At 72.1% G+C, this 226077-nt stretch carries 207 protein-coding genes, 1 tRNA gene and 1 pseudogene (1 of these 209 only partly in view); 115 read left to right on the forward strand and 94 right to left on the reverse strand.

From position 1 onward, the window contains the following. A partial coding sequence (locus QP089_RS28255; protein ID WP_285915464.1) for a hypothetical protein occupies positions 1-1903 on the forward strand: 1903 nt, incomplete at its 5' end. A 401-nt stretch (positions 1904-2304) separates the two neighbouring features. Here QP089_RS28255 and QP089_RS28260 read toward each other — a convergent pair. From QP089_RS28260 to QP089_RS28270, 3 genes are all read right to left on the reverse strand, one after another. Beyond that, positions 2305-5805 carry a phosphotransferase gene (locus tag QP089_RS28260; protein WP_285915465.1) on the reverse strand — a complete coding sequence of 1167 codons (3501 nt, stop codon included), beginning with the start codon at positions 5803-5805 and terminating at the stop codon, positions 2305-2307. Positions 5806-6087: 282 nt separating this feature from the next. After that, positions 6088-6294, reverse strand: coding sequence for a DUF397 domain-containing protein (locus QP089_RS28265; protein WP_285915467.1), 207 nt, complete (start codon positions 6292-6294; stop codon positions 6088-6090). Beyond that, entirely contained in the window at positions 6291-7100 is an 810-nt protein-coding gene (locus QP089_RS28270; RefSeq protein ID WP_285915468.1) for a helix-turn-helix domain-containing protein, read from the reverse strand. The genes QP089_RS28265 and QP089_RS28270 overlap by 4 nt, the downstream gene beginning before the upstream one ends. A 121-nt stretch (positions 7101-7221) precedes the next feature. Between QP089_RS28270 and QP089_RS28275 the strand changes: the two genes are divergently transcribed. From QP089_RS28275 to QP089_RS28315, 9 genes are all read left to right on the forward strand, one after another. Beyond that, positions 7222-7503 (forward strand): hypothetical protein, encoded by a 282-nt coding sequence (locus QP089_RS28275; RefSeq protein WP_285915470.1) that lies wholly within the window; start codon positions 7222-7224, stop codon positions 7501-7503. Beyond that, entirely contained in the window at positions 7500-7886 is a 387-nt protein-coding gene (locus QP089_RS28280) for an ATP-binding protein (RefSeq protein WP_285915472.1), read from the forward strand. Before QP089_RS28275 ends, QP089_RS28280 begins: the two co-directional genes overlap by 4 nt. 1030 nt (positions 7887-8916) lie before the next feature. Continuing rightward, the gene (locus tag QP089_RS28285; protein ID WP_285915474.1) at positions 8917-9357 is read left to right on the forward strand and encodes a MobC family plasmid mobilization relaxosome protein; all 441 of its coding nucleotides are present in this window, start codon (positions 8917-8919) and stop codon (positions 9355-9357) included. Continuing rightward, positions 9354-10895, forward strand: coding sequence for a relaxase/mobilization nuclease domain-containing protein (locus tag QP089_RS28290; RefSeq protein ID WP_285915476.1), 1542 nt, complete (start codon positions 9354-9356; stop codon positions 10893-10895). The genes QP089_RS28285 and QP089_RS28290 overlap by 4 nt, the downstream gene beginning before the upstream one ends. Before the next feature lie 224 nt (positions 10896-11119). After that, positions 11120-11686 carry a hypothetical protein gene (locus QP089_RS28295; RefSeq protein ID WP_285915478.1) on the forward strand — a complete coding sequence of 189 codons (567 nt, stop codon included), beginning with the start codon at positions 11120-11122 and terminating at the stop codon, positions 11684-11686. An 11-nt stretch (positions 11687-11697) separates the two neighbouring features. Continuing rightward, the gene (locus QP089_RS28300) at positions 11698-11901 is read left to right on the forward strand and encodes a helix-turn-helix domain-containing protein (protein WP_285915480.1); all 204 of its coding nucleotides are present in this window, start codon (positions 11698-11700) and stop codon (positions 11899-11901) included. A gap of 419 nt (positions 11902-12320) precedes the next feature. Continuing rightward, positions 12321-15557, forward strand: a complete 3237-nt coding sequence (locus QP089_RS28305; RefSeq protein WP_285915482.1) for a helicase-related protein — start codon at positions 12321-12323, stop codon at positions 15555-15557. Continuing rightward, the gene (locus QP089_RS28310) at positions 15554-18319 is read left to right on the forward strand and encodes a hypothetical protein (RefSeq protein ID WP_285915484.1); all 2766 of its coding nucleotides are present in this window, start codon (positions 15554-15556) and stop codon (positions 18317-18319) included. The genes QP089_RS28305 and QP089_RS28310 overlap by 4 nt, the downstream gene beginning before the upstream one ends. A 64-nt stretch (positions 18320-18383) precedes the next feature. Continuing rightward, on the forward strand, positions 18384-21377 hold the full coding sequence (locus tag QP089_RS28315; protein ID WP_285915486.1) for a DUF499 family protein: 2994 nt from the start codon (positions 18384-18386) through the stop codon (positions 21375-21377). On the opposite strand, the gene QP089_RS28320 is transcribed toward QP089_RS28315, so the two are convergent. The 3 genes from QP089_RS28320 to QP089_RS28330 all read right to left on the reverse strand — a co-directional run bounded on the left by QP089_RS28320 (position 21352) and on the right by QP089_RS28330 (position 26479). Beyond that, complete coding sequence (locus QP089_RS28320) at positions 21352-24243, reverse strand: NACHT domain-containing protein (RefSeq protein ID WP_285915489.1); 2892 nt, start codon at positions 24241-24243, stop codon at positions 21352-21354. The genes QP089_RS28315 and QP089_RS28320 overlap by 26 nt on opposite strands. A gap of 1171 nt (positions 24244-25414) precedes the next feature. Further along, positions 25415-25488: transfer RNA gene (locus tag QP089_RS28325), tRNA-Pro, on the reverse strand. A 94-nt stretch (positions 25489-25582) separates the two neighbouring features. Continuing rightward, positions 25583-26479 carry a metallophosphoesterase gene (locus tag QP089_RS28330; protein ID WP_285915491.1) on the reverse strand — a complete coding sequence of 299 codons (897 nt, stop codon included), beginning with the start codon at positions 26477-26479 and terminating at the stop codon, positions 25583-25585. A 93-nt stretch (positions 26480-26572) separates the two neighbouring features. Between QP089_RS28330 and QP089_RS28335 the strand changes: the two genes are divergently transcribed. Next, entirely contained in the window at positions 26573-27028 is a 456-nt protein-coding gene (locus QP089_RS28335; protein ID WP_285915492.1) for a GatB/YqeY domain-containing protein, read from the forward strand. Between the two features lie 63 nt (positions 27029-27091). Here QP089_RS28335 and QP089_RS28340 read toward each other — a convergent pair whose 3' ends face one another. Further along, positions 27092-29440 (reverse strand): penicillin-binding protein, encoded by a 2349-nt coding sequence (locus QP089_RS28340; RefSeq protein ID WP_285915494.1) that lies wholly within the window; start codon positions 29438-29440, stop codon positions 27092-27094. A gap of 326 nt (positions 29441-29766) precedes the next feature. On the opposite strand from QP089_RS28340, the gene QP089_RS28345 reads away from it, so the two are divergent. Continuing rightward, a complete protein-coding gene (locus tag QP089_RS28345; RefSeq protein WP_285915495.1) occupies positions 29767-30078 on the forward strand; it encodes a WhiB family transcriptional regulator in 312 nt (103 codons plus the stop codon). Positions 30079-30434: 356 nt separating this feature from the next. Here the strand turns inward: QP089_RS28345 and bagB are convergent, their stop codons facing one another. Both bagB and bagA read right to left on the reverse strand, forming a co-directional pair. Then, positions 30435-31598: an ATPase BagB gene (gene bagB, locus QP089_RS28350; protein ID WP_285915497.1), complete on the reverse strand. Its 1164-nt coding sequence runs from the start codon at positions 31596-31598 to the stop codon at positions 30435-30437. Between the two features lie 85 nt (positions 31599-31683). Next, a complete protein-coding gene (bagA, locus tag QP089_RS28355; protein WP_285915499.1) occupies positions 31684-32679 on the reverse strand; it encodes an ATPase BagA in 996 nt (331 codons plus the stop codon). A 221-nt stretch (positions 32680-32900) separates the two neighbouring features. On the opposite strand from bagA, the gene QP089_RS28360 reads away from it, so the two are divergent. Continuing rightward, positions 32901-33950, forward strand: a complete 1050-nt coding sequence (locus tag QP089_RS28360) for a slipin family protein (protein ID WP_285915501.1) — start codon at positions 32901-32903, stop codon at positions 33948-33950. 28 nt (positions 33951-33978) lie between these two features. Here the strand turns inward: QP089_RS28360 and QP089_RS28365 are convergent, their stop codons facing one another. Then, positions 33979-35214, reverse strand: a complete 1236-nt coding sequence (locus QP089_RS28365; RefSeq protein WP_285915503.1) for an MFS transporter — start codon at positions 35212-35214, stop codon at positions 33979-33981. Between the two features lie 81 nt (positions 35215-35295). On the opposite strand from QP089_RS28365, the gene QP089_RS28370 reads away from it, so the two are divergent. Beyond that, the gene (locus tag QP089_RS28370; RefSeq protein ID WP_285915505.1) at positions 35296-35811 is read left to right on the forward strand and encodes a MarR family winged helix-turn-helix transcriptional regulator; all 516 of its coding nucleotides are present in this window, start codon (positions 35296-35298) and stop codon (positions 35809-35811) included. Between the two features lie 25 nt (positions 35812-35836). Here the strand turns inward: QP089_RS28370 and QP089_RS28375 are convergent, their stop codons facing one another. Next, positions 35837-36787 carry an NADP-dependent oxidoreductase gene (locus tag QP089_RS28375; RefSeq protein WP_285915506.1) on the reverse strand — a complete coding sequence of 317 codons (951 nt, stop codon included), beginning with the start codon at positions 36785-36787 and terminating at the stop codon, positions 35837-35839. Between the two features lie 156 nt (positions 36788-36943). On the opposite strand from QP089_RS28375, the gene QP089_RS28380 reads away from it, so the two are divergent. From QP089_RS28380 to QP089_RS28400, 5 genes are all read left to right on the forward strand, one after another. After that, positions 36944-37354, forward strand: a complete 411-nt coding sequence (locus QP089_RS28380) for a winged helix-turn-helix transcriptional regulator (RefSeq protein ID WP_285915508.1) — start codon at positions 36944-36946, stop codon at positions 37352-37354. 10 nt (positions 37355-37364) lie between these two features. Then, positions 37365-37523 carry a Sp36 family protein gene (sp36, locus tag QP089_RS28385; protein WP_151540233.1) on the forward strand — a complete coding sequence of 53 codons (159 nt, stop codon included), beginning with the start codon at positions 37365-37367 and terminating at the stop codon, positions 37521-37523. Further along, positions 37523-37984 carry a RidA family protein gene (locus QP089_RS28390; protein WP_285915511.1) on the forward strand — a complete coding sequence of 154 codons (462 nt, stop codon included), beginning with the start codon at positions 37523-37525 and terminating at the stop codon, positions 37982-37984. Before sp36 ends, QP089_RS28390 begins: the two co-directional genes overlap by 1 nt. A gap of 203 nt (positions 37985-38187) precedes the next feature. Then, positions 38188-39009, forward strand: coding sequence for an NUDIX hydrolase (locus QP089_RS28395; RefSeq protein WP_285915898.1), 822 nt, complete (start codon positions 38188-38190; stop codon positions 39007-39009). Then, entirely contained in the window at positions 39006-39947 is a 942-nt protein-coding gene (locus tag QP089_RS28400) for an MBL fold metallo-hydrolase (protein ID WP_285915513.1), read from the forward strand. Before QP089_RS28395 ends, QP089_RS28400 begins: the two co-directional genes overlap by 4 nt. 72 nt (positions 39948-40019) lie before the next feature. On the opposite strand, the gene QP089_RS28405 is transcribed toward QP089_RS28400, so the two are convergent. Next, positions 40020-40706: a Crp/Fnr family transcriptional regulator gene (locus QP089_RS28405; protein ID WP_067483689.1), complete on the reverse strand. Its 687-nt coding sequence runs from the start codon at positions 40704-40706 to the stop codon at positions 40020-40022. Between the two features lie 211 nt (positions 40707-40917). On the opposite strand from QP089_RS28405, the gene QP089_RS28410 reads away from it, so the two are divergent. Beyond that, positions 40918-41544 carry a TetR/AcrR family transcriptional regulator gene (locus QP089_RS28410; RefSeq protein ID WP_285915517.1) on the forward strand — a complete coding sequence of 209 codons (627 nt, stop codon included), beginning with the start codon at positions 40918-40920 and terminating at the stop codon, positions 41542-41544. Here QP089_RS28410 and QP089_RS28415 read toward each other — a convergent pair. The 3 genes from QP089_RS28415 to QP089_RS28425 form a co-directional block, all read right to left on the reverse strand. Next, positions 41541-42800: an alpha/beta hydrolase gene (locus QP089_RS28415; RefSeq protein WP_285915518.1), complete on the reverse strand. Its 1260-nt coding sequence runs from the start codon at positions 42798-42800 to the stop codon at positions 41541-41543. The two genes, QP089_RS28410 and QP089_RS28415, sit on opposite strands and share 4 nt — an antisense overlap. A 125-nt stretch (positions 42801-42925) precedes the next feature. Further along, on the reverse strand, positions 42926-43486 hold the full coding sequence (locus tag QP089_RS28420) for a carboxymuconolactone decarboxylase family protein (RefSeq protein WP_285915519.1): 561 nt from the start codon (positions 43484-43486) through the stop codon (positions 42926-42928). After that, on the reverse strand, positions 43483-44361 hold the full coding sequence (locus QP089_RS28425) for an SDR family NAD(P)-dependent oxidoreductase (RefSeq protein WP_285915520.1): 879 nt from the start codon (positions 44359-44361) through the stop codon (positions 43483-43485). Before QP089_RS28425 ends, QP089_RS28420 begins: the two co-directional genes overlap by 4 nt. 182 nt (positions 44362-44543) lie before the next feature. Here QP089_RS28425 and QP089_RS28430 point away from each other — a divergent pair, with 182 nt between their 5' ends. Beyond that, positions 44544-45989, forward strand: a complete 1446-nt coding sequence (locus QP089_RS28430; protein ID WP_285915521.1) for a sigma-70 family RNA polymerase sigma factor — start codon at positions 44544-44546, stop codon at positions 45987-45989. A gap of 18 nt (positions 45990-46007) precedes the next feature. Here QP089_RS28430 and QP089_RS28435 read toward each other — a convergent pair whose 3' ends face one another. Beyond that, the gene (locus tag QP089_RS28435; protein ID WP_285915523.1) at positions 46008-47279 is read right to left on the reverse strand and encodes a PucR family transcriptional regulator; all 1272 of its coding nucleotides are present in this window, start codon (positions 47277-47279) and stop codon (positions 46008-46010) included. Positions 47280-47503: 224 nt separating this feature from the next. Here QP089_RS28435 and QP089_RS28440 point away from each other — a divergent pair, with 224 nt between their 5' ends. The 4 genes from QP089_RS28440 to QP089_RS28455 all read left to right on the forward strand — a co-directional run bounded on the left by QP089_RS28440 (position 47504) and on the right by QP089_RS28455 (position 52553). Further along, positions 47504-49633: a SpoIIE family protein phosphatase gene (locus tag QP089_RS28440; RefSeq protein WP_285915524.1), complete on the forward strand. Its 2130-nt coding sequence runs from the start codon at positions 47504-47506 to the stop codon at positions 49631-49633. A gap of 158 nt (positions 49634-49791) precedes the next feature. Then, positions 49792-50448, forward strand: a complete 657-nt coding sequence (nth, locus tag QP089_RS28445) for an endonuclease III (protein WP_285915900.1) — start codon at positions 49792-49794, stop codon at positions 50446-50448. A 64-nt stretch (positions 50449-50512) separates the two neighbouring features. Next, positions 50513-51172, forward strand: a complete 660-nt coding sequence (locus QP089_RS28450) for an NUDIX hydrolase (protein WP_446474095.1) — start codon at positions 50513-50515, stop codon at positions 51170-51172. Positions 51173-51356: 184 nt separating this feature from the next. After that, on the forward strand, positions 51357-52553 hold the full coding sequence (locus tag QP089_RS28455) for a MarP family serine protease (protein WP_285915525.1): 1197 nt from the start codon (positions 51357-51359) through the stop codon (positions 52551-52553). Between the two features lie 18 nt (positions 52554-52571). Here the strand turns inward: QP089_RS28455 and QP089_RS28460 are convergent, their stop codons facing one another. From QP089_RS28460 to acs, 5 genes are all read right to left on the reverse strand, one after another. Next, positions 52572-52928, reverse strand: a complete 357-nt coding sequence (locus QP089_RS28460) for a DUF309 domain-containing protein (RefSeq protein WP_285915526.1) — start codon at positions 52926-52928, stop codon at positions 52572-52574. Positions 52929-53055: 127 nt separating this feature from the next. Further along, a complete protein-coding gene (locus tag QP089_RS28465) occupies positions 53056-53979 on the reverse strand; it encodes an alpha/beta fold hydrolase (protein WP_285915528.1) in 924 nt (307 codons plus the stop codon). 8 nt (positions 53980-53987) lie between these two features. Further along, the gene (locus tag QP089_RS28470; protein WP_285915529.1) at positions 53988-54419 is read right to left on the reverse strand and encodes a phage holin family protein; all 432 of its coding nucleotides are present in this window, start codon (positions 54417-54419) and stop codon (positions 53988-53990) included. Between the two features lie 26 nt (positions 54420-54445). Beyond that, a complete protein-coding gene (nhaA, locus tag QP089_RS28475; RefSeq protein ID WP_285915530.1) occupies positions 54446-55690 on the reverse strand; it encodes a Na+/H+ antiporter NhaA in 1245 nt (414 codons plus the stop codon). 213 nt (positions 55691-55903) lie between these two features. Further along, positions 55904-57871: an acetate--CoA ligase gene (gene acs / locus QP089_RS28480; protein ID WP_285915532.1), complete on the reverse strand. Its 1968-nt coding sequence runs from the start codon at positions 57869-57871 to the stop codon at positions 55904-55906. A 248-nt stretch (positions 57872-58119) separates the two neighbouring features. Between acs and QP089_RS28485 the strand changes: the two genes are divergently transcribed. The 12 genes from QP089_RS28485 to QP089_RS28540 all read left to right on the forward strand — a co-directional run bounded on the left by QP089_RS28485 (position 58120) and on the right by QP089_RS28540 (position 69260). Beyond that, positions 58120-58911, forward strand: a complete 792-nt coding sequence (locus QP089_RS28485) for a Fic family protein (protein WP_285915534.1) — start codon at positions 58120-58122, stop codon at positions 58909-58911. A gap of 49 nt (positions 58912-58960) precedes the next feature. Next, a complete protein-coding gene (locus QP089_RS28490; RefSeq protein ID WP_285915536.1) occupies positions 58961-59581 on the forward strand; it encodes a pentapeptide repeat-containing protein in 621 nt (206 codons plus the stop codon). A 966-nt stretch (positions 59582-60547) separates the two neighbouring features. Next, complete coding sequence (ssd, locus tag QP089_RS28495; RefSeq protein WP_285915538.1) at positions 60548-61624, forward strand: septum site-determining protein Ssd; 1077 nt, start codon at positions 60548-60550, stop codon at positions 61622-61624. Continuing rightward, positions 61621-61884 carry a hypothetical protein gene (locus QP089_RS28500; protein ID WP_285915540.1) on the forward strand — a complete coding sequence of 88 codons (264 nt, stop codon included), beginning with the start codon at positions 61621-61623 and terminating at the stop codon, positions 61882-61884. Before ssd ends, QP089_RS28500 begins: the two co-directional genes overlap by 4 nt. Further along, positions 61881-63038: a TadA family conjugal transfer-associated ATPase gene (locus QP089_RS28505; protein WP_285915542.1), complete on the forward strand. Its 1158-nt coding sequence runs from the start codon at positions 61881-61883 to the stop codon at positions 63036-63038. Before QP089_RS28500 ends, QP089_RS28505 begins: the two co-directional genes overlap by 4 nt. Further along, the gene (locus tag QP089_RS28510) at positions 63035-63751 is read left to right on the forward strand and encodes a type II secretion system F family protein (RefSeq protein WP_285915545.1); all 717 of its coding nucleotides are present in this window, start codon (positions 63035-63037) and stop codon (positions 63749-63751) included. Before QP089_RS28505 ends, QP089_RS28510 begins: the two co-directional genes overlap by 4 nt. 1364 nt (positions 63752-65115) lie before the next feature. Beyond that, complete coding sequence (locus QP089_RS28515) at positions 65116-65712, forward strand: type II secretion system F family protein (RefSeq protein WP_285915547.1); 597 nt, start codon at positions 65116-65118, stop codon at positions 65710-65712. 331 nt (positions 65713-66043) lie between these two features. Continuing rightward, positions 66044-66238 carry a DUF4244 domain-containing protein gene (locus QP089_RS28520; RefSeq protein ID WP_285915549.1) on the forward strand — a complete coding sequence of 65 codons (195 nt, stop codon included), beginning with the start codon at positions 66044-66046 and terminating at the stop codon, positions 66236-66238. Between the two features lie 14 nt (positions 66239-66252). Continuing rightward, positions 66253-66594 (forward strand): TadE family type IV pilus minor pilin, encoded by a 342-nt coding sequence (locus QP089_RS28525; RefSeq protein ID WP_285915551.1) that lies wholly within the window; start codon positions 66253-66255, stop codon positions 66592-66594. A gap of 96 nt (positions 66595-66690) precedes the next feature. After that, complete coding sequence (locus tag QP089_RS28530; RefSeq protein ID WP_285915553.1) at positions 66691-67071, forward strand: Rv3654c family TadE-like protein; 381 nt, start codon at positions 66691-66693, stop codon at positions 67069-67071. A 261-nt stretch (positions 67072-67332) separates the two neighbouring features. Beyond that, positions 67333-68565 carry a hypothetical protein gene (locus QP089_RS28535; RefSeq protein WP_285915555.1) on the forward strand — a complete coding sequence of 411 codons (1233 nt, stop codon included), beginning with the start codon at positions 67333-67335 and terminating at the stop codon, positions 68563-68565. 323 nt (positions 68566-68888) lie between these two features. Further along, positions 68889-69260: a hypothetical protein gene (locus QP089_RS28540; RefSeq protein ID WP_285915556.1), complete on the forward strand. Its 372-nt coding sequence runs from the start codon at positions 68889-68891 to the stop codon at positions 69258-69260. Here QP089_RS28540 and QP089_RS28545 read toward each other — a convergent pair. Further along, positions 69257-71563: a DNA 3'-5' helicase SftH gene (locus QP089_RS28545; protein ID WP_285915557.1), complete on the reverse strand. Its 2307-nt coding sequence runs from the start codon at positions 71561-71563 to the stop codon at positions 69257-69259. The two genes, QP089_RS28540 and QP089_RS28545, sit on opposite strands and share 4 nt — an antisense overlap. A 248-nt stretch (positions 71564-71811) precedes the next feature. Between QP089_RS28545 and QP089_RS28550 the strand changes: the two genes are divergently transcribed. The 4 genes from QP089_RS28550 to QP089_RS28565 all read left to right on the forward strand — a co-directional run bounded on the left by QP089_RS28550 (position 71812) and on the right by QP089_RS28565 (position 77774). Continuing rightward, on the forward strand, positions 71812-72165 hold the full coding sequence (locus tag QP089_RS28550; protein WP_021597910.1) for an STAS domain-containing protein: 354 nt from the start codon (positions 71812-71814) through the stop codon (positions 72163-72165). A 16-nt stretch (positions 72166-72181) separates the two neighbouring features. Then, positions 72182-72622: an ATP-binding protein gene (locus QP089_RS28555; RefSeq protein WP_285915562.1), complete on the forward strand. Its 441-nt coding sequence runs from the start codon at positions 72182-72184 to the stop codon at positions 72620-72622. Between the two features lie 1797 nt (positions 72623-74419). Beyond that, positions 74420-76945, forward strand: coding sequence for a sodium-translocating pyrophosphatase (locus QP089_RS28560; protein WP_285915563.1), 2526 nt, complete (start codon positions 74420-74422; stop codon positions 76943-76945). Between the two features lie 361 nt (positions 76946-77306). Beyond that, on the forward strand, positions 77307-77774 hold the full coding sequence (locus QP089_RS28565; protein ID WP_285915564.1) for a SixA phosphatase family protein: 468 nt from the start codon (positions 77307-77309) through the stop codon (positions 77772-77774). A 4-nt stretch (positions 77775-77778) separates the two neighbouring features. Here the strand turns inward: QP089_RS28565 and QP089_RS28570 are convergent, their stop codons facing one another. Further along, positions 77779-80028 carry an FUSC family protein gene (locus QP089_RS28570; RefSeq protein ID WP_285915565.1) on the reverse strand — a complete coding sequence of 750 codons (2250 nt, stop codon included), beginning with the start codon at positions 80026-80028 and terminating at the stop codon, positions 77779-77781. Positions 80029-80198: 170 nt separating this feature from the next. On the opposite strand from QP089_RS28570, the gene QP089_RS28575 reads away from it, so the two are divergent. Next, the gene (locus QP089_RS28575; protein WP_285915567.1) at positions 80199-80699 is read left to right on the forward strand and encodes a VOC family protein; all 501 of its coding nucleotides are present in this window, start codon (positions 80199-80201) and stop codon (positions 80697-80699) included. Positions 80700-80737: 38 nt separating this feature from the next. Next, on the forward strand, positions 80738-81538 hold the full coding sequence (locus QP089_RS28580) for a MerR family transcriptional regulator (protein WP_285915569.1): 801 nt from the start codon (positions 80738-80740) through the stop codon (positions 81536-81538). A 4-nt stretch (positions 81539-81542) separates the two neighbouring features. Here the strand turns inward: QP089_RS28580 and serB are convergent, their stop codons facing one another. From serB to QP089_RS28605, 5 genes are all read right to left on the reverse strand, one after another. Then, positions 81543-82751: a phosphoserine phosphatase SerB gene (gene serB, locus QP089_RS28585; RefSeq protein ID WP_285915571.1), complete on the reverse strand. Its 1209-nt coding sequence runs from the start codon at positions 82749-82751 to the stop codon at positions 81543-81545. Positions 82752-82827: 76 nt separating this feature from the next. After that, positions 82828-84486 (reverse strand): serine/threonine-protein kinase, encoded by a 1659-nt coding sequence (locus QP089_RS28590; RefSeq protein WP_285915572.1) that lies wholly within the window; start codon positions 84484-84486, stop codon positions 82828-82830. Positions 84487-84500: 14 nt separating this feature from the next. Beyond that, positions 84501-85526 carry an S-adenosylmethionine:tRNA ribosyltransferase-isomerase gene (locus QP089_RS28595; protein ID WP_285915573.1) on the reverse strand — a complete coding sequence of 342 codons (1026 nt, stop codon included), beginning with the start codon at positions 85524-85526 and terminating at the stop codon, positions 84501-84503. Beyond that, positions 85523-86896 carry an MFS transporter gene (locus tag QP089_RS28600; RefSeq protein WP_285915574.1) on the reverse strand — a complete coding sequence of 458 codons (1374 nt, stop codon included), beginning with the start codon at positions 86894-86896 and terminating at the stop codon, positions 85523-85525. The genes QP089_RS28595 and QP089_RS28600 overlap by 4 nt, the downstream gene beginning before the upstream one ends. Next, a complete protein-coding gene (locus QP089_RS28605) occupies positions 86893-87582 on the reverse strand; it encodes an SDR family oxidoreductase (RefSeq protein WP_285915575.1) in 690 nt (229 codons plus the stop codon). The genes QP089_RS28600 and QP089_RS28605 overlap by 4 nt, the downstream gene beginning before the upstream one ends. Before the next feature lie 189 nt (positions 87583-87771). On the opposite strand from QP089_RS28605, the gene QP089_RS28610 reads away from it, so the two are divergent. The 5 genes from QP089_RS28610 (at position 87772) to QP089_RS28630 (ending at position 92075) form a co-directional block, all read left to right on the forward strand. Then, complete coding sequence (locus QP089_RS28610) at positions 87772-88911, forward strand: GAF domain-containing sensor histidine kinase (RefSeq protein WP_285915576.1); 1140 nt, start codon at positions 87772-87774, stop codon at positions 88909-88911. Continuing rightward, on the forward strand, positions 88908-89639 hold the full coding sequence (locus tag QP089_RS28615) for a response regulator (protein WP_285915578.1): 732 nt from the start codon (positions 88908-88910) through the stop codon (positions 89637-89639). Before QP089_RS28610 ends, QP089_RS28615 begins: the two co-directional genes overlap by 4 nt. Positions 89640-89675: 36 nt before the next feature. Then, positions 89676-90467, forward strand: coding sequence for a PP2C family protein-serine/threonine phosphatase (locus QP089_RS28620; protein WP_285915579.1), 792 nt, complete (start codon positions 89676-89678; stop codon positions 90465-90467). A gap of 341 nt (positions 90468-90808) precedes the next feature. Then, positions 90809-91258, forward strand: coding sequence for a DUF2752 domain-containing protein (locus QP089_RS28625; protein WP_285915580.1), 450 nt, complete (start codon positions 90809-90811; stop codon positions 91256-91258). 88 nt (positions 91259-91346) lie between these two features. Next, the gene (locus QP089_RS28630) at positions 91347-92075 is read left to right on the forward strand and encodes an RDD family protein (RefSeq protein WP_285915581.1); all 729 of its coding nucleotides are present in this window, start codon (positions 91347-91349) and stop codon (positions 92073-92075) included. Between the two features lie 82 nt (positions 92076-92157). Here the strand turns inward: QP089_RS28630 and QP089_RS28635 are convergent, their stop codons facing one another. Further along, positions 92158-92913: an Rv1486c family protein gene (locus QP089_RS28635; RefSeq protein WP_285915582.1), complete on the reverse strand. Its 756-nt coding sequence runs from the start codon at positions 92911-92913 to the stop codon at positions 92158-92160. Positions 92914-93128: 215 nt separating this feature from the next. Between QP089_RS28635 and QP089_RS28640 the strand changes: the two genes are divergently transcribed. Continuing rightward, positions 93129-93917, forward strand: coding sequence for an ABC transporter ATP-binding protein (locus QP089_RS28640; RefSeq protein WP_285915585.1), 789 nt, complete (start codon positions 93129-93131; stop codon positions 93915-93917). Between the two features lie 133 nt (positions 93918-94050). After that, positions 94051-94824, forward strand: a complete 774-nt coding sequence (locus tag QP089_RS28645) for a sulfite exporter TauE/SafE family protein (RefSeq protein WP_285915586.1) — start codon at positions 94051-94053, stop codon at positions 94822-94824. 155 nt (positions 94825-94979) lie between these two features. Here QP089_RS28645 and QP089_RS28650 read toward each other — a convergent pair whose 3' ends face one another. The 3 genes from QP089_RS28650 to QP089_RS28660 form a co-directional block, all read right to left on the reverse strand. Next, entirely contained in the window at positions 94980-95228 is a 249-nt protein-coding gene (locus QP089_RS28650) for a DUF8836 family protein (RefSeq protein WP_285915587.1), read from the reverse strand. A gap of 90 nt (positions 95229-95318) precedes the next feature. Next, on the reverse strand, positions 95319-96236 hold the full coding sequence (locus QP089_RS28655) for a Rieske (2Fe-2S) protein (RefSeq protein ID WP_285915588.1): 918 nt from the start codon (positions 96234-96236) through the stop codon (positions 95319-95321). 276 nt (positions 96237-96512) lie between these two features. Continuing rightward, positions 96513-98741 carry a molybdopterin-dependent oxidoreductase gene (locus QP089_RS28660; protein WP_285915589.1) on the reverse strand — a complete coding sequence of 743 codons (2229 nt, stop codon included), beginning with the start codon at positions 98739-98741 and terminating at the stop codon, positions 96513-96515. Positions 98742-98859: 118 nt separating this feature from the next. Here QP089_RS28660 and QP089_RS28665 point away from each other — a divergent pair, with 118 nt between their 5' ends. The 6 genes from QP089_RS28665 to QP089_RS28690 all read left to right on the forward strand — a co-directional run bounded on the left by QP089_RS28665 (position 98860) and on the right by QP089_RS28690 (position 104731). Then, the gene (locus QP089_RS28665; protein WP_285915591.1) at positions 98860-99315 is read left to right on the forward strand and encodes an NfeD family protein; all 456 of its coding nucleotides are present in this window, start codon (positions 98860-98862) and stop codon (positions 99313-99315) included. After that, complete coding sequence (locus QP089_RS28670; protein ID WP_285915593.1) at positions 99312-100334, forward strand: SPFH domain-containing protein; 1023 nt, start codon at positions 99312-99314, stop codon at positions 100332-100334. The genes QP089_RS28665 and QP089_RS28670 overlap by 4 nt, the downstream gene beginning before the upstream one ends. A 108-nt stretch (positions 100335-100442) precedes the next feature. Beyond that, complete coding sequence (locus tag QP089_RS28675; protein WP_285915594.1) at positions 100443-101519, forward strand: CapA family protein; 1077 nt, start codon at positions 100443-100445, stop codon at positions 101517-101519. Between the two features lie 37 nt (positions 101520-101556). Then, entirely contained in the window at positions 101557-102315 is a 759-nt protein-coding gene (locus QP089_RS28680) for a MerR family transcriptional regulator (protein WP_285915596.1), read from the forward strand. Then, entirely contained in the window at positions 102312-102872 is a 561-nt protein-coding gene (locus QP089_RS28685) for a GyrI-like domain-containing protein (RefSeq protein WP_285915598.1), read from the forward strand. The genes QP089_RS28680 and QP089_RS28685 overlap by 4 nt, the downstream gene beginning before the upstream one ends. 71 nt (positions 102873-102943) lie before the next feature. Beyond that, positions 102944-104731, forward strand: coding sequence for an SDR family oxidoreductase (locus QP089_RS28690; RefSeq protein ID WP_285915600.1), 1788 nt, complete (start codon positions 102944-102946; stop codon positions 104729-104731). Positions 104732-104750: 19 nt separating this feature from the next. On the opposite strand, the gene QP089_RS28695 is transcribed toward QP089_RS28690, so the two are convergent. From QP089_RS28695 to QP089_RS28715, 5 genes are all read right to left on the reverse strand, one after another. Further along, positions 104751-104996, reverse strand: a complete 246-nt coding sequence (locus QP089_RS28695; protein WP_285915602.1) for a hypothetical protein — start codon at positions 104994-104996, stop codon at positions 104751-104753. Between the two features lie 95 nt (positions 104997-105091). Further along, on the reverse strand, positions 105092-106102 hold the full coding sequence (locus QP089_RS28700; protein ID WP_285915605.1) for an AraC family transcriptional regulator: 1011 nt from the start codon (positions 106100-106102) through the stop codon (positions 105092-105094). Beyond that, positions 106099-107196, reverse strand: a complete 1098-nt coding sequence (locus tag QP089_RS28705; RefSeq protein WP_285915607.1) for an LLM class flavin-dependent oxidoreductase — start codon at positions 107194-107196, stop codon at positions 106099-106101. Before QP089_RS28705 ends, QP089_RS28700 begins: the two co-directional genes overlap by 4 nt. Positions 107197-107286: 90 nt before the next feature. Then, positions 107287-107610, reverse strand: coding sequence for a hypothetical protein (locus QP089_RS28710; protein ID WP_285915610.1), 324 nt, complete (start codon positions 107608-107610; stop codon positions 107287-107289). 239 nt (positions 107611-107849) lie between these two features. Next, positions 107850-109262 carry an MFS transporter gene (locus QP089_RS28715; protein ID WP_285915611.1) on the reverse strand — a complete coding sequence of 471 codons (1413 nt, stop codon included), beginning with the start codon at positions 109260-109262 and terminating at the stop codon, positions 107850-107852. 71 nt (positions 109263-109333) lie between these two features. On the opposite strand from QP089_RS28715, the gene QP089_RS28720 reads away from it, so the two are divergent. From QP089_RS28720 to QP089_RS28745, 6 genes are all read left to right on the forward strand, one after another. Continuing rightward, on the forward strand, positions 109334-110320 hold the full coding sequence (locus QP089_RS28720) for a GlxA family transcriptional regulator (RefSeq protein ID WP_285915613.1): 987 nt from the start codon (positions 109334-109336) through the stop codon (positions 110318-110320). A gap of 261 nt (positions 110321-110581) precedes the next feature. Next, positions 110582-110971, forward strand: coding sequence for an MmcQ/YjbR family DNA-binding protein (locus tag QP089_RS28725; RefSeq protein WP_285915614.1), 390 nt, complete (start codon positions 110582-110584; stop codon positions 110969-110971). Next, a complete protein-coding gene (locus QP089_RS28730; protein WP_285915615.1) occupies positions 110968-111723 on the forward strand; it encodes an endonuclease/exonuclease/phosphatase family protein in 756 nt (251 codons plus the stop codon). The genes QP089_RS28725 and QP089_RS28730 overlap by 4 nt, the downstream gene beginning before the upstream one ends. 387 nt (positions 111724-112110) lie before the next feature. After that, complete coding sequence (locus QP089_RS28735) at positions 112111-113385, forward strand: HNH endonuclease signature motif containing protein (RefSeq protein ID WP_285915617.1); 1275 nt, start codon at positions 112111-112113, stop codon at positions 113383-113385. A 1002-nt stretch (positions 113386-114387) separates the two neighbouring features. After that, positions 114388-114963 carry a TIGR03086 family metal-binding protein gene (locus QP089_RS28740; RefSeq protein WP_285915618.1) on the forward strand — a complete coding sequence of 192 codons (576 nt, stop codon included), beginning with the start codon at positions 114388-114390 and terminating at the stop codon, positions 114961-114963. Between the two features lie 148 nt (positions 114964-115111). Beyond that, positions 115112-115654: a DinB family protein gene (locus QP089_RS28745; protein WP_285915619.1), complete on the forward strand. Its 543-nt coding sequence runs from the start codon at positions 115112-115114 to the stop codon at positions 115652-115654. A 4-nt stretch (positions 115655-115658) separates the two neighbouring features. Here QP089_RS28745 and QP089_RS28750 read toward each other — a convergent pair whose 3' ends face one another. Continuing rightward, entirely contained in the window at positions 115659-116060 is a 402-nt protein-coding gene (locus QP089_RS28750) for a nuclear transport factor 2 family protein (RefSeq protein ID WP_285915620.1), read from the reverse strand. A gap of 242 nt (positions 116061-116302) precedes the next feature. On the opposite strand from QP089_RS28750, the gene QP089_RS28755 reads away from it, so the two are divergent. Further along, entirely contained in the window at positions 116303-117049 is a 747-nt protein-coding gene (locus QP089_RS28755; protein WP_285915622.1) for a GNAT family N-acetyltransferase, read from the forward strand. A gap of 34 nt (positions 117050-117083) precedes the next feature. On the opposite strand, the gene QP089_RS28760 is transcribed toward QP089_RS28755, so the two are convergent. Continuing rightward, positions 117084-117842 carry a class I SAM-dependent methyltransferase gene (locus QP089_RS28760; RefSeq protein ID WP_285915623.1) on the reverse strand — a complete coding sequence of 253 codons (759 nt, stop codon included), beginning with the start codon at positions 117840-117842 and terminating at the stop codon, positions 117084-117086. Continuing rightward, complete coding sequence (locus QP089_RS28765; protein WP_285915624.1) at positions 117839-118504, reverse strand: PhzF family phenazine biosynthesis protein; 666 nt, start codon at positions 118502-118504, stop codon at positions 117839-117841. The genes QP089_RS28760 and QP089_RS28765 overlap by 4 nt, the downstream gene beginning before the upstream one ends. Positions 118505-118601: 97 nt before the next feature. On the opposite strand from QP089_RS28765, the gene QP089_RS28770 reads away from it, so the two are divergent. After that, the gene (locus tag QP089_RS28770) at positions 118602-119174 is read left to right on the forward strand and encodes a cysteine hydrolase family protein (RefSeq protein ID WP_285915625.1); all 573 of its coding nucleotides are present in this window, start codon (positions 118602-118604) and stop codon (positions 119172-119174) included. Here QP089_RS28770 and QP089_RS28775 read toward each other — a convergent pair. Together QP089_RS28775 and QP089_RS28780 are read right to left on the reverse strand one after the other, a co-directional pair. Next, positions 119168-119365 carry a hypothetical protein gene (locus QP089_RS28775; RefSeq protein ID WP_285915626.1) on the reverse strand — a complete coding sequence of 66 codons (198 nt, stop codon included), beginning with the start codon at positions 119363-119365 and terminating at the stop codon, positions 119168-119170. The genes QP089_RS28770 and QP089_RS28775 overlap by 7 nt on opposite strands. Before the next feature lie 10 nt (positions 119366-119375). Further along, positions 119376-119558 (reverse strand): hypothetical protein, encoded by a 183-nt coding sequence (locus tag QP089_RS28780; protein ID WP_285915628.1) that lies wholly within the window; start codon positions 119556-119558, stop codon positions 119376-119378. Between the two features lie 88 nt (positions 119559-119646). On the opposite strand from QP089_RS28780, the gene QP089_RS28785 reads away from it, so the two are divergent. After that, on the forward strand, positions 119647-120096 hold the full coding sequence (locus tag QP089_RS28785; protein ID WP_285915630.1) for a MarR family winged helix-turn-helix transcriptional regulator: 450 nt from the start codon (positions 119647-119649) through the stop codon (positions 120094-120096). On the opposite strand, the gene QP089_RS28790 is transcribed toward QP089_RS28785, so the two are convergent. Next, positions 120093-120455, reverse strand: a complete 363-nt coding sequence (locus QP089_RS28790; RefSeq protein WP_285915632.1) for a winged helix-turn-helix transcriptional regulator — start codon at positions 120453-120455, stop codon at positions 120093-120095. The genes QP089_RS28785 and QP089_RS28790 overlap by 4 nt on opposite strands. A gap of 57 nt (positions 120456-120512) precedes the next feature. Between QP089_RS28790 and QP089_RS28795 the strand changes: the two genes are divergently transcribed. Next, a complete protein-coding gene (locus QP089_RS28795) occupies positions 120513-120899 on the forward strand; it encodes a YybH family protein (protein WP_285915634.1) in 387 nt (128 codons plus the stop codon). A 44-nt stretch (positions 120900-120943) separates the two neighbouring features. Here the strand turns inward: QP089_RS28795 and QP089_RS28800 are convergent, their stop codons facing one another. After that, positions 120944-122632, reverse strand: a complete 1689-nt coding sequence (locus tag QP089_RS28800) for a protein kinase domain-containing protein (RefSeq protein WP_285915636.1) — start codon at positions 122630-122632, stop codon at positions 120944-120946. Between the two features lie 135 nt (positions 122633-122767). Here QP089_RS28800 and QP089_RS28805 point away from each other — a divergent pair, with 135 nt between their 5' ends. Beyond that, positions 122768-123406 carry a hemerythrin domain-containing protein gene (locus QP089_RS28805; RefSeq protein ID WP_285915637.1) on the forward strand — a complete coding sequence of 213 codons (639 nt, stop codon included), beginning with the start codon at positions 122768-122770 and terminating at the stop codon, positions 123404-123406. Positions 123407-123410: 4 nt separating this feature from the next. On the opposite strand, the gene QP089_RS28810 is transcribed toward QP089_RS28805, so the two are convergent. Genes QP089_RS28810 through QP089_RS28820 form a run of 3 tightly spaced genes read right to left on the reverse strand, consistent with a single transcriptional unit; the run spans position 123411 to position 125788 of the window. Beyond that, positions 123411-124133 carry a hypothetical protein gene (locus QP089_RS28810; RefSeq protein WP_285915639.1) on the reverse strand — a complete coding sequence of 241 codons (723 nt, stop codon included), beginning with the start codon at positions 124131-124133 and terminating at the stop codon, positions 123411-123413. A gap of 3 nt (positions 124134-124136) precedes the next feature. After that, complete coding sequence (locus QP089_RS28815; RefSeq protein ID WP_285915641.1) at positions 124137-124421, reverse strand: chorismate mutase; 285 nt, start codon at positions 124419-124421, stop codon at positions 124137-124139. A 32-nt stretch (positions 124422-124453) separates the two neighbouring features. Continuing rightward, positions 124454-125788 (reverse strand): GH1 family beta-glucosidase, encoded by a 1335-nt coding sequence (locus QP089_RS28820; protein ID WP_285915643.1) that lies wholly within the window; start codon positions 125786-125788, stop codon positions 124454-124456. A 140-nt stretch (positions 125789-125928) separates the two neighbouring features. Between QP089_RS28820 and QP089_RS28825 the strand changes: the two genes are divergently transcribed. Both QP089_RS28825 and QP089_RS28830 read left to right on the forward strand, forming a co-directional pair. Next, positions 125929-126567 (forward strand): TetR/AcrR family transcriptional regulator, encoded by a 639-nt coding sequence (locus QP089_RS28825; protein WP_285915644.1) that lies wholly within the window; start codon positions 125929-125931, stop codon positions 126565-126567. Positions 126568-126705: 138 nt separating this feature from the next. After that, positions 126706-127314 carry an LURP-one-related family protein gene (locus QP089_RS28830; RefSeq protein WP_285915645.1) on the forward strand — a complete coding sequence of 203 codons (609 nt, stop codon included), beginning with the start codon at positions 126706-126708 and terminating at the stop codon, positions 127312-127314. Positions 127315-127326: 12 nt separating this feature from the next. Here QP089_RS28830 and QP089_RS28835 read toward each other — a convergent pair whose 3' ends face one another. Further along, on the reverse strand, positions 127327-127932 hold the full coding sequence (locus tag QP089_RS28835) for a response regulator transcription factor (protein WP_285915647.1): 606 nt from the start codon (positions 127930-127932) through the stop codon (positions 127327-127329). Next, positions 127929-129104 carry a sensor histidine kinase gene (locus QP089_RS28840; protein WP_285915648.1) on the reverse strand — a complete coding sequence of 392 codons (1176 nt, stop codon included), beginning with the start codon at positions 129102-129104 and terminating at the stop codon, positions 127929-127931. The genes QP089_RS28835 and QP089_RS28840 overlap by 4 nt, the downstream gene beginning before the upstream one ends. A gap of 286 nt (positions 129105-129390) precedes the next feature. On the opposite strand from QP089_RS28840, the gene QP089_RS28845 reads away from it, so the two are divergent. From QP089_RS28845 to QP089_RS28860, 4 genes are all read left to right on the forward strand, one after another. Beyond that, the gene (locus tag QP089_RS28845) at positions 129391-130494 is read left to right on the forward strand and encodes a ferritin-like domain-containing protein (protein ID WP_285915649.1); all 1104 of its coding nucleotides are present in this window, start codon (positions 129391-129393) and stop codon (positions 130492-130494) included. Positions 130495-130764: 270 nt separating this feature from the next. Continuing rightward, on the forward strand, positions 130765-131715 hold the full coding sequence (locus QP089_RS28850) for a hypothetical protein (RefSeq protein WP_285915651.1): 951 nt from the start codon (positions 130765-130767) through the stop codon (positions 131713-131715). A gap of 59 nt (positions 131716-131774) precedes the next feature. Then, positions 131775-132092: a hypothetical protein gene (locus tag QP089_RS28855; protein ID WP_285915652.1), complete on the forward strand. Its 318-nt coding sequence runs from the start codon at positions 131775-131777 to the stop codon at positions 132090-132092. 114 nt (positions 132093-132206) lie between these two features. After that, positions 132207-132845 carry a septal ring lytic transglycosylase RlpA family protein gene (locus QP089_RS28860; RefSeq protein ID WP_285915653.1) on the forward strand — a complete coding sequence of 213 codons (639 nt, stop codon included), beginning with the start codon at positions 132207-132209 and terminating at the stop codon, positions 132843-132845. Positions 132846-132950: 105 nt separating this feature from the next. Here QP089_RS28860 and QP089_RS28865 read toward each other — a convergent pair whose 3' ends face one another. Continuing rightward, positions 132951-133877, reverse strand: a complete 927-nt coding sequence (locus tag QP089_RS28865) for a prolyl oligopeptidase family serine peptidase (protein WP_285915654.1) — start codon at positions 133875-133877, stop codon at positions 132951-132953. 352 nt (positions 133878-134229) lie between these two features. Between QP089_RS28865 and QP089_RS28870 the strand changes: the two genes are divergently transcribed. Next, positions 134230-134592, forward strand: a complete 363-nt coding sequence (locus QP089_RS28870) for a YkvA family protein (RefSeq protein WP_285915655.1) — start codon at positions 134230-134232, stop codon at positions 134590-134592. Between the two features lie 48 nt (positions 134593-134640). Here QP089_RS28870 and QP089_RS28875 read toward each other — a convergent pair whose 3' ends face one another. Then, a complete protein-coding gene (locus QP089_RS28875; RefSeq protein ID WP_285915657.1) occupies positions 134641-135387 on the reverse strand; it encodes an IclR family transcriptional regulator in 747 nt (248 codons plus the stop codon). Between the two features lie 188 nt (positions 135388-135575). Here QP089_RS28875 and QP089_RS28880 point away from each other — a divergent pair, with 188 nt between their 5' ends. The 3 genes from QP089_RS28880 (at position 135576) to QP089_RS28890 (ending at position 142356) form a co-directional block, all read left to right on the forward strand. Continuing rightward, positions 135576-137420, forward strand: coding sequence for a hypothetical protein (locus QP089_RS28880; protein ID WP_285915658.1), 1845 nt, complete (start codon positions 135576-135578; stop codon positions 137418-137420). Between the two features lie 323 nt (positions 137421-137743). Further along, the gene (locus QP089_RS28885; RefSeq protein WP_285915660.1) at positions 137744-139540 is read left to right on the forward strand and encodes a fatty acyl-AMP ligase; all 1797 of its coding nucleotides are present in this window, start codon (positions 137744-137746) and stop codon (positions 139538-139540) included. Positions 139541-139635: 95 nt separating this feature from the next. Next, on the forward strand, positions 139636-142356 hold the full coding sequence (locus tag QP089_RS28890; protein WP_285915662.1) for an MMPL family transporter: 2721 nt from the start codon (positions 139636-139638) through the stop codon (positions 142354-142356). A gap of 3 nt (positions 142357-142359) precedes the next feature. Here the strand turns inward: QP089_RS28890 and QP089_RS28895 are convergent, their stop codons facing one another. Both QP089_RS28895 and QP089_RS28900 read right to left on the reverse strand, forming a co-directional pair. Beyond that, complete coding sequence (locus tag QP089_RS28895) at positions 142360-143592, reverse strand: glycosyltransferase (RefSeq protein ID WP_285915664.1); 1233 nt, start codon at positions 143590-143592, stop codon at positions 142360-142362. 9 nt (positions 143593-143601) lie between these two features. Beyond that, positions 143602-146337, reverse strand: coding sequence for a DHA2 family efflux MFS transporter permease subunit (locus tag QP089_RS28900; RefSeq protein WP_285915666.1), 2736 nt, complete (start codon positions 146335-146337; stop codon positions 143602-143604). Positions 146338-146599: 262 nt separating this feature from the next. Between QP089_RS28900 and QP089_RS28905 the strand changes: the two genes are divergently transcribed. Together QP089_RS28905 and ccrA are read left to right on the forward strand one after the other, a co-directional pair. Beyond that, positions 146600-153145: a type I polyketide synthase gene (locus QP089_RS28905; RefSeq protein WP_285915668.1), complete on the forward strand. Its 6546-nt coding sequence runs from the start codon at positions 146600-146602 to the stop codon at positions 153143-153145. Positions 153146-153185: 40 nt separating this feature from the next. Beyond that, a complete protein-coding gene (gene ccrA, locus QP089_RS28910) occupies positions 153186-154505 on the forward strand; it encodes a crotonyl-CoA carboxylase/reductase (RefSeq protein ID WP_285915669.1) in 1320 nt (439 codons plus the stop codon). Between the two features lie 56 nt (positions 154506-154561). On the opposite strand, the gene QP089_RS28915 is transcribed toward ccrA, so the two are convergent. Both QP089_RS28915 and QP089_RS28920 read right to left on the reverse strand, forming a co-directional pair. After that, a complete protein-coding gene (locus QP089_RS28915; RefSeq protein ID WP_285915670.1) occupies positions 154562-155212 on the reverse strand; it encodes a class F sortase in 651 nt (216 codons plus the stop codon). Continuing rightward, the gene (locus QP089_RS28920) at positions 155205-155942 is read right to left on the reverse strand and encodes a hypothetical protein (protein WP_285915671.1); all 738 of its coding nucleotides are present in this window, start codon (positions 155940-155942) and stop codon (positions 155205-155207) included. The genes QP089_RS28915 and QP089_RS28920 overlap by 8 nt, the downstream gene beginning before the upstream one ends. Before the next feature lie 586 nt (positions 155943-156528). Between QP089_RS28920 and QP089_RS28925 the strand changes: the two genes are divergently transcribed. Continuing rightward, positions 156529-157947: a hypothetical protein gene (locus QP089_RS28925; RefSeq protein WP_285915673.1), complete on the forward strand. Its 1419-nt coding sequence runs from the start codon at positions 156529-156531 to the stop codon at positions 157945-157947. Between the two features lie 42 nt (positions 157948-157989). On the opposite strand, the gene QP089_RS28930 is transcribed toward QP089_RS28925, so the two are convergent. Beyond that, positions 157990-158349 (reverse strand): hypothetical protein, encoded by a 360-nt coding sequence (locus tag QP089_RS28930; protein ID WP_285915675.1) that lies wholly within the window; start codon positions 158347-158349, stop codon positions 157990-157992. Beyond that, positions 158346-158588, reverse strand: coding sequence for a hypothetical protein (locus tag QP089_RS28935; protein WP_285915676.1), 243 nt, complete (start codon positions 158586-158588; stop codon positions 158346-158348). Before QP089_RS28935 ends, QP089_RS28930 begins: the two co-directional genes overlap by 4 nt. A gap of 147 nt (positions 158589-158735) precedes the next feature. Here QP089_RS28935 and QP089_RS28940 point away from each other — a divergent pair, with 147 nt between their 5' ends. From QP089_RS28940 to QP089_RS28950, 3 genes are all read left to right on the forward strand, one after another. Further along, positions 158736-159560, forward strand: a complete 825-nt coding sequence (locus QP089_RS28940; protein WP_285915678.1) for a helix-turn-helix domain-containing protein — start codon at positions 158736-158738, stop codon at positions 159558-159560. After that, complete coding sequence (locus QP089_RS28945; RefSeq protein ID WP_285915679.1) at positions 159557-159766, forward strand: DUF397 domain-containing protein; 210 nt, start codon at positions 159557-159559, stop codon at positions 159764-159766. The genes QP089_RS28940 and QP089_RS28945 overlap by 4 nt, the downstream gene beginning before the upstream one ends. A 252-nt stretch (positions 159767-160018) precedes the next feature. Beyond that, entirely contained in the window at positions 160019-160534 is a 516-nt protein-coding gene (locus QP089_RS28950; protein WP_285915681.1) for a hypothetical protein, read from the forward strand. Positions 160535-160576: 42 nt separating this feature from the next. Here QP089_RS28950 and QP089_RS28955 read toward each other — a convergent pair whose 3' ends face one another. The 5 genes from QP089_RS28955 to QP089_RS28975 all read right to left on the reverse strand — a co-directional run bounded on the left by QP089_RS28955 (position 160577) and on the right by QP089_RS28975 (position 164147). Continuing rightward, the gene (locus QP089_RS28955) at positions 160577-161200 is read right to left on the reverse strand and encodes a LysE family translocator (protein WP_285915683.1); all 624 of its coding nucleotides are present in this window, start codon (positions 161198-161200) and stop codon (positions 160577-160579) included. Between the two features lie 65 nt (positions 161201-161265). Continuing rightward, positions 161266-162072 carry an MBL fold metallo-hydrolase gene (locus QP089_RS28960; protein WP_285915685.1) on the reverse strand — a complete coding sequence of 269 codons (807 nt, stop codon included), beginning with the start codon at positions 162070-162072 and terminating at the stop codon, positions 161266-161268. Between the two features lie 81 nt (positions 162073-162153). Continuing rightward, on the reverse strand, positions 162154-162336 hold the full coding sequence (locus QP089_RS28965) for a TetR-like C-terminal domain-containing protein (RefSeq protein WP_285915686.1): 183 nt from the start codon (positions 162334-162336) through the stop codon (positions 162154-162156). Between the two features lie 120 nt (positions 162337-162456). Continuing rightward, entirely contained in the window at positions 162457-162927 is a 471-nt protein-coding gene (locus tag QP089_RS28970) for a carboxymuconolactone decarboxylase family protein (protein ID WP_285915687.1), read from the reverse strand. Between the two features lie 83 nt (positions 162928-163010). Continuing rightward, the gene (locus QP089_RS28975) at positions 163011-164147 is read right to left on the reverse strand and encodes a S1 family peptidase (RefSeq protein ID WP_285915689.1); all 1137 of its coding nucleotides are present in this window, start codon (positions 164145-164147) and stop codon (positions 163011-163013) included. 213 nt (positions 164148-164360) lie between these two features. Here QP089_RS28975 and QP089_RS28980 point away from each other — a divergent pair, with 213 nt between their 5' ends. Next, positions 164361-164636: a hypothetical protein gene (locus QP089_RS28980; protein ID WP_285915691.1), complete on the forward strand. Its 276-nt coding sequence runs from the start codon at positions 164361-164363 to the stop codon at positions 164634-164636. Positions 164637-164724: 88 nt separating this feature from the next. On the opposite strand, the gene QP089_RS28985 is transcribed toward QP089_RS28980, so the two are convergent. Then, positions 164725-165129 carry a hypothetical protein gene (locus QP089_RS28985; protein ID WP_285915692.1) on the reverse strand — a complete coding sequence of 135 codons (405 nt, stop codon included), beginning with the start codon at positions 165127-165129 and terminating at the stop codon, positions 164725-164727. A gap of 76 nt (positions 165130-165205) precedes the next feature. Here QP089_RS28985 and QP089_RS28990 point away from each other — a divergent pair, with 76 nt between their 5' ends. Further along, positions 165206-165937, forward strand: coding sequence for a helix-turn-helix transcriptional regulator (locus QP089_RS28990; protein ID WP_285915695.1), 732 nt, complete (start codon positions 165206-165208; stop codon positions 165935-165937). 7 nt (positions 165938-165944) lie between these two features. Here QP089_RS28990 and QP089_RS28995 read toward each other — a convergent pair whose 3' ends face one another. Further along, entirely contained in the window at positions 165945-166223 is a 279-nt protein-coding gene (locus QP089_RS28995; RefSeq protein WP_285915696.1) for a hypothetical protein, read from the reverse strand. A 683-nt stretch (positions 166224-166906) separates the two neighbouring features. Between QP089_RS28995 and QP089_RS49135 the strand changes: the two genes are divergently transcribed. Genes QP089_RS49135 through QP089_RS29015 form a run of 4 tightly spaced genes read left to right on the forward strand, consistent with a single transcriptional unit; the run spans position 166907 to position 168800 of the window. Then, entirely contained in the window at positions 166907-167281 is a 375-nt protein-coding gene (locus tag QP089_RS49135) for an SseB family protein (RefSeq protein ID WP_512699685.1), read from the forward strand. Beyond that, positions 167278-167595, forward strand: a complete 318-nt coding sequence (locus QP089_RS29005) for a DUF6317 family protein (protein WP_285915699.1) — start codon at positions 167278-167280, stop codon at positions 167593-167595. The genes QP089_RS49135 and QP089_RS29005 overlap by 4 nt, the downstream gene beginning before the upstream one ends. A 50-nt stretch (positions 167596-167645) precedes the next feature. Further along, positions 167646-168449, forward strand: coding sequence for a hypothetical protein (locus QP089_RS29010; protein WP_285915701.1), 804 nt, complete (start codon positions 167646-167648; stop codon positions 168447-168449). Between the two features lie 12 nt (positions 168450-168461). Continuing rightward, a complete protein-coding gene (locus tag QP089_RS29015) occupies positions 168462-168800 on the forward strand; it encodes a hypothetical protein (RefSeq protein ID WP_285915702.1) in 339 nt (112 codons plus the stop codon). 87 nt (positions 168801-168887) lie between these two features. Here QP089_RS29015 and qcrB read toward each other — a convergent pair whose 3' ends face one another. Continuing rightward, complete coding sequence (gene qcrB / locus QP089_RS29020; protein WP_285915704.1) at positions 168888-170501, reverse strand: cytochrome bc1 complex cytochrome b subunit; 1614 nt, start codon at positions 170499-170501, stop codon at positions 168888-168890. Positions 170502-170741: 240 nt separating this feature from the next. Between qcrB and QP089_RS29025 the strand changes: the two genes are divergently transcribed. After that, a complete protein-coding gene (locus tag QP089_RS29025) occupies positions 170742-172019 on the forward strand; it encodes a PucR family transcriptional regulator (protein WP_512699684.1) in 1278 nt (425 codons plus the stop codon). A 27-nt stretch (positions 172020-172046) separates the two neighbouring features. Here QP089_RS29025 and QP089_RS29030 read toward each other — a convergent pair whose 3' ends face one another. After that, positions 172047-172277: a hypothetical protein gene (locus QP089_RS29030; RefSeq protein ID WP_285915706.1), complete on the reverse strand. Its 231-nt coding sequence runs from the start codon at positions 172275-172277 to the stop codon at positions 172047-172049. A 121-nt stretch (positions 172278-172398) separates the two neighbouring features. Here QP089_RS29030 and QP089_RS29035 point away from each other — a divergent pair, with 121 nt between their 5' ends. Together QP089_RS29035 and QP089_RS29040 are read left to right on the forward strand one after the other, a co-directional pair. Beyond that, the gene (locus QP089_RS29035) at positions 172399-173148 is read left to right on the forward strand and encodes a GntR family transcriptional regulator (protein ID WP_285915707.1); all 750 of its coding nucleotides are present in this window, start codon (positions 172399-172401) and stop codon (positions 173146-173148) included. Position 173149: 1 nt separating this feature from the next. Beyond that, on the forward strand, positions 173150-173704 hold the full coding sequence (locus QP089_RS29040) for an NUDIX domain-containing protein (RefSeq protein WP_285915708.1): 555 nt from the start codon (positions 173150-173152) through the stop codon (positions 173702-173704). Here the strand turns inward: QP089_RS29040 and QP089_RS29045 are convergent. From QP089_RS29045 to QP089_RS29055, 3 genes are all read right to left on the reverse strand, one after another. Then, positions 173682-174668: a HAMP domain-containing sensor histidine kinase gene (locus QP089_RS29045; protein WP_285915709.1), complete on the reverse strand. Its 987-nt coding sequence runs from the start codon at positions 174666-174668 to the stop codon at positions 173682-173684. The genes QP089_RS29040 and QP089_RS29045 overlap by 23 nt on opposite strands. A 71-nt stretch (positions 174669-174739) precedes the next feature. Next, positions 174740-175423 (reverse strand): response regulator transcription factor, encoded by a 684-nt coding sequence (locus QP089_RS29050; protein ID WP_285915710.1) that lies wholly within the window; start codon positions 175421-175423, stop codon positions 174740-174742. Between the two features lie 65 nt (positions 175424-175488). After that, positions 175489-176958, reverse strand: a complete 1470-nt coding sequence (locus QP089_RS29055; RefSeq protein WP_285915712.1) for a glutamate-cysteine ligase family protein — start codon at positions 176956-176958, stop codon at positions 175489-175491. A gap of 227 nt (positions 176959-177185) precedes the next feature. On the opposite strand from QP089_RS29055, the gene QP089_RS29060 reads away from it, so the two are divergent. After that, positions 177186-178541, forward strand: coding sequence for a sensor histidine kinase (locus QP089_RS29060; RefSeq protein ID WP_285915713.1), 1356 nt, complete (start codon positions 177186-177188; stop codon positions 178539-178541). A gap of 79 nt (positions 178542-178620) precedes the next feature. On the opposite strand, the gene QP089_RS29065 is transcribed toward QP089_RS29060, so the two are convergent. The 3 genes from QP089_RS29065 to sigE form a co-directional block, all read right to left on the reverse strand. Next, positions 178621-179169 carry a YceI family protein gene (locus QP089_RS29065; protein ID WP_285915714.1) on the reverse strand — a complete coding sequence of 183 codons (549 nt, stop codon included), beginning with the start codon at positions 179167-179169 and terminating at the stop codon, positions 178621-178623. A 137-nt stretch (positions 179170-179306) separates the two neighbouring features. Next, entirely contained in the window at positions 179307-180110 is an 804-nt protein-coding gene (locus QP089_RS29070) for an alpha/beta fold hydrolase (RefSeq protein ID WP_285915715.1), read from the reverse strand. 94 nt (positions 180111-180204) lie between these two features. Then, positions 180205-180735, reverse strand: coding sequence for an RNA polymerase sigma factor SigE (gene sigE / locus QP089_RS29075; protein ID WP_285915902.1), 531 nt, complete (start codon positions 180733-180735; stop codon positions 180205-180207). A gap of 179 nt (positions 180736-180914) precedes the next feature. On the opposite strand from sigE, the gene QP089_RS29080 reads away from it, so the two are divergent. The 3 genes from QP089_RS29080 to QP089_RS29090 all read left to right on the forward strand — a co-directional run bounded on the left by QP089_RS29080 (position 180915) and on the right by QP089_RS29090 (position 185573). Further along, positions 180915-182213: an esterase-like activity of phytase family protein gene (locus QP089_RS29080; protein WP_285915716.1), complete on the forward strand. Its 1299-nt coding sequence runs from the start codon at positions 180915-180917 to the stop codon at positions 182211-182213. A gap of 118 nt (positions 182214-182331) precedes the next feature. Next, positions 182332-183906, forward strand: coding sequence for an acyl-CoA synthetase (locus tag QP089_RS29085; protein ID WP_285915717.1), 1575 nt, complete (start codon positions 182332-182334; stop codon positions 183904-183906). Between the two features lie 110 nt (positions 183907-184016). Next, the gene (locus tag QP089_RS29090) at positions 184017-185573 is read left to right on the forward strand and encodes a serine/threonine-protein kinase (RefSeq protein WP_285915718.1); all 1557 of its coding nucleotides are present in this window, start codon (positions 184017-184019) and stop codon (positions 185571-185573) included. Here QP089_RS29090 and rho read toward each other — a convergent pair. Together rho and QP089_RS29100 are read right to left on the reverse strand one after the other, a co-directional pair. Further along, a pseudogene (gene rho, locus QP089_RS29095) lies at positions 185570-186664 on the reverse strand (transcription termination factor Rho); the annotation flags it as partial. The gene QP089_RS29090 and the pseudogene rho sit on opposite strands and share 4 nt — an antisense overlap. A gap of 455 nt (positions 186665-187119) precedes the next feature. After that, on the reverse strand, positions 187120-187881 hold the full coding sequence (locus QP089_RS29100; RefSeq protein WP_285915719.1) for a PEP/pyruvate-binding domain-containing protein: 762 nt from the start codon (positions 187879-187881) through the stop codon (positions 187120-187122). A gap of 178 nt (positions 187882-188059) precedes the next feature. On the opposite strand from QP089_RS29100, the gene QP089_RS29105 reads away from it, so the two are divergent. Beyond that, positions 188060-188839 carry an enoyl-CoA hydratase/isomerase family protein gene (locus QP089_RS29105; protein ID WP_353070631.1) on the forward strand — a complete coding sequence of 260 codons (780 nt, stop codon included), beginning with the start codon at positions 188060-188062 and terminating at the stop codon, positions 188837-188839. On the opposite strand, the gene QP089_RS29110 is transcribed toward QP089_RS29105, so the two are convergent. From QP089_RS29110 to QP089_RS29120, 3 genes are all read right to left on the reverse strand, one after another. Continuing rightward, positions 188836-189681: a hypothetical protein gene (locus QP089_RS29110; protein ID WP_285915720.1), complete on the reverse strand. Its 846-nt coding sequence runs from the start codon at positions 189679-189681 to the stop codon at positions 188836-188838. The two genes, QP089_RS29105 and QP089_RS29110, sit on opposite strands and share 4 nt — an antisense overlap. Positions 189682-189783: 102 nt before the next feature. After that, a complete protein-coding gene (locus tag QP089_RS29115) occupies positions 189784-190428 on the reverse strand; it encodes a LuxR C-terminal-related transcriptional regulator (RefSeq protein WP_285915721.1) in 645 nt (214 codons plus the stop codon). Then, on the reverse strand, positions 190392-191705 hold the full coding sequence (locus QP089_RS29120; RefSeq protein ID WP_285915722.1) for a sensor histidine kinase: 1314 nt from the start codon (positions 191703-191705) through the stop codon (positions 190392-190394). Before QP089_RS29120 ends, QP089_RS29115 begins: the two co-directional genes overlap by 37 nt. 195 nt (positions 191706-191900) lie before the next feature. Between QP089_RS29120 and QP089_RS29125 the strand changes: the two genes are divergently transcribed. After that, positions 191901-194093: an MMPL family transporter gene (locus tag QP089_RS29125; RefSeq protein ID WP_285915723.1), complete on the forward strand. Its 2193-nt coding sequence runs from the start codon at positions 191901-191903 to the stop codon at positions 194091-194093. On the opposite strand, the gene QP089_RS29130 is transcribed toward QP089_RS29125, so the two are convergent. Beyond that, complete coding sequence (locus QP089_RS29130) at positions 194090-195241, reverse strand: RDD family protein (protein WP_285915724.1); 1152 nt, start codon at positions 195239-195241, stop codon at positions 194090-194092. The genes QP089_RS29125 and QP089_RS29130 overlap by 4 nt on opposite strands. Before the next feature lie 200 nt (positions 195242-195441). On the opposite strand from QP089_RS29130, the gene QP089_RS29135 reads away from it, so the two are divergent. Together QP089_RS29135 and mca are read left to right on the forward strand one after the other, a co-directional pair. Next, positions 195442-196866 (forward strand): MDR family MFS transporter, encoded by a 1425-nt coding sequence (locus QP089_RS29135; protein ID WP_285915725.1) that lies wholly within the window; start codon positions 195442-195444, stop codon positions 196864-196866. Beyond that, positions 196863-197786, forward strand: coding sequence for a mycothiol conjugate amidase Mca (mca, locus tag QP089_RS29140; RefSeq protein ID WP_285915726.1), 924 nt, complete (start codon positions 196863-196865; stop codon positions 197784-197786). Before QP089_RS29135 ends, mca begins: the two co-directional genes overlap by 4 nt. On the opposite strand, the gene QP089_RS29145 is transcribed toward mca, so the two are convergent. Further along, complete coding sequence (locus tag QP089_RS29145; RefSeq protein WP_285915727.1) at positions 197740-198579, reverse strand: polysaccharide deacetylase family protein; 840 nt, start codon at positions 198577-198579, stop codon at positions 197740-197742. The two genes, mca and QP089_RS29145, sit on opposite strands and share 47 nt — an antisense overlap. A 106-nt stretch (positions 198580-198685) precedes the next feature. Between QP089_RS29145 and QP089_RS29150 the strand changes: the two genes are divergently transcribed. Beyond that, positions 198686-199486, forward strand: a complete 801-nt coding sequence (locus tag QP089_RS29150) for an ABC transporter permease (protein WP_285915728.1) — start codon at positions 198686-198688, stop codon at positions 199484-199486. On the opposite strand, the gene QP089_RS29155 is transcribed toward QP089_RS29150, so the two are convergent. Continuing rightward, positions 199419-199913 carry a helix-turn-helix domain-containing protein gene (locus QP089_RS29155; RefSeq protein WP_285915729.1) on the reverse strand — a complete coding sequence of 165 codons (495 nt, stop codon included), beginning with the start codon at positions 199911-199913 and terminating at the stop codon, positions 199419-199421. The genes QP089_RS29150 and QP089_RS29155 overlap by 68 nt on opposite strands. Positions 199914-200044: 131 nt before the next feature. Here QP089_RS29155 and QP089_RS29160 point away from each other — a divergent pair, with 131 nt between their 5' ends. Further along, complete coding sequence (locus QP089_RS29160) at positions 200045-201328, forward strand: type III PLP-dependent enzyme domain-containing protein (RefSeq protein WP_285915730.1); 1284 nt, start codon at positions 200045-200047, stop codon at positions 201326-201328. 381 nt (positions 201329-201709) lie between these two features. Then, positions 201710-203116 carry an MFS transporter gene (locus tag QP089_RS29165; protein WP_285915731.1) on the forward strand — a complete coding sequence of 469 codons (1407 nt, stop codon included), beginning with the start codon at positions 201710-201712 and terminating at the stop codon, positions 203114-203116. Here QP089_RS29165 and QP089_RS29170 read toward each other — a convergent pair. The 4 genes from QP089_RS29170 to QP089_RS29185 all read right to left on the reverse strand — a co-directional run bounded on the left by QP089_RS29170 (position 203062) and on the right by QP089_RS29185 (position 208047). Next, a complete protein-coding gene (locus QP089_RS29170; protein ID WP_285915732.1) occupies positions 203062-203907 on the reverse strand; it encodes a helix-turn-helix transcriptional regulator in 846 nt (281 codons plus the stop codon). The two genes, QP089_RS29165 and QP089_RS29170, sit on opposite strands and share 55 nt — an antisense overlap. A 69-nt stretch (positions 203908-203976) precedes the next feature. Then, a complete protein-coding gene (locus QP089_RS29175) occupies positions 203977-205620 on the reverse strand; it encodes an AMP-binding protein (RefSeq protein WP_285915733.1) in 1644 nt (547 codons plus the stop codon). Then, the gene (locus QP089_RS29180; RefSeq protein ID WP_285915734.1) at positions 205617-207299 is read right to left on the reverse strand and encodes an AMP-binding protein; all 1683 of its coding nucleotides are present in this window, start codon (positions 207297-207299) and stop codon (positions 205617-205619) included. The genes QP089_RS29175 and QP089_RS29180 overlap by 4 nt, the downstream gene beginning before the upstream one ends. A 133-nt stretch (positions 207300-207432) precedes the next feature. Continuing rightward, positions 207433-208047, reverse strand: coding sequence for a TetR/AcrR family transcriptional regulator (locus QP089_RS29185; RefSeq protein WP_285915735.1), 615 nt, complete (start codon positions 208045-208047; stop codon positions 207433-207435). A gap of 45 nt (positions 208048-208092) precedes the next feature. Between QP089_RS29185 and QP089_RS29190 the strand changes: the two genes are divergently transcribed. After that, complete coding sequence (locus QP089_RS29190) at positions 208093-208725, forward strand: class I SAM-dependent DNA methyltransferase (RefSeq protein WP_285915736.1); 633 nt, start codon at positions 208093-208095, stop codon at positions 208723-208725. 52 nt (positions 208726-208777) lie between these two features. Here QP089_RS29190 and QP089_RS29195 read toward each other — a convergent pair whose 3' ends face one another. After that, positions 208778-209623 (reverse strand): sigma-70 family RNA polymerase sigma factor, encoded by an 846-nt coding sequence (locus QP089_RS29195; RefSeq protein WP_285915737.1) that lies wholly within the window; start codon positions 209621-209623, stop codon positions 208778-208780. A gap of 160 nt (positions 209624-209783) precedes the next feature. Between QP089_RS29195 and QP089_RS29200 the strand changes: the two genes are divergently transcribed. From QP089_RS29200 to QP089_RS29210, 3 genes are all read left to right on the forward strand, one after another. Next, complete coding sequence (locus tag QP089_RS29200) at positions 209784-210752, forward strand: RNA-guided endonuclease InsQ/TnpB family protein (RefSeq protein ID WP_285915739.1); 969 nt, start codon at positions 209784-209786, stop codon at positions 210750-210752. A gap of 120 nt (positions 210753-210872) precedes the next feature. Further along, positions 210873-211454, forward strand: a complete 582-nt coding sequence (locus QP089_RS29205) for an FMN-dependent NADH-azoreductase (RefSeq protein ID WP_285915742.1) — start codon at positions 210873-210875, stop codon at positions 211452-211454. Beyond that, positions 211442-211567: a hypothetical protein gene (locus QP089_RS29210; RefSeq protein ID WP_285915743.1), complete on the forward strand. Its 126-nt coding sequence runs from the start codon at positions 211442-211444 to the stop codon at positions 211565-211567. Before QP089_RS29205 ends, QP089_RS29210 begins: the two co-directional genes overlap by 13 nt. Before the next feature lie 7 nt (positions 211568-211574). Here the strand turns inward: QP089_RS29210 and QP089_RS29215 are convergent, their stop codons facing one another. From QP089_RS29215 to QP089_RS29230, 4 genes are all read right to left on the reverse strand, one after another. Further along, a complete protein-coding gene (locus QP089_RS29215) occupies positions 211575-212342 on the reverse strand; it encodes a group II truncated hemoglobin (RefSeq protein WP_285915744.1) in 768 nt (255 codons plus the stop codon). A gap of 74 nt (positions 212343-212416) precedes the next feature. After that, the gene (locus tag QP089_RS29220; protein ID WP_285915745.1) at positions 212417-212959 is read right to left on the reverse strand and encodes a copper resistance CopC family protein; all 543 of its coding nucleotides are present in this window, start codon (positions 212957-212959) and stop codon (positions 212417-212419) included. Next, complete coding sequence (locus tag QP089_RS29225; RefSeq protein WP_285915747.1) at positions 212956-213672, reverse strand: YcnI family copper-binding membrane protein; 717 nt, start codon at positions 213670-213672, stop codon at positions 212956-212958. Before QP089_RS29225 ends, QP089_RS29220 begins: the two co-directional genes overlap by 4 nt. 76 nt (positions 213673-213748) lie before the next feature. Then, the gene (locus tag QP089_RS29230; protein ID WP_285915749.1) at positions 213749-214366 is read right to left on the reverse strand and encodes a hypothetical protein; all 618 of its coding nucleotides are present in this window, start codon (positions 214364-214366) and stop codon (positions 213749-213751) included. Positions 214367-214666: 300 nt separating this feature from the next. Here QP089_RS29230 and QP089_RS29235 point away from each other — a divergent pair, with 300 nt between their 5' ends. Next, complete coding sequence (locus QP089_RS29235) at positions 214667-214963, forward strand: hypothetical protein (protein WP_285915751.1); 297 nt, start codon at positions 214667-214669, stop codon at positions 214961-214963. Between the two features lie 51 nt (positions 214964-215014). On the opposite strand, the gene QP089_RS29240 is transcribed toward QP089_RS29235, so the two are convergent. Beyond that, positions 215015-215998, reverse strand: a complete 984-nt coding sequence (locus QP089_RS29240) for an aldo/keto reductase (RefSeq protein WP_285915753.1) — start codon at positions 215996-215998, stop codon at positions 215015-215017. A 122-nt stretch (positions 215999-216120) separates the two neighbouring features. Here QP089_RS29240 and QP089_RS29245 point away from each other — a divergent pair, with 122 nt between their 5' ends. From QP089_RS29245 to QP089_RS29255, 3 genes are all read left to right on the forward strand, one after another. Next, positions 216121-216954 carry a helix-turn-helix transcriptional regulator gene (locus QP089_RS29245; RefSeq protein WP_285915754.1) on the forward strand — a complete coding sequence of 278 codons (834 nt, stop codon included), beginning with the start codon at positions 216121-216123 and terminating at the stop codon, positions 216952-216954. A gap of 91 nt (positions 216955-217045) precedes the next feature. Beyond that, positions 217046-217996, forward strand: coding sequence for a DMT family transporter (locus tag QP089_RS29250; protein WP_285915755.1), 951 nt, complete (start codon positions 217046-217048; stop codon positions 217994-217996). Positions 217997-218075: 79 nt separating this feature from the next. Next, a complete protein-coding gene (locus QP089_RS29255; protein ID WP_285915757.1) occupies positions 218076-218999 on the forward strand; it encodes a LysR family transcriptional regulator in 924 nt (307 codons plus the stop codon). A gap of 31 nt (positions 219000-219030) precedes the next feature. On the opposite strand, the gene QP089_RS29260 is transcribed toward QP089_RS29255, so the two are convergent. Then, positions 219031-219465: a MarR family winged helix-turn-helix transcriptional regulator gene (locus QP089_RS29260; protein ID WP_285915759.1), complete on the reverse strand. Its 435-nt coding sequence runs from the start codon at positions 219463-219465 to the stop codon at positions 219031-219033. Between the two features lie 89 nt (positions 219466-219554). Between QP089_RS29260 and QP089_RS29265 the strand changes: the two genes are divergently transcribed. Then, on the forward strand, positions 219555-220190 hold the full coding sequence (locus QP089_RS29265; protein ID WP_285915760.1) for an MBL fold metallo-hydrolase: 636 nt from the start codon (positions 219555-219557) through the stop codon (positions 220188-220190). 1 nt (position 220191) lies between these two features. On the opposite strand, the gene QP089_RS29270 is transcribed toward QP089_RS29265, so the two are convergent. Then, on the reverse strand, positions 220192-221226 hold the full coding sequence (locus tag QP089_RS29270; RefSeq protein WP_285915761.1) for an aldo/keto reductase: 1035 nt from the start codon (positions 221224-221226) through the stop codon (positions 220192-220194). A gap of 154 nt (positions 221227-221380) precedes the next feature. On the opposite strand from QP089_RS29270, the gene QP089_RS29275 reads away from it, so the two are divergent. Continuing rightward, positions 221381-221800, forward strand: coding sequence for an acyl-CoA thioesterase (locus QP089_RS29275; RefSeq protein ID WP_285915763.1), 420 nt, complete (start codon positions 221381-221383; stop codon positions 221798-221800). On the opposite strand, the gene QP089_RS29280 is transcribed toward QP089_RS29275, so the two are convergent. Continuing rightward, entirely contained in the window at positions 221787-223205 is a 1419-nt protein-coding gene (locus tag QP089_RS29280; RefSeq protein WP_285915764.1) for an amino acid permease, read from the reverse strand. The two genes, QP089_RS29275 and QP089_RS29280, sit on opposite strands and share 14 nt — an antisense overlap. 253 nt (positions 223206-223458) lie before the next feature. On the opposite strand from QP089_RS29280, the gene QP089_RS29285 reads away from it, so the two are divergent. Next, complete coding sequence (locus QP089_RS29285; protein WP_285915766.1) at positions 223459-223890, forward strand: DUF732 domain-containing protein; 432 nt, start codon at positions 223459-223461, stop codon at positions 223888-223890. Between the two features lie 140 nt (positions 223891-224030). Here the strand turns inward: QP089_RS29285 and QP089_RS29290 are convergent, their stop codons facing one another. Next, a complete protein-coding gene (locus QP089_RS29290) occupies positions 224031-224762 on the reverse strand; it encodes a PaaX family transcriptional regulator C-terminal domain-containing protein (protein WP_285915768.1) in 732 nt (243 codons plus the stop codon). Positions 224763-224873: 111 nt separating this feature from the next. On the opposite strand from QP089_RS29290, the gene QP089_RS29295 reads away from it, so the two are divergent. Then, positions 224874-226077, forward strand: partial view of an acyl-CoA dehydrogenase family protein gene (locus QP089_RS29295; RefSeq protein WP_285915769.1) — the 5' portion only. The gene runs 599 nt beyond the window's last position; the window shows 1204 of its 1803 coding nt (coding positions 1-1204); the start codon lies at positions 224874-224876; its stop codon lies beyond the right edge, outside the window.

Here is a 226077-nt window from a genome sequence, read left to right on the forward strand (position 1 = left end):
ATGCCGGGATCAGCGGTTCGGCAAGCTCCCACAACTCATCCGGCACGAGACGCAACGCAAGATCCGACGACACGATCCCGCATTATTCCGCAGGACGTACGCGGCCCACATGAGACACGTTCTAAGTCGGTTCCGTCAGTACGAGGTGCCGGTTGAGGGAGATGACTGGCGTCCCACGGTGTTGCTTCCTAAGAATCAGACGGCTATTTTTGAGGGTCGAGAAGAGCAGTTGCGCGAACTGCGTGATTGGTTCGACGATATCGGCTCTCGAGCTTGCAATATTTACGGCGAGGGTGGTATCGGAAAGACGACACTCACTCTCCATTTTCTCAATGCAATCCTGAATGCGGAGTCGCCGGCACCGAAATGGCGTCCGGAGGTAATATGCTTCTTTAGTGCGAAGCAGACGCGCTGGGGGCCGGAGGGCCTCCAGGTTCTGCATGGCACGGTCCCTCCGGTTGAGGATGCAGTGCGCGAGCTGGTCTACTGCTACGAAGACCGCGTTGACCCTGCTTTGTACGAGATGCCAGCGGAAAAGCTGATCAGCAAGGTGGCTGGCAGTCTACGCGAACTTGGGCTGAAGCGGGACGACATCTTGCTCGTCCTAGACAACACCGAGACGCTCGCGTCTAGCGCAGCTGATGAGGAGCGGCTAGCCAAGGTGATCAATTCGATTGCCCGGCATCTTGCTCGTGTTTTGATCACCTCGCGGCGGCGCGAACAGTTGGAGGCCAACCCGATCCGTGTGCCTGGACTCTCCGAGTCCGAGGGCGTTGCCCTGCTGGAGCGGCTCGCGGATGAATACGAGGCCACCCCGTTGAAGCAAACCGGCCGGCCTGGCAAGCGCAAGTTGGTGACGCGCTTCTCCGGGCGGCCGCTGCTCCTAGATGTTCTCGCCAGACTGATAGGCCGGTATCAATACTCGCTCGACAGTGCAACAAATGCTGTGATGCGGTTGGCCTCGGACGATCTCGGGGCTTTCCTTTACGACGATGTGTGGAAGCGACTGGATATCGAGGAGCGCACCGCTCTTCTGGTGATCGGCCAACTTGGAGACACGATCAGTGGGCGACTCGTTGAGTTTGTCTGCTCGGAACTCAAAATTCAACACTCGATTCTACTTGACACATACGAAAAGACGCGATTCGGTGCCCGCCATGATTACTCAACGTCGTACGACCTGGTAATCGAGCCTTCGGCCCGCGCGTTCCTGGCGAAGAAGTATAAGGACTGCTCGGCGGGTCAGCGCGACGCCATCAGTAAGGCCGTCACGGGCTCGATGCGCCGTCACCGCGAGATTCTCAGGGCGCACCAGTCTGTAGTCACCGATCGAGTGAGCAAGGCGTTCCGGAGTGACGCGGCCAAGGCCGCCAAGAATGCGGCCAGTTTCGGTGACTACGAGGACGCAGTTTTCTGGTACGAGCAGGCGATTGAAGCGGACGCAGGCAACGCGGCGCTGTTGGATCGGTTCGCGTTCTTCCTGGCAAACAAGAAGCATGATCTTGATCGAGCCTACAAACTAGCTAAGCGGGCATGCGAACTGGATCCGGATGACGCGGATTCGCATTTTACTGCCGGACACATCGCGGCATCGCTCGGTGAAGTACTCCAAGCGGATAGATTCCTCCTGCGGGCCCAGGGGCTTGGGATCCCAGCGCATCGTTGCGCTCTCCAGCAAGCCAAGGTTCGAGTGGTAGAGCTTGAGAACCTGCACCGGTCTGGCCAACGCGGGACAGCCGACAACCTGTACAGACGTTATCGTAGTGAGATCGATAAGCTGCTCTTCGCCTCCCGCATTAACGTGCCACACGGAGAACTGGACCGGAAGCACATGAGAGAACGCGACCGCGTCAAGAACCGCACTACGGAGATTGCACGGGTGCTAGGTTGGACATTGAGCTAGTTTTGCTTAATCGTTAGCTCATGCTGCCGATATGTGGTGCTTCGTCGACGAAGCGATGAGCCGTCCAGTTGGCATGCTAAACGTTTGGCTGCTGCGGTTCCCGCGTCCTGGGTTCGATTTGTTGAAGGTGGACGTCGCGGGACCGAGGCATCGGTATTGGCCTCGGTAGATCTGGCGGAGTGGCGGCTGCGGGCGATTCGGGGCCGAGGCGACGGTGCCGTTGACCTCGCGTCCCGCCATCATGACTGGGAGCCGGGTGCTGGCGACGGGATATGAGCTTGCGCTCTTCGACGGGCTGAACCCCTTCGACGCGCGCGAGGAAGAGTCCGAGCTTCGCGGACGGGCGTCCATGCCGACCAACTACCGCCCGTATCGGTGGGCGGTGGGGCTGGCCTGGCGGTTTAGAGGTTCAGCTCGCCCTCCACGAGTGCCAGTACGCCGGGATGGTTGTTGCGCAGGTAGCGGGCGATCCACTGACCGTCTGTGTCGGGCAGGCCCAGGGGGACTGTGTCGATCAGGCGGCGCAACAGCATGAGCGGAAGCAGAGCGTTCAGTGCCACGTAGTCGACGTCGCCGTAGCCCTCCAGTAGCGGTTCAGCCGATCCGCCGTGTGGGAGGTCTACGGCAAGGGCCCAGGCCAGGTCGAGCATCGGCGGGCCCTGCTCGGTGGCACCGGGGTCCAGGACGCCGGTGAGGGTGTCGCCGTCGAACAGCGCGTTATGGCCGACGGCGAGGTCCCCGTGGATGGGTGTCATTGGCATCGCGTCACAGGCGTCGCTGAAACGTTGGGCGAGGGCCGGGTAGGTGCGGGGGACAGCACGACGTGCCCCGCCGAGCAGGACGCCGACCGCGCCGGGATCATCTAGGCGCAGGCCGGCGGCCGGGCTGTGGGAGTGCCACGCGCGCAACGTGCGTCCGAGTGCGCGTTGCTGCTCGACGGTCGGGTGGTTGCTGTGCGTTCCTGGGAGCCGTTCGAGGATGGCCCACCAGGTGCCGCCAGGGTCGGTGCCGTGGTCGAGGAGGCGCGGGACCGGAATGCCGGTCGCGGCGCGGAGCTGCTCCAGGTGCAGGGCGGTCTCTAGTCGCTCGTGGGCGCGGTGTTGGAGTTTGATGACGGTGCGTTCCCCGAAGATGATCCCGTCGTCGCCGACTTGCTGGACGGGTGACCCATCGAATGCCGGAGAGGCGGACGCAGACCGCGCAGCGCGATCGAGGGCGTCGTTGGGGAGCCGGTCGGTAGGAATGAACGCCTTTCGGTCAGCCACGTCGAGCGGTGCGCACAGACTGCGGTGCAGGCGCCGAAGCCGGTCTAGGGGCTCCTTCCAGCGCTGTAGAGCGGTGTCGGTACCGTCCAGTAACCGCAAGCCCGCCCCCTCTGGGGCAGGGAGGCCGGCCCACCAGCTGGTCACCTGAACCCAGACGGGTAGGCACTCGGGCTGTGGGCCTTGGACGGACGCGGCGAGTCGGGTAGCGATGGCGGCGGCTTGGTCGATGCGTCCGTCGGCGGCGTACTGCAGCACCCGGATGGCTTCCGCTGGGGTCAGTTCGCCGGTGGCGCCGAGCTCTTCGTATTGACGGGCTGCGGCGTCCAAGAGGTCGGCAGCCTGGCCGTGCTCGCCGCGGAGGGCGTGGGCCATGGAGGCGGCCAGGTCGCACTGCGCCACACCGATCAGTTCCCCGACGGCGGAGTTGAGGTCGCGGGCCCGGGGGACGAGGGCGAGGGTGCGGTCGGGGTCGTACCACATCAGTGCGAGGGCCAGGTGCCGCAGGGCGCGGGCTTCCCACAGCGGTGTTCCCGCACCTTGGGCGGCTTCCAGCGTGGTCTCGAAGAGACGGACGGCATCGGCGAAGCGGGCATTGTGGATATAGGTGTGGCCGAGCATGTCGGCGACACGGATGCGGTCGAGTCCTTCGTCGGTGGCCTTGTCCATCAGGTCGGCGACCTGCCGGTAGTCACCGCGGCGTAGCGCGTTGTCGGCCAGGCCGAACAGAGCACTCGCTCCGATCAGCGAGCCGTCGGCCGCGATCGCCGACAGGTGCTCGATCGCCTCGTCCAGCCGCCCGGCGACGTGGGCGCGGGTACCCAGCTCCCAGCGGTAGTAATCGGCGAACGGGTCAGCGGACTCGGGCGTCGCATGCTCGCCGACCAGCCCATACATCGCCTGATAGCGGTCCTCAGCGTTGAGGTCGCCGCGGGTGGTCAGCCGGGCGACGGCGGACAGGCGCCTCAGCTCGGGAACCGCCTCCGGTGCGGGAAGGGACGCTAGGACCTGCCAGTGGCCGGCGACGCTCAGGCTGTAGGCGAGGTCGGCCAGCACTGGCGGTAGTACGCGGTGCTCGATCGAGGCACGCAATAGCAGCAGGAACGCGGCAACGGTCTGGCGGCTCCGCTCGGCCAGCGATGCCGACTCTTCCTCGTCCCAGATCGACAGCGCGACCTTCGCGAGGTGGCTGATGGCGCGCTCCAGATGTTCGCGGCGCTCGCCGAGCGTCCATCCGTCAGGGGTGTGGGCGTCGCAGTCCAGGACGCTGCGGCGCAGGTTCTCGTGCAGCCGGTAGGCAGGCCACACCGACTCCTCATGGCGGACGAACGGGCGCGAGATGAACGCGTCGATACGCCGGCGGCGGATGCCCGGGAGCATCGCCTGCAGCAGATCCGCATCGAAGGTTTCGAGTAGCGCGGCGGCACGCAAGAGGTCACGGTCGGTCTCCGACAGGTCCCGCATTGTCCGCAACACCAGTTCGGGGAACCCGAGCCCGAACACCTCCGGAGGCGGCGTCTCGCCGCGGGCGAGGTACTGCGCGTAGAGGCTCGCCGAGAGGTCGAGATACAGCGGGGACCCGGCGGATCCGGCGATCATCCGGTCCCGCACGGCCTCGTCGATCGCGGGACGGTCCTCCACGGTCAGCCGGGACGTCAGATACTCGTTCGCGGCCACGGGGTCGAAGCCGTCCAGCCTGACCTGGACGGGCCCGGCGAGTTCGGGCCAGCGGTGGGCGCCACCGTAGGTCAACCCAAGGGAGCGGACCGGGTCGTGCCAGCCCAGCGGCAACCGGCTGGCCGCCAGGAACGCCACGTTCGGCATCAGGTAGACCAGCCGCGACACCAGGTCCTCCAGGCCGCCGCGCTCGGACGGCAGTCCTTGGACGATCTCCAGCGTGTCGAGTACGCACACTGCGAGCGCGGGCCTCTTGGCGCGGGCACGTTCCAGGTCGGCCGACAGCAAGACGGGCATGTAGCCGAGCATCCGGTCAGGGTCGGGCTCATCCAGGATGGGGTCGAGCGCGGGCAGCTCGTTGCGCAGTGACTTCAGCCTGGCCTTCTGCGCGACGGTGCGTCCGAGCTTGTCGAGGACCTGGTAGGTAACGCTGATCGCGCCGAATCCGCCGAGGAGCTGGTCGACGGTCCCGCTGACCTGGTCCGCTGCGCGCCGTCCGTCTGCCGACCCTTTGCCGAGAAAGGCTGCGAGCGACTCACCTGGATGCTTGCGCTCCCAATAGAGGGCCAACGCGACGTCGAACGCCGGCCAGCTACGCGCCAGACGCCCCAGCCCAGCGCGGACGCGCAACAGCAGCGACTCGAAACTGGAGGTGTCGGGGTCCGCGAAATCCAGCACGGCGCAGGCGCGGTTCTTCGGAAGCCCGTCCAACTCTCCCTGAATCGCCAGGTCAGCGACGTGCCGCGTCAGGGTGGACTTGCCAATGCCGCCCTCACCGGCCACCGCGAGAATGTTGACCGCAGGCCGCTGGAAGTCCATCAGCGCCGGGACGGGCCACTCACGTGCGGAGTGCTCGACCAACCAGCGATGACACCGCTCGATCTGCGCTTCCCTGTTCGTGAACACCTCATTGGTGGCAAACGGAGCGTTAGGCCCATAGCCGAAGAACTGGTCGATGCTCACCGGAACACCCGATCACACAGGACCACCCGATGACAACGCGCCCGCAGTCTGCCTCTCGCCCGGGTCGTCGCAAGCCGAGCCCTCGCCGGGTGTCGACCGGCCTCGTGTGCTGGAGCGTTTTCGATCGAGAAAGACATCCTGAAGGACGAGTTCGAGCCTGTCTGGATCACCGGAGTCATGCACAGCTGCGAACCGGCGTTGCTCACGCCCTCGTATGCCGCCAAGTAGAGGAAGCTACGCACGCCTTCGGGCGCGAGTGGGCCAAATGACAGGTCACTCTGCCTATCGCTGAGCGATGAAGTCGAGCTCGTTCCTCTTCGCCCTGGCGACGAAGTCGGCGAAGCTGCCGATGGAAAGCGAGAGGTGCCCGCTGTCCGGGTCCTTGCTGTCTCGTAGGCCGATGGTGTCGTCGAACTGGGCGACCTCCACGCACTGGCCGCTCGTCCCATCGCTGGACCGGCTGCTTTTACGCCATCGGGGGGAAGTCACGTCATGGTCTCCATCAGTTGCTTGATCAGGCTTCGACTGGAGTCTACGGGGAGAGCAACCGCACCAATACGGTCGAATCTCTCCAGCAGTCCGTCGACTTCGGCGACCTCCGGGACGAGTCGTCCTCCGGTGGGCGCCTCGACGTAGCCGACCTGGCCCTCCTTGACCTTGATGACTTTGAACGGCCCGTCAAGGCCGGCGTTGGCGCCCGCTGTATTCGGGACGATCCGAAGCATCACGTTCGGCAACTCGGACACCTCGAGGAGCTTCGCGAGCTGCTCCCGCATGACCGTCTTGCCGCCCACCAGGCAAGCCATGGCCGTCTCCGCCAGCAGCACCCATAGGTCAGCCGGGCTTTCCTTGGTGAGAATCTGCTGTCGCGCCATCCGTGCCTCTACCAGGGCATCGATCCCCGGCTCCCGTCCTTCGACCAGGAGAGCGCGCGCGTAGGCGGGCGTCTGCAAGAGCGCGGGGATCAGCTGGCCGCTGTAGATCCTGAGGACGGTCGCGCGTCCCTCGGAGTCGGTGAAGGTCTTGAACCAGTTCGGATCGTGTCCGAGCCGCGCGTACCAGAGCATGATCGTAAACATGCCGCCGGTGTTCCACTCCGCGTCGAGGACGGACGCCTGGCCATCGGTCAGCTTCGCCTCGCAGTTCTCCAGTCTGGAAATCGAGGAACGAGAGCAGTTGAGGAGCTCGGCCAGGGCGTGGCCTGACATGCCGTGTTGCATGCGCTGAAACCGCAGGTGGTAGGCCATCCACGCCCACATCGACGATCGCGGGTCGGGGGCCTCGTTGATGTGCATGAAGCGTCCGTCCGTCGGTTGAATTCCCAGACGTTCCAGGGAACGGCGACACAGTAACTCTCTAGGAGCACGCTTGTCGCGAGAACTGCGAGGTCAGAGCGGCAGAACAGGGAAACAGCATATGCCGGACAATTTGGAACAAGAACTGCATCTAAGGCGGCGTCATCACCTCCTGATCTGGCTGGCGGACCAATTGCCGCACCACGAAGTGCGCCCTGAAGTCCTCGGTGTCGGCGAGAAGGCCGTCCTGCGCGTCACGAACCACCGCACGCGAAGGATCCACTTCGTTGCGTGCATCCCCGCACCTCAGGCCGGTACGTGGGCATGGGTGTGGTCCTTCGACTGGGCCCTGATCACCGACCCTCGCGCCGTCCCAGCGATCGCCAAGGCGGTGACCCGATGACGACATGGATCATCCTCGGCCGCACGACCCTGCCCGCGATACCCAAGAGCGTCGGCGAAGCCCGCCGGTTCGCCGCCGCGGTACTGGGCGGCAGCGAGCACACGGCCACGGCACAACTGCTGATCTCCGAAGCCTGCACCAACAGCGTGAAGCACTCCGAGTCGCGCCACGGCGGCTCGTTCAACATCACGCTGTACGACTGCGGGGGCTGCTTGCGCTGCGAGGTCATCGACGCAGGCGCCGCCAGCACCCCGACTCGCCGTAACGGCACCGAACTCCGCGACCATGGTCACGGTCTCGTCCTCATCGAGGCCCTCGCTGCCCGCTCCGGCTACGACACGGACAGCTCCGGTCGACTGACCACCTGGTTCGAGCTCACCTGACGTTCCCGCCCCGCGCCAACGCTCCCGCCTGCGTGAGCCTCAAAACGCGAATGGTGCGGGCAGCCGGACGGCTGCTTGAGGGGAGACGGCGTGGCGGCCATCAGATGGAGTTACGCCAGAACGTGACTGTCTGCCCATGTGCCCCGGGCAGCGGTCATGAGCTCATGACGAGCCTTGCCGTCGGCCCGTCGCCAATGCCATCGCGCGCCCTGGCTGGGGCGCCCCGCTCATCAGCGAAGAGCCTGCCGACATCGTGATCCACGATGCCCGTGGCCTTCCTCCTGTACCCGTTGCTGCGGACATCGTCTCGCGAGGCTGCCAGCCGATGATCACGACTTTGGATTCGACGGCTGCGAGAGCATCACAAGGCTCGGGCTCCGCCTCGTGATGGGGAGGGATTTCGAGTGCCGCCTGTCGACAGCGAGGGATGCGTCCCCGCTTGTCCGCCGCTCGTCCGGCGCGGTCCCGTGCTCGTCCGCGTTGGTCCTCGGCTTGTCCGGCACTCGTCCGCGCTTGTCCGCCGCTTGTCCGCGCGGACGACGGCGGACGGGTTGCGGACGGACCGTCCGCCACACACCGGACGAAGCCGGGACGGGGCTCGGGGGTCGTTGGTGCAGCATCGACGCCTGACGCAAGAGTTGCCCAGTGGGGCTCATCATCGGCGGCATCTTGTACGCGAGCCACCCTCGCACCCAATCGCCGCCGCGAGACCGGCATCGGTTCGCCGCTCGAACCTGCCGTGAGCGACCGGTCGACCTCCAAAGAAATCTCGAGGGAGGTAAGTGTCGCGGAGACTCTCTGCACACGAAGTTCTATAGCGTGACTCCTGTCAATTGAAGGTCGGAACTGTCCGGTACTCAACGACACCGTACGGCCCGAATAAACGCCCTGCGACTGAACGTGGCATCGGTCGGCAGAATCGTCGACGACCCTACTTAGAGGCTGCAAGGTAGGACCGTGTCGCGACACGCAATGGACCCGCGGCGGGTCCATTACGTGTGCACCCGGGGCGGGTCGACCGGGCGCGGTCGTGATCGATGTGGTCGGAGGTGGAGCCACGGAAGACGAGCAGGTCAGCGCATCACGCAAGCTGCAGCGACGCTCGCAGCTTGGTGAGGGGCGTCGGCGAGACCGGGAGATGAGGTTCCGAGTCAGCGACGAGGAATACAAGGAGATCTGCGAAGCAGCGCACCGAGCAGGAGCTGCCTACGGGACATTCATCGTTCACACCGTACAAGCAGTCAATCGCCAGCACAGATCTGGATACGAACTGACGCCGGATACCTGCGAGGAACTGCGCGGCATCGCACGACAGTTGAACCGGATCGGCGTGAACCTCAATCAGCTGGCCCGTATCGCGAACACGACGGGACAGGTACCCCACGAACTGCCCGCTGCGTTGGCGTACCTACAGAACGTTCTTCGAAGAGTGGACGCCTCGTCCGTCGAACTCGGCGGGCTCCAGCGTTGATCGGCAAAGTGACCCGGGGCGAGAGCGTCGCCCGGTTGCTGTCCTACCTCTACGGCCCCGGCCGGCGCAACGAACACGTCAATCCCCACCTCGTCGCCGGCTTCCGACTCCCCATGGCCCTGGAACCCGGACTGGACGTCAGAGGCGATCGGGACTTCCGGCATCTGGTCGGAGTCCTGACCTCCCCGCTCGACACTCTCCGACATACCCCGCTGGCGTCTCCGATCTGGCAGTGCTCGGTCCGCGCCGCCCCTGCGGACCGGCGCCTGTCGGACGACGAATGGGCCGACATCGCCGAGGAGGTGATGCACCAGACCGGGTTCGCGCCGCGAGGCGATGACGAAGCATGCCGCTGGATCGCAGTGCGACATGCCGACGACCACATCCACCTCGTCGCTGTCCTGGCGCGCGAGGACGGGCGCAACCCCAACGTCCACCGCGACTACTTCAAGGTCGCCGACGCCTGCCACATCGTCGAGAAGCGTTACGAACTCACCCCGACCGCGCCCGCAGATCGGACAGCAGCCCCACGACCAACCCGAGCCGAGACAGAACTTGCCCACCGCAAGAACTGGCCCGAGCCGCCCCGCGCCACCCTCCGTCGGCACGTAGCCACCGCAGCTGCCGGAGCCGAGAACGAGGGCGACTTCTTTACCGCCCTTGAACACGCCGGAGTGCTAGTCAAGACGCGCCACAGTGCCCGCGCACCCGAGGAGATCACCGGTTACGCCGTTGCGCTCCCACATCACAACAACAAGGAGAACCAACCAGTCTGGTTCTCCGGCAAGAAGCTCGCACCTAACCTGACGCTCTCCAAACTTCGCGAGCGCTGGTCGGCGCCGCACGAGGGCAACCGCTTCGATCGTCGCCCCTTCGGCGGGGTGGACCTGACCCACGAGGAGCGATCCGCTGCTTACCAGCAAGCCGCCCGAGCCGCTGCGACGGCCACCTGGCAGATGCGCCATATCCAGGACCCTGCCGTCCGCGCCGACGTAGCCGCCGCAACCTCCGACGTCTTACACGTGACCGCGGCCCTCACAGGAAACCGGGAACTCGCCCGTGCCGCCGACTTCTACGACCGCGCAGCTCACGAACCCTACGGACGCCAACCACCCTTGACTCCCTACGGCACGAGCCTCCGCAGGGCTGCCAGAGCACTGGCTCTATCCGGTATCAGGGGACAACGCGGTAACCGTCCGAGCCTCGCCGGCGTCCTAACTCACCTGGTCGTGCAACTCGTCGCCCTCATCGAGGCGATCGCGGAGTACCGGCAGTTGCAGCAACGCGCTGCCCAGGCAGCTGCCGCCCGCAAGGCTGCCACCCAGCTCAGCAGACTCAGCCGGTCAGCTCCGCGGCCACCTTCCCCCACGCTGCCACGGACACCACCGAACTACACGGCGGAGCAGAACGCGGCGCGCCTCGCGGCCACAGCCTTCCCCGTACCCCTGAGCGACCAGCTCGCAGACGGTCCATACCGATCCAGCACGCCCACACCGACGCACCCCAGCCCTCACCGCCGCCGGGGCCCAGCACGGTGACCCGACCACGCAACCCCGGCGCCACGCCGTCCTGGTCCTGGCACAAAGATCAGCGCCTCTGCATACTACGGAGCGTAAACAGCGCCAACAATGCGCAAGCAGTGCACCGCCGCAGCATCCGCGCCGGCAGAGTGGCACTACCTCACGACCACCACGCAAGAGAGGCGAGGCAATGACCGATCACAGCCCCCAGGCGGGCCCCGTATCTACAAGGACACATTCACATGACCGATCACAGGCAGGCTCCGGCTACTGCCCGTAACGACGACCAAACGGCGGACCTCGCGAGCGACCTCTACGAACACGTCCGCCAGCTCAACCTCGCCACGGCCGGCCCTCCGAGCCTCACCCTCCCCGGCACCGCCTACACCGTCCTCGGCAATCTCAGCGCAGCCACCTACGGCCTCGATCAGGTCCTCGACCAGATCAACCGCTTCTTCCTCCGGGAGCTGCAAGCCGGCCGTCTCGGTCACGACCAGGGCGAAGACGTCGCCGACGTCCTGAGCCGCCACGGTCAAGCTCTAGCCGAAGCCAGGCAGCACGCCCGAGCCCTCTGCACGGCCCTCAGCGACGCCCAAGCGACCATCAACGCAGTCCACTCCCGCACCACCCACAGCCGCGAAACGTCCCCAACCACCGACGGAAGAACGCGCCTGGACGACGTCGGCGTAGCAGCGGCGGCCAACGACTTCCCCAGACCGATCACCGATCCGACGCTCCTCGCACCACCTCTCACCGGCGAACGAAGCCGCTTCATCCGCACTCGCCGCCCGAACTTCCCGGAGGCCTGAGCATGGAGCCGATGACCCACGAGGAACTCGCTGCCCTGCCCACCACAACAACCATCGAAACCGCTGCCCGAGCCCTCGGCCTCGGCCGAACCCGCGCCTACCAACTAGCCCGCGAGAACCGCTTCCCCTGCAAGGTCATCCGCATAGGCGCCACCTACCGAGTAGTCACCGCCGACCTGCAACTCCTTATGGCCGGTACCGACGGCAGTTCATAGACGACTATCGTGATACGAGGCGCATAGACAGGCTATGTCCCGCTGCTACTGTCAGCAAGAAACGATGACGTTCGATGTTCGCGACCCGCATAGTACTTCAGTGGTTGCAACGCGCCAGAAGCAGCGGGTCGCCATCTGTCCCGAGCATCCGATCCAATTGATGGTGGAGTCGGAATGGGGTTGTGGACTGAATCCTTCTGGACAGAAGTGCGGCAGGCAGTATCTCAGGCCGACGTTGAAGTCATCGGGGTCACCCTTCCTTCGTGTGACGTGGGTCTACTTCGATTCGGCCGGGCCAGCACGACGGCTGCCCCATTGAGCCGTTCGGGATGTTGCGACCGCTCCTCGCTTCAGGCCTGACGCGCAGGCTGGTGGAGCCATAGGGTGGGATCACGCAAAGTGGATCATTGGAGGCGAGGGTGGCGGAGCTGTTCGAGCCGGGACGGCGGGTACGCCTGCCTCGTGGTCCGAGCGGCTGGTTGACCGTCGACTACGCGCGCATGGCCGACGCAGGGGGCTGGATCCTCTACGTCGCTCCCGAGGGCGAGGAGACCTTCAGTAAGGTCACGTTGACCGCCGAGGAGGCTGCCCAGGTCGAAGTGCTCAGTGCCGATGGTCGGGGCTCCTCAAGCGGGGCCCTGGCGGGGCTCTGGACGGTCTGGATGGCAGCAGCCGCAACGGCCCCGGGGGTCGGCCCATCGCCCGCTACGCCCTTGCGGCCATACATTCATCAGCACGACGCGGTCTACGGAGCGATGCTCCCGCAGCCGCGGCTTCGATTCCTCCTTGCCGACGAGCCTGGCACCGGAAAAACCGTGATGGCAGGGTTGTATCTCCGTGAGATGGTGAGGCTCGGATTCGTTCGCCGTGCGCTCATCGTTGCTCCGGCCGGGCTCGTGTCCAAGTGGCAGGCGGACTTCGAACGGTTCTTCGGTGGTGGACTCCGGCGAATCACAGCTGCCACCGTTCGTGAGGGCGCTCTGGAGCTAGGGCACGACCTGTGGGTCACCTCCCTTGAGTTGGCCGCCGTGAACGTGACGGTCCAGGAGGCAATCCTCCCCGACAAGGCGGGCTGGGATCTTGTCGTCTTCGACGAGGCGCACCGTCTGACCCCTACGGCACGATCGTTCCACAGGGTGGGGCGGCTGCTGACCCGGGACACCTCGCGTGTCCTGCTCATGACCGCCACGCCGCATCGCGGCTCGGAATGGTTCTTCAGGCACCTGCTCCATCTGGTCGACCCAGAGGTATACCCCGATCCCGGTGATGACCCGAAGCGGCCGCTCACTGCGTTACGTCCCGGATCGATCCACTTCCTGCGCCGCATGAAGGAAGACCTCGTCGACCACGACGGCACCACCCCTTTGTTCAAGAAGCGGCGAGCTACCAACTTTCGCGTCCCCCTCAACACTGAAGAGCTCGAGATCTACACCCGCGCCCTCGCCGTGGTCGACGACTTCTTCCCTGCGCAGGCCCGTTCGCTGGCGCGCATGGTCTACGGCAAGCGGGCGGCCTCCAGCCTTTACGCCCTCCAGCGGACTCTCGAGCGCCGGCTTGCAGGTATGGGCAGCCGTTCGCCAGTGGAGGCAGCGGCAGACGCAGATCCGGACGATGACGACCCGGCGACGCGGGACGAGGCCAGTGTTGTCTACGCTGACTCCCGTTCCCCCCGTGCGGAGCGAACTGCTATCCGGCCGCTGCTCGACCAAATCACCAAGCTGCTCACTGCTCCGGAGTACGCGCCCTCCAAATGGACGACGCTGGTCGACCGCTGCCTGGTCGGCAACGGCGTCGTTCCAGGTGGACCGGACCAGGCGGTGATCTTCACCGAGTACGCGGACACCGCCGAGTGGATTGCGGACCGGCTCGCCGATGGCGGATTCTCCGCCCGGACGTACAGCGGACGCCGATCGCATGCGGAACGGGACGAGGTACGTGCGGCGTTCATGGTGGGCGACTTCCAAATCATTGTGTCGACGGACGCTGGCAACGAAGGCATCGACCTTCAGATCGCGCACGTCCTGATCAACTACGACATCCCCTGGTCCCTAGTGCGGCTAGAACAGCGGATGGGGCGTATTCACAGGGTCGGCCAGAAACGGGATGTAGAGCTATACAACCTGGTTGCCACTGAAACCCGCGAAGGCGACACGTTGCACAAGCTGCTGGAGAATTTCGTCACTGCGGCCAACGAGCTCGACGGGCGGATGTTCGACAGCCTCTCCCTGGTGGCAGAGCTCGCAGCCGTCCCTTACGAAGACTGGTTGCGCACTCTCTATGGAGACGACGAGTTGGAGCGTGGCGAGGTCGTCGCCGCCGTGGACCGGATCAGCGCTGCCGACCTGCAACGGCGCGCCGAGGCAGCACGAGCGCAGGAAACCGAACTCGCGAGCGGAGTCAACGTCGCAGCGGGGCTGGCCCATATCCAGCGGTCCGCCTTGGAACAGCTCAACCCCGCGATCGTTGATGCCTACCTGCGAAGGCTGGACGCCGCCGAAGTACTTCACGCGCACCCCACTGCCGCCGGCGAAGACATCATGCTGCTTGAGTCGGCCAAGCCCTTCCCCAAGGCGTTGGGTGACGGAAGCCGTGTGCTGATTCGCACAGGGGCTTCCGCGTCGCACGGCGAGGCTCTTACACAGGCTGTGTTGCTGGAGCCGGGCGAGAGGGGCTTCTCCGAACTGGTGGCCATGGCGTCAGAGGACTTGGCCGCAGACATCTATCGGGGGGCGACCGTAGAGGATCCCACCACGGCTATCCCCTACGAACTGCTGGCGTTCTCGGCCTCACTCCGCTCTCCTGGCTCCCGGACTCCAACCTCCTGGTCGGTCCTCATCCGTGTGGACGGTGCCGGTCGCACACGTCGCGTGCGCTGGGAGTCGCTCGCCAACCTGAGGCCCTCTGATCATGATCCGGTACCTCCCGACGCGGCGGCGGCCAGGGTGGCGGCGAGCGAGGCAAAGAGGCTGCTTAACGCCGAAGTCCGCCAACAGACTCAGGCGCGGCGTCATTGGTACGCGGCCGCGAAGAGAGAGCTAAGCAACCTTCCCATCGACCTGACGCTGGACATCGCCGACCGCGCGGAACGGATCGCCATGCGTGACAGGCTGTCTGCCTCCGCCCAACACCGGCTCCGCCAACTGGAAGAAGTGTGCCGGTTGGAAGCTGACCCACCTCGGTTGGTCGCCCGGCTGCGCGTCGTTCCCCCCGTCGTGGACGACATCACTCCGGAACGCCGCCAGGCTGACACGATCGCCGTCGACCACGTGAGATCGCTGCTGGAACGCGACGGCTGGCAGGTAGAAGACGTTCGCGACGAGGAGCGGGGCTTCGACCTTCGCGTCGTTCGCGGCGAGCGGCAGCGTCTGGTGACCGCGCTCGGCACCTGGCGTTCGGCTGAAGTTGAGGGACTTGTGATGAGCGGAGACAAGCTGTTGCTGGCCACTCAGCATCGGAAAGATTATTCGCTGTATGTCGTCGAGTACTGCCACGACGGCCGAGGCTTGCTGTATGGCTGCTTCCCCGACCCCGTCACGGTGTTCGCCGATGTCATCCGAGGCGAAGCCATGACCCATCTGCCCGGCCCCACGCTACGGTCAGCACGCGAAGTGCTGCGCACCTCCCCGAAGCCCGGCACCGAACTGGAGAGCCCATGACCCGGATGATCGAACGCTGGTTCCCCTGCGCGGAGGTGAGCGATGCGTCGATGGCTGGGTGGGGCAGCGGCAACAGCGAAGCGAGCCTGTGGGTCTGGTTCGCCAAGCGCCCCACGGCTCAAGCCAAGGCCGCGGTCCTGACGAGTCTGCTTCCCTGGCCGGAGGACGAGGCTGAGCAGAAAGAGCTTCAGGCCGCAGTCCGCGGCGTACTGGCCATCAAGGATCCCAAAACCATGCGTGCTGCGACCATGGCGAACGGACCTGTCGCCCGGGTGCGCGCCGCCCTTGCAGAGGCGTATCCAGGTGGTACACGCATCCTTGACCCCTTCTCCGGCCGCGCCATGATCCCTCTGGAAGCGGGGCGGCTCGGCGTCACCGCCAACGGCATCGACTATTCCCCGTTCGCTGCCCTCGGCGGGGCGCTGCTGGCGGAGATCCCATTCCAGGACTGGGATGGCGAGCCGCCGTTGCCGTGGCAGGAGGACGGTCAGGACGAGCTCACCGGCGACCGGTTGGAACGCGACGTGGAGGCGTTCCTGGCGGAGGTCGGGCGCCGGTACACCGAACGCATGGCGGAGTTCTACCCGAAGCATGAGGGCCGGCAGCCATGGGGGTACCTCTGGGCCTCCACCCTGCCCTGCCAAGAGTGTGGCAACCGCTTCCCGCTGGTAGGTGAACTGTGGCTCCGCTTCCCCCGCGAACGGACGCCCAAGCGCGACGCTGATGAGGGCCAGAGCTTCGACATCTTCGCCGACCCCACGACCGGGGAGTTCCAAGCTGTCCCCCACAGTGGTGAGCCGAAAGGGAAGCCAACCCGGCTCTTCGCGGGAAAGAGTAAATACTCCTCTAAGGGACGGGTCGCCGTTTGTCCATTCTGCAACCACGTCCATCCCAAGGTTGTCCACACGCGCCTCAGCGCCGAAGGGTTGCGCCGTGATGCACTGCTCCTTGCCGCCGACATCGCCGCCGACGGCACCAAAGTCTTCCGCGAGCCCAGCATGGCCGAAATCCAAGCCGCCAAGCTGGCTGAAGAGTCACTGGGCAAGGAACCCGCGTTCGGTCCGCTGAGTGCTCGCCCAAATGAAGCTATTCCCGCTGGCAATACCTGGACGATCCAGTCCGTCAACTATGGTGACAAGACTTATGGCGACCTGGTGCCGCCGCGTCAGACACTTGGACTTGTGCGCCTGGCGAGATCCATCAACGATCTAGCGGAAGAATGCTTGGCGGCCGGTCTGTCCGCAGCCTATGTTCGAGCGCTCAGCGGCTTCGCCACAGCGGCGATGATGAGGAAACTCCGCCGCTCTTCTCGCGGAGCTCGGCTTCAGAAAGCTGGCGGAGCTCAAGTGGGAGACATCTTCGTCAACCAGTCCGCGATCTCCCACGCCTACGACTGGTTCGAGAGTGGGCTCTCTGATGGTCCCGGATCATGGACCTCGCTGGCCGAACAGACGGTAACTGCTCTTCGCGGAATCCGGTCTCGTTCTCCTTCTGTGCCCGCATCGATTCAGCGCGGCAGCGCAACGATGCTGCCCTATCGGGACGGGATGATGACCGCCGTGGTCACCGATCCACCGTATGACGACATGATCGACTACAGCGACTCCAGCGACCTGTTCTACGTCTGGGCTAAGCGGGCGATGTTCACTGCCGACCCGTCGCTAGCGATGACGATGCACCCCTACGGCGTGCAGGAGAAGGACGAGGAGATCATCGTTAAGCGAGGCGGGAGCCAGGCAGGCGACCACCGAACGATGGAGCACTACGACTCAATGATCTCCCGTGCCTACGCGGAGATGCGCCGGGTCGTAGCCGACGATGGTGTGGTGACCATCGTCTTCGGCCACAACGATCTGAAGGTCTGGCATCGCATGCTGAGCGCACTCAGTCAGGCAGGGCTGGTGATGACCTCATCATGGCCTGCAAAAACGGAGGCGGGCGGCGCGGGCGCTGGCGCGCTTAATGTGGTGACGACCCTGACCATGTCATGTCGTCCCGCGGCGACCGATCGGGAGCCCGGATCGCTTGCTGCGGTGGAGAACCAGATCCGGGCAGTGATCGTCGACCGGTTCCGGCTCTGGGAGTGGTCTGGGCTCGCGCGCCAGGACATGTTGATGGCCTCGGCCGGCCCCGCCATGGAGGTCGCGGGCCGCTACAGCAAGATCACCAGGAACACCGGCGAGCCGGTCGAGCTCGTCGACCTGCTGGCGACCGCGCGTCGCGCGGTGCAAGAGATCGCCCTAGAGAAGATCAACTCGGTGCCGCTGGAGCTGTTCGATGAGCGGACCAGGTTCGCATTGTGGTGGATCGAGCTGTTCCGGCGCGACGAGGTCGCCCTGTCCGAGTTTGGCTGGCACAGCTTCACCTCGGGTCTTGACATGAAGTCGTTGCAGACGCTTGTGAAGCGCTCGACCAAGGGCTGCCGCTTTGTCCAGGCGAACCAGTTCGACGCCCAGCTGACCGAACGGTCCGCGTTGATTGATGTGGTGCTCGCGATGGCGCGCGCCTGGGCGGAGGGCGACCTCGCCGACGTGGCACGGGTACTGGTGAGAGCGGGCCGTGACCCGGAGGACGAGCAACTTTGGGCCACCATTGCGTTCTTGACCGAGAGACTCCCACAGGCAGACCCCGACGTGCGGAGTTGGCATGCGATCAGCCGCGAGAGTCGGGGCATCCGCTCGGCCACCCACCTTGCGCAAGAGGACCAACTGTCAGAGACCCGCGCAAGAAAGTCCAGAGATTCTCAGACTTCCCTGTTCTGATTGGTCAAGACACGGCAAGATCTTGTCACGGTGAGGGAAAACTGAATCGTGACGAGGGGAAGCCATGGTCGAGGCCGGACAGGATGCCAGGTGGTGGCGGACGCTGAAGCTTCGCGACGAGGTGCTCGGTGCCTCGGGAGTGAACGATGACACCACAGCCTCGCTGTTCCGTGTTGTCTACGGTAAGGGAGCGACCCGCCCGCTGTACGCCACCGCCTCGTACTACGGAAAGATCACCCATCCGACCGAACAGCTGATCGAGCTGCTGACCGGATTGGCTGTCCGGCTCGGCGGTGGCGCGGACCGTGACCTCGGTCGCGCCCTCGTACGGCTCGATCAGGGGATGGGCGGCGGCAAGTCGCACGCTTGTATCGGGGCCTGGCATCTGGCGACCTCACCCGAGGAACTCGCCGGTACCGACATCGGCCGTGAGGTGTTTGCTCGGGCTAGGGAGGTGCTGGGCGCAGACCTGCCCGCGCACCTCGGCCATCCGCACGCGGTCGTGCTGTCAGGCGACAACATGACACCAGCGCCCGCGACCGATCCGGAGTTCGACGGTCCGTGGGCCTACAGCCTCTACGAGCGGTTCCTGTGGCGCCTGTTCGCAGGTAGAGACGACAGAGAAGACCTCTTCGAGCTCTATAAGCCATTCTTCTCTAGCAAGGCAGATATCAGCGAGGCGATCAAGGCGGTCGGTCGCCCCGTGCTAATCATCTTCGACGAAATTCTCAACTACATCGGCGACGGTCTGGAGGGCCGCAACAACGCCGAGCTGACCGCGCAGGATATGGCGTTCCTCCGGGCGCTCACCGAGGCTGTGCGGGACACCCCTAACACCGCCATGCTCGTCGTAATGATCTCTTCGGAAAAGGACCCGACGACGCTCCAGGGGGACGGCGAGACGCGCCGCCAGGATCTGGAGGCGTATCTCCAGCGCAACGGCGAGAGCATGGCGGTGAACGAGAATGCAGACTTCACTGCCATCCTGCGACGCCGGCTGTTCGAGTATTCCGACGAGGCCGCCCTATCGCGTGCCGTGTCCACTGCCGTAGACGCCTTTTCTCCAGTTATGGCTCAAGGCAACTGGAAGTCCAAGGTGGTGGGGGCTTTGAACACCAGGTGGACCAAACGCTTCTCCGTCGAGGTCGAACGGACCTTCCCGTTCCACCCCCAGCTGATGGACCTCGCCGAAGGCGAGTGGGCTAACTTGTCAGGTTTCCAGCAGGTGCGCTCCACCATCAAGATCTTCTCCGCGACCGTGCGCGCGCTGTCCGAGCGAGCCGAAGCGGGAGACTGGACACCGTGGCTGATCGGGCCGGGCGACATTCCGCTCTCCGACTTCGAGACGCGGAAGGCAGTCCTCACCTCGGGGCTGATCAGCAACTCCAAGACGCGCACCAACTACCAGTCGATCGCCCAGAACGACGTCGTCGACCTGTCGGATCGCGCTGGCGCGGCACGCGTGCTCGACCTGGCGCGGACCGACGCACCGTGGTACGCGGCCAACCCGCGCGCGGCTGAGCGTGCTGCAACCATGATCTTCTTGGCCTCGATCGCGGGGGCGCGCGGCGGATCCCGGCGCGGCGCGAGCGATCCCGAGGTCAAGGCCGCGACCATGGTGCCCGACGCTGAATACGGCTACAACGACGCGGACGCGGTCGTGCGGGCATTGACCGATGCCGATGGCAGTGGCCTGGCTTCGCTGGAGCTTTTTCCAGGCCGCGGCGGACAGCCACCCCGGTACTACCTGTCCACCCAGCAGCGGTTGCCAATGCTCGTGCGAGCGATGCGCAACACGATCACTGAGGCCGACAGGGATCAGGCCATTGCTCAACGGGCCGCCACCCGCATGCGGAAAACTCCCTTCGCTCAGGCACGCTTTCTGACCGCGCAACCTGGGCAATCGCACCGCGAGGTTCTGGCGGCCGCCGAACTCGAGAAGGCCCGCACTACTAGGCTCGTAGTCCTCGACCCCGCCATGTACACGCTCGGCAACGGCACCCAGCGGCCGACGATGGACGCGGTCCGTGCCTGTCTGGGGATCGGCGAGGACCATATACCCACGCAGTGGGCATCATCCCTGGTGTTCCTAGTCTTTGCGGCACGGCAGCGGGGTCTCGCCCGCAAGGCCGCCGCGGAGTACCTGGCGTACGAGCGCGTCCTTGACGGGCCGGAGGTGGAGGAGGACAGCGACCTGAAGTCACAGGCTGAACAGGGGCTTGATCAGGTGCTGTCCCGGTTCGACGACTATGTCGAACGTGGCTTTCAGCACGTGCTCTACCTGGCCCAGCCCGATCCGACCGTGGACCGCGACGTCGCACAGCGCAACCTGGACGAGGGAACACTCGACGGCGCGAAGATTTGGGACGAACTCGTCGAGGCGCAGAAGGCTTTCCCGAAGGGCAAGTTCACCGGCCGGGCGCTGGTGCACAACCTGCGCGATAGCGACTACGAGCGTCCGCTCAGCGAGATTCGCGACGCCTTCTGGAACACGCCGCGCCTAGGGCTGCTTCCCGGAGGAGAGACCGATTTGCGGGAAGCTATCTACGAGGCGGTGAGGGCGGGTGAACTGCGAATCGTCCGAGCCGGTGATGAGACTGTCATCGTCGACGACATGACCGGCATCAACTTCAATGCCCCCACCTACCGGCTCGCCAGGCCAAAGCCAACGCCAAAGCCAAAGCCTGACCAGAAGTCGACCGACCCTACGGAGCCGCATCCTGGCGGAGGCTCCGGCGAGGGACCTGGCGGGGGCGGCGGAACCGGATCCGGCTCCGACGAAGGCTCCCCAAGCGGCGACCAAGATCTGGGCGAGGACGAAGCTACCTCTCCCCTGGAGCAGCAGCTCATGTTCACGGTGATGAAGAATATCGCCTCTGCCCCGGACGTCGCCGAACAGCTCGCACAGCTCTTCCGTCGGTTGTTCGACACCCTGGACCGTGGGGCTATCAGCTACTTGTCCCTTTCGATCCAGGCGCAGCTGCCCCCAGAACAGGCTCAGGAGATCGCCCATTTGGTGGAAGAATTGGGCATTACGCCCACGCTGCGAGATCTGTGAGATCAGCCCCCGGAAGCATCCTTGCGACGGGACGGCGCTGCACCCATAGTGTCAAGGCCCGTCGCAGCATGCCGGCTAGGGGCCAATCGGCTAGGCCAATGCCATCCATTCCCGCGATCAGTGCTGCGGCCACCCGCTGGTTATCGAGGGCAGGGCCCAGGCCCGAAAGGTCCGGACGGTAGGAGCGGTCACCACGCACCACGTCCAGACCGCCCTCTGGCCAGTGACTCCGCTCGACCTCGGCCATGCCCAGTGTCTCGACCATGCGATCGACCAGCGGGAGGTCCATTGGTGTCAATATCGGTTGCTGACGTACGACGTCCAGGGCTGCCCCGATACTTTCCCGGCGGCGCGCCATCAGGCTGGTGAGCTCGAAACCCCTGAGCTGGACGAACGGGAAGGTTGCAGCGAGCCCCGCCACCGCGGCGCGCTGGCGCGGGCTCGCCTGCGCGAGATCCTCACGAGCTGCGGTGAGCCAGGTACGCGCCGGTTCGACCAACCTTCCCTCTCCGCCCATCCAGGTGGCGCACACCATGAGAGCGCTGAGCGCGGGAAGGCCCGAAGTGGCGAAGGCGTCCTTCACCGCGCGTACGACAACGTCCTCCACCGCTGGCGTCCGTTCGACCGCGTCCGCGAGGACCTCAGCCAGCCGCTTCAAGTGGAGGTCGGGATGGTGGCGCAGCAGTTCCAGCGCCTCGCCTGCAAGTGCCTTCTGGAATTTGGGTGATGCGTCGGCGACGTTCTCGTCGAGTAGATCGATCGCGAGGTGAGCCGCCGGCCGTACAGCCAGCGCGATTTTGTCTCCCTGATTCACCGTGGTGAACAGCGACATCAGCATCTCTCTCAGATGCCGCTGCTCGGCAAAGACCCCACCCGCTGCGAACAGCCATGTGTTGCGCCAGTGATTGGAGGATGCGAGCACGGTCAGGCGTTGCGTCACGACCGGGTCGGAATCCGATAGCAGCGCCCGCGCTGCCATGAACTCCTGCAAACTACGCACTTCGAAGCCGAAGCCTCCGTTAGGCTGGCGCGTCAACAGCACCAAACGTCGTTCGGCCACGTCGACTAACCGAGCCGACAGGTCGTCCACAACGTCGGGCGCATGATCCTCCTCCCGCAGCAGCCGCGCTGAGAGCGCGCGCAGATCGCGCGGCAGCAGGGCCGACTCAGCCTCTCCTTCCCGCTCGGAGCGTGCCTGGAGGATCAGGCCCGCTTCGGCCTGCAGCTGGTGGATCAGAGCATCGTGCCTGTCCAGCAGCCCCGCGTCTACAGTGCCCTTCGCCACCTCTCTCGCAAAGACAGTGTCGTAGTAGCCCTTGAACAGCCCAAAGCGATGCTGGGGAGCGCGGCGCCGACGTTCGAGCAGCAAAGTCATGATCGTGACCTGGAGCGGCGAGCGCATCAGTCGGGAGGTCTGCTCCTCTTCCGCCGCTTCGCCGACACGCCGGAGAAGTTCCTGGCGCTGTTCGCCGTCAGCGGGATGGCGCGCATCGGCCAACCTTTCGGCATAGGCCAACGCCTCCGCGGTGCTAAGCGGGCGTAACGAGAGGTGGTCGTATTTTTCACTCGGAAATTCCTCCAGGTAGCCCTGGGGACGTGTCGTGACCAGTAGCAACAGGTCGGCCGTCCGGTGTGCTGCCTCAACCCGGAAGTCCTGGATGTGGCCCAAGATTCGATCCCTATCATGCGGATCGGAGACCTCGTCCATCCCATCTAGGATGAGAACCCATGGCCAGCGGGCGAGCCAGTCGGCCATTTGCGCCGTGGTCACCTCATGGATTGACCGTTTACTAACCCGCTCGGCGACAAATTGGAGAAGGGTGAGGTCTGGATCCTTCGCCAGTGCGTCGGCGTAACGGTCGAGCCTCAAATGGAACGGCCATCGTCGCCTGTTGGGAATCGCGATCCCGAGCTTTCCGATGATGTCTCCAACGAACTCGCTCCGCAGCGCACGAACCTCCGCTGCCAACCGGCCGTCCTCGACATCCATTAGTTGGGCCACGCGGTACGCTTGACAGATAAGCTGTGCCACGGTGGTCTTGCCCTGCCCCGGGCCTCCCAGAATCACCAGCGGGCGATGGGAAGCCTCGTCATCGTTCGGGTGTAAGGGGAGCTCGCCCCGCTCTAGGACGTGCGCCACCACCTTGACGTCCTTGCCGTGGCAATCGGCAGGCAGATCTATCGCCACCCGATTGAGTGGTAGCCTGCCCTCCTCCCTGTCGCCAGCCTGTCCCAGTGTGACGTTCTGCTCGGCGAGGAGCTCCTTCGCAGCATGAGCCAGCAGCGTGTCGCCGAGGTCCGGAGCCAGACCCGCCACGTAATCGTGCAGCCGCGCTAGGACATCGCCCGGAGTGATCAACCCGTAGTAGCTTCGTACGATGTCTGAGGTGTCGTCGAGCAGCCGGCACAGCGTGGTGTAGTCCCAGATCCGCCACCCTTTAAGTGGGAGCCTGGGCAGCACCTTCTGTTTCATGTACTTCTCGATCTTCGCCCACCCCCCGGCCTCAGGTTCGGGAGAAAGACTCACATTGGTGATCACAAGGAAGTAGTCGGGCAAGCGCCCTCGCTTCGACTTGCCATCCAGCCATTCGTCGGCCTCCTTTCTGATCTGGCCTTGGAGCCACTCCACATTATCGGAACGGCCGCGTGAGTGTGTTCTGTGCTTCACCTGGACGATGCCGTAGCCGTTCCACGGCCCCCCCGGATCGGGCTCGGGAAATTCAACCGGCCCTTCAAAGGAGGCTTCGCGTCCACCATCCGGGCCATCTCCGAAGACGCTGACTCCGTTACCGAGGATCTTGAGGACGAGCGCTTCGGTCAGGTGCTCCATCTGCCTCCAGCCGAGCCGGTCAAGGTCGTAGTCCACGCATACCTCCGGGGGCCTGGTTCGCGACGGGTTGTACTGATTGAGACCATACGCCAACGGGGGCGAGTGACGCCGAACATGTAGGGCATCGGCCACACTCGTCACCCCTCTCGTGGGTCTACGGAAGGTGCGGCAGGCTGATCGCTGTTCGGATCCACGTCTTGGGGGCGCTGTACACCGCGTTACCGACGTTTACCTACCTTGACTAGCCTTGTGTTACGTAGCTCCCATACGCCTGGGACCAGTGTCACATCGCCTGTCGCCCACATTTGTGTGGCCCATATTTATCGTCGATGCCGGTGAAGCGGTTGATTCCTAGGATCCCTGTCCAGGTTTCGGGCTCGTAAGACCAGCGGTAGAGCCAGACTTGGCGGCCGGTTATGTCGGTGGCATAGGGAGAGCAGGTCTACGGGGTTCGTGAACCAGACCGCGCCCCAGATGCAGAAGACGGCGTCCCAGCGGGGATCGTTGATGGCGAGGTAGTCGAGGACGCCATGTTCAAAGTGAGCTTTGGAGAGGTGGGCCCAGCGGGTCCGAGCCTTCTCGCAGGGCTGGTGAAATGTCCAGGCCGGTTGCGGTGACGCCTTTGGCGGCCAGGGGCTGCGACGGCATCACCTTGACCCGAGCCAAGCTCCAGGTCGTCGCGGGGGGCCGGCTGTGGCCTAGGTACTGGGTCTAGTCGAAGGCGTTCTTGAGGGCTTCGTCGGGGGCGGTCCGCGACGCCTTCTGTGTAGTAGTCCCAGTAGGTGGTTTGGTCGGTGATGGCAGGTGGCACGCGGCGGTCCCCTCGCAGATCGAGATGGCGGAGCCCGTGGTCAGGAAGGCTCCATGGGATACCTTCCGTCTGTCTGATGAGGTGCTGGGGACGGCCTGTGGCGGCACTTGGCCCCGGCGGGTGTGGTCGGCTCCGCGGCGGGGTCACGAGGTCGTGTGGGGGTTGTCGGGCAGCTTGGCTCGCTATGCCGTCGGCAGGCGGGCCGCGACGATGCTCGAGCGGCGCTGGGGCGTCGTTCAAAGGGGTGCCGGAGGGGGGTGGGATGTGGCCAGCGGGTGATGGTGCGTGACCCTGGGTGTTGCGGGGTCGCGTTCAGGGGCGGGGTCAAACGAGGGTCAAACGATCAAGAGGCCGGATTCCCTGTTTGGGAACCGGCCTCTGACCTGGCGTTATCTGTCGGGGTGGCGGGATTTGAACCCACGACCTCTTCGTCCCGAACGAAGCGCGCTGCCAAGCTGCGCTACACCCCGGTGGTGGCTGCCCGGGAGTCGTACGTGCTCCCGGCGCCTTGACCACTTTAGCGGATGTCGGGGAGTGGTGCGTACCCGATTCGGGGCGGCGGGGTCATCGGGGGACGAGGGTGAGGAGGGAGGCCTCGGGCGGGCAGCAGAAGCGGATGGGGGCCTTGGGGGAGGTGCCGAGGCCGGCGGAGACGTGGAGCCAGGAGCCGCGGTGCCGGTGCAGGCCCTTGACGCGGGGGCGGTCGATGCCGCAGTTGGTGGCAAGGGCGCCGTAGAAGGGGACGCAGACCTGGCCGCCGTGGGTGTGGCCGGCCAGCAGGAGGTCGTAGCCGTCGGCCGTGAAGCGGTCGAGGTTGCGGGGCTCGGGCGAGTGCATGACGCCGAGGTGGACGTCGGCCTGCGGGTCGACGGGGCCGGCGATCTTGTCGTAGCGGTCGCGGTTGATGTGCGAGTCGTCGATGCCGCCGAACTCGACGTCGAGCTCGCCGACCTTGAGGCGGCCGATGCGGTTGTTGAGGTCGAGCCAGCCGGCGGCCTGCAGGGACGAGCCGAGCTCGCGGTAGGGCAGGTCGGGCTCGCGGCGGTGCCGCTTGTAGTCGGACTTGCTGGTGCGCCAGATGTAGCGCAGCGGGTTCTTGAAAATCGGGGAGTACAGGTCGTTGGACCCGTAGACGAAGACGCCCGGACGGTCCAGGAGGGGGCCGAGGGCGTCCAGGAAGGGGCCGATCGCGTCCCGGTGGGAGAGCGTGTCGCCGGTGTTGACGACCAGGTCGGGCTCCAGGGCGTCCAGCGAGCGGACCCAGTGGATCAGGCGGGACCGGCCCGGCGTCAGGTGCGCGTCGGAGATGTGCAGGATCTTGACCGGAGGACGGCCGGGCGGCAGCACCGGCACGTCGAAGCGGCGGAGCCGGAACCAGTTCCGCTCGATGACCGAGGCGTACCCGAAGGTCGCGGCGCCCGCGCCCAGGAGGCCGAGGGGCGCGGCGTAGATCTTTCGCACGGTTCTCCCTTCTCTGGCGTCCATGGTTCCAGACATGGGCACCTCGCGGTAATCCTGATGAGGCGGCCGGGTTCGTGCGGGCATGATGTGACCATGAGCGACCTGAAGGTGAAGCTGGAGACCGACCTGTCGGCGGCGATGAAGGCGCGCGACGAGCTGCGCACGCGGACGCTGCGGATGGCGCTGACGGCGGTGAAGAACGAGGAGGTCGCGGGCAAGCGGTCGCGGGAGCTGTCCGACGACGACGTGGTGAAGGTGCTGACCCGGGAGGCGAAGAAGCGCCGGGAGGCCGCCACGGCGTTCGGGGACGCGGGCCGCGCGGAGCAGGCGCAGGCCGAGCGGGACGAGGGCGCGGTGCTGGAGGAGTACCTGCCGGCCCAGCTGTCCGACGAGGAGCTCGCCGCGCTGGTCGCGGACGCCGTCGCCGCGACAGGGGCGACGGGCCCGCGGGCGATGGGGCAGGTCATGAAGGTCGTGAACCCGAAGGTCGCCGGGCGCGCCGAGGGCGGGCGGGTCGCCGCGGAGGTCAAGCGGCAGCTCGCGGAGTGAGCGAAGGGCCCGGCGCGCCGCCGGGCCCTCCTCGTGCCCGGCCGTTGGCCGGGCTTTTCGCCGTCAGTTGCCGGGCGGCGGCCAGCCGGGGAAGCCCTGTCCGTTGCCGCCGTCGTCCCCGTGGTCGCCGCCGCCGCCCTTCTTCTTGCCGTTGCTGACGTAGAGGATGACGGTGGTGCCGGGCGGGACCTCGGTGCCCGCGTCCGGCGAGGTGGACACGACCGTGCCCTTCGGCTGGTCGGAGTCGACGGACCCGGACGCGACCTGCACCTCCAGGTCGGAGCCCTTGATCCTGGCCTTGGCGGCGGCGAGCTTCATGCCCTTCACCTGCGGGACCTGCGTGGTGTCGCCGAAGTCGCGGGACGGGGTGTTGAAGTCGGGCGCCGGCTTGCCGGCGAGGGCGTCCTGCATGCTCTGCTGCCACATCGCGCCGGGGGTGTCCGCGCCGTACACGCCGTAGACCTTGTACTGGAAGGGGCCGCGGTAGTCCCAGTAGGCGGTGGCGGCGGCCATGTTCGGGGTGAAGCCGGCGAACACCGCGCAGGTGAACTCCTCACAGGTGCCGGTCTTGCCGGCGGCGGGACGGCCGATGCCGCGCCCGGCCGCGGTGCCCTTGGTGAGGACGCCCCGGAGGATGGAGTCGACCTTGTCGGCGACGGCCTGGTCGACGGCCTGGTGGCAGTCCTGCTTGGGCAGCTTCAGCTGCTTGCCGTCGGCGTCGATGACCTGCGTGACGGAGAGCGGCGTGCAGTACTTGCCGCGGGCGGCGAAGCCGGCGTAGGCGGCGGCGAGGTGCACCATGTCGATGTCGTTGGTGCCGAGGACCTGCGACGGGACGGGCGCGATCTCCTCGCCGTTGCCCTTCTTCATGCCGAACGCCTTGGCCATGTTGACGGCGTCGCAGACGCCGACGCGCTTCTCGAGCTGGGCGTAGAAGGTGTTGACCGAGTGCCAGGTCGCGGTCTTGAGGTTGAAGTTGCCGGCTTCGCTGTCACCGGCGTTGTGCAGCGTCCACGTCCCGCCGCCGGCCATCTGGTTCTTGTACTTGGTCTGGTCGATGGTGCCGGTGTACTTGCAGGGCTGGAACCCGCTGACGGTCGTGGTCTGCGGCGAGTTGATGGTGGTGCTGACCGGGATGCCCTCGTCCAGGGCGGCGGCGAGGGTGAAGGTCTTGAACGTGGACCCGGCGGACACGCCGGTGCCGCCGCCGTGGTGGGAGTCGGCGGGCAGGTTGATGGTGGTGCGGCCCTTGCCGGCGCCGAACCGCTTGCTCAGCCCGATCGCCTTGACCTTGCCGGTGCCGGGCTCGACCATCGCCTCGGCGCCGACGCGGTTGCCGGCCGGCGCGACGTTGCTGCGCAGCGCCCGGTCGACGGCGTTCTGCGCCTTCATGTCGAGGGTGGTGCGGATGGTGTAGCCGCCGCGGTTCAGCTTGTTGACGACGTTCTGCTGCTCCTTCGGCGTCATGCTCCAGTACTTGCCGTGGGAGAGGATGTCGAGCATGTCGTACTTGACGTACTCGCAGAAGTACGGCGCCTTGCTGGACTCGCAGCCGCCCACCGGGTCGGTGCGGTTCAGCTGGATCGGCTTGGCGGCCTCGGCGTCGGCCTGCTGCTTGGAGATGTGCCCGAGCTGCGCCATCCGGTAGAGGACGATGTCGCGGCGCTTGCGCGCCTCCTTCGGGTTGCGGATCGGGTCGTACAGCGTCGGGTTCTGGGTGATGCCGGCCAGCAGCGCGGCCTGCCCGACGTTCAGCTTGTTCGCCGGGATGCTGAAGTAGCGCTTGGCGGCGGCCTGGATGCCGTACGCGCCGGCGCTGAAGTAGGCGACGTTGAGGTAGCCCTCGAGGATCTGGTCCTTGGTCATGCGCTGCTCGATGTCGAGCGCGTAGCGCAGCTCGCGCAGCTTGCGGCCGACGGTCGGCGCGGTGACCTCGCGGTACTCCTCCTGGGTCGTCGCCTGGTCGACGAGCAGGTTCTTGACGTACTGCTGGGTGAGGGTGGAGCCGCCCTGCGTCTGCTCGGACTCGACGTTGGACGCCAGTGCGCGGATGGTGCCCTTCAGGTCGAGCGCCCCGTGCTTGTAGAAGCGCGAGTCCTCGATGTCGACCATCGCCTGCCGCATGATGGGGGCGACCTGGTCGAGCCGGACGGACTCGCGGTACTTGTCGAAGAACGTGGCGACCTGCTTGCCGTTGGCGTCGTACATCACCGTCTTCTCCGACGGCGGCGTCGTCTTGAGGTTGCTGTCCATGTCCTCGAAGTTGTTCGCGGCGTCGCGCGCGGTCAGTCCCGCGCTGCCGACGCCGGGCAGCGCGATGAACGCGACCAGGACACCCGCCACGACGCCCGCTCCCAGCAGCCTGAACAGCGTGGAGAAGGCCTTACCCCGATCTAGCTTCGCATCGCGCACGCGCTCTAGGGTACGCGGGACGACCAGTGCATACGGGACAGGTCCCCCGGCCTCGGGCGTATCCGAGCGCGCGGCGCCGGATCTTCGTCCGGTATGTCCCCCTCGTGACAACCTGCGCCATGTCTGGCGCGTCAACTACAGGTAACTAGTCCGTTCCGGCGGTATGGCCCCGGTGGGCTATATCGAGAATGGGCCCATCGGGGTCTGTTGAATCGTCCCTCGCTTCCGTAAGTTCTTCCCCACGGCTTTCGTTTGGCGGCCTGACGTCCGCGCCCGTCCGGCCAAGGAGCGCAAATCGACACAGACCCTAGGGGAGTGGGGCCAAGATGTGGATCACGGATTGGACCGCCCGCGCCGCCTGCCGTAACGCGGATCCGGATGCCCTGTTCGTGCAGGGAGCGGCGCAGAACCGGGCCAAGCTCATCTGCCGCGGCTGCCCGGTGCGCACGGAGTGCCTCGCCGACGCCCTCGACAACAGGATCGAGTTCGGCGTCTGGGGCGGCATGACCGAGCGGGAGCGCCGCGCGCTCCTGCGCAGGCGGCCGGACGTGCGATCGTGGCGCGAGCTGCTGGAGACCGCCAAGGAGGAGTACGAGCGCTCGGTCGAGGCGGACGAGGAAGAGCTCGTCGCGAGCTGAGCCTGGCTCGGCACCGTTTGGCGGACGCACGATGACCGTTCTGCGGGCGGTCATGGGAATGACCGGTCCTATATCGGCCGGTCGACGGCAGGTGACCGGAAGGTCGACTAAGCGCGGCTGCGGGCCCGTACCGATGGGGTACGGGCCTGCCGCCGCGCCTGCACGCGCTCACGCCACGCACTCACGCCCGCGCGCCCCGCAACCCCGCACCGCGAGCGCGCCATCTGACCGGCGGGGCGATGCCGAAGGCGAGCCCTGCCGGGAAGCTCGCGAAGCGAGGTCGCGCTCGCCCAAGCACGGTCAAGGTGCGAGCCGCTAGGCGAGCGCCTTGGGCCGGGATTGCCTAAATACGGCCGCTAGGCGAGCTTTTTGGGCTGGGATCGCGTCAGTACCGCTGACAGGTCTTCGCCCACTTGGCGGAGGCCGTCGAGGTCGTGGACGTCTTCGGCCTGGGCGGGGACGGCGGTGACCGGGACGGTCGGATGCGTCGAGGCGAAGTGGTCGCGCAGGCGCTCCTCGCGGGCGGCGAGCTGCATGCGGTCGGTGTGCAGGCGCAGCAGCGCGGCGGTCAGCGGGTGCTCGCCGCGCTCGTCCAGGGTCTCGGCGGCGGCCTGGCTGCGGGCGGCCGACAGGCCGTCGGCGGCGGACTCGTGGACGCGGTTGACGACGAGCCCGGCGAGCGGCATCCGCTCCTCGGCGAGCCGTTCGACGAAGTAGGACGCCTCGCGCAGCGCGTCCGGCTCGGGCGCGGCGACGACGAGGAACGCGGTGCCGGGGGTCTGGAGCAGCTTGAACGTCTTCTCGGCGCGCTCGCGGAACCCGCCGAACATGGTGTCGAACGCGGCGACGAACGTCTGGACGTCGCGCAGCAGCTGGACGCCGAGGACCTTGTTGATCGCTCCGGTGAACATGCCGAACCCGGCGCTGATCACCTTGACGCCGAACCGGCCACCGGTCTTGGCGGGGGCGGCGAGGATCTTCATGAAGCGGCCGTCGAGGAAGCGGCCCATCCGCTCGGGCGCGTCCAGGAAGTCCAGGGCGTTGCGGGACGGCGGGGTGTCGACGATGATCAGGTCCCAGGCGCCGGAGCGGTGCAGCTGCCCGAGCTTCTCCATCGCCATGTACTCCTGCGTGCCCGACAGGGACGAGGAGAGCGACTGGTAGAAGGGGTTGGCAAGGATCTGCTTGGCCCGGTCGGGGTCGGCGTGCGCCTCGACGATCTCGTCGAAGGTGCGCTTCATGTCGAGCATCATGGCGTGCAGCTCGCCGTCGCCGCCGACCTCGATCCGGCGCGGGTTGTTGTCGAGCTCGGACAGCCCCATCGACTGGGCGAGCCGGCGCGCCGGGTCGACGGTGAGGACGACGACGTCGCGGCCGCGCTCGGCGGCCCGCACGCCGAGCGCCGCGGCGGTGGTGGTCTTGCCCACGCCGCCGGACCCGCAGCACACGATGGTCTTGGTGCGGGGGTCGTCGAGCAGCGCGTCGACGTCCAGCGCCGGCGGGTTCTTGGTGGGGCTCATACCGTTCTCCTCATGCGTGCCGCCTGCGGGGGACGACCCCCCGCACCCCCCGGCAAAGACCGCCGCATGCCCTCGCTCCGCTCGGTCATGCGGCGCCCTGTGCGCGGAGTGCCGCGGCCAGTTCGTACAGGCCGGCGAGGTCCATGCCGTCGGACAGCATCGGCAGCGTGTAGCGGGGCCGGTCGACCGACTCCAGCCGCTCCTTCTCGCGGCGCTGCAGCGCGGTGCGGCGGGCGTGCTCGCCGGCCTCGGCGGCCAGCACCGCGCCGATGGACTCGGCGTTGCTCTCCAGCCCGGCGGCCTTCACCCCGCGGACGATCTCGTCGACGTCGAGGGTGCCGGCGGCGGCCGCGGCGAGGTCGTCCTCCGACAGGACGGGCTGGTGCTCCATGTTGACGATGACGCCGCCGACCGGCAGCCCCACCTCGGTGAGCTCGCGGATGCCGTCCATCGTCTCCTGGACGGGCATCTCCTCCAGCAGCGTGACGAAGTGGACGGCGGTCTCGGGGCTGCGGACGACCTTCATCACCGTGTCGGCGTGGTTGCGGACCGGTCCCATCTTGGCCAGGCCGGAGACCTCGTCGTTGACGTTGAGGAACTTGGTGATGCGCCCGGTGGGCGGGGCGTCCATGACGACGGCGTCGTAGATGAACGAGCCGTCCTTCTTCTTGCGGCGCACCGACTCGGAGGTCTTGCCGGTGAGGATCACGTCGCGCAGGCCGGGGGCGATGGTGGTGACGAAGTCGACGATGCCGAGCTTGGTCATCGCCTTCCCGGCGCGCTTGAGGCTGTAGAACATCTCGAGGTACTCGATGAGCGCCTCTTCGGTGTCGATGGCGAGCGCGTAGACGTCCCCGCCGCCGGGGGCGACGGCGACGCGGCGCTCCTCGTAGGGCAGCGGCGGGCAGTCGAAGAGCTGGGCGATGCCCTGGCGTCCCTCGACCTCGACGAGCAGGACCTTGCGGCCGCCCGCGGCCAGTGCCAGGGCGAGTGCGGCGGCGACGGTCGTCTTGCCCGTGCCGCCCTTCCCGGTGACGACGTGGAGGCGTACGCCGTCCCAGTCGGTGTCTCTCGCGCTCACCCGATCGACCATATCGTTCACTCGGCAAGGACTTCAGAGGCCGCCCGCCCCGATGCAAGTGATCCCTGACACGGTGCCGTCCGCGCCCGTAGATCGTCCGCCGGGACCGTTGCTACGGGCGTGCCCGCGCGGTTAGCTGGGAAACGTGAGACCGGTCCGCGGGCCGGTACGTCCGGGCTCCGAGCGGGTACGGACAGTCCACATCGGAAAGGTGGCCCGTGATGGCAGCGGTGGCCCTGATCATTTTGCTGATCGTCGTGGTGGGCGGCTTGATCACGCTCGCCTCGTCGCTGCGTGTCGTGCAGCAGTTCGAGCACGGCATCGTGTTCCGGTTCGGCCAGGTGCAGCGGGGCGGGCAACTCCGCCCCGGCGCCGTCCGCCGGCCCGGCCTGACGGCGATCATCCCTTATGCAGAGCGAATGCAGAAGGTCAACCAGCAGACGGTCACGATGGGGGTGCCGGCGCAGGACGGCATCACCCAGGACAACGTGAGCGTCCGCGTGGACGCGGTCGTGTACTTCCGGGTGGTCGACCCGGTGAAGGCGATCGTGAACGTGCAGAACTACGGATACGCGATCTCGCAGGTGGCGCAGACGTCGCTGCGCTCGGCGATCGGCCAGGCGGACATGCAGGAGCTGCTCGGCGAGCGCGAGAAGATCAACGTCCGGCTGCGCTCGATCATCGACGAGATCACCCAGGATCCGTGGGGGATCCTGATCGAGCGGGTGGAGATCAAGGACGTGTCGCTGCCGGAGGGCATGAAGCGCTCCATGGCGCGGCAGGCCGAGGCGGAGCGGGAGCGGCGCGCCCGCATCATCACCGCGGACGGCGAGTTCCAGGCGTCCAAGCGGCTGGCCGCGGCGGCGGAGATCATGTCGCAGGACCCGGCGGCCCTCCAGCTGCGGCTGCTGCAGACGGTCGTGGAGGTGTCGGCGGAGAAGAACAGCACGCTGGTCATGCCGCTTCCGGTGGAGATCCTGCGGTTCTTCGACAAGATGGGCGGCGGCGGGCCCGAGCGGTCCGGCGACGGCGCCGAGCGGATGGACCTGCGGGAACGGCTCGCCAAGGCCGAGGCGGACCTGGCGAAGGCCGCCGAGCAGCCCTCGACGCTGGAGTCGGCCGAGGACGTCCCGCCGGTGATCGGGCTGGACGAGCCGAAGCCGCACCACGGGGTGTCCGGCCCGAGCGAGGGCGAGCGGCGCGGCATCGCCGGCGGGGACCGTCCGGCGGGCGGCGGAGCCACCGAGCAGGAGCCGCCCACCGACTTCTGAGCCGGGCCCCGGCCCCGGACCCGCCCGGTCACGGGACGGCCGGGGCCGGCGCCTTCGGCATCGTGAGGGCGCGCACGCCCGGGACCGCGGCCGTCCCCAGGCAGCTCCCGCCGACCAGGACGGCGCTGACCAGGAGCGGGACGGACGCGCCCCACGCGGACGCGGCCCACGGGGCCAGGGCGTAGCCGAGCGGCGCGGCGCCCAGGGAGAGCAGCCAGTCGTAGGAGGTGACCCGGGCCAGCGACCGCGGCGGGACGGTCAGCTGCACGACGGTCTCCCACGTCGGGTTCAGCACGCCGAGCCCGGTGAGCGCCAGCCCGTAGGAGGCGATGACCAGCGGCGCGGGCGCGGCGGCGGCCAGCAGCGCGAGCGGCAGCGCGAACGCGGCGAGTCCGAGGTTGCAGACCAGCACGGGCCTGCGCGGCCGGATCCGCGCGGCCAGCAGCGCGCCGGCGACCAGGCCGACCGCGCCGACCTGCACGGTCGCGACCCAGGTGCCTTCGCCGCCGAGCCGGTCGATCGCGATGGCGGGGCCGAGGGTGAGCAGCACGGCGGACGCGCCGTTCCAGGCGGCGTGCGCGATCAGGCTCGTCCAGTACCAGTCGCGGGAGCGCACCTCGTTCCAGCCTTCGGCGAGGTCGCGCAGCAGCCGGCGGCCCGATCCCCCGTCCGGTGCGGGCGCGACCGCGGCGCGGCGGACGCGGGTGATGGCGAGGAGCGCGGCGCTCGCGGCGAACGAGGCGGAGTCGAGCAGGAACGTCCAGCCGGGTCCGGCGGTGAGGACGAGCGTGCCGGCGAGGGCGGGTCCGGCCAGCCGGGTGGCGCCGTTGGCGGTGCCGATCAGCGCGTTGGCCCGGTGCAGTCCGGCGGCGTCGACCGTGCCGGTGATCATCGGGGAGACGGTCGGGGTCTGGAAGGCCGAGGCGGCGCCGCCGACCGCCTGGGCGGCGGCGAGGTGCCAGAGCCGGGGGTGGCCGCCGAGCAGTTCCAGCGCGGCGAACAGTTGGGCGCCGCAGCCGGCGAGGTCGGTGGCGACGGCGACGGCGCGGGCGTTGAGCCGGTCGGCGAGGACGCCGCCGACGGGGAGCAGCAGCAGGCGCGGCACCATCGCGCAGCCCAGCACCAGGGCGAGCGCGGACGTGGAGCCGGTCGCGCGCAGCACGGCGAGCGTCAGCGCGGCGGGCACGGCGGCGTCGCCGGTCAGGGACAGCACGCGGGCGGTGAACAGCAGCCGGAAGTCCCGGCCGCGCAGCGGATGCGGCATACCGGACAATCTAATTCGACAGCGAACTATTCGTCAACGAACTATTCGCCATCGAAATGATAGGGGTCGTACGATCCGTGCATGGGCGGAACGGAGGAACTCCACGACCGGACCGACGACCACGTCGCGCGGTGGGCGGGGGTCCTGTCCGACCTCGATCCCGACATCGAGGGCGCCGTCACGCGGATGGTGCGCTTCGTGGAGCACATCAAGCGGGTGAAGGACCGCTCGCTGGTCGAGTACGACCTGCACCGGCACGAGTACGACACCCTCCAGGCGCTCGGCGGCCGGCACGGGAGCGCGGCCCCGTCGGAGCTGGCCGCCGACCTCGGCATGCCGCCGAACTCGGTGACCGGGCGGCTGGACGCGCTGGAGCGGCGCGGGTTCGTCCGCCGGACGCCGTCGCGGACCGACCGGCGGCGGGTGCTGGTCGAGCTGACCGACGAGGGCCGCGCCGCCTGGCTCGGCGCGATGGGCGGCGTCGGGCACGAGGAGTACCGCCTGCTCGGCGGACTGACCGCGGACGAGCGCCGCACGCTGTCGGACCTCCTGCGGCGCGTGATGGTCCGCGCCGAGCAGGAGGCCCGCGACACCTGACGGCCCGGCCCGCCGGCGGCCCCGTTCAGGCGGTCGTCAGGACGAGCCGGCCGCGCAGCCCGCCCGCCTCCAGCCGCTCGTGCGCCTTGACGGCGTCCGCCAGCGGGAGCGTGCCGGCGACCCGCAGCGTCAGGCGACCCGCGTCGACCAGCGCCGACAGGTGCTCCAGCTGCGTGCCGTCCGCGCGTATCCACACGTTGTGGACGGTGATCCCGCGCAGCGGCGTCGGCGCGGCCGGGCCGCCGGCGACCGCGACGAACACGCCGCCGCCCCGCACCGCGTCGACCGCCGCGACCCCCAGCAGCGCCGCGTCCAGCGCGCCGTCGACGCCGCCGGGGACGAGCGCCCGCACGGCGTCGCCGAGGTGCGCGCCGCGCGGGACGAACCACTCGGCGCCGAGGTCCCGGACCAGCGCCTCGTCCGCCGCCGAAGCCGCCGCCACGACCCGCAGCCCGCGCTGCACGGCCAGCTCGACCGCGAAACCGCCGACCGCACCCGCCGCGCCCGTGACCAGCAGCGTGCCGCCGGACGGAAGGTCCAGCAGGTCGAGGGCCTGCGACGCGGTGAGCCCGTTCAGCGGCAGCGTCGCGGCCTCGACGGCGGACACCGAGCGCGGCGCGTGCGCGACGGCGGACGCGTCCAGGACGATCGCCTCCGCGTAGGCGCCGAGCGGGACGTCCAGCCGGTCCTTCAGCCCGATGACCTGGTCGCCGACGGCGAACCGGGCGACGTCCGGGCCGACCGCGTCGACGGTTCCGGCCACGTCCCAGCCGATGCCGATCGGGCCGCGCGAGCCGAACGGCGGCATCAGCCCCGCGTCGGCAAGGAGACCCGACCGCGTCACCGCGTCCACCGGGTTCACCCCGGCCGCCGCCGTGCGGATCCGGACCTGCCCGGGACCGGGGTCGGGCTCGTCGACCTCGGTGATCGTCAGCGACTCGGGGCCGCCGGGCTTCTCCACAATGATCGCGCGCATGCCGAACTCCGTCCCTGACCTGGTCCGATGTGGGGGAGGCGGGAAACCCGCCGCACGGTCACTGTGGCCCGGAACAGCGCGGCGCCGGAAGAGGTTACCTTCGAGTGCGATCAGCACCCGGAGGTGAGCCCACAGCATGGCGACCGTGAGTACGACATGACGACGCAGACCGCGGCCGAGCGGCGGCAGGAGGCGAAGGCCGCGTTCGACTCCTACATGGAGTCGTGCCCGACGCACGACCTGCTCGGTGTCATCGGCAACAAGTGGACGTCGATGGTCCTGTACCAGCTGACGCAGGGTTCGCGCCGGTACGCCGAGCTCGCCCGCGCGCTGCCGGGCGTCAGCGCCAAGATGCTCACGCAGACGCTGCGCTCCCTCGAACGCGACGGTTTCGTGGCGCGCGCCGTCACCCCGTCCGTGCCGGTCCAGGTCGAGTACACGCTGACGCTGCTGGGCGAGCGCCTCGTCCCGCTGCTCGACGCCGTCCGGCACTTCGCCGAGCACAACATCGACGAGATCCGGTCGGCCCGCGACCACTACGACGCCGCCTCCGCGGCTGATCGCTAGGCTGAAACCCATGAAGAAGTGGGAGTACGCGACCGTTCCGCTGCTGGTCCACGCGACCAAGCAGATCCTCGACAACTGGGGCCAGGACGGGTGGGAGCTCGTGACCGTCCTCCCGGGCCCGAACCCGGAGAACCTGGTGGCCTACTTCAAGCGGGAGATCCAGTCCTGATGAGCACACCCGAAGAGCGCATCACCGAGCTGGGGCTGGAGCTGCCGGAGGTCGTCACGCCGCTGGCGTCGTACGTGCCGACGGCGCGGACCGGCTCGCTCGTCTACACCTCCGGGCAGGTCCCGCTGGTGAAGGGCGAGCTCAAGGTGACCGGGAAGGTCGGCGCCGAGGTGTCGCCCGAGGAGGCGGCCGAGCAGGCGCGGATCTGCGCGCTGAACTGCGTCGCGGCGCTCAAGGCCGAGCTCGGGGAGCTGTCGCGGGTGGTGCGGATCGTCAAGGTCGTCGGGTTCGTCGCGTCCGCCCCGGACTTCCACGGGCAGCCGCAGGTGATCAACGGCGCCAGCGACCTGCTCGGCGAGGTGTTCGGGGACGCGGGCAAGCACGCGCGCAGCGCCGTGGGCGTCGCCGTGCTGCCGCGCAACGTGCCCGTCGAGGTCGAGCTGATCGCCGAGGTCTCCTGATCCCGGCCTGATCCCGGCCCGATTCCGGCCCGATTCCGGCGGAGCCGGGCCCGGGGACGCCGTAGCCGTGCCCCGGGTTCGGCCCCGCGCCGCGCCCGGGACCGCAGGGTTGACGGAATGCCATTCGGTATGTCCGAATGAACCGCCATGAGTGCGACGAGTTGGGCGGGGCGATGGTGAACGGGCTGAAGTTGCCGGAATCGATGCGGGAGCAGATCGACGACATCCTGGTCGGCCGGGCGCGGCCGGTCCCCGCCCGGCACGCCGCCACCGTCGTCGTGCTCCGCGACCATGACCGGCACGGGCTGCAGGCGTTCATGCTGCGGCGCGTGCGGTCCATGGCGTTCGCGCCCGGTGCCTACGTCTTTCCCGGCGGCTCGGTCGACCCGCGCGACGGCGACGCCGACCTCGCCTGGTCCGGACCGTCGCCGGCGGACTGGGGCGCCGCGTTCAAGGCCGACGAGAAGATCGCGCGCGAGCTGGTCTGCGCGGCGGTCCGCGAGACCTTCGAGGAGACGCTCGTCCTGCTGGCCGGGCCGACCGGCGACACGGTCGTGGACGACACCCGCGGCGACGAGTGGGAGGCCGACCGGCAGGCGCTGCTGGACCGTTCCCAGTCGTTCGGCGAGTTCCTGGGCCGGCGCGGCCTCGTGCTGCGCTCGGACCTCCTGCGCCCGTGGGCGCACTGGATCACCCCGAAGATCGAGCCGAAGCGCTACGACACCCGGTTCTTCGTCGCGGCGATGCCGGAGGGGCAGCGCGCCCGCGACGTCAGCACCGAGGCCGACCAGGTCGCGTGGGTGCGCCCGGCCGAGGCGGTGGAGCGCGCGCAGGCCGGCGAGTGGTTCATGCTGCCGCCGACCCTGGCGACGCTGAGCGAGCTGGCCGCGTTCGACACCGTCGCCGACGTCCTCGCCGTGCCCCGCGAGATCGTCGTGTACGAGCCCACCGCGGAGATCATCGACGGCGAGGCGTGGCTGGTGCTGCCCGAGGACGCCGCCCAGTACTACCCGAGCGGGGCATGACCCGCCGGGTGCCCGCTTATAGGGACTGGTCGCGGGCCGTCATGTGGCGGCTCGCCGGCACGTCCGCGCTGCGGCACCTGGAACGGCTGGGCTGGAACCCGGTCCGGCACCCCGACCGCGCCTCGGGCAGGATGGGCGACATGAGCGAGATCGATGGGATGGGCACGGAACGGGCGACCTGCGTGCTCGCGCCGAACCCGTCCGCGATGACCCTGGACGGCACCAACACCTGGATCATCGGGGAGCCGGGCGCCGAGGAGGTCGTCGTCGTCGACCCGGGCCCCAAGGACGGCAAGCACCTGCGCCGCGTCGCCGACATCATCGCAGGTCAGGGGCGGCGGGTCGGGCTCGTCCTGCTCACCCACGGCCACCCCGACCACTCGGCGGGCGCCGCGAAGTTCGCCGGGCTCGCGGGCGGCGGCAAGGGCGGCGGCGTCAAGGTGCGCGCCCTCGACCCGCGGCACCGGCTCGGCGACGAGGGGCTCGGCGAGGGGGACGTCGTCACCACCGGCGGCCTCGAACTGCGGATCATGGAGACCCCGGGCCACAGCGACGACTCGCTCACGTTCTGGCTGCCGGCGGACCGCGCCGTCCTCACCGGCGACACCGTACTCGGCTACGGCAGCACGGTGCTGGAGGGGAAGCTCGGCGACTACCTGAGCTCCCTGGACCGGCTGCGCGCCTTCTCCGCCGACCAGGACGCGGCGGTGATCCTGCCCGGTCACGGCCCGAAGCTGGACGACCCGCTGGCCGCCCTCGACCACTACATCGACCACCGGCGCGAGCGCCTCGCGCAGGTCGAGGCCGCCGTGGCCGCCGGTGCGCGCACCGCCCGCGAGGTCGTCGAGATCGTCTACGCGGACGTCGACGAGTCGCTGTGGCCAGCGGCCGAATGGTCGGTCCAGTCGCAGCTGGACTACCTGGACGAGCGCTCCTGACGCTCCGCGCACCGCTGAGCGGAGGCCGGGAGGCGCTGCCTGCCGGAGGCGCTCCCTGCCCGAAGGCGCGCCCTACTTGGAGCGCTTGCGCAGCCGCTCGATGTCGAGGATCACCACGGCGCGCGCCTCGATCCGCAGCCAGTTGCGCTGCGCGAAGTCGGCGAGGGCCTTGTTGACCGTCTCCCGGGACGCGCCGACGAGCTGCGCCAGCTCCTCCTGGGTGAGGTCGTGGTGCACGTGCAGGCCCGCCTCGGACGGCTGCCCGAACCGCTCGGCGAGGTCCAGCAGGGCCTTGGCGACCCGGCCCGGCACGTCGGTGAAGACCAGGTCGGCCATCACGTCGTTGGTCTTGCGGAGCCGCTGGGCGAGCGCGCGCAGCAGCTGCACCGCGACCTCGGGGTGCCCGGTCAGCCAGGGCCGCAGGTCGTCGTGGCCGAGCCCGGCCAGCCGGCACTCGGTCACCGCGATGGCGCTGGCGGTGCGGGGCCGCGGGTCGAACAGCGACAGCTCGCCGAACATCTCGCTCGGGCCGAGCACGCTCAGCAGGTTCTCCCGGCCGTCCGGCGCCGTCCGGGTCAGCTTGATCTTGCCTTCCAGGACGACGTACAGCCGGTCGCCCGTCTCCCCCTCGTTGAAGAGCGTCTGACCGCGTGCCAGACGCACCTCCGTCACGTTGGCGCGCAGCGCCTTGGCGCCCTGCTCGTCGAGGGCCTCGAAGAGCGGTGCTCTGCTCAGAACGTCCACGTCGCGGTCGGTCACGCTTCTCCTCCTCGAAACACCTACATGCATAGTGTGACGTACGTCCCACCGCGTACGTGAAGGTAGGGTCACGGCGCGCCGAAACGCAGGACCGCCTCCACGATCCCGTTCGCCCAGTGTACGGACCATCCGGTGAATGCCGTCACACCGGTCTCATCTCCTGTTTTCCGGCGGGCCGCGCGTCCCGGGGCGGTGCTCTATCGTGATCCGGGTGCCGCAGTCCTCGCCGCCCCGGCTCCCACGGGGACGCCACGCGCTGTCCCGCGCGGAGGTCGACCGCGTCCACCGCGGGCGCCTGCTGGCGGCGATGGCCGAGGCGATGACGGAGAAGGGGTACGCCGGCACCTCCGTCGAGGACGTGCTGAGGCGGGCCCGGGTGTCGCGGCAGAGCTTCTACCGGCTGTTCTCGTCCAAGCTCGACTGCTTCATGGCGGCGTTCGACCAGGCCGGCGAGCTGGTGCGGGAGCGGCTCGCGCAGGCCGCGCAGGGCGGAGCCGACCCGGTCGACCGGTTCGATCGGGCCATCACCGCTTATCTGGACGCGCTGGCATCCGAGCCCGGCTACGCGCGGCTGTTCCTGGTGGAGGTGTTCGCCGCCGGGCCCGAGGCCGTCGCCCGCCGCTCGGCGGTGCAGCGCGACCTGGCGTCGGCGCTCGCCGACCTGATGGGCGCCACCGGCGAGTCCGCGCGGTTCGCGTGCCAGGTCGTCGTCGCGGCGATCGGCACGATGGTGACGCCCGCGGTCGCGTCCGGCGACATGGCCGCCCTCCGCGCCGTCGGGCCGCCGATCGTCGACCACGTCCGCACGCTCATCCGCTCGGGCGTCCTGGAGGGTTAGGACGGCCCGATCGCGGCGCGGACGGTGGTGTCCTTGCCGTCCGGGGTCGGCGGGAGGGTGAAGGTCAGGCGTCCGGACGCGGTGGCCCGGGCGGCGATGCGGTGCCCGGGGATCGTGACGGTGTAGCGGGCTCCGGGGCGGTAGGACGGCGGTGTCGTGATGGTCGCGGTACCGCTCGCCTTCAGGGTGAAGCCCTTGGACGTGGCGTCGCTAAGGCGGCTGAACTCCCGAGGGGTGCGGCGGACGAGCGACACCGTCCAGCCCCACTGCGTCCACGTCCGGTCGATCGACGCGTAGGAGACACGGACCGGCGGACGCGGCGGCGCCGCGAACGCGCGCATCAGCGGCCCGATCTCCTCGCGCAGGTCGCGCGCCCAGTACGGGAAGGTGTGCGTGCCGAAGGTGTAGTCGTCGAACCGGCTCGGGATCTTCAACTGCTGGAGGCGGCGGTGGAAGCTCAGCGTCGACTGGTGCGTGAGGGCCTCGATCCCGATCGCTCCGAGGTCGGGGACGCCGTGGTCGAGCGGCCCGGGGATGCCGGTCGCGGTGTAGAGCGAGAGCCGCGTCCCGCGCAGGTTGGTCGCGAGGGTGGCCGGGTCGTGGCCGCGCCAGTTGATCCCGTCGGCGAACCGGGAACCGAAGATCGAGTCGGGCGGGACGCCGTCGTAGGCGGTGGCGACCAGGGAGATCACCCCGTACGCGCCGACCGCGGTGACCGGGTCGTGGGCGATGTCGGGCGCGCCGGAGAACGAGGTCGCCGAGGCGAACGCGTCGGGATGGCGGGCCGCGTAGCTCATCGCGCCGAACCCGCCCTGGGACAGCCCGGCGATCGCCCTGCCGCGCCGCGCCGCGACGGTCCGCAGGTTCCGGTCGATCCACGGGATCAGCTGGCCGACGTGGAACGTCTCCCAGCGCGACGGCCCCAGCTTGGTCTTCGGGTCGGCCCAGTCGGTGAACCAGCCGCCGCCGTCGCCGTCGAATCCGGCATCCGGCATCACCGTGATCAGCGGTTTCCCGGCGGTCGTGGCCTCGGCGCCGCCCTTGTCCACCCAGTCGGAGGCCCGTCCGTTCGTCCCGTGGAACAGGTACAGGACGGGATACCGGGCGGTCGGCCGCTGTTCGTAGCCGGTCGGCAGCAGGATCCGGACGTCCACCGCCCGCCCGAACGCGGCCGTGCCGACGCGGACCGCGTACTGCCGGTCGTCGATCCGCTGGACCCGCTCGACGTGGATCCCGGCGCCGTCGGCGAACCGCACGGACGCCGGAGTCCGCGGGGCGGCCTCGGCGGGCCCTGGCGCGAGGAGGACGGGGCCCCGGCCGACACCAGCGCCGTCGCGATGAACCGTCGTGCGCGCATTCGGGGACCTCCCGGGGAGAAGGGTCAGCGTCGGGGACGGGGCGCGTCGGGGCGCACGCGCAGCGTGTCGATCACGGTCGCGAGCATCTCGTAATGGCCGGCGAGCATGCAAAGCTCGACGCATTCGGGCTCGGTGAGGCGGGCGCGCAGCCGCGCCCAGGTCTCGTCGGAGAGGTCCTGCCGGTGGTGCAGCTCGTCGGCGGCGGCGAGGATCGCCTGCTCGCGCGGGTTCCAGCCGTCGGCGTCCGGGCCTTTCTTGAGGCGTTCGACGTCCGCCGCGCGGACCCCGGCGCGGCGGCCGAGCCGCACGTGGTGGTCGAACTCGTAGCGGCAGTCGCGCAGGTGGGCGACGCGCAGGATCACCAGTTCGGTCTCGCGGCGCGCGAGCCTCCCGCCCGGCATCAGGCGCCCGCCGAACCACAGCCAGCCGCGGAACAGCCCGCGCTGCCGCGCGAGGGTGAGGAACAGGTTGGGCGGCCCGGTCCCGGCGACCCGTCCGGAGACCGCGCAGATCAGCCAGTTGACGAGCCCGACATCGCGGATCCCGCCCGGCGCCACCCGCGGCGCGTCCGGCGGGGCGCTCACAGGCCGCGGCCCGGCTGCGGCGTGGTCAGCGCGGCGTGCTCCTCGCGCGCGATCTCCAGGGCGCGGCGCATCCCCGGCTGGACGAGCCGCTCCAGCACGGGCTGGAGCGCGGCGCGCGCGGGCAGCGCCCCGGCCACCCACCAGGGCGCCACGATCCGGCGGGACCGGCGGGCGATGCCGCGCTCCAGGGCGTCGATCCCGGCCTCCAGCGGCGCGACCCGCGACATCGCCCCGCCCCGCGTGCCCTTGGACAGCGCGGCGGCGGCCTCGGTGCCGAAGCCGCGGCTGGTCATGTCGGTGTCGAGCTCGGCGAAGTAGGCGACGCCGGCCTTGGCGCCCCACGGCCGGAGCTCGACGCGCAGGGTGTCGCCGAGCGCCTCGGCCGCCGCCTTGGACGCGCTGTAGGCGCCGAGCAGCGGCAGGTGGACGGCGGCGGCGAGCGACGCGATGGTCAGCGCGTAGCCGCGCGGGTGGCTGATGTGCGGGCCGGCGGCCGACAGCGTGTTGTGGACGCCGAGGACGTTCACCCGCAGGCTCTGCTCCAGCACCGCCGGGTCGCCGCCGATCACCGGCATCTGCGCGGCGACGCCCGCGTTCGCGACGACGGCGTCGAGGCCGCCGAGCGCGCGGGCGGCCTCGTCCACGGCGGTGCGGACGCGCTCGCGGTCGGTCACGTCGCAGCTCCACCAGGGGGCGTCCCCGCAGCCGGCGGCGGTGGCGGCGAGCAGGTCGGGTTCGAGGCCGGCCAGGGCGACCCGCGCGCCGCGCGCGTGCAGCCGGGCGGCCAGCGCCGCGCCGATGCCGCGCGCCGCCCCGGTGATCAGCACGCGCCGGCCCGCCAGGGTGGCCGTCCAGCGTGCGGAGTCGTAGATCATGCCGGGACGGTAGCATAAAAATACACACTCGTCTTTTTAAGTGGACGCGGGTCTCACGACCCCGTCGATCGGGAAAGTCCGCAAAACCTCGTAATCAAGTGAGCAATCGGGCGTCTTATGCGGCGGCGGATGGCGACCTACGAGGGTTGTGATCAGATGCGTGCTCTGGGTTGGATGTCGTCGTGGTGACAGGCGCGGGGACCGAGCCGGACGCCGATCTGGCGGCCGCCGCCGGCGCGGGCGACGAGCGTGCGTCCGACGAGCTGTACCGGCGGCACCACGCGGCCGTCCTGGGCTATGCCCGCGGGCTGGTCCGCGACCAGCACCTCGCGGAGGACCTGACCAGCGAGGCGTTCGCCCGGACGCTCGCGGCGCTGCGCCAGGGCGGCGGGCCCCGCGAGGCGTGCCGGCCCTACCTGTACACGGTCGTGCGCAACGCGGCGGTGGACTGGGCGCGCACCGACCGCCGCACCGTCGTCACCGACCAGGTCGCCGACTGGGCCGCCGGCCCGCCGGACGAGCTGCCGGACGTCGACGAGCTGGACGCCCTCGTCCGCGCGTTCCGGTCGCTGCCGGAGCGCTGGCAGACCGTCCTGTGGCACACCGTCATCGAGGACGAGCCCGTCCAGCGGGTCGCGGAGATCCTCGGGATGGAGGCGGGCGCGGTCGCCCAGCTGGCGTTCCGGGCCCGCGAGGGGCTCCGGCAGGCGTTCCTCGCCGCGAGCTGCGAGGGCCATCCGGACTGCGCGGAGTTCACCGCGCAGCTCGCCGCGTCCGTCCGCCGCCCGGGCCGGCGCCGCAGCCGCGCGCTGCGCCGCCACCTGGAGTCCTGCGAGCGGTGCCGCCGCACGGCCGAGGAGATGTCCGACCTGAACGGGCGGCTGCGGCGCGCGCTGCCGATCGGCGCCGTGCTGCTCGCCGCGCCGACCGCCTCGTTCGGGAACTTCGCCCCGGCCGCGTCGCTGCCCGGCTGGGCCGTCCCGGCGGGAGTCGCGGCGGCCACGGCGGCGGTCCTGGGCATCCTGTTCGCCACGGGCGGCGACGATCCGCCCGGCACGGTGCGCGCCGCTCCGCCGACCGCCGCGCCGCTGCCCTCCGCGAGCACGGCCGCGCCCGCGCGGGAGCCGGCGGCCCCCGGCAAGCCCGACCACGCCCGCGGCCGGAAACCCGCCGGGCACGGAGCGCCCGGCGGACCGAACGGCGCGCCGGCGGGCGGCGCCCCGGCGGCGGGCGGTGCCGGCCGGGTGCGCAACACCACCTTGCAGTCGTGCCTGGCCCCTTCCGGTACCGACGTCGTGCAGCGCTCCTGCACCGACTCCTCGACGCAGTGGCGGCGCAAGAACACCGGAGGCGGCTTCACGCTGACGAGCGTCTCCACCGGGAAATGCATGGCCCGCGGGCAGCTGTCGGCCGGGCCCATGTGGGAGGGCGGGCAGCAGTACTCCGTCGTGATGGCGCCCTGCGGCGGATCCCATCAGGTATGGAAGCTGGTGCAGTTCGGGGGCGTCTACCGGCTGGCCAACGGCGACGGCTGGTACCTGCAAGCGAGCTGGTCGGGCCTGGTGCCGGTGACGCTCAAGCCGTCCTCGTACGCGGGGATGGCCGCCCAGGGCTGGTCCGTGGGCTGACCGTCCCCGCGCCGGCGGTCAGCCGTAGCGGAGCTGGTCGCGCGCGGACGGCTCGGGATTGAGCGCGAGCCACGCCCGCAGCGCCATGTGCAGTTCCAGCCGGTCCGACGTCGCGTGGATCGTGTCGCCGAACAGGTCCTCCAGCTGCCGGAACCGGTACCGGACGGTCTGCGGGTGCACGTGCAGGTGGCCGGAGACCGCCGTGGCGTTGAACCCGCACTCCAGCGAGGCCAGCAGGGTCTCGGCGAGCCGGTGCCGCTGCGCCGGGCGGGCCGCCAGCAGCGGCGCCAGCCGCCGCTCGATCACCTTCTCCACCAGCTCCCGCTCCCGCATCATCACGATGATCGGCATGTGCAGCTCGGCGGCGATGGGCGTGTCCCGCCCGGCCGGATCCTCCTCGATCAGCCCCTGGTCGGCCAGGTCCAGCGCGTCCCGCGCCCAGCGCAGCGACCGCGCCGCGCCGGCCGGGTCGACGGCCGGGCCGATCGCGGCGGTCCAGCCGTCCAGCCGCCCCTCCAGCAGCCGGGCCCGGCCGGGGCCCTCCGGGTCCGGGACGACCAGGCAGGGCTCGGCGCGGTGCAGGCCGAGCAGCACGTCGGGCGGCAGGGACGGGCGCCGGGTCTCCGGGCCGCGCTCGCGCAGCGCCACGGCCGCGACCGTCCGGGGCAGCGGCCAGGACGCCTCGGCGGCCGCCTCCCGCAGCTGCCGCGGGGCCGGGGCGGGCTCGTCCAGCAGCAGGTCCAGCAGCCGGCGCCGGTGGTCCTGCTGCGCTCCGGCCGCCCGCGCGGCGGCGTCGGCGTGGCCCTCGGCGACCGCCGAGGCGAGCTGGCTCATGTAGTCGAACACCGCGTTGGCGATCCCGGCCATGGTCGGCGCGCCGGCCCGGTAGCCGAGCCGTCCCGCCCGCTCGGTGAGCTGCTCGACCGCCACGCCGGCGCCGATCCGGGTCGCCGCGTGCCAGGACTCCAGCGTGCGCCCCTCGCCGGCCTCGCCGGCCCCGACCCGCCGCCAGAAGTCCAGGACGTCGGCGGAGGAGACGCCCGGATCGGCCAGCAGGTCCAGGAAGTGGCCGATCGCGCACTCGACCGCGGCCTCCAGCCCCCGGGTGTACTTGGGGTCGTGGGGCCGGACGAACTCCGGCAGCCGCTTCTCGATCCGGCGCGTCGCCTCCTCGGCGACGGCGGGCACCTGGCCGCGCAGCTCGCGGGCCATCCGGGCGGAGCCGTCGAAGGACAGGCCGAGGTCGATGCGGCGCACGGGAAGGGGAACCACCTGGCTGAAGTCAGACAATGAGATCTCCTTCGCGGGGGACGAGGTACACAGAAGACGGCCGGAACCGCCCGCGATTACGGACTTTCGCCGGAGATTTCCGTGGCGGTTCCGCTACCGGGAGCTTTGCCACGTCTTGCCCAAGGCTGGAGCGATTCCTGGGACAGTGGCCCGTCCTGCGGGTACGTTGAATGATCTGACCTGCGACAACCGGGGCACAGCAGACTTCTGCGGGGCGGATGCCATTGGACACCCAGACCGACACTCCGCCGGCCGGAGGCGCCGCCGGCGGCCGCGCGGCGGACGGCGCGCCGATCACCGACTGGGCGTTCGACCAGTCGCCGTTCGCGGTGGCCGTCCACGACACGGACCTGGTGTGCCTGCGCGTCAACGAGCGCCTGTGCCGGATGTTCGAGATGACCGAGGACCAGCTCCGCGGGCGGCGCCTCACCGACGCGCTGCCCGGTCCCCAGTTCGAGGCGCTGGCGCGCTACATGCGCCAGGTGCTCGACACGGGCGAGCCGGTGCACCGGGAGACCTTCCGCAAGGTGCCCGGCGAGGACCTCGAACGGGCCTGGTCGGTGTCCATCGCCCCGCTCAAGGACGGGCAGGGCAGGACGCGCGCGGTGTGGGTCGGCGTGCTCGACATCACCGAGCAGTACCGGGCGCGGCAGCGGCTGGCGCTGGTCAACGAGGCCAGCACCGCCATCGGCAGCACGCTGGACGTCACCCGGACCGCCAGGGAACTGGTCGAGGTGGTGCTGCCGCGGCTGGCCGACGTGGCCGTCGTCGACCTGCTCGACTCCGTCATGGCGGGGGACGAGCCGCTTCCCGGGCCGGTCCCGGCCACGGTCGTCATGCGGCGCGCCGCCCACGGGTCCGCCGACGCGCGCGTGCCGAGCGCGGTGCGGCCCGGCGACATCGACCACTACCCGGAGTCCTCCCCCCTGGTCCGCGCCCTCACCGGCGGCGAACCGGTGCTGACCGGTCTCGGCGACCCCGGGTTCCTGTCCGCGATCAGCCACAACCCCGAGCGGGCGGAGACCGTCGTCGAGCACGGCCTGCACTCGGTGCTCGCCGTGCCGATCCGGGCCCGCGGGATCACCCTCGGCGTCGCGACCTTCCTGCGCGGCCGCGACCGCGAGCCGTTCGCGCCGGACGACGTGCTGCTCGCCGAGGAGCTCACCGCGCGGGCCGCGGTCTGCCTCGACAACGCCCGCCGCTACACCCGCGAGCGCGCGACCGCGCTGGCGCTGCAGCGCAGCCTGCTGCCGCAGCGGTTCCCGGAGCAGTCCGCGGTGGAGGTCGCGGGCCGCTACCTGCCCGCCGGCGCGCAGGCCGGCGTCGGCGGGGACTGGTTCGACGTGATCCCGCTGTCGGGGTCGCGGGTCGCGCTGGTCGTCGGCGACGTCGTCGGCCACGGGGTGCACGCGTCCGCCGCGATGGGCCGGCTCCGCACCGCCGTGCGCACGCTCGCCGACATCGACCTGCCACCGGACGAGCTGCTCACCCACCTCGACGACCTGGTCGGCCGCCTCGCGACGGAGACAGACGGCACCGGGCCCGGCGAGCAGCATCCCGACCTCGGCGCCACCTGCCTGTACGCGGTGTACGACCCGGTGTCGCGGCTGTGCAGCATCGCCCGCGCCGGGCACTGCCCGCCCGTGCTCGTCACCCCCGACGGCTCCGCCGACTTCGTCGACGTGCCCGCCGGCCCGCCCCTCGGCCTCGGCGGCCTGCCCTTCGAGAGCGCCGAGATGGAACTCCCCGTGGGCAGCACCCTCGCGCTCTTCACCGACGGCCTGGTCGAGGAACGCGACCGCGACATCGACGTGGGCCTGCAGCGCCTGCGCCGCGCGCTGACCCGGACGTCCCCGTCGCCGGAGGCCGCCTGCGAGCACGTCCTCGGCTCGGTGCTGCCGGAACGGCCGGTGGACGACGCGGCCCTGCTGGTCGCCCGCACCCGGGAGCTGAAGCCCGACCAGGTCGCCACCTGGGACCTGCCCAGCGACCCGGCCGTCGTCGCCGACGTCCGGCGGCACGTCACGGAGCAGCTGGCCGCGTGGGGCCTGGACGAGGCCGCGTTCGTGACCGAGCTCGTGGCGAGCGAGCTGGTCACCAACGCGATCCGGCACGCCGAGGGCCCGATCCGGCTGCGGCTGATCCGGGACCGGACGCTGGTCTGCGAGGTCTCCGACGGCAGCGAGACCGCCCCGCACCTGCGCCGCGCCCGCGTCTTCGACGAGGGCGGCCGCGGCCTGCTCCTGGTCGCCCAGCTCACCCAGAGCTGGGGGACGCGCCAGACCGCCCGCGGCAAGACCATCTGGGCCGAGCAGCCCCTGCTCGCGCAGGCCGGCCTCGACGGCCTCGCCTGACGGCCCGGCCGTCTTCGCGCGGTCCGGTCGCCGGGGGTTCTAGTCTGAACCGCATGGCGGACAAGACGGCGGCCGGCAAGGCCGAGCCGGGGGCGGCGGCGCGGGCGCGCAGGTTCCGCGACGAGACCAGGATCGGGCTGGTGCGGCGCGCGCGCAGGATGAACCGGGTGCTGGCCGAGACCTACCCCGACGCGCACTGCGAGCTGGACTTCGGCACCCCTTTCCAGCTGCTGGTCGCGACCGTCCTGTCGGCGCAGACCACCGACAAGCGGGTGAACCTGACGACCCCGGCGCTGTTCGCGAAGTACCCGACGCCGGAGGACCTGGCCGCCGCCGACCCCGAGGACGTCGAGACGCTGCTGAAGCCGACCGGGTTCTTCCGCGCCAAGACCAAGTCCGTGATGGGGCTGTCGGCCGCGCTCCGCGACCGGTTCGGCGGCGAGGTCCCCGGACGGCTGGAGGACCTCGTCACGCTGCCGGGCGTCGGCCGCAAGACCGCCAACGTCGTGCTGGGCAACGCCTTCGACGTGCCGGGCATCACCGTCGACACCCACTTCGGGCGCCTGGTCAACCGGTTCGGGTGGACCGACGAGGACGACCCGGTCAAGGTCGAGCAGGAGATCGGCGAGATCTTCCCCCGCAAGGACTGGACGATGCTGTCGCACCGGCTGATCTGGCACGGCCGCCGGATCTGCCACGCGCGCCGTCCCGCCTGCGGGGCCTGCCCGCTCGCCAAGGACTGCCCGTCCTACGGCACCGGGCCCGTCGACGCCGAGGCGGCCCGCAAGCTCGTCAAGCCCGGCCCGTTCTCGTGAGCGGTGAGGCGACGCGAGCGTTCCCGCCGGGAAGGAACGCGGGCGTTCCGGAGTTGGGAGTGGCGTGACCGAGACAGCATCCACCTGCCCGCCGTGGCTCGACCGCTTCCGCGCGGAGGCGCCGCGGATGCCGGTGCCGCCGATGTTCGAACCGGAGCCCGGCGCCCGCGCCGCCGCCGTGCTGATCCTGTTCGGCGAGGGTCCCGACGGCCCGGACGTCCTGCTCACCGAGCGGGCCGCGACGCTGAACGCGCACGCCGGGCAGCCCGCGTTCCCCGGCGGCCGCATCGACCCCGAGGACGACGGGCCGGTCGCGGCGGCGCTGCGGGAGGCGTGGGAGGAGGCCGGCGTCGAGCCGTCCGGCGTGGACGTGCTGTGCACGCTGCCCGAGCTGTACCTGTCGCACAGCCGGCACCGCGTCACGCCGGTCGCGGGCTGGTGGCGGGAGCCGTCGGAGATCGCGCCGGGCCATCCGGGCGAGGTCGCGACGGTCGCGCGGGTGCCGATCTCCGATCTGGCCGACCCGGCGAACCGGCTGACGGTCCGGCACCCGTCCGGGTTCAGGATGGGCCCGGCGTTCCGCGTCGGCGGCATGCTGGTGTGGGGGTTCACCGCGGCGGTGCTGACACGGGTCCTGGACGCCGGCGGCTGGGACCGCCCGTGGGACCCCGGTCACGTCGAGGACCTGCCGCCGGACGTGGTGAGCCTCGCCGCCCGCGGCTGACCGGCCCGGTCCCCGCGCACCGAACCCTCCCGAACCGCCCCGAATCCGTGCAGGTCAGGGCGTCGGTGTCATCCTGGGCGCGGAGCCGCGCCGCCCGCGGTCGCTCCGTACGGTCACGCGCGCCCGTCCAAACTGGTCCGTCGAGGGGACGTGAAGCGGGCCCGGCGCCCTATACGGTGAAGCGGTGCTGCACGACCACGTTCTCGATCTCATCCTGCTCGTGCTCGTCGTGCTGTTCGGAGTCTCGGGGTACCGGCAGGGGTTCATCGTCAGCCTGCTGAGCTTCGTCGGCTTCGTCGGCGGCGGCGTGGTCGGGGTCCTCATCGCGCCGCCGATCGCCGAGGCCACCGTGAACGGGGCCGCGCAGCAGGCGCTGCTGGCGATCGTGGTCGCGTTCCTGGCCGCCACGCTCGGGCAGCTGATCGCCTCCTCGGTCGGCGCGGTGCTGCGCAACCGGGTGACGGGGCTGAACGCGCGCACCGCGGACGCGGTCGGCGGCACCGCCGTGAGCGCGCTGTCGCTGCTGGTCGTCGCCTGGTTCTTCGGGAACCTGGTGGCGAACTCGGAGTTCAAGCCGGTGCGCACGCAGGTCAAGGGCTCCACGATCATCAAGGGCATCAACGGCGTGATGCCCGCGCAGGCGCAGACGTGGTTCACCTCGTTCCAGGGGTTCGTGAAGAACAGCGAGTTCCCGCAGGTGTTCAACGGGCTCGGCGGCGAGTCGGTGGTGCAGGTGCCGCCGCCGGACGAGTCGGTGCTCAACACCGAGGGGCTGCAGAGCGCCAAGAGCAGCATCGTCAAGGTCGTCAGCACCGCGCCGCAGTGCCAGCGCCGCATCGAGGGCACCGGGTTCGTGTTCGCGCCGCACCACATCATGACGAACGCGCACGTCGTCGCGGGCGCCCGGGGACCGTCGGTGGTCGAGACCCGCACCGGCGGCAAGTCCCGCGGCCGGGTCGTGCTGTACGACCCGAAGCGCGACATCGCGGTGCTGTACGTGCCGGGGCTGGACGCGCGGCCGCTGAAGTTCGCCGGGCAGGCGCGGGTCCGCGACAGCGCGATCATCGCCGGGTTCCCGAAGAACCAGCCGTTCACGCCGGGCGCCGCCCGGATCCGCGCCCGGCAGACCGCGCGGGGCCCGGACATCTACCACGCCGGCCAGGTCAGCCGGGAGATCTACGCGATCCGCGGGAAGGTCGAGCCGGGCAACTCCGGCGGGCCGCTGCTGTCCACCGACGGCCGCGTCTACGGGGTGATCTTCGCCGCGGCGCTGGACACGCCCTCGACGGGGTACGCGCTGACCTCCGACGAGGTCGCGCCGGACGCCAAGCAGGGCGCCGAGCTGACGGAGCCGGCCGACACCCAGGGCTGCTCGGACTGACCCCGGCGGCTACGGCGGCTACGGCGCGGTGAGGCGGAGCTTCACCGGCGCGTCCTCGGGGCGTTCCGCAAGCGCGCGCGCCCCCTCGACGATGCCGTGCACGTCGATGCGGTGCGGCGGGTTCTCGCTGTAGGGCTCGATGCGATCGGCGGCGCGGCTCAGCAGCGCCATGGCGCCGCGCTCGTTTCCCCGTCGCATATGGGTGATCCCTACAGCGACCTGGGCGAGCCCCCTCCACAGCTCCCGTTCCGCCTCCGGAGCGGCCTTCCATGCGGCCTCGAGCACCTCGTGCGCGTGGAAGGGACGATCCTCGTCCAGGAGACGCTGCGCTTCGACCAGAGCATCTACGGGCGGCATGTCGAGGTCGTCCGGCATCGTCGGTATGCCGGTGGCGCCGTGAGGCAGCGGACGACCGTACGCGTCACGTGGCCGCGCATTGCGTGGGCGTCCCGCCTCGTCCCGATCCCGCATCCCTCTACGGTACGCGTCCGATCCGACGGCGTTAGCTGTCGGGTTCCGGGTCGGCGAGCCAGCCGAGGAGCTGCGCGTCGAACGCGCGCGGACGCTCCTCGTGCGGGAAATGCCCCGCCCCTTCGATGAGCTTCCAGCGGTAGGGGGCGGACACGTACCGTCCCGAGCCCTGCGCGCTGGCCGGAAGGATGCAGGTGTCGAGGGCACCGTGCAACTGGAGCGTCGGCGCGTGGATCGGGGCGCGCATACGGTGCGCGTAGCGGATGCCGTCCGGACGGGCCTGCGACCTGATGAGCCACCGGTGGTACTCCAGCGCACAGTGCGCCGTCCCGGGGATCTGCACCGCCCTGCGGACGAACCGCTCCGTGCGCTCGTCCGGCCAGTCCGGGCCGGACCAGTCGTGCAGCAGCCGGCCCGCCAGCTCCGCGTCGTCCCGGACGAGCCGCCGTTCCGGCCACATCGGCACCTGGAAGCCGAACGTGTGGCGCGCCGCCCAGCCCTGCCCGCGCGGATCGCCCAGCACCGACCTCCGCAGCCGCAGCGGATGCGGCGCGCCGACCACCGCCAGCCGCTGGACGACCTTCGGGTGGTAGACGGCCATCGTCCAGGCCAGCAGCCCGCCCCAGTCGTGCCCGCACACCACCGCGTTCGCCTCGCCGAGCGCGCGGACCAGCCCCGCGGCGTCCCCGGCCAGCGTGACCAGGTCGTAGCCGCGCGGTGGCTTGTCGCTGCCGCCGTACCCGCGCAGGTCCACCGCGACCGCCCGGTATCCGGCGCCGGCCAGCGACACCAGCTGGTGGTGCCACGCCCACCAGAACTCGGGGAAGCCGTGCAGCAGCAGGACCAGCGGCCCCTCCCCGGCCTCGGCGACGTGGAACCGCGTCCCGCCCGCGCTGACGGCGCGGTGCGTCCACGGCCCGTCGAGCTCGACCAGGGACGTGTCGTGCCCCCCCATGGCGCGCGTCAGTCCGTCAGGGCGGGGGTGTCCGAGTCGCCGCGGTGCCGGAGCGCGGTGAAGTCGTCCTTCAGCGTCCTGCGGGTCCGCTTGGCTCCCTCGATCTTGCGCATCCGCAGGTAGCCGAAGGCGATCAGGCCGGCGGCGAGCACGAGGTAGATGCCGGACACGACCAGGAACGCGGCCCAGTGGTAGAGCCCGGCCGCGACGAGCCCGTAGGCCAGCGCGATCGACAGCAGGATGACGATCAGACCGCCGATCAGCGCGGCGATGGTGAACATCACGCTGCCGTAGGCGGCCTTCTTGGCGTCCGCCTTCAGCTCCAGCTTGGCCAGGTCCATCTCCGCCCGGACCAGCGCGGAGACGTTGCTCGACGCCAGGGCGACGAGCTCGCCGATGGATTTCTCCTCGACGCCCCCGTCCGGCAGTGCCTCGGACATAGCGCTCCTCTCCTTGAAGTCAGCCGTCACTCCGCCGGGCGCGGGCGCGCCCTTCTCCGGAAGACGACGGCGGCGGCCGCCGAGGCGATGATGCTCGCGATCAGGACCGCTGTCGTCACTCTCTCGAATCGGGACGGGTCGGTATAGGCCAAACCGCCGATCAGCAGGGAAACGGTGAAACCCACCCCGGCGAGCATCGCGACCCCCGCGATCTCCCGCCAGCGCAGATCCTCCCCGAGCGTCGCCAGGCCGACCCGCACGGCCGCCCAGGCGCCGCCGAGGACTCCCACGAACTTACCGATCACGAGTCCGCAGATCACACCGAGGGCCACCCGGTCGCCGAGGACGGCGCCGATCGCGGACCCGCCGAGCGCGACGCCCGCCGACAGGAACGCGAAGACCGGCACGCAGAAACCCGCCGACAGCGGTCGCACGACGTGGTCCGCGCGCTCGGCGTTCGTGGGCCGCCCGTCCGGCGTTTCCTTGGAACTGGTCAGCATCCCCAGGGCCACACCGGCGACGGTCGCGTGGATCCCGCTGCGCTGCAGGCAGTACCAGGCGAGCACGGCGATCGGCAGGTAGAGCAACGGAGATCGGACATTTCTGGACTGCAACAGCCCGTACACCGCTATCAGCACGACGCCTATACCGAGCCATGTCCAGTGCAGTGTCTCGGTGTAGAACAACGCGATGATGGTGATGGCGATCAGGTCGTCCACCACGGCGAGCGTCAGCAGGAAGGCGCGCAGCGGCGGGGGACACGACGAGAACGTCACCGCCAGCACGGCCAGGGCGAACGCGATGTCGGTCGCCGTCGGCACGGCCCAGCCGCGCAGCGCACCGGGCTCGCCCGCGCTCACTACGACGAAGATCAGCGCCGGCATCGCCACGCCCGCCACCGCCGCGATCACCGGCAGCGCCGCGTCCCGCGGATCGCGCAGCTCCCCGTGCGCCAGCTCCTCGCGCAGCTCCAGGCCCGCGATGAAGAAGAACACCGCGAGCAGCCCGCCGGACGCCCAGTGCTGCACGTCCATGTGCCCGAGGTGCAGCCAGTGCGGGCTCAGCTCGTGCGACCGGAGGCTCTCGTAGGCGTCGGCCCACGGGGTGTTCGCCCAGACCAGCGCGGCCACCGTCGCCAGCAGCATGACGATGCCGCCGACCGTCTCGGTGCGCAGCGCCGCGGCGACCTGGCCGCTGTAGCGGACCGTCGGACGGAACGGCCACACATGAGCGATGCGGCGCCTTTCGGGCGCGGTGGACGGGCGCGGCATGGCGATACCCCCGGGAAGGCGGCGGACGGTCGGACGCGGACCCCCGCCCGCACCTCGCGGGCCCCGACATACCAGTGGGAATGGGGCGTCCCCTGCCGACCAGACTTCCCGGCGCACCTGATCACCAGGCTACCCGCTCCACCGCCCCCGGCACGACGACGGCCCGCGCCGGAGCGCCGCACAACGCTCCCGCACGGGCCGTCCAGGTACCGATCAGTCCTCGGACTTGGTGCTGGGGAGCTTCTCGGAGATCAGGTCCATCACCGTGCTGTCGGCGAGCGTCGACACGTCGCCGATGCTGCGGTTCTCCGCCACGTCCCGCAGCAGCCGCCGCATGATCTTGCCGGACCGCGTCTTCGGCAGCTCCGGCACCATCATGATCTGGCGCGGCTTGGCGATCGGCCCGAGGGTCTTGGACACGTGGTCGCGCAGCTCCTTCAGGAACTCGGGGCCTTCGACCTCCTCGCCGGCGCTGCCGCGCGGGATCACGAACGACACGATCGCCTGCCCGGTCACCGGGTCCGTCGCGCCGACGACCGCCGCCTCGGCCACCTTCGGATGCGACACCAGGGCCGACTCCACCTCCGTGGTGGAGATGTTGTGCCCGGACACCAGCATCACGTCGTCGACGCGGCCGAGCAGCCAGATGTCGCCGGCGTCGTCCTTCTTCGCGCCGTCGCCGGCGAAGTACTTGCCCTCGAAGCGCGACCAGTACGTCTTGATGTACCGCTCGTCGTCGCCCCAGATCGTCCGCAGCATGCCGGGCCACGGCTCGGTGAGCACCAGGAACCCGCCGCCGCCGTTCGGCACCGGCTGCCCCTGGTCGTCCACGACCTCCGCGGAGACGCCCGGCAGCGGGCGCATCGCCGCGCCCGGCTTGGCGGCCGTCACGCCCGGCAGCGGGCTGATCATGATGCCGCCGGTCTCGGTCTGCCACCACGTGTCGACCACCGGCGTCCGGCCCGCGCCGATGTTCTCGCGGTACCAGATGTAGGCCTCCGGGTTGATGGGCTCGCCCACGGACCCGAGTACGCGCAGGGACGACAGGTCGTACTGCGCCGGAATGTCGTCGCCCCACTTCATGAACGTGCGGATCGCGGTGGGCGCCGTGTAGAAGATGGACACCTTGTACTTCTGGATGATGTCCCACCAGCGGCCCTTGTTGGGCGTGTCCGGCGTGCCCTCGTACATGACGCTCGTGGCGCCGTTGGCGAGCGGCCCGTACACGATGTAGGAGTGGCCCGTCACCCAGCCGATGTCGGCCGAGCACCAGTAGACGTCCGTCTCCGGCTTCAGGTCGAACACCGCGTTGTGGGTGTAGGCGACCTGCGTCAGGTACCCGCCCGTGGTGTGCAGGATGCCCTTCGGCTTGCCCGTCGTACCCGAGGTGTACAGGATGTACAGCGGGTGCTCGGCGTCCATGGGCTCGGCGGTGTGCTGGTCGCTCTGCCGCTCCACCAGGTCCTGCCACCAGACGTCGCGCTCGTTCTCCGCGACGTCCTCGCCGGTGCGCCGGACGACCAGGACGTGCTCGATCGTCGGCGTCTGCGCGACGGCCTCGTCCACGGTCGGCTTCAGCGCGGACGGCTTGCCGCGCCGGTACCCGCCGTCGGCGGTGATGACCAGCTTGGCCTGCGCGTCGTCGATGCGGGTGCGCAGCGCCTCGGAGGAGAAGCCGCCGAACACCACCGAGTGGGTGGCGCCGATCCGCGCGCACGCGAGCATCGAGATCGGCAGCTCCGGGATCATCGGCAGGTAGATCGCGACCCGGTCGCCCTTGCGGACCCCCAGCTCCAGCAGCGCGTTCGCGGCCTTGTTCACCTCGCGCTGCAGGTCGGCGTAGGTGAGGGTGCGGGTGTCCCCGGGCTCGCCCTCCCAGTGGTAGGCGATCTTCGCGCCCAGGCCGGCCTCGACGTGCCGGTCGACGCAGTTGTAGGCGGCGTTCAGCTCGCCGCCGACGAACCACTTGGCGAACGGCGGGTTGCTCCAGTCCAGGATCTCGTCCCAGCGCTTGGACCAGGTCAGCCGTCCGGCCTGCTCCGCCCAGTAGCCCAGGCGGTCCGCGGCGGCCTCGTCGTACGCCTCGGCCTTGACGTTCGCCGCTGCGGCGAGCTCGGCGGGCGGGGGGAAGCTCCGCGTCTCCTGCAGAAGGTTCGACAGTGTCTCTTGGCTCTGGCTCAACGCGTACTCCTTGCTAGCTGAACGGGGGTCGCCCGGTATCCCCACTCCACCAGGAAGGTCCCGTCCCCACAAGGCCGCATTCCCGAGTGTCGGGGGAGAGCGCGACCGGCGCCCCAGGCTCCGGATCGTGGTGTGTGATGCCCGACACACTGTGCCTTCCCAGTGCCGCACCTCGGGAACCGCCTTCGTTCCACGCGCGCGCGGGGCGTGTGCACGAGCGATACCGGCGACCGCATAAGGTCGGGCGCGTGACCGATGCCCTTGCACAGATAGCGAACCTGCCCGGTGTCGAGGACGCCGTGGCCGATGCGCGCTCCGCCGTGGACCGGCTGCTGGGCCACCGCATCCTGCGGCGCCGCAGCGCGGAGGTGTCCACCGAGTCGGCGCTGCGCGGCGCGCGCGCGTCCGCCGTGCTGGAGGGCGCCTCGGTCACGCTGGAGGACCTGCGCACCACCGAGAACCCCACGGACCCGGTCGTCCAGGGGGCGCTGCGGGTGTCGGCGGACCTCGGCACCCTCACCGAGACGTGGCGGCAGGCGCCCCGCCAGGTCCTCGCGCGCCTGCACGTACTGGCCGCGGCCGACGCCGTCGACAGCGCCGATCTCGGACGTCCGCGCAGCGGCGACCAGCCGGTGAAGGACGTCCTCGGGCTGGGCGAACCGCCGTCCCCGGCCGAGGTGGCGGCGCGCTTGGACGCCCTCAGCGGGCTCCTCACCGAGCCCACCAAGGCCCCCGCGCTCGTGGTCGCCGCCATCGTGCACGGCGAGCTGCTCACGTTGCGTCCGTTCGGCTGGGGAGACGGCATCATCGCCCGCGCCGCGCAGCGCCTCACGCTCGTCGCCCGCGGCCTCGACCCGAAATCGTTGGTCGCGCCAGAGGTCGGCCATGCGGAGCTGGCCGGCGACTACGCCGAGGCACTGCGCGCCTATGCGTCCGGGACGCCGCAGGGCGTCGCCCAGTGGCTCGCGCACTGCTCGGCCGCCGTGGCCGCGGCGGCCCGCGACTCGCAGGCCATCTGCGAAGCCTTCATGCGCGGCTGACGCCTTCTGTCGGTGGCGGCCTGTCGGTGGCGGCCGCCATGCTGTGCCGATGGCCGAACGGAAGGGCGGGCGCCCGGCGGCGCCCACCGAGACCACGATCGCGTCCGCCGACTGGGACTCGCGCGATCTGACCGGCGAGCGGCACGAACGCGTCCTGTTCGTGGACGTCGACATGACCGAGGCCGCCGGCACCGGCGCGGTGTTCACCGAGTGCACCTTCCGCGGCGTCCGCTTCAACGCCTCCACGCACACCGACGCGGCGTTCCTGAACTGCACGTTCGTCCGCTGCGGCTTCTTCGACGCGACGTTCGCCGGCTGCAAGGTCGTCGGCGGGATGTTCGACGGCTGCACCTACGACCTGATGAAGGTGACCGGAGGCGACTGGTCCTTCACCGGGCTGCCCGGCGCCGACCTGCGCCGCGCGTCGTTCACCGACGTCCGGCTGCGCGAGGCCGACCTCACGGGCGCGCGGTGCGCGGGCGCCACGCTGCGCGGCCTCGACCTGTCGGGCGCCTGGCTGCACAAGGCCGACCTGTCACGCTGCGACCTGCGCGGAAGCGACATCTCCTCGATCGACCCGCACACCGTCGAGCTGCGGGGAGCGGTCATCGACCCCTATCAGGCGGTCGTGCTCGCGACCGCGCTGGGCCTGGAGGTGCGCGCCGACTGAGGGCGAACGGGCGGCGCGGAGGCTGGGGACATGGCGAACGGCGCCCGCTGAGGAGCGCCGCCGCCGATCACGTCACACCGGGTTACCATGCGTGCACCTCACTATCGTCGGATCGGGTCAAGCCCGTCTCGACGCGCCTCCCGCGGCTGGTCGCGCGTGGGTGCCCGGCTGCCGTGCCGCGGACACAAGGTCCGTAGACCCTGTCTACGCCTCATTTTCCCAGTTGACAAGGCCTGGGCCGGAAATCCGGGCGGCCGTGGAGCGGCGCCCGGCGCCGCGGCCGCCGCCTCTTCTTCGCCCGATAAGGGGCGGAATGCGCAATTTCGGACTATCCGCAACCCGGGCTCCGGTCGCCAAAACGATCACTCAGTGTGATCGTTTCTTTTTGGCCGCCGATCGGCCACTCGACCGGAAAAATCTTTGGTTCTCCGGTACGCTCCCACTTCCGTCCCGTTGCAGTCCGTATGGGGCGGGACGGCCCTCGCGGCCCCCGTTCCGCCCCGCGGCGCGGGGATCCGGAGCGGTACGCCTTCGACAGATGAGGATAAACACCGCCCTCCGGGCGAGTTTACGGCTCGACGGAACTCGCGGCGGCCGCGCGGCATAAGTTGTATCTGCTTAGACTGGAGACAGCGAGTTTGCCTCTCCTATAGACCGGCCTTGCTAACGGCTCAGCCGATCTCCCCGAGACTTTCTTGGGAAAACGGACCGGCTCTACCCCCCCGGAGCCGGACCGTTCGGCGACCCCCGCTCTCCCCCCCGGCGGGGGTCGCCCAAGCCTGCGGCGGGCGGACGGTGGCACGTCAGGATCCTCCACGCCACCGTCCGCCCGCCGCGCTCTTCCCCTCCGCCTCCACCCGGGTCCGACCCGGGGACGCGGAGAGTTATCCACAATTCACGGAACGCTTTCGTCCGCCCGGGGCGGCGCCGCACGCTGGAGTCCTCTGAACGCCACTGGAGGATCCGATGAACATCGCGGCACTGATCATCACCGCCGACCCCGCCGTCGCCGACGGCCTGCTCCGCCTCGCCGCGGCCGCCGACGCGCACGCCGAGGTCGCGTCCGGACCCGACGAGGCCCGCGCCGCCTGGGCGTGGCCCGCCCTGGTCCTGGTCGGCGCGGACGCCGCCGGGGACGTCGCGGCCGCCGGCCTGCCCCGCCGCGGCGGCGTCGTCCTGGTCGCCGGCGCGGCCTCCCCCGACGCCTACCAGACCGCCGTCCGGATCGGCGCCCAGGACGTGGCCGTCCTGCCCGACCACGAGCAATGGCTGATCGACGCGTTCGCCGCCGCGAGCGAACCCGACGGCGGCCGGGCCACCACCCTCTGCGTCGTCGGATCCCGCGGCGGCGTGGGCGCCAGCGTGCTGGCCGCCGCGCTCGGCCTCATCGCCGCGGGCAGCGGCCTGCGCACCCTCCTCGTCGACGCCGACCCGCTCGGCGGCGGCGTCGACCTCATGCTGGGCCTCGAAGGCCACGAGGGCGCCCGCTGGCCCGACCTCGCCGAACGGCACGGGCGGCTGAACGCCGCCACGCTCCGCGAGACCCTCCCGTGCACAGGCGACCTGTCGGTCCTGTCCTGGCGGCGCGGAGAGTCGGCGCCGATCGCCGACGCGGCGGTGGTGTCGCTGTTCGACGCCGCCGTCCGCGGCTTCGACCTGGTGATCGCCGACGTGCCCCGCTTCCCCGGCGACATCGGCCGCGCCGCGCTGCGCGCCGCCGACGCCACGTTCCTGCTCGTCCCCGCCGAGGTCCGCGCCACCGTCGCCGCCGACGGCCTCGCCGCCGTCCTGCGCCGCGAGACCGGCGACCTCCGCCTGATCGTGCAGGGCCCGTCCCCCGGCGGCCTGACGCCCGGCGCGGTCACCCAGGCCCTCGGCCTCCCCGTCGCCGGCGTCTTCGAGCGCGACCGCCGCCTCCCCGCGGCGATCGAGGAAGGCGCCCTCGCCCGCGCCTGCCGCCGCGGCCCCCTCGCCGAATTCTGCTCCCGCCTCCTCGCGGACCTCTCCCTCCAGCCCTACGCCCACCGCGAGGAAGCAGCATGAAAAACCCACCCCCCACACCCCCACCCACAACGCCCACTCCAACCACCGCCACCGCCGACAACGCCACCGCTACCGGCACCGCCGCGGCCGCCGCCGTCAACGCCAACGCCGCCGCCACCGGATCCGCTATTGCCGTCGTCGCTGCCGTCGCCACCGTCGCAGCCATCACCGGTGCCAGTGCAGGTGCCGATGCCGAAGCCGGTGGCGGTGGCGGTGGCGGTGGGGTCAGAAGGTCACTCACCACCTCGGAGTCGGCATGACGCGGCTGTCGTCGGCCGTTCGCGACAGGCTGGCGGACGCGGGTGGAGAGGCGACCACGGGACGCGTCGCCGCGGCGCTGCGGGCCGAAGGAAGGCTGCTCGGCGACCGCGAGGTCCTCGCGCTCGCCGACGAACTGCGCGCCGAGTTCGTGGGCGCGGGCCCTCTCGAACCGCTGCTGAGGTCGCCCGAGGTCACCGACGTCCTGGTGAACGGCCCCGGCGAGGTCTGGGTCGACGCCGGTTCCGGTCTCGTCCGCACCGACCTGCGGTTCCCGGACGAGGCCGCCGTGCGCCGCCTGGCGCAGCGGCTCACCGCCGCCGCGGGCCGCCGCCTCGACGACGCGTCCCCCTACGCCGACGCGCGGCTCCCCGGCGGCGTTCGGCTGCACGCCATCCTCCCGCCGGTCGCCGCGAACGGCACCTGCCTGTCGCTCCGCCTTCCCCGCCGCCGCGCCTTCACCCTCGACGAACTCGTCGCGGCCGAGGCCGTCCCGCCCGAGGGCGCCACCCTGCTCTCCGCCCTCATCGAGACCCGCGCCGCCTTCCTGATCACCGGCGGAACCGGAACCGGCAAGACCACACTCCTCAGCGGCCTCCTCTCGCTCGCCGACCCAGGAGAACGGCTCCTCCTCGTCGAGGACTCGGCCGAACTCCGCCCGACGCACCCCCACGTCGTCCGCCTCGAAGCCCGCCCGCCCAACGTGGAGGGCGCGGGCGGCGTCACGCTGAACGACCTCGTCCGCCAAGCCCTGCGCATGCGCCCCGACCGCCTGGTCGTAGGCGAGGTCAGAGGCCCGGAGGTCGTGGTTCTACTCCAGGCGCTCAACACGGGCCACGAAGGCGGTTGCGGCACCTTGCACGCGAACGCGGCCGCGGACGTCCCGGCTCGTCTGGAGGCGCTGGCCTGCGCGGCGGGCCTGTCACGCGAGGCGGTCCACAGCCAGCTCGCCGCCGCGCTCGACGTCGTCGTCCACCTCGTCCGCGAAGCGGGCGGCGGGCGCCGCCGCGTCGCCGAGGTCTGCCTGCTGCGCCGCGCCGCCGACGGGCTGGTCGGCGTCCTGCCCGCGGTCACCTTCACCACCACGGGTCAGATGATCGCCGCGGAAGGGGCCACCGCCCTCGCGGCCCGGCTGCGCAACCGGTGGACGCCATGACCGATGCCATCAGTCTCGCCGCCCTCTGCTGCGCCGCCACCACCTGGCTGCTGCTCGCACCGTCCCCCGCCGGCCGGCGGCTGGACCGCCTCCTCGGCCCTGAACCCGAGCCCGGCGGCCCGCTCCCCGCCCTCAAGGCCCGCGTCGACACGATCAAGGAGCGCAGAGGTCGCCCCGCCCGCCGCCGCACCGCGATCATCGGACTCTGCGACGGGATGGCCGCCGAACTGGCCGCAGGCCGAACTCCGGAGGAGGCGTTCGCGCTGTCCGCCGCCGTCCTCGACCGGCACGTGTCCGCCGAGCTCATCGACCCGAAGCGGCCGCCCCCGTCGTTCCCCGCCCACCTCGCCGACCTGGCGGACGAGCCCGGCGCCGAAGGCCTGCGCCTCCTCGCAGCCTGCTGGCGTATCGGCAGCGAACGCGGCGGCACTCTCGCCACCGTCCTGGACGGCCTGGCCGCCGCGCTCCGCGACGAAGAGGCCCAACGCCAGGACGTCGCAGTACAACTGGCCGGCCCCCGCGCGACCGCCCGCCTGCTCGCCGGGCTGCCGCTGCTCGGCCTCGGCATGGCCGCCGCCCTGGGCGCCCATCCCCTCACCTTCCTCTGCGGCTCCCTCCCCGGGCTGGCCTGCCTGATCACCGGCATAGCCCTCAACGCCACCGGCCTCTACTGGACCCGCCACCTAGCCAAATCTGCCGAATCCCCAACCTGACCCTCGACCACAACAAAACACAGTCCCTCGACACCCGCCCACCCCAGCGCGCAGAGTGCAGCCGCCACTGATGGAACACGCACCACCGGCCCGTCCGCAGCACCACGGAGTTCGGCAGGCCACACCATCAACTGCGACGGAGCACGCGCCCACGGGCTCGTCCGATGCGGCCTGATACTCAGCCGCCGCGTCACCGGCCTCAGCCTCACAGCTTGCGGGCCCCACCCCGGCGCACTACGGAATCCGACAGGCCACCGTCGGCCGCACCTGAGAGAACACGGGCCTGCGGAGCCCGCCCCAGCAAACTGCGGAAAGGAGGTCACCCCGCCGCACGCGCCCGCCGGAGCCTGGACGTGCGGGTCCCGTCCCCGACGCGCCGCGGAATCCGGTCGACCGCCCCGCTGGCCGCGGCCGTTAGGAGACCAGCCTGCGGACACGTGCCGACTGCGGTGCAGTCCCAAGACCACGGCGGTCTGAACGCGGGCTGCGGTTCCGTCCCAGCGCGCACGCAGGCTTGTGGAGGCTGTTTCGCCTTGGTGGGGAAGCAGCGGGTCGTCCCGTCCACCATCGCCTGATGGAAGGCGGGCGGGCACATCCCATTGTGACGCGGGCGCGGTACCGGCAGGCCGCCTCTGTCAGAGCGCGGGTTTGCGGGCCCGGTCCGACACGGCGCCACCGCCTTCTGGTCGCACCTGCCGGAGCGGGGGTTTGCGGGTTGCGTCCTGGAGCGGTGCGGAAAGCGGCGAGTCGGTTCGTCGGCTGTCGCTGGACGGAGACGGGTCCATGGTCTCGCCGCGGCGCGTTGTCCGAGGGCGCGGCTGTGGGAGTGCGGCCTTGTGAGGCCTGGCTGGCGGGGCGGGAAAGCGGCGGGATGGCTCGCTGGCTGGTGCTTATTGGTAGGCGGGCCCGCGGTTCGTGCGGGCGCGGGACGGAATTCGGCGGGCTGGCCTGCTGGTGTGCCTGGGGCTGACACGGGGCGCGGCTTCTCGGCGCGTGTGGGCGGGTGGGAGGAGCCATACCGCCGGGACGGTGACGGCGAGCGGAAAGACCTCAAGAGACATGGAGGAATGATGGTGGCGTTGATGGCGGTGCTCTGCGCGGCGGTGGCGGCCTTTCTCTTGCCGAAGGGGGCGAACGCCGCCGGACGCAGGTTGGATGAACAGTTCTCCAGAGCATCACCGAGGCATGCCGCGCGGAAAGGGAAGCGGGATGCTCTGCGTTCCGCTGGGGCCGCGCGTCTCGTCCGCGGTACGGAATCCCGCGCACTCGACGGGCAGTCTGGGGGCGCGTCACCTCAGCAGAGGGAAGCCGCTGGACCGGCTGGCGGCAGCAAGCGAGGGGCCGAGACCGGGCGGCGGGAGAGGGTGCTCCGGCGGGCGGCGTCCCTGGCGGCCGGTGTGATGTGCTGGGTGACGTTCGGCTGGCCGGTCGGCGCGGTGATCGGCGTCGCGGTCGCCGTGGCCGTCTGGTACTCCTTCGGCCGGCTCGGGAGCGCCGACCGAAGACGGCGGCGGGCCCGCCTCATCGCGGATCTCCCGGTCGCGGTGGACCTGCTGGCCGCGTGCCTACGCGGCGGCGCCCCATGGCATGACGCGGTCGAGGCGGTCGCGGACGCGGTCGGCGGTCCCCTCGGGGACGAGTTGCGGGGCGTGGCCGTCCAGATCCGCCTCGGCGCCGACCCCGTGGAGGCGTGGCTCGCACTCACCGCGGAGCCGAGCCTGGCGCCGCTGGCCCGAACGGCCGTTCGCGCCGTCTCCAGCGGCGCGGCCCTGGCCCCATCCCTTGGACGGCTTGCCCGCGACCAGCGGCGGGTCGCCCGCACAGCGGCGGCCGAACGGGCACGGGCCGCGGGCATCCGTGCGCTCGCTCCGCTCGGGCTGTGCTTCTTGCCCGCGTTCGTCCTGCTCGGTGTGGTGCCCGCGATCGCCGGGATCGCCTCGACCATCCTCCTGCCATGGTGACCCCGGCCCTGTCGAGCCAGTGCCGCGTGTGCACGTGAACGTGGCGGTCGGTTGGGTGATCTCGAAGTGCCCGTGGTCTTCGCGGTGACGGGCCGGTCGGGTGGTGGCTTGTGCTGTGCGGCCGTCATCCCACTGGCCCCGTCCAGTAGTTGCAACCGCTCTCGCTGTCGTCGGTGAGCTTCTCCGCAGTGGCGGCGGCATCCGTCGACGCGGTCGGTGAGACGCGGGCGGAGTTATCCACAGAATGCGGTTCGCCTGGTGGGCGGGCGCGGTGCGCCGGAGCCTGGGAACGGACGCGATCGGGCGTCCACGAGGAGAACGAGGAGGCCCCATGCGGGCGATACAGATGGTGGTGCGGAGATGGCGCGCCTTTTCCGGGGACCGCGGGATGTCGACCGCCGAATACGCCGTCGGCACCATTGCCGCCGCGGCGTTCGCGACCCTGCTGTTCAAGATCGTCCAGAGTCCGGAGGTGCACACGATGCTCGCCGGGATCATCAAAAAGGCACTCCAGCAGGCCGGCTGAGGGGCGACCGGGGCATGGTGACGGCGGAGATCGCGTTGGCGCTGCCCAGCCTGGTGCTGGTCACCGCCATCGCGCTGTGGGGCGTTGCGGTTGCGTCGGCTCAGCTCACCTGTACCGACGCCGCGCGGACCGGAGCGCGGGCGGCGGCGCGAGGAGAGTCCCTCACCGCCGTGCGGGAGCTGGTGGTCAAGGCGGTGCCGTCCGGCGCCACCGTGAAGGTGCAGCGCGACGCCGCGACCGTGCAGGTGGACGTCTCCGCCCAGGTCGAAGCCCCGGCGGCCTCCCGGCTCCCGGCCCTGACCATCCACGCCCATGTCGCTGCCGCGACGGAACCGGGAGCCGCGGACAACGGCTGACAAGCCGAGACGTGAACGTTGGCCGGACGACGCGGTACGCGGACTGCGGAAAGGCGCTGCCGCTGTGGGTCGGAGAGAGGAGATCAGGAGGTGTGGATGGGTGTAGGGCGGTGGTGGCGGAGCGATCGGGGTGCGGGGACGCTCTGGGTGGTGGCCTTCATGGCCCTCATCTGGGTCGGTGGCGTGGTGGCCATGGAGGTCGGTGGAGTGCGGGCGGCCCGGCATCGGGGTGACGCCGCGGCGGACCTCGCGGCGCTGGCGGGGGCGGCGCGCGTGCCGGACGGGTCCGCCGCCGCCTGCGGTGCGGCGCGGGAGATCGCGCGCCGGTCCGGTGCGCGGATGGCCCGCTGCGCGGTGCGCGGCGAGATCGTCGAGGTCTCCGTGACGGTCGCGCTGCGGGCGCCGGTCGGGGACGGTGCCGTCCGCATCGAGTCGCGGGCCCGGGCTGGCCCCGCGGGGCGGGACGGCGTAACCTGAGCCGGTGCGACTCGTTGCACTGAATGTCAATAGGGAGGTGGCTGAGGTGGAGCCGGTTCCTGCTACCGCTCTGTCACCTTCCTGTGACTTTTCCTACCGTGCGGTACGTTACGCTGCCCTGAGCCCATAGTCATCACTCGGCACAGTGCGCCCCGCGAGCGTCGTTCTCGGCGGGTGGAGATGCAGGACGCTGTCGAAGGGATTGAGGCCGTGACCATCATTCGCAGGATCGGTGCAGTCGCACTCGCGGCGCCCCTTGCGATGAGCATCCCGGTCCTCGGTGCCGCGCCCGCGGGCGCGGCCACGACGGCCGTGATCAGCCCGGCGAACGGCGCGGTCATCACCAGCGGCACGAGTGTGACGGTCAAGGCGCACTACGACTTCGCGCTCAAGATGCAGCTGCGCGTCGACGGCCCCGGCATCGGCGACACGTTCCTGAAGGAGAGCAGCTGGGCGGGCGACCTGTCGGCCCCGCTGGAGCTGCGCCGCAACGGCAAGTACAAGGCGTACCTCAAGGGCTCGATCACCGGGCAGGTCTACGACACCAACGTCTTCACCGTGCGGATCGCGCCCGCCGCGCCGACCGGTGTGTCCGCAAGGGTGTCGGGCGGCAAGATGGTGGTGAAGTGGAACCGCGGCTATGAGGACGACCTCCTCGGCTACGCCCTGTCGGGTTCCGGGGTCGGCTCCAAGTCCGGGTCGTTGGCGTCGCTCTGCTCCGGTACGGAGTGCAGCGCCAGCCTGTCGCTGACGAAGTCGAGCGGAACGGTCTCGGTGGGTGTGCGGGCCAGGCGGTCCACCGGCGGCGGCGGATCGCTGTACTCGTCCACGTCGACGGCCAGCGCCGTCGCGGGGAGCGGCACCGGAAGCCTGCCCTCCGGCAGCGCGCCGTCGCTGCCGTCCGGCACGTCCGCGCCGAGCACGTCCACCCCGCTGACGCCGTTCAACAACGAGTCGCCGGTCACGCTGCCGTCCGTCCAGCCGGACGGCGCGACGCCGGGCTTCACCTACCCCGCGCCGAAGATCGCGACGGACGCGCCGAAGGCGGTGAACGTCGCCTCGACCGACCGGTTGCAGTGGGGCAAGAGCGTCGGGATCGCGCTGATCCTGCTGATCGTCGCGGGCCACCTCGGCATGTGGACGCGGCGCCTGCGGGTCGCCCAAGTGGGGGCGAGCAGCCTCGGCACCGCGGCCCGGATCGCGCGCGGCGGGACCGGGCGCAAGCGCGTCAAGGCCGCACGCGAGCAGATCGCGCGCGCGGAGGCCATCGCCAAGACGGCGCCGGTGAAGCCGGACGGCAAGGGAGCCCGCGCCGGCGACACGATGGTGATCGGCCCGGCGCAGAAGGCGAAGCCGAAGAGCCGCACCGGCCGGCGACCGGCGACGGTCGGCCAGCCCCGCGGCGGCGTCGACGTCCAGATCGGCAAGCCGGCGTCCGCCAAGTCCGCGACCAAGCGCCGCTCCGCCACCACCCGAGGCCGCCGCCGCAAGTAGCCCCGCTGCAAGTAGGACCGCAGCAGTAGCTGGCAGTAAGTAGCTCGGCTGCAGGTAGTCGCGCTGCAGCTAGCTCCGCCGCAAGCAGCCCGGCAGCAAGTAGCCCGGCAGCAAGTAGCCCGGCAGCAAGGAGCTGGCGGCAGGTAGCCGCGCCGCAAGTAGCCGACGCTGCGCGTAGCCCTCGCGGCTGCGTTTTCGGGTGGTGGACCGGGTGCCGTGCTGCGTGCTCGTACGAGGCCCGGGTTCGTGGGGTGGCGGGGGATTTGTCGGGGGGTCTAGGCTGCCTTGCCAGTTTCCCCGGCACGGGAGAGGAGACCCTCCGCATGATCATGTTGGGGTTGGTCGTCACGCTCGCCGCCATCGTCGCGGGTGTGGCCGTCATCCTGGACAACACCGGTGAGGTGCACGTGACCGCGTTCGGGCACGAGGTGCCCGGCGTCACGCAGGAGTGGCACCTGTTCCTGGCCGGCGCCGTCGTCGCCATCGTCTTCATGGCGGGCGCCGGCATCGCCGCACTGGGGTTCCGGCGCACCATGGACATGCGCAGGGAGCTGCGGGATCTGCGCGAGGAGCACGAGGAGTCGCTGCAGACCCTGGAGCTGGAGCGCCGCAAGCTGCAGCAGGCGCTGGAGCAGGCCCGCCGGGGCCTGGACGAACAGCCGTCCGTCCCCGCCCAGCGCGTCGCCCCGAACTAGGGAGCCGCTTCCAGAAGGACGGCCAGGAGCGTCAGGGCGCCCTGCTTGTCCAGGGGTTCGTTGCCGTTGCCGCACTTGGGGGACTGGATGCAGGACGGGCAGCCGGACTCGCATTCGCAGGAGGCGATCGCGTCGCGGGTGGCGCGCAGCCAGGCGGACGCGTCGCCGTAGCCCCGTTCGGCGAAGCCGGCGCCGCCCTCATGGCCGTCGTAGACGAAGACGGTGAGCAGGCCGGTGTCGGGGTGGACGGCGGTGGAAACACCGCCGATGTCCCACCGGTCGCACGTGGCGTACAGGGGGAGCAGGCCGATCGAGGCGTGCTCCGCGGCGTGCGCGGCGCCCGCGAGGTCGAGGTCGCCGAGGGCGTCGACCTGCGATTCGGAGAGCGTCCACCAGACGGCGCGGGTCCGCAGGGTGCGGGGCGGGAGGTCGAGGGGTTTCTCGCCGAGCATCTCGCCGGTCTGGACGCGGCGCATCTGGTAGGCGACGACCTGGCTGGTGACGTCGACGGTGCCGTAGCAGAGCGTCGCGTCGCCCCAGGAGGTCGAGCGGAGCCGTTCGGCGATGGTGATGTCGGTGACGTCGCGAGCGGTGGTGGAGTAGTCGGGGTCGGCGGCCTCGACGAGGGCGACGGAGTCGTCCAGGTCGAGGGTCTGCACGATGAACGACTCGCCCTGGTGGATGTAGACGGCGCCGTCGTGGACGGTCGTGTGCGCGGACGCCTCGTCCACAGTGCCGAGGAGGCGTCCGGTGGCGGCCTCGACGACCTGGATGGGCGCGCCACCGGCGCCGCGGATGTCGGCGAGGTCGCACGCCTTGTCGCGGCGCGTCCAGAACCAGCCGGCGGGGCGGCGCCGCAGGAACCCGCGGCGGACGAGGTCGGGGAGCAGATCGGCGGTGGACGGCCCGAAGAGCGCGGCGTCGTCGTCGGTGAGGGGCAGCTCGGACGCAGCAGCGCACAGGTGGGGTTCGAGGACGTACGGGTTGTCGGGGTCCAGGACGGTGGCCTCGACGGGCGTCCCGAAGATCGCCTCGGGGTGGTGGACGAGGAAGGTGTCGAGGGGGTCGTCGCGGGCCACGAGGACCGACAGTGCGGCCTGCCCGGACCGTCCGGCGCGCCCGGCCTGCTGCCAGAGGGACGCGCGGGTGCCGGGCCAGCCGCAGACGAGGACGGCGTCGAGCCCCGACACGTCCACCCCGAGTTCGAGGGCGTTCGTGCTGGCCAAGCCCACAATGGAACGGGAGCGGAGCGCGGCTTCGAGGGCGCGGCGCTCCTCGGGGAGGTACCCGGCGCGGTACGCGGCGACCTGCTCGGCGAGCGCGGGGGCGACCTCGTGCAGGGCGCGTTTGGCGCCGAGCGCGACGGATTCTGCGCCGCGGCGGGACCGGACGAACGCGAGGGTCTGGACGCCCTCGACCACGAGGTCGGCGAGGAGATCGCCCGCCTCGGCGGTGGCGGTCCGGCGGACGGGCGCGCCCTGCTCGCCGCGCAGGTCGGTGAGGGGCGGTTCCCAGAGCGCGAACGTGGCGGGACCGCGCGGCGAGGCGTCGTCATCGACCGCGACGACGTCCACGCCGGTGAGGCGGGACGCGGTCGACGCCGGCTCGGACGTGGTCGCGGACGCCAGGACGAAGGTGGGCGCGGCGTGGTAGCGGGCGCAGATCCGGCGGAGCCGGCGCAGGACGTGCGCGACGTGCGAGCCGAAGACGCCGCGGTATCCGTGCGCCTCGTCCACGACGACGTAGCGGAGCCGGCGCAGGAACGACGACCAGCGGGAGTGCCCGGGCAGGATCGACCGGTGCAGCATGTCCGGATTCGTCAGCACATAGTTGGCGTGCTGGCGGACCCAGGCGCGCTCGTCCCGGGGGGTGTCGCCGTCGTAGGTCGCGGCGCGGACGCGGGTGAGGCGCAGGCCGCGCAGCGCGCGGAGCTGGTCGGCGGCGAGCGCCTTGGTCGGCGACAGGTACAGGACCGTCCCCTCGCGGCGGTGGTCGTCCTCGCCCGCATAGATCGCCTCGATGGCGGGCAGCAGGTAGGCGAGGGACTTTCCGGACGCGGTGCCTGTGGCGATGATCACAGAGCGGCCGGCGCGGGCGTGCTCCGCGGCGGCCGCCTGGTGCTCCCACGGGGCCTCGATCCCGGCGGCGGCCAGCCGGTCCACCAGCAGCGGGGGCGACCACGACGGCCACGGTGCACGACGGCCCTCACGTGCGGGAACGCGCTCCACATGGGTGATGCGGTCCCGCCGGGACGGGTCGGCGAGCAGCCGGTCGAGAGGGGTTGAAGATCTTTGGGCGGCCATCAGGTTTTCAGTTTGCCAGCCGGGGCAAAACTACGGGAACGCCCCGGCGCCGGTGGGCCCGTCCCCCCGGTCCTCATGTGTGGATCAGCAGGTCAGACGGGACGGCGCGAACTTTCGCCCGACTGGTCGATAACGTGCGTGCGCCGCGCCGGAGCGTGGTTGAATCTCGGCGAAGTCTCGCCGCCCGGGCCGCCGCCGCGGAGCCCGGAGCGCGGGATCGGATTGTGCTGCACGGCGCTGGAGGATTTGTGGACCTGAAGGTGAACGACTACACCACCGACGATGGCCTCACCGTCATCAACGTGGAGGGCGAGATCGACGTCTACACGGCGCCGAAGCTTCGCGAGAAGCTCATCGACCTGGTCAACAAGGGCAAGTTCCACCTGCTCGTGGACATGGAGAAGGTCGAGTTCCTGGACTCCACCGGTCTCGGCGTCCTGGTCGGCGGGCTGAAGCGGGTCCGCGCGCACGACGGCTCGCTGGAGCTGGTCTGCACCCAGGAGCGCATCCTCAAGATCTTCCGGATCACGGGGCTGACCAAGGTCTTCGGCATCCACGACTCGATCGCCGAGGCCGAGGAGAAGCGCAAGGGCGCGAAGTAGGCGGCCTGACACCACGATGGCGACCGTTGAACTGTCCTTCAGTGCGCTGCCCGTCCATGTCCGGACCGCCCGCCTGATCGTGACCGCGGTGGCCCGCCGCAGCGGCGTCGCCGAGGCGCTGCTGGACGAGGTCAGGCTGGCGGTCGGCGAGGCGTGCTCGCGGACCGTGGAGGCGCACCGCCTGCACTGCCCGGACGAGCCGGTCCGGCTCGAGCTGACCGGCGCCGGCCGCCGCTTCGAGGTCACCGTGAGCGACACCGTTCCCGGGGACGACGCGGCGGGCGGTCCACCGGCGCCCCCGGACGCCGACGACCTGGACTTCGGGCTGGGCGAGGGCACCGCCGAACTCGGGCTCGCCGTCATCGCCGGGCTCGCCGACGACGTGGAGATCGCCACTACACCGAAGGGCGTCCAGATCAGGATGAGCTGGCCCGCGGAGGCGGAGGCGACCATCTGAACCCGGCCGCGGTGCGGGAGGGATCTCCCCGCCCGGCACCGACCGGCCCGTCCCCCAGAGCGCAGGCGAAGGCCCCGCCCCCGGCGGGGCCTTCGCCATGCCCGCCCCTCGGCCTCGCCCGCCCCACCCCCGCCTCCACGCCAACCCGGTCTCCGCCGCGTCTGCGCCGACCCGGTCGTCACCGTGCCCGCGCCGGCCTGGTGTTCGCTGGGCGCCCAGCCGCCGCGCCGTTTCCGGCGGTGGCGCGCCGCCCGGCGCCTCCGCAGCACGTCCGGCGGCCGGTCCGGCCTGCGGCCCTGGCGGGCCCGCCGCCATTACCGCAAGCCGAGCCATCAGCGGGCCGTCATCCAGGGGATCGGTGGCGTGCTGGTGCTGCTGGCCATCTCCGTCGCGCTGTGGTGGTGGCACCTGCGTCGTTCTGGTGTTCGCCGTGCCCGCCTCCAGTCGGCCATCGCCGCCTGGGAGCGAGCTGGTGGCGGGTGCAAACGACCTTGCTCTGGTGCGGCCCGGCTCGATGAGCTCATGCGTTTTGGCGGCATCATTGAGCGGCAGGACCTGGACGACGTACGGACGGGACAGGCAGTCCTTGGCGAGGGTAGGGACAGCGCTTCGAGGCACGGTGTGGTCGGCTCGATGGTGATGCGGCGTCCGGCCGCGAAGGCGGTCGCCGCGAGTGCGGTGTCCGTACGGTCCACGGCGGTCACGAGAAGCCCGTCCGGACGCAGCACGCTCAGCGACCGCTCGCTGTCCCCTGGCCTCCGACGGTGAGGCCGCCGGTGGCCTCGGTGAAGTCGGCCGTCCGATAGTCTGCCCTCTCGTCGGCGCCGAGCGAGCGGACGAAGGCATGCTCGCCGTCACGACGATGTGGCGCGCCACGCGCCTCGGCGATCCCGCGCGGCGACGTGGCCGAGCCCGCCCCGTCCCGTGCACGAGGACCCGGTCGCCCTCTCGCACTTCGTCGCTGTGGCGCCCGCGCTCCTGCGGCCCTTCCTGCGCTCCCACGCCGTCCTCTCGCGCTCCCGCCGCGTCCTCCCCGCTTCGGCGGCGCCGCTCGTCACATCGGCGGCGTTCTCCCGCGCTTTGACGGCTCCCTCCGCGCTTCGGTGGCGTTCACGAGGCGTGTGACGCCCGGTGCGACCTCGTCCACGTCCTCGACGCGTTCCAGCCGAGGACGCCGAGGAGACTTCCGGGCCGCTGGGGACCGCGCGCGGAGCGGACGTCACAGGGCGACCCGCACCGAGGCGTGGGACCGCGGGTGGCGTGCGCGTGTTGGCGCAGGGCGGTGGTGTGGGGGGCCGGTGGTCGGTTGGGGGGGTGTGCGTTGGTGTTCGGGGTCGGGTTTGAGTTCGGCGGGTGGCGCTAGTGCTGGGGGTTGTGAGGGGCCTGGGGCGGAAGGGGCGGTGGCGTGTGAGATTCTCTTCAGGGATTGATCTTGAATCGCCCGGATTTGGGTCTGGACATATTGCGTGTTAATGCCTAGCTTAATGACGAGGCGGTCCGGCCGGGCGAGGTGCTGCGGCGCCGTCAAGGTGGCTGCGGGGTAATACTGTGCTTACCCGGACCGACCTGCGGAAATAACTGCCGACCGGGTTCAAAGGTCAAATTACGGCGTAATGCGGATTGCTTTTCCGTGACATCCTCATCAAGGGTCTGGCGGCCTTCTCATTCGCCGTTCGCGTGCGTAGACTCCCGGCACCCGCGCTGCCGTGCGAGGCGTTCGAAATCAGGACTCGCGGGGTAGGCGGTAAAGATCGTCTTTTGACGGTCGAGTCGCAACACCCCTGTCGAGGAGGACGGATGTCTGGGCTTTCCCTGTCAAGCCCGGCCACTGCAGCAGCAGACGTGGATCTCGGCGGCGGCGACCTGTCACTGGTCGTCGTCGTCGCCGTGGTCGCGTTGCTGGCACTGGCCGTCGCCGCGGGCCTGGTACGCGATGTACTGGCCGCGGGTCAGGGCACCGAGAAGATGCAGGAGATCGCGCACGCGGTCCAGGTCGGCGCGAGCGCCTACCTGAAACGCCAGTTCCGCACGGTCGGCGTCTTCGTGGTGCTCATTCCGCTGGTGCTGCTGCTCCTGCCCGCCGACTCCTGGAGCGAACGCATCGGGCGGTCGGTGTTCTTCGTCATCGGGGCGGTGTTCTCGGCCGTCACCGGCTTCACCGGCATGTGGCTCGCGGTCCGCGGCAACGTCCGGGTCGCGGCGGCCGCCCGCGAGGAGGGCGGCGAGAAGACCGCGATGCGGATCGCGTTCCGCACCGGCGGCGTCGCCGGCATGTTCACCGTCGGCCTCGGCCTGTTCGGCGCGGCGATCGTCGTGCTGGCCTACCAGGGCGACGCGCCGAAGGTGCTGGAGGGCTTCGGGTTCGGCGCCGCGCTGCTCGCGATGTTCATGCGGGTCGGCGGCGGCATCTTCACCAAGGCCGCCGACGTCGGCGCCGACCTGGTCGGCAAGGTCGAGCAGGGCATCCCGGAGGACGACCCGCGCAACGCGGCGACGATCGCCGACAACGTGGGCGACAACGTCGGCGACTGCGCCGGCATGGCCGCGGACCTGTTCGAGTCGTACTCGGTGATGCTGGTCGCCGCGCTCATCCTGGGCACCGCGGCGTTCGGCACGCAGGGCCTGGTGTTCCCGCTGCTGGTGCCGATGATCGGCGTCATCACCGCGGTGATCGGCATCTTCGCGGTGATGCCGCGCGACGGCGACCGGTCCGGGATGACGGCGATCAACCGCGGCTTCTTCATCTCCGCGATCATCTCCGCGGTGCTCGTGGCGATCGCCGCGTTCACCTACCTGCCCTCGTCGTTCGCCGACCTGGACGGCGGCATCCACAACGTGGACGCCGACCCCCGCTGGGTGGCGCTCGGCTCGGTGATCATCGGCATCGTGCTGGCGAGCGCGATCCAGCTGCTGACCGGCTACTTCACCGAGACCAACCGCAAGCCGGTGCGGGAGGTCACCGACAGCTCCCGGACGGGTCCGGCGACCGTCATCCTGTCCGGTATCTCGCTGGGCCTGGAGTCGGCCGTCTACACCGCGCTCGTCATCGCCGCCGCCGTCTACGGCGCGTTCCTGCTCGGCTTCGGCAACACCACCGTCGCGCTGTTCGCGGTGGCGATGGCCGGCACCGGGCTGCTCACCACCGTCGGCGTGATCGTCTCCATGGACACCTTCGGGCCCGTCTCCGACAACGCCCAGGGCATCGCGGAGATGTCCGGCGACGTCCAGGGCGAGGCCGCGAAGGTCCTGGAGCGGCTGGACGGGGTCGGCAACACGACCAAGGCGATCACCAAGGGCATCGCGATCGCGACGGCGGTGCTCGCCGCGACCGCGCTGTTCGGCTCGTTCGGGACGGCGGTCAACTCCGCGCTCGCGGACGCGTCCAAGAGCGCCAAGGACGCGATCGGCTCGCAGTTCAACCACGGCATCAACCTGTCGATCGACAACCCGAACGTGCTGATCGGGCTGATCATCGGCGCGGCCGTCGTGTTCCTGTTCTCCGGCCTGGCGATCATGGCGGTGGGCCGGGCGGCCGGGCGGGTCGTGGTCGAGGTGCGCGAGCAGTTCCGCACCAAGCCCGGGATCATGGACTACACCGAGAAGCCGGACTACGACCGGGTCGTGGACATCTGCACCCGGGACGCGCAGCGCGAGCTGGCCACCCCCGGACTGCTGGCGATCCTGACGCCGATCGCGGTCGGCTTCGGGCTCGGGTACGCGCCGCTCGGCGCGTTCCTGGGCGGCGCGATCGCGGCCGGGGTGCTGATGGCGGTGTTCCTGGCCAACGCCGGCGGCGCCTGGGACAACGCCAAGAAGGTCGTCGAGGAGGGCTTCCTCGGCGGCAAGGGCAGCCCGGCGCACGAGGCGACGGTGATCGGCGACACGGTCGGCGACCCGTTCAAGGACACCGCCGGCCCCGCGATCAACCCGCTGATCAAGGTGATGAACCTGGTCGCGCTGCTGATCGCGGACGCCGTCGTGACCTACGCCGACAACTACGCGCTGCGGGTCGGCGTGACGGTCGTGGCCGTCGGCATCGTCGTCGCGGCGATCGTGATCTCCAAGCGCCGCGCCGACCCGATCGCCCCGTCGGTCGAGGCGGGCGGCGACGCGGCGGCGTCCCCCAGCGCCGTCACGGGCGGCGAGGGCGCCGGCGGTGAGGTCGCGGGCGGCGGGAACGCCGAGGTCGAGGCCACGGCGCCCGAGCAGGCCGGCGCTCCCGCGCAGGAGGCGACCGGGCCCGAGGGGGCCGCGGTCGGCGCCGACGCGAACGGCGCCGCGACCTCCGGCAAGGCCGACGAGTCCCCGGCCGGGGCGTCCTGACCCGGAGCGACTCCGAGGGGCCGGTGGCATCGCGCCACCGGCCCCTTTCGCGTTCGCCCGGATGGCGTCCGGAGCACGCGGGACCGGCCCCTTGCGCGTTCGGCCCGGGTGGTGTCCGGAGCACGCGGGACCGGTCGTACGCTGTACGCGGGAACGGCGAGTGGAAACGGGAGGCGCTGTGGCGAGCGGCGACAAGCCGGCCCTGTCCGGGGGCAAGGGGTTCGCGCTGGTGCTCTGCGGGATGCTCGGCATCCTGCTCCTGCTGTGGGGGCTCGCGGCGCTCGTCGCGCCGTGACCCGCGCGGGCGTGAGCTGGCACGACGGTGCCCGGGGCGTCCGGACGCGGCACTAGGGTGGCGGGCATGCCGACGCTCATCGTGCTCCGCCACGCCAAGGCCGTCGCGGAATTCGGGACGCCCGACATCGAACGGACCCTCAACGACCGCGGGCGGCGCGACGCCGCGGCGGCCGGGGAGTGGCTGCGCGCCGAGGGGCTCGTCCCCGGGCGGGTGCTGTGCTCCACCGCCGCGCGCACGCGCGAGACGCTCGACCTGCTCGCGCTCCAGGCCGACACCGACTTCGAGGGCCGGATCTACGACAACGACCCCGACGTCCTGATGTCCCTCGTCGCCGAGACGCCGGACGACACCGGGACGCTCCTGCTGGTCGGGCACAACCCGTCGGTGCACCAGCTCGTCCACGACCTGACCGGGCAGGCGCCGGAGCAGTTCCCCACGTGCGCGCTCGCGGTCGTCGACCTGCCGGGGCCGTGGGCGAACGTCCGGCCGGGCCTCGGCACGCTGGTCGCCTTCCGGACCCCGAAGGACTGAGCGCTCACGAACGCCGCCCGGCCGCGGCCAGCGAGGCGTTGATCACCCGGCCGGTGTCGCGGCGCAGCGACCTGATCGTGTAGCGCGTCCCGGACACCTGCAGCAGCGCGTGCCGCAGCGGCGTGAACTCCTCCCGCCCGACGCCCGACTTGATCTCGGCGCGGCGCCGCTTGGTGAGCGTCGCCAGGTAGGAGTCGAGGTCGGCGAGCTCCTCCTCCAGCTCCTCGGCGGGCGAGCGCGTCTTCAGGTCCTCCTCCGGCGGCTCCTCCAGCAGCGCGGCGGCCTCCTCCAGCTGGTCGGCGAGCCGGTCCAGGATCTCCGGCACCGGCCCGGTGTCGACGGCCTCCTCGCGGGTCACCCGGGCGACCGCGATGAGGTGGTCGCGGACGCGGTGCGCGGCGCGGACGGCGTCGCGCAGCCGGCCGATCAGCTCGGTGTCGGGCACCCGCTCGTGCCGCAGCCGGTCCCCGGTCTCGGCGACGGCCTCCGCGGACCGCTCCGCGGTGACGACCTTCTCCTGCGGCAGCCGGACCCGCTCGCCGCCCGCCACGTCCGCCGCCGCCCGGACGAGGTCGGCGTGCACCGACAGCATCCGGCCGAGCTGGACGGGCAGCCGCTCCAGGTGCCCGGCGGGCCACAGCAGCCGGACGGCGAGGAACGACAGCACCGTCCCGCCGGCGACCAGCCCGATCCGCTCCCCGGCGATCCGCCAGTCGGCGGGCGCGGAGAAGTCGAGCAGCATCATCGCCAGCGGCGTGCCGAACAGCCCCCAGTAGGCGAAGTTGATCGGCCGCAGCGCGAACCCCGCCAGCGCGAAGACGAACACGATCAGCGCGACGGCCGGCTGGACCGGCGCCAGCGTCAGCACGACCGCGGCGACCACCGACCCGGCGGCGGTGCCGCCGACCCGCTGCACCAGCCGTTCGACGGTCTCGCCGTAGGTCGCGCGCAGGCTCAGCATCGCGGTGATCGTCAGCCAGTGGCCGTGCGGGATGTGCAGCCCGGCGGCCAGCGCCATCGACACCACCGCGGTCACGTACACCCGGGTGACCTGCCGGAACAGCGGCGACCGGGTGCGCACGGCGCGCCGGGCCTGCTCCAGCGCCGACATCGGGTGCGGGGCGCCGGGCATCCGCGGCGGCCCGATCCCGATCCGCAGGCCCCCGGCGATGACCCGGCGCGCCGAGGACGTCTCGCCGGCGATGCGGTCGATGGACCGCCGCACCTGCCCGATCAGCGACACCGCGATGAGGTCCTCGTCGCCGGCCAGCCCGGCGCGCCTGATCTGCTCGGCGAGCCGCCCCATCCGGCGGACGGCGGCGGAGTCCTCCCCGCCGAGCGGCGCCTCGCCGTTGGTGGCGATCGCGCCGGCCAGCAGCCGCAGCCGGGCGGCGAGCGCGGACACCGCGGTCTGCGTCTCCAGCGTCCATTCGCGGTCCGGCGGGTAGTTCTTCGCGGCCTCCAGGACGGCCTGCAGCGTGACCGTCTCGTGCAGGACGCGGCCCAGCGCGTCGATCAGCCGTTCCGGCCGGGTCGGCTCGCCGCGGCCCCGCCCGGACCGGTAGAGCCCGTAGGTGGCGCGGGCGTCGGTGAGCGCCTCGGACGCGGCGCGCCGCCGCTCCTCCCAGTCGGGCATCCGGGTGACGGCGAGCAGGTCGGGGTTGGTGAGCTCGACGGCCTCCAGCGGGCTCGGATCGGGGGCGCCGACGTCCTGCCCGATGGCGTCGAGCGCCTCGGCGACCCGGTCGGCGGCCTCGGCGAGGGCCTCGCGCAGCGGCCGCAGCCGCCGCACCGGCCAGGGCACGAGCAGCAGGCCCATGGTGAGCAGCCCGCCGATCAGCTCCAGCAGGCCGATCCCGATGACGTCCGCCGACGGCGGCCGGATCGCGCTCAGCAGCACCGCGAGGCCGGCCGTCGACCCGATCCGCGGCACCGCGACGCCGAGCGCGATCAGCGGCGGCACCACGACGACCGCCGGCCAGGTGTGCCCGCTCAGCAGCCCGCCGACCGCGGACCCGATCGCGACCATCAGCACGCCGCTGGCCAGGTCCCGCGCGCGGTTGCCGTAGGGCCCCTCGGGCGCCCGCAGCGCCACCAGGTACGCGCCGAGCGCGATCATCGAGCCCTGCGCGGCGTGGCCGGTCAGCGACCCGGCCAGCAGCGGGATCGCCATGGCGAGGGCCGCCGCCAGCCCGTAGAACGGCGCCGTCTGCCCGTTGATCTGGGCGTACGCCGACCGCGCACGCTTCAGCACCGCTCCGGCTCGCCTTCCCGACTCGTCCCGGCGGCCCCGGCGGGTTCCGGTGACCGCACGACCCACTCCTACCCCGAAACCCCCGCGATGATCGTTACGGGGCGGGAGGCGGGCGCGGTCGCGGTCGCGGCTTGACCCTGACGTCGCGGGAGGGTCGACGATCTCGGGTCATGAGCGAGTACGTCAGCCCCGTCCCCCTTCCGGCGGCCGATGCGGTGCCTCCCGAGCCCTACCGGGAGATCTACGGCATGCCGGTGTTCGTCACCGTCCCCACCCGCGACCTGGAGTCGTCCAAGGACTTCTGGATCCGCGGGCTCGGCTTCATCGACCTGTTCTCCGTCCCGGGCCAGGTGACCCACCTGCGGCGCTGGGCGTTCCAGGACGTCCTGCTGGTGCCCGGTGAGCCGGGCGAGCCCGGCGGTGGGGCGCCGGCGGTGAGCGTCAGCTTCGCCTGCGTGCTCGGCCAGATCGACGAGATCGCCGCGCGCTGCGAGGAACTGGTGCCGGGATGCACGAGCGGGCCGGTGGACAAGCCGTGGAACTCCGTCGAGCTGGAGGTCGTCACGCCGGAGAGCGCCCGGGTCGTGATGACGGCCGCCAGGCCGCTCGACCCGGACGGGCCGCAGGCCGCCTGGATGCGCGAGGCGGGCCTCGAGGTCCCGCGGCCGTGAGCGCGCAGGTCACCGGCCCGGTGCGCGACACTGGGCCGGTGACGCATGCCGAGGCGGACGGGCTGACCGTCGGACGGGCCGCCGCGCTGGTCGGGGTCAGCGTGAAGACGCTGCACCACTGGGACGCGGTCGGGCTCGTCAGCCCGAGCGGGCGCACCCGCGCCGGGTACCGGGTGTACTCGGCCGACGACGTCGCCCGCATCCACCGGGTCCTCGTCTACCGGGAGCTGGGCTTCCCGCTCGCGGAGATCGGCCGGATCCTCGACGACCCGTCCGCCGACGCCCGCGACCATCTGCTGCGGCAGCGGGCCGCGCTGCTGGAGCGCGCCGGGCGCCTGCGGGAGATGGCCCGCGCCGTCGACCGGATGCTGGAGGCGCTGGACGCCGGGCTGCGGCTGACGCCGCGGGAGCAGGTCGAGATCTTCGGCGCCGACTGGCGTCCCGAGTGGGTCGGGGAGGCCAGGGACCGCTGGGGCGGCACCCGGCAGTGGGTCCAGTACGCCGAACGCGCCGCCGGGATGACCGCGCAGGACTGGAAGGACGCCGTCGCGCGGACCGAGGCACTGAACGCCGACCTCGCCGCCGCCCGACGCGCGGGCGTCGCCCCCGGCTCCGCCGAGGCGAATGCGCTCGCCGAACGGCACCGCACGCTGATGTCGACGTACTTCGACTGCACGCATGCGATGCACGTCTGCCTGGGACGGATGTTCGCCGAAGATCCCGGATTCGCCGCGTACTACGACGCGATGGCGCCGGGCCTCGCCGGCTGGCTGCAGGACGCGATCTCCGCCAACGCCGAGGCGCACGGCACGGATCCCCGCACCGCCGCCTGGGAGTGAGCCCTCAGGCGTCCCGGGCCGCGTCGGCGGCGTCGGCGGCCTCGACCTCCTCGCGGGAGATGCCGAGGAGGAACACGATCGTGTCGAGGTAGGGGACGCTGACGGCGGTGTCGGCGGCCTGCCGGACGACCGGCTTGGCGTTGTAGGCGACGCCGAGCCCGGCGGCCTGGAGCATGTCGAGGTCGTTGGCGCCGTCGCCGATCGCGACGGTCTGGCTGACCGGGATGCCGGCCTCGGCGGCGAACCGCCGCAGCGCCGCGGCCTTCCCGGCCCGGTCGATCACCGGTCCGGTGACGCGGCCGGTGAGCTTGCCGTTCTCGATCTCCAGGGTGTTCGCGGCGGAGTAGTCGATGCCGAGGTCGTCGACCAGGGCGTCGGTGACCTGCGTGAACCCGCCGGAGACGATCGCGAACTTGTAGTCCAGGCGCTTGAGCGTGCGGACCATGGTGCGGGCCCCGGCGGCGAGTTTCAGCCGGTCGCGGACGTCGTCGATCGCGGCCGCGTCGAGCCCGGCGAGCAGCGCGACCCGCTCGCGCAGCGAGCCCTCGAAGTCGAGCTCGCCGCGCATCGCGGCCTCGGTGACCTTGGCGACCTCGTCGAGGCAGCCGGCGTGCTCGGCGAGCAGCTCGATCACCTCGCCCTGGATCAGGGTGGAGTCGACGTCCATGACGATCAGCCGCTTGGCGCGCCGGCTCAGCCCGCCGTGCTGGACGGCGATGTCGACCTGCTGCTCGGCCGCCTCGACGGCGAGCCCGGCGCGCAGCGTGTCGGGGTCGGCGCCGGAGACGTCCATCTCGATGCAGGTGACCGGGTTCTGCGCGAGCCGCTCGATCCGGTCGATGTTGGCGCCGTGCGCGGAGATCCGCCCGGCGATCCCGGCCATCGCGGCGGGCTTGAGCGGGGCGCCGAGCACGGTGACATGCAGCCGGCCGCCGCGCTTCGGCATCCGCTTGTTGCGGCCGGTGGACAGCTCGATCTCCATGTCGAGATCGTTGGCGACCTTCTCGGCGGCGTTCCACACGCGGCCGATGTCGGCGCCCTCGGTGTAGGCGAGCAGGACGCCGAGGACGAGCCGCCCGCGGATCACGACCTGCTCGACGTCGGCGACGGTGAGCGGGAACTGGGAGAGTGTGCGGAACAACCGCGACGTCACGCCGGGGCGGTCGCGTCCGGTGAGTGTGATGAGCAGCGTTCGCTGTGCTGACCCGTCCATAGCTGTCCACAACGGTACCGGCCGGCGCGCACCCCTCGTGCGCGAGGTCCGCCATGCGAGACGGCCCGCGCCCCGGTCAGCCGATCTCGCAGACGGCCAGGTCGTCGAACGCCGCGGACATCGCCGGGACGTCTCCCCCGCCGGGCGCGGCTTCCAGGCCGATGCGGCCCGGGCCCAGCGGCCCGCGGGCGTCGGTCGCGTCGATCAGCCGGTGCCCGTTCACCCAGAGCCGCAGCCGGACCTTCCTGCCGCCGTTCTCGTCCTCGCAGGTGATCTGGACCTTGTTGGCCTGCTTTAGCGACCGGATCGGGCCGCTCTCCGCCAGCTCCTGAACGCCCTGCTCCGGGCTGGCCTTGGTGAGCACCGCCCGCCGGCCGTCCTCCCGGACCGTGAAGGCGTACCGGCGGCCCGTCATGCCGGGCGTGTCGGCCACGGCGCGGCAGTCGACCCCGTACCAGCCCTTGCCGGGCGGGCCCTGCCCGCTGACCTTGACCGTCACCAGTGCGCGCGCCGGGATCTTGGCGATGTCCAGGGGCGCCGGAACCCAGTTGGCGTCGGTCGTCCCCGAATCCACCAGGTAGTCGCCGCTGCCGTAGCCGGAGCCCTTCTCCTCGCCCGCGGTGTGGTTCAGGCCGCCCGGCCAGCCGCCGTTGGTGTCGGTGAAGTCGTCGCCCCAGACCCGCGTGACGTCACCGGACGGCCCGGTGTCGGGGCCGGTGCCGACGCCGCGGGCGATGAGCGCCCCGGCCGCCACCGCGACGACCACGGCCGCCGACACCGCGCCGGGCAGCAGCGAACGCCGGTTCGGTTGCGCAGAGGCCGGCGGGGCTGGCGGGACCGCCGGGGCCGGCGTCCGCTCCTCGGTCCAGTCGGCGCGCACGGTGGCCTCCAGCGTCGCCGGGTCGTCGGGACGCACGTCGCCGACCAGCTGATCCAGCAGCTCGCCGGCGGACGGACGGTCGCGCGGGTCCTTGGCGAGCGTGGCCAGGGCGAGCCCGCGCAGCTCGGGGTCCAGGCCGTCCATCACCGGCTCGCGCGTCTGGATGTGATGGAACGTCTCGGCGGTCGTCCGGCCCCGGAACGGCGGCCGTCCCGTCCCCGCGAAGGCGACCACGCACCCCCAGGCGAACACGTCGGACGCCCGCCCGGCGGGCTCCCCGAGCAGCACCTCGGGCGCCATGTAGGACGGCGTCCCGACGAACTGCCCGCTGCGCGTCGGCCCGCCGGGTTCGTCGAGGGGCCGCGCGATGCCGAAGTCGATCACTCGCGGGCCGGTGGGGGACAGCAGCACGTTCGCCGGTTTGAGATCGCGGTGCACGATGCCCGCGCGGTGGATCCCGGCCAGCGCGGTCGCGACGCCGACCGCGAGGCCCTCCAGCGCCGATCCGGCCAGCGGTCCCCGTTCGGCGACCGCGCGGTCCAGGCTCGGGCCGTCGATGTACTCGGTGACGAGGTAGGGCGGGCGCCGGTCGAGGTCGGCGTCGATCAGCGGCGCGGTGCAGTACCGCCGCACCCTCCGCGCGGCCGCGACCTCCCGCCGGAACCGCCGCAGCGCGTCGCCCTCCCCCGCGAGCTCTGGGTTGATGACCTTGACGGCCACCCGCTCCCCGCCGGGGCCTTCGGCCAGGTAGACCGTCCCCATCCCGCCCTGCCCCAGGCGTCCGAGCAGCCGGTACGGCCCGATGCGCCCGGGATCGTCCGGCCGTAAGGGCTCGGGTTCGCCGCATCGGGCCACCCGCGGGCCGAGGGTCAGGGGAGCAGGAGGTTGAGGTCGCCGAATTCGTGCCAGAGGTAGTGGGCGTCCAGGGCGGCCTGGTAGGTGGCGGACAGCAGGGGGCGGCCGGCTATGGCGGTGAGCATCATCAGGTGGGACGAGCGGGGTTCGTGGAGGCCGGTGAGGAGGCCGTCGACGGCGCGGACGCCGCGGTCGGGGGTCACGATGTGCTCGGTCCAGCCCGAGGACGGCCCGACGTGGCCGGAGGCGTCCACGGACGTCTCCAGGGCGCGGACGGCGGTGGTGCCGACCGCGATGACGCGGCCGCCGCGGGAGCGGACGTGGGAGACCAGCGCGGCGGTGGGCGCGGGCACCTCGTAGCGCTCGGCGTACGGGGGTTCGTGGGCCTCGGGGGACGCGACGCCGGTGTGCAGGGTGATCGGGGCGATCAGGACGCCGCGCGAGACCAGCCGGGTGACGAGTTCGGGGGTGAAGGGGCGGGCGGCGCTCGGCATCTCGGCGCTGCCCGTCGAGCGGTCGTGGGCGAACGCGGTCTGGTAGGCCGACGCGGGCCAGTCGCGGCGGACGTACCCGTAGCGGATCGGGACGCCGTGGTCGCGCAGGTAGGGGACGACGTCGGTGCTCAGGCGGGCCTGCCAGAGCCGGTGGGTGCGGCGGCCGATGAGGGTGAGGGTGGCGCCGCCGGGCATCGGGATCCATTCGCCGGGGCTGCCGCCGCCGTAGGGGAGGCTCGCCTTGCCGGACAGGCGGCGCAGTTCCACGATCCAGTCGCGGTCGTCGGCGCCGGGCAGGGGCGTGGAGAAGTGCACGCTGATCCGGTCGAGGCGGACGGCGGCGGGCAGCGTGGCGGAGGTGTTGACGACGAGGAGGTCACCGGGGTCGAGCAGCGACGGCAGGTCGCGGAAGGCGTGGTGGGAGACCTCGCCGGTGCCGCGCCGGCCGACGAGCAGGCGGACGCCGTCGCGGGTGCGCCCGCGCGCCTCCGGGGGTTCGTGCGCTTCGAGGGACGGCGGCAGGGTGAAGTCGAGGATGTCGGTCATTTCCGGGCCTCCAGGCGGAGTGCGGCGATCACGCCGGCGGCGGCGATCGCGGCGAACATCGCTCCGGCCGCGCCGAGCCCCAGGTGGAGCCGGCCGGTGCCGAAGCCGGTGACGAGCGCGCCCGCGGCGCCCACCACGAGGGACGAGCCGAGGGTGTCGGCGATCTGCAGCGCCGAGGAGTTGACGCCCTGCTCGTCCTCGGGCGAAAGGTCGAGCATCAGGACGCTGAGGCTGCCGATCGAGAAGCCCATGCCGGCGCCGCCGACGATCCAGGCGGGCACGGCCGCCCAGCCGGACAGCTGGAGCGCGACGGTGACGGCGACGATCCCGACGAGGACGAGCACCGCTCCCACCAGCGCGAAGAACGTCCGGGACCGTTCCGACCGGCCCTGGATCTGGGACGCGGCGGACCATCCGAGCCCGCCGACGGTCAGCACGACGCCGGCCGTCGTGGCGCTGAATCCGTGCAGGGACGTCAGCGTCAGCGGGATGAAGGAGTCGGCGCCGAAGAACGCGCCGGACAGCAGCGCCCGGACGAGGACGACGCTGGGAAGCCCGCGGCGGAGCCGGAGCGTCCCGGCGGGCAGCAGCTGGGGCAGCCCGTAGCCGAGCCCGGCGAGGCCGATCAGGGCGGCGGGGAGCATGGTCCAGCCGGTGCGTCCGAGGCCGTAGAGGAGGAGCCCGGCGCCCGCGGCGGCGGCGATGGCGGCCGTGTAGCGGGCGCGGCCCGCCGCGTCCGGTGCGGTGTCGGAGCGGCGGACGCCGCGCAGCGTGGGCGTCAGCAGCAGCGCGGGCGGGATGACCAGCGGGATCAGGCCGAGGAACACCCAGCGCCAGCCGACATGCTGCGCGACCGCGCCGCCGACGGCGGGGCCGATCAGCGACGGCAGCACCCACGCGGCCGACAGCGCGGCGAACACGCGGGACCGCAGGTGCTCGGGGTAGACGCGGGCGATCACGACGTACAGCGCGACCATCGGGACGCCGGAGCCGAGGCCCTGGATCGCGCGTCCGGCGACGAACAGCCACATCGTCGGCGCGGCTCCGGCCACCGCGAGCCCCGCGACGAACACGGCGAGACCGACCATGAACGGGCGGGCCGGGCCGAACCGGTCGACCCAGCCGCCCGCCAGCACGGTGGACAGCAGGCTCGCGATCAACGTCGCGCTGAACCCCCACGCGTACAGCGACAGGCCGTGCAGGTCGCCGGCGACGGCGGGCATGACGGTCCCGACCGACATGGACTCGAACGCCAGGAGGGTGACGACGAGGACGATGCCGAGGGTGGCGATCCGGTACCCGCCGCTCATCACCCCCTGGCGCGGCCGTTCCCCGGCGGCCGCCTCCTCCGGTTCGATCACGGTGGTCATCGCGGGTCCGCCAGGTCCGCGGCGCGGTACCGGCCGCTGGCGGGCCGGCCGTCGACCAGCCGGTGGAACGCGGCCGCGGCCTCCTCGGGCGGCGGCGCGGCGTCGGCGTCCTCGCCTGCGGCGCGCAGCATGTCGGTGCGCATCTCCCCCGGGTCCGCCCACCACACCCGCACGTCCGGCTCCTCGGCCGCGAGGACGTTGGACAGCTGCTCCAGCGCCGCCTTGGACGACCCGTAGCCGCCCCACGTCGCGTAGTTCTCGACCGCCGCGTCCGAGCTGACGTTGAGGATCGCGCCGTGCCGTTCCCGCAGCGCCGGCAGGACGGCCTGGATCAGCGCGAGCGGCGCCAGCACGTTGACCGCGTAGGTCTCGGCGAGGTCGGCGACGGGCTGGTCCGCGAGCCGGGGCAGCGGCGTCGTCCCGAGGCTGCTCGCGTTGTTGACGAGCAGGTCGAGCCCGCCGGCGACCGCGCGGGCGAGGTCGGCGCGGTGCGCGGCGTCGGTGACGTCCCCGGCGACGGCCGTGACGTCACCGCCGATCTCGCGGGCCGCCGCGTCCAGTGCCGCCGCGTCGCGGCCGTCGATGACGAGCCGCCAGCCGTCCCCCGCCAGCTCGCGGGCCAGCGCCCGCCCGAGGCCCCGCGACGCTCCAGTGATCAGTGCTGTCTTCGTACCGGCCGTCTTCATGCCCTCGACGTTAGGAATCCGCAGGGTTTCCGGCATCGGCCATCGGCCCCCGAGCCCGCTCCGCAAATGGTCGTAGGACCCCGGACCCCCCATGCCGGGGCCCGCGTCCGGAGGCGCGGGCGCAAAACCGAGTACGGTCTTCACATGTGCGCGCCGGACGGCGCGCGAAGGGGGAGGCGAGAAGCCGCGATGGGCGACGCGGAAGGGCTCGGAACCGGGCAGGGCGCGACCCTGCACGCGGTGAGCTCCGCCGTGCTCGCGGTCACCCGCCATCTGTCGGTGCACGAGGTGCTGCAGGTCATCGTCCGGGCGGCGGCGCAGCTGCTGGACGCCCGGTACGCGGCGCTCGGCGTGCCCGACGACGAGGGCTCGTTCGCCGAGTTCGTCGTCGAGGGCGTCTCCGAGGAGGACTGGGAGCGCATCGGCCCGCTGCCCCGCCAGCACGGCATGCTCGCGGCGATGCTGCACGGCGACACGCCGAAGCGGCTGCCCGACATCCGCAAGGAGCCGGAGTTCGAGGGCTGGCCCGTCGCGCACCCCGTCCTGAAGGACTTCCTGGGCGTGCCGATAGAGGACGGCGAGGACGTCCTCGGCATCATCTTCCTGGCGAACAAGAAGCGGCCCGGCGGGTTCACGCAGGACGACCAGGACCTGCTGGCCCTGTTCGCCGCGCACGCCGCCATCGCGATCACCAACGCCCGGCTGTACGAGCACAACCGCGAGCTGACGGTCGTCGCCGAGCGCAACCGGCTGGCCCGCGAGCTGCACGACGCCGTCGCGCAGAAGCTTTTCTCGCTGCGGCTGACGGCCCGCACCGCGTCCGCGCTGGCCGAGAAGGACCCGGCGCGGACCGTCCGGGAGCTGGAGCAGGTCGAGCGGCTCGCCGCCGACGCGCTCGCCGAACTGCGCGCGGTCATCTTCGAGCTGCGCCCGGCGGACCTCGCCGACGGCCTGGTCGCCTCGCTGCGCAAGCACGCCGAGGTGCTCGACCGGGCGCACGACACCGCCGTCCGGTTCACCGCCGCCGAGCCGGTCGTCCTCGCCGAGGACCAGGAGGCCGTCGTGCTGCGGATCGCGCAGGAGGCCGTCTACAACGCGCTGCGGCACGCCGGGGCGCGCACGGTCGACGTCAGCCTCACCGTCGACGACGGCCGCGCCATGCTCGAGGTGGCCGACGACGGATCCGGCTTCGACGCCCTCGACGGCGACCAGCAGGGCGGGCTCGGGCTCGCGTCGATGCGCGACCGCGCGTGCTCGATCGGCGGGACGTTCGCCATCGACGCCGCCCCGGGCCGCGGGACGACCGTCCGCCTGGAGGTGCCGCTGTGACGCCACTGGCGGGACCCATCCGGGTGCTGATCGCCGACGACCATCCGGTCGTCCGGCAGGGGCTGCGGACGTTTCTGAGCATCCAGGACGACATCGAGGTCGTCGGCGAGGCCGCGGACGGCACTTCGGCCGTGACGCTGGCCGAATCGCTGGAGCCCGATATCGTGCTGATGGACCTCAAGATGCCGGGCGCCGACGGCGTGACCGCGCTGACGGAGCTGCGGGCTCGGGGAGTGGGGGCGCGGGTGCTGATCCTGACCAGCGTCACCGAGCGCGGGCACGTGCTGCCGGCGGTGCAGGCGGGCGCGGCCGGCTACCTGTACAAGGACGTGGACCCGCGCGCCCTCGTCCAGGCGATCAGGGCGGTGCACGACGGCCATGTGCTGTTCGCTCCGGACGCGGCGGAGGCGATGCTGCGCACCGGATCCGAGGGCGGGCCCGGGCGCGGGCCGGCCGACCGCGGCCTGGGCGCGCTCACCGAACGGGAACGGGAGGTGCTGGTGCACATCGCGCGCGGCAGGTCCAACCGGGAGATCGCCCGCGCGCTCGTGGTCTCGGAGAAGACGGTCAAGACGCACGTCAGTAATCTGCTCATGAAACTGGGAGTGCAGGATCGGACGCAGGCGGCGCTGTACGCCGTCCGGCACGGCATCGGCCACGACGGCGGCCGGGACGGCGCCGGCGGGCGGGACGGTGCGGACCGGGCCGGGGAGGCCGCCCGTGAGTGATACAACTCCTCTGACAGGATCGTCATCGAAATCGGTATGAACGTAGCAATCAGGTACGCAGCAGGCAGTGACATCGGGTGCAACCGAGAGAACAACGAGGACTCGGGCTACGCCGGTGCGCGGTTGATCGCGGTCGCGGACGGCATGGGCGGCTATGCCGGCGGCGAGGTCGCGAGCTCGACCGTCATCGGCTCGCTGCGCTCGCTGGACACCGGCGCCCACGGTGACGACCTGGTCGAGAGCCTCGGCCGCGCGGTCGCGGAGGCCAACGAGAAGCTCCGCATCGTCCGCGAGGAGCGGCCCGACCTGAGCCGGATGGGCACCACCCTGACCGCGATGCTGTGGTCGGGCGAGTCGGTGGCCCTGGCGCACATCGGCGACTCGCGCGGCTACCTGCTGCGCGACGGCGAGCTGTTCCAGATGACCCAGGACCACACGATGGACGAGCTGCTGAAGGCCGAGGCCGAGCAGGCGGGGCAGACCGCCGACCCGGCCGAGACCTCGCGGCTGTCGCACGTGCTGTACCGGGTGCTGGACGGCAGGGACGACCGCGAACCGGACCTGCGCCTGCGCGAGGCCCGGCTCGGCGACCGCTACCTGCTGTGCTCGGACGGCCTGAGCGGCCCGGTGGAGGCGCAGCGCATCTACGAGCTGCTGTCCGCGGAGGCCGATCCGCAGCGCGCCGTCGCCGCGCTGATCGAGGAGGCCCGCGCCAACGGCGGCCCGGACAACATCACCGCGGTCGTGGCGGACGTCGTCGAGGCGGAGTACCACACCGACGCCGGCGGCCCGGTGGTCGTGGGCGCCGCCGCGTCGTCCCAGTCCTGACCCCGCGGCGCCCCACCGCCGCCGCGTCCGCCGCGTCCGGCGCTGCGTCCGCCGCCGCGTTCACGACTTCGCCGTGGCGCCGTCCACCGCCGTCCACGTCCGTCCACCGCCGTCCACGGCCGTGCCCGCCGGGCCTCCCGGTGCCCCGCGGAGCGATTCATGGACCGGTAACCGTAAAGCGTGCCCGCATACCTGGCGTTTTGTCCTACTCTTGCACCGAGGTGGACTCAGCATGCCCGCGGTAACGGTCCCGTCCCGGATCGCCGCCCGGTCTTGACCCGCCTCCGGGTGGACCCGGTATACGGGTCACTCAGCTGTATGTCTTCGAGGCGGAGGATTCGTTGGGGGGAGCGCCCGGGGCGGCGGCCGCCGGAGCACCGGACGGTGCGCTCGGCAGGCTCGTCAGCCGGACCCTCACCGCAGCGCGGCACGGCCCGCGGGGCGCGATGCTGCGCGTTGCGGCGATGGCCGTTGCGGCCGTCGGCGTCTCATGGATCCACCGCCTCCACGACCCCGGCGTGCTCTGCCCCTGGCGGGCGCTCACCGGTCTCCCGTGTCCCCTGTGCGGGGGGACCACCGTGTTCGTCGAGCTCGGCGCGGGCCGTCCGGTCCGCGGCGCGCTGGCGAACCCGCTGGCCCTGACCGGTGCGATCGCCGTCGCCCTCGCCCCGCTGGGGCTCGGGGGACGGTGGTGGGCACTCCAGCCGAAGACCCGTGCCCGCATGCTCGGCACCGCCCTCGCCGGGTCGGAGCTGTGGCAGCTCGTCCGGTTCGGTGTTCTGCGGGTTTGAGCCGCGGTCGATCGTCGGTCAGACTTGCGGAGCCCTCCGGGTCCGGCGGGCGTCACATATCCACAGGGTCAATCAATAAGGAGCAAGTGTGGGTAACCCCTACGACCCGTACGGTCAGCAGCCGGGCTACGGGCAACAGCAGCCCGGGTACGGGCAGCAGCAGCCTGGCTACGGCCAGCCCCCCGCCCAGCCGGGCTACGGCCAGCCCCAGCCCGGGTACGGCCAGCCGCCGGCGCAGCCGAACTACGGCCAGCCGTCGGCCCAGCCGAACTACGGCCAGCCCGCCGCGCAGCCCGGGTACGGCCAGCCGCCCGCGGCGCAGCCGGCCTACGGCGGCCCGCCGGCCCCCGCGCAGCCGGGCTACCAGGAGGTGCACCACCACCACTACGGCTCGACCGGGCAGCTGGCCCAGTGGGGCCCGCGCGCCGGCGGCTTCATCATCGACTACCTGATCGCCGTGGTCCCGTTCTTCGTGCTCTGGCTGCTGGGCAACCTGCTGGCGAGCGCGGGCAGCGGCGCCGCCGTCCTCGGCGTGCTGTTCATGGTGATCGGCATCGGCATCTGGATCGGCGCCTTCCTGTGGATCTGCTACCAGGAGGGCACCACCGGCCAGTCCATCGGCAAGCGCCAGATGGGCATCCGGCTGGTCAGCGCGCAGACCGGCCAGCCGATCGGCTTCGGCATGGCCTTCGTCCGCAAGCTGGCGCACATCCTCGACGGCGCGGTGTGCTACCTCGGCTACCTGTGGCCGCTGTGGGACGAGCGCAAGCAGACCTTCGCCGACAAGGTCGTCGGCACCCTCGTGGTCCGCAGCTGAACGAGCGCGACCCGGGCAGGCATTGAGCGGGGCGTCCCTCCGGGGGCGTCCCGCTTCCCTTTTGGCACGTTCTCAGCGCCGTCTAGGGGACGGGGTCGAACGCGCTGTTGCACGCGGCGACCAGGGCCCGCCGCACGGCCCGGTCCAGCAGCCGCAGCGCCTCGCCGCGGCGGCGCATCTGGTCGGCGGTGAGGCCGCGCTCGTCCATCCGCCGCGCCAGGTCCACGACCATGGACAGCCGCGTCGCGAGCGCCGCCACCCGGTGCGCGCGCGGCGGGTAGCCGGGGGCCAGCGGATGGCCGCCGCGCTCCGGGTCGCGCAGGTCGACCAGCGCGTCGGCGATCTCCGGCGGCACGCCGGACACGTCGTCCACGGTCAGCAGCGCCTCGGTCGCGTCCCGCATCGCCAGCGTCAGCTGCCGGTCGGCGTCGGCGAGGCCCGGCACGTCCGGCGGGTTCGCGGACGCGTCGTGCGTCGTCCAGCGCACCCCCACGTAGGACGAGCCGCGCCGGTCCTCCTCGGGGACCAGCCCGATCGCCCGGTCGCCGAGCAGCGCGACGACCGCCGCGCCGGCGTCGATCGCGGTCCGGTTGAACCCGGCGGGACCGGTCAGCCCGAGCGGGTCGCCCGGCTCGGGCAGCGCCAGCCGCAGCGCGGTCAGCCCGCCGACCCGCAGGTCGCCGAGCCCGCGGCGCAGCGTCACCTCGGCGGGCTCGCCGCCGAGGATCTGCGGGCCGGCCGCCCTCTCGACCGCGTCCACCGCCTCGTCCAGGCCGACGCTCCCGGTCAGCCACGCATTGCCCCACGCGACCAGCGCGGTCGCCACGTCCTTGCTCATCCCGTCCAACACTCCCCAATGGGCATGCGATCCACCATAAGCGCTCGGATCGCCTGTGCCATCGGCCCCGCGGGACGTTCCCTGCTACCCCCGGCGGCCGGGGCGGGGAGCCGGGGGGCGGGGGAGGGCCGGCATCGCATAGGTTCTTTCCTGGAGAACGGACCGGTCCGGACCGGGACCGGTGGGATCACCGGGATTGGGGACGAAGGCGCGCGATGGCCGGCGAGGTACTTCAGCTCCGCGGAGTCGGGGTCAGGCGCGGGGGCTCGGCCCTGCTGCGCGATGTCACGTGGACGGTGAACGAGGGCGAGCGGTGGGTGGTCGTCGGCCCCAACGGGGCGGGCAAGACCACGCTGCTGCAGGTCGCCGCCGCGATGATGCACCCCACCGAGGGCTCGGTGGAGATCCTGGAGGAGGAGCTCGGCCGCACCGACGTGTTCGAGCTGCGCCCGCGCATCGGGCTGGCGAGCACCGCGCTCGCCGAGAAGGTGCCGGCCGGCGAGAAGGTCATCGACCTGGTGCTGACCGCGTCGTACGCGATCCTCGGCCGCTGGCAGGAGGAGTACGACTCCACCGACGTCAGCCGCGCCGTCGCGCTGCTGGACGCGCTCGGCTGCGCCGAGCTGATGAGCCGGACGTTCACCACGCTGTCGGAGGGCGAGCGCAAGCGGGTGCAGATCGCCCGCGCGCTGATGCCCGACCCGGAGCTGCTGCTGCTGGACGAGCCCGCCGCGGGCCTCGACCTCGGCGGCCGCGAGGACCTGGTCGCCCGGCTCGGCGCGCTCGCCGACGACCCGACGGCGCCGACGATGGTCCTGGTGACCCATCACGTCGAGGAGGTCCCGGACGGGTTCACGCACGCGCTGCTGCTGCGCAGGGGCGAGCTCGTCGCGCAGGGCAAGGTCGACGAGGTGTTCACTCCCGAGCATCTGACGGCCTGCTTCGGGCTGCCGCTGTCGATCGAGCGGCAGAACGGCCGCTGGTACGCGCGCGCCGTCCGCTGACCCGGGCCGTCCCCCGGCCCGGCCTTTCCGGATCAACCGCCACGGAACCGCCACCCCCATTAGCGTCCTGAGCTGCGCTGTCCCTACCATCATGAGCGCCGTTGCGAATCTCTAGCTCTGGGATGGGGCGCTCTTGAACCTGCTGGACGCGGCCGCGGTGTTCGCGGCCGGGGTCGCCGCCGGAGGCATCAACACGGTCGTGGGCTCGGGTTCCCTGATCACGTTCCCGACGCTGGTGGCGCTCGGGTACGTGCCCGTGGTGGCGAACGTGTCCAACAACATCGGCCTCGTCCCCGGCGGGGTGACCGGCGCCTACGGGTACCGCGCCGAGCTGCGGGGGCAGCGCTCCCGGCTGCTGCGGCTCGGCAGCGCGTCGCTGATCGGCGCGGTGATCGGGGCGCTGCTGCTGCTCGGGCTGCCCGCGTCGGCGTTCAAGTTCATCGTCCCGATCCTGATCGTGATCGCGCTGGTGCTGGTCGTGGTCCAGCCGCGGCTGCAGAAATGGATCCGCGAGCGCCGCGAGGACGGCGGCGGCCATGCGCACGGCGGCCCGTGGCTGTGGATCGGCGTGCTGCTTGCGGGGATGTACGGCGGCTACTTCGGCGCCGCGCAGGGCATCATCCTCATCGCGCTGCTCGGCATCATGCTGGACGACGACCTGCAGCGGCTGAACGCGAGCAAGAACGTGCTGTCGGCGATCGTCAACGGCACGGCGGCGATCCTGTTCATCCTCACCTGGCTGTTCTCCGACACCGGCATCGACTGGTGGGCGGTGCTGCTGATCGCGGCCGGATCCACGGTCGGCGGGTTCCTCGGCGCGAAAGTGGGACGCCGCATCCCGCCGCTCGTCCTGCGCGGCGTCATCGTGGTCGTCGGCGTCGTCGCGATCGTGAACTTGCTGCGTTAGCCCAGGGGGCGCCCCCCTGGAACCCCCGTCACGACCGAGAGCCTGTTTCGCCACTCCGCTGGCGCTCCGTGGCGAAACAGGCTCTCGGTCGGCGGGCAGGCCCGCTGCGCTCGCTGCGCTCGCTCCGCGTGCCTGCCCGTGGCGGTGGCTGAGGTTCAGGGGGGTGGGGCGGGGGTGTCGGGGTGGGCGTCGGCGTTGGGGTACTCGACCAGGGCCAGGACGCGGCTGGCCATGAACCGGGCCGTGCGGACCGGGGTGCCGGTGCGGGTGACCTCGCTGACCTCCACCACGCCGCGCCGGGTCGCGACCTCCACCCGGCGGCCCGCCCGGGCGGCCACCACCTCGTAGGTCCGGGTTCCCTCGCCGCCGGCGTCGATCACGATCTCGACCCTGTCGCCCTTCATCGGCGCGACCCTCCGATCGTCGAACGTATATTCGACTTATACCCCGAACGGGGCCCCGCGAACCGCCGCGAAACGGGCGGAAAGCGCTGGTCAGCCCAGCGGGCGGACCTGGACGACGCCGTCGGTGACGCGGGTCTCGAAGAAGGGCTGGCGGGCGGTGGCGGGGCCGTGCACGACCGAGCCGTCGCGGACCCGGAACGTGCTGCCGTGCCACGGGCAGACGACGCAGGTGTCGGCGTTGTCGTCGGTGACGATGCGGCCCTGGTGCAGCGGCCCGGCGAGGTGGCTGCAGCGGTCGGCGAGCACGTTGATCTCGTCGCCCTCGCGCAGCACGAACAGGCTGATGTAGCCGAGGCGGCGGTGCACCGGCCAGCCGTCGGGGAGCTCGTCGGCGGCGCACAGGTCGTGCCAGCCGGTGGTGACGAGGTGGGAGGTCTGGTCGGCGTGGCTGGCGCCGGCGGCCTGCCGGAACGCCAGGTGGCCGCCGAGGTAGGTGCCGCCGAGCAGGACGGTGAGCCCGGCGAACCCGAAGGCCTTCCCTGCGCCGTCGCGTCCCTGGTAGCGGGCGGCGAGGGACGCCGAGTACAGCATGCTCGCGGTGGCGGTCGCGGACGCGTGCACCAGCCCGACGCGCTGCTGCTCGCGGTGCAGGGCCGACCAGTCGGCGATGCCGGTGAGGACGGTCGGGACGGCCCCGGCGAGCCCGGCGGCGACGAGCGTCTGCGACGCGCGCGCCGTTCCCGGCATGAGGTCGAGGATCGCCGACGACATCCAGCAGCCGATCGGGACGTCGGTGAGCGGTGTGTGCGCGGGGTGCCCGAACGGGACGCCGTGCAGGGTGTCCTTCAGCGGACCGGGGCGGAGGGTTCGGCGCACGGCGTTCGAGAGCACCCGGATGGTGCGGTCGAGTCCGCGCGCGTGCTCCAGGGTCTCCGTCGCGTCCGCCAGCCGCTGCGACGCCTGCGCCCGTGCTCCGCGCCGGAAGATGTTGCTCGACCGCCGGTTCATGTCCCTCCCTCGGGTGCGTGCAGCCGGACCGCGCGAGGCGGCGCCCGGACCCATCGGTTCCGTCCGGCCGCCCGGTTAGAGACGGCCGTAATGGGACGCTCGGTTGCGAGGTTAGTCGATCCCCCATAGGACGTTCGAGGCGGCCCGAGCCGCCCGCGGCGAGGGATACCTACCTGGACATGCCGGGGCTAAACACATCGTTCACGGGCGTGCACGCGCAGCGAGCGCAGCGTGCGGAACGAGCGGAGCGGCCGACGAACAGGCTGGGGAGCCCGCTCAGGTCCGTAGCGGGGTCAGGGTTACGGGGACGCCGTTGAAGACGGCGTTGCCGGAGAGCGGGTCGATCTCCTGCTCGTCGGTGACGGCGTTGACGTTCACGCCGGCGTGCTCGCGCGCGACGGCCGTGCGGGTGCCGGGGCGGTCGTGGCCCCAGCCGTGCGGGAGGCTGACGACGCCGGCCATGACGGTGTCGGTGGGTTCGGCGACGGCCTCGAGCGAGCCGGTGCGGGAGTCGACGCGGACGGTGTCGCCGGCGGCGACGCCGAGCCGCGCGGCGTCGGCGGCGTTGAGCTGGAGCGTGCAGGTGTTGGAGCCGCGCACCAGTTCGGGGACGTTGTGCAGCCAGCTGTTGTTGGAGCGCAGGTGCCGCCGCCCGATCAGCACGAACTCCGGCGGACGGTCCTCGCGCAGCGCGGTGTGGAGGCGGGCGACGTCGGCGGCGCAGGTGGGCGGGCACAGCTCGACGCGTCCGGACGTCGTGCACAGCACCTCGTCGAGGCGGGGCTTGAGGGCGCCGAGGTCGAGGCCGTGCGGGTGCTCGGTGCGCAGCCGGGTCAGGGTCAGCCCGGCGGGGTCGGCGCCGAAGCCGTCGCCGTAGGGGCCGAGCCGCAGCATCATGTCGAGCCGCTGCTCGGTGAGGGTGCCGGCCTCGTCGAGCATCTTGCGCAGCTCGCCCGGTTCGCGGCCGTGCACCGGGGAGGCGGGCATCCCGGTGGCCTTCCGCAGCGTCGTCGAGATGATCATCTCGTCGAGCGCGGCAGGGTCGCCGCCGGTGCCGGACGCGGCGAGCGCGATCCGGGCGAGGATGTCGGACTCGCTCGGCCGCCCGTCCGGCAGCGGGACGAGCGGCGGCGAGTAGCGGGCGTAGTCGCGGACGGCCAGGCCGGTCAGCGCGATGTCGTAGTGCGGCGTCTGCACCGGGCGCGGCGGCGGCAGGACCACGTGCGCGTGCCGGGTCGTCTCGTTCAGGTACGGGTCGACGCTCACCATGAAGTCGAGGCCGGCGAGCGCGCGGTCGAGCCGGGCGGCGTTCGGCGCGGACAGCGCCGGGTTCCCGCCGATGGTGATCAGCGCGCGGATCCGGCCCTCGCCGGGCGTCTCGATCTCGTCGGCCAGGGTCGCGACCGGGAACTCGCCGTTGACCTCGGGCAGGTCCCGGACGCGGCTGCGCCACCGCCCGGTCGTGAACGGCTTCTTGCGCCGGTACACGGGGGCGTGCGCGGGACGCGGGAACATGGCGCCGCCGGGACGGTCCAGGTTGCCGGTCAGCACGTTGAGGACGTCCACGAGCCAGCTGTTGAGGGTTCCGAAAGCCTGCGTGCACGTGCCGATGCGCCCGTAGACGGCGGCGCGCTCGGCGGCGGCCAGCTCGCGCGCGGTCCGGCGGATCGTCGCGGCGGGCACGCCCGTGACGGCGGCGACGCGCTCGGGTGCGAAGTCGACGGCGAGGGCGCGCAGGTCGTCCAGGCCGTTCACCCGGTCGTCGAGCCGCACGGCCGCGAGGTCCTCGGCGAACAGGGTGTGGACGAGCGCCATCAGCAGGAACGCGTCGGTGCCGGGACGGATGAACAGGTGCTCGTCGGCGAGCGCCGCGGTCCGGGTGCGGCGCGGGTCGACCACGACGACCTTCCCGCCGCGCTCGCGGATCGCCTTCAGCCGTCCGGGGAAGTCGGGGGCGGAGGCGAGGCTGCCGTTGGACTCCAGCGGGTTGGCGCCCAGCATCAGCAGGTGTCCGGTGCGGTCGAGGTCCGGCACCGGGATGGCGAGCGGGTCGCCGAACATGTGCCCGCAGCTCACGTGCTTCGGCATCTGGTCGGCGGTGCTGGCGGAGTAGAGGTTGCGGGTGCCGAGCGCCTTCACGATCGCCGAGGCGTACAGCGGTCCCGCCACCGAATGCGCCGTCGGGTTGCCGATGTAGACGGCGACGGCGTCCCGACCGTACCGCTCGATGACGCGGGCCAGCTCCCGCCGGACGGTCTCGAACGCCTCGTCCCACCCGGCGGTCCGGTGGGCCTCGCCGTCGCGGACCAGCGGCTCGGCCAGCCGGTCCGGGTCGCCGTCGAGGACGCCGAGCGTCGCGCCCTTCGGGCACAGGAACCCCTTGCTGAACGGGTCGTCCTTGTCGCCGCGTACGCGCGTCACCGCGCCGGCGTCGTCGAGGGTCAGCTCGAGCCCGCAGAGGGCCTCGCAGAGGGGACAGGTGCGGAAGGCCGTGCGGTCGCCCATGTAGACGCTCCTCCTGTGGGACCGAACTCCATTCTGTCCTTTTCCGGGCGGGGGCGCCATTTCCCGCCTTTGGCGTTACTTTGTTGTAGAGGACTTCCGGCAGCCACAGGGAGCTGCTATGGACGCGTGGGCCGTCTGGTTGCTGATCGCGGCGCTCCTCGGGATCGCCGAGCTGCTGACGCTCACGTTCGCGCTGGGCCTGCTCGCGGTCGCGGCACTCGCCGCCGGCCTCACCGGCGCGGCCGGCCTCCCCCTCGCCGGGCAGCTCGCCGTCTTCGCCGCCGGCTCCGTCGCCGGGATCGCGGTCGTCCGCCCCATCGCGCACCGCCACATCCGGCAGCCGCCCCCGCTGCGCACCGGCACCGCCGCGCTCGTCGGACGGGAGGCGCTGACGCTCACCGAGGTGTCCCGGGCCGGCGGCCGCGCCCGGATCGGCGGCGAGGAGTGGTCGGCCCGCCCCTACGACCCCGACCTCGTCATCCCCGCGGGCGCCGCCGCCGACGTCCTCGCCATCGAAGGGGCCACGGCCCTGCTGTACCCGGTCCCGGGCGGGCCGGGCGAGGAGTCACCATGACCGACATCGCCATCGCCGTCCTCATCGTCATCGTCGCCGGGCTGGCCGTGGTCGCCACCGCGGTGATGCGCTCGGTCTGGATCGTGCCGCAGGCCCGGGCCCGCAACGTCGAACGGCTCGGCCGCTACCACCGCACCCTCGAACCCGGCATCAGCTTCGTGCTCCCGTTCGTCGACCGCGTGAAGTCGCTGATCGACCTGCGCGAGCAGGTGGTCTCGTTCAAGGCGCAGCCCGTCATCACCGAGGACAACGTCGTCGTCCACATCGACACCGTGCTGTTCTTCCAGGTCACCGACCCGCGCGCCGCCGACTACGAGATCGTCAACTACATCAAGGCGATCGAGCAGCTCACCGCCACGACGCTGCGCAACGTCATCGGCACCCTCGACCTGGAGGCCACCCTCACCTCCCGCGACCGCATCAACACCGCGCTGCGCGGCGTGCTGGACGACGCGTCCGGCAAGTGGGGCATCCGCGTGACCCGCGTGGAGATCAAGGCGATCGAGCCGCCCGCGTCCATCAAGGACGCGATGGAGAAGCAGATGCGCGCCGAGCGCGAGAAGCGCGCCGCGATCCTCACCGCCGAGGGCGCCCGCGCGTCCAAGATCCTCACCGCGGAGGGCGACAAGCAGTCCACGATCCTGCGGGCCGAGGGCGCCCAGCAGGCGGCCGTGCTGGAGGCCGACGGGCAGGCCAGGGCGATCGAACGCGTCTTCTCCTCCATCCACGCCGCCGACCCGGACCCGAAGCTCCTCGCCTACCAGTACCTCCAGACCCTGCCGAAACTCGCCGAGGGGCAGGGCAGCACGTTCTGGGTCATCCCCAGCGAGGTCACGACGGCCCTCCAGGCGATCACCGAGGCCTTCGGCGGCACCCCGGACAAGCCCCGGCCGAAGCCGTCCGCGACGGACGACCCGGAACCGTCCCGGGAGATCCCCGCCGGCGACCCGATCCCGTCCTACGAGCTGGCCCCCGGCAAGCCCAACGGCCAGGAGACCCCCGCCGACGCCACTCCCTGAACGCCCGCACCCGGCCCGGGGCGCACGGGCCGGATGTGGTCGAGGGTGGCCATGGGGGACTTGTCATGATCGTGGCATGCTTGGCCGGATCGGACTCGGAGGTCTCCCATGCGCGTTTCAGCCGTGGCCGCCATGGGTGCGCTGGTCGCCGTCGCCGCGTCCGCGTGCGGCGGCTCGGACGGCGCCAAGGCGGAGGGGACGACCCCGCGGGCCACGGCCTCGGCGGCGAAGCCGAAGCCGGCCCCGCCGAAGGCCGCGGAGCCGATCGTGCTCGCCTTCGGCGGCGACACGCACTTCGAGGGCCAGCTGCGGTCGCGGCTGGGGAACCCGTCGACCGCGCTCGGCCCGGTCGCGTCCACGCTGCGCGGCGCCGACCTCGCCATGGTGAACCTGGAGACGGCCATCACGACGGGCGGCACCCCGGCGCCCGGCAAGGAGTTCACCTTCCGCGCGCCGCCGTCCGCGCTCACCGCGCTGCGCCGCGCCGGCGTCGACGTGGCGTCGATGGCGAACAACCACGGCATGGACTACATGCAGGAGGGCCTGCGCGACTCGCTCGCCGCGATCAAGCGCAGCGGCTTCCCCATCGTCGGCATCGGCCGCGACGCGGACCAGGCGTACCGGGCGTACCGGACGACCGTGAAGGGCAACCGGATCGCGATCGTCGGCGCGACGCAGGTGCTGGACGACAACCTCGCCACCGCGTGGACGGCGACCGGCGCCCAGGGCGGGCTCGCGTCGGCGAAGGACGTCCCGCGGATGGTCCAGGCGGTGAAGGACGCGCGGAAGGGCTCCGACCTCGTCATCGTGCACCTGCACTGGGGGCAGGAGCTGAAGTCGTGCCCGCTGCCGCGCCAGCAGGAGCTCGCCAAGGCGCTCGTCGCCGCGGGCGCGGACATCATCGTCGGCGGGCACGCGCACGTCCCGCTCGGCGGCGGCTATCTGAACGGCAAGTACGTCCACTACGGCATGGGCAACTTCGTGTTCTCGTCGGCGCACGGCCAGACGGCGAAGTCCGGGGTGCTGCTGCTGAGGGTGGAGGGCCGCAAGGTCACCAAGTCCAAGTGGAAGCCGGCGGAGATCGTCGGCGGCCTCCCGATCCCGATGAAGGGCGCCGCGGCGGCGGCCGAGGTCGAGCGGTGGAACGGCCTGCGGGAGTGCGCCGGGCTGAGCGCGCGCCCCTAGTGGACTCTCCCACCGTGGGAGACGCCAGTCTGGGGACGTGAGCAACGATCTCCTGCCCATCGGGCGGTTCGCGCGGCTGTGCCGGCTGAGCGTCAAGCAGCTGCGCCACTACGACGACCTGGGCCTTCTCGCTCCGGCGTGGGTCGATCCCTCGTCGGGCTACCGGTACTACCGGCCCGACCAGGCGCGGGACGCGCTGACGATCGGGATGCTGCGGGACCTGGACGTCCCGCTGGCGGCCGTCGCGCGCGTCCTCGCGGGTACCGGCGCGGACGCGCTGCGCGAGGCGCGGGACCGGCTGGAGGCGGACGTGGCCCGGCGCCGCCGCGCGCTGCGGCTGCTGGACCGGGTGCTGGCCGACGGGCTGCCGGAGACGGCGGTGTCGGTCGTCGAGGAACCGGCCCGGCGGGTGCGGACCGTGAGCGAGCCGTCGACCCCGACCACGATCGCCGCGGCCACCGGCGCCTGCGTCGCCCGCCTCCTCGCGACCTTCGAGGGGGAGCCGAAGCTGACCGGCCTGTTCCCGCTCGACATGCCCGACGAGTTCGAGGTGCGGGTCGCGATCGAGACGGCGTCGGGCCCGGACGTGCTGCCCGGCGGCCCGTTCGCGCAGGCGCTGCACGTCGGCCCGTACGAGGAGATCCCGCTCACCGTCCACGGCGTGCTGGCCTGGTTCGGCGACCACGGGCACGCGCCCGGCGGGCCGGTCCGCGAGGTCTACCTGAACGACCCGGGCGGCACGCCGCCCGAGCACCTGGAGACCCGGGTGCTGATCCGAGTGGAGGATGCCCGATGACCTGGTACGAGGCGGCGGAGAAGCCGGAGATCGCGGAGTTCGGACCGGTGTCCGGGCTGGCCGTCACCGGACGCGGCGAACCCGGCGGCGCGGCGTACGGCGCGAGCGTCGGCGCGCTGTACGCGGTGATGGGCGCGCTCGGCGCGCCGATGGTCCCGCTGGAGGGCCGCTGGTGGGTGGAGGACGAGCGGTCCCCGTTCGAGGTGCCGCGCGACGAGTGGTGGTGGCATTTGTTCCTGCGGCTCCCCGACGGCGCCGACGGCATTGGGGCGGACGGCGTCGGGGCGGACGGGGTCGGGGCGGCCGTCGAGCAGGTCAGGCCCGGGGTGCCGGCGGCGGCGCGGGTCCAGCACGTCACGTTCACCGAGGGGCGGTGCGTGCAGATGCTGCACCGCGGCCCGTACTCCGACGAGCCCGCGAGCCTCGCCGAGATGGCCGCCCTGATGGCCGCCGAGGGGCTCGCGGTGAACGGCCTGCACCACGAGATCTACCTCTCCGACCCGAACGAGCCGGACCAGGCGAAGGCGCGGACGATCCTCCGCCAGCCCGTTCGCTGAACGGGCCTGGACAGCATCCCTCATCGGCGTAGTTTCTCGGGCAAACCCCCGACGAGCGGTAGGGAGCGCCGATGCGGGACCAGCGGGTGAGGTCGGGCGAGATCGAACTGGCGGTACGGGAGCGCGGCGAGGGGAACCGGCCCACGGTCGTCCTCGTGCACGGCTACCCCGACACCGGCGCGATGTGGGACGACGTCGCCGAGCGCCTCGCCGCCCGGTTCCGCGTGATCACCTACGACGTGCGCGGCGCGGGCGGCTCGTCCGCGCCGCGCGACCCGCTCGACTACGGCCTCGACGCGCTGATGGGCGACCTGGAGGCGGTGCTCGACGGCGTCGGCGCGGACGAGCCCGTCCACCTCGTCGGCCACGACTGGGGGTCGGTGCAGGGCTGGGAGGCCGTCATCGGCGACCGGCTGCGGCGCCGGTTCGCCTCGTTCACCTCGATCTCCGGGCCGGACCGCCGGCACCTCGCCCGCTGGGTCCGCACGGCGATGCGGTCCGGGCCGCGCGGGGTGCGGGAGGTGCTGGGGCAGGTGCGGCGCAGCGTCTACATGCCGGTGCTGATGGCGCCGCGCGCGGGCGAGCTGGCGGCGCGGCTGCTCCCGGCCGGGTTCGCCCGCGACCTGCGGCTGCGCGAGGGCGCCGAGCCGCGTCCCGGTCATCCGGCCGCCACGCTGGCGCGGGACGCCCGCAACGGGCTCGGGCTGTACCGCGCGAACATGGGCCGCCGCGGCGCACCGCCGCCGGAGGGCGACGGGCGCACCGACGTGCCCGTGCAGCTGATCGTCCCGATCAAGGACCGGTACGGGTCGCAGCCGCTGCTGCTGTCGCCGCGCGGCATCGTCCCGAACCTGTACGTGCGCCGCGCGCCAGCCGGGCACTGGGTGGCGCGCAGCAATCCGGACCTGGTCGCCCGCTGGATCACCGAGTTCGTGGAGCACGTCGAGGGCGGCCCCGAGACGCCCGGCCTCGCGCACGCGCGTGCCGCCGCCGACCCCGCCAAGGAGTTCGGCGGCGACCTCGTCGTCATCACCGGCGCGGGCAGCGGGATCGGCCGCGCGACCGCCCGCGCGTTCGCCGACGCCGGCGCGCGCGTCGTCGTCGCCGACATCGACGAGGGCGGCGCCAAGCGGACCGTCGACGAGATCGGCGCGACGGGCGGCGAGGCCCACGTCTACCGCGTCGACGTCGCCGACCCGGAGGCGATGGAGCAGTTCGCGCACTACGTCAAGGACACCTGGGGCGTCCCGGACATCGTCGTCAACAACGCCGGCATCGCCCTCGCGGGCTCGCTGCTGGAGACCCCGGAGGAGGACTGGGAGCGCATCCGCTCCATCAACATCGACGGCATGTACCGCGGGGCCCGGCTGTTCGGGCGGCAGATGGTGGAGCGCGGGGAGGGCGGCCACATCGTCTTCCTGTCGTCGCTGGCGGCGTTCACCCCGAGCCCGGAGCTGCCCGCCTACGGCGCGACGAAGGCGGCGGTGCTCCAGCTCGCCGAGTGCTTCCGGCTCGACATGGAGCGCTACGGCATCGGCGTCACCGCCGTCTGCCCCGGCGCGGTCGACACCCCGATCACCCGCCAGACCCGCTTCGTCGGCATGGCCCCGGCCGTGGACGCCGAGCTGCGCGAGAAGATGGCGCGCGCGATCGAGCGGCGCGGGTACCCGGCGGAGAAGGTCGCGCGGGCGATCCTGCGGGCCGTCCGGCAGGACGCCGCCGTCGTCCCCGTCGCCGTCGAGGCCCGCGTCGCCCGGACGATCGCCCGCGTCTCCCCCGGCGCGAACCGGGCCCTCGCCCGGCTCGGCCGCCGCGCCGGCGACCGCATCCTCACCGACGTCCGGCAGCGGCTCGGCTGACCGCCCGCCCGCGCGCCTCCTAGCCGGGGAAGCGGCGCTTCTTGGCGGTGTCGATCCAGCAGAGCAGCCCGAACGCGACGAGGATCGCCAGCACGGACACGATCCACCAGGCCGGGCTCGGCAGCCGCAGCGGGAACACCAGGAAGCGTTTCGGGCCGTCCGGCTGCCAGCCGAACAGCTTCCCGGCGAACGGCACGACGCCCACGTACACCCCGAGCATGAACACGAACGAGGACAGGCCGTCGTAGGACTTCGGGTCGTTCATGCCCACCGAGCCTGCCGGGCGCCGGACGCCGCCGATACCGACCTTGGTCGATCCCGCGGCGTCCGGACGTCGGCGCCCGCCCGTTCGACCTGCGGTCAGGGCGGCGGAGCGGAGCGCTTGAGGGTCTCGGTCGGGGTCTCGCCGAAACGCTGCCGGTAGTGCGCCGCGAACCGGCTCATGTGCAGGTAGCCCGCCGCCGTCGCGACACCGGAGACCGTCGCGCCGCCCGGCGCGGCGCCGCGGAGGGCGGCGCGGGCGTGGTCGAGCCGCACCCCGCGCAGCAGCTGCGTCGGCGTGATCCCCCACTGGTCGCGGCAGATCGCCTGGAGCTGCCGGATCCCGATCCCGGCCGCCGCGGCGATGTCGGACGCGCCGATCGGCCGATGGTGGTGCGTCTCCACCCACTCCCGGATGAAACCGGCGAGATGGTGCGGGACGCGCCGCGGCGGCTCCGCCAGCTCGGGCATGGCCGTGTGCGGCAGCCCGAGCAGGATCGCGGTCAGCAGCGACTCCTCCAGGCTGCGCGCCGCCAGCGGATGCAGCCCCTCGGACGCGGTGTCGTCCAGCACCGCGCAGACGTGCCGCCACGTCCGCTCGACGATCGACGCGGGCGCGATGGCCGGGGCGTCCACGCTGTGGAAGCGCAGCGGCGGCTCGTACGCGCGGCCGAGGAACCCGCCGAGGTGGTCGGCGAGCCGGCCGGTGCTCGTCGCGATCACCAGGCAGCCGTGCCGCGGGTCCGGGGTCAGCCGCATCGGCTCGTCGTGCGACACCACGAGGCTGCCGCCCGCGGTGTCGCGGCTGCGGGACGCCCGGTACTCCACGCCCATCGGCGCGATCGGCGCGCACAGCGCGAACGCGCCCTCGGTCGGCGGCGTGTCGACGATGACGCCGGCGCCGCCGTAGCGGACCCAGACGAGCTTGACCGCGCCGACGCCCAGCGCGTTGACCAGGCCGTCCAGCGGACGCCCGGGGGCGCGCGCCTGGAGGTCGTGGCCGACCGCGAACGGCTCGACCGTCGCGTGCAGCACGTCGATGTCGGAGCTGGCGACGCGCTGGAACGGCGACAGCGGCGGCTTCTCCTCCTGGGGGGCCGCGGCGGTCATGGCGAGCCGCCCGATCCCGAGGCCGCCGGCAGGACGCCGCGGGCCCGCAGCCTCGGCATCACCTCGTCGGCGAAGTAGCCCAGCTCGCCGGCGTAGTCGAGGAACGACAGCGCGATCCCGTCGAAGCCGGCGCGGGCGAATCCGGCGAGGCCGTCCGCGACGTCGTCGGGGTCGCCGACCAGCGGGCAGCTGCCGTGCCCGGCGGCGAACCGGTCCCGGTAGATCCGCAGCATCTCGGGCGTGAACGACTGCGCGTGCAGGCCCTGCAGGCGCATCACCTCGTCCACGGCCGGCCAGTCGGCGTGCTCATCGGCGTAGTAGTGCAACTGCTCCTCCGCTTCGGCGCGGGTGGGGCGGCAGACGACGTGCCCCAGCGTGAAGACGCCGACCGTCCGGCCGTGGGACGCGGCCTCCGCGCGGATGGCGGCGACGATCTCCGCCCCGTCCTCCGGACCGGCGACGACCGTGAACGCGCGGTCGGCGTTGCGGGCGGCGAACGACCGGCCCTGCCGGGACGACCCCGCGTTGATCACCGGCAGGCTGTGCCCGTTGTACGGCTTCGGCGATCCGACGACCCGCCTGAGGTGGAAGTACCGCCCGTCGTGGTCGAACGGCTCGGTGCTCGACCAGATGCGTTTGACGATGTCCCACCATTCCTGCGCGTAGGCGTACCGGGTGTCGTGGTCGTCGGGGAGCGCGAGGCCGAACATCGCGTACTCGGGCGCGTGCCAGCCCGCGACGATGTTCAGCCCGACGCGTCCCCGGCCGAGGTGGTCGGCGGTCGCGAGCTGCTTGGCGGCGACGACCGGGTGGTGGAACGCCGTGTGGACGGTCGTGAAGACGCGGACGCGCGCGGTGTTCGCGAGCAGGCCGGACGCCCACACCAGCGGGTCGAGGACGCTCTGGTGGAAGCCGGTGTCCGGGCCCCAGTCCGTCCAGCGGGCGACGGGGAGCAGGAAGTCGATTCCGGCCTCGTCGGCGAGGCGCGCGAGGCGCAGATTGTTGTCCCAGGTCGCGCGCCATCTTTCCGGAACCGTGGTTATCGCCAGTCCCGATTCGGTGTTGGGGGAGAACAGGCCGAGCTGGAATCCCATCCGAATTCACCTTCGTCCGGCATCGTCCGCTTGCATCCGACTTTGCCCAGTATCGGAAGGGCGTCGGGTGCGGGCAATGGCCGGCGGCGTTCATATCGGGATGACGCCGAGCGCGAGCCGGGCGAAAGGTCCGGACTGTCCGTTCTCTGTGGCGCGCCGGCCCTCCGCCGTCGCGTAGACGACGATCTGCGCCGACGTGTCGGGCCCGCCGGTGCAGCGGTGGGCCAGGGTCTGGACCACGTCGGTGAGGTGGGTGCCGCAGGAGTCGCCGGCGGGGGAGGCGGCGTCGCGGGTGGGCGCCGGCGCGCCGCCGCCGGTCTCCAGGCGGACCTGGAAGCAGGACGGGCGGCCGCATCCGGGCGCCGAGCAGACGTGCTGGTCGCCGAGCGGGGAGCGGGCGGGATCGCTGGGCATCGAAAGGCCTTCCGGCGCGGTCGCGAGCGGGTGATGGCGGGTCCCAGGGCACGCATGTCGCGTTCTTCCGGAAATTCGGTGCTCTTCGGCGGGGGTCGGTGGATCTTCTGTCTTCCTCGGGTGAAGAAGCGCGAGAACGTGCGGCATCAACTATGCCCGAGCCCGGTCATCCTTCGCAACGCTAACCGGATAGTCAGCCGCGCTTTCCGGCTAGTGACACCGGGCTGTTTATGGCATTTCTACCTATTGTTGTGTTCCGTCCGGAAATGGCGGGAGACCAGGGCGGACAGCAGCGCCGCGCCGACCATGAACAGCCAGCCGTGCCGGAAGGCCGCCACCGGCGGCCGCACCCCGTCCCCCAGCAGCACCGTCAGCACCGCGATGCCGAGCGCCGAGCTGATCTGCCGCGCCATCATCAGCACCGCCGACCCCAGCGACAGCCGGTCCGCGGGCAGCGCCGCCGCGGACCCGAACAGCGGCGGCTGCAGCAGCGCCGTGCTCACCCCGACCAGCACCGCGCCGGGCACGAACATCGTCAGGTACTCCGGGCCGCCGGACGCGAACGCCGCCCACCAGCCGCAGCCGGCCGCCAGCGCCAGCCCGCCCAGCACCGCCGACGCGCGCCCGCCGATCCGTCCGACGATCCGTCCGGAGAACGGCGACATCACCACGCACGACAGCGGGATCGGCGCGATGCCCAGACCCGCCCGCACCACCGAGTAGTGCCACACCCCGGTGAAGAACAGCGACCCCGCCACCAGCGTCGCCGCGAACACCAGGTAGTAGAGGAAGACGCCGGAGACCGCCACCGCGAACGTCCGGTGCCGGAACAGGTCGAGGCCGATCACCGGGTTCGGGTGCCGCCACATGTGCGCCACCGCCAGCGCCCCGAGCACGACCGCCGCCACCGCGCACGCGGCCGTCCGGACCGACTCGTAACCCCAGGTCGAACCCTCGACGAGCAGCGCGGTCACCGCCGTCGCCGCGTTCAGCACCAGCGCCGACCCCAGCAGGTCGAGCCGCTGCCGCGCCTTCGGCGGCGTGTCCGGCAGCAGCCGCCTTCCCGCGACCATCGCCGCCGCCGTCACCGGCACGTTGATCAGGAAGATCCACCGCCAGCCCGCCATCAGCAGCAGCCCGCCGAGCACCGGTCCGCAGCCGCCGCCGAGCGCCGCCACCGCCGTCCAGATCCCCATCACCGTGGGGTGCTCGCGCCTGGGGAACGCTGGCAGCGCGAGCCCGAGCGACGTCGGGACCAGCACCGCGCCCGCCGCCGCCTGGACGACCCGCGCCGCGACCAGCACCGGCAGCGTCGGCGCCCCCGCGCACCCGACCGACGCCAGGCCGAACAGCGCCATACCCGCGAGAAAGCTCTTCTTGCGGCTGGTGTCGTCCGCGAGCCGCCCCGCGGGGACGAGCAGCGCCGCAAGGACGATCGTGTACGCGTTCAGCACCCACGACACCTGCGGCAACGGCGCGCCGTCGAACGAGCGCCGCAGCGCCGGGAACGCCACGCTCACCGCGAACAGGTCGAGGATCGCCAGGAACTGGGCCGTCGACGCGACGGCCAGCACCAGCCAGCGCCGCGCGTCCACTGCTTGGGCAGGCGCTTCGGGGACGGCTTCCGGCTCGGATCGTGTTCGTGCACTCATGCCGTCAATGATCGAAACCGGCGGCGCCCGCCACGAGTGGCAGGATTGACACTGTTCGATAGATTACTGACATGACGCGGATGCTGGCGATCCTGGTCGTCCCCGGCGCACCGATCTTCGAGGTCGCCATCCCCTGCCAGCTGTTCGGCTCGCCGCCGCCCTCCCCCACCGGCCCCTGGTACGACGTCCGGCTCTGCTCGCAGGGAGAGTCCCCGCTGCGCGGCTCGTCCGGGCAGGACGACCTGCCCGGCGCCTTCCAGCTCGTCGCGCCGCACGGGCTGGACGTCCTCGACACGGCCGACACCGTGGTCATCCCGGCCACGGGCAACGTGTTGGCCGACCCGTCGCCGCAGGTCATCGAGGCCGTCCGCGCCGCCCACGCGCGGGGCGCCCGCATCGTCTCGCTCTGCTCCGGCGCGTTCGTCCTCGCCGCCGCCGGCCTCCTCGACGGGCGCCGCACCGCCCTGCACTGGAAGCACGCGCCCGTCCTGCGCGAGCGGTTCCCGGCCGTCGAGGACGACACGTCCGTCCTCTACATCGACGACGGCGACCTGCTCACCGGCGCCGGCAACAGCGCCGGGATCGACCTCTGCCTGCACATCATCCGCCAGGACCTCGGCGCGGACGTCGCCAACGCCGTCGCCCGCCAGATGGTCGTCCCGCCGCACCGCACCGGCGGCCAGGCCCAGTACGTCGAGACGCCGCTCCCCCCGTCCGGCCGCGCCGACGGCCTCGCGCCCGTCCTGGAATGGGCGCTGACGCAGCTCGACCGCCCCGTCACCACCGCCGAACTCGCCGCCCGGGCCGGTCTGACCAGCCGCACCCTGATCCGCCGCTTCCACGCCGAAACGGGCACGACGCCCCTGCGCTGGCTCCTCGCCCAGCGCGTCATCCGGGCGCGGGAACTGCTGGAGGAGACCGACCTGTCCGTCGACCTCGTCGCCGAGAAATGCGGCCTCGGCACCGCACCCAACCTCCGCACCCATTTCGCCCGCGAACTCGGCGTCACCCCCAGCGAATACCGCCGAACCCACCGCCGCGTGACCACCGTCCAATAACGGTCGCGGCCGGTGCCCATAAGCACCCGCAAGACGCTCGCGATAGCGGCTGATGCGAGCCGTCGAGATCGATATCAGCCGTCCCGACCGAATCAGACTCCCGCGCGACCAGCACGCCGCACAGGGCATCAAACACCTCCCCGGCCGCAACCGGCAGCCAACTCCCGGGCAGGGCCGAGACGGACCAGGCCGCCCTGCCCGGATCGTGCTCGTCCCCCTGACAACAGTGAACGTCGAGCCTGACGGCATATCGTGGTCACCATGGCCACGTGGGACGACGTGCGGCGCATCGCCCTCGCACTGCCCGAGACCGAGGAGACGCACAAGGGCCTCGGCCCGAAATGGACCGTCAGGGGCAAGCTCTTCGCGCTGGAACGCCCGCTCCGCAAATCCGACCTCGAGGCCCTCGGTGACACCGCACCGGACGGCCCGATCCTCGGCGCGCGCGTCCCCGACATCGGCGCCAAAGAGGCGCTCCTCGCCGACGCCCCGGACGTCTACTTCACCACCCCGCACTTCGACGGCTACCCGATGATCCTCGTCCGCCTGGACGAGATCCAGCGGGACGAGCTCGAAGAACTCCTGGTCGAGGCATGGCTCGTCCAGGCCCCGAAACGCCTGGCCGCCCAGTACCTCGCCGAGCGTCCATGAAATTCGCCCTGCTGACGTTCAACACGCTCTTCCGAGGCGATTCCCGCGCCCGTACCAAGGCCCTCGGCCGGATCCTGGAGGAGTCGCCGTACGACGTGGTCTGCCTTCAGGAAGTGATATCGCCGCTGAACCTGATGGCGCTCCGCCGCACCGCGCGGTCATATCCGCACATCGCGCACGGTCCGCTCGTTCCGCTGGTCCACGGCGGCCTGGTGACGCTCTCCCGTCATCCCATCACCCGCCGCTACTTCCGCCCGTACACCTTCGCCGGGCCGCGCCGCCCCGAACACCTCATGCGCAAGGGCGTCCTGCTGACGCGCGTGCGGCTCGGGGACGAGCACGTGACGATCGCCAACACCCACCTGTCGGCCAACAAGACCGACGACTGGTCACGGACCAATCCTTACGCGCAGGCAGAGGCGAGCGAACTCGCCGAACTCACCGGCTTGCTGGCGCACCCGACCCTGACCGACCCGCTGGTCGTCGCCGGCGACTTCAACGTTCCTCGGAACTCGCCGATCCTCCGCGAGTTCATCGAGGCGGCCAGGCTCCGGGATGTGCTGGACAATGACCCAGCGACCACCTATCGACCCAGCGCCGAACTCCCCGGCCCGAAGCCAATAGACCAGATCCTCGCCAGCCCGCCCCTTCGAGCGACCACCAGTCTCGTCTTCAAGGAAAAGGTCGCCCTTCCGGATGGGCGCCTCATGTACCTTTCAGATCATTACGGGATAGCGGCCACCTTTGCGTGACCAGGGTGCGATGGAGGTTGGGCTTGTGAGGGATTCGAGCATGGGTTAAAAGGGCGGTGGGGGCGGCGCTGCGTACGGGGCCGCCCCTCCAAAGTCAAGGGCGCCTTCGGCGTCGCTTCGCGATGGACTTCGTCCACCCTTGACTTTGGAGCCTCTGCGGCCCCTGAGGCAGCGCCTAAGGGCAGGCTCCGCCTGCCCCGCCTGGTCGCGCCGCCCCCACCGCCCGCCCACGTCCGCGTGTTCGACAAATCAACCCAAAGGGACAATTCACCGATCGCCTCAAGGGCGGGAAGGTGGGAGCGCGTCTACCTATATCTCGCCGCTGATCAACAGAAGGAAGTCCCCTTTCGATGTGCAATTGTCGGTCACCTAGGGTACACTTTAGGTATGCAGTCAGTGACGGTCGACCTTGAGGGCGCGTCCACCATGGAATTGGTGAACGCGCTCTCGACGATCGCCACTGAACTCGCCCAGCGAGAGGCCCCTGAATCGGCGGCCGCGTGCCTGGAACTCACCGAGGATCTGGTGGCCGCCTGCGATATGCAGGAAAGCGCACTGGCTGGATTCATCGGCCGAGTCGACGCCACCGGAGAGCAGCAGAGGTGGGGATTTCCCTCCACGCGGGCGTGGCTGCGGTCCCGCCTGGGGATGCGGGAGAACCGCGCCAAGGAACGCCTCGTGTTGGCCCGGCAACGGCACCGCCTACCGCAGGTGACCGAGCAACTGGCGGCCGGGGAGCTGTCCTACGGATACGCCACCACCATCAGCGACTCGGTCGCGCGGCTGGACGACGATGAATGCGCCGAGGCCGAACGGACCCTGCTGGGTTTCGTCGACCAGGGGTTCTCGCCGGGCAAGGTCGGAGTGTTCGGCCGCCGCATCCGCGACGTCATCGCCGAGAACAACGGCACCGACCGCGAACCCGAGGACGCCAAGCGCGGCTACGCCAAGTCCTGGATCACCAGCACCGGCTCCCTGGACGGCGGCCGCTACATCAAGGGGTGGCTGAACGCCGAGGACGCCGCGATCTGGGACGGCACACTCGCTCCGCTGGCCAAGCCGGCCGGGCCTGAGGACCACCGCGACGTCGCCGAACGAACAGCAGCGGCGCTGTCGAGTGTGCTGTCCGGTGGACACAAGGCCACCAAGGTCACCGCCATCTGCGACCTGGAGACCCTCACCGGCGGCAACGCCCCGGGTCACCTCATCGACGGCACGCCGATCCCGGCTGAGCAGGTGCGCCGCATCGCCCTTGCGGCCGGAGTCTCCCCGCTGATCCTGGGACGCGGGCACAACCCGCTGTACCTGGGATACCGGGAACGGTTCGCCACCCCGGCCCAACGCCGGGTCCTGGAAACCCTCTACCCCACCTGCGCGGTGCGGGAGTGCGAGATCCCCGGGACGCTGTGCGAGGTCGACCACGTCCACGGCTGGGCCCTCGGGAACTCGCCCACCGACATCGATCAGCTCACGCTCACCTGCGGGTGGCACAACCGCTTCAAACACACCAGCCCGAAGCAGATCGGGATCAGCAAAGATCCGGACGGGCGATACATCTACCGCCTACTCCCACCATCCGACGCCAGGTCAAGAACCCGAACCGGGAATGGGCCGCCGGGCACACTCGGCCCACCAGATCCCGCCATCACCTGGGCCGCATAACGGCCCCACCCGCACATGACCGGTTCGCCCGAATCCACATGGGATCTCGGGCGAACCGGCATGCCCACATCACTCGCGGCCCTCCCCGATCCACCGACACCCGCGGTGGCCAGTCCAGCTCGGACATCCCCGCCCCAGCCTCGCCAGCGCCCTCCCTGCACCGCAGTACGCGAGGGCGCCGACATCCCCAGCGCTGCAGTCCGGGATGCTGCCTGCCCTCAATGACGAGCCAAGGCACACATGCTCTCCTCCCATGGCTGCCCCACCGACCGGCTACGCGGCTCTCAACACCACCGGCCCGGTGAAGCGGCGCGCCCCTCGGCCCTTCGCCCGATGCATACCTATTTCTTGGAACACGCGGACGTGGGCGGGCGGTGGGGGCGGCGCGACCAGGCGGGGCAGGCGGAGCCTGCCCTTAGGCGCTGCCTCAGGGGCCGCAGAGGCTCCAAAGTCAAGGGTGGACGAAGTCCATCGCGAAGCGACGCCGAAGGCGCCCTTGACTTTGGAGGGGCGGCCCCGTACGCAGCGCCGCCCCCACCGCCCGCTCGCCCTTTGCCCATGACCCCATATCAACGGATCCGTGTACGGCCGCCCATAGCTACGCGGTGCCGCCACCAACTCGAACCCCTAACCCCTCACACGCACCCTCGATGCCGGGCGCCTGATACCGGCCCCGTACTGCAATCACCAGGCCCCACCCCCTGGGCCGCAGTCGCAAGGCCGCAGTCGCAAGGCCGTAGCCACCGCGTCCGGCATCCACGTCCGGCGTCCGTGTCGCGTCTGGCCTGCGCGTCTGGCCTTCGGGTCCGGCCTCTGGGGTCATGGGGCGGGTTCTTCTCGTGAGTGCGCTCCACGGGTGGCATCGCAGGCGGTGCTGCTCGGCGCGGTTGCTTCAGGGCCAGGTCCTTCTGTTAACGCAGTTACGACTTGCGTTTGTTGGGACGGTGGGGATACTGTTCTGTCAAACGCAGTTGGTGACTGCTTTAGCGTTCGGAGGGCGACATGAGCGATGTGATCGATCAGATCGATCGGGCCTTGGTGATGGTGGCGGGGGTCGTTGATGGCATCAGTGGTGACCAGCTCGGGCTGCCTTCGCTGTGTGCGGGGTGGGATGTGCGGGCGGAGCTTAACCACCTTGTGGGCGGGATGCGGATCTTTGCCGCCGAACTCGAGGGCACTGACCCGGGCGGTCGTCATGAGGACGACTGGCTCGGCGGGGATCCGCAGGCGGCGTTCGCAGCGGCGGCCGGTCTCGATCGGGCGGCCTGGCATCGTCCGGGTGTCCTCGAAAAAGAGGTCCGGCTGGGGTTCGGGGTGCTGCCCGGGCCGATGGCGGCGCTCGTCCACCTCACCGAACTGCTCGCCCACGGTGCTGATCTGGCCGTTGCCACCGGTCAGGAAGAGCTTGTCGACCAGGACGCCTGCCGGGGTCTGCTCGCGGTCATGAGGGGGATGGACTTCAGCGCCTTTCGGCGGCCTGGCATGTTCGGTCCCGAGCGTCTCGCGCCGGACGGGGCGGAGCCGCATCGGGAGCTTCTGGCCTTTCTTGGCCGCGATCTCGGGGCGACTGCGCAGTGAAGGGCGTCGTGTCGTGACTGCGGCTGCCGGGCAATGGCGGTGTCCTGCATAAATGGCTTCAGCGGCGGTGTTACGGCCGCGCGGCCATTCGAGAAGGGGCAGCGGTAAATGACGAGTGCGCTCGAATGACTCGTGATTTACTGCCCCCATGACCACTGTGCGGGATTCGATCGTGCGGGCGTTCGACGAGGTGTGGCGGCGGACGCGGGGCCGGCTCGAAGGGCTCACCGACGACGAGTACCTGTGGGAACCCGCGCCGGACGGGTGGACGCTCCGTCCGGACGCCGGCGGCCGGTGGCTGATCGACGGGGAGGGCGGCGGCGGGCCCGCTCCCGATCCGGTGCCGGTGGCGACCATTGCGTGGCGCATCGGCCATGTCGGGCTGACGTTCATCGACTACGGCACCCGGCTCTTCCATGGCCGGAACATCACGCTGGACGACGTCGAATTCTCCGGAACGGCCGACGGCGGGCTCGGGTTTCTGGAGACGGCCTTTCGTGTCCATTGGCGGGAGCCGCTCGGCGCGATGGCCGATGAGCGCTGGTGGGGGCCGTCCGGTCCCGCTTTCTTCGGCTACGCCGACTACCCGGTCATCGACACCGCGCTGCACGTGCTGGACGAGTTCACCCATCACACCGCCGAACTCGGCGTCCTGCGCGACCTGTACCAGCATCGGACCGCCGGTGGCTGAGGTCTCATTCGTCGAGCCGCCTGGTGACCTGGTCCACTTGCTGGATGCGTCCGTCGGGCGCGAGGCGGCCGAACATGTAGATCTCCGCGGCGAACGTCTTCCCCTTCCGCATTCTGGTGCGGAGCGTGTACCGCGCGGCGATCCGGTCGCCGGAGACCATCGCCTCGTAGATTTCCAGGCCGGACCGGTCGGCGGCCGCCATCGCCGCCTTGTCGATGTTCTTGCGGACCGGTCCCGCGTGCTCGATCATCCGCCGGCGGTCGATCGCGAGACCGTCATTGCGGTACGCGAAGTCCGGCACGAAGTAGCGGTCCAGGACCGCGGCCGGGTCCTCGTCCGAGACGGCCATGTCGCGGGTGTAGTCGGTGAGGAAGTCGGTCAGGTCGCGTGCGGTGCGGATGCTCATGGGCGCCCCTCGTAGGAGTACGTCGTACGCTTACCTGCCGCACACCGCCCCCGTAGGGGGAGTGATCATGGATCGCGTAGATTGATCCGGTCGTCCGATCGCTATCCCGAGGAGTGAGGCCTGTGCCTGCGACCCGCTGACGGGCCGCTGCGCACCACCGGACCATCGTCCGGTGCTGGTTACGGAGCGGCCCGTGCACGCCGCCGTTCCCATTCACCCGAACCAGTAGGGGTTTCCTCACCATGTTCGAATCCGACGTGCACGCCTATCTGCGTGCCGCCGCGGGCGACGCCGCCGTCCGCGTTCCGCCGTTCCTCGCCAGGCTGGACGAGCACGACGACGGGCTGTTCTTCAACTACGCCGTCCCGGACGACGGCGCCCGGCCCACCTCGCGGGACGTCGCGAATCTCATCGCGGCGTTCGCGGATCGCCGCCGGACGCCGCGGCTGGAGTACCTGCCCGCCGCGGCCCCCGGTGTGGAGGCGGCGCTGCTGGCCGCCGGGTTCCGCCAGGAGCGGAGACTGCCGATCCTCACGTGCGAAGGCATGCCGCCGATGCCGGAGACCAGCGGGCCGGTCGAGGTCGTCAAGGCCGCGGACGACGCGCTGTTGTGGCAGGTCGCGCGGGTGCAGAGCGAGGCGTACGGCATGCCGGAGGCCGCGGAGCACGACGTGGCGCGGCTGCGGCGAGTCGTCGAGCGCGGCGGTCTGGTGGCGCTGGCCGTGGACGCGGCGAGCGGCGAAGGCGTCGGCGCCGGTCAGTTCGGTCCGCCGCACCGGGGCGTCAGCGAGCTCGCGGGCGTCGGCGTGCGCGCGTCCCATCGGCGGCGCGGGATCGCGGCGGCGGTGACGGCGTGGCTCACGCGCGAGGCCCGGACCATCGGGATCACCAAGCCGTTCCTGATGCCGGACAACGACGACGCGGAACGCATCTACCGGCGCGCGGGCTACGAGCGCGCGACCGAGATCCTGCACATTTCGCGGCCATAGCCGGGGGCGGGGCCCGGCCCGAGCCGGGCCCCGCTCACGCGGGCTTGCGCGCCTCGATCAGGAAGCGGGACGAATGCGCGACGAATGAGCCGTCGCGCTGGATCAGCTCGTGCATGTCCCGCAGCCGGTCGCGGTAGCGCTCGACGGTGAAGCCGGGAACGATCCAGATCACCTTGCGCAGGAAGTAGACGACCGCGCCGATGTCGAAGAACTCCATGCGCAGCCGTTCGAAGCGCAGGTCGATCACGTCGAGGCCGGCGGCGCGGGCGTCCGCGCTCTCGATCTCCGGGTCGCGTTTGCTCCGCGCCTTGGGCTGCGGCCCGAGGAAGAACTCGGTCACCTCGAAGACGCTGGCGGGCCCGACGTGCTGGGCGAAGTAGGCGCCGCCTGGCGCGAGGACGCGGGCGATCTCCGCCCACCAGACGACCGCGGGGTGACGGCTGGTGACCAGGTCGAACGCGCCGTCGGCGAACGGCAGCGGCGGCTCGTCGGGATGGACGACCACCGCCGCGCCGCGCGGGTGCAGCAGCCGCGTGGCCTTGACGACGTTGGGCGGCCACGACTCCGTCGCGACCATCGTCGGCGGGAAGGCCGCGGCCTCGGCCAGGACCTCGCCGCCGCCGGTCTGGACGTCCAGCGCCGCGGTGGCCATCGCCAGCCGCTCGCTCATCAGGCGCTGGTAGCCCCACGAGGGCCGCTGCTCGGTCGCGCGGCCGTCCAGCCAGGTGAAGTCCCAGCCGTCGACGGAGACGGAGTCGGCTTCTTCGACCAGGTCATCGAAGGTGCGGTTCATGGGGCCATGCTCGCAGCCCGCGGCTCGCGCCGGACCCGTCCGGCCACCTCGACCAGGTCGCCGGGGCGCGGCGCCGTCATGATCTGCGAGCCCCGACCCTGGGTGACGGTGAGCGGACGGCCGAGGCGGGACGTCAGCAGGAGCGCGGCGGCGCCGGTCGCCTCGTCCTCGTCGATGCCGTCGCCGCGGCCGGGGAACCCGCGGGCGCGGACCCGGCCGGACGGCTCGTCCTGCCACGCCCACGCGTAGATCCATTCGCCCGGCGGCGGGACGGGCAGCGCGTCGACCTCCTCGGCCGACCCGTACTGCCGGAGGGTGCGGCCGGGTGCCCAGTCGGCGCGCCCGGTGATCCAGGTGAGGTCGCCGTCGCGCCGGACGTCCACCACGCCCGCCGCGGTGACCAGGGCGGGGACGCCGAGCAGCCAGGCGGCGCCGACGCAGGGATGCCCGGCGAACGGCAACCGCGCGGAGGGGGTGTAGATGTCGATGGCGCCGCGCCCGGCGTCGTCGATGAAGATCGTCTCGCTGAAGCCCAGCTCGCGCGCGACCTCCTGGCGGCGGGCCGCGCCGGGGACGGCGGCGCCGTCGCGGACGACGCCGAGCCGGTTGCCGTGCGCCCCTCCGGCGTCGCAGAAGACGCGCACCACCTCATAGTCGATCATCCGGACAGTCAATCACGCTGCCATGACAACCCCCGGTTGTCGATCCGGCCGGACGGCTGTTGGACGCGGCGCCCCGTCCGGCGATGTCATGTCCGCCGTGAACCGAGAGACGCAGACCCTTCTGGTGATGGACGTGCAGCACGCGGTGGCGGCGCAGTTGGGAGACCGGGCGGACGGTTACCTGTCCCGGCTGGCGGAGACGGTGAAGGCGGCCCGCTCGGCGGATGTGCCGGTGATCCACGTCCGGGTCCGGCACCGTGACGGCCACCCGGAGATCGGGCCGCTGAACAAGCCGTTCCAGGGCCTGCTCGGCACGGACACGATCACCGAGTCGAACCCGGGCAGCGAGATCCATCCGGCGGTCGCGCCGCTGCCCGGCGAACCCGTCCTCGACAAGCGGTTCTTCAGCGCGTTCGCCGGCACGGACCTGGACGCGCTCCTCCGTGCGCGCGGTGCCGGGACGCTCGTGCTGACCGGCCTGGCGACCAGCGGCGTCGTCATCAGCACCCTGCGGGACGCGACGGAGCGGCAGTACGCGCAGATCGTCCTGTCGGACGGGTGCGACGACGCCGACGAGGAGATGCACCGCTTCCTGGTCGAACGGTTCTTCCCGCGCGAGGCCGACGTCTTGACGAGCGCGGAGTGGACGGCCGGGCTCGCGCCTCAGTGACCCATGACCAGGAAGACCACGCCGGCGACCACGTGCGCGATGACGGTCACCGCGAGCATGACCACGAACAGGTACTTGGCGGTCGGGTGGCCGAACTGCGAGCCCGTCCGGGCGCCCTGCGCGGAGCGGTCCTGAGCCTGCTGCTCCAGGTCGTCCAGGGAGGGCAGGAACGACGGGCGGCGGAGTGCCATGCGTGCTCCCTCAGCCCATGACGGCGAACAGGACGCCGCCGATGACGTGGGCGGCCACGGTCACGGCCAGCAGCCCGATGAACAGGTACCTGGCGGTGGGGTGGTCGAACTGGCCGCCGCTCCCGGCGGGGCGGGGGCCGAGTTCGGCCTGGCGGCGGGCGATGCGCTCTTCCAGGGGTGCCCTGCCGAACATGCGTCCTCCGTTGCCTCGCCAACCGTTGGTGCACAAAACATTGCCGTAGTAACCTTTATAGCCGAGGCACCCGGCGAGCGGAGGTTCCGTGGCACGTGATCTGGACGACGTTCCCGACCCGCTCGCGCTGGAGAACCAGGTCTGCTTCGCGCTGGTGGTGGCGTCGCGCAGCGTGCTCGCGCTCTACCGGCCGCTCCTGGAGCCGATGGGCCTGACGCATCCGCAGTACCTGGTGATGCTGGCGCTCTGGGAGCACGGGCGGCTGTCGGTCAAGGAGCTGAGCCGGCTGCTCCAGCTCGATCCGGGGACGCTGTCGCCGCTGCTCAAGCGGCTGGAGTCCGCCGGGCTCGTCCGCCGCGAGCGCGACGTCCGCGACGAGCGGCTGCTCGCCGTCACCGTCACCGAGGCGGGCCGGGCCCTCCGCGCGGAGGCGGAGAGGATCCCGGCCACGATCATGCAGCGGCTCGGCATGGGCCGTGGCGAGCTGGAGGACCTGCACGGCACCCTCACCCGCGTCATCGCCGCCGCCACCCCTTAGGGTGCCCCGGCGCCCCAGTCCCAGAGGGCCTGCAGCACCGGGCCGAGGCGCCGGCCCCGGTCGGTGAGGCTGTAGCGGGTGCGGGGCGGCACGCCCGGTTCGCGGCGCCGGTCGAGGACGCCGGCGCGGACGAGATGGGCGAGCCGGTCGGCGAGCACCTTGTCCGACAGCGCGGGCAGCGCGGCCCGCAGCCCGGTGAAGGAGCGGTCGCCGCGCAGCAGCTCGCGGATCACCAGCGTCGTCCACCGTCCGCGCAGCGCGTCGAGGGCGATCTCCACCGGGCAGGACGGGTCCGGCGCGGCGGCGTCCGCGCGGGGGTCGTCGGGCAGTCCCGGGCGACTGACCGTTTGGTGAGCCATGAACGGGCCTCCTAGCGTTGCCGCGTCTCGACGATCTTGTCTACCGGAAGGATCACGATGCGGCGGCCGGCGATGCGTCCCGAGGACGTCCCCCAGGTGTTCGAGGAGCGGTTCAACAGCGGAGACACCGCGGCGGTGGCGGACCTGTACGAGGACGGCGCGGTGTTCGTGCCCGAACCGGGCGCCGGCCTGAGCGGCGCGGATGCCCGTGCGGCGAACGAGCGGTTCGTGGCCCTCGGCGTGCCGATCAAGGTCACCCCGCGGCACGTCTACGCGGCGGGCGACGTGGCGCTGCTGATCGTCGACTGGGTGATCGACGGCACGGGCCGGGACGGCGTGCCGGTGCACATCGAGGGCACCGCGACGGACGTGGCGAGGCGCGGCGCGGACGGGTGCTGGCGCTACGCCGTCGACAATCCGTTCGGGGTCGCCGGGCTGGGATGATTCGGGCATGCGGTTCGGCATCCTGGCCGACTACGCAGGGGCGTCTACGCGTTCGACGTCGTGAACCGCTCGATGGTGACCTTCAGCTTCGGCGTGCCGTCCTGCGCGGGCTCCGCGCCGGCCTGGGCCACCTTGTCGACGATGCCCATGCCGGACGTGACGTGCCCGAACACCGTGTAGCTCTTGGGCAGCGACGTCGTGTCCCCGTACAGGATGAAGAACTGGCTCCCGTTGGTGTCGGGGCCCGCGTTGGCCATCGCCACGGTCCCGCGCGTGTACGCGGCCTCGCCGAGGTTCTCGTCGGGGAACCGGTAGCTCGGACCGCCCGACCCGGTCCCGGACGGGTCGCCGCACTGGAGCACCTTGAGGGACGCGTCGGTGGTGAGCCGGTGGCAGTGCGTCCCGTCGAAGTACTTCTTCCCCGCCAGGTACATCACCGAGTTCACGGTGCAGGGCGCCTTCGCGGCGTCCAGGTCGAGGTTCAGCGTGCCGAGGTTGGTCTTCATGGCGGCGTGGACGGTGCCCGTCGCCTGCGCGACCGGCGGCGGCGTGCCCACGTCCTTGACATTGCCGCCGGAGGACGGCGCCAGGTAGGTGCAGCGGCCCCCGCCGGCGCCCCTCGCACCGGTGGTGGCGGGTGTGACGGCGGCGCCGGTCACGTGCCGTGCCGACGGCTTGCCGCCGTCGTCCTTCAGCAGGAGGGCGGCGGTCGTCGTCGCGGCCGCCAACAGGACCACGCCCGCGACCGCACCCACGATCAGCAGCGCCTTGTTGCCCTTCGGCGGAGCCGCCGGGACGGTCTGGAACGGCGGCGGGACCGGCCCGGGCATCGTCGCCGGCGGCGCGAAGGGAGCGGGCGGCGGGAGCGTCGCGGCGGTCAGCGTCGCCGCCGCCGACGTGCCCTCCGCCAGCAGGTTCCCGTCCGGTCCGGTGCCGAGCAGCCGCGTCAGCACCTGCAACGCCGTCGGACGCCGCGCCGGGTCCTTCTCCAGGCTCGCCGCCACGAGCGCGCCCAGCTCCCCGGACAGCACGCCCAGCGCCGGCGGCGCGTACAGCACCCGATGCATGATCGCCGGGACGGTGTCGACGCCGAACGGCGGCGTCCCGTTCGCGGCGTAGGCCATGGTGCAGCCCCACGCGAACATGTCCAGCGGCGCCCCGCCCGCCGCGCCCGACACCTGCTCCGGCGCCATGTACGCGGGCGTGCCGACCGCGCCCGTCAGCGTCGCCGACGTCGCCTCCAGCGGCCGCGCGACGCCGAAGTCGATGACCTTCGGGCCGTCCGGGCCGAGCAGCACGTTCGCGGGCTTGAAGTCGCGGTGCACGACGCCCGCCTCGTGGATCGCGGCCAGCGCGGTCGCCGTGCCGATGGCGAGGCGCCGCAGCTCCGGCTCCGGCATCGGACCGCGCCCGGCGACCAGTTCCCGCAGGGACGGGCCGTCGATGTACTCGCTGACGATGTAGGGCGCCTCGCCGCCGGCCTCCGCCGCGAACACCCGCGCCGTGCAGAACGGCGCGACCCGCCGCGCCGCCGCCAGCTCCCGGTCGAACAGCGTCCGGGCCCGCTCGTCCCCCTCGATCTCGGCGCGCAGCACCTTCACGGCGACGCGCTCGCCGTCGTCCGACTCGCCCAGGTAGACCGTCCCCTGGGCGCCCTCGCCGACCCGTCCCGTCAACCGGTACCCGCCGACCTCGGTCGGGTCGTTCGGACGCAGCGGCCGTGGCTCCGCCATGCACGGACCTCCAAGACGAGGGAAGAGGTCGCAACCCTACCGATCTCCGGGCGATTTTCTTCGCCCCGGCGGTCACATCCGTTCCGGGCGCTTCGTCAATGCGGTGTACGAGCCGAACGGGTGAGGAGAACCGCGATGAGCAAGCTGGACATGTCGAGCATGTACGCCTTCCACGACGCGCTGCGCCGCGAACTGCGGCACATCGCCGAGGTCACCGAGCGTCCGGACGACGACCCCCGGCAGGTGCTGGCCACCGCCGTCGGCTGGGAGCTGTTCAAGAAGGCGCTGCACATCCACCACACCGCCGAGGACGACGCGCTGTGGCCGGCGATGCGCGCGGCGCTCGCCGGCCGTCCGGACGACCTGGCGCTGCTGGACGCGATGGAGGCCGAGCACGCGGCGGTCGACCCGGCCATCGACGCGGTCGACGCGGCGCTCGCCGACCGCGAGACGGGACCGGCGCGCCTCGGTGAGCTCACCGACGTCCTGGCCACCGCGCTGACCGCGCACTTGAAGCACGAGGAGGACGAGGCGCTCGCGCTGATCGACGCGACCTTGACCGAGGAGCAGTGGCGGCACTTCGGCCAGGTCAGCGGGCAGCGCGTCGGCGCGGACGTGTCGCGGATCATCCCGTGGATGCTGGACGGCGCGTCCGAGCGGGCGACCGCGGCGATGCTCGCGCCGCTGCCCGAGCCGGTCCGGGCGGCGTACGCCAACGAGTGGGTCCCGGCGTACAGGGCCCTCGACCTGTGGGCCGCCCGCGCCGGGGCCTGACCGTTCAGAACGGGCCGCGCAGCAGCGAGTCGGTCTCGGCGAGCAGTTCGAGGACCGTCTCGTCCCCGGCCCGCTCGAAGGCGTCGCCGACCGCGCGGGCGGCGGCGCCTTCGGTGAGCCAGGCGACGACCTGCCGGTACGGGCGGCTCCCGGTGTCCCAGAAGCCGGCGCGCACGCCGGGCCGCCTGCCCCGCCAGGTCAGCTCGTCGGCGGCGAAGTCGCGCAGGTCCCTGATCGCGGCCTCGGACGGCAGCCGCGCCCATCCGGCGAGGTGGGACGACACGTCGGGGAGGGCGGCGGCGAGCGCGCAGAGCGCCCGGCCGATCGGCAGGGGGCCGGGGCGGTCGAGCAGCGTGCGCGTCCAGAACGCGTCGAGGAACGCGGCGACGGCGTCGCGCTGACCCCACCGCTCCCAGCCCGCCTGGCCGAGCTTGCCGAAGACGATCTCGGTGTCGGGGTAGGCGAACGCGTCGCCGGCGGCGAGTTCCAGCAGGCGGGGCGCGAAGTACCGGAAGTCGTTCTCGTCGCCCCAGGTGCTGAGCGCCTTCGCGGCGTAGCGCGCCAGGTCCTGCGCGCCGAGGTCGCGCGGCGGGCGCGCCAGCAGCGGCCGGTCGGCGTCGGGCGGGACGCAGCACGGGCAGCCCACGACCCGGGTCGGCCGCGGGACGTGGGCGAACGCCGCGTACAGGGCGTCCGCCGCGTCCCGGTAAGGCGCGTCGGGGGGCATGGGTCAGGGGGTGGTGCGGCGTGCGTGCTCGTCCAGTTCGAGGTCGATGAACGCGCCGATCATCGCCCGCCACACCGCCTCGGCGACGTCGGGGGACAGCCCGGCGGACGCGGCGCGGTCGCGGGCCAGCGCGACGACCTGCTCGACCCGGCCGGGCGCGCGGACGGCGCCCGCGTCGGCCTTGAACGCGGCGGCGGCCCGCACGAGCCTCTGGCGGTCGGCCAGCAGCCGGACGAGGTCGGCGTCGATGGCGTCGATCTGGGCGCGGACCTCGGAGAGCGAATCCATATCGGGATCCTGGCAGGAACGCCTGTTTTGCGTCACTTCGATGACGCGGCGATGAGGTCCCGGTACCAGCCGTAGGACTTCTTCGGCGTCCGCTTCTGCGTCTCGTAGTCGACGTGAACGAGCCCGAACCGCGGGTGGTAACCCTCGGCCCACTCGAAGTTGTCGAGGAGGGACCAGGCGAAGTAGCCGCGGATGTCGACGCCCTCGTCGATGGCGGTCCGCATCGCCTTGATGTGCGCGGCGAGGAACTCGATGCGGGCCGTGTCGTCCACCGTGCCGTCGGCGGCGACCTCGTCGGGGAACGAGCAGCCGTTTTCGGTGACGTAGAGCGGCGGCAGCCGGGTCCCGTACCGCTCGTTGAGGTCGCGCAGCAGGGACAGGAACGCCTCGGGGACGATCGGCCAGCCCATCCCGGTGACCGGGTACTCGGTGATGTCCACCATCTCGAAGGGGAGCGGGCCGCCGTCGGACGGCGCCCGGAGCCGGGTCGGGTTGTAGTAGTTCACCCCCAGGAAGTCGATCGGCGACGCGATCACGGACATGTCCAGGTCGTGGACGTGGGGCGCGAGGTCGGGGCCGCCGAACGCCGCGACGTCGGGGTAGGCGCCCGTCAGGACCGGATCGGTGAACATCCGGTTCATGAAGGTGTCGAAGGCGAGCGCGGCCCCCCGGTCGGCCCCGGACGCCGGGTCGGCGGGCCAGGCGGGCGAGTAGTGGTTCGTCAGGCCGACCCGGCGGGCGCCCCGGCTGCGCAGCGCGGTGACGGCGAGGCCGTGGCCGAGGAGCTGGTGGTGCGCGGTCGGCAGCGCGTCCAGCATCAGCGTCTCGCCGGGCGCGTAGACGCCGAACGCGTAGCCGTAGGCGGTGACGACGACCGGCTCGTTCAACGTGATCCACGTGCCGACGCGGTCGGCGAGGCGCTCGGCGGCGCGGTAGGCGAACTCGGCGAACCGGTAGGCGGTGTCGCGGTTCATCCAGCCGCCCGCGTCCTCCAGCGGCTGCGGCAGGTCCCAGTGGTAGAGCGTGACGGCGGGGTCGATGCCCGCGGCGAGCAGCGCGTCCACGAGGCGGTCATAGAAGTCGAGGCCCCGGGGATTGGCGGCGCCGCTGCCGGACGGCTGGACGCGCGGCCACGCGATGGAGAACCGGTAGGAGTTCACCCCGAGGGCGCGCATCAGCCCGACGTCCTCGGGCCAGCGGTGATAGTGGTCACAAGCGACGTCCCCGGTGTGGCCGTCCCGCACCCTGCCCGGGGTGTGAGCGAAGACGTCCCAGGTCGACGGCCCGCGGCCGTCCTCGTGCACGGCGCCTTCCACCTGGTAGGCGGCGGTCGCCACGCCCCAGCGGAAGCCCTCCGGAAACCCCATCGGCACCTTCCCCACAAACGCGAATACTGTTCGGACTTTACGGGGCGGGGTGGTCGGCGCGGAAGAGTCCCGTGACCGCCGGGTGGGGAACGCGCCCCGCGCCATGACCGAGCATGGCGGGTTCGGGTGACAATGGTGGCGTGACCGAGATCCGCACCCCGCTCCGCCGACGTCCCGCCCAGCGCCGCAGCGCAGAACGCGTCCAGCGGATGCTCGACGCGTGCGCGGACATCCTCGACGAGGACGGCTACGACGGCCTGACCACCACGCGGATCGCGCAGCGCGCCGAGGTCGCCATCGGTTCGGTGTACCAGTTCTTCCCCGACAAGCGGGCCGTCGCGCAGGCGCTCGCGCTGCGCAACCTCGAGGTGTTCGGGCAGCGGATCTCCGCCCGGCTCGCCGGCGGCGTGTTCGCCGACTGGTCCGACACGGTCGGCGTCATCATCGAGATCTTCGTCGAGATGCACCGCACCGTGCCGGGGTTCCGGGTGCTGCGCTTCGGCGACGTCGCCGACGTCAACCTGCTCGACTCCGACGCCGACAACAACGCGGTCGTCGCCGACCGGCTCCGCGAGATGATCGTCGAGACGTTCGGCGTGCAGGACACCCCCGGCCTCGCCACCGCCCTCGCCATCGCGGTGGAGGCCGGCGACGCGGTGCTGAAGATGGCCTTCCGCCGCGACCCGGCCGGCGACCCGGTGATCGTCGCCGAGGCGGAGCGGCTGATCCACGGCTACCTCGCCGGGCACATCGAGGCCGGCCGCATCGACGAGGCCTGAGCCCCGCCGATCCCCGCCGGACCCCAGCTCACCCGCCCGATCCGCGTCCGTGGCGTGGCCGCCTTCGGCAATTTGCTCGGAAATCACCCAACAGCCGTCGTATATGGCAGACTCGCGCGAAAACACGACGGAACAAAGGTGAGTTCGCTGGACGCAGAGCGGCTCCAGGCACAGAACCGGCTGCTGATCCGGCAGCGGGTGCGCCTGATGGTCAACCAGTACGAGGTGCACGCCGAGGACCCCGACGGCGGCGAGGGCGAGCTGCTGGCGTTCGCGCAGCAGAAGCGGCTGGCGTTCAAGGAGCAGGTGACGCTGTACGCCGACGACTCCAAGACGCGCCCCCTCCTCGGCTTCAAGGCGCGCAAGCGCATCGACCTGGCCTCGGCCTACGACATCACCGACGCGGGCGGTCAGCCCATCGGGGTCTTCCGCAAGGACTTCAAGAAGTCGCTGATCGCCTCGACCTGGCATCTGGAGCAGCCCGGCCTCGGCGTGACGACGGGCACCGAGCGCAACAAGTTCGTCGCGGTGCTGCGCCGGCTGTGGAACTTCATCCCGTACGCGGAGAACCTGCCGTTCGCGTGGCCGTACCACTTCGACTTCTACGCGGGCGACCAGGTCGTCTTCTCGGTGGAGAAGAAGTTCGGCCTGCGCGACCGCTACGTCGTCGACATCAAGGACCCGCGGCTCGACCGGCGCCTCGTTGTCGCGCAGGCCGTCGGCCTCGACGCCCTCCAGTCCCGCTGACGGCGGACGCGGCTACAGCCAGCCCTGGGCGCGCGCGGCGTGGACGGCCTCGATGCGGTTGCGGGCGCCGACCTTGTTGATGGCCGACGACAGGTAGTTGCGGACGGTCCCCTCCGACAGGTGCAGCCGGCCCGCGATGTCGGCGATCGTGGAGCCGTCCGCGCCCGCGTCCAGGACGTCGCGCTCGCGCGGTGACAGCGGGTTCGGTCCGGCGCTCAGCGCGGTGGCAGCGAGCGCCGGGTCGATGACGCGCTCGCCGGCGACGACGCGGCGGATCGCGGCGGCCAGCTCCTGGGCCGGGCCGTCCTTGACCAGGAACGCCGCCGCCCCGGCCTCCATCGCGCGGCGCAGGTAGCCGGGGCGGCCGAACGTCGTCAAGATCATGATCTTGCAGTCGGGGGCGGCGGCGCGGATCCGCGGCGCGACGGCGAGGCCGTCCCCGCCGGGCATCTCGATGTCGAGCAGCGCCACGTCCGGTCGCGTGCGGCCGGCGACCGCGACCGCCTCCTCGCCGCCGGACGCCTCGCCGACGACCTCGAGGTCGTCCTCCAGGCCGAGCAGCGCCGCCAGGGCGCCCCGCACCATCCGCTGGTCCTCGGCGAGCATCACGCGGATCACGGACAGGACTCTACCGGCGCCCTCCGCGCGTCCGCGGGCGCGAGCGGCACGCGCAGCGCGAGCCGGAAGCCGCCGCCGTCCAGGGGGCCGGCCGACACCGTCCCGCCCGCGTCCGCGACCCGCTCCGCCAGGCCCGCCAGCCCGTGTCCAGGCGCGTGCCCCTCGGGGGCCTTCCCGCACCCGTCGTCGACGATCTCCAGGGTGGCCACGCCGTCCGCCCGGCCGACCGTGATCGTGACGCGGCGGGCGCGGGCGTGCCGGACGATGTTGGTGACGCCCTCCCGGACCGCCCAGCCGAACAGCCCGTCGACCCGGTCGGGCAGCGGCGCGCCGGGCGTGCGGACGACGGCCTCGGTCTCGGCGGCCGCCAGCACCGCGCGGGCGCCGTCCAGCTCCTCGGCGAGGTCGCGCCGCCGGTATCCGGAGATCGCGGCGCGGACGTCGGCGAGCGACTGGCGCGCCACCGACTCGATGTCGCTCACCTCCGCCATCGCGCGGGCGTGGTCCTTCTCGTCGAGCCGCCGCGCGAGCTCGCTCTTCAGCACGATCAGCGACAGGCTGTGGCCGAGCAGGTCGTGCAGGTCGCGGGCGATGCGCAGCCGCTCGTCGGCGGCGGCGAGCCGGGCGACCTCGCTGCGCGCCTCGCGCAGCTGCTGGACGAGCGTGCGCGCGTGCCGGAACCCGAACATCATCAGCCCGAGCGACAGCGAGGTGACGCCGATGGCCGGCAGCGCGCCCCCGGCGCCGAGGATCAGCGCGCACTGCAGGGCGGCCAGCGCCGTCGCGCCCGCGATGCCCCACGGCACCCGGTTCATCGGCAGCGTCATCGCGGCGACGATCGACAGGTAGATCGGGGCGCCGACCCACTGGTCGCCGAACGCGAACGGCAGCGCGGCGCTGACGGCCGCGAACGCGGCGAGCAGCGCGTAGGTGCGCGGCCGGATCGGGGCGATCCAGTTGTCCAGGCTGAGCGGCGTCGCGTAGTACAGGGCGACGAACGCGGCCAGCGCGAGCGCGGCGAGGGCGAGCCTGGTCCCGCCGTAGCCGGCGACGGCCTGGCCGAGCGGGATCATGTAGATGAGCCCGAACGAGGACCACAGCGCGCGCCGCCGGCGCGACCTGCCGGGGTCGGGGACGTCCAGATCGTCGCCGCCGAAGAGCCTCGTGGTCATGACGCCTGAATCGTATGCCGGGGCGCGGGGGCGGCGGGCGCGCCGGGCCCGCCCGCTTCGGCGGCCGCGGGCCCGGACCGTTGCGTCATGCCCTTGACGCTACGAACACCCAGGTCGGACCGGTAGTGAACCTTGTCGTGGCGCGGCGATGACTTTTGTCATGGTCACCTTGCCTCCGCCGTGGGTCTGGTCTCCCCGCGCTTTACATGTTACGAAGGTATGTAAAGCGGTGGGCGGAGCACACCCGCGCCGCGACGCTGCGGCGCAACCCCGAGGAGGATCCCCCGTGAGTTCCTACGACCTCTACTCCACGCCCGTGCCCACGGAGACGTGGAACGTCCCCATGGCCGGCGACGCCCGGTTCACCTGGGAGTACGACGAGGGGCGCGACCGGCTGCTGAGCCTGTACCAGAAGGGCAAGGACAAGCAGTGGGACGCCGCCAAGCGCATCGACTGGGACCTTGAGGTCGATCCGGTCAACGTCGCCGGGCTGCCGGAGAACTTCAACCCCCTCGTCGGCTCCGACATCTGGGACAAGATGTCGCAGAAGGAGCGCGACGAGTTCGGCCGCCACCAGGGGTCCTGGCTGTTCAGCCAGTTCCTGCACGGCGAGCAGGGCGCGCTGAACGTCTCGGCGCGCATCGTCCAGTCGGTCCCCGACCTGGACTCCAAGTTCTACGCCGCGACGCAGACGATGGACGAGGCGCGGCACGTCGAGCTGTACGCCAGGTTCGTGCACGAGAAGATCGGGATGTACTACCCGATCAACCAGGACCTGGCCAAGCTGCTCGCCGAGTCGCTGGAGGACAGCCGCTGGGACCTGCCCTACCTCGGCATGCAGGTGCTCATCGAGGGCCTCGCGCTCGCCGCGTTCGGGCTGTACCGCGACATGTCGACCAACCCGCTGGTCAAGCAGCTGCTCGCGTACGTCATGCAGGACGAGGCGCGGCACGTCGCGTTCGGCCGGCTGGCGCTCAAGGACTACTACGCGGAGCTCACCGACAAGGAGCGGGCCGAGCGCGAGGAGTTCGTGGTCGAGGGCTGCTACCTCATGCGCGACCGGTTCAAGGGCCGCGAGGTGTTCGAGCAGATGAACATGCCGGTGGAAAAGTGCATGGAATACGTCGACAACTCGGACATGTACACGCTCTACCAGTCGCTGCTTTTCAGCCGGATCGTGCCGTGCGTCCGGGACGTCGGCCTCTGGGGCGACAAGGTGCAGGCCGCCTATGCCGATATGGGCGTCCTGGACAACGCCAAGGCCGACCTCGAGGCGCTGATGCGCCAGGACGAGGAGATCGCCGAGAAGGTCGACGAGGAGAAGTACGCCGCCGAGCTGGCCGCCCGCAAGGAGGAGGTCGAGGAGGCCATCACCCTCGGCGCGGAGTGACCCGGCGCCGCGCGCCGGACCGGCGCGGCCCGCCGCGGGCGGCTGCGGGCGGCGAGGTAACGGCGCGGTGAAAGGCGGGGACGTCCACGGGCGTCCCCGCTTCGCCTTTCCGTAGATCTTTATCGGGTTCCCCTGATCGATTCCCATATTCGGCATGCGCGGCATCCGGGCTGTACTAACGTGCCCGCTCGACGGTGCGCCGGAAATCGCACGCCGCAGGCGCACGCAGACCGCGCAGAGTCGATCCGAGAAACTCGGGGGAAAAAAGACATGAACCGATCCGCCAGAAACCTGCTGGGCCTGACCGTGGCGGTCCCGCTGGCCGCGGCACTGACCGCCGCCGCGCCCGCGAACGCCACCGAGGGCCCGGCGGCCGACCTCGTCTACGGGGCGGTCGGGCAGGTCGGCCCCGCGCTGCCGCCGGTGGCGCCGCCCGCCCCCGTCCCGGACGCCGCGGGCCGCGCCGCCGCCCTCACCACCGGCACCGCCGACGGCGCGCTCCGGTCCGCGGCGCGCCCCGCGACCCGCACCGGCCTGGCCCCGTCGCTGCCCGTGTCGCGTACCGGCGCCCGCCCGGCCGCCCGCGCCGCCTGCAAGATCGACCCGGTCACGACCGTGGACGGCACCCGCGTCACCCGGCTGCTGCCGCGCCAGACGATGACGCTGACGCCCGGCCAGGACGCCGCGCCGATCTCCGCGCCGCGCAGCGGCAGCTGCCTCGGCTCGGCCGCCCGCACCACCGGCCGGCCCGCCGCGTCCCCGTTCCCGGCGCCGGTCGGCGAGGCCGCGAAGGTGCCCGGACGCGTCGTCGGGCGCGTCACCGCCGTCCCGAAGCGGGTGACGGGCAGCAAGGTCGGGAAGATGGCCGGGGCCGCGGCGGCGCTGCCGAACGGCCGGTCCGCGGCGTCCGGGGGGCCGCTCGGCGACGCGGTGACGCTCGGGCTGCCGGGCGACGCCGCCTCGCTGCGCTCCGCCGCGCCGATCTCGATGGTGCTGCCGGACGCGGCCGCGGCGCGGCGCGGCAAGCCGGCGCCGACGAGCCTGGTCGGCGAGACGAACGACACCGTGCACGAGATGCACGCCCAGGTCGGCGACGTCGTCAACGTGCTGAAGACGCGGGAGCGGCCGTCCGACACCGGGCGCGCCGCGTCCGGCGACGGTCTGCTCGGCGAGCTGCACGGCCCGCCGGTCTACCTGCCGCGGCTGCCCAAGGTGAACTGATCCGGGTCCCGCCCGGGAACCGCGGAAACCACCTCTGAACGGGGCGTTCCGGAGATGCCATGCGCATCCCGGAACGCCCCGTTCCGCTGTCAACGAACGCCCGTTATATGCCCGAGATCGCACCTTCCATGGCGGGTAAACAGGATCTTGAAATGCGCTCACCCAGCGAAGTGGATCAGCTTCGCAGGGCAAAAAGAGAGGTGACAAACCCCACAAACCAGGGGGCTGTGCTTGATTCACTCCGGACGCAACGTACGGTCAAGGACTTGTGCGGCGCTATCGAGATCAAAAGTGAAGATGCAATACCGCCGCACTTGCCGGACGCCGATGCCGTGATGACACGGCCGCGCCATGAGGAGCGCGGAGGCGGGCGCTGAGGCCCGCGGTCGGCGCGTGGCTCGGGGGACAGGGAGGTCGCCCGAGCGCGCCGCGAGAACGGCGGTGAGACACGCCGGGCGTCCGGGGTCCTGTCCCCTACCGAAGGATCCTTCGTGGGAAACCCTGACGTACGCCGTCTTTTCGCGCGCCTTCCGCGGCCGCGCCTGCGCACCGCCCTGATCGTCTCCGGCGTCGCCGCCGCGGTCCTTGCGGTCGGCGCGTTCGCCATCGTCAACGGCGGCAAGGCCCCGGCCGACTCGGCCCAGGCCGCGCAGACCGCCCCGAACGCGGCCGCCCCGGCGGCGGACCCGTCGCGGACCGCCCCGACCCGGGCCAGCCGCGGCGAGCCCCGCGACCCCGACCCGAAGCACGGCACGAAGGCGCCGCAGAAGAAGGCGAAGCCGGCGGCGGCCGCCGAGCACAAGGCCGAGCCGAAGAAGAAGGCGTCCAAGAAGAAGGTGCTGCAGTCCGGCAGCTGCGAGGCGTCGTTCTACGGCGAGGGGCAGATGACCGCCAGCGGCGAGGCCTTCGACCCCAGCGAGCTCACGGCCGCGCACAAGACGCTGCCGATGGGCTCCAAGGTCCGCGTGACCAACAAGAACAACGGCCGTTCGGTCGTCGTCCGCATCAACGACCGGGGCCCGTACGCGGGCGGCCGCTGCCTGGACCTGTCCACGGCTGCGATGAAGAAGGTCGGCGGCACGGGCGCGGGTGTCATCCCCGTCCGCTACGAGGTCCTGTCGAAGGGCTGATCACCACCACCTGACCCGCCACGCGGGGGCACCATGCTGCCCGCATGCCGGGAATCCGCCCCTGCGGGCGGGCGCCGAGCGCGGAGGCGCCCGCCCGCAGGGGTTTCAGCGCGTGACGGGCGCCGGCGCCGGATAGGGCGCGGTGTCCTGCTGCTCCGTGCTCTCCGCGGCGGCCGGCGCGGCCTCCGCCCCCGGTTCGGGACGGACGTCGGCGAGCCGCTCGCGGAACCAGTCGGTGAGCACGCCGTCCACCCGGACGGCGTCGGTGATCGGAGGCCGGGCCTCGGTGCCGGGCTCGGCGGCCAGCGCGTGCCCCATCCGGAACGTGGTGGCCTCCACCGAACCGGCGCCGCGCCGCTGCAGCACGTCGCGGAACGCGGTGACCTCGCCGGCCGGGACGACCCGGTCGCGGGCGCCGCCGACCAGCAGCAGCGGCACGTCCCGCGCGGCGATGTCGCCGGCGAGCGCGCCGAGGTCGAGCCGGTCGGCGAGCGCCTGCGCCGGATCGCTCCACGCCCGGTCGCGTCCGGCGCGCCGCTCCACCGCCCGCGCGGCCCGCGCGGGGGCGACCACGGGCGCCACCACGGCGGCCGCGCTCACCGCGACCTCGCCGCGCGCGACGGCCAGCAGCGCCGCCGCGCCGCCCGCGCTGAACCCGGCGAGCGCGACCGGCCCGTCCGGCAGCGCGAGGTCGCGGCGGATCTCCGCGAGGGCGGCGGGCAGCCCGGTCGCGGCCTGCTCGACCGCGCGGCCGTAGGCCTCGATGGCGTCGTTCTCCAGGATCGCGCCCGAGCCGAGCCCGCCCGGCGAGCGGCCCGGCAGGTCGAGGTGGACGCGCCACACCGGCACGCCCGTCATGGGGATCGCCGCCGCCAGCGCCGCCGCGGTGCGCGGCGGGTCGAACCCGGGCCAGGCGACCAGCAGCAGGGTCGGCCCCGAGGCGGTCGCGTCGACGGCAGTGGGCGGCAGCGCCACGTAGGCGACGCCCGCCGCCGTCCCGTGCACGGGTCTGTTCGTATGGTCGCCGCTCATGTCGTGGATCAGCTCCTGCGGTGCTCGACGGGCGGTGCCGGTCGTGCCTCAGGGAGGCGGCGCCCCTCCCTCGGGACCTCTCATGCTGGCAGCGGCCGACGGAGAATGCGGCGGAATCACCGCACGTTGCCCGCGGGAGTGACGAAGAACTCACTTCCGGTAACCCGAACCGGCCCGTGCGGGACGGGCGGGGCGGGCCGCCGACGATCATTCCGGCGGGCGCGGCGGCGCGCCGGTTGTGACGCGCGCCTCATGGCCGCCGCGACGGAACAAATCCGGCATGATCGGCGTCATAGAGGGACGTGGGCGCTGCGGGGGCGCGCCCTCAACGACCTCCGACCGAGGAGTGCCTGTGGACAGGAAGCGCAGCGCGGCCGCCGCCGGGCAGGCCTGGCAGATCTACAGCGAGACCCTCCAGCCGGACGCGCCGGGATTCTGGGAGCGCGTCCGCGCCGTTCCCCGGATGCTGAAGTCGGTCCTGCGCGGCCAGTACAAGGGGATGTCCTTCGGGACGCTCGGGCTGCTCGCGCTCGGGCTCGTGTACATCGTCTCCCCGATCGACGCCATCCCCGACGTCATCCCGATCGCCGGCATCGCCGACGACACCGGGCTCGCCCTCTGGCTGGCCGCGGTGCTCGTCAAGTCCGCCGGCGACTTCGTGGCCTGGGAGCGCGGCGGCCGCCCGACCGTCATCGTCGGCGAACCGATCGACTGACCTTCGTTCTCCAAGGGCGAGACCACCGCGACGGTGGTCTCGCCCTTCTCATGCCGTCGGGCCCAGCTCCTTGGCGAAGCGCTCCGCCGCGTCCCGCATGATGGGCACGACGTCGGCGACGGCCTCGCGCGTCATCCGCGCGGACGGCCCCGACACCGACAGCGCCGTCAGCGCGGGCGCCCCCTGCAACGGCACCGCGACGCAGCGGACACCGATCTCCTGCTCCTCGTCGTCCACCGCGTAACCCTGCTCGCGGATCCGGCGCAGCTCGGACAGGAGCGCGCCCTCGTCGGTGAAGGTGTTCGGTGTGTGCGCGGCCATCCCGGTCCGGCGCAGGATCTCGCGGACCCGGTCGTCCGGCAGCTGCGACAGCAGTGCCTTGCCCACGCCGGTGCAGTGCGGCTGCACCCGCCGCCCGACCTCGGTGAACATCCGCATCGAGTGCTTGGACGGCACCTGCGCCACGTACACGGCCTCGTCGCCCTCCAGCACGGCCATGTTCGCGGTCTCGCCCACCTCGTCCACCAGCTGCGACAGGACGGGGCGCGCCCACGTCCCGAGCAGCCGGTTCGCGCCCTCGCCGAGCCGGATCAGCCGCGGGCCCAGCGCGTACCGCTTGGACGGCTCCTGCCGCACGTACCCGTGGTTCACCAGCGTCCGCATGAGCCGGTAGATGGTCGGCATCGGCAGCCCGGACACCTCGGTCAGCTCCGACAGCGCCATCTCACCGCCCGCGTCCGCCAGATGCTCCAGCAGCTCGAACGCGCGCTCCAGCGACCGTACGGCCTCCGCCACCCGCGTCTCCTCTCCTCGCGATCCCCCGATTCTACGGAGAACCGATTTCACTACGCGAAAGAGGGGGGCCGCTTCGGAGGCGACACGTTACGTATGGCCACACAGTGGAAACAAGTGACTACACACGGCGACGAATCGCCGCCCCCCTGCGACGACGAAGAGAACGTGAAACCGCGAGAGGGGACCGCGTGCGGACCGGTGGCAGCAGGACACGCAGCAGGGCGCGCGTCGGCGCGATCATGGCGACCGGCGCGCTCGCCGTACCGCCGATGACGCTCACCGGGGCCGCGGCGGACGCGGACCCGCCCGGAGTCCGGTTGCTCACCGAGACCTCGACGTCCGCCGGGCTGTCCGGCGGGCCGGGCTACGCGCTCGGCTACACCGTCCGCGTCCGCGCCGAGGGCGGCGTCGCGCACCACGCCGTCCTGCGCATGCTGGCCGGCGACCCGCTGGCCTGGACGAGCCATTCCGCGGGCTGCGCCCAGCTGGACTCCGGCCACGAACTGCGCTGCGACCTCGGCGACGTGGGCGGGGCGCCGGTGACGCGGACCGGCACCGTCTCCGTCCCGTCCTCCGCTGTGGGCCGCCCGTCCGCGACGCCGCTGACCATCCTCACCTACGCCGAGGCCGACGACGCCGAGCCCCGCTCGACCCGGGCCGTCCTCGACTTCACGCCCGGCGACCCGTCCGCACCGGCGGACGCCCCGCCCGCGCCGAACGGCGACGCCGCGCACTGCAGCGGCGGCGCCGACGCGCCCTGCCACAACGGCGCCGCACCCCCCGCGACCGGCACCGCGCAGCAGGGACGCCCGCCCGCCCAACCCCAGCCCGCCCCGCAAGGCCACCCGGCCCCGCAGGCCCCGCCAGCGCCCCAAAGCCACCCCGCCCAACAAGCCCACCCAGCACCGCAGGGCCAGCCCGCCCCGCAGGGCCACCCGGCTCCGCAGGGCAACTCCGCCCCGCATGGCCAGCCGATGCCGCAGGGCCACCCCGCGCCGCAGGGCCACCCCGCGCCGCAGGGTCACCCCGCCTCGCAAGGTCACCCCGCCTCGCAAGGCCACCCCGCGCCGCAGGGTCACCCCGCCTCGCAAGGCCACCCCGCCTCGCAAGGCCACCCCGCCTCGCAAGGCCACCCCGCCTCGCAAGGCCACCCCGCCTCGCAAGGCCACCCTGCGCCGCAGGGGCACCCGGCCCCGCAAGGTCATCCCGCCTCGCACGGTCAGCCGGCGCAGCACGGTCGGCCGGGCTCGCATGGCCGGCCCGCGCCGCAGGTCAAGCCCGTGCCGCAGGTCAAGCCTGCGCCGCAGGGCCACCCGAACCCGCACGGTCAGCCCGTCCCGCACGGTCAGCCGGCGCATCATGGGCGGCCTGCGCACCACGGCCACCCGGCGCACCATGGCCAGCACGCACATCACTCCTCGCCCGTGCAGCAGAACGGGGTGACGCATCACGGCGTGCCGGGCGGCGGGAACGTTCCAGAGTATGGGGGCGTGCCCTCGCGGCCGGACGAGTCCGCTGCGGACGACGGGTGGGAGGAGGGCGACGAGCCGTCGGTCTCGTCCGGCGGAGGCTCGGCGGGCGGGACGCATTGCCGGGACGGCCGGACGCGCGGCGAGCCTTGTCACGGGGGCCTCGCGGGAAGCGGGACGTCCGGTGACGGGAATGAGTGGGAGCAGCAGGTGCCGAAGCTGCCGATCGTTCCGACGCCCGGGCCGCACGGGGTCTGGCTGCCGCCGCTGAACGCGCCGGGCGTGGTGCCCGCGCCGAACAGCCAGGCCATGGCGGGGACGACGAGCGACGACGCGGACGACAGCGAGAGCCGGATGACGCTGGTGTCGCCGGCCGGGATGCAGGAGGGCAACGGCACCGACTGGGCCGTCGTGCTCGGCATCGCCGTCGTGGCGGAGATCGCGCTGCTGTGGGGCGCCGCGTGCGTGGGGCTGTGGCGGCGCCGGATCGCGCTCTACCGCGCCGAGACGCGGGCGGCGGAGGCGCGGGCGGCGGCCGCCGAGCGAGGCGGCGCGTACATCTGACGTGCGGCGGCCTACACAGGGGCGGCGCCGGCGTGGGATCATGCAGCGGATCCTCGCGGCGGACGGTAGTCCGCACACGGTCGGTAACGAACCCTGCGCCGAGGTATGAAAAGGTCGGTCCTCTTGTCATGGCCGTGACAAACCCGGCTGCGGCGAATGTGGCGCCCGGCTAATATCGCCCGCTCCCTACCATCCGGTAGCTTCACGATCATCGCCGGTCGCCGGGGGGCGCCAGACGAGTCGTCCGGCCGGCCGCACGCACCGCCGACGGCGCCCGCCCCCACCGATGGCCCGCCCGGCCCGTCCCCTCGGGAGATTGATCAATGGCATTGGGCTCGCTGCTTCCCGAACTCCTGCCCGGCGGCTCCGGCCGCACCCCGCTGATCGAACGGGTCGCGCGGTGGGCGAGGGAGAAGCCGGACGCCCCGGCCTTCACCTTCGTCGACTACTCGCTCGACCCCGCCGGCAAGCACATCACGCTGAACTGGGCCGACACCGACCGGCGCGCCCGCGCGACGGCCGCGGCGCTGCGCCAGGTGACCGGGCCCGGCGAGCGGGCCGCGCTGCTGCTGCCGCAGACGCTCGAGTACATGATGACGATGCTCGGCGCGATGTACGCGCACGTCGTCGCGGTGCCGCTGTTCTCGCCGGACCTGCCGGGGCACGCCGACCGGCTGATCGGCGCCTACACCGACAGCGAGCCGGCGGTGATCGTCACGACCCGCAACGCGCTGCCGCACGTGGAGAAGTTCCTCGCCGACCACGACGTCCCGCAGCCGAAGGAGATCCTGTTCGCCGAGGAGGTCGACGAGTCGCTCGCCGGCTCCTGGGAGGACGAGCCGATCGGGTTCGACGACCTGGCGTACCTGCAGTACACCTCGGGGTCGACGCGCCGCCCCGCCGGCGTGGAGATCACGCACGGCAACGTGACGGCGAACGCCGCGCAGCTGTGGGCCGGCTGGGCGCCGGAGAAGCCGGACCCGGAGCTGGTGAGCTGGCTGCCGCTGTTCCACGACATGGGCCTGATCGCGACGATGGCGCTGCCACTGGTGCGCGGCGACCACGCGATCTACACCGACCCGGTGTCGTTCATCATGAACCCGATGCGCTGGCTGCAGCTGATCTCCGGGCGGCCGGGCAAGAACGTGTACACCGCGGGCCCGAACTTCGCCTACGAGTACGTGGCGTCGATGGCGAGCCCGGACAAGCTGGCGGACCTGGACCTGTCCGGGCTGACGACCTGCCTGAACGGCGCGGAGCCGATCCGCACGTCCACGCTGTCGACGTTCGCGGACGCGCTGGCCCCGGCCGGGCTGCGGCCGGGCGCGCAGGCCCCCGGCTACGGGCTGGCGGAGGCGACGGTGTTCGTCACCGCGGCGGCCGAGGACGTCCCCCCGAAGATCATCTCGGTGGACCGGGAGCTGCTCACCCAGGGCGAGCTGCGGCTGTGCGACGCCGGCGCCGAGCGGGCGAGCACGCTGGTGTCGTGCGGGCGGCCGTCCGGGCAGATCGTCGCGATCGTCGACCCGGACGCGCGCACCGAGCAGCCCGACGGGCGCGTCGGCGAGATCTGGGTGCACGGCCCGAACACCGCCGCCGGGTACTGGCGCAACTCCGAGCGCAGCCAGGACACCTTCGGCGGCGAGCTCGCCGAGCCGGGCGAACTGCCGGCCGGGCCGTGGATGAAGACCGGCGACTACGGCGTCGTCCACGAGGGCGAGCTGTACGTCACCGGCCGCATCAAGGACCTCATCATCGTCGACGGCCGCAACCACTACCCGCAGGACATCGAGGTCACCACGCAGGAGGCGCACCCCGCCGTCCGGCCCGACCACGTCGCGGCGTTCGCGCTGCCCGGCGAGGAGACCGAGCGGCTGGTGGTGGTCGCCGAGCGCAACCGCCGCGTCCCGCTCGGCCGCCTCGACCTCGACGAGGTCGAGTCCGCGGTGCGCGGCGCGATCAACGTCGAGCACGAGATGAGCGTGCACGAGTTCCTGTTGATCGAACCGGGTGGCGTGTCCCGCACCTCCAGCGGCAAGATCGCTCGTGCCGCCACGCGGCGGCGGTACCTGGACGGCGAGCTGCCCACCACGGCGGCGCGGCTGGCGTCCCGCAGGTAACCTCGGCGCGACCGGCCGAACGCGCGGGCGGTACGGGACCGGCAGGACGGGCCGCGGGGCGTCGCGCCCCGCGGCCGTGACGACACAGGAGGACCATGCTCTCGGGGCTGGGGCGTCTGATCCACCGGCGGCGCTGGTTCAGCCTCGTCTTCATCCTGCTGGTCACCGTCATCGCGGGCGGCTGGGGCCTCGGGGTGTTCGCCAAGTTCAAGGCGGGCGGCTTCGAGGACCCGAACGCCTCGTCCACGCTCGTCGCCAAGCTCGGCGCGACCTACTTCGGCAGCACCAACCCCGACGTCCTGGTGCTCTACAAGAGCGACACCCTGACGGTGGACGACCCGCGCTACGAGGCCGCCGTCGTCACCACCGTCGCGCGGCTGCCCAAGGACCACGTCGCCGAGATCATCTCGTACTGGGCCCTCGACAACGAGAAGGACGCGGCGTCGTTCGCGTCCCGCGACAAGCACGAGACGTTCGTCGCCCTGAAGCTCAAGGGCGACGACGCCGCCAAGCCGGCGGACTACCACGCGATCAAGGACCGGCTGCGGGCGCCGGGGCTGACCGTCCGGTACGGCGGCGCCGTACCGCTCAACGAGGAGTTCGGCGAGCAGGTCACCGCCGACATCGTCCGCGCGGAGACGATCACCGCGCTGCCGCTGCTGGTCCTGCTGGTGCTGCTGTTCGGCGCGGTCGTCGCCGCGTCCCTGCCGATGGTCGTCGCGGTCTTCTCGATGATCGGCGGGCTGGCCGTCCTGCACGTGGTGACCTATGCCGCCGACGTGACGTCCTTCGCCCTCGAGGTCGTCACGATGATGGGCGTCGGCCTCGCGATCGACTACTCGCTGTTCATCATCAGCCGGTTCCGCGAAGAGCTGCAGCGCGGCATGACGGCGCACGGCGTCCCGCCCGGAAAACCGTGGAAACGGGAACGCGGGAAGGAGGCGCGCAAGGCCGCGAAGAAGGCGCACCGGGAGACGATGCGGCCGATCCGGGAGGCGGCGCTCGCCGCGACCCTCGCGACCGCCGGCCGTACGATCATGGTCTCCGGCGTCACCGTGTCGGCCGCCCTCGCGGGCCTGCTGCTGTTCCCGCAGATGTTCCTGCGCACGATCGGCCTCGCGGGCATCGCCACCGTCATGGTCGCCGTGTTCGGCGCGACCGTCCTGCTGCCGACGCTGCTCGCCATCCTCGGGCCGCGCGTCGAGGGCGGGCGGATGCCGTGGCGGCGCCCCACGTCCAAGCGGGCGCAGCGCGACCACGACAGCGGCTTCTGGTACCGGCTCGGCCACAGCGTCATGAAGCATCCGCTGCCGTACTTCGCCGCGGTGCTCGTCATTCTGGGCGTGCTGTTCGGGCCGTTCCTGCACGTCCAGTTCGGCAGCGTCGATGCCCGCGTCCTGCCGAAGGACAGCCCGACCCGCGCCGTCGTCGAGACCGTCAAGCACGACTTCCCGAACGGCACCGCCGAGCCCATCGACGTCGTCATCTCCGGCGACCTGATCCCGCGCAACTGGAAGCCGACCAAGTCGGGCGACAACATCCCGCCCTACCTGGAGGACTTCCGCAAGAAGCTCGCCGCGATCCCGGGCGTCACCGAGGCCAAGTTCACCGGCTACTCCGGCTCGTACGGCGGCGTGCGCATCTCCGTCACGCACAAGTACGAACCCATGGACCAGCACGCGCAGGACCTCGTCAAGACGATCCGCGCCATGAGCCTGGTCAAGGACGGCTACCCGATGCACATCGACGTCGGGGGCAGCACCGCCGCGCAGATGGACCTGATGTCCAGCCTGATGCGCAGCCTGCCGAAGATGGCGGTCGCCGTCGGGCTCGCCACGTTCATCCTGCTGTTCATGTTCTTCGGCTCCGTCGTGCTGCCGCTGAAGGCCATCGTGATGAACGTGCTGTCGATCGGCGCGTCGTTCGGCGCGATCGTCTGGGGGTTCCAGTACGGGCACCTCGCCGGCGTCCTGGACTTCACCCCGACGGGCGGCGTCGAGGCCACCAGCATGATCCTCATCCTCGCCGTCGTGTTCGGCCTGTCCATGGACTACGAGGTCTTCCTGCTCAGCCGGATCCGCGAGGAATGGGACCGCAGCCACGACAACCGCACCGCCGTCGCCCGCGGCATGCAGCACACCGGCGGCATCATCACCAGCGCCGCCCTGCTGTTCCTCGTCGTCGTCGCCGCGTTCAGCCTCGCCGGGATCACCGTCGTGAAGCTGATCGGCGTCGGCATGTTCGTCGCCGTCGTCGTGGACGCCGCGCTCGTCCGGTCGCTGCTCGTCCCCGCGACCATGCGGTTCATGGGCGCCGCGAACTGGTGGCTCCCCGGCCCGCTCGCCTTCCTGCACGCCAGGATGGACCTGCGTGAGCACAGCACCGCCGGCGCGGCCGTGAAGACGGTCGCCGTTCCGCCGCCGCTTCCGGAGGAGCAGCCGTACCCGTACCGGGTGCACTGGGAACAGGCGACCGCCGAACCACCGGCGCGCCCCGCGCATACCGCCCCGGCTCCTGCCCCTGCTCCTGCTCCGGCCCCTGCCCCGACCCCCGTCCCGACGCCGTCGCGCCGGCCGATGGTGGACGCGAACGACGCCTTCACGCCGGCGTTCCGTCCCGCACCGGGCGGAGCCCCCAACGGCGAGCGCCCGCAGATGGTGTTCCGCGACGCCGCGCCCCGCCCGGCGGCACCGAAGGCCCCGTGGGCGCCGTGGGCGAACGGCCAGCCGCAGCCCCGCCCCGTCCGCCCGCCGCGGGTCAAGCGCCGGATCGTCCCGTCCCCGGACGGCAACGGCTGGACGTGGAGCTCCGACTGACCGTCAGCGCAGCAGCCCGTCGATGACCGCGCGGGCCTGGCCGACACCGTCCTCGGCCCGGATCCGCCGGCCCAGCTCGTACGCGCGGTCGGCCATCTCCTGGTCCTCGGCGACGCGCCGCAGCTTCCGCGCGAGCCTCGGCACCGTCATCGCGCGGAACGGCAGCGGCGACGGCCCGGCACCCAGCGCCGCGACGCGCTCGCCCCAGTACGGCTGGTCACCGAAGAACGGGCACACCACCGTCGGCACGCCGGCCCGCAGGCCCGCCGCCGTCGTCCCGGCGCCGCCGTGGTGCACGACCGCCGACATCCTCGGGAACAGCCACGAATGCGGGACGTCCCGCACCGCGAGCACCTCGTCGTCCGAGGTGTCCGGGTCGCCTTGGACCACGCCGCGCACACCGGCCAGCCGCAGCGCCGCCCGGACGACACGTCCGGTCATCTCCGCGTCCTTCGGCACCATGCTGCCGAACCCGACATAGACCGGCGGCGGCCCCGCCTCCAGGAACGCGGCGATCTCCTTCGGCGGCTCCCACTCCGGCTCGTCCAGGAACCAGTACCCGGTCACGTGCACGCTCTCCGGCCAGTCCTTCGGACGCGGCACCACCGCCTCGCTGAAGCACGCCAGCACCGGCGTCCCGTCCCGGCGCAGACCCCTGAGCGGCAGCTTGGACAGCCCCAGCCGCTCGTCCCGCCACGGGTTGATGAACGGCCGCGACAGCTGCCACGCGACCTGGTCGATCGCCCCGAAGCTCGCCCGGTTCCCCCAGCGCCCCAGCATCCGCGCCTGCGGCACGAACGGATGCGGGAACACCCCCGTCGGCTGGCTCGGCTGGAAATGGATCAGCGCCCGCGGCACGTCCAGATGCTCACCGATGTGCTCCGGCAGGAACCCCAGCGTCGGCCCCAGGATCAGATCGGCGCCCTTGCAGGCGTCCAGGCACTCGCCCAGCAGCCGCTCGGCCATCGGCCCGAGGATGCGCCGGAACCCGCCGAGGAACTTCACCGGATTCCGTCCTCCGGCCAGCAGCTCCTGCCCCGCGTCCGACTCCAGGATCTCCGTCGGGTCGGCCGTCAGGGGCGCCAGCTCAAGCCCCGCCGCCACCGCCATCGGCGCGTACCGCGCGCTCGCCACGAGCCGGACCTCGTCGCCCCGCTCCCGCAGCGCCCGCCCGAGCGCCACGCACGGCTGGATGTCCCCCCGCGACCCGGCGGCGAAGATCACGATTCGGCTCACGGCTTCTCCTCACCAGGCATCGCTGCGCGGACGCACGTCCGGCTCGCCGGCCGGCTCCTCGTCCTCGGGAACGTACGGCGCGTACAGCCACCCGTCCGGCGGCGGCGGAGGCCACCCCGGCCCCCCGACCTCCGGCACGGGGCCTTCCGCACCCCCGCGCCCGGCCACCCAAGCATCCCCCGGCTCCCCCAAAGGCACCCCCCGCGCACCACCCGCCTGCTGCGGGCCCTGCACGGTATCCACCGCCCCACCGAACGCCGCGTCCTCGCCCTCACCGGCCGAGACGACACCACCCTGACCACCCGGTGCCTCGCCACCGGCCCAGTCGCCCGCCGTCTTCAGAGGGCCGCGCTCCTCACCCATGAGCGGCTCGTCCGCACCTCCCGGGCCCGCGACACCCGTGGGCGCGGTGTCCAGCGTCTCGTCGGACGGCACGACACTGCGCCCGTCACCCGGTGGACTCGGCCAGGCTGCGGCGGGTGGCGTCTCCACACGAGGAGCACCCTGGTGTTCTGGGGCTTCGAGCGGGTGGCCCGCGCCTTCAGCCGCCGAGCTCGGCTCGTCCGTTGCTGCGGTCGGGAGTTCGCCGCTCACCTGCCCGTCCGCGAGGGCGTCTTCGCCGTCTGGAGCTTCCCCACTGGCCTGGCCTGCCGCCACCTGGGAGGGCGCCGCTTGGTCGGACGGCACGACGCCGGGCGCGTCGTCCGGGGGGCTCGGCCAGGCTGCGGGGGGTGGGGCTTTCGGGGGGGTTGCGTTGTCGGGCGTCGGGGCCGGGTCGGTGGCCGTGCGGGCTCTGGTGATGGCTTCGGCTGCTCGTTCGATCGGCAGGACCTCGTCGGCGGGGAGGGCCGGGGGGACGGGGGCCGTGAGGGGGGAGCTGCCGGGGAGGGTGCTGAGGGGGTCGTCGTCGGACGGGCGGGAGCGGGCGGCGGTCTCGTCGTCGAACCACCGGCTGGCCGGCGGGCGCGGGGGGCCCTCGGCGCTCTGCGTCCACCAGCTGGGCTCATCGGGGGACGGGTACTCGTCGGGGCTGGTCCAAGTGGGGATGGCGGTGTCGGCCCAGTCCTGCCAGGGGGACGTCGCGTCCGGCGGGGCCGGGCGCCAGGCAGGGGCGGAGGCGTCGTCGTCGGGGGCGTCGCTCCACCAGTGTGGGCCGGGGGTGGGGGGTGCGGCCATGGTCTCCGTTTCCGTCCTGAGGGAGAGGGGCGCGGGGACGGGAGCGGCCTCGGCGGGCCGGACGATGGGGAGCGGGTCGCGGGGCGTGGCGGTGCTGGCGGCGGCGAGGGCGGGTTCCGGTTCGGCGATGAGCGGGGCCTGCTTGCCGTGCTTGGGGCCGATCCAGCCGCGCCGGCTGGGCAGGGTGAGGCCGCTGATCACGCCGCCGATGAGGACGAGGACGGCGCCGAGGACGAGGCCGGAGGAGGTGCCTTCCCGGAACGACTCGAGGGCGCCAGCGCTCGCGCCCTCGTCGGGGACGGTCTGGATGAGCAGGCCGACGATGGCGATGCCGAACGCGCCGGACGCCTCGCGGATGACGTTGATGACGCCGCTGGCGACGCCGGCGCGCTTCTCCGGGACGGCCTTGAGCACGTACATGACCAGGGGCATCGCGAGGGCGGCGCCGACGCCGACGAGCAGCACGCCGGGCATGAGGTCGGCGTAGCCGTCGCCGGTCTCCAGGGTGGAGAACAGCACCATGCCGACGCCCATGAGGGCCATCCCGGCGCCGATGGCGGGGCGGGGGCCGATCTTGGCGGCGAGCAGGAACGCGACGGGCGTCAGCAGCATGATCGCGATGGCGGGCGGCAGCATGACCAGGCCGGCCTCGGGCGGGGAGAAGCCGAGGAAGCGCTGCAGGAACGGCTGGGAGTAGAACATCATGCCGTTGAAGCCGATGCCGTAGAGCATCTGGGAGAGCAGCCCGCCGGTGAAGACGCGGTTGCGGAAGAACCGCAGGTCGATCATCGGGTCGGGGGCCCAGCTCTCCACCACGACGAAGCAGACGAGGGCGATCGCGCCGAGGGCGAAGGTGCTGAGCACGGACGGGTCGGTCCAGCCGTGCCTGTTGCCGTCCTCCAGGCCGTAGATGAACGCGAACAGCATCGTCGCGGAGATGAGCACGCCGGGCAGGTCGATGCGGGCGCGCCGGTTCTCGCGGCGTCCGGTGAGCACGACGGCGCCGAGCAGGATGACCAGGATGCCGGGGACGATGTTGATGAGGAAGATCCAGCCCCAGTGGAAGTGCTCGACGATGATGCCGCCGATGGTGGGGCCGAGGGCGGTGGCGCTGGACGCGGCGCCGATGAAGACGATGTTGCCGATGGAGCGCTGCTTGTCGTTGCGCCCGACGGTGACCATGACCTGGGTGGCGGGCAGGACGAGCGCGGCGCCGCCGCCCTGCACGATGCGGGCGAGGATGAGCACCTCGGAGCTGTGCGCGAGGCCGCAGACGGCGGACGCGGCGGTGAAGACGGCCATGCCGGTGGTGAAGGTGACGCGGCAGCCGTACAGGTCGGTGAGCCGCCCGCCGGTGATCATCAGGCAGGAGAACATCAGGATGTAGCCGGTGGCGACCCAGTCCTTGGCCGAGGACGACATGCCGAGGTCCGCCATGATCCTGGGCAGGGCGGTGAAGACCACCGTGTTGTCCATGGTGGTCATGAACGCGCTGACGGCCACCACCGCCAGCGCCCATCGGTATCGGCCCCGGGTCACCTTGTGCTGCGGCGGACGGTCCCGTGCCACCGGGAAATCCGCCGCTTCCCCCTAAAAGCGTTCGTGGCTATTGTTACGATTGGTTGGCATCCGGTCACTCAGCCCGCTCGCAGGGCAGAGTCCCACAACTATCCCATCAGGCCACATTGGTTACTGCCGAGTCTTGTCATCACCGTGACAAGTGCCGGGGGAGAAAAGTGGTCTGGATGCGCATCGTGAGCCGGTCACCGTAGGACAAAGTGGTCCCTCCGCTTCGATGAACGATCCCGGTTTCATGGGGGGAACCCACCGCATGCAGAGCAACGATCGTTCCGGAGCCGGCGCGCCCGACGGCCCTCGGATCGCCGCGGACGCGATTCGCCGGCACCTGATCGAGCAGATCGCGCGGCGCTCCCGCATCCCCGTGGCCGAGGTCGATCCGGACCGGCCGCTCGAGGAGTTCGGGCTGGCGTCCCGGGACGCGGTGGCGATCGCGGGCGAGCTCGAGCAGATGCTGGGCCGGGCCCTCCCCGCGACGCTGGTGTGGGAGCACCCGACGATCAGCAAGCTCTCCCGGGCGCTGGCGGACGGCCCGGACGCCGCCGCCGAGCCCGAGGCCGCGGTGGCGCCGTCCGTCCGGGAGGCCCGGCGGGACGAGCCGATCGCGGTGGTCGGGATCGGCTGCCGCTTCCCCGGCGGCGACCGCGATCTGACCGGGCCGGAGGACTACTGGCGGTTCCTGACCGGGCGCGGCGACGCGATCCGGGAGGTCCCGGACGGCCGCTGGGACCCGTTCGACGACGGTTCCCCCGAGGTCGCCGACCGGCTGGCGAAGACGACGCGGCTCGGCGGGTTCCTGGACGACGTCGCGCAGTTCGACGCGCAGTTCTTCGGTCTCACGCCGCGCGAGGCGGCGGTGATGGACCCCCAGCAGCGCCTCGTGCTGGAGGTGGCGTGGGAGGCGTTCGAGCACGCCGGGATCGGTCCGGCGTCGCTGCGCGGCAGCCGCACGGGCGTGTTCGTGGGCGTGTCCGCGCCGGAGTACGCGGCGTTCACCGCGTCCGACCTGGCGTCGCTGGAGCCGTTCACCGCGACGGGCGCGGCGCTGAGCATCATCGCGAACCGGCTGTCGTACCTGCTGGACCTGCGCGGTCCCAGCATGATCGTGGACACGGCGTGCTCGTCGTCGCTGGTGTCGACGCACCTGGCGGTGCAGGCGCTGCGCAGCGGTGAGGCGGACGTGGCGCTGGCGGGCGGGGTGAACCTGCTGCTGTCGCCGACGGTGACGATGACGTTCGACCTGGCCGACGCGACGGCGCGGGACGGGCACTGCAAGGCGTTCGACGCGTCCGCCGACGGCATGGTCCGCGCGGAGGGCTGCGGCGCGGTGGTGCTGAAGCGGCTGTCGGACGCGGTCCGCGACGGCGACCGGGTCCTGGCGGTGGTGAAGGGCTCGGGCGTCAATTCCGACGGGCGTTCCAACGGCCTGGTCGCGCCGAACTCCGACGCGCAGCGGGCGCTGCTGCGGGACGTGTACGCGACGGCCGGCGTCGAGACCGGCGAGGTCGACTACGTCGAGGCGCACGGCACCGGGACGTTCCTGGGCGACCCGATCGAGGCGAAGGCCGTCGGCGAGGTGCTCGGCGTCGGGCGCGGCGAGGACGAGCCGCTGCTGATCGGCTCCGCGAAGTCGAATCTCGGGCACATGGAGTCGGCGGCCGGAATAGCGGGTCTCATCAAGACCGTCCTGGCGTTGCATCACAAGGTGATCCCGCCGAGCGCGCACTACAAGGAGCCGAACCCGCACATCCCGTTCGAGGAACTGCGGCTCCAGGTCGTCGCGGAGGAGACGCCGTGGCCGGAGCGCGGCCATCCGGCGCGGGCGGGCGTGTCCGGTTTCGGGTTCGGCGGCACGAACGCGCACGTCCTGCTGGAGGAGGCTCCGGCGCAGGAGGCCGTGTCGCAGCCGGCGGTCGTCCGGACGTTCCCGCTGTCGGACACCAGCGACGACCGGGTCCGCGACCACGCCGCGCTGCTCGCCGAGTGGGTCCCGAACCGCGACGACGTGAAGCTCGCCGACCTGGCGCGGACGCTGCACCGGCGCGGCGGGCGCGGCCGGTCCCGCGCGGCGGTGTCGGCCCGTGACCGCGCCGGCCTGGTCGAGGGCCTGAAGGCGCTCGCGGAGGGCCGCCCGCACCCCGGCGTCGTGACCGGTTCGGCGCTCGGTGTCCCGGGGCGCCCGGTCTGGGTGTTCTCCGGGTACGGGGCGCAGCGCGCGGGCATGGCGCAGCGGCTGCTGGAGGAGGAGCCGGCGTTCGCCGAGGCGATCGACGACCTGGACGGCCTGTTCGCCGAGGAGGGCGGCCCCGAGCTGTGGTCGCTGCTCGAGGAGGGCCGCAAGCCCGAGGGCCCGGCCGACGCGATGCCGGTGCTGTTCGCGATCCAGATCGGCCTGGCCCGGATGTGGAAGGCGTACGGCGTGACGCCGGGCGCGGTGATCGGGCACTCGATGGGCGAGGTCGCGGCGGCGGTCGTCGCGGGCGCGCTCACCCCGCAGGACGGCGTCCGGGTGATCGTCCGGCGGTCGAGGCTGCTGACGCAGCTGGTCGGCGGCGGCGCGATGGCGGTGCTCGGCGCGTCCGCGCAGGAGGTCGAGCGGCTGGCCGACGGACTGCCCGAGGTGTACGCGGCGGTGCACTCCTCGCCGAAGCAGACGGTCGTGACGGGCGACGCCGACCAGGTCGCCGAGATCGTCAAGCGCGCGGAGGCGGAGGGCCGCCTGGCCCGGATGGTGCAGGCGGAGGGCGCGGGCCACTCCCCGCAGGTCGACCCGCTGCTGCCCGGCCTGCGCGAACAGCTCGCCGAGATCGGTCTCGAGCAGGGCACCCCGCTCGCCGACGGCATCAGGCTCTACACCACCGCCCTGCCCGACCCGCGCGCGTTCGACGGCGAGGACGCGCGGCTGGACGTCGAGTACTGGGCGGCTAACCTGCGCAACCCCGTCCGGCTGACGGACGCGGTGTCCGCGGCGGCCGAGGACGGCTTCCGGACGTTCGTCGAGGTCAACGCGCACCCGATCCTCGCGCACGCGATCGGCGAGACCCTCGACGGCAGCGGCGCCCTGGTCACGCACACGCTGAAGCGGGCGCCGAAGGGCCAGGAGACCGACGACACCCTGACCTTCCACGCGCAGCTCGCGACGCTCGCCGCGTACGGTCTGACCGTTGCACAGCCTGTGGACGGCCGGATCGTGGACGTCCCGCAGTCGCCGTGGCGGCACGAGCGCCACTGGGTGGACTTCTCGTCCCGCACGCGAGGCGGCCGCGACGAGCACCCGCTGCTCGGCGCGCACGTCGAACTCCCCGGTGAGGACCGGCACGCCTGGCGCGCCGACGTCGGCCTGGCCGCGCAGCCGTGGCTGAACGACCTGAGCGTGCACGGCTTGCACGCGCTGCCGGTCGCGGCGTTCGCGGAGATGGCGCTGGCGGCGGGCGCGACGGCGCTCGGCACCGAAGCCGTCCGTGTCAACAGCCTGTGGATAGAGCGGCCGCTCGCGCTCGCCGACCACACGACCGTGACGACGACGTTCGCCGAGACCGAGCAGCGGATCGAGATCCACGCGCTGACGCCCGCCGGCACGTGGGTGCGGCTGGCCAGCGCGGACGTCGGCGAGGACGACCGGCCCCCCGCCGCGCCCGAGCACGGCGCGGCGACGGAGGTCGCGGGCGCCGAGCGCGGGTCGCGGCACTACCGGCTGCACCCCGAGGTGTTCGACCGCTGCCTGGCGGCGCTGTCCGACGAGGTCGCGGCGTCGGACGGGCGGGGCGGAGTCTGGCTCGCCGAGACGATCGGGAGCCTGCGCGTGCACGGGCCGTCGCATCGCGGCGGGCACGTCCGCGCGGCGGTGACCGACGACGACGGCGAGATGATCGGGTCCGTCGCGCTGCTCGACGGCGACGGCGAGGTGCTGGTCGAGGCGACCGGCATCGTGCTGCGCCGCGCCGAACGCCACGACGTGCCCGTCCCGGTCGCCGACAAGCTGGTCGAGCTGGTCTGGGACGAGACCGAGGCGCCCGGGTCCGGTGAGGGCGACGGCCGCTGGCTGGTCCTCGCCGAGGACGACGACGCACTCGCGGGCGCCACGGCCGCCGGGTTGGAGGCGCGCGGCCGCCGCGTCGTCCGGCATCCCCTGGCGAACCGGGACGAACTCCCGGTGACCGGCGACCCTGTGGACGGCGTCGTGCTCGTCCCGTCCGCCGATCTCGTCGACGAGGACCTCGTGCTCGCCGTCGCCGGCGTGAGCCGCTCCCTCCCGGACGGCCCGCGCCTGTACGTCGCGACGCACCGCGCCGCCCCCGTGCGGGCGGGCGAGGCCGGCGAGCCCGGGCACGGGTTCGCCGCGGCGCTCACCCGCGTGCTGGCGTTCGAGCGGACCGTCCAGCGGGCCACGCTCGTGGACGTCGACCGCCCGGCCGACCTCGTCGAGGAACTGCTCGGCGACGGCGACGCCCGCGAGGTCGCCTGGCGCGGCGGCACCCGGTACGTCGCCCGCCTCGCGCAGGCCGTCCTCCCCGACTCCGACGCCAAGCCGAAGAAGATCGTCAAGCGGGGCGGCGCGTACGTCATCACCGGCGGGTACGGCGGGATCGGCCTGGTCACCGCGCGGCTGCTGGCCGACCGCGGCGCCGGCCGTATCGTGCTGTCCGGCCGCGGCGGCCCCGGCGCCGACGCCGAGAAGGTCATCGCGCGGCTGCGCGAGAGCGGCGTGGACGTCGGCGTCGTCCTCGGCGACATCGCCGCGCCCGGCACCGCCGAGCGCCTGGTGCGGGTCGCGCAGGAGGGCGGCGTGCGGCTGTGCGGCGTCGTGCACGGCGCCGGCGCGATCGACGACCGGCTGATCGCCGACCTCGGCGCCGAGGATCTCCACAGGGTGTGGACGGCGAAGGTCGAGGGCGCGCGGCGGCTCAGCGAGGCCACCTGGGACCTCGACCTCGACTGGCTGGTCATGCACTCGTCGGCGGCGGCGCTGCTCGGCTCGCCGGGCCAGGCCGCGTACGCGGCGGCGAACGCGGCGATCGACGCGCTCGCGGCGTACCGGCGGGCGCACGGCCGCCCCGGCACCACGATCAACTGGGGCACCTGGTCGCGCGTCGGCGGCGCCGCCGAGTCCGCGGTGACGGTCATCGACCCGATCAGCCCCGAGGAGGGCGCCGAGGCCCTCGAAGCGCTGCTCGCCCACGGAATGGCCGCGACGGGCGTGCTCCGCTTCGACCCGGTCACGGCGGTCGAGCTGTTCCCCGAGATCGGCGACATGCCGTACTTCGCGGCGCTGACGGAGGCCGCCGCCGAGCGCGGCGCCGGCGACGCGGGCGACTGGCCCGGCGTCGACGCGCTCAAGGAGCTCGACCCGGCCGAGGCCCGCAGACTGATCGCCGGGCAGGTCAGGTACCGGATCGCGTCCGTCCTCGGGTTCGACCCGCAGCGCCTGGACCCGGCCGTCCCGCTCACCGACCTCGGCCTGGACTCGCTCGTCGCCGTCCGGATCAAGAGCGGCGTCGAGCACGACCTCGGCCTGACCGTCCCGCCCGCCGTGCTGCTGCAGGGTGCGAGCGTGAACGTGTTCGAGGAGTGGGCGGCCGGCGAGCTCGGCCTGGCCGACGCCGCCGCGCCCACCGCCGCGACCGCCGTCTCCAACGCCGAGTCCGGCTACGTGATGCCGCGCGACGCCGCCGAGCGCCTCGCCGTCCGCATCTTCGAGGACGTCCTCGGCCTGGACCGGGTCGGCGTCACCGCCGACTTCTTCGCCGACCTCGGCGGCCACGAGCACCAGGCCGACCAGGTCGTCGCGATGGTCGCCGCCGAACTCGGCGGCGAGGTCACGCGCGGCGAGCTGTTCGAGGTGCCGACCGCGGAGAACGTCGCGGAGGTCATCCGGGCCGCCGACGAGGAGGCCGCGCGGCAGACCGTCCGGCCGCTCAAGCCGTCCGGCGACCGCCGCCCGATCTTCATCGCGCACCCCGCCGGCGGCACCACCGCCTGCTACCGGCAGCTCATCGACCTGCTCGGCGACGACCAGCCCGTCTACGGCCTGGAGCGGTTCGAGGACGCGCCGCCGGTCGAGGAGCGCGCCGCCCGCTACGTCCAGCACCTGCTCGAGACGCAGCCCGAGGGCGCGTTCCGGCTCGGCGGCTGGTCGTTCGGCGGCGTCCTCGCCTACGAGACCGCCCGGCAGCTCACCGCCGCCGGACGCGAGGTCGAGTTCGTCGCGCTGTTCGACGCGGGCATCCCCCTCGCGGTGGACGACGAGTCCGACACCCTCGCCCGCCGCTTCTCCGCGTTCGCCGACTACATCAACGAGACCTACGGGCTGGACGTCACGCTCACCTACGAGGAGCTGTCCGGCCTGGACGAGGAGGCGCAGTTCGCGCTGGTCATGGAGCGGGCGGCGCCGCTGGTGGACTACATCCCGCCGGCGGCCCTCACCCACCAGCTCACGTCGCACCAGGACACCCGATCCCTGGAGGCGTACCGGCCGAAGCCCTACGACGGCCGCGTCATCCTCTACTACGCCCCGGAGGAGACCCCCTGGGCGGTGCGCGACGCGCGTTACGTGCTCGACGGGACCAACGGTTTCGGCGGGCTCTGCTCCGACCTGGAGATCGTCACGATCCCCGGGGTGCACCACCTGAACCTGCTGGACCCGCCGGGCGTGGAGGCACTCGCCGCGCACCTGGAGGGCCGGCTCGCCGGACGCGCCGCGGGCGCGGACGGTGCAACCCGGCGGCCCGCGGACGGCCCGGACGCGCAGGACGCGCCCGGCCGCGCCCGGACCGCGGCACGGTCAACTCTGGCCCGCTGAGGGCCGCGCCCCCCACCCCGTCGTTCCACGGAGGACACTCATGGCCCACGACCTGCTCGACGCCGTCCGGTCCGGTGCGAGCGGACCCGAGCTGGCGGAGATCGACCTGCCGACCCGGTTCCGCGCCGCGTTCACCCGCAAGGACGAGGTCGGCATCTTCGACGGCCAGACCGACAAGGACGTGCGCAAGTCGCTGCACGTCGGCGAGGTCGACATGCCCGAGCTGGCGCCCGACGAGTGCGTGGTCGCGGTGATGGCGGCGGCGATCAACTTCAACACCGTCTGGTCGGCGATCTTCGAGCCGGTGCCGACGTTCGCGTTCCTGGAGAAGTTCGGCCGGCAGGGCTGGTACGGCGCCCGGCACGACCTGCCGTACCACATCCTCGGCTCCGACGGCTCCGGCGTCGTCGTCCGCACCGGCAGCGGCGTGAAGAGCTGGAAGGTCGGCGACAAGGTCGTGCTGTCCCCGTCCTACGTGGACGAGGAGGACCACGGCTCCTACGACGACGGCATGATGTCGGAGTCGCAGCTCGCCTGGGGCTTCGAGACCAACTTCGGGTCGCTCGGCGAGTACTGCATCGTCAAGGCCAACCAGCTCATCAAGAAGCCCGCGCACCTCTCCTGGGAGGAGGCGGGCTCCAACACCCTCTGCGCCGGCACCGCGTACCGGATGCTGGTCGGCCGGCACGGCGCCCGCATGAAGCAGGGCGACGTCGTGCTGATCTGGGGCGCGACCGGCGGGCTCGGCTCGTTCGCGACGCAGCTGGTCCGCAACGGCGGCGGCATCCCCGTCGGCGTGGTCTCCTCCGAGGAGAAGGCGGAGATTGTCCGGGCGCAGGGCTGCGAGCACGTCATCAACCGCAACGACCTGAACCTCGGCGAGCAGGGCCTGCGCAACCCCAAGGCGGGCCGGATCCTCGGCGAGGCGATCCGCGGCCTCGTCGGCGAGGACCCCGGCATCGTGTTCGAGTACCTCGGCCGCGAGACGTTCGGCGCGTCGGTCTACGTCGCCAAGCGCGGCGGCAAGATCGTCACCTGCGGCTCGTCGACCGGGTACAAGCACGAGTACGACAACCGCTTCCTGTGGATGCGGCTGAAGAGCATCATCGGCTCGCACGGCTTCAACTACCACGAGGCCGTCGAGGTGAACCGGCTGTTCTCCCTCGGCATGATCCACCCGACGCTGTCGAAGTCGTTCCCGCTGGACGAGGCTGGCGAGGCGACCCGCGCCGTCCAGACCAACCAGCACGTCGGCAAGGTCGCCGTGCTGTGCGGCGCCACCGGCGAGGGCCAGGGCGTCGACGACCCGGCGCTGCGCGAGCGCATCGGCGAGGAGAAGTTCCACCTGTACCGCCGCTGACCACCCCGCATGTCGGGCCCCGGCGGTCACCGCCGGGGCCCGACATGTTCGCGCGTTCAGGAGGCCGTGAGCCTCGAGTAGACGATCAGGTTCTCGGTGTAGTGGCCCGCCCTGGGGTCGAAGGCCCCGCCGCAGGTCACCAGGCGGAGGGCCGGGTGGTCGAGCGACTCGCCGAAGACCTTCTGGTGCGGGAAGGCGTCCTTGTTGACGCGCTGCGCCCGCTCCACGGTGAAGGTGGCGGTGGTCCCGTCCTTGCGGCCGATCTGGATCTTGTCGCCCGGCTTCAGGTCCTTGAGCCGGTAGAACACCGCGGCCTTCTTGTCGGCGTCGACGTGGCCGAGGATGACCGCCGGGCCGACCTCGCCCGGCGTGGGCCCCTCCTTGTACCAGCCCGCCAGGTTCGGCCTGCTCAGCGGCGGTTCCTCGATCTGCCCGCCCGGCTTCAGCCCGATCTGCCCGACCGGCGCCGACACCCCGATCCTCGGGATCGTGATCGTGGTGGGCTCGGACGGGGCCAGGGACGAGACGTTCGACGCGGCCGTGGTGCCGCTCGGCGCCGCGCTCGGCGCGGGCGCCGGCGGCGGCTTCGAGGACGAGGCGCCGCCGCCGTCCCCGCCGCCGCAGCCGCTCAGCAGCAGTCCGGTGAGCAGCACGCCGGCCGCCGCTGCGGCGCGGCGACCGGCGGCCGGTGCTGGGAGATCAGGCAACGTTCGACCGCTCCCGGGCCGTCCGGCGGCGCAGCGCGACGGCGCCGAGCCCGGCGGCCGCGAGCGCGCCCCAGCCGATCGCCATCAGCGGCGCGCCGGAGCCCGCCGTCCGGCCGTACATGCTGCCGTCACCGGTGTCGATCCGCCCGTTCGGGATCTTCGGCGTGGTCGGCTGCATGCCGGTGCCGGGCTTGGCCGGGTTCTTGGACGGGTGGGTGCTGAACCGGACCGACCCGAAGCCCTTGCAGACCACCGTGGCGACCGTCGGGTCGGGCAGGCTGCTCTTGAAGGTGCCGGTCGCGGTCCACGTGCTCTTGCCGGTCTTCGCCACCGGCAGCGGGCTGCGGGTGTAGCCGTTGCTGGTGATCGTCACCGTGCTCGGGCAGGTCACCGTGAACGTCGTGTGGCGCCCGGGCGCCACGACGCGGCTGGACAGCCGCACCTTGTCGAACCCGAACCGGAACACCGGCTTCGGCGTGGTGGGCGGCAAGGTCGGCGGCTGGTCACCGGGGGAGACCTCGACCCAGTGCGGCACCTTCTGCCCGGGCTCTAACGTGCACTTCAGCAGCGTGCCGTCGGCGAGCTTCACCTTCTTGCCGACGTCGGCCTTCTTGCAGAACTGTCCCGCCTTCGGTCCGTCCTGGGCGGGCGAGGCGAGTGCGGTCCCCGCCATTCCGAGCACCATGGACCCGGTGGCGACCGCCGCGGCGGCCAGCCGAGTTGCGCGCATTTGCCTGCTCCTCTGATCGGGGGGTCTCTCCGCGCGTCCCGGGCTGGACTCGCACCTGGCCGATGGCGGGGAAGCCGCGGAGCCGCGCGGCTGTCAGGCGGGTGCGCTCGTCGGGCGAGGCCCGGTGGGGCGGATGAGAACGATGGGCCTGGAGCCTAGCGGGATCAACCACCCCACAACCGAAATGCACCGAAAAGATTAGCTGACTGGCCATTTCCGGAAACCTGCGGGAATGGTGTAAACCTGACCCGTCCCCCGCGCGACCCCCTGACGAGAAACGATCTTTGGACGCGTAACGGCGGGTCCGAAGCCGTCGGACGAGCGGCGGCGCAAGGCGCTCGCTCGCCGCCCGCCCCCTGGGCTGGACCGGCGAGACCGGAGTGACCTCCGTCACATCGCTTTATGCAACCCGAACCGGGTCATTGGCGAAGCGCTGCGCTTTCTAACGGTACGGACGAGAAACATCGCTTAGCGTAGTTGCCTCTGCTATGCGACAAAACAGATGATCTGTGCCAGTTTGAGGCGGGTTCCCGGTAAATGATCTTGGCCATCGCAGTGGCCAGGTGACCGTCCGAGGAGAGCTCCCATGAAACGGCACCTGAGGGCGCTGGCCCGCGCGTGCGCGGCGACCGCGGTCGCCGCCGCCGGCCTGACGTCCGTCGCGGGCCCCGCCCACGCCGACGACCCGCCCACCCCCAGCCTGGACAACTACTACATGCGGCCCGCCTGGAACCAGGCGGAACTGCTCGACCGGACCAAGCAGCTGGACGCCGAGCTCCCCAAGCTCGGCGTGCAGAACATCCTGAACGAAGCCCCCCGGCAGGGCAGCACCGCCAGTGGCAAGGCGTGCAACCCGCAGGCGCTCGACACCAACACGTCGCGCCGTCCCGACATCACCTACAGCTTCTGCTGGGACGGGTCGGACTCCGCCGCGTCCGGCAACTACGAGTGGACGCCGCAGGGCATCTCCACCGTCGCCGACGCCCAGGACGACAAGTACTGGGGCTCGGCCCAGCCGTTCGTCACCACCTGGTACCAGCAGCAGCACGGCACCGCCGTCGGCCAGCAGTGCAAGTACAAGAAGGACGGCCAGTGGGCCGAGCAGACGTGCGTCAAGGGCGTCCGGATCTCGATCGTCGACCCGAACACCGGCAAGTACGCCCACGTCCTGCTCGTCTACCCGTTCGTCAACGCCTCCGGCAACGCCAGCTACATGAGCCTGCGCACCGCGCAGGACAGCAGCCACGGCTCCCTGCACGCCGGCGGCATCGCCTGGTACGGCAACTACCTCTACGTCGCCGACACCGCGCGCGGCGTGCGGGTGTTCGACATGCGCTACATCTTCGACCTGCAGTCCGCCGGCGATAAGGCGGACATCACCGACAAGACGAAGATCGGACGGCAGGACGGCAAGTTCTACTCGCACGGCTACCGCTACGTCATGCCCGAGGTCGCCGCCTACACCAACACGGTGCCGCGAACGGCCACCGGGAAGTACGAGTGCCGCAACAGCAGCTCGCCGAACACCTCTTTCGTGTCGATCGACCGCAGCGGCACCGACCACCTGGTGACCGGCGAGTACTGCGAGCTGGCCAACGGCGACACCAACGGCCGGGTCGCCGCCTGGCCGCTGAACGGCGACAACGGGCAGCCGGACCTGAACGCCACCTGCGTTTCCGACCTGCCGGGCCACGAGTCGATCCCGTGCTGGCACGCCGACGGCGCCTACGCGATGCCGGTCGACCACGTCCAGGGCGCCGCCCGCTACGACGGCACGTGGTACCTGAGCCAGAGTCGCGGCGACACCTCGGCCGGCGCCCTGCTCCACGCCCGGCAACCGGATGGGAAGACCGGTCTCCTCCGCTCCCTCGCGCCCGGCCACTACGCGGGGATCGGTCCGGAGGACCTCTCCTACTGGCCCGGTTCCGACGCCGGACGCAGCGGCCTGTGGACGCTGACCGAGCACTACGGCAAGCGCATGGTGTACGTGACACCGAAGCCCTGACCGCACGGCGGGCCGTCTCTTTGGGGAGGCGGCCCGCCGTTGTCATTCGTCCCGCAGAAGCACCCGCACGACCGCCCCGAGCCGCCGGTCGAGCATCAGCACCGCCAGGCCCGGTTCCCTGCACGCCGCCAGGCGTTCCCCGGTGCTGGACGTGAACCACCAGTCGGCGTCGTCCCTCGCGGCCGTGATGCTGTCGCCGAGCGACGGGATCCGCGCGTCCCAGACCCGCAGCAGCGGCGGCGAGCCCTCGTACCGGAACTGCACGCTCCACCCGCGCAGCCGCAGCCGCCGCGCCAGCCGGTTCAGCAGGAAGCACGCGAGCCAGGCGTCCGGCGCGGCCGGTGAATCCGGGGGGACGCCCACCGGCCGCGCCTCCTCCGATGACCGGATCCGGCCGTTCATCGGAAGCTCCCAATACGGCCCTGCGCGCGCGCCGCCTCCTTTGTCAGCTCGGTACGCAGTTCCTCCGGGCCCGCCCGCATCACCGTCGCGTCGACGCCGGCGCACGGATCAATGAGCGTCGCCACGTATTCGCCGGGCAGACCGTCCCAGCGACGCGAACGCCATATGCGGTGCCCGGGGAATTCCTGGCGCAGACGCTCGATAGCCGAGCTGTCCGGTTTCGATTTTGTATCGTCCATGGCAGGTCCCATGCTCGAATTCGCGGACGGGGAATGTGTTATAAGACTTACAGAAGTGCGTCGCTCCCCGCCAGCAACCCCCCACAGGGAAGGCGCAACCCCCCGAAAGATCAACGAAACCCGGCCCGGGTTTCCCGAGGAGATCTCATGGGCTCGCGCAACGAACCATACGAAGCTCCGGCAATTCAGGCATTCGCCTCAGAACTGACGGCCTGGCGAGAAATGGCCGGCCTCAGCAAGGCCGAACTCGCCGAGACCCTCGGCTACACCCCGCAGTGGATCGGCCAGGTCGAGGCCGCCAAGAGCATCCCGTCCAAGGAGTTCGCCCAGAACCTCGACACCCACTTCACCACCAACGGCGTCTTCGAACGCCAGCAGAAGCGCATCATCGAGACCCGCCACAAGGCCATCCTCCCGCCCGGCTTCACCGAGTACCAGGAACGCGAAGCCGAAGCGAACCAGATCCGGACCTTCGAGTTGACGCTGATACATGGCCTGCTCCAGACGGAGAGCTACATGCGTGCGGTCGTAGGGCACAAGCAGGAGGCGGATACAGCCGAGCGGCTCGTTGCTGAGCGCCTTAAGCGGCAGGAGCTCCTCATGCGCGAAAGCGCCCCCAATGTGTGGTTCACCCTCGACGAGCAGACGCTCCGGCGGGCCGTCGCCGACGAGGACATCATGCGTGATCAACTCGCGCACATCCTCGAGCTTGGCGAACGCTCGAATATCTCCATCGACGTCGTCCCACAGGATGCGAGGTACTACCCGGGGCTCGCGGGGAGCTTCACCATCCTGGGCTTCTCCAATGCGCCGGATGTCGTGTACGGCGAGATCGCAGGGCAGGGAATGCTCATCCAGGACCCGCGTATCGTCGCAGGCTTCGCAGTAAGGTACAACTCACTGCGGGGTTACGCACTCCGGGTGGAGGAGTCACGGACTCTGATAAAGAGCGTCATGGAGGAGTACGGATGATCAAAAGTGATCTCTCAACCGTGAAGTGGCGCAAGGCGAGCCGTAGCGCTCATGAAGGCGGTAACTGCGTCGAGGTCGCGCAGGTCGCGCCGGTGGTGGCAGTCCGTGATTCCAAGGACCCGGGCGGCCCGAAGCTCGCCTTCGACGCCCCCGCCTGGCGAGCGTTCACCGATCGCGTGAAGTCCAACCTCCACGACCTGCCCTGACGAGCCACGTCACAGAGGGTCCCTCTGGCGCCGGACGCTGGTGGCGCATCCGCGATCAAGAAAGGACCGGGACTGCGCGAACTTCTCCGTGCCGTCGCACATCCTGACGCCCGCGGCGGGGCGCGGGTTCGGGGCGGGACGGGTCGGATTGATCACGTCCCGGTGCGCCAACCCCGTCGAGCCGCGCCCGCATCTCACCCGGTACAGCGCGATCAAGAAGACCGCGCACCGAAGGGATGAAAGCGGGGACCCATGCGGAAGATCGCGATCACCGGGATGACGGCGGCGCTGGCGCTCGGCCTGACGGCCTGCGGCGGCAACGGCGACGGCCACGGCAACTCCGTGGCCGCCCCGCCCTCATCGCCCACCGCCTCCGCGTCCGTGCCGGGCGGCACCGCCACGCCGAGCGGCGCCTCCACCCCCGCGCCGGCCTCCACGCCGAACGGCGCCTCCACGCCCGGCGACCCGGGCGCCCCGACGGTCCGGCACACCCCGGCCACGGGACAGGGCGGCCAGCAGATCAGGACCAAGTGGGGAAAGCTGCGCTACATGGCGCCCGGCAAGTACATCGTCGGCAACGTCGCGTTCTTCACCGCCAACGACACCGTCGTGTACGTCGCCGGAGGCACCTGCCCGGACGGCAGCACCCCGCCCGACGACAGCAAGTGCTCCATCGACGGGCTCGACGAATGGGCGCAGGCCGCCCCGCACAACGTCAGCGTCCGCTTCTCCGGCCAGGCCGCCACCACCATCACCGAAACCCAGTGACCACCGGGCTCAGCCGCCGCCGTGCGCCCGAGGGCTTTCGGGTCAGGACTCGGCGGCCAGGCGGACGCCGAGTCCGAGGAGGACCACGCCGGAGACCTGCTCCATCCGGCGGCGGACCGACCGGCGCTGGAACACCGCGCGGGCCCGTCCGGCCAGCCACACCATCGGCAGGTACCAGATCATGTCGACCAGCGCCCAGATCACCGAGAACAGCACGAGCGTCGCCAGGACGGGCGCGCCGTGCGGCACGAACTGCGGCAGGAACGACACCGCGAACACCCCGGCCTTGGGGTTGGCGAAGTTGGTGACCACGCCCTGCCGGAACGCGCGCCCGTGCGAGACGGCGGACGTGGGGGCCGGCTCGTCGTCCACGTCGGTGCCGCGCCGCGCCTGCCACAGCGCCCGCGCCCCCATGAACACCAGGACCGCCGCGCCCGTGATGCGCATCGCGTCGTAGGCGACCTGCGAGGCCAGCAGCAGGGCCGACAGCCCGAACGCGGCGGCCAGGCCCCACAGCAGCACGCCGCACTCGTTGCCCATCACCGTCGCCACGCCGTTGCCGCGGCCGCTCATCAGCGAACGCCGGAGGATCACCGCCGTGCTGGGCCCCGGAACCATCGCGACCAGAAAGGCCGCGCCGACGAACGCCGCGAGCGAGGACATCATTCGCTCAGTATTCAGAGGCGGGCGTACCCGCACAACACCGTTTCCGTCCGGCGCTCCGGCCGGGGTCAGCCGAGCAGGTCGCCCGTCAGCGGCTTGCGCGCGGGCGGCGCGGACGCCTGCCGGGCCGGGCGGTCGGCGTGCAGGCCGTGGCGGTCGAGGGTGAACCGCTGCCCGTCGGCCGGGAACGTGACGTTCGGCCGGGTCGGGTCGGGGACGTCGTCGCTGAGGTGCGTGGACAGCACGTGCAGGCCGGGGTGGCGTCCCGCGAGCGCCTCGATCTCGTGCAGGCCCATGTGCCCGAGCTTGCCCTCGGCGGGGAAGGTGGTGTCGGCGATCAGGGCGGCACTGGTGGACGCCAGCTCCTCGACCGCCGGGCAGTAGGCGGTGTCTCCGGTGCAGCCCAGGACGGTGCCGTGCTCATCGGTGATGCGGTAGCCCAGGCCGGGGACGGTGTGCTGCACCGGCAGCGCCCGGACGTGGTAGCCGCGGCCCGTCCACTCGCCGCCCTCGTCGCCGATCTCGACGAACGACGGACGGGTCTTGGTGCGGATGTTCTCCCAGCTGCCGGGATAGGCGAGGTCGAACAGCCGCTGGACGCGGTCGGCGAAGCCGGTGGGGCCGACCAGCACCAGGTCGCTGTCGCGCTGCTGCAGCAGGCCCTGCTCCAGGAACAGGAAGACGATGTCGAAGAAGTGGTCCGCGTGGAAGTGGGTGATCAGGCAGACGTCGACGGCGGCGGGATCGAGCCCGGCGCGGCGCATCGCCTTCATCGACCCGTTCGGGGTGTCGATCAGGACCTTGCCGTCGACCAGCGCCGACGAACTCATCCGGTCGCTGACGATCGAGCCGGTACCGATGAACCGCAGTTCCATGCCGTGCGCCTCTCCTGGACACGTCGCCTAATGCACTACTCAACGTAACCGGAGATGTCGTTCGGTAACCGTGAGAAGTCCCTATCCCGCGCGCTCGCCGTTCGTGCTGATCAGGAGGAGGCGGTCGACGAGCGTGCCGACGTGATCGGGGGCCGGGGGCCCGGCGCCGAACAGGGCGCGGATGTACATCGGAGCCAGGATGTGGTCGAGGACGTCCAGGGCCTCCGGCGGGTGCTCGCCCCGGTCGCGGGCGCGGCCGAGCATGGCCTGAGATGATCACCACGTCCATGAGCAGCGCTTCGAGGGTGCCCCGGCGCCGGTAGACGCTGGTGTCGCGGAGCGTCCGCAGGTCCCCCAACCGCCCCGGAGGCGGACCGGTGAGGGCTAGCCGAACTGGCCGGGCTGGTAGTCGCCGGCAGGCTGGCGGGTGATGACGTTGAAGCGGTTGTAGGTGTTGATGAGGGCGATGAGCCCGACCAGGGCGCTCAGCTGCTCCTCGTCGTAGTGCTTGGCGGCGTTCGCCCAGGTCGCGTCGGAGACCCCGGCGCCGTCGGCGAGGCGGGTCCCCTCCTCGGTGAGCTCCAGCGCGGCCCGCTCGGCCTCGGTGAAGACCGTGGCCTCCCGCCACGCCGCGACCAGGTTCAGCCGCAGCGCCGTCTCCCCGGCCGCCGCGGCGTCCTTGGTGTGCATGTCGAGGCAGAAGCCGCAGCCGTTGATCTGGCTGGCGCGGATCTTCACCAGTTCCTGCGTCGCGGCCGGCAGCGACGACTCGGCGATGGCCTTGCCGGCGGAGTTGATGTACTTGCCGACCTTCCCCGCGAGCGGGTTGCCGTAGAAGTTCAGGCGGGCGTCCATGGCGGTCTCCTCGGTTCTCGTTGCCGCTTACACCCACATGACGGAACGGACCGGCCGCGTGTGACATGTCCCCGCGAGGAGAATCAGGGAATCTCGGCGCCGAACGTCTGGAGCGCCTCGGTGACCGGCTGGAAGAACGTCACGCCGCCGCTCTGGCAGTCGCCCGAACCGCCCGACGTCAGCCCCAGCGCGGTGCTGCCGCTGAACAGCGGGCCGCCGCTGTCGCCGGGCTCCGCGCAGACGGTCGTCTGGATCATCCCGCTGACCGTCCCCTCGGGGAAGTTCACCGTCGCGCCCACCGCCGTGACCCGTCCGGTGTGCACGCCCGTCGTGCTGCCGCTGCGCGCGACCTGCTGGCCGACCACCGCGTCGGCGGCGTCCGTGATGGGCTGCGCGGTGCCGTCATGCAGGTCGACCGCGCTCTGCCCGTCCGCCGTGGACTGGACGAGCGCGAAGTCGTCGCCGGGGAAGTCGCTCTGCACCGTCGTGCCGACGGCCTCGGCGCCTTCCTGGTCGGCGGTCCAGTTCTGGACGATGTTCCCGCAGTGCCCGGCGGTGAGGAAGAACGGCTGCCCGTCCCGCTGGACGTTGAAGCCCAGCGAGCACCGCGCGCCGCCGCCGAAGATCGCGTCCCCGCCGAGCGTCGCGAGCGTGTGAAGCCGGCCCGGGAAGCGCACCATCCGCACGGCCGTCCCCATGCGCCCCGCCTCGCGCCGGACCGCGGCCATCCGCGTCCCGGTCACCGAGTCGTCGGTCCACATCACGACCTGCGACGTCGCGGGATCGACGGCCCAGCCGGTGCCCGGCGTCCCGGCCATCGACCGGCGCAGCGCGGTGGTCACCCGGTTCAGCGCGCGCGGGGTCCTGCTCATCGTCTTCGGCACGGCGCCGGCCGCGCGCACCGCCGAGGCGTCCGCCGCGTTGGTGACCGTGACGACGGGCCGTCCTGCGGGGTCGACGTAGGCCCCGGCGGTCCGCTCGCCGAGCCGTGCCGCGACCTTGGCCGCGAGCGCCGCCGCCCTCGGCTGCGACTGCGCGGCCCGCGGCCGGGGCTGCGCGTGGGCCCGCGTGTCCCCGGCCAGTTTCGCGGCCTGCGGTCCGTCCTTGGCCTGGACGGCGTACAGCGATCCGGCGACGAGACCGGCGGCCCCGGCGACCGCCGCGCCCGCTCCGGCCACGGTGCGCAGACGACGTTTCCTCGCGGCGTTCCGGCGCCTCATGAGCCCTCCAGCTCCCGAGATGACGATCTACGGGAGGGGGTACGGCGCCGTCCCCGCCGGAGTTCAACCGCACTCGCGCCTCCGCCGTTTCCGCTGGTCAACCCGGAGTTGCGCGCAATGATCTACTCACTGTCAGTAGTCGCGCGGATGCACTCCGGGTAGGTCTGCCGGCGAATCGCGGGCCCCGCCGGGGCCCTGGCATCTGGAGGAAGCATGAAGATCCGGACTCCGCTGCGCTCGGCCGCGCTGACCGCCGCCGGCCTGGTCATGGCCGCCGGCCTGGCCGCGTTCGCTCCCACCGCTTCGGCGGGCGCGGCGGAAACCACCGCGGCCCAGGCGCATCCCCGCCCGTGCCCGTACGGGACGTACTGGGACCGCTACCTGCACAGGTGCATCCGCGCCCACCACCACGGCCACCACCACGGCCATCACGGCCACCACCACGGCCATCACGGCCATCACGGCCATCACCACGGTTACGACCAATAGCGCGCTGAGGGCGGCCGGTCGTCTCACCGAGAGCGGCCGGCCGTCCTCTCGCCGAGCCTGCTCCTCCGGACGGGCGGCGCGGCCCCGGTCAGGCCAGGTCGCGGGCCAGACGCGTCGCGCCGATCGCCATGTAGGCGCCGGTCAGCGCGGTGAGCGAGGCCGCGGCATGGCGCGGGAGGTCGCCGCGGGTCAGGCGCGCGACGCCGTGGACGGTGTCGAGCGTGTCGACCAGCAGCGCCAGCCGCTGCCAGCGGGACCGCTCCGCCGGCGGCGCGGTCAGGTAGCCGAGCCCGAGCGCGACGGCCCGCGCGCCGAAGATCTGGATCATGTAGCCGAGCTCCGGTGACGGGCGCACCCCGTAGGCCCGGGTCAGCGCGTTCGGTGCCGCGATCGCCGCCGCGCCGAGCACCACCCGGCCCGCCGCGAGCCCGCGCAGCGCCGTCGCGAGCGCGCCGCCGCCCGCCGCGCCGGTCCGTTCGTCGTCGGTGGTCATGCTTTCTTCGCGAGTGTTCACGGCATTTATGCTGGCGCGCATGGCCGTCCCGGCACTTCCACGAACGTGCGCTCGCGTGCGGTTGTGGGTCCGGCTCGGGCACGTCGTCTACGTCGGCCCGTCGCTCGGCCTCGGCCCGCATTCCACCGCGGTGGCGTGCCTGGGCGTCGGCCTCGACGCACCGTTCACCGTCCGCGCCGACGGGCTGCCCGGCCTGACCGCCCGCAGCTTCCTTTTCCGCGCCAGGGTCCGGCACGAGGTCCGCGACACCACCGGCCGGATGCTGTTCTGCTTCTTCGACCCGACGTCCGCGCGGATGGCCCGCTCCCTGGGCGGGATGCGGCGCGACACCGGCGGATTCCACAGCGACCACCACCGCGAGGCCGACCTGATCGACCTCGCCACGCGCGACGAGGTGGACGTCGAGCGGCTGCTGGCGGCGGCGAGCATCCCCGTTCCGCAGGCCCGCGACCCGCGCATCGTGCGCGCGGCGGCCCGGATCCGGGACGATCCCGCCCGTCCGCAGCGCGCCGAGTCCGCCGCCCGCGAGGCGGGGCTGTCCAGGTCGCACTTCCTGCGGACGTTCGCCGACCAGACCGGCACGAGTTTCCGCCGGTACGTGCAGTGGGCGCGGATGCTGCGGGTGGCCGAGGCGTTCGCCGACGGCCACGACTTCACCCGCGCCGCCGCCGACGCGGGATTCGCGTCCCCATCCCACCTCAGCGACACCTTCCGCGGCATGTTCGGCCTCACCCCCACGGCCCTGGCCGCCCTCGCCCCCGAACTCGTCCTCGACGAGCCCCGCTGAACGCCGGTCAGTCCGCGCCGTACCAGCGACGCACGTCGCCGGACGACAGGAGCCGGCCCGCCGCGAGCAGCAGCCCGCCCGACAGCACGCCCGGCGCGAAGTACACCAGGCCGGACGCATCGAACCCGGTCGAGACGGCCAGCGCACCGAACGCGACCATGCCCGCGAGGAACACCAACCCCAGCGCGTTGGCGATGAACTGAACGTAGACCCACGCCTTCGGACCGCCCCACCAGCCGCGGACCAGCAGCGCCAACACGGCGACGACCCAGAACAGAACCCACAACAGAGTCGACGCCGTGGACTCATGCCGACCGGCAGACCCCCGCCGCCCCGCGGTAGCGGACCACAGACCGACCCCGCCCACGGCCAACCACCAGGCGACCAGCACCCCATAAGCGACATGCAGCCGCCCCGGCCGATGCTCGGACCACGTCCGCGACCGCGGCGCCGGCGCCCTGAACCGCCCAGAAAACAACACCCCCGCACCCTACGACCCCCGGCCGGGCGGTCGCCGATGATCACCCCACACCCGCAACCCCAAGACCCCACAAACGCAACGCTCCTCGGCACGTCACACCAGGACGCAGACAAAGGACTCACGAGGCCGCACCCGACCGGGACATGCCGTCGTGGCCAGCGAGCCGCGCCGGCCGGAGGTTCTCGTAACGCGGCGCCGTCCGGAGACCGCATGATTGTGATCATTCGCAGGGCGATGCGTTCTGCAATAGGTGCCATTCGGACAAAACCCTGTTGGTCGGGTGTGGGAGGCGCTCTGAAAACCGGACCGGCAGACTGAAAAGCGCCTCTAGATGACTACATCCTGTATTGTGATGACCACGTCGCGTCAATTAGTCGAATCTGGTGGAGGTCGGCAAGGTGGAGCCGAAAGCTCGCTCTTCTCTGGCGGCCAAGGTGAATCAGAGCACCCCCTACGCCCCCGGGGACACAGGTGAGACCGCAGCGCGGATGGCCGCCGCGCGCTCCACTCCCTCGGTACCTCGGGCGCTTGCCGGAGCCGGTGCGTCCCGGTCGTCCTTGCGCTCCAGCGAGACGGCTCCGAGTGGACTGTCCAGCGTCTATGTCCCCACGACCCGTCGGGCAAGGTCGGGCGAGAAGCCCGAATACCAGCTACGCGTCATGGAGGACGGCAGACCGGGAATCGCGGTGTACACCTCGGTCGACCGCCTCAGGGAGTGTCTCGGGGACGAGCAGTCCTGGTCCGAGGCCTCGCTGCTGGAACTGCTCTATCTGGTGGGCACGAAGCGCATCGGCGTCGCCCTGAACCCGCGACTGGATCTTGACCTGACCCGAGTGCCGGCCACGCCGGGGGCCGGCACGTGAGCAAAGAGATCGAAGTCGTCTTTGCCGACGTGCTTAAAACCTCGGAAATCTTCAAGGACGCCGGTAAGGCGTACGCCGACATCGTTCCCGGAAAAATCGGTGCGGTGCCTGAGGTGACCGAGGGGTCGCTTGAGGATGCGATCTCTTCCGTTCTCAACGCGATCGAGGTCATGTACGACGCTCTCGGCTTCTCGATGCAAGCACACGGGGAAAAGCTCAAGTACGTGCACGACAACTACCGGAGAGCCGAGAAAGATGTCCAAGGCCTCCTTGACAGGATCGATGATCCGGACGGCATCCAACCCACGTTCTGAACGCATCGCCAACCTCTCGCAATGAGAGAAAATAAACTCGGAGGTAGGAAGTGGCTCCGAAGGAGGCCGCACCGATTCCGCCAGGCGTGCAGCCGGTGGGAGGCTTCTTCGGTCTCGGGGTGGACATTCGCGGCTTGGCGGCGCTCGCCACGAAGCTCTATGGATACGCCCCCGCCAGCGAAAAGGTCGTGGAGCAACTCCAGGGCTCGGTCGGACGGCTGGTCGGCGATGCCGGCTGGAAAGGCGATGACGCCAACAGGTTCCAGGACGCATGGGGAGCCGACGCGAGCGACGCCAGAAAGCTCTCGATGTTCACCGATGACGCGGCCCAGATCCTGGACGATCTTGCTTCGGCGTTGGCCGAGCTCCAGGTCGCGGCGAACAATCGCAAGCTCGACTACGAGCACCAGAGCACCCGGCCGGCCAATGACCCGCAGGTGCAGCAGGACCTCGGCGTGATGCTGCGCGATGCCCAGGCCAAGGCGAGGGAGATGCAGTCGGATGCTGCAAAACGCCTGGTCGCCCTCTATTCGGGAGAGAAGAAGGGAACTTGGTCGGTACTGGACGCCGTCAAGGTCCGTGCCTTGGACGATGATGTCTCAAAGAGGCTCAGGGACAAGCTTGGAGACGTTGAAGACGATCTCGATGACGGGCTGCCTGACGATGACTTTCCCTGGACCGACTTCGTCGGCTGGGCAGGAGGTGGGGCCGGGCTGGGGGCCACTGTTGGGGCGTTCTTTGGCGGGGTCGGGGCCGTTCCCGGCGCTACGCTCGGCGGGGGGATCGGCCTCGTCGCCGGTGGGGTGGTGGGCGGGGGAAAGTGGGCCATCGATCAGATCGATGACTGGTTCTGAAGAGGTGCTCTCGTGCCCGTGATTGTTTTCGGTGCGCTGGTGTACGCGCTGCTGGGGCTTGCGTGCATCGCGGTGGGTGTGAGAACGCGCAAGGGCATGGGCGAGTACAAGGTTTCCCGCAGAATCAAGGTGAGGTACGACGAGCTCCCGCTCCGGGAGCGAATGCGCACGGGTAATGCCCTGTTGGTTCTCGGGGTGGCGCTGCTTCTGTGCAGCCCGTTCGGCCTCCTTCCGGCGGTCGCCATGGCGGTGCTCTTCCTCGTGGCCCTCTGCGCCTTCGTCGCCTACCTGGTGATCCAGGTGAATCTGCGAAGGGCCGCGCAGGAGATCGCGCGCGCGAAGGCGGATTGATCCGGCCGTCCAGAAGGGGCCCGAGCGGGCCACGCGGGCGGCCCCCACGTGGGGACCGCCGCGCGCGGGCACACCCACCGCGGGGAATCAGGGGCCCAGGGCCGGGCGGTCTTCCCCGTGGGGGCGTTCGGGGAGGTCGTGGACGAAGCGGCGGTTCAGGGCGACGCGGACGCGGCCGAGGCCGGTGCGGGCCTCCGGCGGTCGGACGCCCTTGGTGTCGGGGCGGGACAGGGGCACGGCGGCGGGCGGGCGGTCGTCGGTGATCGGCGCGGTCGCCTCGGCCGGGAGCGGCTGCTCGACCTCGATGTACTCGCCGTCCGGGAGGCGCCGGATGACGCCGGTCTCCAGGCCGTGCCGGACGAGGCCGAGGTCGCGGCGTTGCAGGCCGAGGCAGATGCGGTAGGCGACGACGTAGGCCAGGACGGGCCCGAGGATGATCGTGCAGCGGAAGAACCAGGTCGTCCAGAACAGCGGGATGTCGAACCGGTCGGCGATGACGTCGTTGCCGCCGGCAGCCCACAGCACGCCGTAGAAGACGACGCCGCCGGCGCCGATGCCGGTGCGGGCGGGGACGTCGCGGGGCCGGTCGAGCAGGTGGTGGACGCGGTCGTCGCCGGTGATCCAGCGTTCCACGAACGGGTAGGCGGCCAGGCCGGTGAACAGCAGGCCCGGCACGCCGAGCGCCGGGACGAGGACGCTCATCGGCACCGTGTGGCCCCAGGCGTTGATCTCCCAGGCCGGCATCATCCGCAGCGACCCCTCCAGCCAGCCCATGTACCAGTCGGGCTGGGAGCCGGAGCTGATGGCGGCCGGGTCGTACGGGCCGAACAGCCAGATCGGGTTGATCTGGAAGAACGCCGCGAGCAGCGCGGTGACGCCGAAGACCCACAGGAAGTACGCGGTGGTCTTGGCGATGAAGACCGGGAAGAACGGGTAGCCGCGGACGGTGGTGTTGCTGCTGCCCTTGCCCGGGAACTGGGTGTGCGTCTGCCGCCAGGTCAGCACGACGGCGTGCAGCGGGATCAGCGCGAGGAGAATCCCCGGGATCAGCAGGATGTGGACGATATAGAGGCGCGGGATGATGTCGGTGCCCGGGAACTCGCCGCCGAACACGAACATCACCAGGTACGACCCGACGAGCGGGATCGAGGCGAGGACGCCCTCCAGGATGCGGATGCCGGTGCCGGACAGCAGGTCGTCCGGCAGCGAGTAGCCGAACAGGCCGTTGACCATCACCAGCATGAACAGCACGATCCCGATCAGCCAGTTCAGCTCGCGCGGCTTGCGGAACGCGCCGGTGAAGAAGTTGCGCAGCAGGTGGACGGCGATGGCCGCCATGAAGATGTCGGTCGCCCAGTGGTGGATCTGCCGCATGAGCAGCCCGCCGCGCACGTCGAAGGAGATGCGCAGCGACGAGGCGTACGCCTCGCTCATCCGGACGCCCTTCAGCGGCCCGTAAGACCCGCCGTAGACCGTCTCGTTCATGCTCGGGACGAAGAACAGGGTGAGGAACACCCCGGTGAGCACGATGATGAGGAACGAGTACATGGCGATCTCGCCGAGCAGGAAGCTCCAGTGGTCGGGGAACGCCTTGCGGAGCGCCTTGCGCGCGAAGGCGCCGCCGCCGAAGCGCTCGTCGACGGCCCGGCCGGTGGCGGCGAGCGCCTTCGGCGGGACGGGGTCGGCCGGGCTTCCGGGCATGCGACCACCTCGCACATGCTGGTCCGTGCCTTCACTGTCGCACCGGACGGGCGTTCGGGCCAGCGGTGCGCCCACTGTGGACATCTCTCGAACCGTCCGGCCGAACCTGGTCGTATCTCGACCTAGACTTTGCGCCCGGGCACGCCACGGGTCATGATTTGCCCCACACGAGTCCCATAAGTAAGTAATTACCCCGTGTGTACGGCGCGCAACGCAGGGGGACGAGCGGCTGGAGGTTCTGTGTCGGACGATGGTTCGACCACATACGGGCGCCCCTGGGCGGATCTGCCCAGAGAACTGGCGGATCACATGCGTCCCCACCTCGACGAGGTCGCCGACGACATGATCCAGGAGATCCAGACCAAGGTCCGCGAGTACGACCGCCCCGGCGACGGCTCCTACTCCGGGACGCTCCGCCAGGCCGTCGAGCGCGTGCTGCACTACTTCGTCGACCGGGTGGCCGATCCCGGCCACGAGCCCGCCTCGGTCACCGACTTCTTCCGCGCCATCGGCCGCGGCGAGGCCGGCGAGGGCCGCAGCCTGGACGCGATGCAGTCCGCGATGCGGGTCGGCGGCATGGTCGCCTGGCGGCGGATCACCGAGGGCGCCGAGGCGCAGCAGGTCTCGCCGCGCACGCTCGGCGCCGTCGGCGAGGCGCTGATGCAGTTCCAGGACGAGCTGGCCAAGGCGGCCGCCGAGGGGTTCTCGCAGGCCAAGGCCGCCGTCGCGGGCGAGATGCAGCGCCGCCGCAAGCGCCTGCTCGACCTGCTGTTCGCCGACCCGCCCGCCGCGCAGGAGGCCATCGCCGACCTCGCCGCCGCCGCGCACTGGCCGCTGCCGCGCACCGTCGCCGCCGTCGCGCTCGGCCGTCCCGCCCAGGAGTCGCGGCAGCCCGCGTTCCCGCCGGACGTGCTCGCCGACCTGACCCGCCGCACCCCCAGCCTGATCATCCCCGACCCGGACGGGCCCGGCCGCGCCAAGCTCGTCGACCGCGCCCTGTCCGGCAGCCTCGCCGTCGTCGGCCCGACCGTCCCGCTGATGGAGGCGGCCCGCTCGATCCAGTGGGCGCGCAAGACGCTCAGCCTCGTCCAGCGCGGCGTCATCGAGGCCCACGACGGCGTGATCCGCAGCGTCGAGCACATGTCGACGCTGATCCTCTTCCAGGACGAGGGGCTCATCACCTCCCTCGCCGACCTGCGCCTCGCGCCGCTGTCGCACCTGCGCGCCAGCCAGCAGGACCGGCTCGCCGAGACGCTGCTGGCCTGGCTGCAGTCCGGCCGCAACGCCAACGAGGTCGCGATGCGGCTGCACGTGCACCCGCAGACCGTCCGGTACCGGCTGAGGCAGCTGGAGGAGCTGTTCGGCGACCAGCTCCTGGACCCGGACCTGCGCTTCGACCTGGAGATCGTGCTGCGCGCCCGGGCCCTGCTGGCCGACAACGCGGGCGAGCGGATCATCCCGCCGGCCCGCGAGGCGGTCGGCGACAGCGGCGAGGTCGTCAGCTTCCGCCGCACCTGACCCCGCGGCGCCCGGGGCCGCATCGGTTCAGCCGCCGAAGGGGACGCCGGCGCGGAGGCGCTCGGCGGTGGCGACGCGCTCGGCGAGGCGGGTCTGGGCGTCGCACAGCAGCCACAGCTCGCCCTCGTCCAGCGCGGTGATCTCCTCGAGGCAGCCGTTGAGCAGCTGGTAGTCCGACAGCGGGGTGATCCGGGTGGCCCGCAGGCCCCGTTCCGAGCGTTCGCCGTGCCAGCCGGGCATGCAGGTGATCAGCGACATCGACGCGGACTCCTTGGTCGGCCTATGGTAGGTCTACCCTAGGCCGACCGGCAGCGCTCCCGCGCCGGGTTCGGCAGAATGCCTGCGAGGCTTCCCGGCAGGCAGCAGAGAAGGATCCGGTATGCCGCGTCCCCCCACCAAGGCCCAGGCGATCACCAGCGCGCTGGCCGCCCGCATCGTCGAGGGCGAGCTGGAGCCGGGCGCCTGGCTGCCGTCCGAGCGCGACCTCGCCCGCGAGTTCGGCGCCGACCGCTCGACGGTCCGGCGCGCGCTGCGGATGCTCGCCGAGCAGGGCCTGGTCGAGGCCCGGCACGGCGCCGGCGTGCAGGTCCGCACGGCCGCGCCGGTGCGGCGCGCCGCGTCCGACATCACCCGGCAGGTCGGCTCCTGGCGCGGCTTCCACGTGTCCGCGCAGCAGGACGGCCGCCGCCCCTTCACCCGGACCGCCGTCGCCGAGGTCGAGGCCGGCGAGCGGCTCGCGCGGCGGCTCGGCGTCCCGCCGGGCACGCGGGTGCTGGAGCGGGCGCGCGTCCAGGGCGTCGAGGGCGAGCCGCCCGTGCAGACCGCCACCACCTGGGTGATCCTCGGCATCGTCGACGAGATCCCCCGGCTGCGCGAGATCGACACCGGGCCGGGCGGCATCTACTCGCGGCTGGAGGAGGCGGGGCACCGCATCGCCTTCGAGGAGACCGTCACCTGCCGGCTGCCCCGCGCCGACGAGCAGGAGACGCTGCGGATCGGGCCCGAGCAGCCCGTCCTGACGCTGTGGCGGCGCGGCACCGACGAGACCGGCCGCGTCGTCGAGGTCACCCACCGCGTCGTGGTGGGCGACCGGCACGAACTCGTGTACCGCTACGGCCCGGGAGCCTGACGTGACGCACAACGAGGAGCCCGCCGTCCGCCGCGTCGGCTCGCGGGTCGTCTACGAGAACCCGTGGATGCTCGTCCGCGAGGACGAGGTCGAGCGGCTCGACGGCTCGCGCGGCATCTACGGCATCGTCGAGAAACCCGACTTCGCGCTGGTCATCCCGGTCGAGGGCGACGGCTTCCACATGGTGGAGGAGTTCCGGTACCCGATCGGGAGGCGCACCTGGAGCTTCCCGCAGGGCTCGCTGCCCGGCCGGGAGAGCGCCGAGCCCGAGGAGCTCGCCCGGATCGAGCTGGCGCAGGAGACCGGCCTGCGCGCCGGAACCCTCACCCACCTCGGCCACCTGAACTGCTCGCACGGGACGAGTGGCCAGGGCTTCGACATCTTCGTCGCCACCGACCTCAAGGCGGGCGAGGCCGACCGCGAGCCCGAGGAGCAGGACATGCGGCAGCGCTGGGTGTCGCGCGCCGAGTTCACCGCGATGATCCGCGACGGGCGCGTCACCGACGACTCCACCGTCGCCGCGTTCACCCTGCTCACCCTGCACGAGCACGGCTGACGTCGCCGGGCAGGACGACCCGGATGCGGCAGCCCTCGGCCGTGTCCAGGACGGTGATGTCGCCGCCGTGCAGCTCCGTCGCCCAGTTGGCGATGGCCAGGCCGAGGCCGGTGCCGCCGCCCGGCGTCCCGGTGCCGTTGCCGGCGCCGCGCGAGAACCGCTGGAACACCCGCGCCCGCTCGTCCGGCGGGATGCCCGGCCCCTCGTCGGCGACCTCGATGACCAGCCCGCCGGGCCCCGCGCCCGGACGCGCCGTCACCGTGACGGGCCGCCCGGCCGGGCCGTGCCTCACCGCGTTGTCCAGCAGGTTCGCGACGACCTGGTGCAGCCGGTCGCGGTCGGCGGTCGCGTGCAGGCCCGGCGCGACGTCGGCCTCGAACAGCGCGTCGGGGTGGCCCGCCGCGGCCTCCGCCGTCACGTCGCCGATGAACGCCGCGACGTCGAGCTCGTCGAGGTCGAGCGGCGCCGCGCCCGCCTCCACCCGCGACAGCTCGAGCAGCTGCGTAACGAGCCGGCCGAGCCGCTCGGTCTGGTCGAGCGCCGACTCCAGGACGTCCGGCGTCGCGGGCGTGACGCCGTCGGCGACGTTCTCCAGCACCGCGCGCAGCGCGCTGATCGGCGTCCGCAGCTCGTGCGAGACGTTCGCGACGAATTCGCGGCGCTGCCGGTCGACCTCCGCCAGGTCGGCGGCCATCCGGTTGAACGCCTGCGCCAGCTCGCCGACCTCGTCGCGCGACGTGGCCCGCACCCGCCGGCTGTAGTCGCCGCGCGCCATCGCCCGCGCCGCCGCCGTCATCTCCCGCAGCGGCGCCGTCATCCCGTGCGCGAGCAGCTGGATCACCACCAGCGAGATCAGCACCCCGACCGGCATCGTCTGCCGCGCCCGGAAGCCGAGCGGGTACCCCCACAGCACGATCAGCACCGCCACGCACGCCGTCACCACGACCACGACGCCGAACTTCACCTTGATCGACCGTAGCGGATCCAGCGGCCGCGGCCACCTTGTCCACAGCCTGTGGATAACTCGTGCGTCGCTCACTGCGCGGCCTCCAGGCTGTAGCCGACCCCGTGCACCGTCCGGATGAGCCCCTGCCCGAGCTTGCGGCGCAGCGCCTTCACATGGCTGTCGACGACCCGCGTCCCCGACGCGTCCGCCCAGTCCCACACCTGCTCCAGCAGGACGGCCCGGGTCAGCACCATCCCCCGGTTGCGGACCAGGCAGGCCAGCAGGTCGAACTCCGTCGGCGTCAGATGCACTTCGCGCCCGTCCCGCCGGACGCGCCGCGCCCGCGGATCGACCTCCACCGGACCCGCCCGCATCGGACCCTGCCCCACCGCCGGGGCGCCCGGCCGCTCGACACGCCGCAGCACCGCCCGTATCCGCGCCACCAGCTCGCGCATGCTGAACGGCTTCGTCACGTAGTCGTCGGCGCCGACCCCGAGCCCGACGAGCAGGTCCGTCTCGTCGTCGCGCGCCGTCAGCATCAGCACCGGCACCGCGCGCTCGGCCTGCACGCGCCGGCACACCTCCAGGCCGTCGAAGCCGGGCAGCATCACGTCCAGCACGGTGAGGTGCGGCTCGAACGCGCGCGCCCGCTCCACGGCGGACGGCCCGTCGGCCGCCGTCCGCACCGCGAACCCCTCGGCGGCCAACCGGTCCGCCACCGCCCGCGCGATCGTCGGCTCGTCCTCCACCACCAGGATCCGCGTCTCGCTCACACGCCGACTCTAGAAGCACCCAACGCACACACCGTGCCCGAAATGTGCTGATCTTGTGAAGGAGATCACCACTCGTGGACGGGGGCGTTGGAGCGCATGTTCTCCACGTAGCGGCGGGTCATGAGGCGGAGGGCCTCGTGGCGGGGGGCGGCGGTGGACTCCTCGATGGCGTCGACGGTGGCGATCTGCCAGGCGGCGCCGGTCTGTCCGGTGACGCAGCGGCGCTCGATGATGCCGAGGAGCCGGTCGCGGCGGGCCGGGTCGACGCCCCACCGGTCGAGGCCCTCGTGGGCGAGCGGGAGCAGCTTGCGGAGGATGAGCTCGGAGGCGGGGACCTCGCCGACGCCGGGCCAGTAGAGGGTGGAGTCGAGGCCGTCGCGGGCGGCCCGGTGCAGGTTCTCCTCCGCGGTGTTGAACGACATCCGCGACCAGACGGGCCGCTCCTGCTCGGCGAGCATGCGGACGACGCCGTAGTAGAAGGCGCCGTTGGCGACGACGTCGGCGACGGACGGCCCCGCCGGCAGCACGCGGTTCTCGATGCGCAGGTGGGGGCGGCCCTTGACGACGGCGTAGATGGGGCGGTTCCAGCGGTAGATGGTGCCGTTGTGCAGGGTCAGCTCGCCCAGTTCGGGGATGCCGCCCTCGTCGAGGACGGCGCGGGGGTCCTCGTCGTCGCACAGCGGCAGCAGCGAGGGGAAGTAGCGGGTGTTCTCCTCGAACAGGTCGAAGACGGAGGTGATCCAGCGCTCGCCGAACCAGACGCGGGGCCGGACGCCCTGGGTCTTCAGCTCGTCGGGGCGGGTGTCGGTGGCCTGCTCGAACAGCGTGATGCGGGTCTCCTGCCAGAGCCGGTGCCCGAACAGGAAGGGGGAGTTGGCGGCCATGGCGACCTGCGCGCCCGCGACGGCCTGCGCGGCGTTCCAGTAGGCGCCGAACTCGTCGGGGCTGACCTGAAGGTGGAACTGGACGCTGGTGCAGGCGGCCTCCGGGAGGATGGTGTCGGTGTGCATGCGCAGCGGTTCGGGACCGTCGATCTCGATGTGCATCTCCTCGCCGCGCGCGCGGAAGATCTGGTCGTTGAGCATCTTGTAGCGGGCGTTGGAGGAGAGGGTCTCCTCGCCGATGTCGCTGCGCCGCAGCGTCGGCAGCACGCCGATCATGATGAGCTCGCCGCCGACCTCGCCGGCCCGCTCCTCGGCGTGCCCGAGATGGTCGCGGACCTCGGCCTCCAGCTCGCCGGTGCCCTCGCCGCCCAGCTCGCGCGGCGGGATGTTGATCTCCAGGTTGAACTGGCCGAGCTCGGTGTCCCAGGCCGGGTCGGCGATGGCCTTCAGGACGTCGGCGTTGCGCATCAGGGGGTCGCCGAGCTCGTCGATCAGGTTGAGCTCGATCTCCAGGCCGATGTGCGGGCGCTCGAAGTCGAACTGGGACTCGCCGAGCATGCGGGCCAGCACGTCCAGGCACCTGCGGACCTTGTCGCGGTAGCGCCGGCGGTCCTCGCCGCTGATGGTGACCGAAGCCACGTCCCTGCCCATGTGTTTCCGTCCCTGTGCTTCGGAGGAACCGTCATAAAACGGGATGTCCCCGCAAGGGGGGCCGAAAACCCGGCCGCTGATTTCGGGCCACGTTTAGTGACTGGCCGGTAACCTGTGTCGGCCGCCGGGTGTCCCGTGACACTCTGTGATGGACGGCGAGGCCCACCGTCGCCGCCGGGCACGGCGGCGCACCCCCCGGGCGGCGCCGCGCGACGGACGGAGCGGCCATGCGGATGCGCCCCCGGTCGATCAGGGCCAGGGACACCCTCGTCGCCGCCGTCATCGCCGCCCTGGTGTGGGGCGTCTCCGCCGTCGGCGTCGACCTCGCCGTCCGCACGATCGTCAAGTCCGACCTGATGCGCGGCACCCAGGTGGTCGCACGGCGGGTCAGCGGCGGCGTGCGCGACGGCACGCTGCGCGGCCCGATCCCCGACGACGGCGGCGGCCGCATCCTGGTGCAGGTCGTCGAGCCGGGCGGGCGCGTCCGGGAGGCCACGCCGGCCGCGGCGGGACGCCCGCCGGTCAGCCGGCTCTGGCCGTCCGCCGAGCTGCGCGTGCGGGACTACACCGAATGCCGGGGCCGCTGGCCGCACCGCAGCTGCCACGTCGCGGAGGCGATCCGCGCGACCACCGCGCCCGACTCGGTCGTGGTGTACGCGGTGGAGCCGGTGCCGTCCTACCTGGTGAACGGGCTGCTGGAGGGGCTGCTGACGGCCGGCGTCGCGGCCCTGGCCGGGCTCGCGGCCCGGATCACCTGGCGGGTCGTCGGCCGCACCCTCGCCCCCGTCGAGGCGATCCGCGCCCAGCTCGCCGAGATCAGCGCCACCGACCTGAGCCGCCGGGTGCCCGAGCCGCCCGGCGAGGACGAGATCGCCCAGCTCGCCCGCACCGCCAACGCGACGCTCGACCGGCTGGAGTCGGCGGTCGGGCGGCAGCGCCAGTTCGCCTCGGACGCCTCGCACGAGCTGCGCACCCCGATCGCCGGGCTGCGCGCCAACCTCGAGGACGCCTCGATGCACCCCGAGGACAACGACCTGCCCGCCGTCGTGGAGCAGGCGCTGCACGACACCGACCGGCTGGAGTCGATCGTCACCGACCTGCTGCTGCTCGCCCGGATCGGGACGGGCGGGACGGTCGCGCAGGAGCCGATCGACCTGTCCGCGCTGGCCGCCGCCGAGATCGGCCGCCGCACCTTCCAGGTGAAGATCGAGAAGGAGCTCGCGCACGGGGTGACGGTGCGCGGCGTGCGGATGCAGCTCGTCCGGCTGCTGGGCAACCTGCTGGACAACGCCGAGCGGTACGCCGACCGGGTCATCGCCGTGGAGACGGTCCGCGACCACGACCACGCGCTGCTCACCGTGACCGACGACGGCGTCGGCATCGCCCCGCCCGACCGCGAGCGGGTCTTCGAGCGCTTCACCCGGCTGGACACCGCGCGCAGCCGCGGCGCCGGCGGCACCGGGCTGGGCCTGGCCATCGCCCGCGAGATCGCGCAGGCGCACGGCGGCACGCTGCGCGTCGAGGACGACCCGCGCGGCGCCCGCTTCGTCCTGCGCCTGCCCCTCGCCCCGCCCGACGCATGAGGAAAGGGCCGCCCACCAGTGGTGGACGGCCCTTTCCGGGGCCGGCGCCCGTGCGGGGTGGGCGCCGGGGAGGAGGGTCTCAGGCGCGGACGGCCTGGATCTCCAGCTGGAGGTCGACCTTGTCGCCCAGCAGGGCGCCCTCGCCCTTCAGGGGCACGTTGAACTCGATGCCCCAGTCCTTGCGGTTGATGGTGGTCTCGGCGGAGAAGCCGGCGCGCGTGCCGCCCCACGGGTCCTCGGCGACGCCGTTGAACTCGACCTTCAGGGCGACCGGGCGGGTGACGCCGCGGATGGTCAGGTCGCCGTCCAGGTAGTAGTCGCCGCCGTCGGCGCGCACCCCGGTGGTGTTGAAGGTCATGGTCGGGTGGTTCTCGACGTCCAGCACGTCGGCCTGGCGCACGTGCGCGTCGCGGTCGGCGTTGCGGGTGTCGATGGAGGCCATCTTGATCTCGGCGGTGGCGGTGGAGCCGGCGAGGTCCTCGGCGATCTGCACGGCACCGGAGAACTCGGTGAACGAGCCGCGCACCTTGGTCATCAGGTGCCGGATCGTGAAGGTGACCTCGGAGTGGCTCGGGTCGATGGTCCAGGTGCCGGCGGTCAGGCCCGGGGCGATGGTGGCGATGCTCATGGACGCCTCCAGTGGCGTAGGTGCTTGAAACTTCAACGACTAGGTCGAGGTTAGTTGAAAGCTCAAACACATGTCAAACCCCTGATGTTCCCGGGACCCGCGAGGCGCCCCGGCGGGCGGTGGCGGGAGTGGCCGGTTCAGGCCGCGGTCCGCGACCTCAGCGGGTGCGCGCTGCCCTCGAGGAGGACGCGGGCGACCTGCGGCGGGTCGTCGGACATGGGGACGTGGCCGCAGCCCTCCAGCCAGACGAACCTGGCGTGCGGAATGCGGCGCTGGGCGCGGACGGCCTGGCTGCGCAGCAGCAGGCGGTCCTTGGTGCCCCAGCCGATGGTGACCGGGACGTCCGCGCAGGAGCCGAGGAAGCGCGTGGTGCGGCCGGCGCGCAGCGTGGGTGCGAAGCCCACCGCGTCGCGCAGGGCGCGGGCGTCGCCGGCGAGGACCTCCAGGTCCATCAGGTCGGGACGGCCGTAGATCATGCCGAACAGTGCCGTGCGGCGGCGCGGCGAGCGGGCCAGCAGGGCGAGGAGGGGGTCGGGGACGCGGGCGCCGAACCGGGACGCGCGCAGCACCGAGGCCGCGTAGCGCAGCTCGGCGGCGTTGAAGAAGCCGGCCGGGGACAGCACCGTCGCGGAGCTGACCAGGCCGCGGTCGGCCGCCTCCAGGGCGAACAGGCCGCCGAGGGAGTTGCCCGCGATGTGCGGCCGGTCCAGGCCGATTTCGGCGAACGCCTCGGCGAGGACGGCGATGGCCGAGTCGAGGGTGTAGGGGGTGCCGTCGGGCAGCGGCGGGGACTCGCCGAAGCCGGGCAGGTCGACGGCGATGACGTCGCGTTCGGCGGCGAGCAGGTCCATGACGGGGGACCAGCCCTGCCGGCGGTGGCCGATGCCGTGCAGCAGGACCAGCGGCGGGCCTTCGCCGCGGCGGTCGAAGACGATGTCCACGCGGCGAGGGTAAGCCGAAGTTACTCAGCGGTCACTAGTGACGCTCGTCACGCGCGGGCCCCGCCCCGGCGGTCGGCCCGGGGGCCGCCGGCGGTCAGCCGGGGGTGACCTCGGCGGGGCGGCGGTGCTCGAGGGCGTTGCGGAGCTGGGCGCGGCCCCGGTGGATGCGGGAGCGGACCGTGCCGAGCTTCACCCCGAGGGACGCGGCGATCTCCTCGTAGGTGAGGCCCTCGATGTCGCACAGCACGACGGCGGCGCGGTACTCGGGGGCGAGGCCGTCCAGGGCCTTCTGGATGTCGGCGTCGAGGTGGCGGTCGTCGTAGGACTGGGCGGGGCTCGGCTCGCGGCCCTGGAGCCGCTCGGCGGCGTCGTCGGCGAGCGCGTCGAAGCGGATGCGCTGCTTGCGGCGGGCACGGTCGAGGAACAGGTTCGTGGTGATGCGGTGCAGCCAGCCCTCGAACGTGCCGGGGCTGTAGGACGACAGCGACCGGAAGACCCGGATGAAGACGTCCTGGGTCAGGTCCTCGGCGTCGTGCCGGTTGCCGGTTAGGCGGTACGCCAGCCGGAACACCCGTGTGGAGTGCTCGGTGACGATCTCCTCCCACGTCGGAGGAGTCCACGCCATCGTGCCTGCGCTCACCGCGACCCCCGTCTGATACGAAATCGTTACGGCCAAGCATGCCGGTACCCAGATAAGACCGCTGTAAGAAGCCCTCACGTGGCCGGATCCGGCGTCGTCGCGAACCGGGCCCTTCACCTGGGGATCACCGCCCGGTCACCGGGGGGCTCTACGGTCCCGCTGTGATGGATCGCTCATTCCCGTACAAGACGGCCCTCGCCGGCCTCGCTCTCGCGCTCGTCCCCGGCACCGCGTTCGTCCCCGGCACGGCGCTGGCCGCGTCCGAGCCGGCCCCGGCGAGCGCGACGCTTGCGCGCACGCCGCTCGCCCAGTTCCAGAACGCGCTGCTGCCCGGCAGCGTCGCCGACGACCGCGGGATCGCGCTCGGCGGCGTCGGCAGCGACCTGTTCCACGAGAAGGGCGCGCCGCGCGACGAGTTCTGGGCGATCACCGACCGCGGCCCGAACGGCACGGTCACGGTGGACGGCGAGGACCGCGTGACGTTCCCCGTCCCCTCCTTCGACCCGACGATCGTGAAGCTGCGGGTCCGCAAGGGCGAGCTCAAGGTCACCCGGGCGCTGCCGATCACGAACGCGCAGGGCCGTCCGGTGACCGGGCTGCCGAACGTCGAGGGCCGCGAGTCGGCGCCCTACGGCTTCGACGGCAGGACGCGCCTTGCCTACAACGCCGACGGCATCGACTCCGAGGGCCTCGTCCGCACCAAGGACGGCGAGTTCTGGGTGGCGGAGGAGTACGGCCCGTCGCTGCTGCACCTCGACCGGCGCGGGCGGGTCGTCGAGCGGTACGTGCCGCAGGGATGGGCGGGGAGGCCCGGTTACCCAGTGAAGGCGGTGCTGCCCTCAATCCTGAACAAGAGGACCGAGAACCGTGGCTTCGAGGGGTTGACCGTATCCCCGGACGGTAAGTCGCTGTACGTCGCGGTGCAGAGCCCGCTGTCGAATCCCGACAAGGGCGCGTACAAGAAGTCGCGGATCGCGCGCGTCTTCCGGTTCGACCTGCGCAAGGGGCGGATGGCGGGCGAGTACGCCTACCGGTTCGAGGACGTCTGCTCGTTCGACCCGTCCGAGTGCGGCGACCAGAAGGAGATGAAGATCTCCGCGCTGACCGCGCTGAACGACCACGAGCTGCTGGTGGACGAGCGGACCGACAACGTCGCGCGGCTCTACCGCGTCGACCTGCGCGGGGCCACCGACCTGCTCGGCACCCGCTGGGACGCCGCCGCGACGGCGCCGTCGCTGGAGCAGTCGGACTCGGGCCTCGCGCCGCTGCCGAAGACCCCGGCGGTGGACCTCGGGACGGTCGCGGGCCTGCCCGGCAAGATCGAGGGCGTCGCGCTCGCCGACCGCCGCACCCTCGCGGTGATCAACGACAACGACTTCGGCCTCGGCGCGTTCGGGCCGGACGGCCGGCTGGTCGACAGCGGCGTCCCGACCCGGCTGACCTACCTGCCGCTGCCGCGCTGAGCGGCGCCGCGCCGTGTGACTGATGTCATTGGACTCGATGCCAACAGGCATTGAGCCGGTCGGCGGTCGCCGAGGATGATCGGAGGCGTTCCCCCACCCCGACATCGGAGGACGTGGCATGGCGCGCAGCTACAACCTGGCCGATCTTCTCGAGATCCTGGCGGCGGCGGGGCCCGGGCGGCCCGCGCTCGTCGCCGGGACCGAGCGGCGCACCTACGCGCAGCTCGACGAGCGGGCGAGCCGGGTCGGCCGCCACCTCGCCGCCGCGGGCGTGCGGCCGGGCGAGCACGTCGCGATCCTCGCCTACAACCGGGCCGAGTGGATCGAGTCGATGCTCGGCGCGTTCAAGATCCGCGCGGTGCCGATCCCGGTGAACTACCGGTACGTCGCCGCCGAGCTGCACCACGTGCTGTCCGACTCCGACTCGGTCGCGCTCATCGGCGAGCGGTCGCTGCTGGAGAAGGTCGAGGAGGTCCGCGGCGACCTGCCGGAACTGCGGCACGTCGTCGTCCTGGAGGACGGCTCGTCCGCGGCCGTCGCGGACGCGGTCGGGTACGAGGAGGCGCTCGCCGCGGCCGGGGACGGCGGCGGCTTCCCGGAGCGCTCCAGCGACGACCGCTACATCATGTACACCGGCGGCACCACCGGCTACCCCAAGGGCGTCGAGTGGCGCTGCGAGGACATCTTCTTCGGCGCGCTCGGCGGCGGGAACGTCCTCGGCGACCCCATCGCCAGCCCCGAGGCGATCGCGGCGAACGCCGAGCAGCCGCCGATGGCCGTGCTCGACTGCGCGCCGGTCATGCACGGCGCCGGCCAGTGGGTCGCGTTCATGGGCCTGTTCAGCGGCGCGAAGGTCGTCCTGTACACCGACCACGCCTTCGACGCCGACAAGGCGCTGGCGCTGCTCGCCGAGGAGCAGGCCAACGTGCTGATGCTGGTCGGGGACGTGATGGCGCGCCCGGTGGCGAAGGCCCTGGCGTCGGGCAAGCACGACACCTCGTCGCTGATGGCGATCGCCTCAGGCGGCGCGCCGCTCACCGAGGGCGCCAAGGCGGCCCTCCAGGAGCACCTGCCGAACGTCATGTTCCTCGACAACTACGGCGCGTCCGAGACCGGGGCGTGCGGGCCGTCCGTCGACGCCAAGGAGGGCACCGCCCGGTTCATGATGAAGCCGGGCATCACCGTCCTGGACGACGACCTGAAGGCGGTCGCGCCCGGCCAGATCGGCAAGCTCGCGCGCAGCGGGCACATCCCGCTCGGCTACTACAACGACCCGAAGAAGACCGCGTCGACGTTCTTCACCGACGTGGACGGCACCCGCTGGTCGGTTCCGGGCGACTTCGCGAGCCTGGAGGAGGACGGCACGATCACCCTCCTCGGCCGCGGCTCCCTCATGATCAACACCGGTGGCGAGAAGGTGTACCCGGAGGAGGTCGAGGTCGCGCTGAAGGACCACCCGGACGTCTACGACGCGGTCGTCGTGGGCCTGCCGGACGAGCGGTTCGGGCAGCGCGTCGCCGCCGTCGTCGCGCCGCGCCCCGGCGCGGCGATCTCGCTGGACGAGCTGGCCGAGCACTGCCGCGGCCGCCTCGCGGGCTACAAACTGCCGCGCGAACTCAAGGTGGTCGACGAAGTGCAGCGCACCGCCGTCGGAAAGTCGGATTACAAGTGGGCGAAATCCGTCTTCGCCTGATCCTGCGCCGAAAGGGCGCGCGGCGCCACCAGCGACGCGCCGGGAAGCGGTCAAGAAAGAATTGACGGCGGGCGTGCGTGCCCCGCCGCGTTCGGGCGCATAACCTCCCCATGAATGGGGACCGGCCGGTACCGCTCGCGCAGCGGTACCGCCTGCTCTCCGTGGTCGGCCGCGGCGGCATGGGCACGGTCTGGCGCGCCTACGACGAGATGCTCGACCGGGACGTGGCGGTCAAGCAGGTCCGCCTGCCCGCGCGCATCACCGAGGCCGAGCGCAAGGCGCTGTGCCGTCGGCTGCTCGCCGAGGCGCGGGCCACCGCCGCGCTCCGCCATCCCGGCGTCGCCGCCGTCCACGACGTCCTCGTCGAGGACGGCCGCCCGTGGATCGTGATGGAGTTCCTGCCGTCCTGCTCGCTGAACCGGCTGGTCAGCGAGGGCGGCCCGCTCGGCGTGCGGCGGACGGCGCAGATCGGCGCGGCGGTGCTGTCGGTGCTGCGCGCCGCGCACGCGGCCGGCATCCTGCACCGCGACGTGAAGCCGAGCAACGTGCTGGTCTGCGACGACGGCCGCGTCCTGCTCACCGACTTCGGCCTCGCCCTGCACACCGACCGGGGCCGCGGCGACGGCGGGACGCTGCAGGCCGAGACGCTGGCCGCGGGCATCGAGGGGTCGCCGGCCTACCTGGCGCCCGAGCGGGTGCACGGGCTGGCGAGCGTCGAGGCGTCCGACCTGTGGTCGCTCGGCGCGACGCTGTACACCGCCGTCGAGGGGTTCTCGCCGTTCCTGCGCTGCCACGCGCTCGCGTCGATGGTCGCGGTGCTCCTCGGCGACTACGCGCCGCCCGTCCGGGCGGGGGCGCTCGCCCCGGTCATCGAGGGGCTGCTGCGCGAGCGCCCCGAGGACCGGCTGTCGGCCGAGGCGACGGCGCGGATGCTGGCGGAGGTCGCCGAGGGCGAACCGGCGGGGGCGACGGCTGCGGCGCCGGACCGTCCGCGGAGGCGGGCCGGCCGTCGGGCGCCGTCACGCATCTCGCGGCTCCGGCGACGACCGCGGGCTCGGCGGACGCTGCGGTTCCCGGTGCCGGTCGGGCGGCGGTTGCGGCCGGGAGCGGTGCTCAGCGTGGCGGTCCTGGCGGTGGTCGCGGCGGGGGTCGGCACGTGGACGGCGCGGTGGAACGCCGTCGGCAAGAGCGACGCCGTGGCGCTGCGCCCGGCGTCGGGCGTCGTCACGAGAATGGTCAGGTACACCGAGGCGGGCGCCTATTCGATCCGCGTTCCGGCCGGATGGCAGAGCGAACGGCGCGACGGCGTCATGGAATGGGACGACCGTGCGTCCGGGCGCGGACTGCGCGTCTCTCCGGCGCCGGGCGACCCGCTGGACGGTCTCCGCGCGGACGAGCGCAGGGCGGTGGACGGCCGCCTTTATCCCGGCTATCGCCGGCTGCGGCTGGAGGCCGCCCCGGAACTCGGCGAGAACGCCGCGGAATGGGAGTTCGTCTGGAACGGCGCGCCGGGCGGCGAACACGGCGGCGAACACGGCGGGGAGCATGTGCTGTGCGGCCGCGCCTCCGGATACGCATTCTGCTTCTACGCGCCCGATTCGCATTGGGCGCCAGGGCAGCGGCTTTACGACAGGATCCTCAGGACTTTCCGGACCGAAACGGGTTAGAGGCTCTTCTGCAGGCGGAGCAGGAACTCGGCGTTGGACGAGGTCCCCTTCATCTTCTCCAGCAGCTGCTCGATGGCCTGCTGCCTTTCCAGGCCCTGCAGCGCGCGGCGCAGCCGCCAGGTGAGCGCGAGCTCCTCGGCCGACATCAGCAGTTCGTCGCGGCGGGTGCCGGACGCCTCGATGTCCACGGCGGGGAACACCCGCCGGTCGGCGAGCCCGCGGTCGAGCTTCAGCTCCATGTTGCCGGTGCCCTTGTACTCCTCGAAGAACACGTCGTCCATCCGGGAGCCGGTCTCCACCAGCGCGGTCGCGAGGATGGTCAGCGAGCCGCCGTCCTCGATGTTGCGGGCGGCGCCGAAGAACTTCTTCGGCGGGTAGATCGCGGTGGTCGCCACGCCGCCCGCGAGGATGCGGCTGCTGGAGGGCGCCGCGAGGTTGTAGGCGCGGCCGAGCCGGGTGATCGAGTCGAGCAGCATGACCACGTCGTGGCCCTGCTCGACGAGCCGCTTGGCGCGCTCGACGGCCAGCTCGGCGAGCGCGGTGTGCTCCTGCGCGGGCCGGTCGAACGTCGAGTGGATCACCTCGCCGCGGACCGTCCGCTGCATGTCGGTGACCTCTTCGGGGCGCTCGTCGATGAGCACCACCATCAGGTGCACCTCGGGGTTGTTCTCGCTGACCGCGCTCGCGAGGGCCTGCAGCACCATCGTCTTGCCGACCTTCGGCGGCGAGACGATCAGCCCGCGCTGGCCCTTGCCGATCGGCGCGACCAGGTCGATGACGCGGGTCGCGAGCGGGCCGGTGTCCAGGCGCAGCCGATCGTCGGGGAACAGCGGGGTCAGCTTGGCGAACTCGGGCCGGCCGGCGGCCTGCGCGGGCGGCAGCCCGTTCACCGACTCGACGGTGGCGAGCGCGCCGAACTTCTCCCGGCCGCTGCGCGGCGGGCGGGCCGTCCCGGCGATGGCGTCGCCCGGGCGCAGGTGGAAGGTCTTGACCTGCGCCAGCGACACGTGGACGTCGTCGTCGCCGGCCAGGTAGCCGGACGTGCGGACGAACGCGTGCTTGTCCTGGACGGCGAGGATCCCGTGGAAGGGGACGGCCGGCTGGTCGTCGGCGGCGGGCCGCCGCGCCTGCTGCGCGCCCTTGCGGGCCGCCGGCACGGCGTGCGCCCTGCCGTCGGCGGCGCGGCGTTCGGTGGTGAGTGTGGGAGTGGACATACGGGTCCCTTCTCAGGGCGGCGCGGAAAGCGCCGCGCCCCCTGGAGTCGAACCCCGCGTACGGCGGCGGAACCCGCGGCTCGTGCGCGAGGAGAATGCGAGGAATGCAGCTCGGTTCACCGGGCTGTCGACGGCTCCCTTGTGCGACGGTCCGGGACGCTCGTCAGCGCGTCCGGACGGGGGATCACCGGGCGCTCAGATGGCCCGGGCGGGGAAGAAAGGCGTCTCAACCGCTCAGCGCGGGAAATCAAAGACGCTGCCTAGACAGTACAGCACCGGAGGCCGTTCGCGCATTCCCCAAGGTCACCGATGCGTCCGGGGCCCGCACGGGGTCAGCTGGCCGGACGGCGGGCGCGGGGCAGGGTGAGCGACGACAGCGGACGGGTCTGCAGGAGCCAGAGCGCGCCCTCGTGGTCGAAGCCGAACTCGATCTCCTGCGGGCCGCCGAACAGGGCCGTCGCGCGCGCGGCCAGCTTGACCAGCGCCCGCAGCTGCGGCCGGCTGAGCGGCTCCTCCTCCGGGGCGGCGCCGTCGCGCTCCATGCTCACGACCTTGCCGCGCCGGTTGAGGGCGTAGCGGGTGGCGGCCTGGCTGTCGCGGACCGCGCGCGGGCCGCCGGCCGCGGCCGAGACGATCACCCGGTCGCCGCGCCGGTCCAGCGGGTCGGCGCCGAACAGCACGCCGCCCGACACCAGGTCCAGCTGCGGCTGGACGAGGATCGCGGTGCTCGCGGGCCCGGTGGCGGAGGCCACCACCCCGGTCACGGCCTTGAGGAACTCGGGCCAGCCCGTCACGTCCAGCGCGGACACGTACCGGCCCTCGGCCCCCTCCGCGTGCGTGGACGAGGAGCGGACCGCGAGCGGCAGCGTGCCGTTGCGGCTGAGGCGGGCCCACGCCTTGCGCAGCTCGCCGGTGTTGCGGTACCGCTCCCCGCGCGGGACGCACTGCACGGGGATCACGAACCCGGGCGGCACCGGCAGCCCGTGCCGCACCGCGCGCGACAGGTCGGACGCCTTGGCGCCGGCCATGTGGGGCGCGCCGGCCAGCGGGTCTCCCAGGTTGATCGTCCAGAAGGCGTGTGCGCTCTGTTGCACCACGAGCTCCGTTTCGGGTCGGAGGCCGCTCATATGTATACAATCCGGCCGGCGTCGCCAGGATTCCTCCCTCACAAGGGGTGTTCCTAATCCATCCGGAAGGAGTATCCGGTGTGGCGCGCGTCGTCCGCGGGGCGGAGGAACGGGCCCCGGCGCCGGTCCGTACGATGATGCCCCGGTGCAGCGAGGGAGGACCATGGGCGGCGGGGTGCGGTGCGAGGTCGCCGGGGGCGTGGGGACGATCACCATCGACCGGCCGGAGAAGCGGAACGCCATGTCGGCGGACATGTGGCGGGCGCTGCCGCCGCTGCTGGACGGACTGGAGGCCGACCCGGGCGTCCGCGTCGTCGTCCTGACCGGGGCGGGCGGCAACTTCTGCGCCGGCGCCGACATCGCCGAGCTGCCCGACATCCACCGGGACGACGACTCGCACCTGTCGACGGTCGCCGAACGCGCCCTCGCCGCGTTCCCGAAGCCGACGCTGGCGGCGATCGAGGGGTTCTGCGTGGGCGGCGGCTGCCAGCTCGCGGCGGCGTGCGACCTGCGGTTCGCGGCGCCGGACGCCCGGTTCGGGATCACCCCCGCCAAGCTCGGCATCGTGTACCCGGCCGCGGCGACGGCCCGGCTGGTGCGGCTCGTCGGGCCGTCCGCCGCCAAGTACCTGCTGTACTCGGCCGACCTCGTCGACGCGGGGCACGCGCTGCGGATCGGCCTGCTGAACGAGATCGCCGCCGACCTGCCGGCCCGGGTCGCCGCGTTCACCGAGACGCTCGCGTCGCGGTCGCTGCTGACCCAGCAGGCGACCAAGGACATCGTGGACGCCATCGCCGCCGACGGCCCGGTCGAGGAGAAGATGCGCGGCTGGCTGGAGGAGGTCGCGGCGCGCGGCGAGGTCGCCGAGGGCATCGCCGCCTTCCTCGAACGCCGCCCGCCCCGCTTCACCTGGACCTCGCGCTAGGACGCGTCGAGGAGGCGGGCGGCGGGGAGGCGGCGCAGGCGGTCGGCGGCGCGGGGCGGGTCGTCCAGCAGCCCGGCCGTCTCGGGGAGGCGCAGCTCGGCCAGCGGCAGCACCCCGCACAGCAGCGCGCCGGACGTCCGGACGATCAGCAGCGGTCCCGCCTGCACGACGGCCTCCTCGGCGCCGTGCAGCGCGTCCAGCAGGGCCCCGGCCTCGGCGGCGGACTCCCGGCAGTCTCCCCGCAGCACGGCCAGCAGCTCGATGAAGTCGCGTTCGAGGCCGCGCGGGCTGCGTCCGGACAGGTAGTAGCGGTCCTGGTCGGTCAGCTCGCACCACAGCCCGTACCGCTCCAGGAACCGGTCGTACGGGCCGGTCAGCGCGGTCCGGGCGTCCTCGGGCGCGGCGGTGAGGGTCCCGGCGACCAGGTCGGCGGGCTCGGCGCCGAGGGAGGCGGCGACGGCCTGGTCGAGCCGCCCGACCAGGTGGGCGCGCAGCGCGGACACGTCGCCGGCGAGCCGCTCCAGGGCGGCCTGCTGCGCGGTCAGCCGCTCGTTGACCTCCGGCACCATCCGGTCGTTGATCTGCTCGACGAGCGAGCCGATCCGGGCGTCGGCCGCGCGCAGCGACTCGTCCTGGCGCTCCTGCCCGGCGGTGAGCCGCTCCAGCCGCTCGCGCTCGGCGGAGCGGAAGCGGGCCAGCTCTTCGCGGGTGCCCTTGAGCGCGGCGAGCTGGGTGCGGATGTCGGCGATCTCGGGCGCGCCCGCCGTCCGCCTCCGGTCGAACGCCAGGTAGAGCTCCCGGCCCGCGATCGCCAGGCAGAGCAGGATCAGGATCACCGTCATCGCGCCCTCCAAAGGGCCAACCTCGCCGAGCAACCTATTTCACTGCGGCGGGCACCGGATAGTCCGCCGAAAACGGCGAATACCCGAGCAGAGACGGAATGATCAGCGATTCAGATAGGCCAGGACGGCCAGGACGCGGCGGTTGGTGTCGTCGGTGACGGGCAGGTCGAGCTTGGCGAAGATGTTCGCGGTGTGCTTGGTGACGGCCCGCTCGGTCACCACCAGCTGCCCGGCGATCGCCGCGTTCGAGCGGCCCTGCGCCATCAGCTCCAGCACCTCGGTCTCGCGCGGGGTGAGCCGCCCCAGCGGGGTGCGGCGGGTGCCGCTGGCGACCAGCCGGGAGATCACCTCCGGGTCCATCGCGGTGCCGCCGGCGGCGACCCGGCGGACCGCGTCCACGAACGCGGCCGCGTCGAACACCCGGTCCTTCAGCAGGTAGCCGATGCCGCCGCTGCCGTCGGCGAGCAGCTCGCGGGCGTACAGCTGCTCGACGTACTGCGACAGCACCAGCACCGGCAGGCCCGGGATGCGGCGGCGCGCCTCCAGCGCCGCCTGCAGGCCCTCGTCGGTGAAGGACGGCGGCAGGCGCACGTCGACCACCGCCACGTCCGGGCGGTGGTCGAGCAGTGCCTTCAGCAGCGAGGGCCCGTTGTCGACGGCGTCGGCGATCTCGAAGCCGTGCGTCTCCAGGAGGCTGACGAGGCCCTCCCTCAGGAGGGCGAGGTCTTCGGCGAGGACGACGCGCACGGCAGCTCCAGGGTGACGATGGTCGGGCCGCCCACCGGGGAGTTGAGGGCGAGCACGCCGTCGAATGTACCGATCCGCCGCTCGATCCCGCGCAGCCCGCTGCCGCCGCCGATGCTCGCGCCGCCCCGCCCGTCGTCGGTGACGGTGACGCGCAGCATGCCGTGCTCGTGGCGCATCTCGACCCAGACGCGGGACGCGCCGGAGTGCTTGGCGGCGTTGGTGAGGATCTCCGAGACCGCGAAGTAGGCGGCGGACTCGACCGGCGGCTCGGGCCGCGCCGGCAGGTCGGCGGCGACCTCGACGTCCAGCGGGTGGTCCAGCGCGAGCGCCTTCACCGCGTCGCCGAGGCCGCGGTCGGCGAGCACCGGCGGGTGGATGCCGCGCACCAGGTCGCGCAGCTCGTGCAGCGCCTTGGCGGACGACTCGCGGGTCTGCGCCAGCAGGATCCGCGCCTTCTCCGGGTCCTTGTCGAGCAGGTGCTCGATGGCGCCGAGGCTCATGCCCATCGCGACGAGCCGGGCCTGCGCGCCGTCGTGCAGGTCGCGCTCGATGCGGCGCAGCTCGGCGGCGGAGGCGTCGACCGCGTCCGAGCGGGTCTCGGTGAGGTGCTGGACGCGCAGCGCGAGCTCGGACTTCTCGGTCGGGCCGAGGACGGCCTTGCCCCACCGGCCGTACACCTGCATCATCGGCGGGCCGAGCAGGTACCCGGCGGCGATGCACAGCGTGGCGACGACCACCGTCGAGACGATCCGCCCGGTGTCGCGGCCGTAGCCCTCGGTGACGCGGACATAGGCGTACCAGTCGCTGCCGCCGTAGTGGCCGATCATGTCGCCGGCGAACGCCGCGACCGCGTACCCCCACAGCCCGTACACGATGAGCAGGCCGGGCAGCGCGGCGGTGAACAGCGAGACGACCGGGTCGGCGGCGACCCACAGGTAGTCGCGCCAGGTGGCGGGGTCGGAGGCCAGCGCGACGAAGCGCCGCATCAGGCCCCGGACGCCCGGTTCGGGTGCGGGCAGGGGGAGGTAGGGCCGCTCGATCCGGTGGCCCGTCCAGCGTTCGATCCTGTCGCGGTACACGTCGAGCTGCTTGCGCAGGAGCATCGCCGCGGACGGGAACAGCAGGAAGCCCACGAAGCTCGCCAGCAGCGAGAGCACCGTGAGGAACCACAGGCCGACGAACATGGCCGGGACCGACAGGAGCCACAGCGCGAGCCCCTGCCAGGGCGCCTTGAGCCGCCGCTGCCGCCGGGTGTCGTTCACCAGTTGACCGTTCACCGTGTTCCTCCGGTCGTCGCCTGCCGTCGTGCGTCCAGTCTCCGGCCGGCGCCCGCTCGGCACAGTGTGCCCGCAACCCGGGCAAGGGGTGTACTCAGGTACACCTGCGGACGGCGTTCAGGCCCATGTCGGCGGGGTCGCGGGCCCTGTTGGCTTCGTGGTGTCACCCCGCACCGACGACCCCCAGGGGACCCCATGAGAAGGAACGTCGCCGCCGCGCTCGGAGGCTGGAGCGCGCGGCACCGGTTGACGGCCGTCCTCGGCTGGCTGCTGTTCGTCGTCCTGGCCTCGGTGCTGGGCGGAGCGGCCGGGCAGGTCGCGATGGCCGACCACGAGCAGGGCGCCGGTGCGTCCGCGCACGCGGAAAAGATCATCGCCGACGCCGGGATCGACGACCCCGACTCGGAGACCGTGCTGCTCACCGGCCCCGCCGGCGCGCCGGAGACGGCCCGCGCCGTCGCCGCCGTCCGCGCGAACGTGCAGGCCACCGGCAAGGTCACGGACCTGAAGCCGGACGTGGTCGCGCGGGACCGGCGGCATGTGATCGTCCAGTTCACGGTGAAGGAGGCGCCGGACGGCGCGCCGGACCCGCTGCCCGCGATCGAGGACGCCGTCGCGAAGGCCCAGCGCGACCACCCGTCGGTGCGGATCGGCGAGTTCGGCGGCGCGACCGCGGACGCCTGGTTCGACAACGCGCTCGGCAAGGACTTCGCGCGCGCGGAGATGACGGCCGTGCCGCTGGCGATCGGGATCCTGCTCGTCGCGTTCGGCGCGCTGCTCGCCGCCGTCCTGCCGGTGGTGCTGGCGTTCACCGCCTACCTCGCGGCGGGCGGGCTGCTGGCCGTCGCCAGCCACGCGGTGCACGTCGACGACACGACGAACTCGGTGATGCTGCTGATGGGCCTCGCCGTCGGCGTCGACTACTGCCTGTTCTACCTGCAGCGGGAGCGAGAGGAGCGGCGGCGCGGCCGGGACCGGGAGGCCGCGCTGGCGATCGCGGCGGCCACTTCGGGGCGGTCCGTGCTGGTGTCCGGCCTCACGGTGATGGTCGCGATGTCCGGGATGTTCCTGTCCGGGCTGCTGATGTTCAAGGGCTTCGCGGTGGCGACGATCCTGGTCGTGTGCATCGCGATGCTCGGTTCGGTGACCGTGCTGCCCGCGCTGCTGTCGATGCTCGGAGACAAGGTGGAGTTCGGGCGGGTCCGGCTGCCGCGCCGTCGTGCCGGCCGTCGCGCCGGCCGCCGCGAGGAGCGCGCCGGGGTCGTGGGCGCGCTGCTCAAGCCCGTCCTGGCCCGTCCGGGTATCGCGGCCGTGCTGTCGGCGGGGCTGCTGCTGGCGCTGGCGGCGCCCGCGCTCGGCATGAAGACCGCCAAGCTCGGGATCGACCAGCAGATCCCGTCCGGCGAGAAGATCGCGCAGACCTACACCGAGCTGAACAGGGCGTTCCCCGGCAATCCCGAGCCCGCGCTCGTCGTGGTGAAGGCGCGCGACATCGACGCGCCGCGGGTGACGGCGGCGATCGGGGAGCTGAAGCGGCGGGCCCTGGCGTCCGGCGAGATGAACGCGCCGATCGAGGTGACCGTGCACCGGCAGGCGGACGTCGCGGAGATCGAGGTGCCGCTCGCCGGGTCCGGGTCCGACGCCGCCTCGAAGCACGCGCTGGAGACGCTGCGCAAGACGATCGTCCCGCAGACCGTGGGGCGGGTCGCGGACGCGCCGGTGACCGGGCAGCTCGCCTGGTCCACCGACTACAACGCCCAGCTCAAGCGCGCCCTCGTGCCGGTGTTCCTGTTCGTCATGGGCGTCACGTTCCTGCTCATGCTGGTGTTCTTCCGGTCCGTGGCGATCGCGCTCACCGCGATCGCGCTGAACCTGCTGTCGGTCGGCGCCGCGTACGGGGTGATGGTCGCGGTGTTCCAGCACGGCTGGGGCGACTCGCTGGTCGGGACGCGCGGCGCGGGCGCGCTGGAGTCGTGGATCCCGCTGTTCGTGTTCGTGGTGCTGTTCGGGCTGTCGATGGACTACCACGTGTTCGTGGTGTCGCGGATCCGCGAGGCCCGCGACCGGGGCCTGGACACCGCCCGCGCGGTCGGGGAGGGCGTGCGCGCCACCGCCGGGGTCGTGACCGGCGCCGCCGTCATCATGATCGCCACGTTCGCGATCTTCGGGACGCTGTCGATGCAGGACTTCAAGCAGCTCGGCGTGGGCCTGGCGGTGGCGGTGCTGATCGACGCGACCGTCGTGCGGATCGTCCTGCTGCCCTCGGTGATGGCGCTGCTCGGCCGCGCGAACTGGTACCTGCCGCGCTGGCTGGGCTGGCTGCCGCGCGTCTCGCACGGCGAGGCCGCGCCCGTCCCGGCGCCCGCGCCGCCGGCGCCCGTCCTCTAGCGGCTCTGGCCGGGCGGTGGTTGCTCGTACGGCTGCTGTTGGTACGGCTGCTGTTGGTACGGCGGTTGTGGCGCGTCGTACTGCACGGGACTTGCGTACGGGGGCTGCGGGGGCGGGAGGGCCGGCTGCGCGGGTTGCTCGACGGCCCTGCCCGCCCGGCGCTCCCGGTAGGCGTCCTTGAAACGGCCGCCGAGCCGCTTGCCCGCGTCCTGCACCTGCTGCGCGCGCTCGCTCGCCGCGGCCTCGCGCAGCTTCCCAGCGGACTGGCGGCCGAGTTCCTGCAGCCGCCTGGCCTGCTCGGACTCGACCGCCTGCCGCACGCGGTCGTGCTGGGCGAGCCGCGCGGCGTTGTCGCGGGCCGCCTGCCCGACCACCTGGCCCGCGGCCTGGGTGCCGTCCCACGCGAGGACGGCGCCCTGCCGCGCCGCCGCCACGGCGCGCTGGTAGCCGCCCGCCCGCATGACCACCGTGCCGCCCACCAGGTCGGCGAGCGTGCGGCGCCGCCGGCCGACGAGGGCGGGCAGGCTGTTGGCCAGGAAGGCGGCGATCGCGAGCAGCCACAGCAGGACGGCGAAGAAGAACAGCCCCTCCAGCAGGAGCACCCAGGCGAGCGCGTACAGGCCGGTGCCCGACGCGGTCGTGACCAGCGCCCGGCGCGCGGCGCGCGCCTTGCCCGGCTTGCCCGGGACGGCGCAGTGCGCGACGCGCAGGTCCATCGCGGCCTTGCCGACCGTCCGCCCGAGCCAGGCCGTCCCGACGAACTGCAGGAGCAGCTCCGCCAGCACGAGCAGCAGCAGCGCCTGCTCGACGATGGCGACGAACGTGCCCCACACGCCCGCGCCGAACTCGCCGGCGGCCTTCTGGACGCTTCCGCCCGACAGCAGGAGCTCGATGCCGGCCGACCACGCCTTGTGCGGCAGGTCCTCGGCGACGTAGGACTGCAGCCGCCCCCACGTCATGGCGCCGAGCAGCAGCGCCGCGACCAGCAGGACGCCGGAGTCGATCGACCACGCCAGCAGCCGCCTGCCGCGCGGGGCCGCGTCGCTCGCGGGGCCGCCCTGCCCGTCCGGCGGCGGTGGCAGATGCGCGGGTCCGTAAGGCGGGCCGTTGTAGGGCACAGGGAACGGGGGCGGCGGAGGGCCGTGCACGCGGGAACCCCTCTGGATCGACGCGGTTGACCGTGATCATAAGGATTCCGGTCGGCGGTACGCCACCACTTGACCGCCTTGTGCCACGGGGTTCTCGCCATCTCGCCGAACACGAACGTAGGTCGAACCTAAAATTAGCCTTGACCAAGTAAGTGTGTCGAGCCTAAAGTTTGGCTCGTTCCACTTACTTGGAGGTGTCCATGACCGCGCCCTCGCGCGCACCGGCCCCCGCGGCGGCCGCTCCGGACCGGCTCGAACCGGCCCTGCTGAAGACGTCGTTCGTGCTGGTGCTCGGGCCGATCCTCGCCCTGCTCGACACGACGATCGTGGGCGTCGGGCTCGACGCGGTCGCGCGCGACTTCCACAGCCCGATCGCGACCCTCCAATGGGTGTCGGCCGGGTACCTGCTGGCCATCTCGATGGTGATGCCGCTGGCCGGCTGGGCGAGCGACCGGTTCGGCGCCCGGACGATGTGGATGGCGTCCGTCGCGCTGTTCGTCGCCGGGTCCGCGCTGTGCGGGCTCGCCTGGTCGGCCGGGAGCCTGATCGCGTTCCGGGTGCTCCAGGGCGTCGGCGGCGGGCTGATCCAGCCGATCGGCCAGTCGATCGTCGTGCGGGCCGCCGGACCGAAGCGGCTCGGCCGCGTCATCGGCCTCACCGTGCTGCCGCTGACGTTCGCGCCCGTCCTCGGGCCGGTGCTCGGCGGGCTCATCGTCGAGCGGCTCGACTGGCGCTGGATGTTCCTGGTGAACGTCCCGCTCGGCCTGGCCACGCTGCTGCTGGCGGCCCGGTACGTGCCCGCGTTCGCCGGCGGCCGGTCGAGCCGGCTGGACGTGCGCGGCCTGGCGCTGCTGTCGCCGGGCCTCGCGGCCGTCGTCTACGGGTTCTCCGAGGCGGGCGGCGCGGGCGGGCTCGCCGCGGCGCGCGTGCTCGTCCCGCTCGCCGCCGGGACCGTCCTGCTCGCGGGCTACGGCCTGCACGCGCTGCGCCGGCGCGGCGCGGCGCTCATCGACCTGGGGCTGTTCGCGCGGCGCGGCTTCGCGGTCGCGACGGCCAACTCGTTCCTCCAGGGCGCCGCGCTCTACAGCTCGATGCTGCTGCTGCCGCTGTACTACCAGCAGGTCGAGCACGCGTCCGCGCTGGAGGCCGGGCTGCTGCTCGCCCCGCAGGCCCTCGGCACCGCCGTCGCGACGTTCTTCGCCTCGCGGCTGGCCGACCGGACGGCGCCGCGCCCGCTCATCCTGACCGGCATCGTCCTCACGCTCGCCGGGACCGTCGCGTTCACGCAGCTCGGCGCGCATCCCGCCGGGTGGCTGCTGACGCTGTCGCTGATCGTGCGGGGCGCCGGTCTCGGCGTCGTGATGGCGCCCGGCATGGCGACCGTCTACGCGAGCGTCCGCCCGGACGAGACGGCCCGCGCCGCAGGCGCCGTCAACACCCTCAACCGGGTCGGCGGCTCGCTCGGCACGGCGGTCCTCGCGATCGTCCTGCAACGGTCGCTGGACCACCACGCACCGGCCGCCGCCTACGGCGCGACGTTCTGGTGGGCGGTCGGCCTCTCGGCGCTGACGCTCGTCCCCGCCCTCTTCTACCCGTCCCGCATCTCGAAGAAGGAGCCCGCATGAACCTGCGCGTCACGCATGGAGAGCGTCCGCGGTTGCTGACCGTCCACGCGCATCCCGACGACGAGTCGAGCAAGGGCGCCGCGACGCTGGCGAAGTACGCGGCCGAGGGGGCGGACGTCCTGGTCGCGACCTGCACGGGCGGTGAGCGGGGAAGCGTGCTGAACCCCGCGATGGACCGTCCCGAGGTGCGGGCGGACCTGCCGGCGATCCGGCGGAAGGAGATGGAGGCGGCGCGGCGGATCCTCGGCGTCCGGCAGCGGTTCCTCGGCTTCGTCGACTCGGGCCTACCGGGCGACGGCGAGGAACTGCCCGAAGGCTGCTTCGCATCGCTGCCGCTAGCGGACGCGGCCCGGCCGCTGGTGGCGCTGATCCGCGAGTTCCGGCCGCACGTCGTCATCACCTACGACGAGACGGGCGGCTACCCGCACCCCGACCACATCAAGACGCACCAGGTGACGGTCGAGGCGTTCGACGCGGCCGCCGACCCGGAGCGCTACCCGGGAACGGGCGAGCCGTGGCAACCGGCGAAGCTCTACTTCCAGGGCGCGTTCTCGCGGCAGTGGTTCCAGGCGCTGCACGACGGCATCACCGCGCGCGGGCTGGAGTCGGCGATCGGGCCGCTCCTTGCGGACTGGCCGGACACCGCGCCGGCGCTCGACATCACCACGCGGGTGCCGTGCACGGAGTACTTCGCCGTGCGGGACCGGGCGCTGCTCGCGCACGCCACCCAGATCGACCCGGACGCCGGGTTCATGCTGCACCCGCGCGACGTCGAGCGGGAGGTGTGGCCGACCGAGGACTACCGGCTGGCCCGCACGCACGTCGAGACGCCACTGCCGGAGGACGACCTGTTCGCCGGCCTGCGCCGGGAGATCAGAGCGCCACGAACGTCAGCCCGCGCTTCTTCATCTTCGGGATGACCTTGCGCAACGCAGCGATGGTCTCCGAGCGGTCGCCGCCGCCGTCGTGGCACAGCATGATGTTGCCCGCCTTGCCGCGCAGCAGCGTCCGGCGGATGTGCCCGACGCCGGGCCGCGACCAGTCGCGCGGGTCGACCGCCCAGTCGATCGGCAGCATGTTGTGCTCGGCGACGAGGTCCAGGATCGTCTTGGACCAGGCACCGCCGGGGGAGCGGAAGAACTGCGGCTCGATGCCGGTGGTGTCGGCGATCCGGTCGCGCGCCTGCACCATCTCCTTCTGCACCCCCTTGCGCGGCATGCCCGCGATGGTGATCGGGTGCGTCTCGGTGTGGTTGCAGATCTGGTGGCCGGCGTCGGCGACCCGGCGCACCAGCTTCGGCCACTCCTTCACCTGCTCGCCGATCATGAAGAAGGTCGCGTGGACCTGGTGCTCGGCCAGCAGGTCGAGCACCTTCGGCGTGTACTCCGGGTGCGGGCCGTCGTCGATGGTGAGCGCGATGGTCTTCGGCGGGGGCGCCGGGGACAGCTGGGTCAACTCCCGGACGGGGGTCTCCAGCGCGGTGAGCCGGGCCGGGGTCCAGCTCGCCGGGCGCGGCGTCGGGGTGGGGGACGGCGCCGGCCTCGGATGGATGACGGGCCGGGCCCGCGGCGTCGGCACCGACGGCTTCGCCGCCGCGTGCGACGCGGGGGACGGGCGCGCCTCGTCCGCCCCGAAGGCGGCGAGGCCGGCGGCGGCCCCCATCAGCCAGAGCGCTTTGCGGCGGGACGTCCCGCCTGCCTCCTCATCCTCCACAAGTCCCACGCTATCGGGGATTTCGCGCCCCGGAGGCGGCTTGCGGATCACAATCGCCTCAAATGGGAAGAGCGGTAACAGAAGATCGTTGGTCCGGGGGGTGGGGATGAGCGCGGCGCCCGCGGTCGGGCCACTGCTGGCGATCGTTCTCGGCGCGCTCGCGGTGGTCGCGGCGGCGCTCGCGCGGCTCGGCCGGCTGGGTCTCGGCCGGGACCTGGTGGTCGTCGCGGTGCGCGCGGCCGTGCAGCTGGCGGCGGTGTCCGCGCTCATCGCCGCGGTGCTGCGCGACGCCGGCTACACCGCCGCGTTCATCGCGGGCATGGTGGCCATCGCCGTGGTCACGGCGGGCCGCCGCATCACCGGCGCGCTGCGCGCCGGCGCGTGGACGACGGCGCTGCCGATCGTCGCCGGCGTCGCGCCCGTCCTGGCGCTGCTGCTCGCGACGCGGCTCGTCCCGTTCCGGACGGTGTCGGTGCTGCCGATCGCCGGCATCTTCATCGGCGGCGCGATGTCGGCGACCGGGCTCACCGGGCGCCGCGCGCTGGACGAGCTGGCGACGCGGCGCGGCGAGTACGAGGGCGGGCTCGCGCTCGGCCTGATGCCGCGGGACGCGGCGATGGAGGTGTGCCGCCCGGCCGCCGCGCTCGCGCTGTTCCCCGTCCTCGACCAGACCCGCACGGTCGGCCTGGTCACGCTGCCGGGCGCGTTCGTCGGCGTGCTGCTCGGCGGCGCCGACCCCGTCCAGGCGGGCGCGACGCAGCTGCTGGTGCTCATCGGCCTGCTGGCCATCGAGGTCGTCGCGGTGCTCATCACCCTGGAGCTCGTGGCGGCGGGCGTGCTCAGCAACGACGGTCGGGATGCCCGCAGTCGGCGGAGACGGCGCGCGCGGCGGCGTCGAGGTCGCTGAGGCCGGTGCCGTCGCCGGGGTCGGGGACGGTCACGGCGGCGACCACGCGTCCGGACCCGTCGCGGACCGGCGCGGCGCGGTAGCGGGCGGGCGCGCCGTCGCCGTCCAGCTCGTCGAGCAGCGCGGGCGGGCCGGTGACGAGGTGGGCGGCGTGCCCGGTCGCCTCGCTCAGCCGGGCCAGGTGCGGCGCGGCGGCGTCGCGGACCTCGCGCCGGTCGAGCGTCTCGGCGAGCGCGGAGAGCCGGTTGCCGAGGTGGAAGCGGTGCTGCTCGTCGCGGCGCACGAAGCGCTCGGCCTCCAGCGTGCGCAGCAGCCGCAGCACGGTCGTCTTGTGGACGCCGAGCTTGGCGGCCAGCTCGTCCAGGTTGTGCGGGCGGTCCCCGAGCTCGATCAGGATGCTCAGCCCGCGGCCGAGGCTTTGGCTCATCGGGTTCCCTCCTCCCGGCGGCCGATGCCGGAGCGCAGCGTACCCGCGGATACGCACCGCTTCCGTCCGCCCGCCCGGCGCCCGGCGGGGGGTGGTGTTCGTCCTGGAAGGGAAGGAGCATTGCGGGACGGATGCGACAAGAGAGGGGCACGCCGGTGACCGGGATCGACACCGACGCCGTGGACGCGCTGGACGGCGAGCGGCTCGACTGGCGGTTCAAGGCGATCCCGGTCTCCGCGCACGGGATGACGGTGGAGCGGGCGCGGGACGCCCGGCTGCCACTGGACGACTTCGGCACGCCGCTGCTCACCCTCGACGCCGGCGCACTCGACCACAACGCCCGGTTGATGGCCGACTGGGTGAGCGCGGCCGGTATGGAACTGGCACCGCACGGCAAGGCGACCATGGCCCCCGCGCTGTGGCGCAAGCAGCTCGACGCGGGTGCATGGGGCATCACGCTCGCGACGTTCCCGCAGTTGCGCGTCGCGCGCGCGTTCGGCGTCCGCCGCCTGCTGATGGCGGGCGCGCCGCTCGACCCGGCGGGCCTCGCCTGGCTCGCCGGCGAGCTGGACGGTGACCCGGAGTTCTCCTTCGTCTGCTGGGCCGACTCGGTGCGGTCGGTCGAGCTGATGGACGAGGCGCTGCGCCTCGCGCGCGCCCAGCGGCGCGTGGACGTGTGCGTGGAGATCGGCGGCCCGAACGGGCGGACGGGCGTCCGCGACGACGGCGACGCGCGGGAGATCGCCGACGCCGTCCGCCGCGCGCCGGCGCTGCGGCTGGCCGGGCTCGGCGGCTACGAGGGCGCGCTCGCGCACGACGCGTCCGAGAAGGGCCTGGCGTCCGTCGACGCCTACCTGCGGCGGATGGCGAACCTGTACCAGGGGCTGGAGTACGAGACCGACGAACCGATCGTCACCGCGGGCGGCAGCGCCTACTTCGACCAGGTCGCCGAGGTGCTCGGCGGGCTCGACGCGCGGGTGGTGCTGCGGTCGGGCTCCTACCTCGTCCACGACGACGGGTTCTACCGGGAGATCTCGCCGTTCGGCCGGGGCGCCGGGGCGGGCGGCGAGCGGTTCCGGTCGGCGATGCACGCCTGGGGGCGCGTCGTGTCCGTGCCGGAGCCCGCGCTCGCGCTGCTGGACGTGGGGCGCCGCGACGTCCCCTTCGACTCCGGCCTGCCCGAGCCGCAGCTCGTCTGCGGCAAGGGCGCCGTGCCGGTCGACGGAGCGCGCGTCACCGCGCTCAACGACCAGCACGCCTTCCTGCGGGACGCGTCCGTCGAGGTCGGCGACGTCGTCCGGCTCGGCCTGTCGCATCCCTGCACCGCGCTCGACAAGTGGACGCTCGTCCCGGTCGTGGACGATGCCGGCGCCGACGAACCCGTCGTCGTCGACTACGTCCGCACGTGGTTCTGACCGTCCGGCATCGCGATCGAGCGACGGATCCGGCCGGTGGATGTTACGGTTTTCCCCGCCCTTCGAGGGCCGGACGTCCCCGCCGGAACGCGCGGCGGGACGACCGAGCGATCACGGCCCGGCGCAGCCGGTGCGCGGTGATGCCGTCACGTCCACGCAGTGCGCCACGGGGGCCGATCTGCACTGGACGGCGCGTCGCACCACCGCACCACGAAGGCTGACCCCGTCGCCGGGCCGATCGCCGGCCCCGCCCGCCCGGCGGGCGCCGCTCCCGGGAGCGGGCCGCCCGCGCAACCGGGCGCGCCTCCGCGGGGTTCTCCCGCCATGACTTCCCCAGACGATGCTCCCCGTCGCGTTCCTCCGCTGCGGCATGCGCGCGGGATGCTCGCGGTGCTGATGCTCGGCCAGTTCATGGTCAACGTCGATACCGCGATCGTGAACGTTGCCGGCCCCTCGATCCAGGACGATTTGCATCCGTCGGGCGGCGCGCTGGAACTCGTCGTGTCCGGCTACACGCTGACGTACGCGGTGCTGCTGGTCACCGGCGCGCGGCTCGGCGAGGCGCGCGGGCACCGGCGGATGTTCCTGCTCGGCCTCGCCGCCTTCACCGCGGCGTCGCTGGCGTGCGGGCTCGCGCCGGTCACGGGCGCGCTGGTCGCGGCGCGGCTCGTCCAGGGGGCGGCGGGCGCGCTGATGGTGCCGCAGGTGCTGTCCGGCATCCAGATCCACTTCACGGGGAAGGCCCGTGCCCGCGCGCAGGGGATGCTGGTGATGACGCTGGCCGGCGGCGCGGTCGCCGGGCAGGTGCTCGGCGGCGTCATGGTCTCCGCCGACCTGTTCGGACTCGGCTGGCGGCCCGCCTTCCTGGTGAACGTGCCGGCCGGTGTCGTGCTGCTCGCGGCGGGCGTCCGGCTGCTGCCCCGCGACACCGGCACCGGAAGAGGGCGACTCGACCTCGGCGGCGTCGCGCTGCTGTCGGCGAGCGCGCTGCTGGCCGTCGTCCCGCTGGTCTTCGGGCGCGAGGCCGGGTGGCCGCTGTGGACGTGGCTCTCGCTGGCCGCGAGCGTCCCGGCGGCCGGCTGGTTCGTGCGGCGTCAGCGGCGCATCGCGGCGCGCGGCGGGTCACCGCTGGTGAACCTGGGCGTGCTCGCCCGTCCCGTCGTCGCCTGGTCGCTGGGGTCGATCGCGCTGGCCACCGCGACGTACTTCGCGATGCTGTTCACCCTCGCGCTCTACCTCCAGCAGGGCCTCGGGAAGGGCCCGATGTTCTCCGGGCTGGTGCTGGTGTCGTGGGTCGCCGCGTTCGGCATCGGCGGACCGCTGCTGCCGCGCCTCCCGGCCCGTCTCGCCGAGCAGGCCCCCGTCATCGGCTACGCCCTGCTCGCCGCCGTGTACCTGGCGATCGGGCTCGCGCACCCGGACGGGGTGCTCCTCGTCGTGCTGCTCGGCTTCGGCGGGTTCGGGCTCGGCCTCGGCTTCGCATCCCAGCTCGGGCGGGCCACGGCGGACGTCCCGGCCCGCCTCGCGCCCGACCTCAGCGGCATCGTCAACACCAACTCGCAGCTCTCGGCCGTCGCGGGCGTCGCCGTCTTCGGCACCCTCTACCTCGGTCTCGGCGGCACGCACCGGCACGCCTTCACCGTCGTGATGGCCGCGTTCGCGGGCACCGCGCTCGCCGCGTGCGCCGCCGCGCTCGCCGGAGGCCGCGCCGCCCGCCGCGAGCAGGCCCGGGATCAGGGCAGCAGCCCGGCGCGGCGCGCCGAGGTCACCGCCTCCAGCCGGGTGTGAGCGCCGAGCTTGCGCATCGCCGAGCGCAGGTAGCTCTTCACCGTCTCCGGCAGCAGCCCGAGGCGCTCGGCGGCCTCGGCGTTCGTGCAGCCGATCGCGACGTAGGACAGCACGTCCAGCTCGCGCGGCGTCAGCGCCGGGGCCGGCGGGCCGCCCGCCGGGCCCGGCGGCGCGTCCGGGTCCAGGCCGGCGGCGGCGAGCCGCAGCGTCATCGCGCGCAGCCGGTCGCGGGTCGGCGCGTCGTGCACCCGCTCGGCGAGGGCCCGCAGCTCGGCGTGCACCGCGCGGACCTCCTCCCACCGCGCCGCCGCGTCCGGCGGGACGGCCGGCGTCCGCGCCAGCGCCTCGTCGGCCCGGTCGCGGACGGCGAGGTCCTGCTCCAGGTCGCGGGCCGCCTGCACGGCCGCGCCGACGATCCGGTCGGCGAGCGACAGCGGCTCGCGCAGCGCCCCGTACAGCACGCCGCGCACCCGCCGCCGCACCACGACCGGCACCGCGACGATCGACAGCAGCCCCTCGCGCCCGACCGGCCGGTCGTAGTCGTGGCTGATCGACGCCGCGCACGGGTAGTTGCTCACCCACATCGGCCGGCCCGTCGCCATCGCCTTGCCGCCGAGCCCGTTGCCGTGCCGGACGACCAGGCCGTTCAGCGAGTCGGTGGTGTTGCCGACCAGCTCGGTGATGCGCAGCCGGTCCCGTCCGCTGAGCGCGCCGCCGAACACCATGGGCAGGCCGGTCGTGCGGTGCAGCGTCAGCACCGCCGACCGGACCGCCCCGGCGTCGTCGCCCATGCTGGACAGCATGCCCGCGGGCGGCCGATCACGGAAGGTCACGCGCGCGGAAATCGCACCGGCGCGACCTCACGCGTGCTCTCGGGAGGCCACGTCGCCGAGCCCGAGGATGTCGACCGCCTCGGCGCGCATCTGCACCTTGCGGATCTTCCCGGTGACCGTCATCGGGAACTCGTCCACGACGTGCACGTACCGCGGGATCTTGAAGTGCGCGAGCCGGCCCCGGCAGAACTCGCGCAGCGCCTCGGCGGTCAGCTCCGGCGCGCCCTCGCGCAGCCGCACCCACGCCATCAGCTCCTCGCCGTACTTCTCGTCCGGGACGCCGATGACCTGCGCGTCCACGATGTCGGGATGGGTGTAGAGGAACTCCTCGATCTCGCGCGGATACACGTTCTCGCCGCCGCGGATCACCATGTCCTTGATCCGGCCGGTGATGTTGACGTAGCCCTCGCCGTCCATGACCGCGAGGTCGCCGGTGTGCATCCAGCGGGCCGCGTCGATCGCCTCGGCGGTCTTGTCGGGCTCCTCCCAGTAGCCGAGCATCACCGAGTAGCCGCGCGTGCAGAACTCGCCGGGCGTGCCGCGCGGGACGGTGACGCCCGTCTCCGGGTCGATCACCTTGATCTCCAGGTGCGGCATGACGGTCCCGACCGTGGACACGCGGCGGTCGAGGGAGTCGCCCGCGCGGGTCTGCGTCGACACCGGCGAGGTCTCCGTCATGCCGTAGCAGATCGCGACCTCGCTCATCCCGAGCCGGTCGATGACCTGCTTCATCACCTCGACCGGGCACGGCGACCCCGCCATGATCCCGGTGCGCAGGCTCGACAGGTCCAGGCCGTCGAGGGACGGCTCGTTCAGCACCGCGATGAACATCGTCGGCACCCCGTACAGCGACGTGCAGCGCTCCGCCGCGACCGCGTCCAGCGTCGCCTTCGGGTCGAACGCCGGCGCCGGGATCACGATGCAAGCGCCGTGGCTGGTCGCCGCGAGGTTCCCCATCACCATGCCGAAGCAGTGGTAGAAGGGCACCGGCACGCAGATCCGGTCCTCCTCGTCGTAGCCGCACAGCTCGCCGACGAAGAACCCGTTGTTGAGGATGTTGTGGTGCGACAGCGTCGCGCCCTTCGGGAACCCGGTCGTCCCCGACGTGTACTGGATGTTGATCGGGTCGTCCGCGCCGAGGCCCTCGCCGATGCCGTGCAGCAGGTGCCGGTCGCCGGCCCGGCCCGCCTCCACCAGCGCGTCCCACGCGTCCGTCCCGATGAGGACGACGTCGGCCAGCGCGGAGCAGCGCGGCCGGACCTCCTCGATCATCGCCGCGTAGTCGGACGTCTTGAACGACTCCGCCGCGACGAGCGTGCGGATCCCCGCCTGGTTCAGCACGAACTCCAGCTCGTGCACCCGGTAGGCGGGGTTGATGTTGACCAGGATCGCGCCGAGCTTCGCCGTCGCGTACTGGACGAGCATCCACTCCGCGCAGTTCGGCGCCCAGATCCCGACCCGGTCGCCCTTCGTCACGCCGAGGTCGCGCAGCCCGAGCGCGACCGCGTCGACGTCGGCGGCGAACTGGTCGTAGGTCCAGCGGCGGCCCGTCGCCATCTCCACGAGGGCCTCGCGGTCGGCGAACGCGGCGACCGTCCCGTCCAGGTTCGCGCCGATCGTGTCGCCGAGCAGCGGCGTCGCCGAGACGCCGGACGCGTACGAGAGCGTCATCGCAGGTCCTCCTCGCGGAACTCGCCGGGCGGCCGGTCGCCCGCGCCCGGATGCTTGCCGATCTCCGCCGTCCGCAGCTCCACCCGGCGGATCTTCCCGGAGATCGTCTTCGGCAGCTCGCCGAACTCCAGCAGCCGCACCCGCTTGTACGGCGACAGCTGCGCCCGGCCGTGCTCGAAGATCGCCTTCGCCGTCTCCGCGGTCGGCTCCCAGCCCGCCGCGAGCGTCACGTACGCCTTCGGCACCGCGAGCCGCACCGGGTCCGGCGACGGGACCACCGCCGCCTCCGCCACCGCCGGATGCTCGATCAGCACGCTCTCCAGCTCGAACGGGGAGATCTTGTAGTCGGACGCCTTGAACACGTCGTCCGCGCGCCCGACGTAGGTGATGTAGCCGTCCCCGTCCCGGGAGCCGATGTCGCCGGTGTGGTAGACGCCGCCCGCCATCGCCTCCTCGGTGCGCGCCTCGTCGCCGTGGTAGCCGGTCATCAGCCCGAGCGGCCGGTCCTCCAGCTCGAGGCAGATCTCGCCCTCGTCGCCCCGCTCCCCGGTCACCGGGTCGACCAGCACGACCTGGTAGCCCGGCACGGGACGCCCCATCGAGCCCGGCCTGACCTCCTGGCCCGGCGTGTTCGCGATCTGCACGGTCGTCTCGGTCTGCCCGAACCCGTCGCGGATCGTCCGGCCCCACGCGTCCTTCACCCGCTGGATGACCTCGGGGTTCAGCGGCTCGCCCGCCGCGACGACCTCGCGCGGCGGCGTGGCCAGCCGGCCGAGATCGGACTGGATCAGCATCCGCCACACCGTCGGCGGCGCGCAGAAGCTCGTCACGCCGCACCGCTCCATCGCGTCCAGCAGCTTCTCGGCGTCGAAGCGCGTGTAGTTGAAGATGAACACGCACGCCTCGGCGTTCCACGGCGCGAAGACGTTGCTCCACGCGTGCTTCGCCCACCCCGGCGATGAGATGTTCAGGTGGACGTCCCCGGGCCGCAGCCCGATCCAGTACATCGTGGACAGGTGCCCGGCCGGGTACGACGCGTGCGTGTGCTCGACCAGCTTCGGCTGCGCCGTCGTCCCGGACGTGAAGTACAGCAGCAGCGTGTCCGACGACATCGTCATCCCGTACTGGGAGAACTCGTCGCTTCCCTCGTAGGCGTCGGCGTAGCGCAGCCAGCCGTCCACCGGCTCGCCGACCGCGATCCGCGTGAACTCGCCCTCCAGCCCGCCGAACTTCCCGGTCTCGGCCGAGCCCGTCACCACATGGCGGGCCCGCCCGCGCGTGAGCCGGTCCTGGAGATCCGCCGGGCCGAGCAGCGGCGTGCACGGGATCAGCACCGCGCCGAGCTTCATCGCGGCGAGGACCGTCTCCCACAGCTCGACCTGGTTGCCCAGCATCAGCACGATCCGGTCGCCGCGCCGCACCCCGGCGGCCCGCAGCATGTTCGCGACCTGGTTCGACCGCCGCGCCAGCTGCGCGAACGAGTACCGCTCCTCGGACCCGTCCTCCTGGACGATCCACAGCGCCGGCGCGTCGTTCCCCTCGGCGATCTTGTCGAACCAGTCGAGCGCCCAGTTGAACCCCGTCAGCACCGGCCAGCGGAACTTCTCGTACGCGGTCGCGTAGTCGTCGCGATGCGCGAGCAGGAAGTCGCGCGCCGCGCGGAACTCGACTGCGGGCATGATCTCTCCTCGTAGCCGCCCGAACACCTGGTCAGGGGGATAGTGGAACAACCGGAGTGACCCACGCCACCCCCGAACGGGGGTAGTCGGTTCACTCTGGGGGCGCGACCCCCAGACCCCCGGCAACTGCTTCCTACCCGCCCGCGACGAAGGTGGACCGCAAGAGGCGCGCCATATGCTCGCCCACCTCGTCCGGCGACCAGCCGCGGTCGACCAGCAGCGTCTCGCTGACGCCGTTGGAGACGAGCGCGAGGAGCATGTCGGTGGCGGTGCCGACCGTCCAGCCCGGGGCGAGGACGCCCTCGGCGTCGAGCCGCGCCATGAGCGCCCGGTTCGTCTCGTACCGCCAGCGCATCGCGGTCGCCCAGTGCCGCGCCGCGTCCGGGTCGTCGCCCGCCTCCCGCTCCACGGCCCGCGCCACCGCGAGGATGCTCGGCACGAAGCCGGCGTGCTGGTGCGCGAACCGCTCCAGCGCGGTCACCGCGTCCGGCGCGGCGGTCACCGTCGCGAACCGGCCCTCGATGCCCTCGACCTCGTTGACGTAGTCGAACAGCTCGCTGATCAGCTCGGCCCGGGACGCGAAGTGCAGGTAGACGGCCCGCCGCGACACCCCGGCGCGCTCCGCCACGGCCGCCATCGTCGTCGCCGCCATCCCGTGCTCCTCGACGAGCTCGCGCGCCGCGCGCAGCAGCGCCGCCCGGGACCGGCGGCTGCGCGCGTTCCGCGGCTCCTCGATCGACCTCGCCATGACCCCATGCTCGCACCCGCCCCGGCCGCCGTAGGGTCGTCGTCCATGACCGCCTCCCCCCTGGACGACACCCGCACCGCCTACGACGGCGTCGCCGACCTCTACGCCGAGCTGTTCTCCACCGCGTTCCTCGGCATGCCCCTCGACCTCGCCTCGATCAACGCGTTCGCGCAGCTCACCCGGGACTCCGGGACGGTCGCCGACCTCGGCTGCGGGCCCGGGCACCTCACCGGCCACCTGCGCTCGCTCGGCTGCGACGCGTTCGGCGCGGACGTGTCCGCGGAGATGATCCGGATCGCCCGCGCGGCGCATCCGGGCGTGCGGTTCGACCGGGTCCCGATGACCGAGGTGGACGTGCCGGACGGCTCGCTCGGCGGGATCCTCGCCTGGTACTCGATCATCCACACCCCGCCGGAGGAGGTGCCGGAGGTGCTCGCCGCGTTCCACCGGATGCTGGCGCCCGGCGGCCACCTGCTGCTCGGCTTCTTCGCCTCCGACACCGCCGAGTGCGTCCCGTTCGACCACAAGGTGGCGCCCGCGCACCGCTGGCCCATCGACGCCCTCGCCGGACTGCTGGAGAAGGCCGGGTTCACCGAGCTCGGACGGCTGCGCCGCGAGCCCGGCGAAGGCGAGCGCCACCGCCAAGGCCACCTCCTCGTCCGCAAGCAGACACGTTGAGTTGCGGCGAGTCGTCGTTATGGACGCCCGCATAACAACGACTCGCCGCAACTCAACGCAGGATGGCGAGGGAGACGCGGCGGAGGCGGGCCGGGGCGGTGATCACGGTGTAGCCGGCGATGCGGTCGCCTTCGACGGCGAGCTGGAGGACGGCGGCTAGGCGGCCGCGCGGCGCGACGACGATGCCGATCGCGCCGTCCACCAGGGCGGGGCGGGCGTTGCGGGCGCGCGCCGGGTTGGCGAGGGTCTCGCCGGCGATGCGGCGGGCGCCGCGGACCTCCGCCGCCGGCTCGGCCCGCCGGAACGCGTCCGGCGCCAGCACGGCGAGCAGTGCGTCCATGTCGCCGGAACGGGACGCGGCGAGGAACGCCTCCACGACCTGCCGCTGCCGCGCGAGATCGGCGGCGGGCACCGCGGGCGCCCCGTGCACGCGCTGCCGCGCGCGGCTCGCCAGCTTCTTCGCGGTCGCGGGCGTGCGCTCCACGATCCCGGCGATCTCCGCGAACGGCACGGCGAACAGGTCGTGCAGGACGAACGCGACCCGCTCGGCGGGCCCGAGCCGGTCCAGGACGACCAGCATCGCCAGCCCGACCGAGTCGGCGAGCAGCGCCTCCTCCTCGGGGTCGCGGCCGCCCGCCCGCTCCGGCTCGGCGAGCCCGCCGAACTCCTCACCGCGGCGGCGCCGCGCGCGGAGCATGTCGAGGCAGATCCGCCCGGCGATCGTGGTCAGCCAGCCCGGCACATTGGCGACGTCCCCGGCGCCCGCGCGCGAGGCCCGCAGCCAGGTCTCCTGGACCGCGTCGTCGGCCTCGTCCAGCGATCCGAGCATCCGGTACGCGACCGCCCGCAGGTGGCCGCGGCACTCGTCGAACCGCTCGGCCAGCGCCTGCTCGTCCATCGGTCCTCCAACGGTGGAGATTCTTGCCTTCAGGTGTGGGCAGAGCATTTCCGCTGGCAAAGCAAGGCCGGTCAGGCCTGGCGCCTAAACGGAGGAGCGTCGGGACGCCTACCGGCACGTGTCCAAGACGAAGATCCGGTAGGAGGATCAGTCGGCGCAGTTGAAGGAGATCCGGGCGTTCGATCCCGGCCGTCAGGGGCGTTGGTCGTTCTCCTCCCAGCAGGCCACGCTGCGCCGGTTGAACAGGGCGTTCGAGGCGTTCTTCCGCCGGGTCAAGATCGGGCAGATGCCCGGCTACCCGCGTTTCAAGGGTGCTGGGCACTTCGACACGGTGGAGTTCCCCAGGGACGGGGACGGGTGCCGTTGGGACTCCACCCCGAACGACGCCCGCACGCGCGTCCGGCTGCAAGGCGTCGGGCATATCCGAGTGCATCAGCACCGGTCCGTCCGGGGACGTGTGAAGACGATCAGCGTGAAGCGGGAAGGGCGCCGCTGGTTCGTGGTCGTCGCTTGTGTCGATGTGCCCACCGAGCGACTTGCGGTGGCGGGGTCGGCCGTAGGTATCGACATGGGCGTGGCGCAGCGGCACTTGGCCACCTTTCCCAAGCGCACGCGGCAGCGGACCAAGCGGCACCGGGCGGCGGCCCGCAAGGTCGCCAAGCTGTACGCCAGGATCCGGCGGCAGCGTCTGGATCACCACCACAAGACTGCCCTGAAACTCGTGCGCGAACATGACGCGATCGCCTGCGAGCGACTCAACATCGCGGGTATGACCAGGGCGCCCGCCTCCAGGCCCGCCGTGGGGCAGGCGGGCGTGTTCCTGCCCAACGGCGCTGCGGGCAAAGCGGGCCTGAACAAGAGCATTCTGGGCGCGGGTTGGGGACTGTTCCTGGGAATTCTGGCGGACAAGGCTGAGAGCGCCGGTCGCCGCGTGATCCCGGTGGACGCCCGCGACACCTCGCGTACCTGCCCGCCTTCCGCCGGAGGTTGCGGGCACGTCGCCAGGGAGAACCGCCTTACCCAAGCAAGGCTCGAGTGCGTCGCATGCGGGTTCACCGCGAACGCCGACCACGCCGGGGCCTTGAACGTTCTTCATCGGGCCGGGCTGGCCCGCTGCCCGGCGGCCTAGCCGCCGGCGCAGGAAGCCCGCGACTTTCGTCGTGGGTGGAGTCACCGGTCCCCTTTCGTCGTCGCGGGTCGTCATAGCTGTGGAACCAGGGACGACATCGGAACGAAGGGGCGCTCACCCATGCTATCGGCCCGTGACCAGGTGGCTTCGCTGCTGCATCTGGACTCCAGCCACTCCGGCGACTCCGTCACCCGGGAGCTGTCCGCCCGGTTCGCGGACGTCTGGAAGGGGCGGCACGGCACGTCCGAATACCGGTACCGCGATCTGTTCGCCGAGCCGGTGCCGCCGATCTCCCCGGCCTACTGCGCGCTGGGACGCCGCGTCGAGCGGAACGGATACGTCCCGCCCGCGAAGGTGGACGCGCTCATCGAGAACGGCGCCGAGGAACGGGAATGGGCGCTGACCCTCCCGCTGATCGAGCAGTTCACGGACGCGGGAACGGTGCTGATCGGCGCTCCGATGTACAACTTCTCGGTGCCCGCGTCACTGAAGGCGTGGATCGACCGGGTCACCTTTCCCGGCGCGTACACCGACCCGGACACCGGCGGCAGCCTGCTGCGCGGCAAGCGGATCATCGTGGTCACCGCGCGCGGCGGCGCCTACGGCCCCGGCGCGCCGCGCGAGGGTTCGATTTCCAGGAGCCGTATCTACGTGCCTACTTCGCCAATCTCGGCATCCTCGACGACGACGTGCAGTTCGTGAACGCCGAGATGACGCTCGCCGATCTCGTCCCGCACCTGGCGCGCTTCCGGGAAATGGCGGCGGACTCGCTCGCCGCGGCGCGGGAGGCCGTGACCGACCTGGCCTGCCGCTAGCGGCGGGTCATGTGGACGGGACGTAGGGCGGGGCGACGCCCCAGCCCCAGTGCGGCATGGGCGCTTCGAGCGGCGGCGTCGCACCGGGCTGGGAGTTGGCCAGCGCGATACGGGTGCCCCACTCGATGTAGGACGCGAACGCGGCGCGGAACTCGGGGTCGGCGGGCAGGCCGACCTCGTCCGCCGCGTCCATGAGCAGGCTCACCCAGCGGCGGCGCTGCGCCTCGGTGATCGCCTTGCCGAGGTGCTGGCGGACCATGTGGTGGTAGCCGCCGCGCTCCTCGCTGTAGCGCGCGGGACCGCGGAACACCTCGCTCAGCCAGAGCGCGACCCACGTGGGGTGGTCGGCGGGCATGTGCTCGAACAACGGGATGAGCAGGTCGTCCTTGAGGACCTTGCCGTAGAAGACCTTGGTGAGGTTCTCCAGCGCCTCCGTGCCGCCCGCCCACTCGTACATCGTCGGGACGGACGAGCCGGCGCCGCGTACGGGCGTCCGCTCGTAGTGCCGCATCTCCTCGATCTGCTGGACGTACGGCTTGATCTCGGCGAAGAAGGCGGGGAAGTGCTCGCCGGAGCGGAAGCCCTGGGAGTGGTCCTCGGCGGACGTCCAGCAGATCCGCAGGATGTAGCACTCGGGCTCGTCCACGCAGCGGGAGAGCTCGTAGTCGACGCACTGCGGCGCGGCGGCGAGGGGGACGGAGGCGCGGGCGTAGGCGGCCTCGAACTCCTCCGCCCTCTCCCGGTCGATCCGGTAGCGGATGTACTCGACGATCACTGGGCCCCCAGGGCGTGCGCTTCCGGTCGGGTAATCAATGTAACGCTGTAATCACCCGACCGGAAGCCCGGTGGTCACTTCTCCCCGGAGGCTCCCGAGGAGCGCCGGTACCAGGCGAACCCGCCGCCCACGGCCACCACGACGAGGGCGATCAGGCCGATCCACAGCCAGCCGGACGAATCGCTGCCCGACGCCCGCCCGGACGCCTTGGAGGCCGAGGCCGACGCCGAAGGCGCCGGCGCCGCCCCCGCCGATCCGGTGACGGTGAACTTGTAGGTGCCGCTGATGGGATGGCCGTCCGGCGACACCACGCGCCAGCCGACCGTGTAGACCCCGTTCGGCAGCGTGCCCTTCACCGCCTCGGTGACCTTGTTGTCCACCGCCTGCGGCGCGCCCGACTCGTGCCGCCCGCCCTGGGCGTCGGTGATCACCACCTGCGGCAGCTGCACCGGGTCCCCGTAGGTCAGGACGACCTGGGCGGGCGGCGCGACCGTCGCGTTCTGCGCCGGGCTCGCCCCGGTGAGCGAGGTGTGCGCGGAGGCGGGGGGCGCGGTCAGGGCGAGCGCGGCGCCGGCGGCGGCGAGGCCGGCGGCGGCGCGCCGGACGGCCCGGGTCACGCCCGGCTCCGCGCGCGGGCCAGGCCGTAGCCGCCGACCGCGAGGCCGATCACGCCGATCCCGATGCCGACGCCGCCGAGCACCCGCGCGGTGCCGTCGTCGGAGCCCGCCTCGGCCTTGGCGGCGGCGGGCTTCGACTGCGCGGTGAGCCCGGCCGTGGTGGCGTCGGCGGTGCCCTTCGGGGTGAGCTTGAGCGTGGGCGCCGGGTGCTCGGGCTCGGTGGAGCCGTCGCCCGGGTCCTGCTCCCACTTGACGGTCTCGCCGTTGGAGTAGGTCTGGTCGGCCTTGAAGGTCAGCGTGTCGGTGTCGGTGGGCAGCGGGCCGAGCGAGACGTCGAACTCCTGGAACTGGCCGGGCTCGATCTTGCCGCCGGACCAGGTGATCTGCGTGACGGCCTTGGTCAGCTCGCCGCCCTCGGTCTTGACCGGCTTCGGCAGCGTGGACTTCACGACCTTCGCCGTCCAGCCGGGCAGGGGGCGTACCGACACCGACGCGAGCGGGTGGTCGGCCGGGAAGTTGACCACGAGCTTGGTGGTGTCGGCGTTGTCCTCCTCGTTCGGCACCCGGAACGAGACCTTGGCGTAGGAGCCCTGCTCGGCGGTCTTGGGGTTGACGGTGACGTGCGCGGACGCGGCGGTGGCGAGCGCGATCACGCCGAGGCCGGCCAGCGAGGCGACCGCGCCCAGCCGGCGGGCGTGCGACAGGGAAGGCAAGACGGAACTCCGTTCGAGTCGTACGGGTCGGACCGGACACGCCGGGATCGGCGTCCGGTGACGTACGGCGCCCGGCTCACGGATGAGCGAGCGCCCTCGAACGCGGCGGGGGACCCCGCCGGACGACCTGGTGCCGGAGCGCGCGGCCCGCCGCCATGGCGCCGGCCGCCACCGGCACCACGGGAGTACGGACCGGACGCGGCGCGGGTTCGACGGACATCAGCGCGAGCAGCAGCCGGATCGGGCGGTCGGCGGCGGACGCCAGGCGCCGCGCCAGCGACCACGCGGCCCGCTCGCCGCGCCGCAGCCACCACGCCGCGACCACGGCGGCCGCGCAGTGCGCGAGCGTCATCGACGTGCCGGGGCCGTGCATCGGCATCGCCGCGCCGTGTCCCGCCGGCATGGCGGCGTCGGTGTCGCAGTGGCGCATGCCCTCGGTCGCGCGCGCGAACAGCGCGTGCAGCGCGAACTGCCCGCCGAGCAGCCCGCCCGCGATCGTCGGGAGGGACCGCTCGTGGCCCGCCAGCGCCAGGGTGACCGCCAGCACCGCGCCGAACCCGGCGAGCACCGCCCAGCCCGGCACCGGCTCGTGCGCGGCCAGCGCGTGGCCGAGGGTCGCCAACGACACGCAGACGGTCGCGAAGACGACCGCCCGCGCGGTGCGGAAGACCGGCTGCCGGGGACGCGGGGACATGACGGAGCCATCGTCCCACCCCGGTCCGGCCGCCCGCATCCGACCCCGGCAACCCGCCCCGACGCACGCTACATGTTGGGGTTGCGCAAGGGGGATCAACAAGATGTAGGGTTCAAGTCCGTGCTGGTCCGCCCCCGCCGCTCGCGGCGGGGGCGTCGCACGAGGGACCCGGGGCGAGTCCAGGGCCGCCCCCGGCGGTGAGCGGGAGCGACCGCCGTCACAGGCACCGAAGGCGTTCTGACGAACTTTCCGGCCGGGGTGCTCGTTGAACTGGGAGAAGCTAGGCCGAGGAGGAAGAACGTGGCTTCTCTCATCGACCGGATCATGAGATTCGTCCGGGGTCCGCAGGGACAGAAGGCCCGGGCGAAGGCGGAGCAGTTCGCCCATAGTCCGCAGGCCCAGAAGGCGCGGGCGAAAGCGGAGCAGTTCGCTCACGGTCCGCAGGGGCAGAAGGCGCGGGCCAAGGCCGAGCAGCTGGCCCGCAGCCCGCAGGCGCAGAAGGCCCGCGCGAAGGCCGAGCAGTTGATCAGCGACCCGCGCAACCAGGAGAAGGCCCGCAACCTCCTGTCCCGCCTGCGCGGCGGCCCCCGCCGCTAGACCCCGCCCGACGGCCCGTCCCCACGTAGGGGGCGGGCCGTCCGGCGCGCGTCACGCGGTGTCGAGGTTGGCCAGGTACGCCTCGTTGCCCTGCGCGCCCGCGACCGCGTCCGGCGGGACGATCTCCTCCAGCCGCTCGAACGCCGAGGCGTCCAGCGCGAGGTCGCCGGCGGCGGCGTTGGCGCGGGCGTTGGCGGCCTTGCGGGTCCCCGGGATCGGCAGCGCGCCCCGGTCGACCAGCCACGCCAGCACCAGCTGCGCCGCCGTGACGCCGTGCTCGGCGGCGAGCGTCGCCACCCGGTCCGCGAGCGAGACGTTGCGCTCCAGGTTGCCGCCCTGGAAGCGCGGGTTGCCGCGCCGCCAGTCGCCCGCCTCGAGATCCTCGGCGGAGCGGACCTGGCCGCCGAGGAGCCCGCGCCCGAGCGGGCTGTAGGCGACGAACGCGATGCCCAGCTCCGCGCACGCCGGGATCAGCTCCGCCTCCGGCGCCCGCTGGAACGGCGAGTACTCGGTCTGCAGCGCCGCCACGGGGTGGACGGCGTGGGCGCGCCGCAGCGTCCGCGCGGACACCTCCGACAGCCCGTAGCCGCCGATCTTCCCCTCCGCGACCAGCTCGGCCAGCGCGCCGGCCGTCTCCTCGATCGGGGTCGCGGGGTCGAGGCGGTGCAGGTAGTACAGGTCCACGTGGTCGGTCCGGAGCCGCGACAGGCTGGCGTCCAGCGCTCGCCTGACGTACTCGGGCCGGCCCATCCCCGGGATCAGGATGCCGTTCGCGTCCTGGTTCCCGCCGAACTTGGTGGCCAGGACGTACTCGTCCCGCCGCTTCTCCAGCATCCGGCCGATCAGGGTCTCGCTGTACCCGGCGCCGTAGATGTCGGCGGTGTCGACGAACGTGACGCCGGCGTCCAGCGCGGCGAGGAGCGTGTCGGCGGCCTCGCTCTCCTCGACGCCGCCGTAGACCGGCGCCACGGTCATCGCGCCGAACCCCACCACCGACACCTGCGGCCCGTTCGTTCCAAGGGTGCGATAGCGCACTGGGAAGTCACCTCTCGTCTGTCATGGATGTGCCTTCACCCTGCCCCGCGCGCCTTCGGGCAACCAGTGCCCGCCCATGGCTAGGAATCGGAGGGCTAGCCTCCGGAGGGCAGACTTGTCCCATGGCGACACGCGAGATGGCGGACTTCCTGCGCTCCCGGCGCGACCGCATCAAGCCCTCGTCCGTGGGCCTTCCCGACGGCGGGCGCCGGCGCGCCCCCGGCCTGCGCCGCGCGGAGGTGGCGCTGCTGGCCGGGATCAGCCCGGACTACTACATGCGGCTGGAGCAGGGCCGCGGCATCCGGCCGTCCCCTTCCGTCCTGGACGGGCTGGCCCGGGCGCTCGTCCTCAACGACGACGAGCGCGACCACCTCTACCGGCTGGCGCTCGCGCTGCCGTCCCCGCCGTCCCCGCCGCACGCGCCGGCGGACGGCCCGGTCGACCCGACCGTGCAGCGGCTGCTGGACGCGATCGACCCCGTCCCGGCATATGTGATCAATCCGCGCCTGGACGTGCTGGCCTGGAACGGGATGGCCGCCGCGCTCATGCCGCACCTGGCGGAGCAGCCCTCGTCGCGCCGGAACCTGCTCCGGTACGCGCTCTGCGACCCGCGCGCCCGCACGTTCTACCTGGAGTGGGAGGAGATGGCCCGGCACGGCATCGCGCAACTGCGCGCGGCCACCGGCCGCGACCCGGACGATCCCGCGACCCGGGCGCTGGTCCGCGAGCTGTCCCGGCAACCGGGGTTCCGCACCTGGTGGGACCGGCAGGACGTGAAGGGACCGGGGATGGGCCGCAAGGAGTACCGGCATCCGGTGGTCGGCCGGTTGTCGCTCGACTACATCGGCATGATCCTCCCGGGCACTCCCGACCACCAGTTCGTCACCCTCACCGCCCCCGGGGAAGGGCCGACCCGAGCCGCCCTGGAAGAGCTCGCCGCCCTCGCCCGCTCCTGAGCGCCGCCGCCTCATCGCATAAGTTTCACTGAAGCTTTCGGCAGCAAAAAGTAACTGGACCTTTTCTTGCGGAGTGCGGAACGGTGGCGGCATGGTTTCCCGCTTCGGTTCCGCGCACGTCCTCGCTCTGGCGGGCACCGTCGTGCTGTGGGCCTCGGCCTTCCCGGCCATCCGGGTCGGCATCGACGGCCTCGGTGTGGCGGCGCTGTCGTTCCTGAGGATCGTGACCGCGGCCCTGGCGCTGATCCTGGTGGCACCGCTGGCCAAGGTGCGCCGGCCCCGGCGCCGCGACCTGCCGATGATCGCCCTGTGCGGCGCCACCGGCATCACCGCGTACCAGGTGCTGCTCAACTGGGGCGAGGTCCGGGTGGAGGCCGGGACCGCAAGCCTGCTGATCGCGACCGCCCCCGTCTTCAGCGTCCTGCTGGGAAGCCTGGTCCTCAAGGAGCGGCTGACCCGCACCATCGCCGTCGGCAGCGTCGTCGCACTCGCCGGCGCGGCCATGGTCGGGCTGGCCGAGGGCACCGGCGGTTTCACCGTCTCGGCCCTCATCGTCCTGGCCGCCGCCGTCGTCCAGGGGACCTACCACTTCGCGACCAAGCCCCTGCTCCGCCGCTACACCGGCCTGGAGGTCGCCACCTACGCGATGGTCGCGGGAACCGTCCTCGCCCTGCCCCTGGTCCCCGCCGCGTGGTCCGCCACCCTCGACGCGCCGGCGGACGCGCTGGCCTCCGCCCTCTACCTGGGCCTGATGCCGTCCGCGCTCGGCTTCGTCATCTGGGGCTACGCCGTCGCCCGCCTGCCGCTCGCGGCCTCCACGGCGGCCCTGTACCTGGTGCCGCCGGTGGCGCTGGTCGTCTCCTTCGTCTGGCTCGGCGAGGTGCCCCACCCCGTCGAGCTGCTGGGCGGCGCGGTCAGCGCGGCAGGGGTGATCCTCATCCACCGGAGCAGGACGGCCCCGCCGCCCCGCGACACCCCGGACGGCGGCGCGCCCGAGGACGCCTCCGATCAGGCGGCCGGCCGCCCGGCGCCGACACGCTGACGGTTCTGCCGGGCCTGGGTCCTCGGGACACACTGGAGCTGCCGTCCCGATCCGAGTGATCCGAGTAAGGAGCCCGTCCGTGCTCGACGTACGCCGTCTGCGGATCCTCCAGCACCTGGCCGCCTATGGCACCGTCGCAGCCACCGCCGAGGCCCTGCACCTGACGCCGCCGGCCGTCTCCCAGCACCTCGCCGCCCTGCAGAAGGAAGCGGGCACGCCCGTGGTGGAGAAGGTCGGCCGCACGCTGCGGCTGACCGCGGCCGGGGAGCTGCTGGTGGCCCATGCCGAGATCATCCTGGCGGAACTCGCGGCGGCGGAGTCCGGCCTGGCCGCCCTGCAGACCGGCCGGCACGGCATCGTGCGGATCGCCGCCTTCGCCTCCGCCGCCCGCGCCCTCATCGCGCCCCTCTGGCAGCGCCTGGCCGACACGGACGCCTCCGCGGCCCCTTCGCTGCGGCTCTCCGTCCTGGAACCCGACGAGGCCCTCGACCAGCTGCGCAAGCGCGCCACCGACCTCGCCGTGGTGCACAGCTACACCGTGCTGCCGCGCAACTTCCCCGCCGCGTGCGAGCAGGCCGTCCTGATGGAGGAGCCGGTACTGCTCGCCCTGCACCCCCGCCGGGCCGAGGCGCTGCGGCTGGCCCCCGGGCAGCCCGCGGATCTCTCCCGCCTGTCGGACGTGCCGTGGCTGGCGCCCGGGCCGGAGACCTCGTGCCACGAGATGATCCAGCGGGCCTGCGGCACCGCCGGTTTCGTCCCGGACGTCCGCGCCGCCGGCAGTGACTTCTCCGTGCTGGCCGCCCTGGTCGCGGCAGGAGCGGGCGCCGCCCTGATCCCCCGCATGGCCTTGCCGGAGACCACCGCGGCCCTCAGCCTCCACCCCCTGGTCCACCCCGTCTCCCGGACCATCTTCACCGTCAGCCGGGCGGGCACCGGCAAGCGCCCCGACCTGCGGCGCGTACTGGACCTGCTGCACGACGCGGCCACCGTTCCCGGCGACTGATCCCGAAAGCACCCTTGCTGTGCCGGCGGGGTCAGTGCGGGCGGGCGGCGTGGGCCGTCAGGCGGTCGAGGAGGGCGGGCAGTTCGGCCAGGAGGTCCTGCTCGGCGGGGGTGAGGGTCGTGGCGATGGCGTCGGCGAGCCAGTCGCGGCGGGCGCGGCGGTCGCGGTCGAGCGCGGCCCGTCCCTCGGGCGTGATCGCGATGACGCGGCCGCGAGCGTCGCGGGGGTCGTCGCGGCGGGTGGCGTAGCCGAGTTTCTCGAGGTCCTTCACGGTGCGGCTCTGGCTCTGGTGCCGGACGCGGCGCCGCTGCGCGAGGGAGGCGATGCTCGCCTCGCCCTCCCGGTCGAGCAGCCCGAGCGTCTGCGCGATCGGCGGCGCGAGCGCGTCGGCCTGGAGGCGGGTCGTGCGGACGAGCCCGCCGATGGACGTCCGCAGCCGCTCGGCCAGGTCGTCGTGGTGCGTCATGGCGGGCCTCCCGGGGATGCGCCGCCAGTATACACAGCAAAGGTGTACAGTTTGAGCTGTACACCTTTGCTGTGGAAGGACGGGCATCGATGCAGCTGACCAAGTACGCCCACGCCTGCGTCGTCCTGGAGAAGGGCGACACGACGATCGTGCTGGACCCCGGCACGTTCACCCCGGACGCGGAGGCCGCCGTCGCGGCGGCCGACGCCGTCCTGATCACCCACGAGCACTTCGACCACTTCGACGACGCCCTCCTCGGCGCGGCTTTGGAGAAGCGGCCCGACCTGCACGTCTACGGCCCCGCCTCGGTGCGGGACAAGCTGGGCGAGCACGGCGGTCGGGTCCGGGCCGTCGCGTCCGGCGACGCGCTGACCGTCGGCGACTTCGCCGTGACCGTGCACGGCGAGCGGCACGCCGCGATCCACCCGGACATCCCGATCGTGGACAACTCCGGCTACCTGATCGACGGCGCGGTGTACCACCCGGGCGACGCCTACCACGTCCCCGATGCGCCGGTCGACACGCTGCTGCTGCCGACCAGCGGGCCGTGGACCAAGATCGGGGACGCCGCCGACTACGTCCGGAAGGTCCGGCCGGCCCGGCTGCTGCAGATCCACGAGCTGATGCTCAGCGAGCTCGGCCAGAACTCGGCCGTCGCGTTCCTGGAGGGACTGACCGGCCTCACGATGTCCCGGCCCGCCCACGGCGAGAGCGTCGAGCTGTAGGTCAGCGCCGGCGCCGCAGGCCGGGGTCGGTGAGCGCCGGCCTGCGGTAGTCGACGTCGGCGGGGTTGAGCGTGACGCCGGGCGGGACGATCTCGTCGATGCGGTCGAGGGCCGCGTCGTCGAGCCGGACGCCGGCCGCGTCGAGCTGGTCGGTGAGCTGCTCGATCGTCCGGGGGCCGAGCAGCACCGAGGTGACCGCCGGGTGGTTCGCCGCGAACGCCAGCGCCAGGTGCGTCAGGGAGATCCCCGCCTCCTCCGCCACCGCGAGCAGGCTCTCGACCGCCTCGATCTTGCGCCGGTTGCCGGGCAGCTCCAGGTCGAACTTGTGCGCGACCACCCGGCGGAACTCGGTGAGCTCGATCGGCTCGCCGCGGCGGAACCGGCCGGTGAGCCAGCCGCTGTTGAGCGGGCTCCACGTCAGCACGCCCAGCCCGTACTTGCGGGCGGTCGGCAGCACGTCGGCCTCGATGCCGCGCACGAACACCGAGTAGGGCGGCTGCTCGGTGCGGAACGGGACGTGGTTGCGCCGGTCGGCGACCCACTGCGCCTCGACCAGCTGCTCGGCCGGGAAGTCCGAGGTGCCGATGGCCATGATCTTCCCGGCGCGCACCAGGTCGGACAGCACCGACAGCGTCTCGTCGATGTCGGTGGACGGGTCGGGCCGGTGCACCTGGTACAGGTCGATGCGGTCGGTGCCGAGCCGCCGCAGGCTGTCCTCGACGGCCCGGGTCAGCCAGCGCCGCGAGTTGCCGCGCCGGTTCGGGTCCCGGTCCCCGCGCTGGACGGGGAAGTGCCCCTTCGTCGCGAGCACGACCTCGTCGCGGCGGCCCCTGATGGCCTTGCCGACGATCCGCTCGGCCTCGCCCTCCGAGTACTGGTCGGCGGTGTCGATGAGGTTGATCCCGGCGTCCAGCGCGGTGTGCACCAGCCGGACCGCGTCGTCGTGGTCGCCGTTCCCCCATGCCCCCAGATGCAGGGTGCCCAGGGCGAACGCGCTGACCGAAACGCCGGTGCGGCCGAGAACCCGGTACTCCACTGACGGTCTCCTCAAAACGAAACGTAACGTAACGCATCCAAGTGTGCGGCAGACTTGCCCTCCTGTCAATACGTTACGTAACGTTTCGCTGGGGCCGCTGCGGCCGCGCCCGCGCCGCCGCGGTTACCGGCGGGTACATAGACTGGCGCGCGTGATGAGCGACTACCCGCACCGGATCAGCGTGCCGACGCGCTGGAAGGACAACGACGTCTACGGGCACGTCAACAACGCCGTGCACTACTCGCTGATGGACACCGCGATCAACGAGTGGATGATCACCAAGGCGGGGTTCGCGCCGCTGGACGCGCCGTCGATCGCGCTGTGCGTGGAGTCGCACTGCCAGTACAAGGCGGAGGTGTCGTTCCCGGACACGATCCTGCTCGGCCTGCGGATCGGCAAGCTCGGCACCTCCAGCGTCCGCTGGGAGATCGGGATGTACCGGGCGTCGGACGACGCGCTCATCGCCGAAGGCCATTTCGTGCACGTGTTCGTCGACCGGGAGACCCGCCGTCCGGTGCCGATCACCGGCGCGATGCGCGCCGAGATGGACAAGCTGGTGGTCACGTCCGGTTGAGCAGTGAATGGCGCCGGCTGTAGGCGAAGTAGATGACGCAGCCGATGGCGAACCACACCACGAACCGCACCCACGTCTGCCATTGCAGGAACGTGATGAGCCAGATCGAGAAGACGACCCCGATGGCGGGGACGACCGGCATTCCGGGGGTCCGGAATTCGCGCGGCAGTTCGGGGTGCCGGTAGCGCAGCACGATGACGGCGATGCACACCACGATGAACGCCAGCAGGATCCCGATGTTGGTGAGCTCCGCCGCCTCCGCGATCGGCAGGAATCCCGCGATGATCGCGGACGCGACGCCGAGGATCCAGGTGATCCGGGTCGGCACGTGCCGGGTCGGGTGCGTTTTGGCGAACCAGCCGGGCAGCAGCCCGTCGCGGCTCATCGAGAACCACACCCGGGTCGCGCCCATCATGAACGTGAACAGCACCGTCAGCACGCCCAGGATCGCGCCGATCGCGATGATGATGCCGATCGTGTTCAGCCCGACCGACTTGAACGCCGAGGAGAACGCCGCGGTCGGGTTGATGTCCCGGTAGTCGACCATTCCGGTCAGCACCAGGCACGCCATGACGTACAGCACCATCGCGATCGCCAATGAATAGAGGATCGCCTTCGGCATGTGCTTGCGCGCCTCTTGGGATTCCTCCGCCGCAGTGGACATCGCGTCGTATCCGAAAACGGCGAAGAACACGGTCGCGGCGCCGGTGAAGGCCCCGGAAAGGCCGAACGGGAAGAACGGCGAGTAGTTCCCCGTCCGGATCTTGAAGACGCCGACCACGATCACCAACAGGACGATGGCGACCTTCAGGTACACCAGGAACGTCTCGAACCGCGCCGCGTTCTTCATCCCGAGGTTCAGCACCCACGCGATGAGCAGGCACAGCAGCACCGCGATCAGGTTGACCTTGTAGCTGCCGTCCGCGACGCCCTTCGGCTCGGTGCCGGGCGCCCCGCTCATCCACAGCGGCAGGTGGACGTGCATGAACCCGAGCAGGTCGTCGAAATAGCCGGATATGCCGATCGCGACCACCGCCACGATCGCGGTGTACTCCAGCAGCAGGTCCCAACCGATGGCCCACCCGGTGAACTCGCCGAGCACCGCGTACCCGTAGGTGTACGCCGAGCCCGCCTTTGGGATCAGCCCGGCGAACTCGGCGTAGGAGAACGCCGCCGCCGCGCTCGCGATCCCCGCGACGAGGAACGAGATCAGCACCGCCGGCCCGGCCTTCTCGTTGGCCACCGCCCCGGCGAGCGAGAAGATCCCCGCGCCGATGATGCCGCCGACCCCGATCGCGGTCAGCTGCCACAGCCCCAGCGTCCGGGTGAGCCCCGCGCCGCCCGACTCGTCGTCGATCTGCTCGATGGGCTTGCGCCGGATCATCCCGTCCAGGACCGAGGGCATGCAGCCACCTCCCAGGCACCGTTGCCACCGAAGATCATGTGCCCGCCCGCGCGCCCGATGAACCCGTCGCCGCCTGACGCGCGTTCCCGGAGTTGAAAGAGCGGTCGGGTGTTGCTTTCGAGTCATGTGCCGACCGCTGTAACGGGACGGGCCCCGCGCATAGGCTGGAGTCAAGTTGGGCCTCGCCCAGCGCGAGGGGATGGACGGGACCCGTCGGCACCCTCCCCCTCGCAGCGGCCCAATGGAGGACGACATGCAGAAGTACGTCGTCGCGGCAGTGGCCACAGTGGCGGCGGTGATCGTGATCGTCGCCGGCGTCGTCGCGTTCGTCGCGCTCAGCAACGACAACTCGCACACGGCGGGCCGGGCCGCCCACTCCGCACCGGCGGCCACGCCGTCGACCTCGCACAAGCCCCGGCCGACCGTCACCGTCACCAGGCCGGCGCCGCAGCACACCGTCGTCGTCCCGCCGCCGACCCCCACCAGCGACGAGGACGCGAACTTCCTCGCGCTGATCGCATCGGACGGCATCAAGGCACCGGACGACTGGGCGATCAACGCGGGCCACGTCACCTGCGGCGAGGACTACGCCACCGCCTACGCCTACCTGACGGACGGCGGCATCTACCCGTACCACGTCCAGACCTTCCTGGACGACTGGACGACGACCCACGACGGCTGCTGACCGCTCCGCCCCCGCGACCTTACGGAGGGTCGCCGCCGGGGTGATCGCGGCGCTGGCGGACGGGTCGCTGCCCGCGGTGGCCGGCGCCCGCGTCCCGGTGGACGCGGGGTTCCGCGTCCTGACCGCGCCGTGAGGCGGGGCTAGGTGAGGACTTCGCTGGTCAGCAGGTCGGCGAAGTCCTTCTCGAACCGCTCGTAGGCGGTGCGGAGCTCGGGGCCGGGCCAGTCGGGCGGCAGGAGGGCGGGCGGCAGGAGCGGGTCGTGCAGCAGGTGGCGCAGGACGGCGGCGGCGAGCGTGAACCGCTCGGCGATCGTGCCCGCCCGCCCGATGGACGCGTGCAGGGCGCGGGCGGTGGACGTCCAGCCGTCGAGGTCCCAGAGGGCGCGGGCGAGGGCGGCGGGGTCCTCCTCGGGACGGCCGCCGAGGAAGGTGCACTGCCGGACGACCGTCTCGGGGCGCGGCCGGTCGAGGTTGGCGGGCCGCAGCCAGGTGCCCTCGCGCAGCTCGGCGAGGCGGAGCGCGGACATCGCCTGGCGGAGCGCGGCGCGGTCGGCGGCGGGGCGCCGCTCGGCGGTGATCACGGCGATCTCCCAGGTGCCGTCCCAGGAGCGGGTGCGGGGGCGGCGCGACTCGTCCTGGCGGGCCTGGCGCTGCAGGAGCCGGTCGGTGAGGGCGTACGTGCCGTCGGACTGGACGAGGTCGCCGGAGGTGACCATGCGCGACAGGGCGACCCGGATGGTGCCCTCGGCGATGCCGAACAGGTCGCCGACGCGGACGAGGTAGCGGGCGGGGAGCCGGGGCGGGTGCACGCCCAGCAGGGTGCTGAGCACGACCGAGCGGGCGGTGAGGGGGCGGATCTCGAGCGTGTCCATGGCTGTTCGGGACTTTATCCGGTGCCGCCCGGCGGCACCGGCGGACCGGGTCCGGCGGGCGGTGAGATTACAGTCTTCCATCACATGAATCAGAAGTGTAATGTCCGGGGCATGGCCTCTTACCTGATCGAGCCGTTCGACCGGCTCCCGTTCGGCGGCGCGGAGAAGGCCCGCCGGTACGCGACGGAGCGCTACCAGGGGGCGGCGGGCCTCAACTGGTACGACTGCGACCCGACGCTGCGGTTCCTGATGCGGCGCCACCTCGGCGACGGGTTCGGCTGGGCCGAGCCCCGGCTGCGCGAGACGGGCGCCCTGATGGGCGGCCCGGTGAACGCGTGGGCGGAGGAGACCGACCGGAACCCGCCGCGGCTGGAGAAGTACGACCGGTGGGGACGCGACGTCAGCGAGGTCGTGATGCCGGCGTCGTTCGAGGCGGCGCGCCGGGAGGTGGTCGCCGCCTCGTTCACCCGTCCCGACTTCATCGCCGAGGCCAGGGCGAACGGCGTCGACCCGGCGCCGATGGCCGTCGCCTGGAGCTACCTGCTCGACCAGGCCGACATCGGCATGGCGTGCGCGCTCGGCACCGGCGGGGACATGGTCGTCGGCCTCACCGAGCTGTTCGCGCCGGACGAGGTGAAGCGGCGCGTCCGGGAGATCTTCGCGGCCGGGGAGTTCTCCGGCGAGGCCGCGCAGATGCTCACCGAGCGGTCCGGCGGCTCCGACCTCGGCGCGCTGGAGTCGACCGCGTCCAAGGACGGCGACGCGTGGCGGCTGAACGGCCTGAAGTGGTTCGCCTCGAACGCCAACGGCTCGGCGTTCGTCGTCCTCGCGAAGTCGGAGGGCGCGGCGGACGGGGTGCGCGGCATCGCGCCGTTCCTGGTGCTGCGCGAGCGGCGGGACGGTTCGCGCAACGGCGTGCGGATCCGCCGGCTGAAGGACAAGCTCGGCACGCGCTCGGTGGCGTCCGCGGAGATCGAGTTCACCGACGCGGAGGCGTTCCTGCTGGCCCCGGCGTCCAGCTCGGGCGAGGGCGGCGACGGCAGGGGCCTCGCGCGGATGATGGAGCTGACCAACGGCGCGCGGCTCGGCATCTCGATGATGGGTCTCGGCTGCGCGCGCCGCTCGCTGGTCGAGTCGCTCTGCTACACGCGGGTCCGCGAGGCGTTCGGGGCGCCGCTCGCCGAGCAGCCGCTGATGCGCCGCAAGCTCGCCGAGATGATCGTGGAGACCGAGGCCGCGCAGGCGCTCGTCTTCGACGGTTATCTCGGTCGGGAGGTCGGTCGGGGTCGGTTGGTCGGGGAAAGAGAGCCGCGCC

This window comes from Actinomadura opuntiae (assembly GCF_030283205.1).
Classification (GTDB): Bacteria; Actinomycetota; Actinomycetes; order Streptosporangiales; family Streptosporangiaceae; genus Spirillospora.

Bases quoted from the DNA above. Each gene is read 5' to 3' on its own strand.
- QP089_RS28270 (WP_285915468.1), bottom strand. From the start codon at position 7,100: ATGCACATCAACGAGGCCCCCGACCCGCGATCGTCGATGTGGGCGTGG.
- QP089_RS28275 (WP_285915470.1), top strand. From the start codon at position 7,222: ATGCCGGACAATTTGGAACAAGAACTGCATCTAAGGCGGCGTCATCAC.
- QP089_RS28280 (WP_285915472.1), top strand. From the start codon at position 7,500: ATGACGACATGGATCATCCTCGGCCGCACGACCCTGCCCGCGATACCC.
- QP089_RS28295 (WP_285915478.1), top strand. From the start codon at position 11,120: ATGACCGATCACAGGCAGGCTCCGGCTACTGCCCGTAACGACGACCAA.
- QP089_RS28300 (WP_285915480.1), top strand. From the start codon at position 11,698: ATGACCCACGAGGAACTCGCTGCCCTGCCCACCACAACAACCATCGAA.
- QP089_RS28310 (WP_285915484.1), top strand. From the start codon at position 15,554: ATGACCCGGATGATCGAACGCTGGTTCCCCTGCGCGGAGGTGAGCGAT.
- QP089_RS28315 (WP_285915486.1), top strand. From the start codon at position 18,384: ATGGTCGAGGCCGGACAGGATGCCAGGTGGTGGCGGACGCTGAAGCTT.
- QP089_RS28335 (WP_285915492.1), top strand. From the start codon at position 26,573: ATGAGCGACCTGAAGGTGAAGCTGGAGACCGACCTGTCGGCGGCGATG.
- QP089_RS28345 (WP_285915495.1), top strand. From the start codon at position 29,767: ATGTGGATCACGGATTGGACCGCCCGCGCCGCCTGCCGTAACGCGGAT.
- bagB (WP_285915497.1), bottom strand. From the start codon at position 31,598: ATGAGCCCCACCAAGAACCCGCCGGCGCTGGACGTCGACGCGCTGCTC.
- QP089_RS28360 (WP_285915501.1), top strand. From the start codon at position 32,901: ATGGCAGCGGTGGCCCTGATCATTTTGCTGATCGTCGTGGTGGGCGGC.
- QP089_RS28365 (WP_285915503.1), bottom strand. From the start codon at position 35,214: ATGCCGCATCCGCTGCGCGGCCGGGACTTCCGGCTGCTGTTCACCGCC.
- QP089_RS28370 (WP_285915505.1), top strand. From the start codon at position 35,296: ATGGGCGGAACGGAGGAACTCCACGACCGGACCGACGACCACGTCGCG.
- QP089_RS28375 (WP_285915506.1), bottom strand. From the start codon at position 36,787: ATGCGCGCGATCATTGTGGAGAAGCCCGGCGGCCCCGAGTCGCTGACG.
- QP089_RS28380 (WP_285915508.1), top strand. From the start codon at position 36,944: ATGACGACGCAGACCGCGGCCGAGCGGCGGCAGGAGGCGAAGGCCGCG.
- sp36 (WP_151540233.1), top strand. From the start codon at position 37,365: ATGAAGAAGTGGGAGTACGCGACCGTTCCGCTGCTGGTCCACGCGACC.
- QP089_RS28390 (WP_285915511.1), top strand. From the start codon at position 37,523: ATGAGCACACCCGAAGAGCGCATCACCGAGCTGGGGCTGGAGCTGCCG.
- QP089_RS28395 (WP_285915898.1), top strand. From the start codon at position 38,188: ATGCGGGAGCAGATCGACGACATCCTGGTCGGCCGGGCGCGGCCGGTC.
- QP089_RS28400 (WP_285915513.1), top strand. From the start codon at position 39,006: ATGACCCGCCGGGTGCCCGCTTATAGGGACTGGTCGCGGGCCGTCATG.
- QP089_RS28425 (WP_285915520.1), bottom strand. From the start codon at position 44,361: ATGATCTACGACTCCGCACGCTGGACGGCCACCCTGGCGGGCCGGCGC.
- nth (WP_285915900.1), top strand. From the start codon at position 49,792: ATGAACCGGGTGCTGGCCGAGACCTACCCCGACGCGCACTGCGAGCTG.
- QP089_RS28460 (WP_285915526.1), bottom strand. From the start codon at position 52,928: ATGCCGGACGACCTCGACATGCCGCCCGTAGATGCTCTGGTCGAAGCG.
- QP089_RS28465 (WP_285915528.1), bottom strand. From the start codon at position 53,979: ATGGGGGGGCACGACACGTCCCTGGTCGAGCTCGACGGGCCGTGGACG.
- QP089_RS28470 (WP_285915529.1), bottom strand. From the start codon at position 54,419: ATGTCCGAGGCACTGCCGGACGGGGGCGTCGAGGAGAAATCCATCGGC.
- nhaA (WP_285915530.1), bottom strand. From the start codon at position 55,690: ATGCCGCGCCCGTCCACCGCGCCCGAAAGGCGCCGCATCGCTCATGTG.
- QP089_RS28490 (WP_285915536.1), top strand. From the start codon at position 58,961: ATGGCCGAACGGAAGGGCGGGCGCCCGGCGGCGCCCACCGAGACCACG.
- ssd (WP_285915538.1), top strand. From the start codon at position 60,548: ATGAACATCGCGGCACTGATCATCACCGCCGACCCCGCCGTCGCCGAC.
- QP089_RS28500 (WP_285915540.1), top strand. From the start codon at position 61,621: ATGAAAAACCCACCCCCCACACCCCCACCCACAACGCCCACTCCAACC.
- QP089_RS28505 (WP_285915542.1), top strand. From the start codon at position 61,881: ATGACGCGGCTGTCGTCGGCCGTTCGCGACAGGCTGGCGGACGCGGGT.
- QP089_RS28510 (WP_285915545.1), top strand. From the start codon at position 63,035: ATGACCGATGCCATCAGTCTCGCCGCCCTCTGCTGCGCCGCCACCACC.
- QP089_RS28520 (WP_285915549.1), top strand. From the start codon at position 66,044: ATGCGGGCGATACAGATGGTGGTGCGGAGATGGCGCGCCTTTTCCGGG.
- QP089_RS28525 (WP_285915551.1), top strand. From the start codon at position 66,253: ATGGTGACGGCGGAGATCGCGTTGGCGCTGCCCAGCCTGGTGCTGGTC.
- QP089_RS28530 (WP_285915553.1), top strand. From the start codon at position 66,691: ATGGGTGTAGGGCGGTGGTGGCGGAGCGATCGGGGTGCGGGGACGCTC.
- QP089_RS28535 (WP_285915555.1), top strand. From the start codon at position 67,333: ATGAGCATCCCGGTCCTCGGTGCCGCGCCCGCGGGCGCGGCCACGACG.
- QP089_RS28540 (WP_285915556.1), top strand. From the start codon at position 68,889: ATGATCATGTTGGGGTTGGTCGTCACGCTCGCCGCCATCGTCGCGGGT.
- QP089_RS28545 (WP_285915557.1), bottom strand. From the start codon at position 71,563: ATGGCCGCCCAAAGATCTTCAACCCCTCTCGACCGGCTGCTCGCCGAC.
- QP089_RS28555 (WP_285915562.1), top strand. From the start codon at position 72,182: ATGGCGACCGTTGAACTGTCCTTCAGTGCGCTGCCCGTCCATGTCCGG.
- QP089_RS28560 (WP_285915563.1), top strand. From the start codon at position 74,420: ATGTCTGGGCTTTCCCTGTCAAGCCCGGCCACTGCAGCAGCAGACGTG.
- QP089_RS28565 (WP_285915564.1), top strand. From the start codon at position 77,307: ATGCCGACGCTCATCGTGCTCCGCCACGCCAAGGCCGTCGCGGAATTC.
- QP089_RS28575 (WP_285915567.1), top strand. From the start codon at position 80,199: ATGAGCGAGTACGTCAGCCCCGTCCCCCTTCCGGCGGCCGATGCGGTG.
- serB (WP_285915571.1), bottom strand. From the start codon at position 82,751: ATGGACGGGTCAGCACAGCGAACGCTGCTCATCACACTCACCGGACGC.
- QP089_RS28595 (WP_285915573.1), bottom strand. From the start codon at position 85,526: ATGACCGACATCCTCGACTTCACCCTGCCGCCGTCCCTCGAAGCGCAC.
- QP089_RS28600 (WP_285915574.1), bottom strand. From the start codon at position 86,896: ATGACCACCGTGATCGAACCGGAGGAGGCGGCCGCCGGGGAACGGCCG.
- QP089_RS28605 (WP_285915575.1), bottom strand. From the start codon at position 87,582: ATGAAGACGGCCGGTACGAAGACAGCACTGATCACTGGAGCGTCGCGG.
- QP089_RS28610 (WP_285915576.1), top strand. From the start codon at position 87,772: ATGGGCGACGCGGAAGGGCTCGGAACCGGGCAGGGCGCGACCCTGCAC.
- QP089_RS28620 (WP_285915579.1), top strand. From the start codon at position 89,676: ATGAACGTAGCAATCAGGTACGCAGCAGGCAGTGACATCGGGTGCAAC.
- QP089_RS28635 (WP_285915582.1), bottom strand. From the start codon at position 92,913: ATGAGCAAGGACGTGGCGACCGCGCTGGTCGCGTGGGGCAATGCGTGG.
- QP089_RS28640 (WP_285915585.1), top strand. From the start codon at position 93,129: ATGGCCGGCGAGGTACTTCAGCTCCGCGGAGTCGGGGTCAGGCGCGGG.
- QP089_RS28650 (WP_285915587.1), bottom strand. From the start codon at position 95,228: ATGAAGGGCGACAGGGTCGAGATCGTGATCGACGCCGGCGGCGAGGGA.
- QP089_RS28655 (WP_285915588.1), bottom strand. From the start codon at position 96,236: ATGAACCGGCGGTCGAGCAACATCTTCCGGCGCGGAGCACGGGCGCAG.
- QP089_RS28660 (WP_285915589.1), bottom strand. From the start codon at position 98,741: ATGGGCGACCGCACGGCCTTCCGCACCTGTCCCCTCTGCGAGGCCCTC.
- QP089_RS28665 (WP_285915591.1), top strand. From the start codon at position 98,860: ATGGACGCGTGGGCCGTCTGGTTGCTGATCGCGGCGCTCCTCGGGATC.
- QP089_RS28670 (WP_285915593.1), top strand. From the start codon at position 99,312: ATGACCGACATCGCCATCGCCGTCCTCATCGTCATCGTCGCCGGGCTG.
- QP089_RS28675 (WP_285915594.1), top strand. From the start codon at position 100,443: ATGCGCGTTTCAGCCGTGGCCGCCATGGGTGCGCTGGTCGCCGTCGCC.
- QP089_RS28685 (WP_285915598.1), top strand. From the start codon at position 102,312: ATGACCTGGTACGAGGCGGCGGAGAAGCCGGAGATCGCGGAGTTCGGA.
- QP089_RS28690 (WP_285915600.1), top strand. From the start codon at position 102,944: ATGCGGGACCAGCGGGTGAGGTCGGGCGAGATCGAACTGGCGGTACGG.
- QP089_RS28695 (WP_285915602.1), bottom strand. From the start codon at position 104,996: ATGAACGACCCGAAGTCCTACGACGGCCTGTCCTCGTTCGTGTTCATG.
- QP089_RS28700 (WP_285915605.1), bottom strand. From the start codon at position 106,102: ATGACCGCCGCGGCCCCCCAGGAGGAGAAGCCGCCGCTGTCGCCGTTC.
- QP089_RS28705 (WP_285915607.1), bottom strand. From the start codon at position 107,196: ATGGGATTCCAGCTCGGCCTGTTCTCCCCCAACACCGAATCGGGACTG.
- QP089_RS28710 (WP_285915610.1), bottom strand. From the start codon at position 107,610: ATGCCCAGCGATCCCGCCCGCTCCCCGCTCGGCGACCAGCACGTCTGC.
- QP089_RS28715 (WP_285915611.1), bottom strand. From the start codon at position 109,262: ATGAGTGCACGAACACGATCCGAGCCGGAAGCCGTCCCCGAAGCGCCT.
- QP089_RS28720 (WP_285915613.1), top strand. From the start codon at position 109,334: ATGACGCGGATGCTGGCGATCCTGGTCGTCCCCGGCGCACCGATCTTC.
- QP089_RS28725 (WP_285915614.1), top strand. From the start codon at position 110,582: ATGGCCACGTGGGACGACGTGCGGCGCATCGCCCTCGCACTGCCCGAG.
- QP089_RS28730 (WP_285915615.1), top strand. From the start codon at position 110,968: ATGAAATTCGCCCTGCTGACGTTCAACACGCTCTTCCGAGGCGATTCC.
- QP089_RS28735 (WP_285915617.1), top strand. From the start codon at position 112,111: ATGCAGTCAGTGACGGTCGACCTTGAGGGCGCGTCCACCATGGAATTG.
- QP089_RS28740 (WP_285915618.1), top strand. From the start codon at position 114,388: ATGAGCGATGTGATCGATCAGATCGATCGGGCCTTGGTGATGGTGGCG.
- QP089_RS28745 (WP_285915619.1), top strand. From the start codon at position 115,112: ATGACCACTGTGCGGGATTCGATCGTGCGGGCGTTCGACGAGGTGTGG.
- QP089_RS28750 (WP_285915620.1), bottom strand. From the start codon at position 116,060: ATGAGCATCCGCACCGCACGCGACCTGACCGACTTCCTCACCGACTAC.
- QP089_RS28755 (WP_285915622.1), top strand. From the start codon at position 116,303: ATGTTCGAATCCGACGTGCACGCCTATCTGCGTGCCGCCGCGGGCGAC.
- QP089_RS28760 (WP_285915623.1), bottom strand. From the start codon at position 117,842: ATGAACCGCACCTTCGATGACCTGGTCGAAGAAGCCGACTCCGTCTCC.
- QP089_RS28765 (WP_285915624.1), bottom strand. From the start codon at position 118,504: ATGATCGACTATGAGGTGGTGCGCGTCTTCTGCGACGCCGGAGGGGCG.
- QP089_RS28775 (WP_285915626.1), bottom strand. From the start codon at position 119,365: ATGGCACTCCGCCGCCCGTCGTTCCTGCCCTCCCTGGACGACCTGGAG.
- QP089_RS28780 (WP_285915628.1), bottom strand. From the start codon at position 119,558: ATGTTCGGCAGGGCACCCCTGGAAGAGCGCATCGCCCGCCGCCAGGCC.
- QP089_RS28790 (WP_285915632.1), bottom strand. From the start codon at position 120,455: ATGGCTCACCAAACGGTCAGTCGCCCGGGACTGCCCGACGACCCCCGC.
- QP089_RS28795 (WP_285915634.1), top strand. From the start codon at position 120,513: ATGCGGCGGCCGGCGATGCGTCCCGAGGACGTCCCCCAGGTGTTCGAG.
- QP089_RS28800 (WP_285915636.1), bottom strand. From the start codon at position 122,632: ATGGCGGAGCCACGGCCGCTGCGTCCGAACGACCCGACCGAGGTCGGC.
- QP089_RS28805 (WP_285915637.1), top strand. From the start codon at position 122,768: ATGAGCAAGCTGGACATGTCGAGCATGTACGCCTTCCACGACGCGCTG.
- QP089_RS28810 (WP_285915639.1), bottom strand. From the start codon at position 124,133: ATGCCCCCCGACGCGCCTTACCGGGACGCGGCGGACGCCCTGTACGCG.
- QP089_RS28815 (WP_285915641.1), bottom strand. From the start codon at position 124,421: ATGGATTCGCTCTCCGAGGTCCGCGCCCAGATCGACGCCATCGACGCC.
- QP089_RS28820 (WP_285915643.1), bottom strand. From the start codon at position 125,788: ATGGGGTTTCCGGAGGGCTTCCGCTGGGGCGTGGCGACCGCCGCCTAC.
- QP089_RS28840 (WP_285915648.1), bottom strand. From the start codon at position 129,104: ATGACCACGAGGCTCTTCGGCGGCGACGATCTGGACGTCCCCGACCCC.
- QP089_RS28850 (WP_285915651.1), top strand. From the start codon at position 130,765: ATGAACCGATCCGCCAGAAACCTGCTGGGCCTGACCGTGGCGGTCCCG.
- QP089_RS28855 (WP_285915652.1), top strand. From the start codon at position 131,775: ATGCGCATCCCGGAACGCCCCGTTCCGCTGTCAACGAACGCCCGTTAT.
- QP089_RS28865 (WP_285915654.1), bottom strand. From the start codon at position 133,877: ATGAGCGGCGACCATACGAACAGACCCGTGCACGGGACGGCGGCGGGC.
- QP089_RS28885 (WP_285915660.1), top strand. From the start codon at position 137,744: ATGGCATTGGGCTCGCTGCTTCCCGAACTCCTGCCCGGCGGCTCCGGC.
- QP089_RS28890 (WP_285915662.1), top strand. From the start codon at position 139,636: ATGCTCTCGGGGCTGGGGCGTCTGATCCACCGGCGGCGCTGGTTCAGC.
- QP089_RS28905 (WP_285915668.1), top strand. From the start codon at position 146,600: ATGCAGAGCAACGATCGTTCCGGAGCCGGCGCGCCCGACGGCCCTCGG.
- ccrA (WP_285915669.1), top strand. From the start codon at position 153,186: ATGGCCCACGACCTGCTCGACGCCGTCCGGTCCGGTGCGAGCGGACCC.
- QP089_RS28920 (WP_285915671.1), bottom strand. From the start codon at position 155,942: ATGCGCGCAACTCGGCTGGCCGCCGCGGCGGTCGCCACCGGGTCCATG.
- QP089_RS28925 (WP_285915673.1), top strand. From the start codon at position 156,529: ATGAAACGGCACCTGAGGGCGCTGGCCCGCGCGTGCGCGGCGACCGCG.
- QP089_RS28930 (WP_285915675.1), bottom strand. From the start codon at position 158,349: ATGAACGGCCGGATCCGGTCATCGGAGGAGGCGCGGCCGGTGGGCGTC.
- QP089_RS28935 (WP_285915676.1), bottom strand. From the start codon at position 158,588: ATGGACGATACAAAATCGAAACCGGACAGCTCGGCTATCGAGCGTCTG.
- QP089_RS28940 (WP_285915678.1), top strand. From the start codon at position 158,736: ATGGGCTCGCGCAACGAACCATACGAAGCTCCGGCAATTCAGGCATTC.
- QP089_RS28945 (WP_285915679.1), top strand. From the start codon at position 159,557: ATGATCAAAAGTGATCTCTCAACCGTGAAGTGGCGCAAGGCGAGCCGT.
- QP089_RS28950 (WP_285915681.1), top strand. From the start codon at position 160,019: ATGCGGAAGATCGCGATCACCGGGATGACGGCGGCGCTGGCGCTCGGC.
- QP089_RS28955 (WP_285915683.1), bottom strand. From the start codon at position 161,200: ATGATGTCCTCGCTCGCGGCGTTCGTCGGCGCGGCCTTTCTGGTCGCG.
- QP089_RS28960 (WP_285915685.1), bottom strand. From the start codon at position 162,072: ATGGAACTGCGGTTCATCGGTACCGGCTCGATCGTCAGCGACCGGATG.
- QP089_RS28965 (WP_285915686.1), bottom strand. From the start codon at position 162,336: ATGCTCGGCCGCGCCCGCGACCGGGGCGAGCACCCGCCGGAGGCCCTG.
- QP089_RS28970 (WP_285915687.1), bottom strand. From the start codon at position 162,927: ATGGACGCCCGCCTGAACTTCTACGGCAACCCGCTCGCGGGGAAGGTC.
- QP089_RS28975 (WP_285915689.1), bottom strand. From the start codon at position 164,147: ATGAGGCGCCGGAACGCCGCGAGGAAACGTCGTCTGCGCACCGTGGCC.
- QP089_RS28980 (WP_285915691.1), top strand. From the start codon at position 164,361: ATGAAGATCCGGACTCCGCTGCGCTCGGCCGCGCTGACCGCCGCCGGC.
- QP089_RS28985 (WP_285915692.1), bottom strand. From the start codon at position 165,129: ATGACCACCGACGACGAACGGACCGGCGCGGCGGGCGGCGGCGCGCTC.
- QP089_RS49135 (WP_512699685.1), top strand. From the start codon at position 166,907: ATGGCCGCCGCGCGCTCCACTCCCTCGGTACCTCGGGCGCTTGCCGGA.
- qcrB (WP_285915704.1), bottom strand. From the start codon at position 170,501: ATGCCCGGAAGCCCGGCCGACCCCGTCCCGCCGAAGGCGCTCGCCGCC.
- QP089_RS29030 (WP_285915706.1), bottom strand. From the start codon at position 172,277: ATGTCGCTGATCACCTGCATGCCCGGCTGGCACGGCGAACGCTCGGAA.
- QP089_RS29035 (WP_285915707.1), top strand. From the start codon at position 172,399: ATGCCGCGTCCCCCCACCAAGGCCCAGGCGATCACCAGCGCGCTGGCC.
- QP089_RS29055 (WP_285915712.1), bottom strand. From the start codon at position 176,958: ATGGGCAGGGACGTGGCTTCGGTCACCATCAGCGGCGAGGACCGCCGG.
- QP089_RS29060 (WP_285915713.1), top strand. From the start codon at position 177,186: ATGCGGATGCGCCCCCGGTCGATCAGGGCCAGGGACACCCTCGTCGCC.
- QP089_RS29065 (WP_285915714.1), bottom strand. From the start codon at position 179,169: ATGAGCATCGCCACCATCGCCCCGGGCCTGACCGCCGGCACCTGGACC.
- sigE (WP_285915902.1), bottom strand. From the start codon at position 180,735: ATGGCGTGGACTCCTCCGACGTGGGAGGAGATCGTCACCGAGCACTCC.
- QP089_RS29080 (WP_285915716.1), top strand. From the start codon at position 180,915: ATGGATCGCTCATTCCCGTACAAGACGGCCCTCGCCGGCCTCGCTCTC.
- QP089_RS29085 (WP_285915717.1), top strand. From the start codon at position 182,332: ATGGCGCGCAGCTACAACCTGGCCGATCTTCTCGAGATCCTGGCGGCG.
- QP089_RS29090 (WP_285915718.1), top strand. From the start codon at position 184,017: ATGAATGGGGACCGGCCGGTACCGCTCGCGCAGCGGTACCGCCTGCTC.
- QP089_RS29110 (WP_285915720.1), bottom strand. From the start codon at position 189,681: ATGACGGTGATCCTGATCCTGCTCTGCCTGGCGATCGCGGGCCGGGAG.
- QP089_RS29125 (WP_285915723.1), top strand. From the start codon at position 191,901: ATGAGAAGGAACGTCGCCGCCGCGCTCGGAGGCTGGAGCGCGCGGCAC.
- QP089_RS29135 (WP_285915725.1), top strand. From the start codon at position 195,442: ATGACCGCGCCCTCGCGCGCACCGGCCCCCGCGGCGGCCGCTCCGGAC.
- mca (WP_285915726.1), top strand. From the start codon at position 196,863: ATGAACCTGCGCGTCACGCATGGAGAGCGTCCGCGGTTGCTGACCGTC.
- QP089_RS29150 (WP_285915728.1), top strand. From the start codon at position 198,686: ATGAGCGCGGCGCCCGCGGTCGGGCCACTGCTGGCGATCGTTCTCGGC.
- QP089_RS29155 (WP_285915729.1), bottom strand. From the start codon at position 199,913: ATGAGCCAAAGCCTCGGCCGCGGGCTGAGCATCCTGATCGAGCTCGGG.
- QP089_RS29160 (WP_285915730.1), top strand. From the start codon at position 200,045: ATGCGACAAGAGAGGGGCACGCCGGTGACCGGGATCGACACCGACGCC.
- QP089_RS29165 (WP_285915731.1), top strand. From the start codon at position 201,710: ATGCTCGCGGTGCTGATGCTCGGCCAGTTCATGGTCAACGTCGATACC.
- QP089_RS29170 (WP_285915732.1), bottom strand. From the start codon at position 203,907: ATGGGCGACGACGCCGGGGCGGTCCGGTCGGCGGTGCTGACGCTGCAC.
- QP089_RS29175 (WP_285915733.1), bottom strand. From the start codon at position 205,620: ATGACGCTCTCGTACGCGTCCGGCGTCTCGGCGACGCCGCTGCTCGGC.
- QP089_RS29180 (WP_285915734.1), bottom strand. From the start codon at position 207,299: ATGCCCGCAGTCGAGTTCCGCGCGGCGCGCGACTTCCTGCTCGCGCAT.
- QP089_RS29185 (WP_285915735.1), bottom strand. From the start codon at position 208,047: ATGGCGAGGTCGATCGAGGAGCCGCGGAACGCGCGCAGCCGCCGGTCC.
- QP089_RS29190 (WP_285915736.1), top strand. From the start codon at position 208,093: ATGACCGCCTCCCCCCTGGACGACACCCGCACCGCCTACGACGGCGTC.
- QP089_RS29195 (WP_285915737.1), bottom strand. From the start codon at position 209,623: ATGGACGAGCAGGCGCTGGCCGAGCGGTTCGACGAGTGCCGCGGCCAC.
- QP089_RS29205 (WP_285915742.1), top strand. From the start codon at position 210,873: ATGCTATCGGCCCGTGACCAGGTGGCTTCGCTGCTGCATCTGGACTCC.
- QP089_RS29230 (WP_285915749.1), bottom strand. From the start codon at position 214,366: ATGTCCCCGCGTCCCCGGCAGCCGGTCTTCCGCACCGCGCGGGCGGTC.
- QP089_RS29245 (WP_285915754.1), top strand. From the start codon at position 216,121: ATGGCGACACGCGAGATGGCGGACTTCCTGCGCTCCCGGCGCGACCGC.
- QP089_RS29250 (WP_285915755.1), top strand. From the start codon at position 217,046: ATGGTTTCCCGCTTCGGTTCCGCGCACGTCCTCGCTCTGGCGGGCACC.
- QP089_RS29260 (WP_285915759.1), bottom strand. From the start codon at position 219,465: ATGACGCACCACGACGACCTGGCCGAGCGGCTGCGGACGTCCATCGGC.
- QP089_RS29265 (WP_285915760.1), top strand. From the start codon at position 219,555: ATGCAGCTGACCAAGTACGCCCACGCCTGCGTCGTCCTGGAGAAGGGC.
- QP089_RS29275 (WP_285915763.1), top strand. From the start codon at position 221,381: ATGAGCGACTACCCGCACCGGATCAGCGTGCCGACGCGCTGGAAGGAC.
- QP089_RS29280 (WP_285915764.1), bottom strand. From the start codon at position 223,205: ATGCCCTCGGTCCTGGACGGGATGATCCGGCGCAAGCCCATCGAGCAG.
- QP089_RS29285 (WP_285915766.1), top strand. From the start codon at position 223,459: ATGCAGAAGTACGTCGTCGCGGCAGTGGCCACAGTGGCGGCGGTGATC.
- QP089_RS29290 (WP_285915768.1), bottom strand. From the start codon at position 224,762: ATGGACACGCTCGAGATCCGCCCCCTCACCGCCCGCTCGGTCGTGCTC.